Annotated in this window: 228 protein-coding genes, 6 tRNA genes and 1 pseudogene (2 of these 235 running past the window's edge); 169 read left to right on the top strand and 66 right to left on the bottom strand. The window is 43.6% G+C overall.

Features of this window, described 5'->3' with window-relative positions; translation table 11 throughout:
* The 3 genes in view from INE92_RS07325 to INE92_RS07315 are tightly spaced (at most 34 nt apart) and all read left to right on the top strand, a layout consistent with a single transcriptional unit that may run on beyond the window.
* Positions 1-3,251, top strand: the 3' portion of a protein-coding gene (locus INE92_RS07325) for a DUF5113 domain-containing protein (RefSeq protein WP_151929284.1). Its footprint begins 1,066 nt before the window's first position; the window shows 3,251 of its 4,317 coding nt (coding positions 1,067-4,317); its start codon lies off the left edge, out of view; it ends in the stop codon at positions 3,249-3,251.
* A gap of 34 nt (positions 3,252-3,285) precedes the next feature.
* Positions 3,286-4,014: a DUF5932 domain-containing protein gene (locus INE92_RS07320; protein WP_004317459.1), complete on the top strand. Its 729-nt coding sequence runs from the start codon at positions 3,286-3,288 to the stop codon at positions 4,012-4,014.
* A gap of 29 nt (positions 4,015-4,043) precedes the next feature.
* Entirely contained in the window at positions 4,044-5,498 is a 1,455-nt protein-coding gene (locus INE92_RS07315; RefSeq protein ID WP_004317458.1) for an AbgT family transporter, read from the top strand.
* 66 nt (positions 5,499-5,564) lie between these two features.
* On the opposite strand, the gene INE92_RS07310 is transcribed toward INE92_RS07315, so the two are convergent.
* The 3 genes from INE92_RS07310 to INE92_RS07300 all read right to left on the bottom strand — a co-directional run bounded on the left by INE92_RS07310 (position 5,565) and on the right by INE92_RS07300 (position 7,444).
* Complete coding sequence (locus INE92_RS07310; protein ID WP_007483769.1) at positions 5,565-6,500, bottom strand: ISAon1 family transposase; 936 nt, start codon at positions 6,498-6,500, stop codon at positions 5,565-5,567.
* 40 nt (positions 6,501-6,540) lie between these two features.
* Positions 6,541-6,912 carry an ISAon1 family transposase N-terminal region protein gene (locus INE92_RS07305; protein WP_008640050.1) on the bottom strand — a complete coding sequence of 124 codons (372 nt, stop codon included), beginning with the start codon at positions 6,910-6,912 and terminating at the stop codon, positions 6,541-6,543.
* A gap of 229 nt (positions 6,913-7,141) precedes the next feature.
* A complete protein-coding gene (locus tag INE92_RS07300; RefSeq protein ID WP_008998378.1) occupies positions 7,142-7,444 on the bottom strand; it encodes a helix-turn-helix domain-containing protein in 303 nt (100 codons plus the stop codon).
* A gap of 112 nt (positions 7,445-7,556) precedes the next feature.
* Between INE92_RS07300 and INE92_RS07295 the strand changes: the two genes are divergently transcribed.
* The 46 genes from INE92_RS07295 (at position 7,557) to INE92_RS07070 (ending at position 50,941) form a co-directional block, all read left to right on the top strand.
* Positions 7,557-7,784, top strand: a complete 228-nt coding sequence (locus tag INE92_RS07295; protein WP_008998377.1) for a helix-turn-helix domain-containing protein — start codon at positions 7,557-7,559, stop codon at positions 7,782-7,784.
* A 24-nt stretch (positions 7,785-7,808) separates the two neighbouring features.
* Positions 7,809-8,357, top strand: a complete 549-nt coding sequence (locus tag INE92_RS07290; RefSeq protein ID WP_008998376.1) for a phage antirepressor N-terminal domain-containing protein — start codon at positions 7,809-7,811, stop codon at positions 8,355-8,357.
* A 141-nt stretch (positions 8,358-8,498) separates the two neighbouring features.
* Positions 8,499-8,777: a hypothetical protein gene (locus tag INE92_RS07285; RefSeq protein ID WP_007478432.1), complete on the top strand. Its 279-nt coding sequence runs from the start codon at positions 8,499-8,501 to the stop codon at positions 8,775-8,777.
* 18 nt (positions 8,778-8,795) lie between these two features.
* Positions 8,796-9,053, top strand: a complete 258-nt coding sequence (locus INE92_RS07280; protein WP_004303404.1) for a hypothetical protein — start codon at positions 8,796-8,798, stop codon at positions 9,051-9,053.
* Between the two features lie 17 nt (positions 9,054-9,070).
* Positions 9,071-9,337: a hypothetical protein gene (locus INE92_RS07275; protein ID WP_007478431.1), complete on the top strand. Its 267-nt coding sequence runs from the start codon at positions 9,071-9,073 to the stop codon at positions 9,335-9,337.
* Positions 9,338-9,362: 25 nt separating this feature from the next.
* Entirely contained in the window at positions 9,363-9,539 is a 177-nt protein-coding gene (locus tag INE92_RS07270; protein ID WP_004325858.1) for a hypothetical protein, read from the top strand.
* Positions 9,536-9,718: a hypothetical protein gene (locus INE92_RS07265; protein ID WP_004318165.1), complete on the top strand. Its 183-nt coding sequence runs from the start codon at positions 9,536-9,538 to the stop codon at positions 9,716-9,718. Before INE92_RS07270 ends, INE92_RS07265 begins: the two co-directional genes overlap by 4 nt.
* Positions 9,719-9,740: 22 nt before the next feature.
* The gene (locus tag INE92_RS07260) at positions 9,741-12,644 is read left to right on the top strand and encodes a hypothetical protein (RefSeq protein WP_008998375.1); all 2,904 of its coding nucleotides are present in this window, start codon (positions 9,741-9,743) and stop codon (positions 12,642-12,644) included.
* A 26-nt stretch (positions 12,645-12,670) separates the two neighbouring features.
* Positions 12,671-12,955 carry a hypothetical protein gene (locus INE92_RS07255; RefSeq protein WP_233476934.1) on the top strand — a complete coding sequence of 95 codons (285 nt, stop codon included), beginning with the start codon at positions 12,671-12,673 and terminating at the stop codon, positions 12,953-12,955.
* Positions 12,956-13,549: 594 nt separating this feature from the next.
* On the top strand, positions 13,550-14,038 hold the full coding sequence (locus INE92_RS07250; RefSeq protein WP_008998373.1) for a hypothetical protein: 489 nt from the start codon (positions 13,550-13,552) through the stop codon (positions 14,036-14,038).
* 87 nt (positions 14,039-14,125) lie between these two features.
* Positions 14,126-14,560: a hypothetical protein gene (locus INE92_RS07245; RefSeq protein ID WP_195483817.1), complete on the top strand. Its 435-nt coding sequence runs from the start codon at positions 14,126-14,128 to the stop codon at positions 14,558-14,560.
* 61 nt (positions 14,561-14,621) lie between these two features.
* Positions 14,622-15,488 (top strand): S49 family peptidase, encoded by an 867-nt coding sequence (locus INE92_RS07240; protein ID WP_008640069.1) that lies wholly within the window; start codon positions 14,622-14,624, stop codon positions 15,486-15,488.
* Positions 15,489-15,512: 24 nt separating this feature from the next.
* Positions 15,513-17,714, top strand: a complete 2,202-nt coding sequence (locus INE92_RS07235) for a hypothetical protein (protein WP_008998371.1) — start codon at positions 15,513-15,515, stop codon at positions 17,712-17,714.
* A 59-nt stretch (positions 17,715-17,773) separates the two neighbouring features.
* Positions 17,774-18,580 (top strand): hypothetical protein, encoded by an 807-nt coding sequence (locus tag INE92_RS07230; RefSeq protein WP_008998370.1) that lies wholly within the window; start codon positions 17,774-17,776, stop codon positions 18,578-18,580.
* Positions 18,581-18,695: 115 nt separating this feature from the next.
* The gene (locus INE92_RS07225; protein ID WP_008998369.1) at positions 18,696-19,643 is read left to right on the top strand and encodes a hypothetical protein; all 948 of its coding nucleotides are present in this window, start codon (positions 18,696-18,698) and stop codon (positions 19,641-19,643) included.
* 156 nt (positions 19,644-19,799) lie between these two features.
* Positions 19,800-20,474 carry a DNA-methyltransferase gene (locus INE92_RS07220; protein ID WP_008998368.1) on the top strand — a complete coding sequence of 225 codons (675 nt, stop codon included), beginning with the start codon at positions 19,800-19,802 and terminating at the stop codon, positions 20,472-20,474.
* Positions 20,449-20,793 (top strand): hypothetical protein, encoded by a 345-nt coding sequence (locus INE92_RS07215; RefSeq protein WP_008998367.1) that lies wholly within the window; start codon positions 20,449-20,451, stop codon positions 20,791-20,793. Before INE92_RS07220 ends, INE92_RS07215 begins: the two co-directional genes overlap by 26 nt.
* Positions 20,774-21,454 carry a hypothetical protein gene (locus INE92_RS07210; RefSeq protein WP_004318181.1) on the top strand — a complete coding sequence of 227 codons (681 nt, stop codon included), beginning with the start codon at positions 20,774-20,776 and terminating at the stop codon, positions 21,452-21,454. Before INE92_RS07215 ends, INE92_RS07210 begins: the two co-directional genes overlap by 20 nt.
* Entirely contained in the window at positions 21,414-23,135 is a 1,722-nt protein-coding gene (locus INE92_RS07205) for a hypothetical protein (protein WP_008998366.1), read from the top strand. Before INE92_RS07210 ends, INE92_RS07205 begins: the two co-directional genes overlap by 41 nt.
* Positions 23,136-23,580: 445 nt before the next feature.
* A complete protein-coding gene (locus INE92_RS07200; RefSeq protein ID WP_008998365.1) occupies positions 23,581-24,099 on the top strand; it encodes a hypothetical protein in 519 nt (172 codons plus the stop codon).
* A gap of 359 nt (positions 24,100-24,458) precedes the next feature.
* The gene (locus INE92_RS07195; RefSeq protein ID WP_032853358.1) at positions 24,459-24,710 is read left to right on the top strand and encodes a hypothetical protein; all 252 of its coding nucleotides are present in this window, start codon (positions 24,459-24,461) and stop codon (positions 24,708-24,710) included.
* Positions 24,707-25,057 carry a hypothetical protein gene (locus INE92_RS07190; protein ID WP_004318184.1) on the top strand — a complete coding sequence of 117 codons (351 nt, stop codon included), beginning with the start codon at positions 24,707-24,709 and terminating at the stop codon, positions 25,055-25,057. The genes INE92_RS07195 and INE92_RS07190 overlap by 4 nt, the downstream gene beginning before the upstream one ends.
* Positions 25,054-25,410 carry a hypothetical protein gene (locus INE92_RS07185; protein ID WP_008998364.1) on the top strand — a complete coding sequence of 119 codons (357 nt, stop codon included), beginning with the start codon at positions 25,054-25,056 and terminating at the stop codon, positions 25,408-25,410. Before INE92_RS07190 ends, INE92_RS07185 begins: the two co-directional genes overlap by 4 nt.
* On the top strand, positions 25,407-25,781 hold the full coding sequence (locus INE92_RS07180) for a hypothetical protein (RefSeq protein WP_008998363.1): 375 nt from the start codon (positions 25,407-25,409) through the stop codon (positions 25,779-25,781). The genes INE92_RS07185 and INE92_RS07180 overlap by 4 nt, the downstream gene beginning before the upstream one ends.
* Positions 25,782-25,794: 13 nt before the next feature.
* Positions 25,795-26,028, top strand: coding sequence for a hypothetical protein (locus tag INE92_RS07175; protein ID WP_008998362.1), 234 nt, complete (start codon positions 25,795-25,797; stop codon positions 26,026-26,028).
* Positions 26,029-26,184: 156 nt separating this feature from the next.
* Positions 26,185-26,412, top strand: a complete 228-nt coding sequence (locus tag INE92_RS07170) for a hypothetical protein (RefSeq protein WP_008998361.1) — start codon at positions 26,185-26,187, stop codon at positions 26,410-26,412.
* Positions 26,413-26,431: 19 nt separating this feature from the next.
* On the top strand, positions 26,432-26,800 hold the full coding sequence (locus INE92_RS07165; protein ID WP_007478410.1) for a hypothetical protein: 369 nt from the start codon (positions 26,432-26,434) through the stop codon (positions 26,798-26,800).
* Between the two features lie 20 nt (positions 26,801-26,820).
* Entirely contained in the window at positions 26,821-27,246 is a 426-nt protein-coding gene (locus INE92_RS07160) for a hypothetical protein (protein WP_008998360.1), read from the top strand.
* A gap of 76 nt (positions 27,247-27,322) precedes the next feature.
* Entirely contained in the window at positions 27,323-27,601 is a 279-nt protein-coding gene (locus tag INE92_RS07155) for a hypothetical protein (protein WP_004318191.1), read from the top strand.
* A 4-nt stretch (positions 27,602-27,605) separates the two neighbouring features.
* Entirely contained in the window at positions 27,606-28,970 is a 1,365-nt protein-coding gene (locus INE92_RS07150) for a hypothetical protein (RefSeq protein WP_008998359.1), read from the top strand.
* On the top strand, positions 28,963-29,664 hold the full coding sequence (locus tag INE92_RS07145) for a hypothetical protein (RefSeq protein ID WP_004318193.1): 702 nt from the start codon (positions 28,963-28,965) through the stop codon (positions 29,662-29,664). The genes INE92_RS07150 and INE92_RS07145 overlap by 8 nt, the downstream gene beginning before the upstream one ends.
* Positions 29,648-30,598: a DUF6712 family protein gene (locus INE92_RS07140; protein WP_008998358.1), complete on the top strand. Its 951-nt coding sequence runs from the start codon at positions 29,648-29,650 to the stop codon at positions 30,596-30,598. The genes INE92_RS07145 and INE92_RS07140 overlap by 17 nt, the downstream gene beginning before the upstream one ends.
* Positions 30,599-30,607: 9 nt before the next feature.
* A complete protein-coding gene (locus tag INE92_RS07135; RefSeq protein WP_008998357.1) occupies positions 30,608-31,417 on the top strand; it encodes a hypothetical protein in 810 nt (269 codons plus the stop codon).
* Complete coding sequence (locus INE92_RS07130) at positions 31,414-31,848, top strand: lysozyme (protein WP_008998356.1); 435 nt, start codon at positions 31,414-31,416, stop codon at positions 31,846-31,848. The genes INE92_RS07135 and INE92_RS07130 overlap by 4 nt, the downstream gene beginning before the upstream one ends.
* Positions 31,845-32,291, top strand: a complete 447-nt coding sequence (locus INE92_RS07125) for a hypothetical protein (RefSeq protein ID WP_151850236.1) — start codon at positions 31,845-31,847, stop codon at positions 32,289-32,291. Before INE92_RS07130 ends, INE92_RS07125 begins: the two co-directional genes overlap by 4 nt.
* A gap of 180 nt (positions 32,292-32,471) precedes the next feature.
* Positions 32,472-32,882, top strand: a complete 411-nt coding sequence (locus tag INE92_RS07120; protein ID WP_008998353.1) for a hypothetical protein — start codon at positions 32,472-32,474, stop codon at positions 32,880-32,882.
* Between the two features lie 33 nt (positions 32,883-32,915).
* Positions 32,916-33,221: a DUF4160 domain-containing protein gene (locus tag INE92_RS07115; protein WP_004303371.1), complete on the top strand. Its 306-nt coding sequence runs from the start codon at positions 32,916-32,918 to the stop codon at positions 33,219-33,221.
* 6 nt (positions 33,222-33,227) lie between these two features.
* Positions 33,228-33,461: a DUF2442 domain-containing protein gene (locus INE92_RS07110; RefSeq protein ID WP_008998352.1), complete on the top strand. Its 234-nt coding sequence runs from the start codon at positions 33,228-33,230 to the stop codon at positions 33,459-33,461.
* Positions 33,462-33,472: 11 nt separating this feature from the next.
* Positions 33,473-33,700 carry a helix-turn-helix domain-containing protein gene (locus tag INE92_RS07105; protein WP_004303369.1) on the top strand — a complete coding sequence of 76 codons (228 nt, stop codon included), beginning with the start codon at positions 33,473-33,475 and terminating at the stop codon, positions 33,698-33,700.
* 343 nt (positions 33,701-34,043) lie between these two features.
* Positions 34,044-38,345, top strand: a complete 4,302-nt coding sequence (locus tag INE92_RS07100) for a phage tail tape measure protein (protein ID WP_212702001.1) — start codon at positions 34,044-34,046, stop codon at positions 38,343-38,345.
* Positions 38,346-38,354: 9 nt separating this feature from the next.
* A complete protein-coding gene (locus INE92_RS07095) occupies positions 38,355-40,508 on the top strand; it encodes a hypothetical protein (protein ID WP_008998349.1) in 2,154 nt (717 codons plus the stop codon).
* A gap of 43 nt (positions 40,509-40,551) precedes the next feature.
* Positions 40,552-40,764, top strand: a complete 213-nt coding sequence (locus tag INE92_RS07090; RefSeq protein ID WP_008998348.1) for a hypothetical protein — start codon at positions 40,552-40,554, stop codon at positions 40,762-40,764.
* Positions 40,761-41,918, top strand: coding sequence for a hypothetical protein (locus INE92_RS07085; RefSeq protein WP_008998347.1), 1,158 nt, complete (start codon positions 40,761-40,763; stop codon positions 41,916-41,918). Before INE92_RS07090 ends, INE92_RS07085 begins: the two co-directional genes overlap by 4 nt.
* A gap of 9 nt (positions 41,919-41,927) precedes the next feature.
* On the top strand, positions 41,928-48,716 hold the full coding sequence (locus INE92_RS07080) for a CotH kinase family protein (protein WP_212702000.1): 6,789 nt from the start codon (positions 41,928-41,930) through the stop codon (positions 48,714-48,716).
* A 433-nt stretch (positions 48,717-49,149) separates the two neighbouring features.
* The gene (locus INE92_RS07075) at positions 49,150-50,445 is read left to right on the top strand and encodes a reverse transcriptase domain-containing protein (protein WP_008998345.1); all 1,296 of its coding nucleotides are present in this window, start codon (positions 49,150-49,152) and stop codon (positions 50,443-50,445) included.
* Position 50,446: 1 nt separating this feature from the next.
* Positions 50,447-50,941, top strand: a complete 495-nt coding sequence (locus tag INE92_RS07070) for a DUF4376 domain-containing protein (RefSeq protein WP_007760657.1) — start codon at positions 50,447-50,449, stop codon at positions 50,939-50,941.
* Between the two features lie 48 nt (positions 50,942-50,989).
* Here INE92_RS07070 and INE92_RS07065 read toward each other — a convergent pair whose 3' ends face one another.
* Positions 50,990-52,135, bottom strand: a complete 1,146-nt coding sequence (locus tag INE92_RS07065) for a site-specific integrase (RefSeq protein WP_004303351.1) — start codon at positions 52,133-52,135, stop codon at positions 50,990-50,992.
* 158 nt (positions 52,136-52,293) lie between these two features.
* Positions 52,294-52,367, bottom strand: a tRNA-Arg gene (locus INE92_RS07060).
* A 286-nt stretch (positions 52,368-52,653) separates the two neighbouring features.
* Here INE92_RS07060 and INE92_RS07055 point away from each other — a divergent pair.
* The 6 genes from INE92_RS07055 to INE92_RS07030 all read left to right on the top strand — a co-directional run bounded on the left by INE92_RS07055 (position 52,654) and on the right by INE92_RS07030 (position 58,571).
* A complete protein-coding gene (locus tag INE92_RS07055; RefSeq protein WP_008640116.1) occupies positions 52,654-53,388 on the top strand; it encodes a hypothetical protein in 735 nt (244 codons plus the stop codon).
* Positions 53,389-53,516: 128 nt separating this feature from the next.
* Positions 53,517-54,524: an aminodeoxychorismate synthase component I gene (locus INE92_RS07050; RefSeq protein ID WP_008640117.1), complete on the top strand. Its 1,008-nt coding sequence runs from the start codon at positions 53,517-53,519 to the stop codon at positions 54,522-54,524.
* Positions 54,508-55,104: an aminotransferase class IV family protein gene (locus tag INE92_RS07045; protein ID WP_008640119.1), complete on the top strand. Its 597-nt coding sequence runs from the start codon at positions 54,508-54,510 to the stop codon at positions 55,102-55,104. The genes INE92_RS07050 and INE92_RS07045 overlap by 17 nt, the downstream gene beginning before the upstream one ends.
* Before the next feature lie 277 nt (positions 55,105-55,381).
* Positions 55,382-56,056, top strand: a complete 675-nt coding sequence (locus INE92_RS07040; protein ID WP_009039575.1) for a DUF2461 domain-containing protein — start codon at positions 55,382-55,384, stop codon at positions 56,054-56,056.
* A gap of 37 nt (positions 56,057-56,093) precedes the next feature.
* The gene (locus tag INE92_RS07035) at positions 56,094-56,540 is read left to right on the top strand and encodes a YhcH/YjgK/YiaL family protein (RefSeq protein WP_008640122.1); all 447 of its coding nucleotides are present in this window, start codon (positions 56,094-56,096) and stop codon (positions 56,538-56,540) included.
* An 18-nt stretch (positions 56,541-56,558) separates the two neighbouring features.
* Positions 56,559-58,571: an alpha amylase C-terminal domain-containing protein gene (locus INE92_RS07030; protein WP_008640123.1), complete on the top strand. Its 2,013-nt coding sequence runs from the start codon at positions 56,559-56,561 to the stop codon at positions 58,569-58,571.
* An 87-nt stretch (positions 58,572-58,658) separates the two neighbouring features.
* On the opposite strand, the gene INE92_RS07025 is transcribed toward INE92_RS07030, so the two are convergent.
* The 8 genes from INE92_RS07025 to INE92_RS06990 form a co-directional block, all read right to left on the bottom strand.
* Complete coding sequence (locus tag INE92_RS07025) at positions 58,659-59,147, bottom strand: PepSY-like domain-containing protein (RefSeq protein ID WP_008640124.1); 489 nt, start codon at positions 59,145-59,147, stop codon at positions 58,659-58,661.
* Positions 59,148-59,294: 147 nt separating this feature from the next.
* Positions 59,295-60,992: an alpha-amylase family protein gene (locus INE92_RS07020; RefSeq protein WP_212702062.1), complete on the bottom strand. Its 1,698-nt coding sequence runs from the start codon at positions 60,990-60,992 to the stop codon at positions 59,295-59,297.
* A 53-nt stretch (positions 60,993-61,045) separates the two neighbouring features.
* On the bottom strand, positions 61,046-61,852 hold the full coding sequence (locus INE92_RS07015; protein ID WP_008022480.1) for a patatin-like phospholipase family protein: 807 nt from the start codon (positions 61,850-61,852) through the stop codon (positions 61,046-61,048).
* A gap of 240 nt (positions 61,853-62,092) precedes the next feature.
* A complete protein-coding gene (locus tag INE92_RS07010) occupies positions 62,093-63,640 on the bottom strand; it encodes a 4Fe-4S binding protein (RefSeq protein WP_008640132.1) in 1,548 nt (515 codons plus the stop codon).
* A gap of 7 nt (positions 63,641-63,647) precedes the next feature.
* Positions 63,648-64,583, bottom strand: a complete 936-nt coding sequence (locus INE92_RS07005; RefSeq protein ID WP_015531184.1) for a DUF362 domain-containing protein — start codon at positions 64,581-64,583, stop codon at positions 63,648-63,650.
* A gap of 13 nt (positions 64,584-64,596) precedes the next feature.
* The gene (locus INE92_RS07000; RefSeq protein ID WP_008640133.1) at positions 64,597-65,106 is read right to left on the bottom strand and encodes a hypothetical protein; all 510 of its coding nucleotides are present in this window, start codon (positions 65,104-65,106) and stop codon (positions 64,597-64,599) included.
* Positions 65,107-65,156: 50 nt separating this feature from the next.
* Positions 65,157-66,464: an IS5 family transposase gene (locus INE92_RS06995; RefSeq protein ID WP_008771523.1), complete on the bottom strand. Its 1,308-nt coding sequence runs from the start codon at positions 66,462-66,464 to the stop codon at positions 65,157-65,159.
* Between the two features lie 391 nt (positions 66,465-66,855).
* Complete coding sequence (locus INE92_RS06990) at positions 66,856-67,569, bottom strand: DUF169 domain-containing protein (RefSeq protein ID WP_195436671.1); 714 nt, start codon at positions 67,567-67,569, stop codon at positions 66,856-66,858.
* A gap of 124 nt (positions 67,570-67,693) precedes the next feature.
* Between INE92_RS06990 and INE92_RS06985 the strand changes: the two genes are divergently transcribed.
* From INE92_RS06985 to INE92_RS06975, 3 genes are all read left to right on the top strand, one after another.
* A complete protein-coding gene (locus INE92_RS06985; protein ID WP_008640135.1) occupies positions 67,694-68,500 on the top strand; it encodes a DUF4846 domain-containing protein in 807 nt (268 codons plus the stop codon).
* Positions 68,501-68,567: 67 nt separating this feature from the next.
* Positions 68,568-70,070 carry a glutamine synthetase family protein gene (locus INE92_RS06980; protein WP_008022468.1) on the top strand — a complete coding sequence of 501 codons (1,503 nt, stop codon included), beginning with the start codon at positions 68,568-68,570 and terminating at the stop codon, positions 70,068-70,070.
* Between the two features lie 412 nt (positions 70,071-70,482).
* Positions 70,483-70,728, top strand: a complete 246-nt coding sequence (locus INE92_RS06975; RefSeq protein ID WP_008640136.1) for an RNA recognition motif domain-containing protein — start codon at positions 70,483-70,485, stop codon at positions 70,726-70,728.
* A 198-nt stretch (positions 70,729-70,926) separates the two neighbouring features.
* On the opposite strand, the gene sucD is transcribed toward INE92_RS06975, so the two are convergent.
* From sucD to thiD, 4 genes are all read right to left on the bottom strand, one after another.
* A complete protein-coding gene (sucD, locus tag INE92_RS06970; RefSeq protein ID WP_008640137.1) occupies positions 70,927-71,787 on the bottom strand; it encodes a succinate--CoA ligase subunit alpha in 861 nt (286 codons plus the stop codon).
* A gap of 32 nt (positions 71,788-71,819) precedes the next feature.
* A complete protein-coding gene (gene sucC, locus INE92_RS06965; protein ID WP_004316406.1) occupies positions 71,820-72,950 on the bottom strand; it encodes an ADP-forming succinate--CoA ligase subunit beta in 1,131 nt (376 codons plus the stop codon).
* 201 nt (positions 72,951-73,151) lie between these two features.
* Complete coding sequence (fabD, locus tag INE92_RS06960; protein ID WP_004316407.1) at positions 73,152-74,039, bottom strand: ACP S-malonyltransferase; 888 nt, start codon at positions 74,037-74,039, stop codon at positions 73,152-73,154.
* Between the two features lie 50 nt (positions 74,040-74,089).
* Positions 74,090-74,926, bottom strand: a complete 837-nt coding sequence (gene thiD / locus INE92_RS06955) for a bifunctional hydroxymethylpyrimidine kinase/phosphomethylpyrimidine kinase (RefSeq protein ID WP_004316408.1) — start codon at positions 74,924-74,926, stop codon at positions 74,090-74,092.
* Positions 74,927-75,267: 341 nt separating this feature from the next.
* On the opposite strand from thiD, the gene INE92_RS06950 reads away from it, so the two are divergent.
* The 7 genes from INE92_RS06950 (at position 75,268) to INE92_RS06920 (ending at position 83,247) form a co-directional block, all read left to right on the top strand.
* Complete coding sequence (locus INE92_RS06950) at positions 75,268-75,999, top strand: NUDIX hydrolase (protein WP_004295874.1); 732 nt, start codon at positions 75,268-75,270, stop codon at positions 75,997-75,999.
* Positions 76,000-76,117: 118 nt separating this feature from the next.
* Positions 76,118-77,641: a xylulokinase gene (locus INE92_RS06945; RefSeq protein ID WP_008640143.1), complete on the top strand. Its 1,524-nt coding sequence runs from the start codon at positions 76,118-76,120 to the stop codon at positions 77,639-77,641.
* A gap of 41 nt (positions 77,642-77,682) precedes the next feature.
* Positions 77,683-78,999, top strand: a complete 1,317-nt coding sequence (xylA, locus tag INE92_RS06940; protein WP_004295876.1) for a xylose isomerase — start codon at positions 77,683-77,685, stop codon at positions 78,997-78,999.
* A 138-nt stretch (positions 79,000-79,137) separates the two neighbouring features.
* Positions 79,138-80,592, top strand: coding sequence for a D-xylose transporter XylE (gene xylE, locus INE92_RS06935; protein WP_004316410.1), 1,455 nt, complete (start codon positions 79,138-79,140; stop codon positions 80,590-80,592).
* A 309-nt stretch (positions 80,593-80,901) separates the two neighbouring features.
* Positions 80,902-81,768 carry an agmatine deiminase family protein gene (locus INE92_RS06930; protein WP_004316411.1) on the top strand — a complete coding sequence of 289 codons (867 nt, stop codon included), beginning with the start codon at positions 80,902-80,904 and terminating at the stop codon, positions 81,766-81,768.
* 186 nt (positions 81,769-81,954) lie between these two features.
* The gene (locus INE92_RS06925; protein ID WP_195436672.1) at positions 81,955-82,425 is read left to right on the top strand and encodes a 5' nucleotidase, NT5C type; all 471 of its coding nucleotides are present in this window, start codon (positions 81,955-81,957) and stop codon (positions 82,423-82,425) included.
* 84 nt (positions 82,426-82,509) lie between these two features.
* Positions 82,510-83,247 carry a hypothetical protein gene (locus tag INE92_RS06920; RefSeq protein ID WP_004316413.1) on the top strand — a complete coding sequence of 246 codons (738 nt, stop codon included), beginning with the start codon at positions 82,510-82,512 and terminating at the stop codon, positions 83,245-83,247.
* A gap of 46 nt (positions 83,248-83,293) precedes the next feature.
* Here the strand turns inward: INE92_RS06920 and INE92_RS06915 are convergent, their stop codons facing one another.
* Positions 83,294-84,124: an AraC family transcriptional regulator gene (locus INE92_RS06915; RefSeq protein ID WP_229077605.1), complete on the bottom strand. Its 831-nt coding sequence runs from the start codon at positions 84,122-84,124 to the stop codon at positions 83,294-83,296.
* Between the two features lie 209 nt (positions 84,125-84,333).
* Here INE92_RS06915 and INE92_RS06910 point away from each other — a divergent pair, with 209 nt between their 5' ends.
* The 3 genes from INE92_RS06910 to INE92_RS06900 all read left to right on the top strand — a co-directional run bounded on the left by INE92_RS06910 (position 84,334) and on the right by INE92_RS06900 (position 86,868).
* The gene (locus tag INE92_RS06910) at positions 84,334-84,528 is read left to right on the top strand and encodes a hypothetical protein (protein ID WP_008018215.1); all 195 of its coding nucleotides are present in this window, start codon (positions 84,334-84,336) and stop codon (positions 84,526-84,528) included.
* 378 nt (positions 84,529-84,906) lie between these two features.
* Positions 84,907-85,197, top strand: a complete 291-nt coding sequence (locus INE92_RS06905) for a hypothetical protein (protein WP_008640146.1) — start codon at positions 84,907-84,909, stop codon at positions 85,195-85,197.
* 132 nt (positions 85,198-85,329) lie between these two features.
* Entirely contained in the window at positions 85,330-86,868 is a 1,539-nt protein-coding gene (locus INE92_RS06900) for a carbon-nitrogen hydrolase family protein (protein WP_004316417.1), read from the top strand.
* A 76-nt stretch (positions 86,869-86,944) separates the two neighbouring features.
* On the opposite strand, the gene INE92_RS06895 is transcribed toward INE92_RS06900, so the two are convergent.
* Positions 86,945-87,994, bottom strand: a complete 1,050-nt coding sequence (locus INE92_RS06895) for a DUF2776 domain-containing protein (protein WP_212701999.1) — start codon at positions 87,992-87,994, stop codon at positions 86,945-86,947.
* A gap of 210 nt (positions 87,995-88,204) precedes the next feature.
* Here INE92_RS06895 and ileS point away from each other — a divergent pair, with 210 nt between their 5' ends.
* The 5 genes from ileS to INE92_RS06870 all read left to right on the top strand — a co-directional run bounded on the left by ileS (position 88,205) and on the right by INE92_RS06870 (position 94,321).
* Positions 88,205-91,693, top strand: coding sequence for an isoleucine--tRNA ligase (ileS, locus tag INE92_RS06890; protein WP_004311814.1), 3,489 nt, complete (start codon positions 88,205-88,207; stop codon positions 91,691-91,693).
* Between the two features lie 35 nt (positions 91,694-91,728).
* Positions 91,729-92,109: a TraR/DksA family transcriptional regulator gene (locus INE92_RS06885; RefSeq protein ID WP_004295883.1), complete on the top strand. Its 381-nt coding sequence runs from the start codon at positions 91,729-91,731 to the stop codon at positions 92,107-92,109.
* 97 nt (positions 92,110-92,206) lie between these two features.
* The gene (locus tag INE92_RS06880) at positions 92,207-92,863 is read left to right on the top strand and encodes a lipoprotein signal peptidase (RefSeq protein WP_004295884.1); all 657 of its coding nucleotides are present in this window, start codon (positions 92,207-92,209) and stop codon (positions 92,861-92,863) included.
* Positions 92,853-93,929, top strand: coding sequence for a DUF4296 domain-containing protein (locus tag INE92_RS06875; protein ID WP_008640156.1), 1,077 nt, complete (start codon positions 92,853-92,855; stop codon positions 93,927-93,929). Before INE92_RS06880 ends, INE92_RS06875 begins: the two co-directional genes overlap by 11 nt.
* A gap of 5 nt (positions 93,930-93,934) precedes the next feature.
* Positions 93,935-94,321, top strand: coding sequence for a hypothetical protein (locus INE92_RS06870; protein ID WP_004303301.1), 387 nt, complete (start codon positions 93,935-93,937; stop codon positions 94,319-94,321).
* On the opposite strand, the gene INE92_RS06865 is transcribed toward INE92_RS06870, so the two are convergent.
* The gene (locus INE92_RS06865) at positions 94,272-95,036 is read right to left on the bottom strand and encodes a TrmH family RNA methyltransferase (protein ID WP_008776990.1); all 765 of its coding nucleotides are present in this window, start codon (positions 95,034-95,036) and stop codon (positions 94,272-94,274) included. The genes INE92_RS06870 and INE92_RS06865 overlap by 50 nt on opposite strands.
* A 142-nt stretch (positions 95,037-95,178) precedes the next feature.
* On the opposite strand from INE92_RS06865, the gene tamL reads away from it, so the two are divergent.
* The gene (gene tamL, locus INE92_RS06860) at positions 95,179-97,488 is read left to right on the top strand and encodes a translocation and assembly module lipoprotein TamL (protein WP_015531163.1); all 2,310 of its coding nucleotides are present in this window, start codon (positions 95,179-95,181) and stop codon (positions 97,486-97,488) included.
* On the opposite strand, the gene INE92_RS06855 is transcribed toward tamL, so the two are convergent.
* The 3 genes from INE92_RS06855 to INE92_RS06845 form a co-directional block, all read right to left on the bottom strand.
* Entirely contained in the window at positions 97,442-97,894 is a 453-nt protein-coding gene (locus INE92_RS06855) for a hypothetical protein (protein WP_074558551.1), read from the bottom strand. The two genes, tamL and INE92_RS06855, sit on opposite strands and share 47 nt — an antisense overlap.
* Before the next feature lie 93 nt (positions 97,895-97,987).
* Positions 97,988-98,539 carry a DUF3332 domain-containing protein gene (locus INE92_RS06850; RefSeq protein ID WP_015531161.1) on the bottom strand — a complete coding sequence of 184 codons (552 nt, stop codon included), beginning with the start codon at positions 98,537-98,539 and terminating at the stop codon, positions 97,988-97,990.
* Positions 98,540-98,632: 93 nt separating this feature from the next.
* The gene (locus INE92_RS06845; protein ID WP_004316430.1) at positions 98,633-99,082 is read right to left on the bottom strand and encodes a DoxX family protein; all 450 of its coding nucleotides are present in this window, start codon (positions 99,080-99,082) and stop codon (positions 98,633-98,635) included.
* A 161-nt stretch (positions 99,083-99,243) separates the two neighbouring features.
* Here INE92_RS06845 and INE92_RS06840 point away from each other — a divergent pair, with 161 nt between their 5' ends.
* Positions 99,244-99,492, top strand: coding sequence for a DUF6965 family protein (locus INE92_RS06840; protein WP_015531160.1), 249 nt, complete (start codon positions 99,244-99,246; stop codon positions 99,490-99,492).
* 124 nt (positions 99,493-99,616) lie between these two features.
* On the opposite strand, the gene INE92_RS06835 is transcribed toward INE92_RS06840, so the two are convergent.
* Positions 99,617-100,039 carry a BT0820 family HAD-type phosphatase gene (locus tag INE92_RS06835; protein ID WP_004316432.1) on the bottom strand — a complete coding sequence of 141 codons (423 nt, stop codon included), beginning with the start codon at positions 100,037-100,039 and terminating at the stop codon, positions 99,617-99,619.
* A gap of 96 nt (positions 100,040-100,135) precedes the next feature.
* Here INE92_RS06835 and INE92_RS06830 point away from each other — a divergent pair, with 96 nt between their 5' ends.
* From INE92_RS06830 to INE92_RS06805, 6 genes are all read left to right on the top strand, one after another.
* The gene (locus tag INE92_RS06830; RefSeq protein ID WP_134993564.1) at positions 100,136-101,524 is read left to right on the top strand and encodes a peptide MFS transporter; all 1,389 of its coding nucleotides are present in this window, start codon (positions 100,136-100,138) and stop codon (positions 101,522-101,524) included.
* An 82-nt stretch (positions 101,525-101,606) separates the two neighbouring features.
* Positions 101,607-102,410, top strand: coding sequence for an MBL fold metallo-hydrolase (locus INE92_RS06825; RefSeq protein WP_008640170.1), 804 nt, complete (start codon positions 101,607-101,609; stop codon positions 102,408-102,410).
* A gap of 89 nt (positions 102,411-102,499) precedes the next feature.
* A tRNA-Lys gene (locus INE92_RS06820) sits at positions 102,500-102,572 on the top strand.
* A gap of 32 nt (positions 102,573-102,604) precedes the next feature.
* Positions 102,605-102,677 (top strand) — tRNA-Lys (locus INE92_RS06815).
* Between the two features lie 72 nt (positions 102,678-102,749).
* Positions 102,750-103,019, top strand: coding sequence for an HXXEE domain-containing protein (locus INE92_RS06810; RefSeq protein WP_233476933.1), 270 nt, complete (start codon positions 102,750-102,752; stop codon positions 103,017-103,019).
* Between the two features lie 394 nt (positions 103,020-103,413).
* Positions 103,414-103,626, top strand: a complete 213-nt coding sequence (locus INE92_RS06805; RefSeq protein ID WP_004327294.1) for a hypothetical protein — start codon at positions 103,414-103,416, stop codon at positions 103,624-103,626.
* A gap of 399 nt (positions 103,627-104,025) precedes the next feature.
* Here the strand turns inward: INE92_RS06805 and INE92_RS06800 are convergent, their stop codons facing one another.
* Positions 104,026-104,445 (bottom strand): helix-turn-helix domain-containing protein, encoded by a 420-nt coding sequence (locus INE92_RS06800; protein ID WP_004327295.1) that lies wholly within the window; start codon positions 104,443-104,445, stop codon positions 104,026-104,028.
* Positions 104,446-104,580: 135 nt separating this feature from the next.
* Between INE92_RS06800 and INE92_RS06795 the strand changes: the two genes are divergently transcribed.
* From INE92_RS06795 to INE92_RS06715, 17 genes are all read left to right on the top strand, one after another.
* On the top strand, positions 104,581-104,772 hold the full coding sequence (locus tag INE92_RS06795; protein WP_004327296.1) for a hypothetical protein: 192 nt from the start codon (positions 104,581-104,583) through the stop codon (positions 104,770-104,772).
* A 10-nt stretch (positions 104,773-104,782) separates the two neighbouring features.
* A tRNA-OTHER gene (locus INE92_RS06790) sits at positions 104,783-104,865 on the top strand.
* A gap of 26 nt (positions 104,866-104,891) precedes the next feature.
* Positions 104,892-105,092, top strand: a complete 201-nt coding sequence (locus INE92_RS06785; RefSeq protein WP_004327297.1) for a hypothetical protein — start codon at positions 104,892-104,894, stop codon at positions 105,090-105,092.
* Positions 105,082-105,303, top strand: a complete 222-nt coding sequence (locus tag INE92_RS06780; RefSeq protein ID WP_005932418.1) for a hypothetical protein — start codon at positions 105,082-105,084, stop codon at positions 105,301-105,303. The genes INE92_RS06785 and INE92_RS06780 overlap by 11 nt, the downstream gene beginning before the upstream one ends.
* Positions 105,304-105,318: 15 nt before the next feature.
* Positions 105,319-107,358 (top strand): hypothetical protein, encoded by a 2,040-nt coding sequence (locus INE92_RS06775; protein WP_004327299.1) that lies wholly within the window; start codon positions 105,319-105,321, stop codon positions 107,356-107,358.
* Between the two features lie 35 nt (positions 107,359-107,393).
* On the top strand, positions 107,394-108,263 hold the full coding sequence (locus INE92_RS06770) for an ATP-binding protein (RefSeq protein WP_004326989.1): 870 nt from the start codon (positions 107,394-107,396) through the stop codon (positions 108,261-108,263).
* On the top strand, positions 108,260-108,658 hold the full coding sequence (locus INE92_RS06765; RefSeq protein ID WP_005932412.1) for a hypothetical protein: 399 nt from the start codon (positions 108,260-108,262) through the stop codon (positions 108,656-108,658). The genes INE92_RS06770 and INE92_RS06765 overlap by 4 nt, the downstream gene beginning before the upstream one ends.
* Positions 108,659-108,660: 2 nt before the next feature.
* Positions 108,661-109,338, top strand: coding sequence for a hypothetical protein (locus INE92_RS06760; protein WP_004325648.1), 678 nt, complete (start codon positions 108,661-108,663; stop codon positions 109,336-109,338).
* The gene (locus INE92_RS06755; RefSeq protein WP_004326987.1) at positions 109,335-109,571 is read left to right on the top strand and encodes a hypothetical protein; all 237 of its coding nucleotides are present in this window, start codon (positions 109,335-109,337) and stop codon (positions 109,569-109,571) included. The genes INE92_RS06760 and INE92_RS06755 overlap by 4 nt, the downstream gene beginning before the upstream one ends.
* Before the next feature lie 3 nt (positions 109,572-109,574).
* Positions 109,575-110,480 (top strand): hypothetical protein, encoded by a 906-nt coding sequence (locus INE92_RS06750; RefSeq protein WP_004326986.1) that lies wholly within the window; start codon positions 109,575-109,577, stop codon positions 110,478-110,480.
* A 19-nt stretch (positions 110,481-110,499) separates the two neighbouring features.
* Entirely contained in the window at positions 110,500-110,805 is a 306-nt protein-coding gene (locus tag INE92_RS06745) for a hypothetical protein (protein ID WP_004327415.1), read from the top strand.
* A 20-nt stretch (positions 110,806-110,825) separates the two neighbouring features.
* On the top strand, positions 110,826-111,338 hold the full coding sequence (locus INE92_RS06740; RefSeq protein ID WP_004327414.1) for a hypothetical protein: 513 nt from the start codon (positions 110,826-110,828) through the stop codon (positions 111,336-111,338).
* Between the two features lie 32 nt (positions 111,339-111,370).
* Entirely contained in the window at positions 111,371-111,568 is a 198-nt protein-coding gene (locus tag INE92_RS06735) for a hypothetical protein (RefSeq protein WP_004325655.1), read from the top strand.
* A 183-nt stretch (positions 111,569-111,751) separates the two neighbouring features.
* Complete coding sequence (locus INE92_RS06730; protein WP_212701998.1) at positions 111,752-112,195, top strand: hypothetical protein; 444 nt, start codon at positions 111,752-111,754, stop codon at positions 112,193-112,195.
* A gap of 21 nt (positions 112,196-112,216) precedes the next feature.
* Complete coding sequence (locus INE92_RS06725) at positions 112,217-112,867, top strand: DUF3164 family protein (protein WP_212701997.1); 651 nt, start codon at positions 112,217-112,219, stop codon at positions 112,865-112,867.
* A gap of 1 nt (position 112,868) precedes the next feature.
* Positions 112,869-113,084 (top strand): molecular chaperone DnaJ, encoded by a 216-nt coding sequence (locus INE92_RS06720; protein WP_165450714.1) that lies wholly within the window; start codon positions 112,869-112,871, stop codon positions 113,082-113,084.
* Between the two features lie 108 nt (positions 113,085-113,192).
* The gene (locus INE92_RS06715) at positions 113,193-113,462 is read left to right on the top strand and encodes a transposase (RefSeq protein ID WP_211420874.1); all 270 of its coding nucleotides are present in this window, start codon (positions 113,193-113,195) and stop codon (positions 113,460-113,462) included.
* A gap of 9 nt (positions 113,463-113,471) precedes the next feature.
* Here the strand turns inward: INE92_RS06715 and INE92_RS06710 are convergent, their stop codons facing one another.
* Both INE92_RS06710 and INE92_RS06705 read right to left on the bottom strand, forming a co-directional pair.
* Positions 113,472-113,918, bottom strand: a complete 447-nt coding sequence (locus INE92_RS06710) for a hypothetical protein (protein WP_211420873.1) — start codon at positions 113,916-113,918, stop codon at positions 113,472-113,474.
* A 4-nt stretch (positions 113,919-113,922) separates the two neighbouring features.
* The gene (locus INE92_RS06705) at positions 113,923-114,555 is read right to left on the bottom strand and encodes a phage virion morphogenesis protein (protein WP_211420872.1); all 633 of its coding nucleotides are present in this window, start codon (positions 114,553-114,555) and stop codon (positions 113,923-113,925) included.
* A gap of 68 nt (positions 114,556-114,623) precedes the next feature.
* Here INE92_RS06705 and INE92_RS06700 point away from each other — a divergent pair, with 68 nt between their 5' ends.
* Positions 114,624-114,857, top strand: coding sequence for a hypothetical protein (locus INE92_RS06700; protein WP_195436249.1), 234 nt, complete (start codon positions 114,624-114,626; stop codon positions 114,855-114,857).
* Here the strand turns inward: INE92_RS06700 and INE92_RS06695 are convergent.
* The 5 genes from INE92_RS06695 to INE92_RS06675 are packed head-to-tail and all read right to left on the bottom strand — an operon-like array spanning position 114,840 to position 120,123.
* Entirely contained in the window at positions 114,840-116,255 is a 1,416-nt protein-coding gene (locus INE92_RS06695) for a toxin glutamine deamidase domain-containing protein (RefSeq protein ID WP_211420871.1), read from the bottom strand. The two genes, INE92_RS06700 and INE92_RS06695, sit on opposite strands and share 18 nt — an antisense overlap.
* A 17-nt stretch (positions 116,256-116,272) precedes the next feature.
* On the bottom strand, positions 116,273-117,661 hold the full coding sequence (locus tag INE92_RS06690) for a phage portal protein family protein (protein WP_211420870.1): 1,389 nt from the start codon (positions 117,659-117,661) through the stop codon (positions 116,273-116,275).
* A 1-nt stretch (position 117,662) separates the two neighbouring features.
* The gene (locus INE92_RS06685) at positions 117,663-118,088 is read right to left on the bottom strand and encodes a phage protein Gp36 family protein (protein ID WP_004327405.1); all 426 of its coding nucleotides are present in this window, start codon (positions 118,086-118,088) and stop codon (positions 117,663-117,665) included.
* Positions 118,089-118,106: 18 nt separating this feature from the next.
* Positions 118,107-119,675: a hypothetical protein gene (locus INE92_RS06680; RefSeq protein ID WP_212701996.1), complete on the bottom strand. Its 1,569-nt coding sequence runs from the start codon at positions 119,673-119,675 to the stop codon at positions 118,107-118,109.
* 1 nt (position 119,676) lies between these two features.
* Positions 119,677-120,123: a hypothetical protein gene (locus tag INE92_RS06675; protein WP_004327418.1), complete on the bottom strand. Its 447-nt coding sequence runs from the start codon at positions 120,121-120,123 to the stop codon at positions 119,677-119,679.
* Positions 120,124-120,319: 196 nt separating this feature from the next.
* On the opposite strand from INE92_RS06675, the gene INE92_RS06670 reads away from it, so the two are divergent.
* From INE92_RS06670 to INE92_RS06565, 22 genes are all read left to right on the top strand, one after another.
* Positions 120,320-121,357 (top strand): head maturation protease, ClpP-related, encoded by a 1,038-nt coding sequence (locus INE92_RS06670; RefSeq protein WP_212701995.1) that lies wholly within the window; start codon positions 120,320-120,322, stop codon positions 121,355-121,357.
* Between the two features lie 12 nt (positions 121,358-121,369).
* A complete protein-coding gene (locus tag INE92_RS06665; RefSeq protein WP_195436245.1) occupies positions 121,370-122,581 on the top strand; it encodes a BACON domain-containing protein in 1,212 nt (403 codons plus the stop codon).
* Between the two features lie 2 nt (positions 122,582-122,583).
* On the top strand, positions 122,584-123,048 hold the full coding sequence (locus tag INE92_RS06660) for an N-acetylmuramoyl-L-alanine amidase (protein WP_211420869.1): 465 nt from the start codon (positions 122,584-122,586) through the stop codon (positions 123,046-123,048).
* 12 nt (positions 123,049-123,060) lie between these two features.
* Complete coding sequence (locus tag INE92_RS06655; protein WP_211420868.1) at positions 123,061-123,447, top strand: hypothetical protein; 387 nt, start codon at positions 123,061-123,063, stop codon at positions 123,445-123,447.
* Positions 123,448-123,473: 26 nt separating this feature from the next.
* Positions 123,474-123,899 (top strand): hypothetical protein, encoded by a 426-nt coding sequence (locus INE92_RS06650; RefSeq protein ID WP_195350024.1) that lies wholly within the window; start codon positions 123,474-123,476, stop codon positions 123,897-123,899.
* Positions 123,874-124,197: a hypothetical protein gene (locus INE92_RS06645; protein WP_233476932.1), complete on the top strand. Its 324-nt coding sequence runs from the start codon at positions 123,874-123,876 to the stop codon at positions 124,195-124,197. Before INE92_RS06650 ends, INE92_RS06645 begins: the two co-directional genes overlap by 26 nt.
* Entirely contained in the window at positions 124,194-124,772 is a 579-nt protein-coding gene (locus INE92_RS06640; protein WP_195436243.1) for a hypothetical protein, read from the top strand. Before INE92_RS06645 ends, INE92_RS06640 begins: the two co-directional genes overlap by 4 nt.
* A gap of 3 nt (positions 124,773-124,775) precedes the next feature.
* Positions 124,776-125,267 (top strand): hypothetical protein, encoded by a 492-nt coding sequence (locus INE92_RS06635; protein ID WP_195436242.1) that lies wholly within the window; start codon positions 124,776-124,778, stop codon positions 125,265-125,267.
* 38 nt (positions 125,268-125,305) lie between these two features.
* A complete protein-coding gene (locus tag INE92_RS06630) occupies positions 125,306-125,518 on the top strand; it encodes a hypothetical protein (RefSeq protein ID WP_195401590.1) in 213 nt (70 codons plus the stop codon).
* Complete coding sequence (locus INE92_RS06625) at positions 125,515-129,156, top strand: viral A-type inclusion protein (protein ID WP_211420866.1); 3,642 nt, start codon at positions 125,515-125,517, stop codon at positions 129,154-129,156. The genes INE92_RS06630 and INE92_RS06625 overlap by 4 nt, the downstream gene beginning before the upstream one ends.
* Before the next feature lies 1 nt (position 129,157).
* A complete protein-coding gene (locus tag INE92_RS06620; RefSeq protein ID WP_195350030.1) occupies positions 129,158-129,622 on the top strand; it encodes a hypothetical protein in 465 nt (154 codons plus the stop codon).
* Positions 129,623-129,666: 44 nt separating this feature from the next.
* Positions 129,667-133,644: a hypothetical protein gene (locus INE92_RS06615; protein ID WP_211420865.1), complete on the top strand. Its 3,978-nt coding sequence runs from the start codon at positions 129,667-129,669 to the stop codon at positions 133,642-133,644.
* Positions 133,645-133,657: 13 nt separating this feature from the next.
* Entirely contained in the window at positions 133,658-133,945 is a 288-nt protein-coding gene (locus tag INE92_RS06610; RefSeq protein WP_005798244.1) for a hypothetical protein, read from the top strand.
* On the top strand, positions 133,942-134,661 hold the full coding sequence (locus INE92_RS06605; protein ID WP_211420864.1) for a hypothetical protein: 720 nt from the start codon (positions 133,942-133,944) through the stop codon (positions 134,659-134,661). Before INE92_RS06610 ends, INE92_RS06605 begins: the two co-directional genes overlap by 4 nt.
* A gap of 201 nt (positions 134,662-134,862) precedes the next feature.
* Entirely contained in the window at positions 134,863-141,402 is a 6,540-nt protein-coding gene (locus tag INE92_RS06600; protein ID WP_212701994.1) for a hypothetical protein, read from the top strand.
* A 130-nt stretch (positions 141,403-141,532) separates the two neighbouring features.
* On the top strand, positions 141,533-141,766 hold the full coding sequence (locus INE92_RS06595) for a hypothetical protein (protein ID WP_195436237.1): 234 nt from the start codon (positions 141,533-141,535) through the stop codon (positions 141,764-141,766).
* Positions 141,767-142,145: 379 nt separating this feature from the next.
* Positions 142,146-143,447: a reverse transcriptase domain-containing protein gene (locus INE92_RS06590; RefSeq protein ID WP_212701991.1), complete on the top strand. Its 1,302-nt coding sequence runs from the start codon at positions 142,146-142,148 to the stop codon at positions 143,445-143,447.
* Entirely contained in the window at positions 143,444-143,929 is a 486-nt protein-coding gene (locus INE92_RS06585; protein ID WP_178309379.1) for a hypothetical protein, read from the top strand. The genes INE92_RS06590 and INE92_RS06585 overlap by 4 nt, the downstream gene beginning before the upstream one ends.
* A gap of 176 nt (positions 143,930-144,105) precedes the next feature.
* Positions 144,106-144,348, top strand: a complete 243-nt coding sequence (locus tag INE92_RS06580; RefSeq protein WP_007766479.1) for a hypothetical protein — start codon at positions 144,106-144,108, stop codon at positions 144,346-144,348.
* 72 nt (positions 144,349-144,420) lie between these two features.
* Positions 144,421-145,065, top strand: coding sequence for a thymidylate synthase (locus INE92_RS06575; RefSeq protein ID WP_007766477.1), 645 nt, complete (start codon positions 144,421-144,423; stop codon positions 145,063-145,065).
* 96 nt (positions 145,066-145,161) lie between these two features.
* On the top strand, positions 145,162-146,016 hold the full coding sequence (locus INE92_RS06570) for a DNA adenine methylase (RefSeq protein WP_007766474.1): 855 nt from the start codon (positions 145,162-145,164) through the stop codon (positions 146,014-146,016).
* Positions 146,017-146,241: 225 nt separating this feature from the next.
* Positions 146,242-146,475 (top strand): HXXEE domain-containing protein, encoded by a 234-nt coding sequence (locus INE92_RS06565; protein ID WP_233476930.1) that lies wholly within the window; start codon positions 146,242-146,244, stop codon positions 146,473-146,475.
* A gap of 66 nt (positions 146,476-146,541) precedes the next feature.
* Here INE92_RS06565 and uxaC read toward each other — a convergent pair whose 3' ends face one another.
* A complete protein-coding gene (uxaC, locus tag INE92_RS06560; protein WP_008022436.1) occupies positions 146,542-147,948 on the bottom strand; it encodes a glucuronate isomerase in 1,407 nt (468 codons plus the stop codon).
* 198 nt (positions 147,949-148,146) lie between these two features.
* Between uxaC and INE92_RS06555 the strand changes: the two genes are divergently transcribed.
* Both INE92_RS06555 and INE92_RS06550 read left to right on the top strand, forming a co-directional pair.
* The gene (locus tag INE92_RS06555; RefSeq protein WP_004316195.1) at positions 148,147-149,214 is read left to right on the top strand and encodes a LacI family DNA-binding transcriptional regulator; all 1,068 of its coding nucleotides are present in this window, start codon (positions 148,147-148,149) and stop codon (positions 149,212-149,214) included.
* 26 nt (positions 149,215-149,240) lie between these two features.
* A complete protein-coding gene (locus INE92_RS06550) occupies positions 149,241-150,680 on the top strand; it encodes a tagaturonate reductase (protein ID WP_151927637.1) in 1,440 nt (479 codons plus the stop codon).
* Between the two features lie 70 nt (positions 150,681-150,750).
* On the opposite strand, the gene INE92_RS06545 is transcribed toward INE92_RS06550, so the two are convergent.
* Positions 150,751-151,284 carry an FHA domain-containing protein gene (locus tag INE92_RS06545; protein WP_055235551.1) on the bottom strand — a complete coding sequence of 178 codons (534 nt, stop codon included), beginning with the start codon at positions 151,282-151,284 and terminating at the stop codon, positions 150,751-150,753.
* Between the two features lie 18 nt (positions 151,285-151,302).
* Positions 151,303-152,406, bottom strand: a complete 1,104-nt coding sequence (locus tag INE92_RS06540; RefSeq protein WP_151927493.1) for an HU domain-containing protein — start codon at positions 152,404-152,406, stop codon at positions 151,303-151,305.
* A gap of 90 nt (positions 152,407-152,496) precedes the next feature.
* On the opposite strand from INE92_RS06540, the gene rfbC reads away from it, so the two are divergent.
* The 4 genes from rfbC to INE92_RS06520 all read left to right on the top strand — a co-directional run bounded on the left by rfbC (position 152,497) and on the right by INE92_RS06520 (position 156,802).
* The gene (gene rfbC / locus INE92_RS06535; RefSeq protein ID WP_134993465.1) at positions 152,497-153,045 is read left to right on the top strand and encodes a dTDP-4-dehydrorhamnose 3,5-epimerase; all 549 of its coding nucleotides are present in this window, start codon (positions 152,497-152,499) and stop codon (positions 153,043-153,045) included.
* 26 nt (positions 153,046-153,071) lie between these two features.
* On the top strand, positions 153,072-154,385 hold the full coding sequence (locus INE92_RS06530) for a UDP-glucose dehydrogenase family protein (protein ID WP_134993464.1): 1,314 nt from the start codon (positions 153,072-153,074) through the stop codon (positions 154,383-154,385).
* A 35-nt stretch (positions 154,386-154,420) separates the two neighbouring features.
* Complete coding sequence (locus INE92_RS06525; RefSeq protein WP_009041063.1) at positions 154,421-155,218, top strand: DUF4738 domain-containing protein; 798 nt, start codon at positions 154,421-154,423, stop codon at positions 155,216-155,218.
* Positions 155,219-155,443: 225 nt separating this feature from the next.
* Complete coding sequence (locus INE92_RS06520; protein ID WP_172725346.1) at positions 155,444-156,802, top strand: transposase; 1,359 nt, start codon at positions 155,444-155,446, stop codon at positions 156,800-156,802.
* 209 nt (positions 156,803-157,011) lie between these two features.
* Here the strand turns inward: INE92_RS06520 and INE92_RS06515 are convergent, their stop codons facing one another.
* Together INE92_RS06515 and serB are read right to left on the bottom strand one after the other, a co-directional pair.
* A complete protein-coding gene (locus tag INE92_RS06515) occupies positions 157,012-158,283 on the bottom strand; it encodes a DEAD/DEAH box helicase (RefSeq protein ID WP_195436686.1) in 1,272 nt (423 codons plus the stop codon).
* Between the two features lie 46 nt (positions 158,284-158,329).
* Positions 158,330-159,559, bottom strand: a complete 1,230-nt coding sequence (gene serB / locus INE92_RS06510; RefSeq protein WP_015531154.1) for a phosphoserine phosphatase SerB — start codon at positions 159,557-159,559, stop codon at positions 158,330-158,332.
* A 266-nt stretch (positions 159,560-159,825) separates the two neighbouring features.
* Between serB and INE92_RS06505 the strand changes: the two genes are divergently transcribed.
* The gene (locus tag INE92_RS06505; RefSeq protein WP_004315348.1) at positions 159,826-160,329 is read left to right on the top strand and encodes a thioredoxin family protein; all 504 of its coding nucleotides are present in this window, start codon (positions 159,826-159,828) and stop codon (positions 160,327-160,329) included.
* A 250-nt stretch (positions 160,330-160,579) separates the two neighbouring features.
* Here the strand turns inward: INE92_RS06505 and INE92_RS06500 are convergent, their stop codons facing one another.
* Genes INE92_RS06500 through lon form a run of 3 tightly spaced genes read right to left on the bottom strand, consistent with a single transcriptional unit; the run spans position 160,580 to position 165,273 of the window.
* The gene (locus INE92_RS06500; RefSeq protein ID WP_004315349.1) at positions 160,580-161,677 is read right to left on the bottom strand and encodes an LptF/LptG family permease; all 1,098 of its coding nucleotides are present in this window, start codon (positions 161,675-161,677) and stop codon (positions 160,580-160,582) included.
* A gap of 3 nt (positions 161,678-161,680) precedes the next feature.
* Positions 161,681-162,811, bottom strand: a complete 1,131-nt coding sequence (tgt, locus tag INE92_RS06495; protein WP_004315350.1) for a tRNA guanosine(34) transglycosylase Tgt — start codon at positions 162,809-162,811, stop codon at positions 161,681-161,683.
* The gene (gene lon, locus INE92_RS06490) at positions 162,808-165,273 is read right to left on the bottom strand and encodes an endopeptidase La (protein WP_195436685.1); all 2,466 of its coding nucleotides are present in this window, start codon (positions 165,271-165,273) and stop codon (positions 162,808-162,810) included. Before lon ends, tgt begins: the two co-directional genes overlap by 4 nt.
* A gap of 215 nt (positions 165,274-165,488) precedes the next feature.
* Here lon and INE92_RS06485 point away from each other — a divergent pair, with 215 nt between their 5' ends.
* Positions 165,489-166,199 (top strand): tRNA1(Val) (adenine(37)-N6)-methyltransferase, encoded by a 711-nt coding sequence (locus tag INE92_RS06485; protein ID WP_212701990.1) that lies wholly within the window; start codon positions 165,489-165,491, stop codon positions 166,197-166,199.
* Positions 166,200-166,306: 107 nt separating this feature from the next.
* On the opposite strand, the gene INE92_RS06480 is transcribed toward INE92_RS06485, so the two are convergent.
* The 3 genes from INE92_RS06480 to tnpA all read right to left on the bottom strand — a co-directional run bounded on the left by INE92_RS06480 (position 166,307) and on the right by tnpA (position 168,669).
* On the bottom strand, positions 166,307-167,878 hold the full coding sequence (locus tag INE92_RS06480) for an IS66-like element ISBthe6 family transposase (protein WP_005805141.1): 1,572 nt from the start codon (positions 167,876-167,878) through the stop codon (positions 166,307-166,309).
* 73 nt (positions 167,879-167,951) lie between these two features.
* On the bottom strand, positions 167,952-168,323 hold the full coding sequence (gene tnpB / locus INE92_RS06475; protein WP_015531149.1) for an IS66 family insertion sequence element accessory protein TnpB: 372 nt from the start codon (positions 168,321-168,323) through the stop codon (positions 167,952-167,954).
* Complete coding sequence (gene tnpA / locus INE92_RS27240; protein ID WP_008640477.1) at positions 168,307-168,669, bottom strand: IS66 family insertion sequence element accessory protein TnpA; 363 nt, start codon at positions 168,667-168,669, stop codon at positions 168,307-168,309. Before tnpA ends, tnpB begins: the two co-directional genes overlap by 17 nt.
* A 102-nt stretch (positions 168,670-168,771) precedes the next feature.
* Here tnpA and INE92_RS06465 point away from each other — a divergent pair, with 102 nt between their 5' ends.
* The 21 genes from INE92_RS06465 to INE92_RS06365 all read left to right on the top strand — a co-directional run bounded on the left by INE92_RS06465 (position 168,772) and on the right by INE92_RS06365 (position 188,993).
* Complete coding sequence (locus INE92_RS06465) at positions 168,772-169,083, top strand: hypothetical protein (protein WP_212701988.1); 312 nt, start codon at positions 168,772-168,774, stop codon at positions 169,081-169,083.
* A gap of 321 nt (positions 169,084-169,404) precedes the next feature.
* Positions 169,405-169,611, top strand: a complete 207-nt coding sequence (locus INE92_RS06460) for a hypothetical protein (protein WP_143258542.1) — start codon at positions 169,405-169,407, stop codon at positions 169,609-169,611.
* Entirely contained in the window at positions 169,608-169,817 is a 210-nt protein-coding gene (locus INE92_RS06455) for a hypothetical protein (RefSeq protein ID WP_015531146.1), read from the top strand. The genes INE92_RS06460 and INE92_RS06455 overlap by 4 nt, the downstream gene beginning before the upstream one ends.
* Positions 169,814-170,023: a hypothetical protein gene (locus tag INE92_RS06450; protein WP_008647605.1), complete on the top strand. Its 210-nt coding sequence runs from the start codon at positions 169,814-169,816 to the stop codon at positions 170,021-170,023. Before INE92_RS06455 ends, INE92_RS06450 begins: the two co-directional genes overlap by 4 nt.
* Positions 170,010-170,231 (top strand): hypothetical protein, encoded by a 222-nt coding sequence (locus INE92_RS06445; protein ID WP_015531145.1) that lies wholly within the window; start codon positions 170,010-170,012, stop codon positions 170,229-170,231. The genes INE92_RS06450 and INE92_RS06445 overlap by 14 nt, the downstream gene beginning before the upstream one ends.
* Before the next feature lie 124 nt (positions 170,232-170,355).
* Entirely contained in the window at positions 170,356-170,916 is a 561-nt protein-coding gene (locus tag INE92_RS06440) for a hypothetical protein (protein ID WP_015531144.1), read from the top strand.
* Positions 170,909-172,267, top strand: a complete 1,359-nt coding sequence (locus INE92_RS06435) for a hypothetical protein (protein WP_015531143.1) — start codon at positions 170,909-170,911, stop codon at positions 172,265-172,267. The genes INE92_RS06440 and INE92_RS06435 overlap by 8 nt, the downstream gene beginning before the upstream one ends.
* Positions 172,268-172,269: 2 nt before the next feature.
* Positions 172,270-173,115, top strand: a complete 846-nt coding sequence (locus INE92_RS06430; RefSeq protein WP_015531142.1) for a hypothetical protein — start codon at positions 172,270-172,272, stop codon at positions 173,113-173,115.
* 10 nt (positions 173,116-173,125) lie between these two features.
* Positions 173,126-174,046, top strand: a complete 921-nt coding sequence (locus tag INE92_RS06425) for a DUF6712 family protein (protein ID WP_015531141.1) — start codon at positions 173,126-173,128, stop codon at positions 174,044-174,046.
* The gene (locus INE92_RS06420; RefSeq protein WP_015531140.1) at positions 174,043-175,032 is read left to right on the top strand and encodes a hypothetical protein; all 990 of its coding nucleotides are present in this window, start codon (positions 174,043-174,045) and stop codon (positions 175,030-175,032) included. Before INE92_RS06425 ends, INE92_RS06420 begins: the two co-directional genes overlap by 4 nt.
* Positions 175,033-175,034: 2 nt before the next feature.
* On the top strand, positions 175,035-175,484 hold the full coding sequence (locus INE92_RS06415; protein ID WP_015531139.1) for a hypothetical protein: 450 nt from the start codon (positions 175,035-175,037) through the stop codon (positions 175,482-175,484).
* Positions 175,477-177,342: a hypothetical protein gene (locus tag INE92_RS06410; RefSeq protein WP_015531138.1), complete on the top strand. Its 1,866-nt coding sequence runs from the start codon at positions 175,477-175,479 to the stop codon at positions 177,340-177,342. The genes INE92_RS06415 and INE92_RS06410 overlap by 8 nt, the downstream gene beginning before the upstream one ends.
* 93 nt (positions 177,343-177,435) lie before the next feature.
* On the top strand, positions 177,436-181,539 hold the full coding sequence (locus INE92_RS06405; protein WP_195436681.1) for a phage tail tape measure protein: 4,104 nt from the start codon (positions 177,436-177,438) through the stop codon (positions 181,537-181,539).
* A gap of 218 nt (positions 181,540-181,757) precedes the next feature.
* Positions 181,758-182,003, top strand: coding sequence for a hypothetical protein (locus INE92_RS06400; protein ID WP_229097059.1), 246 nt, complete (start codon positions 181,758-181,760; stop codon positions 182,001-182,003).
* Positions 182,004-182,009: 6 nt separating this feature from the next.
* Positions 182,010-184,256, top strand: a complete 2,247-nt coding sequence (locus INE92_RS06395; RefSeq protein WP_015531136.1) for a hypothetical protein — start codon at positions 182,010-182,012, stop codon at positions 184,254-184,256.
* 13 nt (positions 184,257-184,269) lie between these two features.
* On the top strand, positions 184,270-185,358 hold the full coding sequence (locus tag INE92_RS06390) for a hypothetical protein (RefSeq protein ID WP_015531135.1): 1,089 nt from the start codon (positions 184,270-184,272) through the stop codon (positions 185,356-185,358).
* Positions 185,359-185,368: 10 nt separating this feature from the next.
* Positions 185,369-186,421, top strand: coding sequence for a hypothetical protein (locus tag INE92_RS06385; protein ID WP_195436680.1), 1,053 nt, complete (start codon positions 185,369-185,371; stop codon positions 186,419-186,421).
* Between the two features lies 1 nt (position 186,422).
* Positions 186,423-187,619: a metallophosphoesterase family protein gene (locus tag INE92_RS06380; protein WP_015531133.1), complete on the top strand. Its 1,197-nt coding sequence runs from the start codon at positions 186,423-186,425 to the stop codon at positions 187,617-187,619.
* An 8-nt stretch (positions 187,620-187,627) separates the two neighbouring features.
* On the top strand, positions 187,628-187,978 hold the full coding sequence (locus tag INE92_RS06375; RefSeq protein WP_015531132.1) for a hypothetical protein: 351 nt from the start codon (positions 187,628-187,630) through the stop codon (positions 187,976-187,978).
* 20 nt (positions 187,979-187,998) lie between these two features.
* A complete protein-coding gene (locus INE92_RS06370; RefSeq protein WP_149944834.1) occupies positions 187,999-188,493 on the top strand; it encodes an N-acetylmuramoyl-L-alanine amidase in 495 nt (164 codons plus the stop codon).
* Positions 188,490-188,993, top strand: a complete 504-nt coding sequence (locus INE92_RS06365) for a hypothetical protein (RefSeq protein WP_015531130.1) — start codon at positions 188,490-188,492, stop codon at positions 188,991-188,993. The genes INE92_RS06370 and INE92_RS06365 overlap by 4 nt, the downstream gene beginning before the upstream one ends.
* Positions 188,994-189,041: 48 nt before the next feature.
* On the opposite strand, the gene INE92_RS06360 is transcribed toward INE92_RS06365, so the two are convergent.
* From INE92_RS06360 to INE92_RS06345, 4 genes are all read right to left on the bottom strand, one after another.
* Positions 189,042-190,253 carry a tyrosine-type recombinase/integrase gene (locus INE92_RS06360; RefSeq protein WP_015531129.1) on the bottom strand — a complete coding sequence of 404 codons (1,212 nt, stop codon included), beginning with the start codon at positions 190,251-190,253 and terminating at the stop codon, positions 189,042-189,044.
* 122 nt (positions 190,254-190,375) lie between these two features.
* Positions 190,376-190,450 (bottom strand) — tRNA-Pro (locus INE92_RS06355).
* Between the two features lie 37 nt (positions 190,451-190,487).
* A tRNA-Pro gene (locus INE92_RS06350) sits at positions 190,488-190,562 on the bottom strand.
* Positions 190,563-190,676: 114 nt separating this feature from the next.
* Complete coding sequence (locus tag INE92_RS06345) at positions 190,677-191,429, bottom strand: class I SAM-dependent methyltransferase (RefSeq protein ID WP_015531128.1); 753 nt, start codon at positions 191,427-191,429, stop codon at positions 190,677-190,679.
* Positions 191,430-192,473: 1,044 nt separating this feature from the next.
* Here INE92_RS06345 and INE92_RS06340 point away from each other — a divergent pair.
* A complete protein-coding gene (locus INE92_RS06340; protein ID WP_195436679.1) occupies positions 192,474-192,668 on the top strand; it encodes a hypothetical protein in 195 nt (64 codons plus the stop codon).
* A 63-nt stretch (positions 192,669-192,731) separates the two neighbouring features.
* On the opposite strand, the pseudogene INE92_RS06335 reads toward INE92_RS06340, so the two are convergent.
* Positions 192,732-192,893 (bottom strand): annotated as a pseudogene (locus tag INE92_RS06335) (ATP-binding protein); the annotation flags it as partial.
* A 68-nt stretch (positions 192,894-192,961) separates the two neighbouring features.
* On the bottom strand, positions 192,962-194,146 hold the full coding sequence (gene spt, locus INE92_RS06330; protein WP_004312889.1) for a serine palmitoyltransferase: 1,185 nt from the start codon (positions 194,144-194,146) through the stop codon (positions 192,962-192,964).
* 219 nt (positions 194,147-194,365) lie between these two features.
* Between spt and INE92_RS06325 the strand changes: the two genes are divergently transcribed.
* From INE92_RS06325 to INE92_RS06310, 4 genes are all read left to right on the top strand, one after another.
* The gene (locus tag INE92_RS06325) at positions 194,366-195,391 is read left to right on the top strand and encodes a diacylglycerol/lipid kinase family protein (protein ID WP_004312888.1); all 1,026 of its coding nucleotides are present in this window, start codon (positions 194,366-194,368) and stop codon (positions 195,389-195,391) included.
* 108 nt (positions 195,392-195,499) lie between these two features.
* A complete protein-coding gene (gene aspS, locus INE92_RS06320) occupies positions 195,500-197,263 on the top strand; it encodes an aspartate--tRNA ligase (RefSeq protein WP_134993568.1) in 1,764 nt (587 codons plus the stop codon).
* Positions 197,260-197,649 (top strand): GtrA family protein, encoded by a 390-nt coding sequence (locus INE92_RS06315; RefSeq protein ID WP_004312886.1) that lies wholly within the window; start codon positions 197,260-197,262, stop codon positions 197,647-197,649. The genes aspS and INE92_RS06315 overlap by 4 nt, the downstream gene beginning before the upstream one ends.
* A 280-nt stretch (positions 197,650-197,929) precedes the next feature.
* Complete coding sequence (locus INE92_RS06310) at positions 197,930-199,288, top strand: transposase (protein ID WP_212701986.1); 1,359 nt, start codon at positions 197,930-197,932, stop codon at positions 199,286-199,288.
* A 377-nt stretch (positions 199,289-199,665) separates the two neighbouring features.
* Here INE92_RS06310 and INE92_RS06305 read toward each other — a convergent pair whose 3' ends face one another.
* From INE92_RS06305 to INE92_RS06275, 7 genes are all read right to left on the bottom strand, one after another.
* Positions 199,666-200,550: a carbon-nitrogen hydrolase gene (locus tag INE92_RS06305; RefSeq protein WP_015531126.1), complete on the bottom strand. Its 885-nt coding sequence runs from the start codon at positions 200,548-200,550 to the stop codon at positions 199,666-199,668.
* A 29-nt stretch (positions 200,551-200,579) separates the two neighbouring features.
* Positions 200,580-201,695, bottom strand: a complete 1,116-nt coding sequence (locus tag INE92_RS06300; RefSeq protein ID WP_004312884.1) for an agmatine deiminase family protein — start codon at positions 201,693-201,695, stop codon at positions 200,580-200,582.
* Between the two features lie 87 nt (positions 201,696-201,782).
* Positions 201,783-202,325: a ferredoxin domain-containing protein gene (locus INE92_RS06295; RefSeq protein WP_004312883.1), complete on the bottom strand. Its 543-nt coding sequence runs from the start codon at positions 202,323-202,325 to the stop codon at positions 201,783-201,785.
* Positions 202,326-202,557: 232 nt separating this feature from the next.
* A complete protein-coding gene (locus tag INE92_RS06290) occupies positions 202,558-203,310 on the bottom strand; it encodes a restriction endonuclease (protein ID WP_004312882.1) in 753 nt (250 codons plus the stop codon).
* 135 nt (positions 203,311-203,445) lie between these two features.
* Positions 203,446-204,111 carry a hypothetical protein gene (locus INE92_RS06285; RefSeq protein ID WP_004312881.1) on the bottom strand — a complete coding sequence of 222 codons (666 nt, stop codon included), beginning with the start codon at positions 204,109-204,111 and terminating at the stop codon, positions 203,446-203,448.
* Positions 204,112-204,144: 33 nt separating this feature from the next.
* On the bottom strand, positions 204,145-204,996 hold the full coding sequence (locus INE92_RS06280; RefSeq protein ID WP_004312880.1) for a hypothetical protein: 852 nt from the start codon (positions 204,994-204,996) through the stop codon (positions 204,145-204,147).
* Positions 204,997-205,497: 501 nt separating this feature from the next.
* On the bottom strand, positions 205,498-205,671 hold the full coding sequence (locus INE92_RS06275; protein WP_008640217.1) for a hypothetical protein: 174 nt from the start codon (positions 205,669-205,671) through the stop codon (positions 205,498-205,500).
* A 438-nt stretch (positions 205,672-206,109) separates the two neighbouring features.
* Here INE92_RS06275 and INE92_RS06270 point away from each other — a divergent pair, with 438 nt between their 5' ends.
* Complete coding sequence (locus INE92_RS06270) at positions 206,110-207,243, top strand: site-specific integrase (protein ID WP_022063873.1); 1,134 nt, start codon at positions 206,110-206,112, stop codon at positions 207,241-207,243.
* Between the two features lie 749 nt (positions 207,244-207,992).
* Here INE92_RS06270 and INE92_RS06265 read toward each other — a convergent pair.
* From INE92_RS06265 to INE92_RS06235, 7 genes are all read right to left on the bottom strand, one after another.
* Positions 207,993-208,211, bottom strand: a complete 219-nt coding sequence (locus INE92_RS06265) for a hypothetical protein (RefSeq protein ID WP_211421203.1) — start codon at positions 208,209-208,211, stop codon at positions 207,993-207,995.
* Positions 208,208-209,233, bottom strand: a complete 1,026-nt coding sequence (locus INE92_RS06260; protein ID WP_212701985.1) for an SDH family Clp fold serine proteinase — start codon at positions 209,231-209,233, stop codon at positions 208,208-208,210. The genes INE92_RS06265 and INE92_RS06260 overlap by 4 nt, the downstream gene beginning before the upstream one ends.
* A 7-nt stretch (positions 209,234-209,240) precedes the next feature.
* The gene (locus INE92_RS06255; RefSeq protein WP_233476885.1) at positions 209,241-209,921 is read right to left on the bottom strand and encodes an MjaI family restriction endonuclease; all 681 of its coding nucleotides are present in this window, start codon (positions 209,919-209,921) and stop codon (positions 209,241-209,243) included.
* Between the two features lie 4 nt (positions 209,922-209,925).
* Positions 209,926-211,209, bottom strand: a complete 1,284-nt coding sequence (locus INE92_RS06250; RefSeq protein ID WP_211421201.1) for a DNA methyltransferase — start codon at positions 211,207-211,209, stop codon at positions 209,926-209,928.
* Positions 211,200-211,487 carry a helix-turn-helix domain-containing protein gene (locus tag INE92_RS06245; protein ID WP_233476884.1) on the bottom strand — a complete coding sequence of 96 codons (288 nt, stop codon included), beginning with the start codon at positions 211,485-211,487 and terminating at the stop codon, positions 211,200-211,202. Before INE92_RS06245 ends, INE92_RS06250 begins: the two co-directional genes overlap by 10 nt.
* Before the next feature lie 793 nt (positions 211,488-212,280).
* On the bottom strand, positions 212,281-212,472 hold the full coding sequence (locus INE92_RS06240) for a hypothetical protein (protein ID WP_232505050.1): 192 nt from the start codon (positions 212,470-212,472) through the stop codon (positions 212,281-212,283).
* Between the two features lie 70 nt (positions 212,473-212,542).
* Complete coding sequence (locus INE92_RS06235) at positions 212,543-213,454, bottom strand: helix-turn-helix transcriptional regulator (RefSeq protein ID WP_015531125.1); 912 nt, start codon at positions 213,452-213,454, stop codon at positions 212,543-212,545.
* Between the two features lie 155 nt (positions 213,455-213,609).
* Here INE92_RS06235 and INE92_RS06230 point away from each other — a divergent pair, with 155 nt between their 5' ends.
* Genes INE92_RS06230 through INE92_RS06220 form a run of 3 tightly spaced genes read left to right on the top strand, consistent with a single transcriptional unit; the run spans position 213,610 to position 215,351 of the window.
* A complete protein-coding gene (locus tag INE92_RS06230) occupies positions 213,610-214,230 on the top strand; it encodes an ABC transporter ATP-binding protein (protein WP_004312876.1) in 621 nt (206 codons plus the stop codon).
* A gap of 51 nt (positions 214,231-214,281) precedes the next feature.
* Positions 214,282-215,076, top strand: a complete 795-nt coding sequence (locus INE92_RS06225; protein ID WP_004312875.1) for an ABC transporter permease — start codon at positions 214,282-214,284, stop codon at positions 215,074-215,076.
* The gene (locus tag INE92_RS06220) at positions 215,073-215,351 is read left to right on the top strand and encodes a hypothetical protein (protein ID WP_015531124.1); all 279 of its coding nucleotides are present in this window, start codon (positions 215,073-215,075) and stop codon (positions 215,349-215,351) included. Before INE92_RS06225 ends, INE92_RS06220 begins: the two co-directional genes overlap by 4 nt.
* Positions 215,352-215,404: 53 nt before the next feature.
* Here the strand turns inward: INE92_RS06220 and INE92_RS06215 are convergent, their stop codons facing one another.
* Positions 215,405-215,818, bottom strand: a complete 414-nt coding sequence (locus INE92_RS06215; protein WP_015531123.1) for a DUF4891 domain-containing protein — start codon at positions 215,816-215,818, stop codon at positions 215,405-215,407.
* A gap of 340 nt (positions 215,819-216,158) precedes the next feature.
* Between INE92_RS06215 and INE92_RS06210 the strand changes: the two genes are divergently transcribed.
* Positions 216,159-217,466, top strand: a complete 1,308-nt coding sequence (locus tag INE92_RS06210; RefSeq protein WP_008771523.1) for an IS5 family transposase — start codon at positions 216,159-216,161, stop codon at positions 217,464-217,466.
* Positions 217,467-217,484: 18 nt separating this feature from the next.
* On the opposite strand, the gene INE92_RS06205 is transcribed toward INE92_RS06210, so the two are convergent.
* Entirely contained in the window at positions 217,485-217,988 is a 504-nt protein-coding gene (locus tag INE92_RS06205; protein WP_004312907.1) for an RNA polymerase sigma factor, read from the bottom strand.
* A gap of 280 nt (positions 217,989-218,268) precedes the next feature.
* Between INE92_RS06205 and INE92_RS06200 the strand changes: the two genes are divergently transcribed.
* The 5 genes from INE92_RS06200 to INE92_RS06180 all read left to right on the top strand — a co-directional run bounded on the left by INE92_RS06200 (position 218,269) and on the right by INE92_RS06180 (position 226,275).
* The gene (locus INE92_RS06200) at positions 218,269-219,363 is read left to right on the top strand and encodes a Nif3-like dinuclear metal center hexameric protein (protein ID WP_015531122.1); all 1,095 of its coding nucleotides are present in this window, start codon (positions 218,269-218,271) and stop codon (positions 219,361-219,363) included.
* Positions 219,364-219,368: 5 nt separating this feature from the next.
* Positions 219,369-220,199 carry a zinc ribbon domain-containing protein gene (locus INE92_RS06195; protein WP_004312909.1) on the top strand — a complete coding sequence of 277 codons (831 nt, stop codon included), beginning with the start codon at positions 219,369-219,371 and terminating at the stop codon, positions 220,197-220,199.
* Positions 220,200-220,419: 220 nt separating this feature from the next.
* On the top strand, positions 220,420-221,817 hold the full coding sequence (locus tag INE92_RS06190) for an efflux transporter outer membrane subunit (RefSeq protein WP_008770665.1): 1,398 nt from the start codon (positions 220,420-220,422) through the stop codon (positions 221,815-221,817).
* Positions 221,818-221,851: 34 nt separating this feature from the next.
* Positions 221,852-222,985 carry an efflux RND transporter periplasmic adaptor subunit gene (locus INE92_RS06185; RefSeq protein ID WP_074911143.1) on the top strand — a complete coding sequence of 378 codons (1,134 nt, stop codon included), beginning with the start codon at positions 221,852-221,854 and terminating at the stop codon, positions 222,983-222,985.
* A 140-nt stretch (positions 222,986-223,125) separates the two neighbouring features.
* A complete protein-coding gene (locus INE92_RS06180) occupies positions 223,126-226,275 on the top strand; it encodes an efflux RND transporter permease subunit (protein WP_081354125.1) in 3,150 nt (1,049 codons plus the stop codon).
* A 172-nt stretch (positions 226,276-226,447) separates the two neighbouring features.
* Here the strand turns inward: INE92_RS06180 and INE92_RS06175 are convergent, their stop codons facing one another.
* Positions 226,448-226,897, bottom strand: a complete 450-nt coding sequence (locus tag INE92_RS06175) for a type I restriction enzyme HsdR N-terminal domain-containing protein (RefSeq protein WP_008022371.1) — start codon at positions 226,895-226,897, stop codon at positions 226,448-226,450.
* Between the two features lie 63 nt (positions 226,898-226,960).
* Here INE92_RS06175 and INE92_RS06170 point away from each other — a divergent pair, with 63 nt between their 5' ends.
* From INE92_RS06170 to INE92_RS06155, 4 genes are all read left to right on the top strand, one after another.
* Positions 226,961-227,737 carry an AMP nucleosidase gene (locus INE92_RS06170; protein WP_004312914.1) on the top strand — a complete coding sequence of 259 codons (777 nt, stop codon included), beginning with the start codon at positions 226,961-226,963 and terminating at the stop codon, positions 227,735-227,737.
* Between the two features lie 24 nt (positions 227,738-227,761).
* Positions 227,762-228,781 carry a DNA polymerase III subunit delta gene (gene holA, locus INE92_RS06165; RefSeq protein ID WP_004312915.1) on the top strand — a complete coding sequence of 340 codons (1,020 nt, stop codon included), beginning with the start codon at positions 227,762-227,764 and terminating at the stop codon, positions 228,779-228,781.
* A 1,213-nt stretch (positions 228,782-229,994) separates the two neighbouring features.
* Entirely contained in the window at positions 229,995-230,465 is a 471-nt protein-coding gene (locus INE92_RS06160) for a helix-turn-helix domain-containing protein (RefSeq protein WP_008022368.1), read from the top strand.
* A gap of 76 nt (positions 230,466-230,541) precedes the next feature.
* On the top strand, positions 230,542-230,686 hold the 5' portion of the coding sequence (locus tag INE92_RS06155; RefSeq protein ID WP_004312917.1) for a dihydroorotate dehydrogenase electron transfer subunit. The gene runs 632 nt beyond the window's last position; the window shows 145 of its 777 coding nt (coding positions 1-145); the start codon lies at positions 230,542-230,544; its stop codon lies beyond the right edge, outside the window.

The raw sequence follows: 230,686 nt of genomic DNA, 5'->3' as shown, positions 1-230,686 counted from the left end.
ATGCGGAAGGAGATACGACATATACTGGAGTACCGTGGATTATGGAGGAAGACGTAAGGACGGTGCCCGAATGGATTTCGAGGATTCGGGAACAATTGAGTGTATCGTATGCCGGGCTTGGAATGAAGTATGCTTCTGATTACAACCGAAATATATACCTGGATATTCTGAATTATACTCGTCAGGATAAAGAGTTGGAGAGTCGTTATCTTTCGTTGGAATCCGATTCACGACAAATGACGCTTGTACTTTCTTTGGTTATTGCCGGACTTGTACTGGTGGTTATTCTTTGGTGGTTCTTCAATAAGCGATCTAAAATAAGGAATCAAGTAGATGTGGAACGTCTGCAACGGATACTGGCTCTTTGCCGGGACATCACTTCTTCTATACCAATGAATGTTCCGTTAATTCAACAAGGCATTGACCAGCTGTTCGGAAAAGGGCGTCTTCAACTGGAAATTCCGGAGGAAGGAAAAGCGGCACTGGTTCCTTTGCATCGGTTGAACCGTGATGAAAAAGCGTTGGTGCACGTGCTCGAACCGTATATCGTTTGGGCTGCGGACAATGAGCAGATGGTAGAAGCGTTGAGTGACGAACGGATGCAATTGGAAAAGCAACGATATGTTTACGAACAACATATCGCGGGAAATAAACGCCAGAATTTGATTAAGAAGGCTTGTCTGGCCATTGTAAATGGGATAAATCCTTATATCGACCGTATCTTGAATGAGGTGCATAAGTTGACGGAACGAGGATATATCGATCATGAAAAGATAAAGAAAGAGAAGTATCAATACATTGACGAGCTCGTAACTACGATTAATGAATACAATGATATTTTGGCGCTTTGGATTAAGATGAAGCAGGGGACGCTTAGCCTGAATATTGAAACGTTCGATCTTAATGAACTCTTTGAACTGTTAGGCAAAGGGAGACGTGCTTTTGAAATGAAAAATCAGAAGTTGGAAATAGAACCGACCACGGTTATGGTGAAAGCTGACCGGGCATTGACTTTGTTTATGATTAACACGCTGGCGGAAAACGCCCGAAAATATACCCCGGAAGGAGGAACAATCAAAGTGTATGCCCGTACTACGGATGCGTATGTCGAGATTTCCGTAGAAGACAACGGAAGGGGGATTTCCGAAGAAGATATGGCTCGTATTATCGGTGAGAAAGTATATGATTCCCGTGTCATCGGAATGAAGAATGCAGCCGACCCGGAAGTTCTGAAAGAAAATAAGGGCAGTGGTTTCGGACTGATGAATTGTAAGGGAATCATTGAGAAATATAAGAAAACGAATGAATTGTTCCGGGGATGTGTCTTTGATGTAGAGAGTGAATTGGGGAAAGGGAGTCGTTTCTATTTCCGTTTGCCTTCGGGAGTGCGCAAAACGATGGGAGTCTTGTTGCTTTGCCTGTTGCTTCCGTTTGGGGTGAGTTCTTGTCTGCATGATCCGATTCCTCCCATGTTGCAGGAGGGCGATTCGATAGTGGTGGTTACGGATTCTGCCTATGAGGATTTGCTGGATGCAGCGTCGGATTATGCGAATGCCGCCTATTTTGCTAATGTGGATGAAAATTATGAATTTGCTTTGCAATATATAGATTCTGCTATACTCTTGTTGAACGAGCATTATGAGAAATATGCGCGTCCGGATCGTTCGCATCGGTATATGAAGCTGGTGGGGGAAGGAACGCCTGCCGAAATCAGTTGGTGGAACGAATTGTTTGATTCGGATTATCATGTGATTCTGGATATCAGGAATGAGGCGGCAGTTGCTTTTTTGGCTTTGAAACAGTTGGATGCATACAGTTACAATAATTCGGCATTTACGGATTTGTATAAGTTGCAGGGAGAAGATCAGACTCTTGAAGCGTATTGCCGACAGTTGGAACGGTCGAATACGAATAAGACAGTAGGAATTATTTTATGTTTTGTTCTACTGATTGTTTCTTTGGTCGGATACTATTTCCTGTATATGAGAAAACGTTTGCAGAATCGTTTGAATCTCGAACAGGTACTTGAGATTAATCAAAAGGTATTTGCAGCATCTTTGGTCAGACCGCAGGAACAAGAAAATGCAGAGGCACTCCAACGGGAGGAAAGTACGCTTAAAGAAATCCCGCAACGTATTGTGGATGAAGCATTCGGTCCGGTGAATGAACTACTGACAATTGACCGGATGGGAATTGCCGTTTATAACGAAACGACACATCGGCTGGAATACGCTTCTCGCCCCGGGCAGGAAATGCCGGAGATGGTAGAACAGTGTTTTAGTTCCGGAGAATATCTTTCTGAACAGCATCTTCAGGCAATTCCGCTGATGGTGGAAGCAGGAGGTGAACATCAATGTGTCGGTGTGCTTTATCTGGAACGCAGAGAAGGAACGGAACAGGAGACGGATCGACTGCTTTTTGAACTGGTAGCTCGTTATGTGGCTATTGTCGTGTTTAACGCAGTGGTGAAGCTGGCTACAAAATACCGGGATATTGAGTCGGCACATGAAGAAACACGTCGGGCTTCCTGGGAAGATAGCATGTTGCATGTTCAGAATATGGTACTTGACAACTGTCTGTCGACGATTAAACATGAGACGATCTATTATCCGAATAAAATCAAACAGATTGTAGGGCGGTTGAATACGCAGAAGCTTTCGGAAACGGAGGAGCGTGAAGCGGTGGAGACTATGACGGAATTGATTGAATATTATAAGGGAATCTTTACGATTTTGAGCTCGTGTGCTTCCCGTCAATTGGAGGAAGTCACTTTCCGGCGTACTGTGATTCCGGTGCAGGAACTTTTGGACGCTGCCGGAAAATACTTCAAGAAATCAATGAAGAACCGTTCGGAGAGGATAGAACTGGAGATAGAACCAATGGAAGCGAAAGTGATAGGAGACGTGAACCAGTTGCGTTTTCTATTGGAAAATTTGATTGATGAAGCATTGACTGTGCGTGAAGATGGATTGATACGTCTGCAAGCACGTCAGGATAATGAATATATTCGTTTTCTCTTTACGGATACGAGACGTGAAAAGAGTGTGGAAGAATTGAACCAATTATTTTATCCGAATCTGGCACGTATGACTTCCGGTGAGAAAGGGGAGTTGAGAGGAACGGAATATCTGATATGCAAGCAGATTATCCGCGACCATGACGAATTTGCGGGACGCAGAGGGTGTCGTATCAATGCTGAGCCGGCTGAAGGCGGAGGATTTACGGTTTATTTCACCATTCCGCGCCGATAAAAGGAGAACACATAAAAGTTATTAGATAAGAAACATGGAAGAACAGAAGTTTAAAGTTATTATCGTAGAGGATGTAAAACTGGAGTTGAAAGGGACAGAAGAAATATTCCGTCATGAAATACCGAATGCGGAAGTGATCGGTACGGCAATGACGGAAAGTGAGTTCTGGCCGTTGATGGAGGCGCAACTCCCCGATTTGGTATTGTTGGACTTAGGACTGGGAGGTTCTACGACCATTGGTGTTGACATTTGCCGGAATATATTCAAACGCTACAAAGGAGTCCGGGTACTGATCTTCACAGGTGAGATTCTGAATGAAAAGTTGTGGGTGGATGTATTGAATGCCGGTGCCGACGGAATTATCCTCAAAACAGGAGAATTACTGACGAAAACAGATGTACAGGCTGTGATGGACGGAAAGAAGCTGGTATTCAACTATCCGATTTTGGAAAAGATTGTAGATCGTTTCAAGAAATCGGTAGCCAACGATGCCAAGCGTCAGGAAGCAGTCATCAGTTATGATATTGATGAATACGATGAACGTTTTCTCCGCCATTTGGCCTTAGGATATACGAAGGAGATGATTGCCAATTTGAAAGGGATGCCTTTCGGCGTAAAATCATTGGAGAAACGACAGAATGATCTTATCGGACGCCTTTTCCCGAATGGAGAACGGGTGGGAGTGAATGCTACCCGATTGGCAGTACGTGCACTGGAATTGCGTATTATCGATTTGGATAATCTGGAGCCTGACGAAGAATAAGTAATGGCAAGTAATACCTCTGGAAAGTAATGAAGAATAAATGGCGTATGCCCCATCCCGCTACGATGTTCCTTCTGCTGACAATGGCAGTGGTCTTTCTTTCATGGATATGTGATATCTATGGGTTGAAAGTGACATTGCCGCAGACAGGTGAGGACATCCGTGTACAAAGCCTGTTGAGTCCGGAAGGGATCCGTTGGTGGTTGCGGAACGCTATTAAGAATTTCACGGGCTTTGCTCCGTTGGGCATGGTGATTATCGCTATGTTCGGACTGGGAGTAGCACAACATTCCGGTTTTATTGATGCGTGCATCCGCATGGGAGTAGGGAACCGGCAGGAAAAGAGGAAAATCATCTTGTGGGTGATTGTGCTCGGTTTGTTGTCGAATGCCATTGGGGATGGTGGATATATTATTTTATTGCCTATTGCCGCTATGCTGTTCCAGTGGGTGGGACTTCACCCGATTGCAGGGATTGTTACAGCTTATGTCTCTGTTGCGTGCGGGTATAGTGCCAATATTGTATTGAGTACGATGGACCCGTTATTGGCACATACCACCCAAGAGGCGGCACTGGCGCAAACGGGTTATCAGGGGAACACGGAACCTCTTTGTAACTACTTCTTTATGAGTGCTTCAACAGTAGTCATTACAGCTATTGTGTATTGGATTACTCAAAAATGGCTTCTTCCCACATTAGGAAAGTATGAAGGCAGTGTGAAAGTGGTGGCTTATCATCCTTTGTCTCGCAAAGAGCGGCGTGCCATTATGATTTCCATTGTTGTAGCAGCTGTTTATGTCGCTCTTATCTTGTGGCTTACTTTTTCTTCTTATGGAATTTTGCGAGGGGTGAACGGAGGTTTGATGCATTCGCCTTTTATTGCCGGTATTTTGTTCTTACTTTCTTTGGGAGCAGGTATTACAGGGATGGCTTATGGATTCAGTTCCGGACGGTATCGCACTGATAATGATGTGATTGAAGGACTTACGCAGCCAATGAAACTTCTTGGAGTGTATTTCGTTATCGCTTTCTTTGCTGCACAGATGTTTGCCTGTTTTGAATATTCCCATCTGGATAAATGTTTAGCTATCATGGGAGCTGATTTGCTCTCTTCGTTTGAGCCGGCTCCTTTGTCTGCTCTCATCCTGTTTATTCTATTTACGGCATTGATAAACCTGATTATGGTATCTGCTACCTCCAAATGGGCTTTTATGTCTTTTATCTTTATTCCGATGTTTGCACAGATGGGAATTGCTCCGGATGTAGCACAATGTGCTTTCCGTATCGGAGATAGTTCGACGAATGCCATTACTCCTTTCTTATTCTATATGCCTTTGGTACTGACTTATATGCGGCAGTATGATAAACAGATTACGTATGGCTCATTGCTTAAATATACCTGGAGATATTCATTAGGTATCCTGGTTACCTGGACATTGATGTTTATTGTCTGGTATTTGTTGAAAATACCGATGGGATTGTAGCCGGTACGTGAAAAAATATCAAGGCTCAGTTGTAATTCTTGGGGGATTAAGTTTAGTCAATTCCCTTCATGCATATACCTTTGCTAGCCTAAAAAGGAAGAAGCTCATATCCACTACTCCTCTAAATGATGCCCTAAATGCTTTGATTTTAGCATTAAATGCTTCCGCTGCTGCATTTGTACTCCTGTTCACAAAGAAGTTCAAAATCCTTTCATAATGGTTCTCAATAGAGTTTGCTACTGTTGTGAATGTATCGTATCCATATTCTTCAATCTTATTATACCATAGTGCCAGCTTTGCTCTTGCTACATCCTTGTCATAGTTTGTGGAAAAGATCTTTCCCAACTCCAATGAGTAGTAATATACATGCTTAATATCTTCAAACTGCTTGAAAAGTAATTCTGCCCTGATTTTCTGGCTCTTGGTCCATTTATCAGGTGATTTAAATAATAAATATCTGCTTCTGGCTAATAATTGCCTGAGTGTATCTCCGTTTTCGAGTTCTTCTGCTTTATGTACTTCCCCCTTCTCTTTTGCCGCTTTCATGGCTTTATTCTCCTCTTTTATCACTTGCCATCTATATGTAATACGCAATTCTTGTACAGCTTCGTATACAAGTTTTTGTACATGAAACCTATCAATCACCTGCATGGCACGTGGAAAGCACGTTTTCGCAATCTTTTGCATGCTCCCTGCCATATCCAGTGTAATTTCTTTGACTTGATTACGCAGCTCCTGTGGCATCTTTGTAAGTACCGCAATGATATCATCGGCTTTAGTGCCCTGAATTACAGCTATAATAGAACCTTTCCTACCTCGCTTATCTCTATTTATTAAGATGGTATAAAGATCTCCCTTGCTCAAAGCCGTTTCGTCAATACATAGGCGATAACCCATATTCTTTGGATAAAGGATATACTCTTGGGCATGTGCTCTCTGATCCCAATTCTGGAAGTCACTCAGGTGATCTTTATATTGGCTTTGAAGCTGTTTGCCATCCATACAGTAATGCTCTGCTACACTTTGGCAGCTAACGGCGTGATTATCTAAGTAATTCTTTTAAAAAAGCACCGAACTCAGCGGTTATGCGAGTACCGGTGGCTACCAAACTCCAGTCACGACTATATGTCTGCCCAGTGGATGGATCTTCCCAGCGACGACGCTTGATACGTAAATAAACGGCTTTACCACGGATAGGGAAGTCCTGAACTTCAATCTCAGGGAGGAAACCTTTTGAGTGAAGATGGAGATCAGAGTACTCAGCAGGAATAGTGGCTTTCTCCTCTAAATAAAGAATAAAGCAAGTATCCTGAGAAACATGATTGACTAGGGTAAAGTAATCAAGGATTCCTGAAGGCAAGAACAAGCTTAAAGAAGCAACAGGATCAATCGTTTGGGAAGAGGATGTTTTCATGATGCAAAAATAAGAATTTTAACGCAATCCCCCAAGGTTTCAGACTGAGCCAATATCAAGTAGACAACATGTGGACGATTCTATTAAATGAAAAAATCGCAAACGCTATTTTAATAGCTGTTTGCGATTTCTCTAAGTGATTCAAGTAACGTTCTTTAATCGCCTGATTATTAATTATTTACACAATTGCGTAGCCTACAATATGCCTACATTTCTTATCTATTACAGGTTATTTCTTACTTAATAAGACTTGTATTAGACGTTCCTTCTCTTCGAGAATCTTCTTTAAATAAGCGATTTCTGCCTCTTTATTAAGACTATTTTCCGTATTACTTTCCAAAGGATTATCAAAGAAAATACCGGGAGAAACATTAAATACCTCTGCTATGGCTTCAAGAGTTTTAGTATTGGTTGATCCTGTTCTTATCATGGATTGAATACTACTTTCATCCTTACCAATTCGGGAAGCTAATTCCCTAATCTTGATTTTATTCTTTTCGCATAAATCCCTTATAAGCAATAAATTAGCCATAATTCGATATTATATTTACAATATTTAACAGGAATTATTCTACTGAATAAGTAGAATAAAACTATATTTGTGATATAAATATAGAAATAAATAATAGATTTAATGTGATGTTATGGCAAAAAAAACTTTAAAAAGAAATGAAGACGGCGAGAAGTTAAGAATGTATCTAATTGGTTTACCGCTGAAAGATTCTTCTAAAATGGTGACAAAATTAGCGGAAGCATGTAAAGTACCACTACATACCGTTCATAATTGGCGCGCCGGATTATGTCGTATTCCCGAACTTGCCAAGGATAAGATCGAGGAAGTAACAGGCGTGAAAATCTTCCATGTGGACTAAATAACCTTTTAAAACTTAAATGTTATGAATACAAAGATTATTGCGAGAGTGAACAACGTAGATATCTTGTCTACAGGTGACGAGCAATTTGTGGCAATCAGACCCATTTGTGAAGTATTGGGGATTGATCCGGAAGGACAGAGGCAGCGGATAGAACGGGATGAAATACTCGGTCCAGCTGCCTGCCTGATAAAGGCAATTGGAAAAGACGGAAAGAGTTATGAAATGTATGCTATTCCTTACTGTTATGTTTTCGGCTGGCTGTTTTCTATTGACATCTCAAGAATAAATGAAAATGTAAAAGCATCGGTTCTGGAATATAAACTTGCATGTTACAAGGCTTTGTTTACACATTTCACGGAGTCGCAAACCTTCCTGAAACAAAAGCAGACCGTTATCGAGCAGAAAGTACTGAAGTGCCAGGAGTGCCAGTGTCGTTTTAAAGAGGCTCAAAAGTTGATGAACGAAGCTAAGACGGAATTAAATCAGGTAATGAAAATAACGATTGATGACTGGAGGGCTAATAATTGCCGGTTGGATTTACCTTTTGTTTCCGGTGAAATGGATGATTGACTTTAGAAGCAGGTAATAAATACCCGGGGCGGTTTTTGCCGCTCCATATAATAACCGCCGGAGTGTGGAGATAACCCCGAAGGGCGAAAGCGGGTGTTATTGGTAGTTCGATGCTATCCTCCGGCACAGCTATAAACAACAATGAGCAAAATTTACATAGTAACTAAAAGGGAATCCGGAATATACGAAGAAGACGGCGTTTGGTTTTCTATCCTTGCCGCATTTGATACGAGAAATAAAGCAGAAGAATATTTAAAAAAATATGTAAAAACGGCTCCTAAAGAAGCTTACTACACTTTCTATCGAATAGAATCTGTTCCGTTGTTTCTTTCTTCTCATAAAGTGAAAATAAACAGACCGAAACATACGACCTATCCTATTGGTGAATTGGTAAAATTAAAAATAAGTGGTGAAAAATAATTCAAATCAAGAACAGAAATGAGCAAAAAAATCTCCATAAAAGTAACTGAAGCACAACCGCTTCCTTGCCCTTATTGCAATGGTTTTTACGGTTATCAGTATAGTGATCTGTTTAGAATGAGTTACACGAGTGTGCATAATTCTGACGGTACATATTCCGGTGGGGAATATTCCGATGGAGTTTCCTTAAACAAGAGTAAAACAGCTTATTGTGTGAATTGTGGTACCAAACTACCTTTTACCCTAATACGTGAAGGTGAGGAACAAGTCGAATAATTAAAAATAAATAAGAAATGAAATCAACAATTACCACCCCCGATGAATTAACCACGCTACGAATAGAAGGCAGTAGTGGAACCTATAAAATATTCAGTAGCTTCCGCCCCATGGAATCCCCTGCGTTCGTGGATGCAGTAGACAGGAAGTATAATCTGGCGGAGATTAAGAATCTTTCCGGCGGAAAAGGTTATTTCCTGGTACACTTGAACAGAGAGCAGCAGGAAACCATACAGGAGGATTTAAACGCTATCCTTTGCGATAGTGTGCCATGTCTTCTATAAACTAAGACGATCTTAACGAAATGCCATGAAAGAAGACAGACGCCTAAGAAACCTACGTTATCAGATGCGGAAGAAAGGTTACCAGTTCGATACAAAGAACCTGGTGGCCATTATGCCTTCACATGACAAACGTTCCCTTCTCCAGGAAAGGAGATTAAGCAAATTCGGTTTTTCAATTCAGTATAACATGTTTGAACAATGAAAGATAAAAATTTAAAATACATCGCCCACGCTATTATCGTGGTTGCCTTTATGGGACTGATTGCCTTTGTCATTTATTATACGGGTAAAACCGCTTTTCTTTGGCTGTTATTATTCGTTTTCCTGTATCAACCTTGGGGAGACTTGAAAACAAAGCAGGAGGAAAACAACGAAAAATAAGTAACTATGTAACTTTATAACGATGATAAAGGCAGAAGACATCTACAAAGTAACCAACAACGGGCTGGATATAATTCTACATTATTATCCGCAAGCCCGGGATTGTGTCGGAACCAACCGCCATTTTAAACGCCGGCCGTCAGAAGACGACGCGTCGGCCTGTATCAAATTGTTCGGTAAGGAAGGTTCCCAGCAGGTTTATAAGGTAACGGATTTCGGCGATACCGGAACGGCTCAAAGTCCCGTCGATATCTGCATGTATGAGGAAGGCCTCCGGTTTAACGAGGCTATCCTTAAACTTGCATCCATGTACAACGTAACCGATGAACTCAACCGTAACGTAAACAAACCGGATATCCGTAAAGTTCCGGCCTCCCAAGATCAGAAAGACGGTACTAAAATTTTCGAGCTTGCCGATCATCTCGCCCCGGATCAGTTACGCATACTCGGCCCCCGTGTCACCCAGGAGAACGCCGAGGCCCTGCACTGGTATTCGGCCAAATATATAGGGTATGTAAAAAATCGCGAGGTAACCTATAAATACGCGACTGCGACATACCCTATCTTTATGCGCGAATGTCTGGTAAAACCGGCCGAAGGCGACACGCCCGAAGTGAAGTTCTATAAAATATACGAGCCCCTGAATCCGGACAAGCAGTGGCGTTTTTCCTACACCCCGGAAGGTGTCAAGCCGAAGGACTATATAAACGGTCTTTCCGAACTGAAAGCCTTATACCGGGAGTTTAATTCCAGGGAAGAAGCCGCCTTTAAAAAGAATCCGGCCAATGCGGAAAAGCCTTATAAGGAACAGAAGCTGCAGGAGGCGTTTATATGTTCCGGAGAGCGCGACGCCCTGTGCGTTAAATCGCTGGGCTTTTCCCCGATCTGGTTTAATTCGGAAACATATAAACTTTCCGAACAGGACTACAAGGAGATCATGAAATACGTTGAAGTCCTGTATAACATACCCGATATCGACACGACGGGCAGGGTGAAGGGTACGGAACTTGCACTACGTTTTATCGATATCCACACGATCTGGCTACCGGCCTGGCTTACCACTTACCGGGACCAGCGGGGCAAACCCCGTAAGGACTTCCGGGACTTTATGGAATTACGAAGCAAGAACGAGGATTTCCGTAACCTTATGACGCTTGCCATGCCCGCCAAATTCTGGTATTCCAAGTTTAACGAGAAATCCCGGCAATGGGATCACAATATAGACGCGGACTGCCTTCACTACTTTTTACGTCTTAACGGTTTCTATTCGCTTCATGATGAAAATTCCAGTTCAACGAAATACATCCGTATTACCGGCAATATTGTAAAACTGATAAAGGCAAAGGATATCCGGAAGTTTATCCGCGGTTGGGCCCAGGATAGTTTTTTATCCCGCGATATAAGAAACCTTATTCTGAACAGCCCCAAACTGTCAGATACGGCCCTGGACAATTTGCAGGAAATAGAACTGGACTTTACCAATTATACCCATAATACGCAGATGTTCTTCTTTCCCGGTTGCAGCATGGAGGTAAGCGGTATCGGTATAAAGGAACATCCGGCCAACGGCAGCACATTATCCCACTACGTTTGGGAAGAAAATGTACTGAAACACAAAGTCCGTCTTATGGAAGACATGTTTACCATTTCCCGTAAAAAAGACATAGAGGGCAACGATGTATTTGATATCCGGATAAATGCCGTACCGTCTAACTTTTTCGGCTATGTAATCAATTCGAGCCGCGTTTACTGGCGTAAGGAACTGGAATACAATTTCGATAACAAGAGCGTGGGGGAAGCAGAATCCTACCGGGAGAAACATAAATTCGATATCGAGGGGGAAGGCCTCATGGCGGAAGAAGTGGCCGAACAGAAAAAGAACCTTATCAATAAGATATTTACTATCGGTTATATGTTGCACCGGTATAAATCCCCTTCCCGTGCCTGGGCACCGCAGGCCATGGATAACAAGATCGGTGAAGACGGGGAATGTAACGGGCGTTCGGGTAAATCATTCATGTTCAAGGCCCTTTCCTACTTTATGAAGACCGTCAAGCTTTCCGGCCGTAATCCTAAACTAATGGATAACCCGCATGTGTTCGACCAGGTGAACCAGCATACCGACTTTATTCTGGTGGATGATTGCGACCGGTATCTTAATACGGGCCTGTTTTACGACATCATCACGTCAGATATGACCGTGAACCCGAAGAACAACCAGTCGTTTACTATACCTTTCGAGGAATCGGCCAAGCTGGGATTTACAACTAATTACGTTCCTATTGATTTTGATCCGTCTACGGAAGCCCGTTTGCTGTACCTGGTATTCTCCGACTACTACCACCAGCGTACGGAAGATAACGACTACCGGGAAACGCGTTCTATCCGGGACGACTTCGGTAAGGATTTGTTTTCCAAGACTTACAGCGAGAACGAGTGGAACGCCGATATAAATTTCTTCTTGCAGTGCTGCCGTTTTTATCTTTCCCTTTGCGAGGAATCTATAAAATTGCTTCCGCCCATGGAAAACATTATCAGGCGTAAATACAAGGCCGATATGGGAAATAACTTTGAGGATTGGGCGAACTCTTATTTCTCTCCGGACAGCGAGCACCTGGATAGCTTTATTGTTCGTGAAAAGGCTTTTGCTGATTACAAAAGCTTTTCCGGTGTGAATAAAATCACGATGCAGCGTTTTACAAAGGCCCTCAAAGGTTTTGTGGCCCTTTGTCCCTACATTGAGGAACTCAACCCGAAGGACCTTTGTAACTCCCAGGGGCGTATTGTACGTAAGGATAACGACGGAAAGGCCGCTGACATGATCTATCTACGTTCATGCGGCACGGCGGAAACGGCTGCCGGTGGTGGAACGGAACCGGCCGATCCGACACTCATGTTTGTACCTGATGAACGACCGGATGAATGAATAACGCGCATTTGAAATTAAACAGCATGTCCGAGTTTACCGCGCTCTGGAACAGCGGCGAGAGGTTCCGGAAATTCGCCGAACAGGTCTACCGCTATCTGGAGCGTATGAAACCCGGTACCGTCCTGATGCTGGAACGCTATTCGGGCGAGCAGCTCGAATGGATCATCAAAACGGCCTGTGTTTTTATCCTGGAAGGAGACAACTCCCTGGAGTATGAATTTAATGAGGACTATACGGCCGTCGTGCACCGCTATGTACCCCCGGACGTAAAGAAATGGATTTTAAGCAGGTGCAAACATCGCGTATAAGACGGATCGGAGCCGGTATAAGATACGAAAAGAGGGACCAGATACGAATGTGTCGGTCCCTCTTTTCGTATGGAAACAGATGCGTCCCGCCCGGCTTCCCTCCCCATACCCCACCTCTATTTCATACAAAATTTTAGTAACCTTGTAACCTTTGTTTGCTTGAAAGAAAAAAGTCTGAAAATCAAATAAATAAATAGGAAATAAAGGTTACGAAGTTGCAGTTACAAAACGGTTACTAACTTTTCCGGTTTGTAACACTGGCCTTTTTATCTTCTACCGGTAAGCCCGGTTACAAACTGTTTTCCTGCCATTTTTTTGTAACGGGAATTAGTAACGCTACTAAGTTGCTAAAATACAGCATATTATCTTTACCGGTTGCCCGGTTACGAAATTACAAAAATTTAGTACCGGATTATATTAGAACAGCTTGGCAGAGAAAATACCGGCCGTGTGGCAGCAGGAAAAGGCACGTTATAATTATTCTCCCAGAGTATATTTATTAAAATGGCGGCTGAAAGCCTACATTTTCTCGTAAATGGCAGAACAACAGCCCATAAAGAAATATCTTTGCCCTTAAAAAGGAATGTTATTGTTATGATTACCACCCGAATACAGATTGAATCCTACCTGGCCGAGTATGTCCGGGGCAAATATTACGACGAAACGGTCGGTACCGTCCGTTTTCCTTCTTCGTCCGATATCTATGTGACTATTTACGATCTCATGGAGAAACGGCCAGTTAATTGTTCGGCTGACCGCGGCAACCTGGAGTTTATGCTGCCTGACCGCCGGGAGGCCAATTTTGCCGGCGGCAAGTCTCCGGAACAGTTCAATTACATTTCCGTACGTGGTACCGCCATTCTTGAAAAGCGTTTGCGTGCCCTGATGTGGGCCGAGCTGCACGAACTCATGGACGAAAACAAGCACCTGCACGGTATCGAATTTAAGGAAACCGTTTTTACCTTCCTGAAAAAGTATAATATCTCTTCCATTCAAGAAGACGGACTACTGAAAAACTACCAGCGGTGGCGGGATAGTTTCAGGCGTAAGAAGAAAAGGGCCTATAATCGAAAAAAAGTGTAAAAAAGCAAGTTATTTTTTACCTACCAACTGTATCTGTTTGTCCTTTTTTGTCCGGTTTTTGGCTGAAAAACGTCCGAAAAATGCTGAATATTTGATTATCAACACTTTATATCTATAATTATGTCAAGGAAGTTAATATCCTCCGCCCATAGCCTGCAACTGGTTCCCGTTTACAACATTATTCATTTTGGCGTCGTGCGTTCGAAAGTCGTTATTCGCTCAATCGGAAAACCTGATATTCTTACGATCGTACCGGGAACCTTAAAACCAGGTGACAGCAAAAATGAAGACGTCTATACTAAAAAACATACCTTCAAACTTGCCGACGTGTCGCGAAATAAGACGCTTTATCTGGAAAACCTGAAAGCGACGCCCTTTGTCGCTCTCTATATTGATGAAACGGGTAATACCCGTGTTTCCGGTTCTCCCGATTATCCGCTTACCTTTTCTTTTGAGATCGGCGGGGGGCTGTATAATTGTACCCTGTCCGGCACGGGTCCGGGCGTTGATGCGTTTCTGTAGGCTTCTTTCAGTCCTTCTCTACCTATAATATAGGCGTTTTCTTTGTCGTAAAAAAGAGAACGTGGACAAAATACAGGAGATTTTTACAGCACCTTGGGCAATCGCTGATAATGATTATTACCGGTTGCTTTCTTTACTTGTGCCGTGTGTTGCAGCCGGCAACCTGGATGCGATCGAAAAACGGCTTAACAATAATAAAATAACCGCTTACGCTACTACTCCTTACCTTGCCAACCGGTGGGAACTGGATGATGACACCCTGCCGGCTGACAGCGTGGCCGTCATTATCCTGGAAGGTACCTTGTATTCTTGGGAGACTTACCGCCTGGAACAGCAACTCCGGGATATTTCCGGTAATCCGAAGATTTGCGGCGCGGTACTCTGGATAAACGGTCCGGGCGGTATGGTCGCACATGTGGACCTGGCGGCTAAAATGATTGCCGAATCTTCCAAACCTATAGCTACTTACGTGGCCGGTACCATGGGGAGTGCCCATTTCTGGCTGGGAACCGCCGCCGGTAGAACCTTTATCGCTTCCCCTATGTGTGAAGTCGGTTCCGTCGGGATCATGCTTACTTACCAATCTTTTAAGGAATATTTCAGGAAACAGGGCATTGATTACCGGGAAATCTATCCGGATAGTGCCGATCTGAAAAACTATGAAACCCGCGCGATTGAAAAGGATAACAACGAAGAGCCTATAAAGCAGCGTTTGGTCGTCATGCACCGTATTTTCTGCGATGCGATCAGTCGGAACCTGGGTATTGCCTACGATCCGGAACTTCCCCTTTTCCGGGGACAGATATTCACCGGCGACGTGGCCGTGGCAAACGGCTATATCGATCAGTTCGGTACGTTGGAAGACGCGGTAAAGTGGGTACTGGCACAGGCCACCGTCAGAAAAGTAAACGAGATGTATAACATATAGTATTAACTTCAAAATTTTGTATATATGAAATTTAAGAGCTTTTCCGCTCACATTCTGGCCCTGTTGGGCCTGTCGGAATGGAGCAAGATAGAGGATAAAAACTCTATCACGGCCGAGGAAGTGGCAAAACTGAAAAACTACGGTTTTACCGAAAAATTCCTCACGGACTTTAAAGCGTCCCTCGAGAACGACTTCCAGGACGAAGCCGAAGACGGAAACCAGGGAGAGGAAACCGAGGAACCCAGAACTACCGCTTTCCTTCGCGGTTTGTTGGGTGATACTGCTGCCCGTCTGACACAGGCGCAGGAACAGCTTGAAGCCTTGCAGACGCAACAGCGTGACGAAAACCGGAACAACACCGCGCTGATTGCCAAGAAGGATGCCGAAATAACGAAGCTTTCCGGCATTATCGCCCAACTTTCGGCCGCTGCGGAAGATGATCCGGGCAAAGGGAAGCAACACAACGCCCAGGCGGACGGTAAAGGGGCTTTCAATCTCCAGGATGAAAAGCAGCTGGGAGGCTTGCAGGGTGAAATGTTCTCACTGGACCGCCCGTATAACCTTCGCGCCAAAGCTGCGTTAATGGAGGCTGCCGGTTTTGAAATGATTGCTCTTCCGAAAGCAAGTTCCATTGACTACAGCCGTTTGAAGGAGGACCTCGGGGCCTTTTACCGTATTCCCTGGCAACAGCGTTTGCAGTCGTTTTTAATGGAACTTCCTTCCATTGAAAGTATTTTCCCGCTTGAATCCGGTTATCAGGATTTGGCTACGCTGGTAAACATTTGGCTGGGTGAGTTCTCACAGGCCGGTAATGAGGAATCCGACTTCGACAAGGTGACTAAAGGTTCCTACGAGTTCGACGATGAAACCCTGCGCATGTTCAACGTGATGTTTGCACACCGTTTCAAAAATTTAAAAGCCCTGGAGAAAACCTGGATCGGCACTTTGAACAAGGAAGGTTCAAACCCTATCAAGTGGTCTTTTATCGAGTACATCCTGGCCGAAACTGCCAAGAAGTTGCATAACGAGCGCGAACAACGCCGTATTAACGGAATCCGTAAGGACCCGAATCTGAACGAACCGGGCAAAGCACTTGCTGCAGCTGACGGTCTGTATGAGTTCCTGAACAAGAAAGTGAACGGACATACCGATATCAATAACGGAAAGTTCGTTTACCAGATCAAGCCGTTCGAGCTGGGAGAACTTACCGAAGCAAACATCGGTGAAAAGGTGTACAAGGGTACTTCCATGATCCCGGCGGTTCTTCGTGACAGCGGTAACCTGGCACTTTATATGCCTTCGCACTTTATTGTATTGTATCATAAATACAATGAACTGCATTACGGACAGAACCAGGATTACAAGGCTAATATCATGTATGTGAAGGAATATCCGGCGGTAAAGATTATCCCGGTTCCCAATGCTGACAACCACCACCGTATTTTCTGGACGTTTGAAGGCAACATTAAAACCTACGAGGACAAACCGGGTGAAATGACGGCTTTCAACCTGGAGCAGGAAGACTGGAGCCTGAAAGTCTGGAGTAACTGGCGTGAAAGTATCTGGGCTATTGCCGTGGGCTTCAAGTACACCAAGAAAGAAGATATGGACTATACGCGCCAGATGATCTTCTGTAATGAGTATGACCGCCCGGCGTCTTACTTTGTGGACGCTGACAAGGACAAGAACCCGTCGGCCAAGCTTCATACCTCCATTGTTACCGTAGCCAACACAGCCGAATTTACGATTACCGATATTGAAGACGCGCCGGTAGGTACGGTTATTTCCCTGAAATGCGGAAGCGTGGATAAAGGTGTTAAGATTGAAAAGAGCGGAAACTTTGAACTTATTTCCGAGGCCTGGCAGCCCGGCAAGGGGGATGTTATCAAACTGATGAAACGTGCCGACGGTAAATTTATCGAGATCGGCCGCGAAAACGCTTCTTCCGATGCGTTACAGTTTGCGCCGGATGAAACGGAACCTTCCTTGCTTGACGGTGAAGTATTCGTAACCGGTGAGAATACAAAGGCGACGGCAATCACTAACTTTACCGATGCGGAAGCCGGTGTTGTTTACACGATCTACGGAAACGGTTCTGAATATGCTTCCACCATTGCGGCCGGCGGAAACTTTGTTTTAACCGAAGCTATGACACTTTCCGAAGGCAAGTTTATCAAGCTGGCGAAAGCCGCCGACGGTAAATTCTACGAAGTGGCAAGAGGCTAATTTTTTGCGGAAGGGATACTTTATCCCTTCCATTTTATAACATTATAAATCATTAAGTTATGACATACGTAAAAGCAAGCGTAAGAAGGCCGGCCGGCAATCCCGGTAACGGTATTCAGCCCAAGGATCAGCTCGTAATTTACGACGTTGACGATATTCTTTCCTTTCCGCAGAGAAACGATGCCGGCGTGGTTATCGAGGATGATATCGTAATGAAGGCGGGACGTTACGCGATCGGTATTTACCTGACACCCGGTACCGCTGAAATCAGTTCCAACAGTGACGGGGAAACGGACGCCGAAGGTTATACGCCTTCCGTTAAGTTCAATCATCCCGGTAATGAACAGGAAATTCGCGAGTTTAAGACAAACTGGCTGTCCAAGAAATGTATCGTTGTGCTCCGTTATTGTAGCGGAAAGCCTGCCGATCTGATCGGAACACCCTGTAACCCGTGTAAATTATCCGTTTCTTATACCGGTTCCAATGAATCGAATACGAACGAGCTTACTTTCACCCAGATCAGCAAGGGGGATGATATCGCCATTTACCGGGGTACCGACACCCTGGAAGAACCGGTGGCCGTAGTGGAAGCCGGTGCCACGGATATAGATTACCAGACGGACGGGCAGTACCAGCTTTCCGCAGGTGCGGCTAAGATAGCCGGTGTTACCGGTGGAAGTCATGGATCGGTAATTACCCTTATGGGATGTTCGGGCGTTGCGCCCACAGTGGAGACGGGCGGTAATTTCCTTCTGAAAGGTGGTAAGACGTTTACCGCTTCCGAAGGTTCCCAACTGACGTTGCGGGCGTTTAACGACGGTTCGGAGGCTATGAAATGGATTGAACAAAGCCGTTATGAGGCGTAAGTAAACGGCTTTCATATAATTCAAAGGGTGACCGGCAGCACATGCCCGGCCACCCTTTGTCCTTTTTAGGGTAATTGCCCCTTTTTTCCTTTGTATCATCAAATTTTTATATAGTATGAAACAGGAAATTATTACCTATCTGGCCGGTCCGCGTAACTTCATTCAGGGCGTGGAACTGTACGAGAAATACGGTATCAACCGTATGTTAAAGAAGTCATTCCGCCGGCAGGGAGAAACGGAAACGATGAAGGCCATTCTTTTAGAGGAACTACGGAAGTTGGCCGGGCTTTCCGAACGTGAGTTTAAGACGATCCGGCGCAACTCCAAACAGCCGGCCGCGGTAAAAATGGAACCCGTCCGGGAGGAAACACCCAAAACGCCGGTAAAATACAGCGATGATTTGTTGCTGGAACTTGCCGAATCTTTCGGTGTCAGCGTGGAAGAACTCGTTTCGTCCGATTTCCGGGATAAGGTTCTTTCCATGGATGAAAATGCCGACCGTGTGGAAGAGCTGGAAGAGGAACTGGAAGAGGCGGAGAAACGATACAAGGCAGCTCCGGAAACCGTAACCAAAATGATACGTTTCCGCGAGAAATTTACCTTTCTGAACTCTCCGGATTGTCCCGACATTCTGAAAATACTTGTTTCCGACATGTTCACCGCATACGGGAAGTATAAGGAAGCTTTTGCCCGCCTGGAAGCCACGCCGGATGATGTCAGTTCACTTTCTACAGCACAGGAAGCGCAGGCGGTTGTGGAAAACTTCATCGCTAACCGCGATATGTGGGACGAACTGGAATATTACCGGGAGAACGGAAAGATTCTGGGTAAATGTGAGAAGGTAAAAAGTTTGTCCGTCCGTAAGGGCGTCGAGAACCTTTCGGATATCGACATACAAAAGGCACTGAATAACGCCCGCGCCAACCTTTCAAAGAATAAGGCGAAACTGGAACAGGCCGGGGATGATGAGAAGAAGAAAACGAGTGCCCTTGCATTGATCCAGAAGTGGGAAACTACACAGAAGGCCATAGAGGAAGAAATCGAGGCGCGAAAAAAAAAGTAGTCGAACTTATTGCCAGTCTGACAGGGAAACGGCAACGGATCACAAAGAACCTGGGCCGTTTCTCTCATCCTTGCGACCGCTCGGAGCTGGGACACCAGCTCAAAACATTAACCCTCCGGATAGAAAAAGAAGAAAGCCGGCTTAAACAACTTTCCAATGATTACAAACAAAATTTATAACGAGGACTGCCTGGAGGCGTTGAAACGTGTTCCGGACAATTCCGTAGATTGTATAATAACCGATCCGCCTTATTTCCTGGGAATGACACACAACGGGCAGAAAGGCAGCTTTAAAGATTTGTCTATCTGTAAACCCTTTTACCGGGATTTGTTCCTGGAATTTAACCGGGTGAAGAAACCCGGTGCTTGTGTGTACTTTTTTACGGACTGGCGCGGGTATGCTTTCTATTATCCGTTGTTTGACTTGTATATAGGCGCGTCAAACATGATCGTCTGGAACAAACAGTCGGGCCCGGGTAATCATTACGCCTTTATACATGAGCTTATTTTGTTTCATTGCGGGAAGGGTGTTTCTATCGGTGCCACAAACATAATAGATAATATCCGGTCTTTTGCGTCCGGTGCGAAACTGGTAGAAGGTGAAAAGGTTCATCCCACACAGAAACCGGTGGCGTTGATCCGTAAACTGATTGAAGACAGTACAAAGCCCGGCGATCTGATCCTGGACACTTTCGGCGGTTCCGGTACTACAGCCGTGGCAGCCATTGAAAGCGGCCGGAACTTTGTATTAATGGAACAGGACGAAATTTATTATTTCACGGCACAGAAACGAATAAAAGATGCGTATGAACGATTTAACGGTGGTGGATAGTATTTACCTGGATGCGCAGCAAAAAGAGGATGTACGGCGTTTGTCTTCTTTAGGGTATTCGCCGAAAGACATAGCCGTTTCCCTGGGGCTTTCTCTGGAGGATGCCAGGCTTTTTGTCCGGGATGCGGAAACGGTAGGAACTTCCGTTAACTTCCTGATCCGGGAAGGGATTCTGGTAGCACGTGCCGCCCCTGAAATAAAACTCCATGAAGCGGCGGAAGGCGGAAACGTGGAAGCTATAAAACAGCTGGAGGCCGTACGGAAAAGACATACTTTTGAACGTTTAATCGAACAAATGGATGACGACGAATTTAATTAAGCCCTCACGAATAGACTTTGACAAGGTGGATATCAACCAGATTCAAAGGATTCTTTCTACCGGTACGCTGGAAGCCCTCGCGCCCGATGAAAGGGAATATTACAGCCTTATGGAAATGGTACGGGGCCTTCGTGCCCGTATGCGTATAAATGGTAAGCTGGTGACAAAGGCCGGCATCATCCGCCTTTTGAAGTCGGAACCTTACGGCCTTTCGGACTGGATGGCCCGCCAGGTGTACGCTGACAGTCTCAATTTCTTTTATACGCAGGATAACGTACGCCCGCAGGCTTTCGCTAACTTGTATGCGGAAAAGGCCGAAAACTGGGCGAATACCGTCTTTCTTATGGGAAATGTGAAGGAGGCTAAGAACCTGCTGAAACTGGCGGCGGAACTTCGCGGATGTTATAAGGATCAACAGGCCGAAATACCGGAGGAACTGCTTTCACAGAAAAGCACGGTTATTTATACTACCAGCCGTAAGGATCTGGGTGTTCCTGAAATCGACCGTAAGGAACTGGAAGAGTTTATCGACGCGATCCCGGAAATTCCTGTTATTGTACGTGATAATATAAAAGAGGACGCGCGTATTAAAGCTTTTGACCTGAAAAAACGTATGTTGTATGATATCAAAGAGTTCGGGGAAGATAACGAAGGTGAGTAACGCCGATGATGTGGAAATCAAATACGGCCATATAATCCAGGTTCTGACGGACTGGATCGATACTACTATCCTTGTATCTGTTGACGGGCGCGGTATGGCCAAATCGACCGTTATACAAGCCAGGCGTTCCGCCCGTTGCGTGGAAGAAATGCCCGGCGGTGCGTTCGCTTTTGTTGCCAATACCTACAGTAACCTGGAAGATAATATAATGCCGGCCGTTCAGAAGGGCTGGCAGCTTATGGGCCTGATCGAAGGGGTACACTATGTAAAAGATACCCGCCCGCCTGAATCCTGGCGGCGTAAATGTTCGGTTATTGTAGATGATTACAAGCATGTTTACAGCTTCTGGAACGGATGCGTTATTTTTATGGGATCACTGGATAACCCTTCACTGCTTGCCGGAAAGTCTGTAATACATCTGTTTTATGATGAAGCGAAGTACGACAAGGAAATGAAAGTAAACCGCGCTATGCCTATTCTTCGCGGTGATGCGATCACTTACGGACATTCCCATTTGTTCCTGGGGATAACCATTACTACCGATATGCCGGATATCGACGAAAACGAGTACGACTGGTTTTTCCGGTATGTCAAGCAAATGGACCCGGAACGGATCATTAAAATAGTACAGGCGGCAAGTATGCGTAATGATCTGGTAATTTCTCTATTAAAAGAAGAAAGAAAAAATAAGCCTTCCCCCTTGAAGCTGAAACGTTTGAAACGGGATATTGAATATTACGACCGGGCTTTATTGAAGTTGAGAAAAGGACAAACGTTCTTTCTTAACGCTTCTTCATTCGCTAATGTTGAGATACTTACGATAGAGTATTTAAGGCGGTTGTATAATGGTACGCTGGAGCTTCACGAATTTAAAAAGTCGGTGGTGGGTATGCGTCCCGGTCTTCGCAGGGATTTACGTTTCTATGTGTTGTTTGGTGAAGGACATAAGTATTATAACGGTACCGCTTCCGGGGAAGCCGCTTACAGTTCGCGGGAACTCCGGTACCTGCACCATGATAAAACGATTGAAGGCGGTATGGACTTCGGTAATATGCTTTCTTTGGTGATCGGTCAGGCGGACGGTGCTTATTACCGGGTACATAAGAACTTTTTTGAGATACCGCCGGGCTGGTTCCGGGAGATCGCCGACCAGTTCCTCACCTTCTTCCAGAACCACGAATACAAAGAACTGGATTTGTACTATGACCGTGCAGGTAATAACTTTGAGAAACAGAAGGAGGATTACGCGGGTAAGATCAAAGACGCCATAGAAAAAGACGGCAGCGGGAACCGTACCGGCTGGATCGTAAACCTAAAGAGCCGTAAACAGGCAGTTATCCGACAGGATGCAGAATACGACTTTATGCAGGAGATTATGGGCGGTACCAACAAGAACCTGCCTATCTTGCTGGTTGATGCGGTGAACTGTAAAGAAATGGTTAGTTCCGTAGAAAAGGCAAAGGCTGAAATCAAATACCGGGGTAATTCTAAGGTAGTGTTCAAAGTGAAGAAGTCCGAAAAGCTTGCACCGAAAAAACTACCGATGTTATCCACCAATTTCTCCGACGCTTTCAAATACTTATTGATGCGCCCCGGCTGGATAGCTTTAGTACGGGGCAAGCGGACGCTACAGGCCGACTCGTTTGTGGATCAATGGATAGAGAACAGGCATAAAAGGTAATTGCCTTGTAACGCTGGAAAATTGGTTTTCCGGCGTTTTTTGTGTTACCAGGTTACGGGTACCCCTCCGGGAGAGGTCATATTTCACCTTTTAGGGGGAGGGCAACTGCTTTCCGACTTCTGAGCGGCTCGGTCTTCGGAAGGTGTCATTTTTTTAGTTTTTGAATTTTTTTTCGGCTTTTGACTGTTTTTCAGTCGTTTATCTGCATTTAGACCAAAATTTTACGCGAAAAAGTGCGTTTTTTATGTGTTTTTACTCGTTTTTTGCCCGTTTCTGGGTGAATTACCGTGTATTTTTGGGCGGTTGCCTTTCATTTTTGGGGATTATATTCTTTATAAATGTACATATTTAAGTATTTTTGCAGCCGTCAAAATTACACTGCATATAACCGTCAGAACTTACGGGTGGTACAGATGAAAGTATACACTAATTTTAAGTTACTGATATGAAGAAATTATTATTAATTACCGTGTTGGCTATTTTAGTAGTAGCAGCGACAGCACAAGAAACTCGAAAAACGTTTTGTGAAATTGTTGGTACAGGGAAAGTCTTAAGTTCTAAAGTCAAAATACAAATAGACTTCGGGCAAAAAACATCTTATTTCGGAAAATACAAAACGTTTATGGTAGATGAATCCGGGAAGAAAATTGAATTTAATTCTATGGTAGACGCCATGAATTATTTAGCAAAATTTCGGTGGAAATTTGAGCAGGCGTATGTTGTTACAAATGAGAGCACGAATCAAAATGTATATCATTGGTTATTAAGTAAAGATATAGTTTCTGATGATGAAATACGAGAAGGAATTATAACACAAAAAGATTTTGAAGACATGGAGAAAGCGGCCATGGAAGATAAAGAGAATAAAAATGAAGAGGTTGAAAAGAAAGTTCCTTTATTTATGCGAAATATGAAAAAGGAAAGTGATGAAGAGGATGAAGCTCAAAAGAGATATGAACCATAAGAATAGATTAACGCTCGCCAATTTTGGCGGGCGTTTTTGTTACGAAGTAACGAATCGTAGAGTCGATAAATTTTCTTTTATGGTAAACTTTTATTAACGTTTTTTTTTGTTCAGATTTTAATACCGACATTTGCCCCTGTCAAAATTACACCGCTGGTGCGGTCCGGTGAGTCTCGGTTATTGGCTCGAATAAACAACGGGCTTTTTTTATGCTCGGTATTTATCTATTTTGGATATATAAGGCGGTTGCCTTTCCCTAACTTATAACCCGATCTTCGGACGGTTTGCGGTGTAATTTTGACGAATTAGGGGAAATGGTAACCGCCTTTCCCATGTAAAATAGTCAAAATTACACCGTTATGAAAAAAGAACTTCAATCCGGCACAAGCTACGTGCCTTCGTTCCGTACTGGTAGCACGGACGTAAACACGATCCAACATCGTTATTTTCAGGAACCGAAACATGAATGTACTGTTTGTTCAACTTCTGGGGCTTATTACTTATCTGCTATCGCTTGTTTCTGTCTTACTTTTATCTATCCACCGGCTGTCATTGGTGCAGTTATATGTGTGTGTCGTGCCAAGAAAGCGAGGAAAGGAGGCCGAAAATGATATCTTATTTTATAGAGCTTAACGAATATAAACCACAGAATCGAAAATGTGCTGAAATGGCAGAGTTTGCAAACCAGTTTGGTAATACGCTTTGCCCTGATAAAATTTCCTTTGATGCTTTTAAAACTGAACTGGAAGCAAAGGTAAAGGAGCTGAACGAGAAATACCCTAAAACAATGCCGCTGAAAATATCTTCCGGTAGCGGGTTTATTCATATAGATCAGGACACTAAAACACATAATAACGGCTGTGACAAGCCTGTAGCCTATTTTTTCATTTACCGGGTTAAAAGAATATATAGGTTTTCAGAGCGTCCCCAGATAGAAAAGAAAGGAGGTGCCGAATGATATATACTGAATATCAGCAAGTGTTACTTACTCAATTACAAAACAATGATAAAAGGATTGAGGAAATAAAGAAGGAAAAGGAAGAAATACAGGAAATGTTTCTACAAGAAAGTAAATTTAAACCGGGTGATCTGATACAGATTGATTATAAAATAAGCAATGCTACTTTTAAAGTTCGTGGCTGGATTTTCCGGATTACATTCTGGAGGAATCGCCCGTATTATCACCTGAATTTACCCAAGAAAGACGGTTCCCGCGGATTAAGGGTTAAAAGTGTATGCGACGGGGTACTGGAAAGTATAACAAGTATTTCACATATTAAATTAGAAGACTTAAAAGGAGGTGCCAGATGAATACAAATAATCCTGATATCCTATTTTTCGTTAAACGTGAATACGGTACGCCTTCCATTGAATTAAGAGCATATAAAGTGGAGAAGGTTAACAATGAGTTTGCTTTCCTTGAACTTGAACGTTTACGGTTGGTTGTTTTCTCTGGTAATTTTCAGTCTGTATCACTTCATCACGAGTACGGTAAAAACAACTGTATGTATAATAGTGCTAATAATATACCGGATTTGATGAAAGACATGAAGAGGTGGCAGTTATCGCCCATTGACAGACGTAATTACGAACGGTTTAGGAAAGTCGCCCTCGGGATATACCGGCAGGCCGGAATAATTGATTTCACTACCTTAGAGACTACACCGATTAAAAACGTTTAATGAAAGATTTGTTATGAAAGATATAGAAGTAAACGGCGCACATATAACAGATGAAAGTGCCGGAATATTGAAGCAGTGGCAAGTTAAGACGGAGCCGGTTTCCGCTTGTTACATACGAGTAATAGAGGAAACTATCGACGATTTGACCGATGAAGGGGGCGAACCTCTTTCCGCTGAAAAAATAGTAGAAAGAATCAGAACTTTACGTATGATGAAAAAAGACATCGAAAAGCTGTCTAATCCTTAATATTAATAATTTAGCATACCGGCTGAAAAGGCAGCCGTTGGGTTTAAGTCCCAGGTTAGGGTTTGTTTGTGCCGGGGTGGTTCCCGGCACTCTTTTTTATGTCCTTTTTGTCCGTGTCCGTTCTTCCCACCTTTGCAGTAACCAATCATTCAAATTATGAAAATAGGAACGGACAAATGGAAGCATTTCGGGATTAATTACGCTATATGTGCCCTGTTGGGTAATTATGGTGTTCCCTTTGCCCTGGGTGCTTCATTGGGTAAGGAATACGGGGATAAAATGTCACCCGGTAATAAATGGGACTGGAAGGATATTCTGGCAGACCTGGCCGGGATCGTGGCGGGCTATTTGACGCATGTATGTACCGTCTGGACCATAATGTAAAATTTTCAACTCTATCAATATGACGGAAACGATAATTACAGCGATTATTACGGCTCTTTGCACGGGTGGACTGACCTGGTTATTCACTCTCCGATATACCCGTAAACAGGCGGAAGCTGATGCCATGAAGTCAGTACAAGAGGTTTACCAGGAACTAATCGAGGATATGAAGAATGACCGTAAGGAGCTAAAGAACGCGTACCAGGAACAGAAAAAACGGTTTGACGAAGTGGATAACAAGTACAAGGAAGTCCTGCAGAAATGTAACGAAATGGAAAAGGCAATCAAGCAGAACGCCCGTGTAATGGACACTATGAAGCCGTTTCTTTGCGGTGTGAAAAATTGCCCGAACCGTAAATCTATCACTTTTGACACTAATAATAATTAACGACTTAATAAACATGAGACATGGAATCGTACACCTACTTATTTTTATTTGTTTTGCAGCTTGTTTTTACGGTTGTCGTTCTTCTCGCTCTGTTACACGAAAAACGGTTACAGAAGCAACTGGAGAAGAAAAACAAACAACTACTGACGGAGTTATTGAACTTGCGCGGAGAGATTCAAGCAATGAGGAGCACGTACTTGACGTTTACCGGGAAGATAGTACGCATATCCGTATCGACTACGACAGCCTCGGAAGAATTAAAGAAATTGATTTCAGCAACCGAAAAACTGAAAAAAGAACTGGAAAGAATCAAAGCAGTTCCTTCCAGGATCATAAGGAAACTACCAGTCAAGCGGAAACAGTCGTTACCCGTAAATCCGACGTTAAGCAACAAAGCCAGGAAAAAGAAAAGGTTACAAACGGGTGTAGCTTATGGACGTTCCTAAAATTCATGTTTTTCTTTCTATCCTTTTGCCTGGTCCATGATAACTGGGGCGGGATTAAAAGTTTTATCCGCCGACTATGGAAAAAATAAACCTTTATGTAGCGGTAGAACAGATGAAGCGGATTACCATTTCAGGGGGAACCTTTTCTATCAAGTTCCGGAAATGGAACCGGCAGACACGGGACGGCGGTGACATGGTGATACTCACGGCCGCCCGTTTGAGGAAGAAGGCGACGGATGAAAGCATCGAAAATTCAAGCTATAAACTATTCCTGACGGACACCACAACGGGTCGGCCGCTGAATTGCTGGGAATGCCTGGTAATGGAGTTCAACGGGAAAAGAATAACGATTTAAGAGTATGGAAATAAGACGAAGTGGCAACTTTGGAATTATAGATACCGGCACTGACAAGGGTTTGATCTCCTTTTCTATCGGTGGCCGCGGTAAAGGTTGGGAACCTTCCAGCATCCAGTTAAACCGGCGGGGGGCTTTCTTTTCGCGTAAGATCAGCGTAAACGGTACTTTTATTGTTCCCATGGGGGATAATAACGACATGCCGGGCGATGTCATGCGTTTACTGGATAAATTCTACGCCGGTGAAGGTATTATGGGTAAAATAGCCGGTTTGCAGTGGGGAGAAGGTCCACGGCTGTATGAGGATGCAATCGACGAAGACAATAACCGTTTTTACCGGCGTTGGAAACTCGATCCGGAAATAACCGCCGACCTGGAGTCGTGGGATTACACGACGGTTCTTCATCGCTCACTCGTAGACTTAACACACATGCAGGGCTTTTTTATAAAGTTTGTCCGGAACCGTGCGCCACGTGTGGGCAATCCCGGGCGTTTGGTACGGCTGGAACATATTCCCTACCAGAAGGCCCGTCTGGTATATCCTCCCGACGGTGAGGATGAACCGCAGGAAGTGCTTGTGGGCGACTTTCCTTATCCTGATCCGGCTTATACTTACCGTTACCCGATCTTTGATCCGGCCCACCCGTTCAAATATCCGGTTTCCGTGAAGTATTATAATATCTATTCCTTTTGTAAGGACTTTATGAGTACGCCGCGTTTTCTGGGTGCGCTTGACTGGCTGGAGCTTGCCGGCGGTCTGGCCGCTATCCTGATCGCCTATAACGAAAACGCTTCGGCCATTTCCCTGCATATCGAATCGCCGCAGTCTTACTGGGACCGCGCGGAAGCACGTATAAAACAGGTTTGCGAGCGTACAGGCGAGAAATATACGGCCCAGATGCTGGAAGATTTCAAGGACGAAGCTATGGAGAAATTCGCCTCCAACATTACCGGAAGGCAGAACGCCGGAAAATACATGCACACGACCAAATTCTGGAATCCGGAAGCGAATAACTTTGAGGGCTGGACGGTGGAACCACTGGATAAGAAGATAAAGGATTATGTGGACGCCCAGATTAAGATATCCAATAAGGCGGACGCTGCCGCCACTTCCGGCTTCGGTCTTGATCCGGTACTTTCAAATCTGATTATAGAAAACAAACTTTCTTCCGGATCGGAGAAATTATACAGCCTGAAAGTGTATAACGCTTCTGAAACGGCTATTCCGGACATGATCCTTTGTAAGCCGTTACAGCAGTATATTAATGCCAACTTTCCGGGTACCGCAACGAAAGTAGGGCTTTATCGTACCATAGTGGAAGCGGAACAGAACGTTTCACCCTCTAACCGTATGAAAGAAAATGCGTAGTCTGTTTTTTACACCGAAACCGGAAGATGTGCCGGAAGAACCGGTAAGCGACCGGCAACCGGAAGAGAACCGGGCCGATAACACCCCGGACAAGCATATAAAGGCCCGCCGGACGAAAAACGTTCATTTTGATCGGCGGATAAAATCGGAGCTGCACCTGGAAGAGTGTTTGCCCTGGCATTTTGAGAAAGGGGCGTCTTATCACTGTATCAGTCATGGGGACGTTGATAGCCTTACTTATCTTCGTGTGATCGTGAAGCAACAACCGGTGGAATATGTTCTGATTTCTACCTGGTGTATGGCAATTACCGATGTTAAGGAGGTGGAGAAATGGCTGGAGAGAAAAGACATAGGGCACGCGGATTTTTATGTAGGTGAAATCTTTCAAGGTTCCTACGCGGATGTTTATTTATACCTAAAGAAGGTGGCGGAACGTTTCGGATCACGTGTCTGTATTTTCCGTAACCATGCTAAAGTAATGGCCGGTTTTGGTAACGCTTTTGATTTTGTAATAGAAAGCTCGGCCAATGTGAACACCAATCCGCGTACGGAACAGACCTGTATAACGATAGACACCGGGCTGGCCCGCTTTTATAAGGAGTTCTACGATGAAATAAACAATTTCACAAAGGATTTTGATAATTGGAAACCATATACACTAAAAAGAGACCGAGCAAATGACGAAGTTATTTAATAAAGGCGGTGACGGTGCCGGTGAAATAGTCCGTGTTCTGGGATTGATCGATAATGATCTTGATTTTACCAAGTGGGAACCTATCTTACCGCTGGGTATTCGGGATTTACAGGCTATCATCGGAACGGAACCCATAGACGCGGTAGATAAGTATTACCGTGAAGATCATGCGGACGGCACGGAATCGGACGGCATGGCGGAAACTTTGCGGCTGATGCAGCAGGCGGTGGCGATGTTTACCTGGTTAAAGGTCATTCCCACTTTGGACGCACAACACGGAACGGCCGGACGTGGCAAACACCTTGGAGAGAATGAAACGGGTATGACTGCCTTACAGGAGTTCAAGGATGAAGAGAATATCCGGAACCTGGCTTATGAAGCCGTAGACGCGTTGGTGGAGCTAATGGACCGAGAAAAGTTTGATTTCTGGATGAACGGCATTAAGAAAAAGGCTATAAACCGGCTTCTAATCCAGAATAAGGAAACGTTCGATGAATATTACAATATCGGCAGTCACCGGCTTTTCCTGGTACTTATTCCTATGATCCGGGAAGTCCAGGACGGGCAGATAATACCTGTTATCACCCGGAACCGTTATAATAAACTGATTGAAGGCGATACCGTTTTAACGGAGAAATTGCTGGAGTATGTACGCCGCCCGCTTGCACTTCTCACCATAAAAAAGGCCGTTGAACGTTTACCGGTGGAAGTTCTGCCAAGTGGAATCGTACAGGTACAGCAGAGCACAACCGTACGAGATAAATTGCGGGCGGAAAAAGAGGCCCGGCAATCGGTTGCTAACAGTCTGGAGCAGGACGCGGCGGCTTACCTGGATGTATTGCAGGATATCATCAGGGAACTGGATGCGCAGTCGGAAACGGTGGATTACTATATACCGGGTGTTACCGTACAATCCAAAGGAATAACCTTTTAATGTCCGGATATGGAGAAGTTTACATATAATAGTAAGACGGCGGAGGTTCCTTCCTGCCTGGATGAAGTCAGCAGTGAGCAGTACCGGCAGTTTCTTATATTGTCGGTACTGATGAACCGCGGTACGATCAGCCCCGGACAGTTCCGCGTAAAATGGCTTTCTTTCCTTCTGGGCATGAAAGCGGATTACACCATGTACCGGCGTGAGATCATCCGAGAGCTGGACGGTCAACTGGAAAAGCTGGACGGCTTTTTCTCTTATACAACCGGTAAGGAGGGCGAGCGGATCGTTACGCCCATTCTGAAAACTGGGCGTAACCTGATGCAGGATTTCGGGGGCTGGCATGGTGTCGGTGACATGCTGAACGGTCTTACTTTCGGTAACTTTTGTGATTGCCTGGATTTGTTGCAGCAAAGCAAGCAGGCGGCAGAAAAAGACGAACCGGCTATAAATGAAATCTTCCAGGATATCACATTAAAGCTTTACCGGTACAAGGACCCGGAGAAGATGCCGGCCGTTCCTTCCTTGCTTGCCATTCATGCGGTAAACTTCTTTTCCGCTGTTTGGGAAATGGTTCTTTCCGGACCGGTTTATATCGGTGGTGAAGCTATCGACTTTCGGATATTGTTTCAGAAGCTGGCATCCGAGGACCGGAAGGCAGACGATAAAACCGGATGGACCGGGATAGTCTTTGAGGTAGCGGCTTCCGGCGTGTTCGGCAATAAGAAGGAGGTGGACGATACACCCTTTTGGGATGTATTGCTTTATCTGTATAAATGTAAGTTTGAGTATTTACACCAAAAACGTAACAAGAAATGAGAACGACAACAGGAACAAAAAACAAGATCAAGAAATTCGAGGGGTTGCGCCTGAAAGCATATGTATGTGCCGCGGGAGTATGTACGATCGGTTACGGTCACACGGCTGGCGTAAAACCGGGTGATGTTATTACCGAGCCCCAGGCCGACGCTTTCTTTGAATCGGATATCAGAGCAGTAGAAAACCAGGTGAACGCGCTTCCCCTTCATTTGGGACAGTACCAGTTTGACGCGGTAGTAAGTTTTTGCTTTAATGTAGGTATCGGAAAATTCAAGAATTCAACGCTTTATAAGAAGATCAGAGCGGATGCGTATGATTCATCCATACCGGCAGAGTTCAAAAAGTGGATATACGGGGGCGGTAAGATTCTTCCGGGGCTTGTTACCCGCCGTGAATGGGAGGCGAAACGTTATCAGGGATTGACGATATGATAGATATAAAGGTTTACCGTGAATACTGGGAAGGCGTGCAAAAACGTGTTCCTGAAATAAAGAAGGTGCTACCCGTTACCATTGACGAGGAAATGAGTAAGACGATACAAGGACTATCAAAAGAAGAATGTCCGGTGCTCTTTATTCTGATTCCGTCGGGAACGGGTGCCAGCCTTTCGGCTGACAATGTGAGGGAAAATAATTTATGTGTTATTTTCCTTATGAGCAAGTACGATCCCCAACGAAAAGGGGCTTATGAGACTATCGAAGAGGTGCAGCCGGTTATGGAGCGTATCAAACAAATGCTGATAGAAGATTCTGCCACCGGTTGCCCTGTCACTAAGGAACTGGATTTAACCAGCCTTTCCACTCTTCCGGAATCCGGCTTTTACCGGACGTTTGCGGGGTGGAGCCTGGCTTTCTCATTTAAAACAAGATTCTAATGGATGCTTTTGCGTGGTTCTGGTTAACTGTCATAGTAGGTATTATTACAATAGGTGTAAATGATGCGTTGTGTACCTATTGGAAATATAAATATGCCTCAAACAAGAAAAATGAAACTGTTAAGGATGAATCCGGGAAAAGGCACATTATTTCCGGATTCTCAAAAAATGAATAACTGAATGGCCGAGAATTTTAAAACGGATTTTTTTACCGACCGGATCGGGCGTGGAATACAGGACATATTTCAAGCCCAACTGGATATCGCTACCAAGCGGATATACCAGAAAGGCAGTGAACGTAAGAAAGTACAGGGAACCGGAGAGATCATACAAGGGCGATCCGGTGCATTAATGGCCGCACTACAGAACCCGAATTATTCGGTCGTTCCAGACGGCGAAGGAGTAATCGCACGTTCTAACCTTCCATTATATACCCGCTTCCTGGATATGAAGAAACACGGTAATTACCAGATTTATAACCGGCAGATATACGGGATTCTGTATCATGACACACTCGGGAAGATTAAATATGAATATCAGGATTATGTAAGGGAAAGGGTAAAAGAAATGTTTGCCAGTTCGCTAAAATAGGTAATAAAATTAATACCTAAATATTTGTAGGTAATGATTTTATTACCTATCTTTGTTTCAGTAACCAATAAAACAAAGTTTATGCCTGAAATTTGTAGATTCTTCGGTATTATTATATTCCTCTATTGGAAAGATCATAATCCGCCACATATTCATTTTACTTATGGTGATTATGAATGTTCTATTAGCGTATTGGATCGGATTGTAGACGGTCAGGCTCCAGCTAAAGTTATCGCAAAAGTAAATGAGTGGATTAACTTGCACGAAGCAGAAATACTTTCTCTTTGGGAAAAGGCCCAAAAAGGGGAAAAAATAGATAAAATTGAACCATTAAAATAAACGCTTATGTTACGAGTTATAGATGTGGATTATATTAGGAATTACGAGCTTCTTGTTACTTTCAGCGACGGGAGTAAAAAGATCGTAAATTTGGAACCTTATCTTACAGGTGAGGTTTTCGGGGAGTTATTGGATAAGGAAAAATTTGTTCAATATGGTTTAACCCGTGCTACTATTGAATGGGCCAACGGTGCCGACCTTGCACCGGAGTTTTTATATGAAATTGGTATAGCTGCATAATTTTAGACCCTATGAATGATTGTTTAGCTATTCAAGATAAGAAAGAAGAAACTTTCTTATATCGGATTTTTATTTCTCACCCGGAACTAAATGCTTCTGCGGTGGCTCGACGTATGGGAATAAGTCAAAGCCTTATGTCTCAATATATAAGTGGAATAAAAAAGCCCTCACAAGAACGGGAGGCCCTAATAGTAAATACTATTAAAGATATCGGTAAAGAACTAACGATGATTGTATGACATACGAAGATATTTTATTTCTCATCGGCTTTTTCCTGGTAATAGCTTTTTTCGTAGGATGTAAGCATAAACCGGCTACTTTATCCGGGTGGCTTGCTTTTACCTTTCTATCCTTTACCGTGACACCTTTTATATCGGTTCCTCTAACCTGGTACGTTTGCCGGATGATTGATCGGGCAACAATTAAGGATAAAGGATATTTTGATCCTTCGGATTTTACATTTAAGAGATAAAATACGTTCTTCTTAGTATAATAAGCCTGTAGAATGGTTCTACGGGCTTTTTTTATGTCCTTTTCCGCCATTTTGCACCAGGATAATTTTGCCTTATAAAATTTACTCTTATGGCAAAATTAAAACCTGACTATATCGAATGGGTGTTAACCCTGAACGCCTCCGATGCGCAGAAGGAAATACATAATCTTTCAGAAAAGAACAAAGAGCTCCGGGATAGCAATAAGGAAATAAAAAAGGCTATGACCGATTTAATCGCCACAGGGAAAGCTGGTGGTAAACAGTGGAAAAGGCTGAATGAACAACTGAAAGAAAATAATAAGACGCTCGGCGAGAATAACAAGAAGATTGCCGAATGTGAGAAACGGCTGGATAAAACCACCATGAGTGCCAACCAGCTGGCAAGGAAGGCAAACGCCTTGCGGAAAGAGCTTCGCGATACGGTGAAGTCTTTGCAGCCGGAAAAATATGCCGCCCTGGAGAAGGAACTGAAAGAAGTTGAAAAAGCATACGGGCAGGCCACGAAAAAGGCGGAAGGTTTCGGAAGTTCCCTTCTTTCCCTGAATAAGATAAAAACGGTTCTGGCCGGTGTGTTTGTCACTATCGGCGCAATGATAACCGGGCAGATTGTCGGCGGGCTAAGGGATGCGATCAGTACTATTATAGAGTTTGAGAAGAAAAACAGTACTTTGGCCGCTATCCTGGGAACTACGAAAAAGAGTATTAAAGATTTAACGGATGAAGCGCGCCGGCTGGGTGCTACTACTTCTTATACGGCCGCACAGGTAACGGAACTTCAGATAGAGCTTGCCAAGCTGGGATTTTTCAAAGAGGATATTAAAGCGATGACGCCTTCCGTACTGAAATTCGCTAAGGCGGTGGACACGGATCTTGCCTCGGCTGCTACGCTTGCCGGTGCAACATTGCGTATTTTCAATCTTGATGCGGAAGATACGGAACGGGCACTTTCTACCATGGCAATAGGTACAACGTCCTCGGCCTTAAGTTTTGAATACCTGAATAGTGCAATGTCTACCGTCGGTCCGGTAGCTAATTCTTTCGGATTCACGATCGAGGAAACGACCGCCCTTTTGGGAGCTTTGGCAAACAGCGGTTTCGACGCTTCATCGGCAGCGACGGCAACACGTAATATTTTGCTTAATCTGGCTGACAGTAGCGGCAAACTCGCGCTTGCTCTCGGTGGTCCGGTTAATAACCTGGATGATCTGGTAAAGGGACTTAAAAAACTAAACAGCGAAGGAATAGACTTGAACAAGGCCCTTGAACTGACCGATAAACGTTCCGTTGCAGCGTTTAACACTTTCCTTAACGGTACCGATACCGTGCTGGCACTTTGCGACGCGGTAACAGGTGCGGAAGACGCCTTTAATGCTATGTCCGAAGAAATGGGTGATAACGTTCAGGGTGCATTAAACCGGCTAAGTTCAACTATTGAAGGGGTAGTTTTACGTTTCTATGAATCAAAGGGTATTCTCCGGGATTTAATAGACCTTGTTACGCTTATGGTGGAAGGTGTGGGTGGTATGATCGACATGTTTAATAAATGGGGTGTTGTCACTTATACCGTTACCGCTTATTTGGTTTCTTACTATGGAGGACTGAAAATCGCTACCATGTGGCACGCCCGTTTTAAAACGGCGACCCTTGCTTCGGTCGTTGCAGAGAAAGCGCACGCCGTACAGCTTTATATCAGCCGGGCGGCTACTCTGGCTTATGCGGCGGCCCAGGCATTGCTGCACCTGAATATTAAAAGATGTACCGCCGCCCTTCGGTTAATGAGGATCGAACTTTTGAAGAATCCATATACGGCCCTGCTCGCGTTACTCGTGGCAGCCGGTGTTGCTATCTACCAGCTTGCAAAGAAGACGGAACAGGCTTCGGCGGCGATGAAGGCCCACCAGGAAGTCGTAAAGAAAGTGAATGAAGAATATGCCAGCCAGGAAGCAAAAATAAAAACTCTTGTAGCTGCTATTAATGACGAGAACCTTTCCAACTACACCCGTAAACAAAGGCTCGCTGAATTAAAAGAACTGATACCGGATTATAATGCGGAATTGAATGAAGAAGGCAGGCTCATAAACAACAACAAGGAGGCTATAGATCAATATTTAGTTTCCTTGGAAAAACAAATCAAGTTGAAAGCTTACCAGGAGGAACTGGAAGAATTGTACAAGAAAAAAAGGAATCTTGAAAGCCAGGAATCAGAGCAAAGCGACGCTTACTGGGACACCCGCCAGCAAAATACATTGTCAGGATATAACCGGAACAGTCTTACCGCTAAAATAAGCCGTTTATTTGGTACGGAAAAAGAGGCTAACCAGTTGAAAGCCCTACAGACAACACAGAAGGATTTGGCCGGTATAGAATCAGCAATCGCCCAGATCAATAATGATATCTTAAAAACAGAGGCGACGGCCACTTCATTAACCGGAACCAATAAAGAAAATATAAATACTGAAACATCCCTCATAAAGAAACTGGAGGCCGAAAAGAAAAAGGTTCAGGAACAGTGGGCGGAAGATAGCGAAGCGAATATCGCCAAGAAAAACAAGGAAATAGAACGTATCGACACCGAAATAAAACGTTTAAACGAACTGGGGAAGGTCAAAAAGAAGGCGGAAGCCGGGGAGTATAAAAATACGGAAACGGACGCCACGTTAAAACCTCTGGAGATCGAGCACGAAAAACGTATGCTTCTAATCAAACAGAACCGGGAGAAGGAAAATAAGACGGAAGCCCAGTATATTCTCGAAGGGACGGCGGAAAACCTTCGCTATTACCGGGAACGTATCGACGCACTCCAGAAGCTGGAAGCAAAAACGCCGGCTAATAAAAAGAAATTACTCGATGAAATCCACAAGCTCGAAACAGAAGCACAGACGGCCATTTTTACGGAAACCGGCAAGCAGGAGGACGCCCGTATAAAACTGGTACAGGAGAAACGGGACGAACGGTTAAAGATTGAAACCGCCTATTACAATGTCCAGAAGGACACCATGGAAAAAGCGGTATTAAACCAAAGTATCACGCAGGAAGCCGCCGACGCCTATATGCTGGAAGTTGAAGCGGAGCACGCCGCAGAACTTCTGGAGATAAACCGTACTTACCAGAATGATATTGCCGCTTTGGAAATTACCGGTAAACAGAAACGTATAGAAACAGCGACGGAAGCGGCCGACGCCGTGCGTGAGTCTGAAATGAAGTTATTGCGTGATCGGGCGGCCATTGCTCAAAAAGTACGTGAAATAACTTCCGTTCCGGTAGGAATAACCGGTATGCAGGAAGCACACCGGAAACAGGTTCAGGATGTAGAAACGACTTATAATGCCATAATTGAGATAGCGAGACAGGCGGGGATTTCTACCGTTGGTTTGGAGAAGCAGAAACAACAGGAAATTAGCCAGCTTGAATTTGAGTACCAGAATAGTTTATACCAGATTCAATCCCAGATCGGCGTATCATGGGCACAGGAATACCAGAATGAACTGGCCCTGTTAAAGAATCTGCACGATCAGGAATTAATAGATGAAAAGACATACCAGCGTAAAAAGCTGCAAATGCAGATGAATAACGCTAAAAAATACTTTGACTATTATTCCGGTCTTTCCTCTTCCATGGTGGAAGCCATTCAACAAGCCGAAATCGACCAGGTGGAAGCAAAATACGATGTTCTCATACAGGAAGCCGAGAACAACGGTGAAGATACTGCCGCCCTGGAAGAAGAGAAGGAAAATAAGAAACTGGAGATTCAAAAGAAGTATGCGGATGTAAATTTTGCTATCAAGTGTTCCCAGATCATAGCAGATACAGCCGTTTCGATTATGAAGGCGTACGCGGACTTAGGACCGATCGCCGGAACCGTTGCTGCAGCAATGCTTGCGGCTACCGGTGTGGCCCAGCTTGCATCGGCCAAAGCAGAACGGGACAGAATTAAAAACATGTCCCTGAAAAACACTACCGGCAGCAAGACCGCCACGGCTGAACGTGTTGTTTCCGGTTCTTCCGGTGGTGGATATTCGGAAGGTGGTTACACTGGTCCCGGTGGGCGTTATGAAGTGGCCGGCGTTGTTCATAAGGGAGAATATGTGGTACCACAGCCGGAAATGAATAATCCTAAAGTAATCGACGCTGTTAGCACTATCGAAGCGATCAGGCGGCAGCGTACCAATGCGAACCCGTTGCCACAGAATCCGGGTGAATATGCGGAAGGCGGTTACGTTACCTCTTATGCAGGGGATTCTTCCTACCGGGAGTTCCTGGAAGCGGCAAAGGAGCTTCGCGCCTCCTGTGAGGCTATCAAATTGATAAAGGCCTATATCGTTTACCAGGATTTGGAGAAGGCCAAAGAAACTATAGATAACGCCCGCGACACCTTTACACGCGGAAAATAAGTAATCATTATGCTAAAGATAAAGACGAACAAAGGTTATCTGGATTTAGGGGGTGACTTTACCGTACAGATTGATGAAAAATCCCCTGTCATGAACGACCGGGGATCGCAAACCGTACCGGTTACGGTTCCATGTACCGGCAACAATGCTAAAATAACCGGTTTTGCTCACCGTCTCGACATGGGTATAAAGCCGATGAATGAAGATCAGGCATGTACGATATTGGACGGAGCATATAAACGTACTGGAAAGATAAATATTGTTTCCGCCGGTAAAAAAGAAGGTATTACCCTTAACATCGGCTTTGACAATTCGGAAGCCTACAGCGCATGGAAAGCAAAAAAATTAAATGCTATTACATTACCGGTGAAGGAGTATAGCAGCGTTAATTCTCTTTGCGCACATTTGCAACAGGTTTTAGGAGGTTATCAGACTGATTATGCCGTATTTCAGATTATGACCGGTAACGATTCGAAAGATAATCAGTTTTACCCTAAATACTTGAACTATATCACACCTGTATCAGAAGGAAGTAAAGTTTATCGTTTACGTTATCAAGCAAGAACAGAAACTTTTTTAGTAAATGGTACTCCGACTGCCGTAACACTTCCGGAAGGTTACGGCGTAACGGCCTTTTTATATGTATGGCGTGTGCTGGAACTTGTTTTTTCCGAATTTGGATATACTATAACCGAAAATCCTTTTAAGACGAACAAGGAACTTTCTAACCTGGTAATATTGAATAATGCGGCCGACTGTTGTGTTAAAGGAAAGCTTTCTTACGCTGATTTGATGCCGGATTGCACAGTAGAGGACTTTTTAAACGCCTTGCATGTGCGTTTCGGACTGGTTTATAATGTTTCTTCCGATACGAAAACAGCCACGTTAAGACTGATCCGGGATATTGTGGATGATGTTCCGGACATTGATTTGTCCCGTAGCCTGACGGACGAACCTTTAATAACTTACGAAACGGCCCGGCAAATGAAGTTATCGGCCAGAACTTCCTTTACCGGTGCGGCCCCCTCTGTTGAAAGACTTGAAGATTACTTGAAAGATCAGAAAGTCGCAAGGTTAACTAAAGTTGATGTATCTAAAAGGGTGATACATCTAAATTATGAGGAAACAACAGGACGGTGGTTTAAATGGGATGAAGATAATAACCGCCTTACTTATTCTTCATCGAGTTTCTTTTCCTGGGATCGGAAAACCGACAATATCGAAGATAACGAATTAACCAGCGACGACGAATGCGTTCCAATGGATTTTGCCCCGAATGATATTCTTTCCCCTCAATATCTTGCTGATTACGTGCACCGTTACACGTATCTTAAAACTTCCTCTAATAATAACGATGAAGACTCGGAGAAGGTGGAAACACCGTTATCCTTCGTGTTTGCGTTTACGTCTTCCCAAAATAGTAAATATCCTTTCGGTTCTGTGTTACCTTACACCTCTGACGCCGAAGAGGTTATATTAAGAGACGGAAGCAAGCATACAATGTCGCTATTTTTTCAATATGATAATGGCCTGTTTTTTAACTTCTGGAAGAAATACGACGCTATATTAAGACATTCATTCAATAAGATAGAGGCAAACGTTTTGTTACCGGTTCACCGGCTTACGGGTATGGATATCTTAACACCGGTAATACTTCGAGGACAATATTTACTTTTTGACGGGCTTTCTTATTCTCTTCCGGCAAATAAGATTGTACCCGTTGATCTGACATTAAGAACACTCCGGTTGATTGGTCCGTACGATTTGGATAAGGAACAGGAAACACCCGTTTTTGGTTCCAGGCTTTTTACGTGGGAATTTATAAGTTCAAATATAGAAACTGCCAAAGAAAATGAAAGGAACAGGATTTTACAACAGGCGAGGGATGAATGGAACAAAAGGCCGACCGCTGTGAACGAAATGAAATCAATAACTTACTCGCTTGACGGATATACAACTCGTAATGATGATAAATACTTGGTTGAAAACTATCCCCAGGAAGCGGGAATTACATTACAAAGGAACTATAAATGTAAAGCGACAGCAATAATAAGTATCTACTACGAGCCTGGAAGTTTTACTCCCGGTACATATCGGGATGTTACGTATGAATCCGAATTTGAATATACAGATACTTTTGTTTCTATTGTCTATTCCGGTTAATCCCGTCCTTTATTCTTCCTTTGATAAATCCAACTTTTGCACCATGGAAAAGCAGAATAACATCGTACTTGCCCCGTGCACCACCCAGGTAACGGAGCTTTATAATTTCTGGAAGGAGAACCATACGGGCCGGCTTACGGACTTTTATAAGTTTATGGTAAATCCTTCGGCTGCCAGGGACCGCTTTATATCCTCTCTGGAGATGCAGCATGAGTTAACAGGCAGTTTTATCGTAACCAAAATAGCAATACAATGAGTGCCAGCGACGAAGCTTTAAAGGTGAACATATATCCTACGGGAAATGCTTTTACGCGTAATCCTATTTTTCTGTCTGTATCATCCAGTTCTATGGCAACATACAGCATCAGAATGAATAATGAGGAAGTTTTCAAAGGAAACGGAATCGGGGAATTTCGTGTTAATATAGCCGAGATTGTCGAAACCGGAATAACAGACGCACGGATTTTATCGGATAATACGGAGCATCTACTTGCCGTTTCCGGTTTGTCGGCCGAAGTAACTATACATGTGGTAAATGAGGGAGAAGAAGAGGATAACCTGTCTTTTACAGCCTGGAAAGGGGGGATTTCCAAGAAGGAGTTTAGACGTCTTCGAAATATGGGGACTGATATATTTTCTTTGAAGTTCCTGAATGAATCTTGTAATTTCTTCTTTACCACCCGGAGTAACGACTGGCGTATAACGATGCGCGAGACGGAACTTTACCCGCTCTGTTTCATCTATCCGGGACACGAACTGAAAATAACGGAACTTCTTACCGGTCAAAGCCTTGCAGTACCAGGCACGACGGGGAGTTTATATGCCTTGAACCTGGAAGCCGTAAGACTTAAATTCTTTACCGATTACGGGGTACTGGCCAACCTTTTTGACGTGTATAGCGGTGATACGTTCGCTCTCCGGATCGGGATCGAGCAAAGCCCGACGGTTCGCGAGCATTACCGGCTCCGGTTCCTGAACAGTTACGGGACTTACGAAGTGTTTTCTCTGGAAGGCGAGGCGAGCGTAACTCCCGGCATGGATGAAGACGAAGACGCTGTTTTCCGGCGTTACGATGAAATTACCGATGATTATTATTCGGATCGCATACGTACGGAGATACAGGAAGCCGTAACGATTAAGACGGGATTCAAACGCCCGCAAGAAATACGCTTTCTTCTTGATCTGCTTTCCTCTGATAATGTCTACCTGTCTGGTTACGGTCAGGAAGAGATCAAGGTAATTCCTTCGGCGGAAGAGTTTTCTTATCGTGTCCGCCCTGACGCGCCGCAGAACGTGACGTTAAAGCTCACGTTTGCCGAGAAGGAGTCCAACTGGACCGGAGAAATTACGGAAAGCGGCTACCGGAAACCGGGCGTTCATTCCAAAGAGTTCAGCAAACAATTTAATTAATGTATCTATATGGCAACACAGGAGTATATCGATGATCTTATTATAGTCATTGAAACCGCGGAAGACGCGGGAAGCGTTACTAACCAAATGGTGGCGGCGGTTCTTGACTTTTTAAACGTAAACCTGAAAAAGGTTTCCCAGGGTGAGGAAGTCCTGGAAGAGGAAGCCGCACGCATTGCCGCCGATGCTGCATTACAGAAGGCTATAGACGCCGTATCTTTACGTATCGACCGGCTTGTCGGTAATAATGCCTCCCAGGCAATCGACAACTTTAACGAAATTCTTAATTTTCTGAACGGGCTTAAAGATAGTGATTCGCTTGCCGCATTGCTGGCTGATATTAACGCCCGTATTGGCAGCGAAGACGGTTCACAGAGCGAAGACGGTTCTCTTTGGGGAAAGCTGAAAAGTTTATCCCAGGATATTTCCAGTTGTTCCGAGGACATAAGCACGTTGCAGGTAGACCGTGACAAAATAAAACAGGAGTTGCAGCAGACGGCCGGACTCCAGGTTTCAACCTTTACCAACGTGAACAACTTTTTGAACGCCGGTACCGTCTATAGTGACCTGTCGGGAGTGTTTACAGCATTGAAAACGGCGGATAAGATTAACAATGTCCGGAAAAACGGCGTGATCCTTTCGTTCCTTACTGCCGACGGCTGGGTGACGAAGCAATTTAGAGGTAATCCGGACGCGGATTTTGAAAATGTCGAAAAGTGGGAGGATTTCGGCAGCGGCGGTTCGGCCGGCGGGAATACTTATAACGTAACCGGTAACATGCCACTAACGGAAGGTTTCTATACTCTTGCTTCCGCCATTGCCGCGGTACCGGACAAGTGGCGCGACCGGGGGCGTGTTATCACCTTTGAAACATCGCTCGGTAAATGGGAGACGTGGCAATTTACCGGAACCGATCCGGCTGTCTGGGATCAGGAGGCGAGCTGGGAAGAGTTCGGCGGCAAAGGAACGGTAAAGAGTGTAACGGTAAACGGCGAGAAGCAGACGCCGGACGCGGCCGGTAATGTGAATGTAAACGTGGATATCCTGGAAGTGGACGAAACTTTGTCCTTAGATTCCACCAATCCGGTAGAAAACAAGGTTGTAACCGCCCGTTTTAACGAGGTGGACGCTTCCACGTTGTTCAATGTAAATGCGGAGGTAAGCGAGGATGAAACATCCGTCCGTCTGTCTTTCCAGAATAAAAGCGGTGCGGAAATTACCGCTGTAGATATCCCGGCCGGTTCCGGTGGAGGTTCCGGCGAAACGGTGGCTACTAAAATTGTATTAAATGCGGCTGTAGATAACACCATAATCAAGGAAGGCGGAAACGCCCGTCTTACTTATACGTACGATCACCAGTACACCACGGGGGACGAAAAAGGGGAATCCACCGGGCAAAAGGCAGATATAACCGTTACGATCAGGCGTGGAACAACTACCATGTATTCCCAAACAGTCAGCGATGTTTCTAAAGGTAGTTACGAACTGGACCTTTCAAGTTACTTGCTTGTGGGAAACACGGATATTTACGTAGTGGCAACCACTACCGATCCGACTACCGGCAAGAAACAAACCCGACAGGCATTTACATCCGTAAAGGTTGTCAGCCTTTCCCTTACCAGCTCTTATAATCTGGCCGGGGCCATAGCCGCTGGCGGTTATACGCTGGCCGATACGATTAATATTCCTTATGCCGTCAACGGTTCCGGAACAAAGGTCGTCACGCTTTATCTGAACGGCCAGCAACAGAACGCGCACACCATTACAAGATCGGGAACGACAAACGGCAGTTTCAGTTTGTCCCCTTCTTCGCTTGTAACCGGTCGGAATACCGTTCAAATGGTTGCCGAAATGGAGGCTTCCGCCGATCTTGTGTTAAAATCCGAAAGTATCTACATTGATATCCTGAAATCCGGAGGATCGGCACCGTTCATCGGCACGATGATAAGTTTTCCGGACGGTCGTATTTTTACGGAGGATCATCTTGTTCCGCGCCTGGAAGCGGGGCAGTACGAACAGGTAAAATTTGACTTTGTGGCTTATGATCCCGCCGCGACGCCGGCCAAAGTGGACGTTTACCGGGACGGGGTGAAAACGCAGTCTGTCAGTGTGGCGCGTACTACGCAAACATATACCAACCGTTTTACCCAGCAGGGTGAAATCAATATGAAATTTAAGACGGGAGCCACGGAATACCCGTTTTATATCGACGTGACGGAAAGCGGGATCGACTTGCAGGAAACTACCGCCGGGCTTGTACTGAAACTTTCAGCAGCCGGGCGGAGTAACAGTGAATCCGATCCGGGAGCCTGGGATTATGGCGACATACATACAACGTTTGCAGGTTTCGACTGGAACAGCAACGGCTGGACGGGTGACGCCCTGAAACTTACGGGAGGCGCGAAGATTGAAATCGGGTACCAGCCGTTCTCCACAGATGCGACCACTACCGGGGCTACCTATGAAATGGAAATTCTTTGTTCATCGGTAACGGACCGGCAGGGAGTGATACTGGACTGTATGGCCGGCGATATCGGTTTCCAGATGACAACGGAGCAGGCCCTTATGCGTGTTTCCGGCGGTACGGAAGTAAGTACAAAGTTTGCAAGTGATATGAACCTGAAAATAGCCTTTATTGTCGGGTCCAAGGCTGGCAAACGGTTGCTGGAACTTTATGTAAACGGAATCCGTTGCGGGGCTGTGCAGTATGGGTCTACCGAAGGACTACTGCAGGCGGAACCGGTAAACATCCGTTTGTTCAGTGATACGGCGGATGTGGAGATCAGGAATTTCCGTATTTATAACCGTGCGCTTACGGATGATGAAGAATTAAATAATTACATGGTAGACCGTACTACGTCGGACGAAATGGTCCTGTTATTTGAAAAAAACGATGTTACGGGGGACAACGGTACGGATATCGACATAGACAAGTTACGCGCCCAGGGAAAGGCGGTTATGCGAATTGTCGGCGATGTGAACCTTGTCAACGCCACCAATAACAAGAAATTCGAGGTACCGGTCGATATCTATTTTTATAGCCCGTACGGTAAGGAGTATGATTTTGTAGCAAGGAATATCGGTCTAAGAATACAGGGTACATCATCCACCACTTATCCGCGTAAGAATTACCGTCTTTATTTCTTGCGCCTGGAAAAATACGGTACCACGCTGGAAGTTAACGGCGTGGATGTGCCGTCTCTTGAATACAGTTTCAAACCGGGAGCACGGCCGATCAGTATATTCTGTTTGAAAGCGGACTTTTCCGATTCTTCCGGTACACATAATACCGGTGCGGTGCGTATTGTGAACGACGTTTGGAAGAAGTGCAGGTGGCTGACACCGCCGCAGGCTGCATATAAGGGGGAATATGACGTACGTATAGGCGTAGACGGTTTCCCTATGGACCTGTTTTATGACAACGACGGCACCGGTGCGAATACTTATCTGGGAAAATACAATTTCAATAATGAGAAGTCGGAAAGTGCGATTATTTACGGTTTTGAAGGAATTGAAGGATTCAACGACGAAGCGGCCCTGAACGGGCAGCGTAACAAATGTATCTGCCTGGAGTTCTTGAATAACTCCGAGGCCCTTTGCTTGTTCGGGACTACCGATATGTCTTCTTTTGATGATGCGCTGGAATTTCGTTTCAAGGCAGATACTACCTGGGCGGATGCACACGAGGACGACAAGGCGGCAGTTACAAGGCTTTGGAACTGGATCGATTCATGTAAGGATGATCCCGCCAAGTTCCTGGCGGAATATAACCAGTATTTCGGTAATGACAGCCCGTTTGCATGGTATCTGATTACCGATTATTTTATGGCCGTGGATAACCGGGCAAAAAACATGATGCTGGCGACTTGGGATTCTCTGATCTGGTATTTCCTTCCTTACGATATGGACACATTGTTCGGTGTGCGTAATGATTCGGTATTGAAATACGAATATACCATTACCCACGAAAGTTTTGACGATAGTATCGGTAGTTATGCTTTTGCCGGTCATGATTCCGTTTTATGGGAACTGGTACGGTCTTGTCCGGACAAATTGCGGGAAGTGGCGGAAACCTTGCGTAGTAATATGAGCCTTGAATATGTCCTGCAAGTATTTAACGAGGAACAAATGGGTAACTGGTGCGAGCGGATTTATAACAAGGATTCGGAATATAAATATATCCTTCCGCTTACCGAGGGGGTGACAACCAGCAGCGGAACCAGTTATTATAATTATCTGTATGCCTTGCAGGGAAGCCGTTATGCGCACCGTACTTATACCATTCAGAACCGTTTCGCCCTTTTGGATAGTCAGTATGTAGCCGGTACTTACCGTCGTGACAGCTTTGCGGCTTATTTCGGGTACAAGTTCGGCAGCGATAACCGGAAAATTCGGATTACGGCCTCCGAACGGTACTATTACGGGTACGGTTACACGTCCGGAACACCGCACCAAAGTGCGGTACTTGCAGAAACGGCCGGGGCTGTGGTGGAACTGACAATGGACACGGATTTAATAGTAAACGATCCGCAATATTTCTACGGTGCAAGCCGTATTCGCGGGCTTGATCTGACGGATGTAAGCCACGCCATTGTCGGCACGTTGAACCTGAACAACTGTACGGCCTTGCGTGAACTGAATGTTAGCTGTGAGGCCGGACAGATGACACTTAACGCCCTTCTGGTGGGTAATTGCCGTAACCTTCGAAAACTCGACATTTCCGGGCTTAAATCCTCTTCCTTTACCGGTATGGACCTTTCAAGCAATACCAAACTTGAAACCTTTCTGGCCGGTGATACATCCCTTACCGGTGTGACATTCGCCGGCGGTGCGCCTCTGGCCGTTTGCGTCCTTCCCGGAACTTTACAGACGCTCGAACTCCGATACCTGAGCAAACTAACCAATGCAGGGCTGCAGCTGGAAGGTACGGCAAATATCACGCGCCTTGTGATTGATAACTGTAGCCTGATCGACTGGAACACGTTGTTACAGCAATGCAGTGCGACCAGCTATCTACGAATTACCGGTATAGATATGGACGGGAACGGTAATTTGCTTCGCAGGCTTATGACAATGGGCGGCGTTGATGAAGACGGGGGAAACGTGCAGACGTGCCGCCTGGTAGGTACGTACCGGCTCACCCAGTCCATGTCGGATGAAGAGTACGCCGCCACTTGTGCACATTTCCCGGAACTGAATATCATTCAGCCGCAGTTTGTCGGCATAAAAATAGATCAGACGGTAGGAGACGGGGAAAAGATTACGAATCTGGATAACTCTACCGGATATGACTATAATACTGAATTTACCCCGTCTTCCCATATATTGGAAGTGTTGTCGAAAAGACGTTGTATTCTGGCTAAAAAGACGGCGGAGGGTGAAATGACCTGTTATCCGCTTCATGATGAGAACCGGAATAAATACGGGGATAGTGACAGCGTGGAGAACGCCACGGATGCAGTATTAACCGGATCGGAAGGTGAAGTTTACGTATATGAGCCTCATTACTGGTACAAGGGAGTAACGGACGTGCTGAATCAGTGTCTTTACGGTTTTATTTCAAGCAATGAGGATGCGCCGGCAGCGGCAGGGTACACCAGTGTAAGATTTACCCGTGAGAAACTGGACGTAACGGAAGGGATTGGGATTCGTAAGAATACGGATTACACGACCATTGAAGAGGCGAAGAATGAATACGAATCCGGATCGTTCGCCCTGGTGGACGTCCGGAATTACAAGCAGGTTCGTTTTCCCGGTTTTGCTTCTACTCTTTACGGGGCTGTATTTGTAGATGATGCTGGGAAAATAGTAAGTCGGATCAGCGTTTCAAATGCGAACGGTTTTATCAATGGTATGTACCTGTTTTGTGCCGTTCCTGTAGGAGCTACGAAACTGGCCTTTACTTTCCTTAATTCGGCGGCCTTCGATTTCGTTTTACTCACAACGTCGGAAAGTGTGGAAGCGATCGAGCCGGACTGGGTAGAACATACGGAATGCCTGGGAGGTGCTTATGAAGCTTACTTGATTGATGATGTATTGCGTTCTGTCAGTGGTGTTTCAAGTGTAGGAACCATTTCACAGAGCCAGGCAATCAAATACGCCCAGAACAGGGGCAAGGGTTTCCAGCTGTTCGACTGGGAGATGCACAAGGATGTGGGTAATCTGCATTTCTTTAAATACGGTAATACCGATTCGCAGGGAGTTTGCGGATATGGAACAAGTAATTACCAGAAAGTGACGGGCCTTACAAATGCACTGGGGATGCGTGATACGGTTTCTTATTATAAGGAAAAAGGCGGTTCCAATCCACAGGCGGAAGGTGCTTACCGGGACGGTGTAAATTATCAGTCCGTCAATGTACTGGGATATGAAAATTTCCAGGGAAACAAGGCGGAATGGTTGCAGTATGTCACAGTAAACAAGACGGCGGCGGACGGAAGGTGGTTTATTACCATGCCGGACGGAACGGAACGCATTGTACAGGGAATTACTGTTTATAACGCGGATATTTATCCTACCCACATGGTTTGGGGCCGGTATATGGATTTGATTGCAGCTAAAGAAGGCGGTTCCACTTCCTCACATTGGTTCGATAGGTTCTATGTGGGTACCGGTCTTTCTCGTGTGGTGTATCGGTCGTCCATCTACGCGTACGCTATAGGCGGTGTTTCGTATGCGAGCGCGAATTTCGATTCATCGTCCACGAATGCGTTCATCGGTGTTCGGCTTGCCTTCAGGGGCATAATACGCTGGGCGGGCAGCGTCGCGGCCTTTAAAGCCATAAATCAGGCAGATTAAGAGAAAAAACAGCAACGTAAAACGTTGTGCGGGTAGCGCGGGCGTCCGGAAAGTAAGACGGGCGCCGGTACTTCCGAAAAGTACAAAGGCGGATTTCCTCATATACACTCGTGTGGTGTATCGGTCGAACAACAACGCGAACGCGTTAGGCGGTGTTTCGTATGCGAACGCGAATAACGATTCATCGAACACGAATGCGAACATCGGTGTTCGGCTTGCAAACAATTAGAATAAAGAAAAAGCGCATAAGCCTTAAAAATTGGCGTACAACAGTGGGAACGTGTTCCCGGCGTGGAGCCAAGAGGAATGAGCCTCGCCAACAGCAGCCGTTTACGGTTGGAAAGGGGAAAAATAAAGCGCAGGGCAATGGGGTTTGGTAGGAAGTTTTTTCGAAGAAGCCCGGCCCGGGGAATTGAAGGCTGATTTAATTATCATGTGGAGAGAAGATAATATTATAGAAGAGATTGTCGAGGACGCCAATATAGAGGACGCCATAAAAACGGTATTGCGCAAAAGAAGACGAAAGCGCAGCTTTGCCGGGCGTCGAATACTGGCGGATGTCCCGAAGGCGGTAGAGAGGATCAGGCAGCGGATCAGGAGCGGGCGGTTCAAGCTCGGAGGATATCGGGAAATGACCGTAGACGACGGGCCGAAAGTAAGGATCGTACAATCGGTTTCCCTGGAGGACAGGATCGTTCTTAACGCTGTTATGAATGTGGTGGACCGGCATTTGAAAGTACGTTTTATCCGGACTACTTCCGCATCCATTAAAAACAGGGGAACGCATGACCTTTTACAGTATATCGTTAAAGATATAAAGGATGATCCCGAAGGAACCCTGTTCGGGTACCAGTTCGATATAACGAAATTCTATGAGAGCGTAGACCAGGACGTTTTGCTGGATGCAGTGAAAAGGATGTTCAAGGATAAAATATTGATCGGAATCCTGGAAGAGTGCATCCGCATGATGCCTAAAGGCGTAAGTATCGGGCTAAGATCATCACAGGGGCTTTGTAATTTGCTTCTATCCATTTACCTGGATCACCGGTTAAAGGATCAGGAGGCGGTAGCATATTATTACCGGTATTGTGACGATGGTCTGGTGCTTTCCGGTAGTAAGAAATACCTTTGGAAGGTTAGGGATATCATTCATGAACAGACCCGGAAAGCCCGCCTGGAGATTAAAAGCAATGATACCGTTTTCCCGATCACCGAAGGTATCGACTTTCTGGGATATGTAACCCGCCCGGATCATGTACGGTTAAGGAAGCGTAACAAACAGAAGTTCGCCCGCAAGATGCACAAGATTAAAAGCAAGAAACGCAGGCAGGAGTTAACCGCCTCATTTTACGGGCTTACAAAACATGCCGATTGCAAGAACTTATTTTATAAACTAACAGGAAAGAAAATGAAAAAATTAAAAGATCTGGGCTACAAGTACAAGCCTAAAGACGGACGGAAACGATTTACCGGGGCAAGGATCAAGTCGCCCGAACTGATGAACAAGGATGTGATCGTACTTGATTATGAAAAGGACGTTCCGACGAAAAACGGAAACCGGACTGTTATAAAGCTGGAACTCGACGGCAAGGAGAGAAAGTATTTTACCAGCCTGGAGGAAACCCTTTTCATTTGTGAATCAGCGGCAAGAGACGGAGAACTGCCTTTTGAAGCACATTGCGAAGGTGAAGTAAGTGAAAAAGGATTGATAATTATACATTTTACTTGAAATGATACGGATTTATGCAGACAGCAAGGCGGAACCGGTAAGATGCACCAACCGCCGCCGGGGAATCTGGCGTATTACGTGGGATTACCAGGAAACAGAGACACCCGAAGGAGTGCAACGTAGTTACATGGAAGAGACGTTCGATCATCTACCCGCACTGGCAGAAATCAAGGCGGTTATTAATGAATGGTATAACCGGAAGATAACCGACACGATCGAAAGCGGGTACGTATGGAACGGCCTGAAAGTCTGGCTTTCCATGGAGAACCAGATGAATTATAAGACGGCGTACGATCTTGCCTTGCAGACAGGCGGGGAAAACCTTCCTGTTACTTTCAAGCTCGGGGAAGAAGACAACCCGACGTTTTACGAGTTTGCAAGTATGCAGCAACTACAAGAGTTTTACACCGGTGCCGTGAAACATATACAGGAGACACAAAAGGAAGGCTGGGCACTTAAAAAGGCGATAGACTGGAGCGTTTATACGTTGGAGTAGAAAAGCGAAGGGGGAAGCGGGAAACACGTTTCCCCTTCACTCTTTTAGTTATAACATATCATCAAAGGCGTGTATTCCCGCTTCGCGTTCATCTTCCAGAGCATGTGCGTAAACCATTGTCATAGTTATAGAACTATGTCCCAAAAGGTGGGATAGCGTTACGATATCATGTGTTTTCTTATAATACAAGGTAGCGAATGTATGCCGCCCGGTCTTTGAACTGATATCCTTTGTTATTCCTACTTTACCGGCTATTGTTTTCAATACCCGGTTTATATCCTGATCCGTGGGAAGGTTCATAAACAAGTTACCTTTTGTACGTCCGGCCCGGTAATATTCATAAATATAACGTGCCGGGTCCGATAAGGGTACAGTTACCGGTATTTTGGTCTTACCTCGTGTGTAGTGTAGTTCATTCCCTATGAACTGGTTTATCTGCAATGCTTTTGCATCGCCTATATGCAAAGAAGTAAAACAAAGAAACAGAAAAAAACGGAGTACGTTCTGGGTACATTCTTCCAGGCGGCCGGACCGGTACAAGGCGGTCAGACGGAGGAGTTCTTCTTCCGTCAGGTATATAACTTCACTTTTGGGGCGACGTATCTTTATGGCCGCGAACGGGTCCTGGTCCATATAACCGCCGCGTATGGCGGCACCTACATATATTTTGATAGTAGCCATGTTACGCCATGCCGTAGAATCCATGTTACCTATTTTGCGAAGATATGCAAAGAAAGACAGGAGAAATTCATGGGTAATCTCTGAAAATACAAGGCCGGGGGCGAATGTTTCCAGTTTCTTGATGATAGAAACGTGATGTTTCCAGGTACCGAAAGAAATTGTTTTGCTAATTTGTTTGAGGTAAACCCGTGCAAAATCAAAGAAAGTACCAAAATCCGAAGGATTGTTGTACTGGCGGAAGAAACTTTCTTTTGTCAGCGTCTCATTTTTAAGACGGGCACGAACAAATATGTCGCTTACACGTGACCGGATGTTTGAGATGATTAAATTTTTGTCTTTACTCTCTTTGTCCCGGCCTTTTATCACTTCGTTTTGCTCGTCCCATTCTTTGGACGTGACACTTAACCTTACCGCGATCCTTATTTTCTCGCGGTTGATATAAAATTCCACATACAGGGGGAGCCGGTCGGTTTTGCCTTTTTTGCCTTGTCTTACAACTCTTATTGCCGTCATTTTTATATGCCTATTTTATGCCTGTAGAGGGGATATGCCTACAAATATGCCTACACAGGCAAGTTATTAAAAGTTAAACGAGGCGAAAGTAAAACGTTTAATATCAGCTATTTAAAAGAAAAATCCGATAACATTTAACTGTTACCGGATGTTAATAGTGATTCCGAAGCGATTCGAACGCTTGACCCACGCCTTAGAAGGGCGTTGCTCTATCCAGCTGAGCTACGGAACCAGCCTTATTTGCGGATGCAAAGGTAGTGCTTTTTATGAAAATTCAAAAACTTTCCGGCACTTTTTTATTCATATTTTTCTTTGTGGCTATGAATCAGTAATTTATAAAAGAGAAATATTTTGTTTAGTTATATGGTTTGGGATGAATAAATAGGAAAACGTCATTTTTACGAAGAATAACGAAAGTTATATAGGTTTCAAAAAGGTCAAAAAAATAAAATACGGTTGTGTTTTTCTATTATAACTTCTACTTTTGGACGATAAACAACTAAAAAACACATAAAGTTATGAAGAAATTGATTTTTTTATTTGCATTTTGTATTGTAGTGACTAATGTTTTTGCACAAACCGCCCCAGAGCAATTGAAAAAAGAAGGAAATGATGCATTTAATGCTAAAAATTATCCAGTAGCGTATGCGAAGTTCAGCGAATATCTGAAACAGACTAATAATCAAGATTCTGCAACAGCTTACTATTGTGGTATAGCAGCAGACGAAGTGAAAAAGTATGCGGAAGCCGTGACCTTTTTCGATATTGCTATTCAGAAAAATTTTAATATAGGAAATGCGTATGCTCGTAAAGCTTTGGCTTTAGATGCACAAAAGAAGACTGCTGAATATGTAGCTACATTAGAAGAAGGGCTGAAAGTCGATCCTAAGAATAAGACAATGGTGAAGAATTATGGTCTTCATTATTTGAAAGCAGGACTTGCAGCACAGAAAGCTGGAAAAGCAGAAGAAGCAGAAGATTGTTTCAAGAAAGTAATTCCGTTGGATCACAAGCAGTATAAAACAAATGCATTGTACAGTTTAGGAGTTCTGTGTTATAATGACGGAGCTAATATCCTGAAGAAAGCTGCTCCTTTGGCAAATTCAGACGCAGACAAATATGCTGCAGAAAAAGCAAAAGCGGATGGAAGATTTAAAGAAGCATTAGACTATTTGGAAGAGGCTGCTAAGATCTCTCCGGAAAATGAAAATGTGAAAAAGATGCTTCCTCAAGTGAAAGCTGTAATGAAGTAATTTGACTAATCTTATAAATGATAGAGGGTTGCCGGTATGATAACGTCGGGCAACCCTTTTTTATTGCTATCTTTTTCTAATCTATACTTTTTGTGTACATTTGCCGTTCCTAAACGCTGAAATATTTTATGCACTTATATAATAAGGAACAGGCCATCAAACGGATGAATCAGTTTGGACAACACCATCGTCCTTTTGTTTTTATTATCAATTATCTGCAGGATGCATCTTATATAGAAGAGGTTGCTGCTGTTGATTCTACTGAACTTTTGTATAATTTGAATGGATTTACCAATCAAGCTACGTCAACTGAAAAGTATACACCTTCTTTTTCTGCTAAACCAGCGAACTCTATCCATTGGCAGCCTTCTGCAGAATCTTTCTATTCCTATCAACGCTCGTTTAATATTGTCCGACAGAATATCTTGGCTGGAAATAGTTTTCTCACAAATCTGACTTGTCGCACTCCGGTAGATACCAATCTCACTCTGGAAGATATTTATTATCACTCTAAAGCGATTTATAAGCTATGGGTTAAAGACACTTTTACTGTTTTTTCTCCAGAAATATTTGTGAGAATTCATCAGGGGAAAATTAGCTCATACCCGATGAAAGGGACTATTGATGCTTCCATTCCTTCTGCTGCCCAATTATTGATGAACGATCCTAAGGAGGCGGCAGAACACGCTACTATCGTAGACTTGATTCGTAATGATTTAAGCATGGTTGCCAATCAAGTGTTCGTTTCCCGGTATCGGTATATCGATACATTGCAGACTAATCAGGGAGCGATTCTTCAGACAAGCTCTGAAATTCAAGGCGTATTGCCGGAAAACTATCCGGAACATTTAGGAGAACTTATTTTCCGACTTTTGCCAGCCGGTTCCATTACCGGTGCCCCCAAGAAAAAAACGATGCAGATTATTCGGGAAGCTGAAACCTACGACAGAGGATTTTATACAGGAATTATGGGCTATTCGGATGGGATTAATTTGGATAGTGCCGTTATGATACGTTTTGTAGAACAGGAAGGAGAAAAAATGTATTTTAAAAGTGGAGGTGGAATAACCTGTCAGAGCGATGCGGAAAGTGAGTATAACGAAATGAAACAAAAAGTATATGTACCCATTTATTGAGACTATCCGGATAGAGGATGGACAGATTTATAATCTTGATTATCACACAGAGCGTTTCAATAGAACCCGTGCGGTCTTTTGGAAAGATACTGTTCCGCTTGATTTGCGTGAGTATATATCGCCACCAGTTTTAAACGGGATTCATAAATGTCGGATTGTGTATGGAAAAGAAGTAGGAGAAGTCACGTATGCTCCTTATCAGATGCGGAAAGTGTCCTCTTTGCATCTGATAGAATCCGATACCATTAATTACACTTACAAAAGCACACATCGAGAAGAACTGAACGCTTTGTATGCCCAAAGAGGAATGGCAGATGATATTTTAATCGTGAAAGACGGCTATCTGACAGATACTTCTATTGCCAATATCGCCCTCTACGATGGGTACACATGGTTTACTCCGGCTCATCCGTTACTCCGGGGAACGAAACGGGCGGAACTTCTGAATAAGCAATTGATTGTTGAGAAAGACATCGCGCAAGTACATTTAAATGACTATTCACATATCATGTTATTCAACGCCATGATTGACTGGGAGCGTATTGTATTGCCTGTAAATGAGGAACATTTCATTCTATAAACGATAATTAACTGAAATATACAGAGTATTACTGAACAAATGTCACTTTTGTACTGTTATATTTATGTGTTTTTCATAGTATTAGATATAAGATTAATTAAAGAGATTGTACTCCACTTGTGAAAGCTAAAGTACGTCAGAGACAGAAGAGTCTGTTTTTTTGATAAATGTGTTAAAGCATCGGTTTTACCAGGCCGATGCTTTTTTTATGTCCTTTTACCCCCTTTTGTAGTTTATATGAAATAAAATTTGTACGTTTGTAGAGTAATAATAGAAAATGATAAAGATGAACATACCCGTTATCTTTCAGTTTTTAAAAGATCTTTCCGCGAATAATAATCGTGAGTGGTTTAATGAGCACAAGGCAGAATATGAAACAGCCCGTGCCGAGTTCGACAACTTTTTGGCAACAGTGATTGCCCGTATTTCCCTGTTTGATGAAACTATCCGGGGAATTCAACCCAAAGACTGTACTTATCGCATTTACCGGGATACCCGCTTCTCTGCGGATAAAACACCTTATAAAATACATTTCGGCGGCTATATCAATGCCAAAGGAAAGAAATCCGACCATTGTGGATATTATGTCCATTTGCAGCCGGATGGTTCGATGCTTGCCGGAGGAAGCTTGTGTCTGCCTTCCAATATCCTGAAAGCAGTGCGTCAGTCTATTTATGACAATATCGAGGAATTTGTTGCGATCGTAGAAGATCCGGAGTTTAAGAAATACTTTCCGGTGATAGGGGAGGATTTTCTGAAAACAGCTCCGAAAGGCTTCCCGAAAGACTTCAAGTATGTCGATTATTTGAAATGTAAAGAGTATGTTTGCTCTTATAATGTTCCTGATGACTTCTTTACCCGGCCGGATATGTTGGAACAGATAGACAAAGCGTTCCGCCAGTTCAAGCGGTTTGCTGATTTTATAAATTATACGATTGATGATTTTGAATAAATAATGCCTGGAATATAAACTTTAAAATTTAACTTATATGGTAGTAGATACTTTAGAAAATCTGGAGAAATATGCGTCTTTAAATCCTTTGTTTGCACAAGCCATCGACTTCTTGAAGTCTCATGACCTCCAAGCCATGGAAATTGGTAAGACAGAACTGAAAGGGAAAGATCTGTTCGTGAATATCGCACAAACCAAGCCTAAAACAAAAGAGGAAGCCAAACTGGAAACTCATAACGAATTTATTGACATTCAAATCCCGTTGTCGGGAACAGAAATTATGGGGTATACCACTGCTAAAGATTGTGTTCCGGCAGATGCACCTTATAACGCAGAAAAAGACATTACTTTTTTTGAAGGATTGGCAGAAACATACGTTACCGTAAAACCGGGAATGTTTGCTATCTTCTTCCCGCAAGACGGTCATGCTCCCGGCATCACTCCGGATGGTGTGAAAAAAGTAATTGTAAAAGTAAAAGCATAATCCTAATTCAATTCTGATATGGAAAAGACACTTAATCTCATAAAAAATGATCCCTGGCTGGAACCTTTTGCCGGTGCTATCACCGGGCGTCATCAGCATGTATTAGACAAGGAAGCTGAATTGACGAATAAAGGCAAACAAACCCTTTCAGATTTTGCATCGGGGTATCTTTATTTTGGATTGCATCGCACCGATAAGGGATGGACTTTCCGTGAATGGGCGCCCAATGCTACTCATATTTATATGGTGGGTACATTTAATAATTGGGAGGAAAAAGCAGCCTATAAGCTGAAAAAACTAAAGAATGGCAATTGGGAAATTAACCTGCCGGCGGATGCCATTCATCATGGCGATCTCTACAAATTGAATGTATACTGGGAAGGCGGACAAGGCGAGCGTATTCCTGCATGGGCTACTCGTGTGGTGCAGGATGAACAGACCAAGATATTCAGTGCGCAAGTCTGGGCTCCGGAGAAACCCTATAAATTCAAAAAGAAAACATTTAAGCCCGACACGAATCCACTGTTGATTTATGAATGTCATATCGGAATGGCACAACGGGAGGAAAAAGTGGGCACTTATAACGAATTCCGCGAGAAAATACTTCCCCGTATTGCTGAAGAAGGGTATAATTGTATCCAGATTATGGCCATTCAGGAACATCCTTATTATGGAAGTTTCGGCTATCATGTATCCAGCTTTTTTGCTGCCTCTTCCCGTTTTGGTACTCCCGACGAATTGAAAGCATTGATCGATGCCGCTCATGAGATGGGAATTGCTGTGATTATGGACATTGTTCATTCACATGCAGTGAAGAATGAAGTAGAAGGATTAGGAAACTTTGCCGGTGATCCGAATCAGTATTTCTATCCGGGCGTTCGTCGCGAACATCCGGCTTGGGATTCTCTATGCTTCGATTATGGCAAGAACGAAGTGATTCACTTCCTGTTGTCTAACTGCAAGTACTGGCTGGAAGAATATAAATTTGACGGCTTCCGTTTTGACGGAGTCACTTCTATGCTATATTATAGTCATGGTTTGGGTGAAGCCTTCTGTAACTATGGAGATTATTTCAACGGTCATCAGGATGATAATGCGATTTGTTACCTGACATTGGCTAATGAAGTGATTCATCAGGTAAATCCGAAAGCGATAACCATTGCGGAAGAAGTTTCCGGTATGCCGGGGCTGGCTGCAAAAATAGAAGATGGCGGTTACGGCTTCGATTATCGTATGGCCATGAACATTCCGGACTATTGGATCAAGACAATCAAAGAAAAGATTGATGAAGACTGGAAACCTTCCAGCATGTTCTGGGAAGTAACCAACCGTCGTCAGGATGAAAAGACCATTTCGTATGCAGAAAGCCACGACCAGGCATTAGTGGGAGACAAGACAATTATCTTCCGTCTGATTGATGCTGATATGTACTGGCATATGCAAAAGGGAGATGAAAATTATGTTGTCAACCGTGGTATCGCTTTGCACAAGATGATTCGTTTATTGACCTCTTCAACCATCAACGGAGGTTATCTGAACTTCATGGGAAATGAATTCGGTCATCCCGAATGGATTGACTTCCCGCGTGAAGGTAACGGATGGTCATGTAAGTATGCCCGTCGCCAATGGGATTTGGTAGACAACAAGAATCTGACCTATCATTATATGGGTGATTTTGATAAGAATATGCTGAAAGTTCTGAAGAGCGTGAAAAACTTTCAAACGACACCTGTTCAGGAAATATGGCATAATGATGGCGATCAGGTATTGGCATACGGCCGTAAAGACCTTATATTTGTCTTTAACTTTAATCCGAAACAGTCATTTACCGACTATGGATTCCTGGTAACTCCGGGAGCTTATGAAGTAATATTGAATACGGACGACGTTGCATTTGGAGGAAACGGTTTGGCAGATGATTCTGTAGTGCACTTTACTATTGCCGATCCGCTGTACAGTAAAGAAAAGAAAGAGTGGTTGAAACTCTACATTCCTGCCCGTACCGCTGTAGTGCTTAGAAAGAAGAAATAATTTTATCTTTAAATAAGAAGCCCCTGCAACTATCATTGTATATCTGCAGGGGCTTTCTCGTATATTGTGTTATTGAATGATTTAGTTCTAGTTTACCAAAAAGGTACTTGGTCCGAGAATATCATACATATCACTCACGTTGCGTGTTTTCAGTAATACTCCTTGTGGAGTATAGAATAACTGATATTTGATGTCAACGTTATCTTGGCCTACTTTAATTACAATAATAGCTTGCCATTTGGGAAACTCTACCATTGTCACATTATCTACCACCCAACTAGCGTATGGCCCGGATACAAAAGCATTATAGACTGCCGGTGACAGACGATCAAGGCTAACAAGGTCAGTCTGTGTCATCACCCATTGCCCCCGGACGTTAAACCACACATTTTTAGTAAATCCGTTCATTACAAAATTGGCGCAATAATATCCGTCATCTTGTGACCAGGCAATGCCGTTTGCTTTGGGATACATTTTCTTGAAAGTTGCCTGTACATTGCCGGGAGGGGTATCTCCAAAAACAGATGTAGATAATAGCAAAAACAGTGTGATCGCACAAATCATAAATTTCTTCATAAGCTTTGAGTTTAGAGAATTAGTTATAACTAAACAGCCTTTGAGAATATTTGTTTGAGCGATGTACATAAAATAATCCTCCGGGCATTATATAAGTGAAATGCCCGGAGGATAAGGAGTATGCGGTTCTTATCTTACTCTTTTTACTTAAAAAGTAATCTTTAAAATTTTTCCGTTATAACCTCCGACCGAAACATCTGTCGGTTTATAAGGTAATAAGCAGATTTCTTCTTTAGCACCGGTCATCAAATCAATGGCCTGATAAGACTCCATTTGAGGAATCTGCAAAAAGTCGAAGGCATGTGAAGGTACGTTGATGGCAACATCTACCAGTTGACTGTCGAAATTAATAACGAAAAACAGAATCTCGTTTTTGTATTTCCGCATAAAAGTATATTGTTTATGCTCATTGAAACGCCATCCGTTTATATTGGCATACATCAAGTCAAAGAATACCCCCTTTTTGATTGCCTGCTCTTCGTTGCAAAGCGTCAGTACTTTTTGATAGATAGAGTAGAGGTGCTTATGTTCTTCAGTAAGCATTTTTCCGTCAAACTTTCCTCCGTTACGCCAACGACGTATAGTATCTACGCTCCAATAATCGAATATGGTAGTCCGTCCGTCTCTTCCGCTGAATCCTTCGCTATCCATGCCCAGCTCTCCGAACTCCTGACCGAAATAGATCATCATAGGATTGGTGTTCATACATGCAGAAACAATTAGTGCGGGAATCCCTTTACGCGGATTACCGGCAAAGAAATCAGATGCGATACGTTGCTCATCGTGGTTCTCCAGGAAGTTGAGCATTTTTTTCTCTATTCCATTCAGGCTTTGCCAGCAATGAGTGATTGCAGTGGCAGATTCATATCCGCAGGCTACATTTCGTAATGTATCATACAATCCTACCTTATCATATAGATAATCAAACTTACCACGGAACAGATAGTTACGATATTCGCTGGGATTATAGACTTCTGCGATGAAAAGTATTTCAGGATAAACCTCTTTAACTTGAGGAATAGCCCATTCCCAAAATTCAACGGGAACCATTTCTGCCATGTCACAACGGAAACCGTCAATGTGCTTTGACACCCAGAAAAGAAGAATGTCCAGCATCTTTATCCAAGTGTCCGGAGTTGGGGAGAAGTGGCAGGTACCGCCATTCTGATAATCCACTCCATAGTTTAATTTCACCGTTTCATACCAGTCGGTGATATTAGGCGTAGCATCAAAACGATTGTTACCGGTAGCTTTAGCCGGAAATTCCCGGTAAGGCTCTGCTGCACCGTCTTTCATATCGAACTGGGCACGAAGTTCCGCTTGCGGGATATAATAGAAATTATTGTATGGACTGAAAGATTGACTGGGGTCATCGTTAGCCCCCAATTCCGTCGTACCGTCGGGCTGTGCGTCCGAATGGTACTGGCGTGCTACGTGATTAGGTACAAAATCTATAATCACTTTCAAACCTGTGCGATGTGTACGGTGTACCAGGTTCTCAAATTCTTTCATACGTCCCTGTACATCGTTGGCCAGGTCAGGATCTACATCATAATAATCCTTGATGGCATAGGGAGAGCCAGCTTTTCCTTTCACAATGGCAGGATGATCCGGACTGATGTTATAACGGCGATAATCCGCTTGAGTGGCATGTTCGATGATGCCTGTATACCATATATGTGTAGTACCTAATTTTTTGATTTCACCAAGTGCCTTGAGCGTGAAATCAGCCATTTTTCCACACCCGTTGGTGGTAATGTCTCCATTGTAGACACAGTGGTTGTTGTTATTTCCAAACAGACGGGTGAACACTTGATAGATAATTATTTTATTTTCGTCATTCATATAGAGTAGATTATTAATATTCGTATTCATTCTTTTTTCCGATGGATAGGAGGTTACTTCCATATTTTCCCTTTTTCTTCCAACAGTTGATTAAGCACTTCATTGGCTGTATTATATCCCTGTCCGAAGATTTCTTCTGCTTTCTCCAGTTCGGTATTGCTATATCCGTATAAATTGTATGGTTCGATTAATAAATCACACTTTTCCCTTTCTGGAAAAGTATTGGCGCGGAACATAAAATGGAATGAACGCATAGCAATACTTACAATATTCATTTTGTAGTCCTCTGCCATGATGGGGCTTACGTTGACAGCCACCACCTTGTCGCACACTCTACGCAGGGTAGAGACAGGAAGATTCATCATCAATCCTCCGTCTACATAGTTAGTGCCATCTATATTGACTGGTGCGAACATAACAGGCATACAACAAGAAGCTGCGACCCGTTCAGCAATACTGCCGCGGTGAAAATGAACCATGCGTCCATGATCGAGGTCGGTTGCTGTGATAATCAGAGGAAGTTGTAAATCTTCCAAGTTTTTGGCTTTTACGTTGGTTCGGAGAAAGTCTATAAATTCACAAAGGTCAAATAATCCTTTTTTAGGAATTACCAGTTTGGTTAAATCCTGGAATTTATGTCCGGAGAAATAATCAAGAACTTTGTGGGGTTCGTTGCCATCTGCATAAAAGACACCGGCAAGTGCTCCTGCGCTTACTCCGGAGATGATTTCCGGTTTAATATCATGCTCTAAAAGAGCTTGCATAACTCCCAGATGGGCAAATCCTTTAATAAATCCTCCGCTTAGTGCATAGCCAATCTGATATTTCCGGCTATTCCTGTTATTTGTGAATACCTCCATGAGTTGCTTTCTTTAGTTCGCCACGAATTTAGTGAATTTATTGAAAGTAGGAGGAATATAATGAATAGTTTTTTTAAGAGAACGTTATAAGTAGTTTTTTGTTATCCATAGAACACAATAAATGCGGATAACATGGAACTTTAATTGCGTAAGTATAAAGTTTTGTTATCCGCATTTAAATATATCACAATAGAGCACAAATATACGGATGGAATCTTTTGCACCGGCACTGTGTACTGATTAGAATCCGAAATCGTCTATCTCCACTTTATGTTCTTCGTTTTCTTTAAAAGGTTTTGCTTCTTTTTGCACTGGATTTCCTTCGATATAGATAGCGCGGAATGGACGGGCAGGGCAAACATATTCGCATCCTCCACAACCTACACATATTTCTTTGTTTACATGAGGGATCGTTAATCCGTCTTTATATGGTACCATTGCCACAGCCTGTGTAGGACAGTGCTCGGAACACGCTCCGCAACTGGTTCCATCAGTATAAACGATGCAATTTTCTTCGATAAAAACAACATATCCCATTTGTGTAAGATGTTTTTGTTCTACACTTATGGGAAGAATTGCTCCATTGGGACAAACGTCTCCACAAACAGTACAGTCAAAGTTGCAAAATCCTTTCTCAAAACTAACGGTCGGCTGCATTATGCCTGCCAAACCATACTCCATAAAAGCAGGTTTCAGGACATGAGAAGGGCATTTGCTGACACAAAGATGACAGGATGTACATTGCTGTTGAAAGTGTTCCCGACTGATAGATCCCGGAGGAGTGATTGGATTCTCTTTTTTGTAAGCCTTTTTGCCTTCCAGTCTTGCAACGGATTCTTTGGCTTGGGACAGGAGTTTGGGAGCAGCCCCGGCAGTAACAAGACCGGTAACCAAAAAGCGGCGTTTGGATGAATCCGTGTCCGGTGATGATGGCACAGGGACTTCTACGTTTGCTTGTTGTTTCTTTAAAGAAGGGTTATAGACCAATGCCTTTTGCTTGCATGCTCCCAGGCAATCGAAACAATCTACGCAGCGGCTATAATCAATGGCATGTTCTTTACTATTGATGCAGGAGGCTTTGCATTTGGTAGCACAAAGCCCGCATCCATTACATTTCGCAGTATCGATACGGACCTTAAATAATGAAAAGCGGCTCAATAATCCCAATACTGTTCCTACGGGACAAACCGTATTGCACCATGTCCGCCCGTGTTTCCATGTCATTACAAAAATAACTGCCAGAGTGATAATAGCAATGAGAAGAGAAGAAATGCTTAAAACAGAGGTATCTACCTGATAAAATGTATAATTGTCGAACTTGGAAAAGACGGATTCCAACAGATTATTCCCCAACATGTAGATAGGTTTGAATATATGCACTACCACACGTCCATACGCACTGTATGGATCGAGTAGGCCTACAATAAATGTAAATCCGCATAGAAACCCGATTACTGTCAGCCCGAGTATGCCCCAACGCAATTTGTTTTTTGCGGGACTGTAACTATATCTTTTTTTCTTTTTCCCTGTTGATTTTGAAATGCGTGCAATGACATCCTGCAAAATACCCATAGGGCAAATTGTAGAACAATAAACGCGTCCAAACAAGAGCGTTAACACAATGAGAAATAATAAGATACCTATACTTAGTGAAAGGACAGCTGGAATAAATTGCAAATGTGCCAGCCGATGAAAACTGTTCGGTAATATTTCTGCGAAATCGAGAAAAAAGAAAGAAATCAGCACAAATAAAAGTGCTGATATTCCAATACGTAGCTTTCTTAACATTGTTATTTTACATCTTAATTCGCTTGACATTCAGCTTGTCAATGTTCATAGTTCCTATTTTCAGTGCTTCTCCTTTAGCGAGGTGTCCCACAGTATCTAGTGGCATCTCACGTACTTGATTGAAGAATTTGGCAGCAGCCGTGTCCACTGCTACAATATCCGGTGAAATGAACAGTCCTTTTGCTAATACGACATCCGAGGCAGAACGTCCTCGCGGGCCATTGGTTTTCATGATACGATAAGCGTCCACTACGTTAAGCACAGCTTTCTTTTGCAGTGTGCAGATATCGGCAATACATTGCTGCAAGTCATTCTGGTGGAAAAATCCACGGTCCCAGACAATTCCCATGTGATTTTTCATTGAGATAGTCAGATTGGCGCCCCCGTGATTTTTCAGGATGGGAACATTGATCCATACATCGCAATTCAGGATGGCTTCATGTATCTTTGCTTTTTTCATCTTCTGACCGTTGGGTAAGTTTACCGGCTTGTAATAAGACTCCAAATGAGCAGGCATTACTTTTGCTCCGGCAGCTTTTGCCGCAGCTTCGATGCCGCTGTTTTTGTAGCACTTCTGCCAATCGTCACACGTATGGTCGAATGCGGTCACTTCTTTAGCTCCGGCAGCAAAGCATTGTTTCACGATTTCAGCAATCAGTTGCGGGTTGGTGTTTCCTGCCAGTTCCGGCACTTTATCCCAACCGATATTAGGTTTTACGACCACCTTCTGTCCCGGTTTGACGAATTGTTTCATACCGCCCAGTTCGCTGATAGCACGGCGGAACATAGCTTCCGGTTCTCCACCCATGACGGCTACCAAGTCCGGATTGCCTCCGTTCGTATTATTAATAGTCTGGGTTAATATCTCCATTGCCTCCGAATGCTGAATACTCAATGCGGCACCGGTTATGGCTACTGTTTTTAAAAAGTCCCTTCTGTCCATTTTTGATTTTACTTTAGAGTTTTGCAATCGCTTTCAGTAGGGCGTAGCCGCCAAACCATTGAATTAACATACCGGGAATACCAATGCGGAAGTCTTGCACTGCTGCATGGAAATTTCCGATGAATGCCCATTCAAAAGCAGTTCCTATAATCTGATAGGAGAGAACGACACCGAGAATAGCCCATAAAGAAACGGATTTCAGTGTTCGTGCAGCCAAGGCGGAAGTACCGGCAAGTAAAGCGGATTTTATCAATATAATGGGGAGTGCAGCTCCCGATGGCATTGCAAATAACAGGTGATTGATGACAGGAGAAAGAATTGCTGTCAGTAATCCCACACGAAAGCCATATTTATAAGCTGCGATCAACGTGAAAAAATAGATCGGCAATAAAGTAGGGCCACCGTATGGTACAAGATGACAGATTTGTGGAAGTGCAATGTTGCCTACCACAAATAGCAGGGCAAAGAGGTAAGTTCTTACATTGCTGTAATTCAGTGAATAGAGTTTAGCAGATGTTTCCATTTTCGTTGATAACTTTAATGTTTAATAGAACGATAATATTTAGTCGTCCCTTAAAAAGTACTCATCTGCGGGATATTGCAAGAAAACAGTGTCCCGCAGATTTTTTCAACAAGTAGCCAAAGAACCCTCATGGCTCTTTTGAAGTTGTACGCTGCTGCGGCTAAGAGCAGATTGACAACATCCCCGAACACACCTTTATAAAAGTTGCGTCCTAAACGAAAGTCTGATTTCAAATGCCCGATAGTCGGCTCTATTCCTGCACGCTTGCAGAATAGCTTATGTTTCTTCTTGCGTGTGTAATAACTGTCTTTCCTGTTTGGAACATCGGGTATCAGTATCCCGGTGCCGCCCACCTCTTTCTTTCCTCTGTACCCCCTGTCCCCGGCCAACTTCCTGATCTTCTTTCCGGTAATGCGTTCCACCTGCCTGAGGGATTCTTCAATGGTATGCCCGTCATATTCATTCCGGAAAGACTTGGCACCCAGTATGACACCGGTAATTGAGCGGACGATTGAAACCTTGTTGCCGAACTCGTATTTCTTATGTTCTTTCCCCTTGCTGATACACTGCACCTCCGGTTCATGCAGGGAATAGATTTTCCCGGGAGAATTGCGCTTCTGTGAAAGCACCCGCTCAAAGAGGTCGAGCAGGGAGTCGTAGCCGTGGTTTTCTTTCAGGTTGCGCCTCAGTTCCCTGACAAGCCTTCCCGCAATGGTGCGCAGCCGCTTGTCCGCTTTCAGGGCCTTGCCACGGTTCTTGGGGTGGTTACGGAAACGCTGGTCACGGTAGATCTTCTTGAGGACAAAGGTATAGCTCTGGCGCAAAGGAAGCCCTAAGGATTTTACGACAGACAACACTTTGCGGACTATCTTTTTATGCAACTTCGCATCCGTGGGATAAGTCACGTTCTTTTCCTGTACCGTGGAATCGATGAAGGCCGTGCAGTGATGGTCCGGGCCGTCGTCCTCCTGATTGACGCGGATACTTTCTGACAGAATCAGTTCCATGCCATTTTCTCCGACACGCTTACGGAAGTGTACCAGTTCGCTTGCATTGCAGGGATAGGAAGGCGTGAATTCCAACATACCGCAAAAGTACTGGTAATAAGCATTCTCGCTCCATTGTTCAACAACCGATTCATCGGACAGGTTACGCACGTGCTTAAGAATCAGAAGTCCGCACATCAGGCGGATGGGTTTGGCCGGACGACCGTTGACGGCACAGTATAGCGGGGAGAAAGCTTCTTCAAAACGGCGCCAGTCTATCTTATTGGCAAGCAGGTATAAGGGATGCCTGGGATTCAGCTGGTCTGTCAAAGAGCTGAACAAGGAGGGCTGAGGGGTGGTCTTGTTTATCATAATAATCTGCAAGTTTTCAACCATAAAGATACAAAAACTTGCAGATATATCAAAGCAATTTATATATTAATATGTTGATTATTAGGCGTAAAAGCACATTCTAAGGGGCGACTATTTAAAAAATTAGACTTCTTTCCGTAGAAAAGGTTTAATCCTGGCAAAGAACTATTTGCTTAAGTAACTGTCTAAAATTAGTTAATAGAAAAAAGGAGGCTTCGTTGCGTTTTGAATAACAACTTATAATACGAACTAATTTAAGCATTTACTTTATGATATTAAAAATGGGACAGAAAAGTTTCAAGCCTATTTGAAACACTTTGTTTCACTATGGGAAACAAACAGTTTCAAAGCTTGAAACATATTTTGAAACTATTTGGTTTGTATTTTAGCCTTATTCGGCACCCATTCTTTCCCGGATCTTTCCCCATGCATGCGTATCAAACAGGCAACTTTGGCGCATAGTCCCACACATTTCTCTGAATCTGGACATAGGTATCGTATAACTCAACTTATCCGCTTCAAAGTACGGACGCACCGACGGATCGAAGAAACCGATAAAGGTCCGCTTGCCTCCTTTGTGGTTTTCAAGAGTGGCTTGTGTCACTATGGAACTGCAACCGGAACCGAATAAGGAAACGACGCCATCTTCGGCATTATTATCATAGTAAGCCCATGTAGTCAGTCCGGAAAGCATATCAGGATTGGCGATAAACATGACGCCTTCCATTTGTTCCAGATTAGCTATTTTGTCTATACGGGCAAAATGAAGGTATTTCTTTTCTGCCATCGGCACTCCGAGTTGCCGGATAAATTCAATGACCATTTCCGGAGTCTGTTTATATCGTTCTTTTAGTGAGACAAAAGTCGGTACGCGTTCAGGCATTTCTGTAAAACCTGTGTAGAATTTGCCGCCACCGCAACCGATATTTTCTGCATTCAAGCTGATAGTACCACCTTCTCTGACAGTCTTCATACCTTTAAAGAAGCAACCGTTAATTTTCTCTGCTGTTCCTTCCAGTATATCCGAATACCAAAATACAAGAGGTAATTCGGCATTCTCTCCGAATGCCTCCTTGAAGTTCTGAATAAATGTTTGGATGTCCATAGCTTATCAATTTTAGTTATGTATGTAGGTCTTTGTACAAAGTTAAAATAAAAATAGACATTCATCCTCTTTTTAAACAATAATTACTTATATTTGTCCGGAACAGAATATAAAGAGAAGCGTTATGAAGTATTTACTAATATATATAGGGTTACTTTGTACATCCCTGCAATTGTGGGGACAAGAAACGGTTGCTACAAGAATCGTTCCTCCGACGGGATATGTCAGGGAGGCTTGTTCCGATCATTCGTTTACAGGTTACTTACGTAATTTGCCTTTGATGCCGAAAGGTAGTAAAGTGATGCTTTATAATGGAAAAGAAAAGGCAAATCAGTCTGCAGCCTACGCTGTAATTGATATGGAGATAGGCAACCGTGATTTGCAACAGTGTGCCGATGCGGTAATGCGTTTGCGGGCGGAATATCTGTGGAAACATAAACGATATGGAGAAATAAAATTCAACTTCACCAATGGTTTCCCTGCCGGGTACAAGAAATGGGCGGAAGGAAATCGGATAAAAGTCAGCGGCAATCAAGTGCAATGGTATGCTGCGGGTAAAGGAGTGGATTATTCCTATAAAACTTTCCGTAACTATCTCGATATGGTCTTTATGTATGCCGGAACGGCTTCTTTATCCCGCGAGCTTCAGACTGTGTCTTATACTTCCCTGCAACCCGGTGATGTGTTTATTAAAGGCGGCTCACCCGGACATGCGGTCATTGTTGTAGATGTTGCTGTTCATCCGACTACCAAAAAGAAAGTGTTCTTGTTGGCGCAGAGCTATATGCCTGCACAACAGATTCATATTCTTGTAAATCCTGTCAGTCGCAGCCTTTCCCCCTGGTATGAATTAGCGGAAACGGATGCGGGGAAACTATATACTCCGGAATGGATTTTTAGCCGGAAAGATTTAAAACGCTTTAAGGAGTAGAATCTTTTCGTTATCTTTGGCATTTAACAAACCGTTTTAATCATACAACAACGAAAAACAACCGATTATGAATCAAGATTTGTCAATGAATGCTAACCAGTTGGTAGCATTCCTTCAAAAGCCAACTTCAGAGTTTACCAAAGCCGACATTATCTCATTTATCCAGCAAAAAGATATCCGCATGGTCAATTTCATGTATCCGGCGGGAGACGGTCGTCTGAAAACCCTGAACTTTGTTATCAACAATCAAGCCTATCTGGAAGCTATTCTTACTTGTGGAGAACGGGTAGACGGTTCCAGTCTTTTTTCTTTCATAGAAGCGGGCAGTAGTGACCTTTATGTGATTCCCCGTTTCTGCACTGCATTCGTTGATCCGTTTGCCGAGATTCCGACGCTGTCTATGCTTTGCTCTTTCTTCAACAAAGACGGCGAACCTCTCGAAAGTGCACCAGAACACACCCTTTACAAAGCAAGCAAAACTTTTACAGAAGTTACCGGAATGGAATTTCAGGCAATGGGCGAATTGGAATATTATGTAATAGCCCCGGATACAGGTATGTTTCAGGCAACCGACCAACGTGGTTATCACGAATCGGGTCCATACGCTAAATTTAATGAGTTCCGTACTCAATGTATGTCTTATATCGCGCAAACAGGCGGGCAAATAAAGTATGGACACTCCGAAGTGGGTAATTTTACGCTGGATGGCTATATTTATGAGCAGAATGAGATTGAGTTCCTGCCGGTTCCTGTATCGCAGGCGGCAGATCAGTTGATGATTGCCAAATGGGTGATTCGTAATCTGGGATACAGATATGGATATAATGTGACCTTTGCTCCTAAAATTACAGCCGGTAAGGCAGGGTCGGGCTTGCACGTACACATGCGTATCATGAAAGACGGAAAGAACCAAATGTTGAAAGACGGCGTTTTGTCGGAAACAGCGCGTAAAGCAATTGCCGGAATGATGGTGCTTGCTCCTTCAATCACTGCCTTTGGAAATACCAATCCTACTTCTTATTTCCGTCTTGTTCCTCATCAGGAGGCACCTACCAATGTTTGCTGGGGAGATCGTAACCGTTCCGTATTAGTACGTGTGCCATTGGGATGGGCTGCAAAAACAGATATGTGTACATTAGCTAATCCGTTGGAAGCCGAAAGCCATTTTGACACCAGCCAGAAGCAGACTGTAGAAATGCGTTCTCCGGATGGTTCGGCAGATTTGTATCAACTGTTGGCCGGTTTGGCTGTTGCCTGCCGTCATGGCTTTGAAATTGAAAATGCATTGGATATCGCTCAAAAGACGTATGTAAATGTGAATATCCATCAGAAAGAGAATGAGGATAAACTAAATTCACTGGCACAACTGCCAGATAGCTGTGAGGCTTCTGCTGATTGCCTGCAGCAACAACGGGCAATCTTTGAACAATACAATGTCTTTAGTCCGGCAATGATTGATGGTATCATCCGCAGACTTCGCAGTTACGAAGATAAAACGTTGCGTGCGGATTTGGAAGGAAAGCCGATGGAGATGTTAGATCTCGTACATAAGTATTTCCATTGTGGATAATCTGCAAACGTAAATTGGTATATAATAAAGGCTATCTTCTGTTTCAAAGAAGGTAGCCTTTAATTTTCTGATGCAGAATTTAACTATAAGTATTTGTTTTTCAAAGAGCTTATAACAAAGAAACTATAGAAGGCTAATCAGATAATTGGTGGCAGATAGTTTGATATAATAGAGTTTAAACGTTAAGTATTGGCTTATTTTCATAAAAAAGATGTTTTGAGAAAAGAAAAAGGAGGGAGTATAGTGCATTATCTCCAAATAATGCTTTCCTTTGTACCAACAACAATAAAGAGGTTTATTACGATTTGATTTTTTTACGTGTATCTTCTCATTTATTTGAGCATATCCATTTCTAATTAAGATCTTCCTAAAACTTTCTTATTGAATTATTAATTTTTTATATTTGTATTTTATGAATTTGTACATTGGAAATCTTAGCTATAATGTTAAGGAATCGGATTTGAGAAATGTAATGGAAGAGTATGGAACAGTTGCTTCAGTAAAGTTAATCACAGATCGTGAAACTAGAAGATCAAAAGGCTTTGCGTTTATCGAAATGCCGGATGATACAGAAGCTAACAACGCTATCAAACAATTGAACGGTGCAGAATATGTAGGTCGTTCAATGGTAGTGAAAGAAGCATTGCCAAAGAACTAATACTGAATAAATAGACAGTAATAGAGAAGGGCGCACTAGGAAACTAGCGCGCCCTTCTTCTGTTAATCCTCATTATTATCTTCTTCATCATCCACCATATTATTGAGTTCCAATTCCAGGTCTACCAGCTCTTGTTCCTATAATTTCAGGATATTCTTCGGTGTATCTTTTGCGGCTTTCTTTATTCTCTTTTGGAGGTTACTTTTTCAATAGTTTGGGTATATCCGAAGGCTCTTGTGCCACTCGGATACCAGCTGCTTCCAAAGATTCAATTTTCTCTTTTGCCGAACCGGAACTTCCCGAAATAATAGCGCCTGCATGGCCCATTTGTTTTCCCGGAGGAGCTGATTGTCCGGCAATAAATGCTACCACAGGTTTAGTTACATTATTACGAATATATTCGGCCGCTTGTTCTTCCGCATTTCCTCCAATCTCTCCAATCAGGACGATTGCTTCTGTTTCCGGATCATTCTGAAACATTTCCAGCAGTTGGCGGAAGTGAAGCCCTACAACAGGATCGCCCCCGATGCCGATAGCGGTAGATTGTCCCATTCCATTAGCTGTTAAGTGATACACAATCTCGTAAGTAAGTGTTCCGCTACGGCTGATGACACCTACATTTCCTTCTAAAAAGACTTGTCCCGGTAAGATGCCAACCATGCTTTTTCCCGGAGAGATAAGTCCCGGACAGTTAGGCCCGATCAACATGGCACCTTTTTGTTCGGCAAACTGATGTGCCTTAATCACGTCCAGTGTGGGGATTCCTTCTGCAATGCAGACTATGATCCGGATGCCTGCGTCCGCTGCCTCCATGATAGCATCTGCCGCAAAACGTGCCGGAACGAAAATGATGGAGGTATTAGCTTTTGTCTGCTCGACAGCGTCATACATGGTGTTGAATACGGGGATTCCGTCCACATCTATTCCTCCTTTGCCCGGAGAAGTACCTCCGACCACATTGGTTCCATATTCTTTCATCTTCTTGGCATGGAAAAGCCCGTCTCTGCCAGTGATTCCCTGCACAATCAAACGGGTGGATTTATCTATTAGTATGCTCATAATTGCTTTATTTTTTAGTGATTTGGTACGTATTATGCTTTCAGAGCCATAAGAGCAGCCTCTTTCATCGTTGTGGCTATTTGGAAACGGCTGTAATTCCGTAACAGTTCCCGTCCGATATGTTCATTGGTGCCTGTAAGCCGGACGATGACGGGGACATTGCTGTTTATCTGCTCGAATGCCTGAAGAAGTCCCATTGCTACATCATCGCAACGAGTGATCCCACCGAAAATATTAATCAGGACCACTTTTACTTTCTCATCCTGCAATAAGAGTTTCATAGCTTCAATAACCTTGACAGGATTGGAGCTGCCCCCGATGTCGAGAAAATTAGCAGGCTGACCGCCGTAAAGTTTAGTCATGTCCATAGTAGCCATGGCAAGTCCGGCGCCATTTACCATACAACCGATATTGCCGTCCATGTGAACATAACTGAATCCTTTATCTTTGGCATCTGCTTCCACTTTTTCTTCTTCCGTCGGATCAAACAAAGCATGAATCTCCGGATGCCGATAGAGCGCATTGTCATCAAAAACGATCTTTGCGTCAATGGCCATTAACGTACCTTTCTTTGTAAGTGCCAGCGGATTTACTTCCACTAACGACGCGTCATTCTCCACAAAGATTTTATAAAGTTCCTGAAGGATGGCAGCCATTTTACCTGCCTGTTCCATTTGGGGGAAGAGAGTGAAAGCAAAACGCCTTGCCAGATAGTCGGGGAGGCCAATGAATGGATTGATTGAATATCGGATGATTTTCTCCGGTGTCTGACGGGCTACCTCTTCAATATCCATACCACCGGATGCACTCATCATCAGAACGACAGAACGTGTATTCCGGTCGATGGTATAACTGACGTAATATTCTGCAGCAATATCAACCGCTTCGCTGACCAGAACTTGATTGACAGGAAGACCTTTAATGCTCATTCCGAGAATGTTCATGGCTTCCTGATAAGCATCTTCCGTATTGTTTACCAGTTTTACTCCTCCGGCTTTTCCTCGGCCTCCGGTTAATACTTGTGCTTTTATAACCACTCTGTCTGTTCCCATCCTCCGGTATGCAGCCAGGACGCCTGCGGCAGTACGGCATAAAGTGTGCCTCTCGACAGGTATTCCGTACTTGGAGAAAATCTCTTTCGCTTGATATTCATGTATTTTCATGGCTCATAAATTTGAGTAAATGATTCCTATAATAAAAACAAAAGAAAGATTCGGAAAGTTTGCCGGAAAAGAAAAGTATCAGGGTGTTTTACAACATGTTCGTTTGTATTCCATTTATGGTTTTCATATAAAAAAAAGCGTGTTGGAACTATTACCAACACGCTCTATATCATTTAAAGATGAAGTCTGTCTTACGGATATTTATGCAATACCGTGAGCATTGACAGTACCGTCAATCTTTTTAATCAATCCTTGAAGTACGGCACCCGGGCCACATTCTGTAAAATCAGTAGCACCGTCAGCAACCATATTCTTTACTGATTGTGTCCAACGTACGGAAGCAGTCAATTGGGCAACCAGATTCTTTTTGATTTCTGCAGGGTCAGTGTGAGGAAGCGCATCCACATTCTGATATACCGGACATTTAGGAGTATGTATTTCGGTAGCTTTAATAGCAGCTTCCAGTTCTATTTTAGCAGGATCCATTAATGGAGAATGGAAAGCACCACCCACTTTCAGCGGAAGAGCACGTTTGGCTCCGGCAGCTTTCATCAGTTCGCACGCCTTTTCGATACCCGGTACAGAGCCGGAGATAACGATTTGTCCCGGGCAGTTGTAGTTGGCCGGTACGCAAACTTCACCTTCTGCATTTACTGCTGCACAGATTTCTTCTACTTTTTCATCCGGCAATGCGATAATAGCAGCCATGGTGGAAGGAGTAGCTTCGCAAGCTTTCTGCATAGCCATTGCACGTGCATACACAAGTTTCAATCCATCTTCAAAACTCAATGCACCGGCAGCAACCAATGCAGAGAACTCACCAAGTGAGTGGCCGGCAGTCATTTCCGGTTTGAAGTCGTCGCCCATGCAAAGAGCAGAAATAACAGAGTGAAGGAAAACGGCAGGTTGAGTAACCTTTGTCTGACGAAGATCTTCGTCTGTGCCGTCGAACATGATATCTGTAATGCGATATCCGAGGATATCATTTGCTTTTTCAAACAATTCTTTTGCTAAAGCTGAGTTTTCATACAGGTCTTTACCCATTCCTACAAATTGAGCGCCTTGACCGGGAAATACAAATGCTTTCATATTTTTATTATTTAATTGATTTTTAATTGCGGGTGCAAAGTTACGTATTTTTATGATACAACCGCACAAAAAGTACACATTTGTGCAACGGTGTCCGGAAAATGCCATAAAGGGCCGTTACCATGGCCGATATTCAATTCTTTTCCTGCGATAATGGCTTGAGTGATATATGTTTTCGCATGCTGGATGGATTCTCGCATGGGGTAGCCTTTGGCAAGATAGGTGGCAATAGCGGAAGAGAGGGTGCATCCCGTTCCATGCAGATTATGGCTTTCTATTTTTTTCTCCTCATATATATGGTAGATAAATTCGGACGTATGCAAAAGGTCGCACATATTGTCTCCTTCCAGATGTCCGCCTTTTAGTAAGATATTAGTCTGATAATCATCCGTCAGCATTTTGGCAGCGGTCTGCATATCCTGAATGTTGTGAATACTTTTACCTGTAAGTACTTTTGCTTCGTCAATATTAGGGGTGATTAATGTGACAAGCGGTAAAAGTTCTTTTTTGATTTCTTCTATCGCTTCATCTGTCATAAGTTTCTTTCCGCTGGTAGACACCATTACCGGATCGTAAACGACGTATGCAGGCGAATATTTTTGTAGACAGTCGGAAATTACACGAACGATCTGAATGTCATTTATCATTCCTATTTTGATGGCAACCGGTTGCAGGTCGTCCATCACGGCTTCTATTTGCCCACGAACCATATCCGGAGAAATGGACTGTACGGCACGTACCCCCAGTGTGTTTTGTACGGTGATGGCAGTAATAGCCGATGCTGCATAGCCTCCTAAAGCCGAGATTGTTTTTATGTCTGCCTGAATACCTGCGCCTCCCGAACAATCGGAGCCGGCAATGGATAAAATGACTGGATGACGTTCCATTTTAGATTTTTTAATATTTACCCGACAAAGATAGAATAAAAAACGATAAGGTACAAAATGACATATCGTTTAAAATACAATAAGTACCTTTCCGGGCATCTGTTGGAAAAGATATGAAAAGTACTGATAATAAAGCGTCCATCTAGTTTTTGTACTTTATACAATTACTCACCCGTGGAAATACTAAAATACATATTGTAATTCGTAAGATAACACTAACTATTCATATTGTAGAATGTATGATATGTATTTATATGAAAAACAATGTTTTATAGCATAGTTCTTATTTTTGTTTTGATGGTTTTTAGCCTCTATATTTGCATCGTCTTAAAGAAATAGATATGCAAAATTTACAGAAAAATACACCTTTAGCAAACAATCATATATCAGTGGACTGTGTAGTGATTGGTTTTGACGGAGAACAACTGAAAGTGTTGCTTGTAAAACGTGCAGGTGAGGATAATGGAGAAGTATATCATGATATGAAACTTCCCGGAAGTCTTATCTATATGGATGAAGCCCTGGATGAAGCTGCACAACGAGTTTTGTATGAACTGACAGGACTTAAAAATGTGAATCTGATGCAGTTTAAAGCATTTGGTTCTAAAAACAGAACGAGTAATCCGAAAGATGTACGTTGGTTGGAAAGAGCTATGCAGTCAAAAGTGGAGCGTATTGTTACCATTGCATATTTGTCGATGGTGAAGATAGACCGTACATTGGATAAGAATCTGGACGATCACCAGGCTTGCTGGGTCGCTTTGAAAGACGTGAAAACACTGGCTTTCGACCATAATCTGATTATAAAGGAGGCAATGACTTATATTCGTCAGTTCGTAGAATTTAATCCTTCCATGTTGTTCGAACTGCTTCCGCGTAAATTTACAGCCGCACAATTAAGGACTCTTTTTGAATTAGTATACGACAAAGCCGTGGATGTGCGTAACTTCCATAAGAAAATAGCAATGATGGAATATGTAGTTCCTTTGGAAGAAAAACAACAAGGAGTGGCTCACCGTGCTGCCCGTTATTATAAATTTGATAAGAAGATATATAATAAGGTAAGAAGGTAGACCCTGTTCAAGTATTAAGTATCAAGTATTAAGTATTAGGCGTTGGATGTTAAAGCATTAATTGTCGGACATTGAGCGTAAATCGTAAATAGTAAATCGTTTAATCGTAAATAAAATTATGTTTCTATTAGGTTATGACATAGGTAGCTCGTCTGTAAAAGCGAGTTTGGTAAATGCGGAGACTGGTAAATGTGTATCCTCGGCATTTTTTCCGAAAACAGAAGCGAATATTATTGCAGTGAATCCCGGATGGGCGGAACAAGATCCTGAAAGTTGGTGGGAAAACTTAAAGTTGTCCACGCAGGCTATTATGACCGAATCCGGAGTTAGTGCCGCTGAAATTAAAGCCATCGGCATCTCTTATCAGATGCACGGATTGGTTTGTGTTGATAAGAATCAGCATGTATTGCGTCCTGCTATCATCTGGTGTGACTCCCGTGCGGTGCCATACGGTCAGAAAGCGTTTGAGACAATCGGGGAGGAGAGATGTCTTTCTCATTTGTTGAACTCACCGGGAAATTTTACCGCTTCCAAGTTGGCGTGGATTAAAGAAAACGAACCTGCCATCTATGAGCAGATTGATAAGATAATGCTGCCGGGCGATTATATTGCCATGAAGTTGAGTGGAGAAATCTGCACAACTGTTTCCGGACTTTCGGAAGGTATGTTCTGGGATTTCAAGAACAACCGGGTGGCTGATTTCTTAATGGATTATTACGGATTTGATTCTTCTTTGATTGCAGATATTAAACCGACCTTTGCAGAGCAGGGACGTGTAAATGCAATAGCTGCCAAAGAGCTTGGACTGAAAGAAGGGACACCGATTACTTATCGTGCAGGCGACCAGCCTAACAATGCCCTTTCTTTGAATGTGTTTAATCCGGGAGAGATTGCTTCTACGGCAGGAACATCGGGAGTGGTTTATGGCGTGAACGGTGAAGTGAACTATGATCCGCAGTCACGCGTCAATACCTTTGCGCATGTCAATCATACCATAGATCAGACACGTTTGGGAGTATTGCTTTGCATCAACGGAACAGGTATTCTCAACTCATGGGTGAAACGCAACATTGCTCCCGAAGGAATATCTTATAATGAAATGAATGTATTGGCTTCCAAAGCTCCTATCGGCAGTGCGGGAATCAGTATTCTGCCCTTTGGTAACGGTGCCGAACGTATGCTGAACAATAAAGAAATCGGTTGCAGTATCCGTGGACTGGATTTTAATACGCATGGCAAACATCATATTATTCGTGCCGCTCAAGAAGGTATTGTATTCTCTTTTAAATATGGCATTGATATCATGGAGCAAATGGGAATTCCTGTGAAGATGATCCATGCCGGACACGCTAATATGTTCTTGAGTTCTATCTTCCGCGATACTTTGGCGGGAGTCACAGGAGCTACTATCGAGCTTTACGATACGGATGGTTCCGTAGGCGCTGCGAAAGGTGCGGGCATCGGTGCAGGTATCTACAAGGATAACAATGAGGCATTTGCTACGCTTGACAAACTGGATGTGATTGAGCCTAATGTGGCAAAACGACAGGAATATGCTGACGCGTACGCAAAATGGAAATACCGTCTTGAAAAGTCGATGACCGGTAACATACCGGCTCCGGTTCTGTCTTCAGATAAATAATTAACAATTTAAATAATAACCATTTTAAAAATAAAAGAATTATGGCAACAAAAGAATTTTTCCCGGGAATTGAAAAGATTAAGTTCGAAGGTAAAGATAGTAAGAATCCGATGGCATTCCGTTACTACGATGCTGAAAAGGTTATCAACGGTAAGAAGATGAAAGATTGGTTGAGATTCGCTATGGCATGGTGGCATACTTTGTGTGCTGAAGGTGGCGACCAATTCGGTGGCGGAACAAAACAATTCCCTTGGAATAGTAATGCTGACGCTATACAAGCTGCAAAAGATAAAATGGATGCAGGTTTCGAATTCATGCAGAAAATGGGTATCGAATACTACTGTTTCCACGATGTAGACTTGGTTTCTGAAGGTGCAAGCATCGAAGAATACGAAGCTAACTTGAAAGCAATCGTAGCATACGCAAAACAGAAACAAGCTGAAACAGGCATCAAACTGTTGTGGGGTACTGCCAACGTATTTGGCCATGCACGTTATATGAACGGTGCTGCTACTAACCCTGATTTTGACGTAGTAGCTCGTGCTGCTGTTCAGATCAAGAATGCAATCGATGCAACGATCGAACTGGGTGGTCAGAACTATGTATTCTGGGGTGGCCGTGAAGGCTATATGTCTCTTCTGAATACAGATCAGAAACGTGAAAAAGAACACTTGGCAAAAATGCTGACCATCGCTCGTGATTATGCTCGTGCCCGTGGTTTCAAAGGTACTTTCCTGATTGAACCGAAACCGATGGAACCGACAAAACATCAGTATGATGTAGATACAGAAACAGTAATCGGATTCCTGAAAGCTCATGGCTTGGATAAAGATTTCAAAGTGAACATTGAAGTAAACCACGCAACTTTGGCTGGTCACACTTTCGAACACGAATTGGCAGTAGCAGTAGACAACGGCATGTTGGGTTCTATTGACGCTAACCGTGGTGATTATCAGAATGGTTGGGATACAGACCAATTCCCGATTGATAACTACGAACTGACACAAGCTATGATGCAAATTATCCGCAACGGCGGCTTGGGTAACGGTGGAACAAACTTCGACGCTAAAACTCGTCGTAACTCTACTGACCTGGAAGATATCTTCATCGCTCACATCGCAGGTATGGACGCTATGGCTCGTGCATTGGAAAGCGCAGCTGCTCTGCTGAACGAATCTCCATATAAGAAAATGTTGGCTGACCGTTACGCTTCATTTGATGGCGGTAAAGGTAAGGAGTTTGAAGATGGCAAGTTGACTTTGGAAGATGTAGTTGCTTATGCTAAAGCAAACGGTGAACCGAAGCAGACTAGCGGTAAACAAGAGCTTTATGAAGCAATTCTGAATATGTATTGCTAATTAATCCCACCACAGATTACACGGATTGTTACAGATTAATTTTCTTCTCTCTTATTTTGAATTTTATCTGTGTCAATCTGTGAAATCTGTGGTGATATAAATCCAACTACTACAACACTACTTTATCTACTTATAACCATGATTAATACAACGAACGAGGGTAGTAAACTCTACCTATATTCGATAACCTCTGTCGCCATTTTGGGAGGACTGCTTTTCGGATACGATACAGCGGTTATTTCCGGTGCGGAGAAAGGCTTGGAGGCTTTTTTCCTTTCGGCCTCTGATTTTCAATACAATAAAGTAATGCATGGAATCACATCTTCCAGTGCATTAATTGGCTGTGTACTGGGTGGTGCGATCTCCGGTATATTTGCTTCCCGTTTGGGACGTCGTAATTCTCTAAGGCTTGCTGCCGTACTCTTTTTCCTTTCAGCATTAGGTTCCTATTATCCGGAAGTCTTGTTCTTCGAATATGGAAAGCCGAACATGGATTTGCTGATTGCTTTTAATTTGTATCGTGTTTTGGGCGGTATCGGTGTTGGACTGGCTTCTGCAGTCTGTCCGATGTATATTGCTGAAATTGCTCCTTCTAATATTCGTGGAACGCTTGTATCGTGTAACCAGTTTGCTATCATCTTCGGTATGTTGGTAGTATACTTCGTGAATTTCCTGATTATGGGCGACCATCAAAATCCTATTATTTTGAAAGATGCAGCCGGTGTACTGTCTGTTAGTGCTGAATCTGATATGTGGACCGTTTATGAAGGATGGCGTTACATGTTCGGTTCGGAAGCTTTCCCTGCCGCTTTCTTCGGTTTGTTATTGTTCTTTGTTCCCAAGACTCCTCGTTATCTTGTATTGATACAGCAGGATGAAAAGGCTTATTCGATTCTTGAAAAGATCAATGGTAAGACAAAAGCACAGGAAATTCTTAATGATATTAAAGCTACTGCTCATGAAAAGACAGAGAAAATCTTTACTTATGGAGTGGCAGTAATTGTGATCGGTATTTTGCTTTCTGTATTCCAACAGGCTATCGGTATTAATGCGGTACTTTATTATGCTCCTCGTATTTTCGAAAATGCAGGTGCAGAAGGAGGTGGCATGATGCAGACAGTTATTATGGGTATTGTAAACATTGTCTTTACATTGGTTGCAATCTTCACTGTAGACCGCTTCGGACGTAAACCACTATTGATAATCGGTTCTATTGGTATGGCTGTAGGTGCATTTGCGGTAGCAATGTGTGATAGCATGGCAATAAAGGGTGTTCTCCCGGTACTTTCAGTGATTGTGTATGCAGCATTCTTTATGATGTCTTGGGGACCGATTTGCTGGGTGTTGATCTCGGAAATATTCCCGAACACCATCCGTGGTAAAGCGGTGGCAATCGCCGTAGCATTCCAATGGATATTCAATTACATTGTATCTTCTACTTTCCCGGCACTGTACGACTTCAGCCCGATGTTTGCATATAGTTTATATGGCATAATCTGTGTGGCTGCTGCTATCTTCGTTTGGCGTTGGGTGCCTGAAACGAAAGGTAAGACACTGGAAGATATGAGCAAGCTTTGGAAGAAAAATAAATAAATTAGGTTAGTGTAATTTCATCATGTCATTATGACTTCGGTTTCTTGGCATGGTTCTACTAAGATTATGACATCGTACCAAATGGTATGGTGTCATAATTGTTTTATATACTATTGATAGATAATCACATGTAAAATCATTTAAATGAAGGTATACGAATCGTTTTGCATTTTTGAGTAAATAGATTGTTTGGCTATGCACTTATCTTTGCATTGTGATATTTGTGAGATCGTTTTAAGCTATGGATATTGCCAAATGGCATTTTTCTAGTTATAACATATTATTATTGGTTTTTCGTTAGGTAAGATTATGGTTACAGAACAGTATAAAGATGCCATTTATTTCTCAAGTCTTTTTGCTTGGCATTATCCCAATGTTTATAAAGAAATATCAGACATTCTTGTTTACCACCATATAGAGCATGGTACATTACTACACACTAAAGATTATTGGTGTCGAGATTATATGCCAATACAGTGGGGATTTAAGTCTTATATTCAATTTCGCTATGAACCTGATTATTTGAAGGATAAGCCACAGTACAAAACTAATATTATTCCTGTACTTAAAGCTATGAGTAGAGATATGGATATTACACAGTCTCCACTTATTGTTGATGGGGGAAATGTAGTCGTGTGTGAAGCGAATTCAAAGTGGATAGGATCATGTATGAGAGGTCGGAAACCAATTGTCATCATGACAGAAAAGGTATTTCAGGAAAATTCACAGATTGACCAGAGCGAAGTACTGGCAATACTAAAGGAAAACTTTTATGGAGCAGATATTGTATTTCTACCATGGGACAAATATGATATCTGTGGTCATACAGATGGAATTATTCATAATATTGGTGATGGTAAGATATTGGTCAACTTGAAAGTTTATCCTCCAGAGATAGAACGAGAAATGAGACGTAGATTGAGTGACGATTTTGCCGTTATAGATTTAAAACTTAGCAAGTATGATGAAAATAGTTGGGCATATATAAATATGCTTCAGACACGTGATGTAATCATAATTCCCGGACTTGGATTACCTACAGATGGAGAGGCTTTAAGCCAGATAAAAGAATTGCATCCTTCCTATGATGGACGAATTTACCAGATTAATATAGCTCCGATTATAAAGAAATGGGGAGGTGCATTGAATTGTTTGTCTTGGACTGTGACTAAATAATAAGTAGAAAAAATAAAATAAGTAAGAAATATGGAACTAATTATTGGATTTACAATATTATTTTTGATTGGTGTAAAACTGAATCGATGGATAAATGGTAGCCTTGTCAGATTGTTGTCAACAGGATAAGAATAGCATCACTACGGGATAATTCATTAAATTCAAAATTTATAAAATAAAAATTGTATGATATCAGCGTTATTGACTTTCAAACCTATACTTTATATTGATATGGATAATGTATTAGTTGACTTCCAATCAGGTATTAACAAATTGAGTGAATACGAAAAGAAAGAATATGAGGGACGATATGATGAAGTTCCTAACATTTTTGCGAAAATGTATCCATATAAAGGAGCAATTGATGCTTTCCATCGTTTAGTACGTTTTTATGATGTGTACATTCTTTCCACGGCACCTTGGAATAATCCTTCTGCTTGGTCGGATAAACTTGTATGGGTGAAAAAATGGTTAGGTACATATAGCTATAAACGATTAATTCTTAGCCATCATAAAAATTTAAACAAAGGAGACTTCTTGATAGATGATCGCCTCAAAAATGGTGCGGAAAATTTTAGTGGTGAATTGATATTATTTGGTTCGGAGCAGTATCCGAATTGGGACTCTGTTGTTGACTATTTGATATCATCTAAGTGAGAAATAAAAAAAAGTTGATATATTCAGACAACTCTTTACTAAAAAGATTATCTTTACCCAAAGAAATTTAATATTATAATAATCATGGATACTTTGAAAAAAGAAATTGCAATTTTAATACAATGTAGTGACTTTAAGGAAATAGAGAAACAGCTTCAAACAATTAATAAATTGATAGTTACAAATTATATGTTTGAGTTGAGTAATGGGTTGCGGATTTACCCAATTGAAGTAGAAGCTTATTTTAAGCACCCAAAGTTTAATGATGGGTTTGTGCATGGAAATGAACTGCAAAAGAATAATTATGGAAAATTTTATGTTCATCGTACAGGCATGACGAAGAATTCAAAAATTAAAGGTGGCACCAGAGGAGGTATTGATCTTTGCTTATCTGATAGTACTGATATATATTATGGTATCTTGATAAGAAGTGCGCAGTTTGATGATGGCACAATAAAATTCGGACCAAATAATGTTTTAAAATTCATTGTTGAGGATAAGAATTTAGATTATAATACTTTGGAGGAAGAATTTGTTTTAAAAGAAGCTGTTGAAGATTGTCGTGATAGAGAAAATAAATCAATTATTTTACATTCTACACGTGTTGGTTTAGGCAGAAATCAAAGTGATGATTTTAGAGACTCGCAATTGCGAACAATAGCAGGGCCGCTGCTTTCATCTTATGCATATAAAGAAAAGGAAAATGTTTTTAAGCACTATATTATTAATGAAAATATATCAAAAGAGGAAGCCGAAAAGATTTCTATTGATATCCTCGGGTATTGTCCTAAGTCTTTGATAAAGAGTGTATATCAGGCATGATAGTTACTAATTTTGTATAAGAGTGATATTTCACCCTTATACAAAATTATTTAATGATTGGAATCCAAACTTCAGTAAGAAGCTCTTTCACATCTGTGTCAGCGGGAGAGTTCAAGTAATGTTCCAAGATTGGAGTTTCTCCTAAGCAATATGATTGCGGTAATTGTTTCAATATTATCTCATAGAAGGCATCTAACAATGCATAATCTCCTTGATGAATATAAACTGCGTATGTACCTTGAGGTAAATCCATATGTTTTATTGGATTAGTAAGAGGAGGATTGGATCCTACTCTTTTTTGAATGGCTATACAAGCGTAAAAACGGCATTTTTCTAATGAGGTAATGTCTGTATCATCATAAGCTATCCCCCAATAATCTTCCTTATCTGGTAATAAAGAGTTTTCTTTAGCATATTTATATAGGCAATCCCAAGTGTATGTCTCAAAAGCAACTGTGCTACAAGTGTCATAATTGCCAATATAAGATAAAAATAAGACAGGTATTGTTTCTGATTCCACTATGCGGTAAGGAGAAATACATGAAGGATAAGTATGACTTGTTTCCAATAATTTCTTTTGTAGTTCTCGAGGAGTGAGATTGTATTTTTTTTGAAGTGTATTATTTAAAGCTGACTGGTTAGCAAATCCAATATATTCATATATTTCAGCTATACTTTTTTTATTATCTTTGAGTAATTGCTGGGCGTATTCCATACGTGTGCGAATGATATATTGATGTATTGTTTCGCTAGTGTAAGCTTTAAACATCAGCTGAAGATTGCGAGCAGACATGCATGCTATTTTAGCTAATTCTGGTATAGACATCAAACGATTGAACTCATCAGCAGTTTTACCTGTCCAATTCTTTTGTATCATGGAATTTAGATAATGAAGAATAGTCTCGATTTGTCCTTGATAGGAGAATTTGTTGGAATTCATATCTTTTCTTTATCTTTTGGGGTACTCTTTTATCATGATTGATATTCGCAAAGATAGTATTTATATGCTCATCCTATATGAAAATGATTCAAAAGTTGATTCTGTCTTGAGCATATTGACTTCGAAATATCAATGTAATAAAAGACATGATTATTACAATGATTTCTCATATCCGTTTCTGGCTTAAAAAATATTTCTTTGGAAAATCTAATTGTTTTATCTTTGAAATTTTCCAGATTAGAGAGAAGTGGATAGAAGAAGTAGAATCAAATAAAAGCAGCTATTTTCCGCAGCTAAAGCAATGCTTTAGCCTACTTAAAGCGCCGCTTTCCTTCTCTTAAAACGCTGCTTTTTTTCTTTCTGCTTAAGCTGTATTCTCTATATATAAGAAACATTTATTTAATCTACTCCTTCATTTTTCTTCTGAATTACCAGTAAATAAGAATTTTGTGGGTGAAGGAGTGCTTCTTCACCTTTGGAATTTGCAGAAAAAGAATACATAAAATAGATAATACAATAAAATATATATTTGTGTAAAAGATATTATCGTTCGATTATTCCTTTTGACTATTAAATGAATTGATGTTAGAAAATATCTATTTGATTTTTTTTGTTTTTCAATTTATTAGAATAACTTTGATGAATATACTTATAGCTAACATTGTCCGCCATTCTTTATTCTCACAAATTAGTTGATTATTTTTTATATTGTTACTATTATGATTAGAATTATAGCTAGTATAAGGTTATATAAGGATGGTCGTAGAACCCCATTTTATAGTGGGTATCGACCTTTATTTGATTTTATTGAGGAGACGAAAACTTCTGGTCAAATAACTTTGCTTGATAGGGAGGCTTTTTATCCCGGAGATGAGGGGGTAGTTGAAATAGCTTTTCTTATTAGAAGAGCTTTAGGAGATAATTTTTCTGAAGGCACTAAGTTTACCTTTGGAGAAGGACGAAAGCACGTAGGAGAAGGTGAAGTAAAAGAAATATTAGAGTTAGAGTAATGTCAAAGTATATAAGTTTGAATTGAATAACTCAATTTACATAAAATACTATTATTAATTTTTCTTGGTTTCAAAACACAATTAAAGGATTAACTATACCTTTGCACTATCTTTTATAAAACACGTATTGTTATGGAACAACATCCGATAAAAATTAATAAAGTGCAGATACGCAATCTGCAAATAGAAGATTATGTACAACTATCCCAATCGTTTACCCGTGTTTATTCTGACGGTAGCGATGTGTTTTGGACTCGTGAGCAGATTCAGAAGTTGATTAAAATCTTTCCGGAGGGTCAGATCGTCACAGTCGTTGACGATAAAATAGTTGGTTGTGCTCTTTCCATTATTGTTGATTATGATAAAGTAAAGAACGACCATACGTATGCACAGGTTACGGGTAAGGAAACATTCAATACACATAGCTCTAAAGGAAATATCCTGTATGGCATTGAAGTATTCATCCACCCGGGCTATCGTGGTTTGCGTCTCGCACGTCGTATGTATGAATATCGTAAGGAGCTTTGCGAAACATTGAATCTGAAAGCAATCATGTTTGGCGGACGTATCCCGAATTATCATAAATATGCTGACAAAATGCGTCCGAAAGAATATATCGAACGGGTACGTCAACGCGAGATTTATGATCCGGTACTTACTTTCCAGTTGTCGAATGACTTTCACGTTCGTAAGGTAATGACTAATTATCTGCCAAATGATGAAGAATCAAAACATTATGCTTGTTTGTTGCAGTGGGATAATATTTATTATCAGCCACCTACACAAGAATATATCAGTCCCAAAACTACGGTTCGTGTAGGACTGGTGCAATGGCAGATGCGTAGTTATAAAACGTTGGATGACCTGTTCGAACAAGTAGAATTCTTTGTGGATGCAGTCTCTGATTATAAAAGTGATTTTGTTCTTTTCCCGGAATATTTCAATGCTCCTTTGATGTCGAAGTATAACGATAAAGGAGAATCGCAGGCTATTCGCGGATTGGCAAAGTATACGGATGAAATTCGGGAACGGTTTATGAATCTGGCTATTAGCTATAATATCAACATTATAACCGGAAGTATGCCATACGTAAAAGAGGACGGATTGCTTTATAATGTAGGTTTCCTTTGCCGACGGGATGGAACCTACGAAATGTATGAGAAATTACACGTCACTCCCGATGAAATAAAAAGTTGGGGACTTAATGGTGGTAAACTTCTGAATACTTTTGACACGGACTGTGCAAAGATTGGAGTTTTGATCTGTTATGATGTCGAGTTCCCCGAACTTTCCCGCCTGATGGCAGATCAGGGAATGCAGATATTATTTGTTCCTTTCCTGACAGATACCCAGAATGCCTATTCCCGTGTTCGTGTTTGTGCGCAGGCACGTGCCATCGAGAATGAATGTTTTGTAGTCATTGCCGGAAGTGTAGGAAATCTTCCCCGTGTGCACAATATGGATATTCAATATGCCCAATCGGGGGTATTTACCCCATGCGACTTTGCTTTTCCAACGGACGGAAAGAGGGCGGAGGCAACTCCTAACACCGAAATGATTTTGGTATCGGATGTTGATCTGGATTTGCTGAACGAACTGCATACTTATGGTAGTGTACGCAACTTGAAAGACCGCAGGAATGACCTGTATGAGGTGAGATACAAGAAATAAAAAGAGTGACGCTATGCTGTCCGGATAGCGTCACTATCCGGGGCATATAGTGACGCCCTTTTTATAGAATACTTTTTTATTTGGAAGACGTGCCACTCTCCAATATACTAACGATAGAAAACAGCGTAAAGCAAATAGCTCCGAGACCTACCAAAACACGTGCCGGAATGAAATAATCAGCATGTATAGTAGCAAGCTCGAATACAAAAGCCGCCAGGAACAGACAAGCCAATGCCGTAAATACCGGAATCATAGGAATACGGTTGGCTAATTTGAACTCTTGCCTCCATATCTTAGCCAGCAGGATTACTTTGCTGGAAATACTGTAACATACTAACCCCAACCCGAGCATAATATATCCGGTGGTACCGTTTGCACTTCCGGAATCCGCCAAAATCACGAATAATCCCCATACAAAAGAGATAGATCCCATTAATAAAACCAGTTTCGGCCATTTATTCCGTTCTTTTTCTGAATAATCATTACGTATCTGGCGTGCTATGGTAGCTACCAGTGCAATCAAACTGGTACAAATACATGCCAGACCGACCATTACATGCCCCGCCACAAAATAAGCAGGATGAGAATGACTGTTGCCTAATAATACAAATGCCCATATCCATGCGATCAGCGAAACGATGATGGCAACAATGACCAATGCCCGTCTCTGATTAAGGGAAAAAGCTCCTTCCGGAACTTCATTACTTGTCGCTTTTGAATTCCTCGGAATTAAAGAGAATCGGGTAGAAGAGGTGGCGGCGGTAGCTACACAAGTGGTAATAAATCCAACGCCGGTGATAACGTGTCCTGCAACAAATGCAGAGGTGGAAGTGGCATTACTGAAAATGCAGATGCCTCCAATAATAGTAATGATGGCTGCCAGATAGCCTATAACCGGCAAAATGTATTTGGCCGATTTATTATAAGTATGTATGATTTGCCGGATGATAGTGGCAGCCGTGCAAAACAGTGCAATGTATATCATACCGAGTGAAAACACAACAGGACCGGCCACAACACGACTCCCGTCATCTCCATAACCATAAATGAACGCTCCGTATCCGAAGCAAAAAATAGCCATCGCCAAAGGGATTGCTCTGAATAAAATGCTAATACCGTAATTCATAAGTTAAAGTGCTTTTAGGTTTCCCACTAAAACAAGGAGATACCTGTTTTGTTTAGGCTGTAGGCAGTTTATAATCGTTAACTTCACACGAATCCGATTAAAAGTCTTAGCTTTTTGCTCAACTAAACAAATGTTTTTGTAAATTTGCACCCTTAAAAATGGGGATACCCCTCAAATTGTAAATTGTAAATAGTAAAATCGTAGACAGCTATGGGTAAGAGATTTACTGAATATTCGCAGTTTGACCTTTCGCAGGTGAACAAAGATGTGCTGAAGAAATGGGACGAGAACCAGGTTTTCGCCAAGAGTATGACAGAACGTGATGGCTGTCCTTCGTTCGTGTTTTTCGAAGGACCTCCCTCGGCTAATGGTATGCCGGGTATTCACCATGTAATGGCTCGTACCATTAAGGACATTTTCTGTCGCTACAAAACGATGAAGGGTTATCAGGTGAAGCGTAAAGCCGGATGGGATACGCACGGACTGCCTGTGGAACTAAGTGTAGAAAAGGCATTAGGTATCACAAAAGAAGATATTGGTAAGAAAATCTCTGTTGCCGACTACAATGCGGCTTGTCGGAAAGACGTGATGAAATATACCAAGGAGTGGGAAGACCTGACTCATCGGATGGGATATTGGGTGGATATGAAGCACCCTTATATCACGTATGACAATCGCTATATTGAGACATTATGGTGGCTATTGAAGCAACTGCATAAAAAAGGATTGTTGTATAAAGGATATACGATCCAACCGTATTCACCGGCTGCAGGAACAGGATTGAGTTCACATGAGTTGAATCAACCGGGCTGTTATCGGGATGTAAAAGATACAACGGCCGTTGCCCAATTTAAAATGAAGAATCCTAAACCGGAAATGACGGAATGGGGAACTCCTTATTTTATCGCCTGGACAACTACTCCATGGACATTGCCTTCAAATACGGCTCTTTGTGTGGGACCGAAGATTGACTATGTGGCTGTACAGTCTTACAACGCTTATACCGGAGAACCTATCACGGTTGTTCTGGCAAAAGCTTTATTGAATGTACATTTCAATGCAAAAGCTGCTGATCTGAAATTGGAGGACTACAAAGCCGGAGATAAACTTGTACCGTTTAAAGTGATTGCCGAATACAAAGGCACGGATCTTGTCGGTATGGAATATGAGCAGTTGATCCCTTGGGTGAAACCGGTTGAGGTATCCGAAGATGGCAACTGGAAGCCTAGTGATAAGGCTTTCCGTGTGATACCGGGTGATTATGTTACTACAGAAGATGGTACAGGTATCGTTCACATTGCACCTACATTTGGTGCAGACGATGCGAATGTGGCACGTGCTGCAGGAATCCCGTCACTTTTCATGATTAATAAGAAAGGCGAAACTCGTCCGATGGTGGATTTAACTGGTAAATTCTATCTGTTGAATGAGCTGGATGAGAATTTCGTAAAAGAATGTGTTGATGTAGATAAATACAAAGAATATCAGGGTGCATGGGTGAAAAATGCTTATGATCCTCAATTTATGGTGGATGGCAAATACGATGAGAAAGCCGCGCAAGCTGCCGAATCTTTGGATATTGTCATTGCCATGATGATGAAAGCAGACAACAAGGCTTTCAAGATAGAAAAGCATGTCCACAACTATCCGCACTGCTGGCGTACAGACAAACCGGTACTTTATTATCCGTTGGATAGCTGGTTTATCCGTTCTACCGCTTGCAAGGAGCGAATGATGGAATTGAATAAAACCATCAACTGGAAACCGGAATCTACCGGAACCGGCCGTTTTGGCAAGTGGCTGGAAAATCTGAATGACTGGAATCTTAGCCGTTCTCGTTATTGGGGTACTCCATTACCTATCTGGCGTACAGAAGATAATACGGATGAGATATGCATCGAATCTGTAGAAGAACTTTATAATGAAATCGAGAAATCGGTAGCTGCCGGATTTATGAAATCCAATCCATACAAGGATAAAGGTTTTGTGCCGGGTCAATATTCGGAAGAAAATTATGATAAGATTGATCTTCACCGTCCTTATGTAGACGACGTCATATTGGTATCGAAAGACGGCAAACCGATGAAGCGTGAATCAGACTTGATTGATGTATGGTTCGATTCGGGTGCTATGCCATACGCACAGATCCATTATCCGTTCGAAAATAAAGAACTGTTGGATAACCGTCAGGTATATCCGGCTGACTTTATCGCGGAAGGAGTAGACCAGACTCGTGGTTGGTTCTTTACCTTGCATGCTATCGCTACCATGGTATTTGACAGCGTGTCCTACAAAGCTGTTATCTCTAACGGTTTGGTACTCGATAAGAACGGTAACAAGATGTCCAAGCGTTTGAATAACGCTGTCGATCCGTTTACTACGATTGAAAAGTATGGTTCCGACCCGTTGCGTTGGTACATGATTACCAATTCTTCTCCGTGGGATAACCTGAAATTTGACGTTGAAGGAGTGGAAGAGGTTCGCCGTAAATTCTTCGGTACCTTATATAATACGTATTCATTCTTTGCGCTTTATGCGAATGTAGACGGATTTGAGTATAAAGAAGCGGATGTACCGATGGCAGAACGTCCGGAGATCGACCGCTGGATCTTATCTGTATTGAATACATTAATAAAGGAGGTAGATACATGCTATAATGAATATGAACCGACAAAGGCAGGACGTTTGATTTCTGATTTTGTGAATGATAATTTGTCCAACTGGTATGTTCGCCTGAATCGTAAACGTTTCTGGGGTGGTGAATTTACACAGGATAAATTGTCTGCTTATCAGACATTGTACACTTGTCTCGAAACAGTTGCCAAACTGATGGCTCCTGTATCTCCGTTCTATGCAGACCGGTTGTATACTGACTTGATTACAGCAACAGGACGCGACAATGTAGTTTCTGTCCATCTTGCCGAATTCCCGAAATATCAGGAAGAAATGATAGACAAGGAACTGGAAGCCCGCATGCAAATGGCACAGGATGTTACATCTATGGTGTTGGCATTGCGCCGCAAGGTGAATATCAAGGTACGCCAACCGCTACAGTGTATCATGGTTCCGGTGGTAGATGAAGAGCAGAAAGCTCATATCGAAGCTGTGAAGAACCTGATTATGAATGAAGTGAATGTAAAAGAAGTCAGATTCGTTGATGGTGCAGCCGGTGTATTGGTGAAAAAAGTGAAATGTGACTTTAAGAAACTGGGACCGAAATTTGGCAAGCAAATGAAAGCAGTAGCTGCTGCTGTTGCAGAAATGTCACAGGAAGCCATCGGTGAATTGGAGAAAAACGGAAAGTATACATTAAACCTGGATGGTGCGGAAGCTGTTATTGAAGCATCAGATGTCGAGATCTTTAGTGAAGATATTCCGGGATGGTTGGTTGCCAATGAAGGCAAACTGACAGTAGCGCTTGAAGTGACCATTACCGAAGAACTGCGTCGCGAGGGTATTGCCCGTGAACTGGTGAACCGTATTCAGAATATACGTAAGTCAAGCGGCTTCGAGATTACAGACAAAATAAAAATAACAATCTCGAAAAATACGCAAACAGATGATGCGGTAAATGAATATAATACTTATATTTGTAACCAGGTTTTAGGCACATCTCTTGAACTTGTAGATGAAGTGAAAGACGGAACAATGCTGGAGTTTGACGACTTCTCATTGTTTGTGAACGTGATAAAAGACTAATACTATATTGATTAACCTTTTAAAATTGTAAAGTTATGGCAGAAAAGACTAGATATTCGGATGCGGAACTCGAGGAATTCCGTGCCATTATTATGGAGAAACTGGAATTGGCACAACGTGACTATGAACAGTTGAAGAAAAGTTTGATGGGACTGGACGGTAATGATACCGACGATACATCTCCTACGTATAAAGTATTGGAAGAAGGAGCTAATACGCTCTCCAAGGAAGAAACGACCCGACTGGCACAACGTCAGCTGAAGTTTATCCAAGGATTACAAGCTGCTTTGGTACGTATTGAGAATAAAACGTACGGCATTTGCCGTGAAACCGGAAAGTTGATTCCGGCAGAGCGTCTGCGTGCTGTTCCTCATGCTACATTAAGCATTGAAGCAAAGAACAGTGGTAAAAAATAACAGATAGCAAGTAGGCTACAGGTAACGAGCTACAAGTAGCTGCGCAAAGTTTACGCACGGCACTTGTAGCTCGTTATGTTTAACTTATAATAAACACATGAAGAAACTATTCACGAAGGGGAGAATTGCCCTTCTCGTTATCTTTTCCGTATTGATTATTGACCAGATCATCAAGGTCTGGATTAAAACTCACATGTACTGGCATGAAAGTATACGTGTGACCGATTGGTTTTATATCTATTTCACCGAAAACAACGGGATGGCTTTCGGTATGGAAATCTTCGGCAAGTTATTCCTGACAACATTCCGCATTGTTGCGGTAGCATTGATAGGGTGGTATCTCTATAAAATCATAAAGAAAGGTTTTAAAACAGGTTATATCGTCTGTGTGGCTCTTATTCTGACCGGTGCTTTGGGAAACATCATAGATAGTGTGTTCTATGGAGTTATTTTCAATGAAAGCACTCATTCGCAGATTGCCAGTTTCATGCCCGAAGGTGGTGGATATTCTACCTGGTTTTACGGAAAAGTGGTGGATATGTTTTACTTTCCGATTATAGATACAAACTGGCCTACATGGATGCCGTTTGTGGGTGGAGAGCATTTTATATTCTTTAGTCCGATCTTTAATTTTGCGGATGCCGCTATCAGTTGCGGTATCATTGCCTTGTTACTCTTTTATAGTAAATATTTGAATGAGTCTTATCATTCACTGGATAAAGATAAAAAGGAAGCTACGGATCATGAAAAATAAATTTCGGTTTCATCTGTGTCTCATCTGCATGTTCGTGTTTGCGGTAGCCGGGTGTAAAGTGAAAAGACCCAGTGATGTAATCTCGGAATCGAAGATGGAGAATTTGCTGTATGATTATCATGTGGCAAAGTCTATGGGAGATAATTTGCCTTATAGTGAGAACTATAAGAAAGCATTGTATATCGACGCCGTTTTCAAGAAATACGGGACTACACAAGCTGCATTTGACTCATCCATGGTTTGGTATACCCGTAACACAGAGATTTTATCGAAAATTTATGATAAGGTGAAAAAACGCTTGAAAGACGAACAGGAACTTGTTGGCGACCTGATAGCCAAGCGTGATAAGAAACCGAAAATGACCAAGCAGGGTGATAGCATCGATGTCTGGCCGTGGCAGCGTATGGTACGTCTGACCGGTGAAATGATGGATAATCAATATGTATTTACTTTGCCGACCGACTCTAACTACAAAGACCGGGATACACTGGTATGGGAAGTGCGGTATCGTTTTCTGGAACCGATGCTTGCCGACTCTTTAAGAGGTGTCACTATGGCTATGCAGGTGATTTATGAAAAAGATACGATCAATCATTGGAAAACGGTGACTGAACCGGGTGTGCAACAAATTCGTTTGTTTGCAGACACATTAGGTTCGATGAAAGAAATAAAAGGTTTCATTTATTATCCGATGGATAGCCAGGAAAAAGGCGGGGCAGTATTGGCCGACCGCTTCATGATGACTCGTTATCATTGTACGGATACGCTCGCATTTGCCGTACGCGATTCTTTGAATAAGATAGAAGCATTGAAAGCGGATTCTTTGAAGAAGATAGCTACTAAAGAAAATGCCGACTCTTTACATAAGGTCATAGACAAGAATAAAGATGACATTCAGCGTCTGACACCGGAAGAGATGAACCGTCGTCGTACGGGAACTCATCGTGAGAAGAAGCCGGAGCAGATTCAGGTGGAACAGCATATCCAAAAGGAACGGATAGAGCAAAGAAAAGAACGCCAGATGAATCAACGCAGGAAGCAACAACAAAGACGTTCAAACAACTGATTGTAATGAAACGCTTTGCTTCTCATTATTTGCTGATACCTGCCGTCGGATATATGAAGCAGCAGGTAGTGGAGATCACTGACGAAGGAGTTGTCCGAGGTGTGTTCCCATTGACCGAAGAGATTGAGTCGGTTGAATGGATGCCGGGAGTGATTGTGCTGCTTTCTGAAAGTCAGATGGAAGAAATAAAAAACACTGGGATGATTTTAAAAAACATCCCAGTGTTTCAAATCAATCTTCCCAGTGTTTCGAATCAATCTTCCCAATGTTTTAATGAGTATCTGCAGGAAGCAGAAAAGAAGGGGGAAGCTTTATTTCCTTATTTGTTTTATCCTTTTGATTTTACTTCCATGCAGCCTGTCGACGGAACTCGGCACAGATTACTGCGGTAGCAATGGCTACATTCAGAGACTCGGATGTCTCTTGGCCTGCCGGGTAATTGGGGATATATAATTTTCGGTTGATTAATGTGGCTACCTCTTTCCCTATGCCATTCCCTTCATTTCCCATTACGATCAAGCCATTGGCCGACAATGGTTGTTCATACATGTTTTTTCCATCCAGGAACGTACCGAACACAGGAGTATCTCCGAGCGACCGGATAAAATCGGGGAGGGAAGTATAATGTACTTTCACCCGGGCAATTCCACCCATAGTGGCTTGTATGGTCTTAGGGTTATATACATCTACCGTATTCTGCGAGCAGATAATATGTTCGATGCCAAACCAGTCGGCCAAACGGATAATGGTACCCAGATTTCCGGGATCTTGTACATCGTCCAATGCAAGGCAAAGTGATGAACGAACTGCCTCCGGATCCAAAGTATATTGTGGTTGTTCGAAAATGGCAAGTACCTGTTGGGGAGTTTTCAATAAACTGGCCCGTGAAAGATCTTCCTGTGAAACTTCTACCAGTTCACTTGCGTCAATACCCGGATGCTCCTGAAACCAGGAGGGAGTGGCAGCTAAAAAACGACAGGGAAAATGTCCGAGTAAATCGCCTACCAATTTAGGACCTTCAGCCAGAAATACCCGCTCTTCTTTACGTATTTTCTTCAGTTCCAGCGAGTGGATAAACTTTATTTTGTTTTTACTTAATGATGCCATAGATTTGATATTCTTTTGCAAAGCTATAAAGATATTTCCAATCTATCCTTACTTTCCTCTCTTTTTCTTAAATTATTTTCCCCGTCAGAAAATATAATTTATCTTTGTAAGCGCATTTTTCATGCTATCGATGTAAAACCGTATGAGGAGAAATTTTCTTTATTTGCTTGCTTCTGCTGCTGTCTTGTCACTTGCTTCGTGTACTACCACTAAGTTTGTGCCGGATGGATCTTATTTGCTGGATGAAGTCAAAATTCGTACGGACCAAAAAAATATACGGCCTTCTTCCTTGCGCATGTATGTTCGCCAAAATCCTAATGCCAAGTGGTTCAGTCTGATAAAGACCCAACTTTATGTATACAATCTGTCGGGGCGTGATTCGACCAAATGGGGGAATAAGTTCTTGAGAAGAATAGGGGATGCTCCCGTAATATATAGCGAGGACGAAGCGCAACGTTCTGAAGAAGAAATCACTAAGGCTGTGCATAATATGGGATATATGGCGGCAACAGTGAAACGTTCGACCAAAGTAAAAAAGAAAAAGATCAAAGTATATTATGACGTAACGGCAGGCAAGCCATACGTTGTTCAATCTATCAAATATGATATTTATGATCCTAAAATAGCTGCGCTTCTCAAACAGGATTCTGCCAGAAGTTTGCTGAAGGAAGGAATGTATTTTGATGTGAATGTATTGGATGCGGACAGGCAACGTATCACGAATAAGTTACTTCGGAATGGTTACTATAAGTTTAATAAGGATTATATCGGATATACTGCCGATACCGTTCGTAATACTTATAATGTAGATCTGACTCAACATTTGCAGATGTATAAAGCTCATGCGAATGATTCTGCAAGAGCACATCGGCAATATTGGATCAATAAGATTAATTTTATTACGGATTATGATGTTTTGCAGTCCTCGGCAATGAGCAGTGTGGACATCAATGATTCGGTACATTATAAGGGATATCCGATTTACTATAAGGATAAACTCTATTTGCGTCCTAAAGTTCTTACGGATAACCTTCGGTTTGCTTCCGGTGATCTGTATAATGAGCGCGATGTGCAGCAGACCTATTCCAGTTTTGGACGTTTATCGGCATTGAAATATACGAATATCCGTTTTATTGAGACTCAAATAGGAGATTCAACGATGCTCGATTGCTATGTGATGCTGACCAAGAGCAAACATAAATCAGTGGCTTTCGAGGTAGAGGGAACTAATTCTGCCGGTGACTTGGGAGCGGCTGCTTCCGCCTCTTTTCAAAACAGGAACCTTTTTCGCGGATCGGAAACTTTTATGATAAAATTCCGTGGAGCGTATGAAGTCATTTCCGGACTTCAGGCAGGTTATTCGAATAATAACTATACAGAGTACGGGGTGGAAACGAGTATCAACTTCCCTAATTTTCTGTTCCCTTTCATTTCCTCTGATTTTAAACGGAAAATCAGGGCTACAACAGAGTTTGGTTTACAGTATAATTATCAGTTGCGACCGGAGTTCTTGCGTACGATGGCTTCTGCTAACTGGAGTTACAAGTGGACACAACGTCAGAAGATACAACACCGTATTGATTTGATAAATATTGCTTTCCTTTATTTGCCCCGTATCTCTGAAAGGTTTAAAGAAGACTATATAAATAAAGGACAGAACCATATATTCCAGTATAATTATCAGGATCGACTGATTATAAATATGGGATATAGCTATAATTATAATAGCGTGGGAGGATCGATTATCAATAATACGATTGCTTCTAATTCATACTCCATCCGTTTTAATTTCGAATCGGCGGGAAATGTAATGTATGCTCTGTCAAAGGCTGCAAACATTCGGAAGAACAGTAATGGTGAATACGCTATTCTGGGAATTCCTTATGCTCAATATCTGAAAGGGGAGTTTGATTTTGCTAAGAATATCAGAATCGATTATCGTAACTCTTTTGCGTTTCATGCTGGTGTGGGAATAGCTGTACCTTATGGAAATGCGAAGACTATTCCGTTTGAGAAACAATATTTCTCTGGTGGAGCCAATAGTGTCCGCGGATGGAGTGTTCGCGATTTGGGACCGGGCTCTTTTGCAGGAAATGGGAATTTGCTCGATCAATCCGGAGATATTAAACTGGATGCCAGTATTGAATACCGAAGCAAGTTATTCTGGAAGTTTCAGGGGGCGGTATTTATTGATGCTGGTAATATCTGGACCATCCGGAGTTATGCCAATCAACCGGGAGGGGTTTTCAAGTTTGATAGGTTTTATAAGCAAATAGCAGTGGCCTACGGATTAGGTCTCCGCCTGGATTTGGATTTCTTTATTTTGCGTTTTGACGGAGGTATGAAAGCTGTCAATCCTGCCTATGAAACGAGGAAAGAGCATTTCCCCATCATTCATCCTAAATTCAGTCGTGACTTTGCTTTCCATTTTGCTGTGGGATATCCTTTCTAATCAGCCATTTATTATTTACTCTTACTAATTCGAGCGTATCTTGCAGGGAACTTACGTATTCCATTTTTCCTCCGATGGGATGAATGACGAATGCATTTTTGATTTGGCAGACAACCGACGCTTCTTCTAAATTAGCATCTATCTCACTTGAAATAACAGAAACTTTTGCAGCGCCTCGTGTCTTAAGTTGCTCCAGATGGGTTTGCCCGACATTAGATGCTAAGAAACTAAGATAAGATTGAGAAGAAGGCGTGCTCCATTCTTTGGCGACCGTATAATTGAAATTATAAAAGGCTTCACAGAAATCGATGGCTGTCTGTTCTATTTGAGTTTGAGGAGTTTGTTGCTGACAAGATAGACAGGTGAAGATTAGAACAGAATAGATAAGTGTATATAGTTTATTCATAGTACAAAAGATTCTTGATAGAAGAAGATAAGATTGAAAAAGGAGATGAAACTCCTATATGATGTTTCATCTCCTTCGTATTTGTTTTTATTTTTAGCGGGCGGCAAACATAAAATTGCTCATTGTAGCCTGGCGTGCTGCCAGCATGCCTTGAGCATCCAGCGTTACATTCATCTTTTCGCCATTTGGCAAGAACAAATCAGCAGTGCCATCATTGTTCATTTTTACTAATTCAGCGCTTTCACCGTTTGCAACAACATTCCATGTGTTAGCTTCTTTGTTGTAGATCAAATCCATTGAAGCAGTTTCGCCTTCTTTAGTAATAGAATATCCATTCTCAAGAGTTTTCACCATGTAGTTGCCGTTCTCTCCTTTTACTTTCTTTACGTCACCTACATTAGCCATCGGGTTGGAACCACTCCAGAATTCGATAGAATTGATAACTAAAGCGTCAGCTAGGTAAGCTACGCCATAAACCGGAACAATGTTGAAAGCAAGGAATACGAGTTCGTTTACAAACTTGTTTCCAACTGATTGATTCCAAGAAGACAGGCGGTTGAATAAACTGAATGATCCTACACAAGAACTGAATAATAAGCTACCGCTAAGCACTACTGCGACTAAAGTCAGTTTCCCTCTTTTCATGTTAAAACATTTTTGATTAATAAAAAATATTGATAATTTCTCTCATACAAGTATGCAAATATAATATTTTTTAATTAATCAGGGGGATTATTTTTAATTTTTGTATGCTCTTGATTTTCGTCTTGACAATTCGTTTCCTATGATATGGTCTATTGAAAATTTACCCGGACCGGCAATATACATCAATATGAATACCACTAAATAAATGAAAGCTAGTTCTTTAACAGCAAATACGTCATTTGCGTGAACTACAAAGAAAGCTACTATCATCGTGAAAATCATCGGGATCATGGCTAAGCGATACAAGAAGCCTACAATAAATGCCATTGAACACACAAGTTCACCAAAAATAGCTAATCCGAGAGACAGGGGACTTCCTATTCCAAGCGGATCAGGAAATACAGTTGACAACTCTTGGAAACTACTCCATTTTTGGATACCGTGGTTCATTAATAATATGCCGAATATGATCCGGACAGCCAATAGCAACAAAGACACTTTTGTTGTATTCGATTTTGTGGGGAATAAGAAATCATAAATCATAAGTCGTTCTATTTTTAAGTTTATCTTTATTTATATAAACATAAAAAATATTGAAATTGTTCTTTGCTGATAGCACAACTTGTAGAATCTCTGCCAGTTCTTCGGTTATTCCTTGTTTATGAATAAATAAACTTTGTATCTTTGTGGAAAATTCTAAAGATATGGCGCAACATACTTATGACAATGAAGCTGTTCAGGAGTTATTGAACTGGGCAAAAAAGATGATCGAAACAAAGAATTATCCAACTGAAAGATATCAGGTCAATCAATGTACTACAATTATTGATGGTAAATCGTATTTGGAATCGTTGATTGCTATGATTTCCAAAAACTGGGAAAATCCGACTTTTTATCCTACTATTGAGCAATTATGGGAGTTCAGGGAAAAGTGGGAAAACAAAGAATCGTAGTAAATGGCCGTTCCATGTTGGGAGATAAGTTATTTCATCATATAGAAATGCACTCTTAATCATGTCGGATAAGAGTGCATCATCTATTTTTTGTATATCTGTCGGCTTGCTATTTATCTATTTATTAGAAAGGCAGCCATCTTTTTTTCTTTTTTGATGGCGTCTTTTCCTCTTCTCCGTTTTGGCCATAGACATCTGCAAATGTCTTTTTCTCTTTAATCATTGCATAAATGACTCCCCAATCCGGCAAACCGCCTAAGTTCCGGTCGTCAATGAACATGTCAGCTTTCAACTTTCGTGAAAATCCCTGATGGCCTTTTTGCTCTTCAGGATAATCCTTATTAACGGCATAAAATTCTAAACCTCTGGCTTTGCACCATTCGACAGCTTCGTCCAAAAGTGCCCCTTCACGCACACTCCATAGTATTAAACGATGCTTTTCTTGTTGCAATAACTTCAATGTGTCAACAGCGAATGGAATTTCTTCACCAATGCGTGGATAACGATGCTCTACAATCGTTCCGTCAAAATCAACAGCTATAATCATAGTTTTTAATTACCTAATTTTGAACAAAGATACGGACAGTAAGCCAAAAAAACGTATCTTTGTCTCAAATTAACATTTTAATAAATTAATAAATACATGAACAATTCCCCTCAGCGTGCTGCTAAAGGCTTTACGAGAGCATTTTGGGTCAGCAACACAGTCGAACTGTTTGAGCGTATGGCATATTATGCCGTTTTCATCGTTCTCACTATTTATCTATCTTCCATTTTAGGTTTTAATGATTTTGAAGCAAGTATGATTTCCGGGCTTTTTTCCGGCGGGTTATATCTGCTTCCTATTTTTTCCGGTGCTTATGCTGATAAGATCGGTTTCCGGAAGTCAATGATTATAGCATTTTCCTTATTATCCATTGGATATTTAGGATTGGGAGTATTTCCTACTTTGCTGGAAGCTGCCGGCCTGGTTAGTTACGGCGTCACTACTCAATTTAATGGTTTGCCCGATAGCTATACCCGGTGGATCATTGTGCCGGTCTTGTTTGTACTTATGGTGGGAGGATCATTTATTAAGTCCATCATTTCTGCATCTGTGGCCAAAGAAACAACGGAGGCAACGCGTGCGCGTGGTTATTCCATCTTTTATATGATGGTAAATGTAGGTGCTTTTACCGGTAAAACAATTATCGATCCTTTGCGTAATGTCATTGGTGAGCAGGCATATATCTATATTAATTATTTCTCCGGTGCGATGACAATTATTGCTTTGCTTGCTGTTATTCTCCTTTATAAATCAACGCACACGGCTGGTGAAGGAAAAAGTCTCCGTGAGATTGGGCAAGGATTTATGCGAATCATCACCAACTGGCGTTTATTGATTCTTATTCTGATTGTTACAGGGTTCTGGATGGTGCAACAGCAACTTTACGCCACTATGCCTAAATATGTGATCCGATTGGCCGGCGAGACGGCGAAACCGGGCTGGATTGCTAATGTGAATCCTTTTGTGGTGGTTTGTTGCGTTAGCTTTATCACACGTTTGATGGCAAAACGCAGTGCGATTACTTCGATGAATGTGGGAATGTTTTTGATTCCTTTTTCGGCGTTGCTGATGGCATATGGAAACTTGCTGGGAAATGATCTTATTACAGGCATGAGCAATATTACCCTGATGATGATTGCAGGTATAGTGGTACAAGCACTTGCCGAATGTTTTATTTCGCCGCGTTATCTGGAGTATTTCTCTTTGCAGGCTCCTAAAGGCGAAGAAGGAATGTATTTAGGATTCAGTCATTTACATTCCTTTCTTTCTTCCATCTTTGGTTTTGGTCTGGCGGGAATTTTGCTTACCAAATACTGTCCGGATCCTGCTTTGTTCGAGACACGGGCGGCATGGGAGGCAGCTAGCGCAAATGCCCATTATATATGGTATTACTTTGCTGCTATTGGTCTGATTGCCGCTGTAGCGCTACTATTATTTGCGAAAATCACCGAATCCATCGACAAAAAGAAGGAATCTTCTCGGTAATTCTATTCTTTTTTATGTATATTTGCCGTCACTTTGCTGTAAAAGTTGACGGCATTTTGCATTTTAATAAAGAGGATAAAACATGAAAGTAAAATTTATAAGCCTGGCGAGTGGCAGTAGTGGGAACTGTTATTATCTGGGTACTGAAACCTATGGAATACTGATAGATGCCGGAATCGGCATACGTACTATCAAAAAAACACTGAAAGATTATAATATCTTGATGGATAGTATTCGTGCGGTATTTATAACGCACGATCATGCTGACCATATCAAAGCTGTGGGTAATCTGGGAGAAAAATTGAATATTCCTGTTTATACAACCGCACGTATTCATGCTGGAATTAATCGTAGCTATTGTATGACGGAGAAATTGAGTTCGTCAGTTCGTTACCTGGAAAAGCAAGAGCCGATGACTTTGGAGGATTTTCATATCGAATCTTTTGAAGTGCCGCATGATGGAACGGACAATGTGGGGTACTGCATTGAAATCGACGGCAAAGTCTTTTCCTTCTTAACGGACCTTGGAGAAATTACTCCTACAGCTGCCCATTATATCAGTAAGGCCCATTATCTGATACTTGAAGCTAACTATGATGAGGAAATGCTCAAAATGGGGCCTTATCCTCAATATTTGAAGGAGCGGATTGCAAGTAAGACCGGACACATGAGTAACTCTGATACTGCGGAGTTTTTAGCGGAAAATATCTCTGAACATTTGCGCTATATCTGGTTGTGTCATTTGAGTAAAGACAATAATCATCCGGAGCTAGCTTATAAAACGGTGGAATGGAAATTAAAGAACAAAGGTATTCTTGTAGGTAAAGATGTGCAACTACTTGCTTTAAAGCGAAATACGCCTTCCGAGCTTTATGTGTTCGAATAAAGACGAAAAAAAGATAGTAAAAAAGCTGCATGATTGTTTGGTCAAATAAAATAAAAGACCTACTTTTGCAACCGCAAACGAGGAATTAAGCACTCTTAGCTCAGTTGGTAGAGCAACTGACTCTTAATCAGTGGGTCCAGGGTTCGAATCCCTGAGGGTGTACAAATTCAAGGTTGCAATAAAAATAATATGTTGCACTCTTAGCTCAGCTGGTAGAGCAATTGACTCTTAATCAATGGGTCCAGGGTTCGAGTCCCTGAGGGTGTACTAAAAAGAGGTAACTAAGGTTGCCTCTTTTTTTGTATATCAATACTTGAATGATAATAAGGAATAAAAACGATGGAATACCTATATTTATTGCCCATAGTATTCATGATTCATGAATTTGAAGAGATAATAATGCTTCCGACATGGTTGGATAAGAACAAGGCTATGTTGTACATGCGCTTCCCTTTTATGAAAGATAAAGTAGATTCTTTGAGTAATGCGCCGGTTTTTGCCTTGACGGTATTGGAAGAGTTTATAATTATATCAGCCTGTACGGTTATGTCAATCTGCATGAATGATTTGACGGCTTGGTATTGTTGTTTGATTGCTTTTGGTTTGTAAGGGGGGAGAAACGATGCGTGTCAAAGTTCGGTCGGTCTGAAAATATCTGATTGCTTTGGTTTTCAAAGCGTTAGAACGGGGTAGGAGTGAGCTGGGTGGAAAAACGAAGCGTTTACATCGCTTTACATCGAGCTTACATTTGAACCTTGTTTGAACGCCGTTCAAATGAATCTCTTTACATTAGGAGTGGAGTAGGGGAGAATTCAGGCAGTATGGTATTATTTCACTCCGATGCTTTGCCCAGGCCATACTTCCATATACAAAGATAACCAAATGGTGTAATTTATGCAAGTGGAGTAGGGGAGCGCTTCGCTTCTCTCCTATTTTTATTTATTAAAATTATTCCATATAGCTGATATTTGGTATATTTGCAGTGAAATAAATACTATATATCATGAGTAAAGTTATCCATGTACATTTGATTTTTGAGAAAAAGAACATCTACTTTGGTAGTATATCGGCCATTTTTGAAACTCTGACGGAGAAACAGGTCGGAATCACTAAGAGTAGTCTTTTACATGCTGGACTGGTTGATGACATTGCCAAATACACGAAACGTGCAATGATTATTCAGTCTCGCTTGATAACATGTACCAGAAAGGGATAAAATGCCTTAGAACGCAATTAAAAGCCGCAAAAGCGGCTTTTTTTGCCCTTATAAGTGTCAAACTATGATGGAAGGCTGTATTTATCCGTTTGAACGCTTTGAACGTCTTAAAAAGTGGAAAGGTTATTCACTTGCTTATTCATTTGGTTATTCATTTAAGCTATTACAAAAACGAAATGTTTTGATTGCTTATTCATTTGGTTATTCATTTTTGTGCCTATTTTGTTCTAATAAAACGGGGAAATATCTTTTTTTTATTTGGTATTCATCGGTTTTTATAATATTGTAGGGGGTAAATTGTATATAGATAATATTTATTTACTCCCCTGTATTTTTATATATTCTGCTGTAAAATAGTGATTTAACTGTTTTTACCTCCCTTTCCCCATAAAACACGTTTTAGATGGCATTGGCAACCGTAGAATCGCTTGCATCCGAAACACGCCCCGACTTGTCCTGTTTAAGTTGTGTAATTGTCTGTTTGAGCATCCCTATTTCCTCTGCCATTTCTCGAATGGTGGAGTCTTTTTCCCTTAAAACATCCAGAAGCTCCCTAAAATTATTGTTAGCTGTTTCTGGAGGAGCTGTTTCCGTTACTACTGGTGTAATTTTTTCGGCTTCTATATCTTTTAAAAGAAAGTCGTCGATTGATATTCTAAAAAACTTAGATATTTCACATAACAAACTCAATTTAGGTTCTGTATTACCCAGTTCATAGTTTGACATTGTACCTTTTTTGATGCCCAGAAACTCAAATTCATCTAATTTAAGTCCCCTACTCTCCCTTAGATATCTAAGATTCTTAGAAAAAACGCTCATAAATCTAAATTATTTGGATTAATACTTTGTTGTCTAAGAAACTTAGACTATATTTGCCACGTGATTAAAGTTTAAACACGCCCCAAAGCTACAAAAAAGGCTTGAGGTAACAATGAGAATTTAAAAAGAAGCAAAATGGAAGTAAAATTTAAAAAGGGACAAAGTGTGAGAATCACCAAGAGAAATGGTGAGATCATTGATGGTATAGTTCGTGACTGGGATTATAACATTTGTACGTTCGTGCGGGAATATAATATCGATTATATGAAAAATGGTCAGGTTTGGACTGTAATATGTGTTCCGGAGGATGCGATAAAGGAGCTTTAATAATTTTCTCGGGCAGTTAGTTCAGCTGGTAGAACAAACTAAACTCCTATAATGGAGAGGTTATGGTCCGCGGTTCGAATCCGCGACTGCCCACTACGATAATTTAAATATTAGATAGTATGAAAGAACGAATAGTTGTAGAATACGGTGAGGTGAATAAAATTGCCGAACTGATGGGCTGTACAAACGTGATGGTGAGTCATGCGCTTGCCTTCCGTAAGAACAGCAAACTGGCCCGTTCCATTCGTAAGCTCGCCATTGAGCGCGGTGGATCCAAAGTAGGTGGTAATCCTCAAAATACAAGTAGCCATGAAAAATGATTTGATGACATTGTTCAGCGACCAGCTGCACTGGTTTGCTCGTCTGAAACGAAAACAGCGCTTTTGCGTGCTTTACTTCTGTATGAGTTTCGGGATCCTGCTCTCTATTTTTTTTATTAATCCGCTGCTGGAACTTCTCGTAGTGTTGAATTTCGGGATCTCCGTGCGGCTGCTGAAGAAGCATGTCCCTTTGAATGATTTAGAGGATTGATAATCAAGCTGGGAGATGGAATACTTTGATAATATATTGTGTGTAACTTACAAAGAGTTGCTGGATATAATGCCCAAAGGCACTTTGAATAGCCAGCTGTCCCGAGAAAAACTGGATGTCGTTTCCCGTGGCGGTGGTGAAAATAATCCGGCTCTGTATGCCTATTCCTCCCTTCCCGAGAAATACAAGAAACGTTGGGTTGAGCGTCATGGCGAACCCGAGAAACAAATGAGACAGGAAATGATCCGTAACATAGTGAAGAAAGACGAGAAGGCCGAGAACTTTTTCGAGGATTACCGTTACGACAAGAACGGTGAGATGGTCGCTCTTCCCGAGGATGTGAAGAAGGAATACACCTGGAACGCTTCGGTGCTGAACGCGTTGATGGAAGAGTTCAAACGCTTGAGTTCATCCAATAACAAGCTGACCGGTTTCCGCCGTAACCTTTGGGAACTTCTGCTTGTCACGAGTGAGGAATGGCGTCCGGTGTACGGGCACAGTCTTCCGGGCAGTGTGGGGCGTTTGAAAGCCCTGATAAACAAGTTCCGTCCCGACAACTACGGTGTGCTTGTGAGCGGTAAATACGGCAACAGCAACACGCTGAAGATCGAGGAGGACGGCGGGCGTTACCTTGTAGCATTGAAACGCAGCCGCGTTCCGGTTTATACTGACATGGAGATCTTCGAGGAGTACAACCGTGTCGCTCCGGAACGTGGCTGGAAGCCCCTGAAGAGTCCCCGCAGCCTCCGCGAATGGTTCAACAGCCCGCGTGTCGAACCTCTGTGGTACGATGCCGTTTATGGGGAAATGAAGGCACACCAGCGTTATGACCGCAAGCACCGGACCATCCTTCCGGGCCGTCGTGACAGCCTCTGGTATGGCGACGGCACGAAGCTGAACCTCTACTATCGTGACGAGAACGGAAACAAGTGCACTACAAGCGTGTACGAGGTGGTGGATGCCTATAGTGAAGTCCTGCTCGGTTATTACATCAGCGACAACGAGGACTATATCGCCCAGTACCATGCTTTCCGCATGGCTATCCAGACGAGCCGGCACAAACCCTACGAGATCGTGTGCGATAACCAGGGCGGTCATAAGAAGAACGCGGCGCTGGGCCTTTTCTCGAAGATCAGCCGTATCCACCGCCCGACAGCTCCGTATAATGGCGAATCTAAGACGATTGAGAACATTTTCTACCGCTTCCAGAGCCAGGTATTGAAGAAACGTTTCGGTTTCACCGGGCAGAATATTACGGCAAAGAGAGATACAAGCCGTCCGAATTTGGAATTCATCAACGCGAACATCGACTCCCTCCCCACATTGGAGGAACTGAAGGAACAGTATGCCGCCGCCCGTGAGCAGTGGAATTCAATGAAACACCCTGCCACCGGCATCTCCCGGATTGAGATGTACAATACCAGCGTGAACGAGGCTACCGATGCGGTAAGTGTGTCGGATATGGTGGAGATGTTCTGGTACACGACCGAGAAACCGTCGCTGTTCACCGCCAACGGTATCGAGATCACGGTACAGGGAAAGAAATACCCTTACGAGGTTTTCTCCGCCCCCGGTGAGCCTGATCTGGAATGGCGCCGACGTAACACCTACAAGAAGTTCTATGTCCAGTACGATCCTTATGACATGAGCAGCGTACGTCTGCTGTACAAGGATAAGGGCGGAGCGATGCGCTTTGAGTGTGTGGCTTCGTTCCCGCTGATGATCCACCGTGCCCAGCAGGAGCAGACGGAAGCCGAGAAACGTTTCATCCGCGCCCAGCAGGAGGCCGTCATCAACGAGCGTATAAACCGCCAGGTCGTTGCCAAGGACATCGAGTACGAACATGGTGTCGCACCGGAACAGAACGGTCTGCGTACCCCTGACCTGAAAGGTCTCGGAAAGGAGGCGCAACGCCAGATTGACCGTCGCACAAGAAAATACAGCCAGCCGGCCCGTCCTTCCATCGGCCGAGACATGAAAGTCATCAGCAACGTGACATGGGACAGCTTTGAGAAGAAGGAAGTGAGCATCCGCAAGGTGGTCGGGAAATTATAAGGAACAGATTTATAACAAGATAAAAAATATTGATTATGGAAATTACAATGAAAGAAAAGGACGCCATCAGTGAAAGCCTCCGGGCTTACGTGGCGAAATACCCGAGCCAGACGAAGGCTGCTGGCAGCCTGAAGGGGGTTAGTGTAGGTACTGTTAGCAATATCCTGAATGGCCGTTATGAGAATATCAGCGACGAGATGTTCCGTAATGTCGCCTCGCAGGTCGGTGGTGTAAGCGCTACCGGCTGGCAGATCGTGGAGACCGGTGCTTACCAGGAGATCACGGCTGTACTCTCCGATGCGCAGCGCTGGCGCAATGTTACCTGGGTGACCGGCGAGGCCGGTTGTGGCAAGAGTACCACCGCCCGTGTTTACCTCCAGGAGCATAAGGAGGTTTTCTATATCCTCTGCTCTGAGGACATGAAGAAAGGTGACTTTGTCCGCGAGATCGCCCGTACGGTCGGAATCCGGACCGAAGGGTATAATATCCGTGAGGTGTGGGGGCTTATATTGGATGACATCATCCAGATGGACGCGCCCCTGCTGGTGTTCGACGAGGCGGACAAGCTGACCGAACCGGTGTTCCACTATTTCATCAGCCTGTACAACAAGCTGGAGGAGAAATGCGGTGTCGTGTTCTTGAGTACCGATTATATTGCCAAGCGCATCAGCAACGGCTTGCGGTACCAGAAGCCCGGCTACAAGGAGTTCTACAGCCGTATCGGACGGAAATTTTATGAGTTGGAGCCTACGGACGTGAACGACGTGTTTGCGATCTGTTCCGCCAACGGTGTGACTGACAGGAAAGACATCGATAAGGTGATAAAGGAGGCTTCGACATGTGACTTTGATTTGCGGCGTGTGAGGAAGTCCATTCACAAGGTGAAACGCATGACGGGGGAATGACCCCCGTTCAAATACCGTTCAAACGTAATTTTAAGGATATGGAAAACAAATTTGAATACTTAAAGATCGACGGTCGCGAGCAGCTTCCCGCTCCCTGGAGCGATTACCCAGTCTTGAGGGAATACGAGACGGTGACCGTTTACCGGAATGGTCGCGACTACCTGGACGCCCTTGTGGGACAGCAGGACGGCTGGTGGGTTGCCGGCGTTCACATGGAGGTGGGCGGTTCCGGCGGTGGTTTCAACCCGGGACGTAAATGGGGACAGTTTGCCACCCGTGAGAATGCCCTTTTGTGGGCACTCGGCAGGATGCTCTGCCACGAGAAACTGCGGGGTGCCGCACGGCAGGCCGTACTTGACCGAATTGACAATATCCGACAACTAACACTGTTCTGACCATGGAAGAAGAGAAAAAGGATAATAAAAAAGCGGGCATGAGACGTGCCTTGAATGTCAGGGACATCCTGAACAAGAAGTATGACGTATTCCCTTTCGAAGGGAAATGGAAGGATGCCTTCGACACTCCGGAAGTCCGGGGCTGCTGGTTCGTGTGGGGCAACAGCGGTAACGGTAAGACCTCTTTCGTGATGCAGCTCTGCAAGGAACTTTGCAAGTATGACCGTGTGGCGTTCAACTCCCTGGAGGAAGGAACTTCTCTGACAGTCCAGAATAACCTGCGGCGCTTTGGTATGGCCGAGGTAAGCCGCCATTTGGCGTTCATCAAGGAGGACATCCCCACCTTGAAGATCAGGCTCCGGCGTCATAAGAGTTTCAACATCGTGATCATTGACAGCTTCCAATACACACAGATGACGTATCGTGACTATATCCAGCTGAAGGAGGAGTTTCCGGACAAGCTGTTTGTTTTCATCAGCCATGCCCGTGGCAAGAATCCTAAAGGTGATGCGGCCACGAGCGTGATGTATGATGCCGACCTGAAGATATGGGTAGAGGGCTACGTCGCCTTCAGTAAGGGACGTTATCAGGGGGCCACTGGTGAATACACAATCTGGGAGAAGGGCGCCTATGACTATTGGAATGTGGCGGGACCGAAACAGAAAGGAGGCCAGGCATGAGCAGGATAAAGAAACAGCTGGAGATTTGTCCTCCCGCCTATATGTGTAAGGGGCCTAACCGTGAGAACTTCGTCAGTACCGGCCACAAGTGTGGTTACTGCAAGGGCAACGGCTGGTTCTGGGGAACGGAAGAGGGCAGCCGCGAGGACGTGCATGTATCCTGCCCGGTGTGTGGCGGCAGCGGTGAGCTGGATGCGATTATAACAGTGGACTGGAAACCTTCAAGCAAGTGAGCCATGAGAAAGGAGTATTACAACTACGTTGTGAAGCTGCCCGTTCTGCTTCATGAACTGTTCCGCGGGAAGGTTGCCGACTATCATTTTTCCGACATGACGGTAGTGATGAACCACCTGGTGAAGTCCTACATCCGCATGACGGATGGTGGCAGGGTCTCCACGGCCACCCGGCGCATCCTCCTCTGCATGGATCGTATTCCGGACATGTCGTTCTTCTTCCGCCGTCAGGAGAAGTCGGTGCTGTTCTTCGAGATGGATCCGGCCGTTGCCGGCAGCCTGCAGCGTGCCATCATCGCTGGCGGCTGGGGCAACCGCCAGCGTCTTGTCGTCCGCCTGGTGTGCGCCTTCTGCTGCGGTGCCGGTGTGACATTGAACAACCTTTCGATGGAGCTTGCCTCCGAAGAGGTGTTCCGCCGTCCTGAAGGCTACCTCATACATACCTACGTGAGCAATTACCAGTACGTGTTCCTGAAGGAGACGGCCGCTGCCCAGCGCATGAGCGTGGAGGGTATGCTGACGGCTGCTGCTGAACTGCTGGTGGGAACGGATGACGAAGGTTCCGGATACCATATTCCGGAGAGTCTCGGCCGTATCGCTGACCGCGTGTTCGAGGTGAGGGGCAGCACGCTGAAGGACTTCCGCCGGCAGTGTCTGGTGAGCATCCGCACGAACACTATCGGTCCGGACCGTATCGCCTCCTTCATGGAAAAGCACGGCATCGCCTCCGCCCGTGAGTTCCTGCGCCGCGTGGTCCTCTTCTTTCTGGAGGCACGGTATCTGATTTACCGTAAGGAGGTAGAACTTGATGAGGATGACCTTCCGGAGGAGGAAGAGACGGATTGGGAGGAAACTATGTACAGCCAGTATCAAAAAAGAGATTTCGCGATTTCAACATATAATTATTAACCATTAAAATTTAACAGAAATGATTACAGAAAAACAGAAAGAGGCAGTAAAGGAACTCTGCCAATACGTGGATAACTTTTGTAAGGAAAACGATCTTAGTGCCTTTATGAGCGTTGCGGCCAGTGAGGACCATCCAGACGGGCTTGAGCAGATAGCCGGCTCAATCATTACCGGCAAGACTGAACATATTGTCGGCTCTATTTCCGGGGTTGTCAAAGCGAATAAGAATGTCTATATGCTGCTTTCCGTGGGACTTATGCAGGCCTACACGAGAAAGGCTGACATTAATACTATTCCGTTCGGTGAAAATTTGAATATGAACTGATGAATGCAGCATAAACAGCTATGAGTGAAAATAACAACAAGCAGAAACGTAAACGTGTCTGTCCGCATTGCGGCCGAAAGTTGTGGATGCGTGAGTTCTATCCGTTGAAGAATGGGGGACGGAGTTCCTGGTGTCATGAATGTGTGCTGGTGTACAAGCGTGAACAGTACCGCAAGCACCGGAAGGTTGCTGACGGTACTTTCATGCACCGGACACTGGGACGGCTCGTCGAGCATAAGGGATATTCCACCCGTATCTTTTGGAACGGTAATATGCTTTCCATCATGCGTCGCCACTATCACAATACCCTCAACCGGGAGCTGGCTGAAATGCTCGGTGTTTCCGAACGCAGCGTCACCCGGAAGGCCCGAGAGATGGGACTGGAAAAGGACAAAGGTTTTGTAGCCTCCCTTAGCCGGGAACATTTGTTGCTGGCAAACGCGAGAAGCAAGGAACTGGGATATCCGGGCGGCTTCACCAAGGGGATGAAGTTTCGGGGAAACCAGTACACCGGGAGGATAAGAGTTGAATAACATACAGCACGGTCAATATTATGAGTAAAAAAATGGTAATTGTGGTCACCGCAGTTGGTGTCCGTAAAGTAGTGGAAAAATGGCTCTGTGAGAATATGACTTGCGAGCTGGTTGTGTCACGTAACGCACGCCATGAGTGTTGTGTGGAAGTCATCTATGATAGCGGAAACCCTTCGGTTTTGCGTACTCTTCTACGCTCTGCCGTGGGTGAAATCATAGAGTTGTGCTGATGTGGTATGAATAGTTTGAGTTAATGAAAATCTGAATAGAATGGGCATACTTGAATTTTTCGACCAGTATAAGTGTACAAAAAATGAAAAAGAGCATCTTCTTGATTATTTGTGTACTATCAGAGTAAAGAGAGTGATTAAGGAAATCAATGACCTTAAAATAAACAAAAAAACAGTATAGCCATGCAGATAGACATCAACAGCCGCAAGCAGTTAAATAAACCCGAGAATTATGCGGCGTTTTACAGCCTTTTGAACCGCCTTCCGACATCGGATCGTGACGCACTGAAGGAAAGCATCGTTTCCCAGTACACGGACGGCCGCACCACGAGCCTGCGCGAGATGACGCTGAAGGAATACAGCGCTGCCGTGGCCGGGATACGCAAGCTGGTGCCGCCCACTTACCGTGAGGAGCTCCGGAAGATTCTCCGTCAGAAGCGTTCGGCGGTGCTTCACCAGATGCAGCTGCTGGGCATTGATACGGCCGACTGGGACCGGGTGAACGCCTTCTGCCGGGACAGCCGTATCACTGGCATGGAGTTCCGTGAACTTGACTGCGAGGCGCTGGATGCGTTGCAGGTGAAGCTGCGCGCCATTCGCCGCAAACGTGAGAATAAACAACAGTAACAACCATTTAATTTTTTAGTTATGGACTTGAAAGAACAATTAAAAAGCCTGTCCGCCCAGGACAGAAAGGAGCTTTTGAAACAGCTCCAGCAGGAAGAGAAGGAAAACAAGCGCAACCGTCGCGATGCCTACGAAGGGCTTCGTGCGCAGTTCATGCTTGAAGTGAAGAACAAGCTGTTTCCAGTTGTGGATGACGTGAAAGCCTTCCGTGACTGGGTGGAGAAGGAAGCCGCCTCTTTCCGCGACCTGATGCGTGACTATGGCCAGCTCCGCAAGGATGACCAGGCGAGTTTCACCATCGTGGACGGTGACATGAAGCTGGAAGTGAGGAGTAACAAGGTGAAGAGTTTCGACGAGCGTGCCAATCTCGCCGCCGAGCGTCTGGTGGATTACCTGAAGCGTTACGCCATGAGCCGGGAGCTCGGTACCGACGATCCGATGTACCAACTTGGCATGACCATGATCGAGCGTAACCGCCAGGGTGATCTGGACTACAAGTCGGTGAGCAAGCTGTACGAGCTTGAGGACCGTTTCGACAGTGAGTACACGGAGATCATGGACCTCTTTCGTGAGAGCAATGTGGTGTATAAGACTGCGGTGAACTACTATTTCCACAAGCGTGACGAGAACGGTGCCTGGCGCCGTATCGAACCTTCATTCTGCCGTCTGTGATATGGAGAAGACAAAGAACATCGCACCACACGTGATGGCTTGCAAGAACTGCGAGGGTAAGGGGCGTGTTTTCTACACAGACCAGAGCGGAGCCCCTTCCTCCTCCCGTTGTCCTGTCTGCAAGGGCAGTGGCCGGGTAAAGGTACAGAGCAAGGTGATTACCCGTATCGAGCCTTTTATTCCGGGTGAGGACGATACCGAACTGATGACCATGTGATTTTGTTCACACTCTAAACAGAAAAAACGCCGCATCCGTTGTGATTGCGGCGTTTTTCTTTTTCCTGATATGCCAAATGCCTAATTTTGCAGTAAATAACTCTTATTTATGGCCAAAGGACGAGACAAGAACCTGATAGAACTTCGTGATGAAGCCCTGTGCCGCCGTTACTATTATTGGACGGAGGTGCAGCGTCTGCGCTTTGACGACGCCCTGAAAGTGTTGTCCCGGCAGGAATTTTTTATTTCCGAGGAGCGGATCATGTCAATCATCCGTCGCAAGTGCCGTGAGTTGAAGGATCTTGAACTGAAGCCCGTCCCGAAGGTTAAGAAACCCCGCCTGACAGCCGTCCAGCTTTCCCTGTTCACGGGGGAATGAACCTTCCCCTTACTGCATGGCCGACTCGTCATGCAGCGTGAAGGAATAAACCGTCTCGTACACCTTGATGTTTCCCGGCAGGGAATAATCCCGGTTCTTGACCCTGACCAGCGGTGTGCAGTCTTCCGTGCACTGGAACCCCTGCAAGGCCTTGTACAGTTCCTTTGCCTTCATCTGCCGTTCCCTTACTTTGTCATAGGTACCTGAAGTGTAGTGCGTGTCGTCGTAGCAGTCCACGGCCAGCCTTACGGTGACAAGCGACATGCTTTTCTGTACCCCGTATCCGAAGTCTTTCCAGTCCGATTCCGTATTCCCTATGAGTACGCAGGGGAAGGTGACCGGGTAATGTTCCTCTTCCGCTCCGGTTTCGAGCTGTCCGTAATCCTCGTCAATGTATGAGAGCTCCGGCATCTTTTGGGCGATGCGTTCCATGATTGCGATGAATATTTCTTCCATGTGTTTATAAGTTTAAAATGTTTCTGATTTCGTTTTCTGTTTTTTCCGTTATCCTGTCGGACAGTTCCCGGCTTTCTCCGATAAACTGGCGTTGTGGTATTTTTATCCGGAGCTTTTTCTTTTTGGTGAGCGCCAGTCTTTTCCATCTTAATGCCTCCGGGTTCTCCTGTGGTTCATTGTTTGCGGCAGAACCCTTCTTTTTGCCTTTTCTTTTGCCCGTGGCGGCTTTTTTAGCCTTGCCTGAAGCCTGGTAATACTTTGCCCATGCAAAACGCCGCATTTGGGGCGTAACAGTCGGATGAACTTCTCCTCCCCAGTTGTGGACGGGCGCGTATATGAGGTCATTGGCCACTCTTACCCGGTAGTCCGTCGGCATGTACTTGACGGAGCTGAAGAGGTGGGTCCTCCCGGAGAGCAGCGTCCCGTAGTTCCCGGCCGCATCCGTTCTTCCAGATGACAGCCTTTTCGCTTTCGGCCACGGGTGTAATCCTCCGTTTACGAAACCTTCCCGGCGGAAGTTGTCCTGGAAATGGTCTTTTGCCATTCGTCCGGCGATAACCGGCATCTTTCGTTTCATTAGACCATCCAGTTCTTTCCGTTTGGCATTTATCAGCCTTGAATATTCTTTTATGTCCATAAATTATAGAGTTTAAAAAATAATTTTATACTTTTGCAAACAAGGTGTTTTATGTGCCTTTTTGAGTTATGGAAATACCCGAACAAGTGTCAGAATTAGCAAACATCCACGGTTATAACTCCGTTGTTTTATCAGCCAGTTCCCCTGAAGGAAGCATCTATTCCGTTGGCTGTGTTGACGGGGATGGTTTTGAGTTGCCTGTCGGTCTTCCCGCCTTTATTCTGTTCGACGGCCAGTCCTGCCGTCTGGTGGACGGTGAGGAGGGGCTGGCACTTTCTTCCCGTTTATTTGGTGATAAATAGTCCCATGATTTTGGGATTTACCAATTTGTTGTCTATTCTTATCACTCCCACACGGTTGGCTTTCATGCTCTGTATGTAATTGCTTGCATCATCCTTTCCGGTTTGCGGGTCGAAGAACCTTGTCTTTCCTTCAGTCACCTCCGCGCAGAACACGTGTGCGGAGCCGCCTTTCCAGGCACAATATATCTCGTATATTCCGTCCTCTCTGAATTTTTCCCTGAAGTATTCCTTCAGTCGGTTTGCGTTCATTACTTGGTATCCCTTTCTGACCTGCCATTTATAGGTATAGTCATAATCCGGCTTTGTTCCGTCCCGGTTCAGGAAACGTTCTTCCCATGTGATACCTTGTTTTGCCATTTCATTGTATGCGCTTTGTCTGATGTTGGGTTTTGCCTCGGTGTCAAACCCTAACCTTCTGAGCATGTGTGTCACGGTGCAGGTCTGGCAATTCACGCGGTATCCTTCCTCTTTTCCGAATTTCGGATTTTCCTTTCCCTTGTTTGCCTGTTCGTATGTCATAGGCTTGCCTTTGGTAACGCCGAGTGCCTTTTCTATCTTGAGATTGTTGCGGGCGATGTCGGTTTTTTCCTCCAGCGTCAGGTTGTCTGGCATTTCGGCTATCATCTCGTTGATGCGCTTGGTCAATGCGTCCACGGCTTTTCTTGCTCCCGGATGCGCTTCAGTAACGTAGGGGTGTTTGTCTGAAAACAGTTTGCCGTCTTTTCCCGGATTGTTTTCCAGACCGTCATGTGCCTTGTTCTGCCCGTTTTCGTCCGGTACTGCTGTCGGCGCTTCATCCGTTGATGAGAGCGTACACTTGCAGTTCCACCGGTCCCCCGGCCTGTGCTCGTTCCAGAACGGATCATCGACGGGGCGTATGGTTCCCCAGAATATTCTGTGGTCCGCTCCCGGGTGTACGGATGTGGACGGCATCCATTTGAGGTTCGGCAGGATATCCTTCTCCCGCTCGAACTGTCTCCAGTCGGCCGCCTGATGCGCCCGTATGACTGCCGTGTCGTATTCTGTACGCATCCAGTCTGCCATTTGGTGGTCCGCTATGGGCATGACGAGTTTCAGCCACTGTTCAAACGGCCTTAATTTGCCGTTTTCGTCCAGCAGTAGCGCTGCCATGTCGTTTTGTGCCCGGTGTACCTTGAAAGCCGCGAACACGGCGTTGTTCATTCGGATTTCCCGGTAGAAGTCATAATCCGGATCATCGGGCTTCCGTGTCCCGAACCCCTTGTCCGCCGCTTCGTTTATTGTTTTCCATGTGGCATCGAACAGGTTCCCCTCAATTTCCGTCAGGGGGTGGAAGTCTTTGCTGTAGATGTTCTTCAGGGCTTTCTTCAGTACCTCTTCATCGAACGAGAATAAAGTTTCCACCTGTTTGTCCTCCATTCTGTAGAGGTCGTTCATCACCATTCTAAAGCTGCCCCGTCTCTCCCCGGGGCTTTCCCGAAAAAACGTTTCAGCCAGTTGTACGCGTTTTTAAGGGCGTTTTTCTTTTCTTTGGGTGTTCCTTTACCGTGCTTTTCCAGTTCCGGTTCTTCTTTCGGAACCGGTTCATCCTCTTCCGTCTTTTCAGTCTCTCGGGCCTTCGCTGCCTCGATTTCCGCCGCTTTCTCCTCCTGGCGTTTTTTTAGTTCGTTGTAGTTTGCCGGTTTCTCGATCCCGAATTCCTCGTAGAGGTAGTCGTCCCCCACCGGCAGGTTGAAGTTCGTGCGCAGTTGTGTGAGGATGGACATCTTTTTCTCCGGTTCGATAAGCTTCTTTTCCGGATAGCAGAACTCCCCGCCTGTGGTGTCTATTCCGAGCATTGCGAATATGTCGGCCATGTCATAGTTGAGCACGTCGAGGATGTCCTGCCTGTCGGAGAGCGTCACTTTCTCCTCCACGTCCTTGTGTACTGTTCCCAATGCCTGTGTGCCCTTGTCGGATGCTTCGGTGGTGAGCGTGTTTCCGAGGAACAGCTTTGAGATTTCGTTGTTGCAGCGCTCGCAGAGCTTGTCGTAGAGGTCCGCGCTCCCTGTCTTGTTCGCGGCTTCCACGAGCTTGAGCGCCGTATCCTCCGCGTGCACGAAAACCGACAGGCTTCCGGTGCTGTCCGCGTCGTTCAGCGCCTTCTGCCGCGCCTCGTCATCATCCGTGGGATACGTGTACTCCCTGATGGGCGCTCCGAACACTTCCGCGAACTGTGCCCAGTCCGCCACGTCGTTACGTTTGTATATCACCCAGATGGCTGCTTTCACCAGCAGCCCGGGATCGTCGGGTGAACCGATGAACAACAGGTCCGGGTACTCGTCCCAGGACGTCCCGGTGGTGTCCGTCTGGTGTCGCAGTATGAGCCTGCGCACGGGATCGACGTGTTTGCGCGGTATCAGGTCGTAGTTCACCCATTCCCCCTTGCGGTAGAACTGCACGAGTGAGAACCCCCAGAATTTGGCGTCCAGGATGTCCCCTATGAACTTCCGGAACCATGGGGACCTGATCTGCTTGTTCACCTTCTCGTCCGGCTTCCCGTTCCTGCGGAATTCTATGGAAGATGCCAGTGCGGCATTCTTCCGTTTCTCTATGACACTTGTCAGGTGCGTATCCATGAGTATGTCGCTGAACAGGTCGTACAGCCTGAAGCGTCTGGAGTAGTCCACATTCTCGAAAGCCCTTACCGCGAGCATGTAGTCCGCTATGTCTATACCGAACCTTCTGGGCTGTGTCAGTATGATGGTTGCGGGTCCTTTCTGCCCGGGCCTCGGCAGGTTCCCGCTTTGGGTTATCTTTCCGGCCCCTTTCTTTCTTTTGCTCATATTACCAATGGTTTACACGTTTACGGTTGCTTTTGATAAGGAAATTTGATTTTGCCGCCCTCGTCTCTTCGGACAGCAGGGGCAGGCCGTCCACCGATATCTCCTCGGCCGCCACGGCTTTCAGCCATTCGACCGCCCTTTCGTGGCGTTCCTTCCGCAGCGGTGACAGGTTCCTCGGGTTATGTATGCAGAAGATGTGGTACACGGCTATGTCGATGGCCATCATCAGGACAAGCTGGTTGCGTTTGTCACCGGTTGCCGTGAATATTTTGTCACAGTCGTAACGTCTGGAAAGGTAGCAGCGCATCTCGGCGACGGCGCGGTCCTCGCATATCTCCACGACGGCGTCGTCCTCTCTTGTCAGTGCGTCCAGAATCTCGCGGTGTATACTCGCGTCGTAGTCTGAAAGTTCTATAAATTTGCTCATAATGATAGGTATTGAAGTTTACACTCTGTACTTGTTTTGCGACCGCGTGCTTTTCCTTGTGACAATGACGGGCTTTTCCGACTGTCTGGCCTTGCGGTCTATAATTCTGTTCCCTCCCTCCACGCAGTCGGGTCCGTCTGCCGGATAGGTCAGTTGCAGGTTGAACAGCTTGAACTGTTCCGCCATCCGTTTCATGTGCGGGTTGTCCTTTTCAGCCTCGTTGAGTATCAGGTTCCCCTCCCGGTTGAGCGGTTCCAGGTTCGCCTCGATACGTGTGGCCTTGTCGGTTTTCTTCTCCTCGTCTCCGGTGATGTACAGTGATATTTTCCTTTCCCTGCGTATCCGCCGCACGATGGGCTGGAATACCTGCTGGAAAAAAGGATCCTGTAACTTGTTGTTCTCCATGTAACAGTACACGGTTGTTTTCCCGCCCACGAACTCCAGCAGCTTGATGTACCACTCTACAAATTCCGCGTTCAGCCCCCTGTCCAGGAACGTTTTTATCAGATAAAGCTTTCCCGCGAGTTTCCCGAGCAGGCATACCGTTTTGGTGGAACTTTTTTTCGTCTTGTTCTCTCCCGGTGCGGGGTCCCCGTATATCACCAGGAACTTGAACTTGGAAAGTGCCGGCACTTTCCCGTAGGTGATTTCCGCGAACACGCCGCCGTCCACCACCGGGTTGTTGAAGAACTCTTTCTGTGCCGCCGCCGCGCTCACCAGTGAAAGGAAGAGGTCTATATCCTCCTCGGAGTTCTTTTCGGGCCATACGGACAGCCCGTCCTTTCCCCGGATGTTGATGATATCCACGTGCCCGATTCCTTTCGCCTTCAGTTCGGTGGCCTTTTCGATGGCCCTTTTGATGCAGCAGTCCGGCGCGATGATGTTCCCGTTGAACAGGATGCGGTAGTTTCCCGATACGGACATGGTCGGTATCAGTGCCTCCTCGAGCCATTTCCATTTGGTTTTGATTCGTTCCGGATTCCGGCACTCCTCGTCGGTGTCTATATCGTCCACCAGGATGAAGTCCGGGCGGAAGTTCTTGTTACGCGTACCGCGCGGTGACTGCCCGGCTCCGATGGCGCGGAAGGAGCACCCGCACATGCAGGTGAATTCCCCGGTTTCCCACGCTCCCGGTTTTTTCTGCTGTCCGTAGTCCTGTATGATCCGCTGGTTCTCTTCGAAGTTCGCCATGAACGGCAGCAGTAGCCTTTCCGCATTGTCTGCCGAGTTGGAGATCAGCAGCACGTTGCGTATTTTTTTTGTCAGTGCCAGTTTGGAGATCTCCATCATGGAGCGTGCGGATTTCGCCAGCTCGCGTGACCAGGCCCTTACCTCGTACCAGCGGCTGTTCCTCATCATCCGCCCGGTGGCTTTCTTGTGGAAGGCGGCGGACTCGCATGTGCAATACATGGCGAAGTAGTATTTGAACCACTCCTCATCGTTCTTCTCCAGCCTTTCCCGCCTCTGTCTGATTTCCGTTTCCGTGTCCGTGGGGTTGATGTCCGAATGTTCTCGCACGGATGCCACCAGCTCGTTCCAGTTGTCCAGCGCGAGCCTGTCCTGTGTTGTGAGTCTTTTTTTTGCCATGTCAGGATAATTTTGATTTGACAAACGCGTCCAGAAGCGGGGTGATCTCCTTCGCCTGCGTGGAATCGTAGGTCCGCACCCATTTGAGCAGGTCGGAGAATACAGAGATGATGTCCGCCAGCCCCACTTCTGTTTCCAGTTTCTTGATGGCGTTCGACAGCTTGGAAATGGTGTCCGCTTCCGCGGCGTTCGGGAACCGTTCCCCTTCCGGTTTTCCCATGATGGCGTTGTTGAGTTCTGCCAGCTGCCGGTACAGGTTCTTCAGCTGCTCCTCCCGTGTGATGGTTATGGAAGCCTTCAGCTGCTCCCAGTTTCCTTTGCCTATCCAGTTGTTCACCGTCACCCGTGAGACCCCCACACGCTCGGCTATTTCCGCCTGCGTGAGCGTCTCTCGGGTATAGAGCGTTTTCGCCCATGCCTTTTTCTGTTCGTTTGTAAGTTCGGCCATATTACCTCCTTTTTTACGTGCAAAATTGATAAGGAAAAGGAGCGAAAAAAAATACGCTCCGCATGATGACATTTTAAAGCGTCATGGCAATCCTTTAAAATCTCCATGATGAAAACGCGGTTTGAAAAAGGCTTTTAATCCCCCTAATTTCGCACCGTAAACTTTGCAGGGAAGGACCTGCCAAAACGATAGTGACATGAGTAGATTTTTCAATATGATACCCGGAACCGATGCCTGTTGCATCCTTCTTTACGGTGACATCGGTGAGTACGATGATAACGTGCGCAGCGGTGATATTGCCCGTGAACTTCTGGAAGCGGAAGCCCTGACCGGGAAGGTGGACGTGCGTATCAACAGCAACGGCGGCGAGGTTTATTCGGGCATCGCCATTTTCAATGCCTTGAAGAACAGCAAGGCCGACATTACCATCTACGTAGACGGCATCGCCGCCAGCATGGCCTCCGTCATCGCCCTTTGCGGCAAGCCCGTGCAGATGAGCCGTTATGCCCGTCTGATGCTTCACAGTGTCCAGGGCGGCTGTTACGGCAACAAGGATGAGATGAAGGACTGCATCCGTGAGATCGAGGCGCTTGAGGATACCCTTTGCGAGATGTATGCCACCCGTATGGGCAAGGACAAGGAGGAAATCCGCGCGATGTATTTTGACGGCAAGGATCACTGGCTGCGTGCCGACGAGGCGCTGGCGCTTGGGCTTATTGACGGTATTTATGACGCTGACCCGGTGCCTGAGGACAGTACTCCCGAACAGGTATTCCAAATATTCAATAACCGGCTGCAACAGCCACAAAACGAGAATGACATGAATTTAGACGAACTCAAGAAACGTCCTCGCTTCACGAATTGTGCGACGGACGATGATTTCCTCCGTGAAATCGGGCTTCTGGAGACGGAAGCCGGCAAAGTGCCCTCCCTGAATGCGGAAGTCGACCGCCTTAAGGGTGAGCTGAAGGTGTTCCAGGACAAAGCGGAGGCGGATGATGCCGCCGCGCGCAAGCAGCTGCTGGACGCTGCCGAGAAGGACGGGCGTATTGATGCCGCCACCCGCCCGATTTATGAGAACCTGCTGGCGAAGGACCGTGAAAACAGTGAAAAGGCCCTGGAGAAGCTCTCTCCCAAACGCAGGGTCATGACTGATGTGCGCACGGAACCGGACAATGAGGGCCCGTGGAACAAGCGCATGCGTGAAATTCAGGAAAAGTTGAACCGTAAATAATAGAACCGGACTATGGCAATAGTAGTAAGAAACACCAATTACAACGGCGAGGTGCTGGAAAAGATCCTGACCCTTGCCACCACCGGAAATGACCTTGTCGAAAAAGGACTGATCATGGTTATTCCCGGAGTGGAGAAGAAAATCAGTCTGCCGCGTATCAAGACCGGCAGGATGTTGCAGAAACGTAAGGAGAACCCTACACTGGAGGACTCGAAAGGTAATTTCAACTATTCGGAGAAATCCCTTGACCCCGAGGACTTCATGGCGTTCACCACCTTCAACCCGCGCGCGTTCGAACATATCTGGCGCAAGTGGCAACCGAAGGGCAACCTCGTGTTCTCCGAGCTTCCGCCTGAAGCGCAGAACACTCTGCTTGACGAACTCAGCAAAAGTGTGAAGTTCGAGCTCGGATGGCATTATATCAACGGTGAGTTCGGCGATGATGACGACCACCTTTTTGACGGCATCCTGACACAGGCAGCCAGGGATACGGAGGTTGTTGTCGTGTCCGCACCTTCCGACACGTCCAGTATGCTTGCCAAACTGAAGGCGGTACGTGCAGCTGTCCCCAAAGCGTTGCGTGAGAATCCGAACCTGCGTATCCTGATGAGTATCGATGACTTCGACAAGTATGACAACGAACTGACCGAACGCGAATACAAGAATGCGAGCGAGACCGACCTGAACAAGAAGCGTTACAAAGGCATCACCATCGAGACGCTGAACTCCTGGCCCGATGACCTGATTGTGGCCACCATCTGTTCCCCGTCGGCTGACGGCAACCTGTTCGCCGGTGTGAACCTCCAGGATGACGAGGAGGTAATTCAGATCGACAAGTGGATGAACTCCAGCGAACTTTATTTTTTCAAGCTTCTGATGAAGGCGGATACGAATATCGCATTCGGCGAGGAGTTCGTGGTTCTGGATACCCGCAAGTCCCCGGTATTCAAGCCTGCGGAGAAGACATTGTCCGCCGATCCGACGGAGGTGACTATCAAGCCGGAAGGCGGAAGCCAGGATATTGCCGTGACCGCATCCGGCGAGTACAGCGTGAGCGCATCCCCTGCGGGCTTTACTGTGTCCCCGACGGATAACGGTATCCGTATCTCCGCCGCAGCCAATACGACGGGCAAGGACAAGAGCGGGGCTGTCACCCTGACGCTGGACTCCGACAAGGCCAAGACCGTGAAGATAACCGTCAGTCAGGCAAAACAGGAGGCGTAGGCATGGGAAAGTTGAAGTATCTGGTAATTCACTGCACGGCCACTCCGGAGGGGCGTGAGGTGTCTTCGGCGGACATCCGTAAATGGCATACTTCTCCGGTGTGTCAGGGAGGAAGAGGATGGAAGCAGGTGGGCTATACCGACCTGTTTCACCTGAACGGGGGCGTGGAGCGTCTTGTGGACAACAACGAGGATGCGCAGGTAGACCCTTGGGAAGTGACCAACGGAGCCACAGGTTACAACAGTGTGAGCCGTCATATAGTATATGCCGGGGGAGTGGCCGGAGACGGAAAGACTCCGAAAGACACTCGCACGGCTTGTCAGAAGAAGGCGTTGGATAAGTATGTGAAGGACTTCCACCGTAGATTCCCGGATGTTCGCATTGTGGGTCATAACGAACTGGCGGCTAAAGCCTGCCCCAGTTTCGATGTTCAGAAATGGCTTGAATCAATAGGTATAAACCAATAAACCAAAAGACAGATGAAACGACTTTTATTCTTTTTTGCATTGATGCTCGGATTCGTATCCGTGGCTTTCGCTCAGGACAGATTGACTCCGGAAACGGATTATGACGCGATAATCGCGACCTTTGCCGGCTTTGCCGGCGGTATTGTCCTTCTGGTGGAAGGTATCAAGAAACTTTTTCCCAAGATGTCAGGTATCTGGACGCAGCTTGTGAGCTGGCTTACCGGTATTGTTGCCGTGATGCTCCTGTGGTGGCTTGACGCGGGTTTTGTGGCGGATGTGGAATGGTATATCGCACTTCTGTACGGCCTCGGGTCCTCCCTTGTGGCGAACGGCATTGCCGATACGGGTTTCGTACAGTGGATTATCGGCCTGTTTGCCAAAAAGGCAGGAGGTAAATAGGCATTTTTTTCAGGGAGGATTTGTGCATGGACTTGAGTGAGATACTTAACCTTGTTCTGGGCGGCGGTCTTGCTACCGCCCTGACTGCCCTGATAACGATCAGGCCTACTGTCAGGAAAGCGAACGCCGCCGCCGAGACGGTACGTATCGACAACGTGGACAAGGCCACGCATATCCTGATAGAAAATATTGTAGAACCGTTAAAAAAAGAACTGAATGCGACAAGAAGGGAAATGGCACGTCTTCGCAAGGCAATTGACGGTGCCAATGATTGCGAGTACCGTTCTGACTGTCCTGTGCTTTATGAGCTGCGGGACATCCAGAACCCTGGATCGGACGAGCCGGTCGACCCGGTCCGTCCAAAACGCGGACAGTCAAAGAAACGCATCCGCGGGGCTGTTGATGGCGGGCATTCCGGAATCAGTGATGAAGCTGAAAATACCGGTTGTTGACCTTCTTTCACTTCCCCCGAATGCCTCTTTCCATGGCAAGGAAGGGCGTGCCGGAGCCGGTGTGGCGCTACGCGGCGACACCCTTGTCGTGACGGCCACCTGTGACAGCTTGCAACGGCTGGTGTTGTGGTATGAGTCGGAACTGACACGTATCCGCAGCGAGACCAGGAGCGAAATTTCAAATGACGTTCAAACGGAGGAAAAACGCCCTCCGAACCCGGTGCGGGTGTTTATTCTGGGAATGGTTGCCGGCCTGCTTGTCGGTATGTTATTAACAATGAAACTGAAAAAACGATGAACAAGAATTTTATGTACGGCCTCGGTGCCGTGAAATACAAGGACTTTGTGGTAGGCTACATCGAACCCGGTTCGTTTGATATGGGCGGGGTTAAACCTGAATCGACCAAGATAAACGCGGAGCAGGTGCCGGGAACCCCGGTGCTGATTATCCCCCAGTCGAACGGCAGCATCGCCCCCACGTTCAATGTCATCCAGCTGAACTACGAGAATCTTCATAAACTGCTTGGGGGCTCCCTTCATTACAAGAAGGAGGATACGGAAAAGAAAACTCCTGTGGGCTGGACTGCTCCTACATCGGCCGTGCTGATGGACGGTCCGTGGGAACTCTCCCTGGTGTCCGGACAGAGCGTACTGATACCGAACGGCACGCTTCTTTCCAACCTTGCCGGCAAGCTGACACTTACTGAAACTGCGAAAATCGAGTGTACTCTGGAAGTGGCTATGCCCGAGGACGGTTCCCAGCCTTATGGGGTGTTCGATACGGAAGCCGTTCCCGATGAGTGGAAACAATATAAGCTGCCGACGGTTCAGGTTGCGGCACAGGCGGCCCGTGCCAATACTGAAAAGGAGTAGCGTATGGAAGTTGAGGTGGTAAGGCTGATCCAGAAGGAGTGTGCGGATGCCCTGCTCGATGCGGGTATATCCGTTCCCCTGAAAGAGTGGCGGCTGCCGTGGGCAAAGAAACCGGTCCGATTCCGGGTCACAATGAAACGTCCCCGGATGCGCGGGCTGCTTCTGATGACCCGCGAGTACCTGAAGATGGGTGTGGAAGTTTCGGATCCGGAACGGCTGGACCGGGAAGCGGGAGCTGCCTTTGTCGTGGAACACACGGAATCGGTAAGCCGCCTGCTGGCCTATACGGTGTGCCGGGGCTATCTGTCCCGGCATTTCCTTATCGGTCCAACGGCATGGTGTCTCCGTAACTTCGTGGAATGGCGCTACCTGATGGCCGCTTTCCGGACATTCGAGCACCTGCTGGGGACAGAGGATTTTATGCGTATTATCAGATCAGTGGAGCGGGCGAATCCGACGAAGCTGAGACTGAGCCGTGCAAGGAAGGGGAGTTAAAGACCCGTTTTGAGGGTTCCCATAGCCCCTTCGGCTTCGTGTGGCAGATAGCGACCGCGACCGGTTGGAGTGTGGACTACATCCTGGACGGTGTGAATTACCAGACGTTGATTATGATGCTTTCTGACGCACCCCGCTACAAGCGCAAGAAGTCGGGTACCTCGGGCGGTACCGGCACTTCCGGTGCGGGAAGGAGCGTGGAAGAGGAAGCGGGTGATATAGTAGGATTTTTTCAAAGCCGATTGAAATGAGCAAACCTGTAGAGATTGAATTTTTGATGAAGGACAACCTTACCCCCGGCATGGACAAGGCCGGACGTGAGGCGCTGGAACTTCGTAATACCGTGAGTCTGCTGGAGGCGGAGCTGGAAAGGCTGCGCCTTGCCGGTGAGACGGCTTCCCCCAATCTGGACCAGAGTGCCAATATCGCGCAGATCCATGCGTTGGAGAAGCAGCTTGAGGAATTGCGCGGCAAGTTGAAGCAGTTGCAGGAGGAGTCTGAATCCGTACAGGTTACGCCTCCGGATATTCCCAATGCACAGCGGCAGTTCAACGGGCTTCACAACAGTATCCAGCAGATGGCGCGTGAAATGCCATCGTTGGCCATGGGACCGCAGATGTTCTTCCTGGCCATATCCAACAACCTACCGATTTTTACGGACGAACTTGCCCGTGCCCGGAAAGAATACGACGAGTTGCAAAAGTCAGGCAAGAAAGGCACGCCGGTATGGAAACAGGTACTCTCCTCCCTCTTTTCCTGGCAGACGGCTCTCACCACCGGCATCATGCTGCTTGTGATGTACGGTGACGAAATCTGGGAATGGACGAAGGATTTGTTCAGTGCCAAAAAGGGGGTGGACGAATTCAACATCTCGCTGAAGGAAATGACCGAGATAGAAAAGAGCGGCCGTGCCCAGATGGTGCGTACCCGTTTCGAGCTCAAATCAGTTATCGATGAAATAAAGAACTTCACCGGCAGCAAGGAACAGGAAAAGGCTAAGGTGGAGGAACTGAACCGCAAGTATGGGGAATCTTTCGGGTATTATAAAACACTTTCCGAGTGGTATGATACCCTTATCCAAAAGAGCGAGGACTATGTACAGGTATTGCTTCATCAGGCCAATGTACAGAGTCTGGTAAACAAAGCCGCAGAAGCGGATGAGGAGGTGAATAAAACCAAAGCCCAGAATCCGGACGAAGTGGAAGGTGCACATGGCGGATTTTTCCGCTTTATGGCCAAAATGGGAGCCCATCGTGTCGGGCTTACCCCACAAGAAATGGATGAGGAAGTGGACAAGGAGAATGAGGCTAACAAAAATGCGAAAATCAAGGAGGCAGAGGCGAAGCGTGAAGCTTATTTGGCAAAAGCCAGGGAAGAGGCAAAAAAAGCGGCAGAAGCAGCCAAAAAAGGAAATATCGGCGGGCATATCGACCCTAAACAACCGGGAACAGACCAAAAATCAGAAGCCAAGCAACGGCTTGCCACAGAGCGCAGGCTGGCGCAGGATCTTGCCGCCCTACAGGCTGAAAACCGGAAGGAAGAGATAGACCGCATGCAAGCCGGTACCGAAAAGAAACTGGCGCAAATCGAATATGACTATAACGCCCGGAAAGAAGAGATAAACCGGCAGGAAGCCGACTGGAAGCGTGAGAACAAGGAAGCCGGCCTTTCCACCGGAGATAACGGCCTTACCCGGGAGCAACAGGATGAACTTGAAAAAGCCCGTGCCTCCAATACTAAATCCCGGAAAAAAGCGGAGGCGGACGTGTACAGGGAAGAGGCGGAAGCCATGCGTGACTATCTGAAGGAATACGGGACCTTCCAACAGCAGAAACTGGCCATTGCTGAAGAATATGCCGAGAAAATCCGCAAGGCACAGTCCCAGGGCGAAAGGCTGACTTTGGAGAAGCAGCGTGATGCGGCTGTGCACAAAGTGGACATGGAAGCCCTTACCCAGAAGATAGACTGGGGAGCAGCGTTCGGGGATTTGACCGGTCTGCTTGCAGACCAGATGAAGAATCTGCTTGGCGAGCTTAAACAGTATGTCAAGACGGATGAGTTCAAAAAATCAGGGGCCGCAGACCAGCAGGTCGTTTACGATGCCATCGAACGTATTCAAAGCATGCTCCCCGGTGGCAACGGCACATTGGATTTTGCCCGGTTACAAACGCAGATGCACGCTTTGGGGGATGCCGTCACACGCGTGCAAAATGCGGAATTGCAGCAGGAAGCGGCATTCGTCCGGTTGAAAGCAGCGCAGGCCGATTACAACAAGGCTCTTGAAAGCGGTAACCAGGCAGAAATAGAACGTACCAAAATCGCTCTTCAAATGGCCCAATCGTCCAGCGCTTCAGCTGACGAAGAATACCTGAACGCCACTTCTGAAATGAAGGCGCTTGCCGGGGAGGTGAAAAGTTCCTCCCAGGACACGGTTGACGGATTGAACATGGTATCCAACGGATTGCACGGCTTTGCAAGCGGAACCTTGCAGGGATCATTCGAAGGAATACAGAACATGCTTACCGGGCTGTCAAAACTGAATATCGGAGGCAAGGTCGGTGATGCCATCAGCCAGATGTCCGAGACCCTGTCAAGTGCCGGAGTCATCGGGCAGATCATATCGGCCATTCTCTCCATACTGGATTTGTTGAAAGACGGTATTGGCCCGATTATTTCATCATTGATAGACACCATTTTCAATGCGATAACCGGAATACTCGACAATATCCTCAGCGGGGACCTGTTCAAACAGATAGGCGGTTCCCTTGTGAAAGGTATCGGAGGACTGCTGAACACGGTGTCTTTCGGAGGTTTCAACAAACTGTTCGGCATCGGCGGGAACGCCAGGGAAGTGCAGGCGGCTATAGACCGTCTTACGGACCGGAACGAGAAACTGCAAACTTCCATCGAAGACCTGACCGATACCATCAAGGCAAGCAAGGGGACAAAATCGGTGGAAGCTTACCGGGATGCTTACAAATACCAGAAAGAAACGAATGCAAACTATCTGCAGATAGCGAAGGAACAGGCACGCTACAGCGGAAGTCACCACAGCTGGAACTACTACTGGGGCGGTTTCAACCAGGCACAGATTGACAAATTGAGCGGGCAGATAGGGCGCCAGTGGGACGGGAACCTGTGGAGCCTGAGCCCGGAGGAGATGAAGGCGCTGCGCAGCAACGTGGACATGTGGACGCAGATCCAGGACACCGGCAAGGGCGGCTACGGCGGGCGACTGACCGAGAAGCTGGATGACTATATAGACCAGGCCGGCAAGCTGGAGGAACTGACCGACCAGCTGTATGAGGGGCTGACCGGTATTTCATTCGACGGTATGTACAGCAGCTTCATCGACAACCTGATGAACATGAAGTACGGTGCCAGGGATGCGGCTGAGGACATTTCGGAATACTTCATGCGTGCGATGCTGAGCAACAAGATCGGCGAGCTGTACAGCGATAAGCTGAAGGGCTGGTGGGAGAAGTTCGGCAAGGCGATGGAGGACAACGATCTGACCGAAGCGGAACGGAACGCGCTGATGGATGAGTACATGCAGTATGTGGATGAAGCCCTTGCCCTGCGTGACAATCTGGCGGCGGCTACGGGCTATGACAAGACGCAGCAGGGTGGCGCGTCCCAGAGCGCGAAGGCCGGCGGCTTTACGGCTATGACGCAGGACCAGGGCACGAAGCTGGAGGGCATGTTCACCGGCGGTCTGCAACACTGGTCGAGCATCGATGACAAGATGGAGAGCGTCATCGACAGGATGAACACCGCCGAGGGGTATCTTGCCCGTATCGATGAACATACCGGTACGAGTGCGGGGCACCTGGGCGAAATAAAGGCCGAGATAAGGAAAATGATACGTGACGGACTAAAAGTGAAGTGATATGGCGGATATACTTGGCGGACTGGTGCTGGTGAACGGCACGGACATCTGGACGGAATACGGCGTGTTTCTGGTAGAAGACCGGCGCGGCGGCATGGAGAACCTGACGGCCATTCTGACCCCGAGCAAGGCGAAGAAGGACACTGCCGTGGACATACGGGAAGAGCACGGGGAAAAATACAGCGCCGTGCTTACCCCGAGGAACGAGGCACGCGACGTGACGCTGCACTTTGCCCTGTACGCCCGGACACAGTCGGGATGGATGAAGCGGTATTTCGCTTTCGTGAATTTCCTGAAGAAGGGCCGGGACGGATGGCTCGACATTTCTTTTCCCCAGCTTGAGCTGACCCTTCGTGTCAAATATGCGGACTGCACGAAGTTCACCCCGTTGACCTACCTGTGGAAAGAGGGTGTGCATGCCGGAAAATTCAAAGTGAAGTTCCGCGAGCCGGTACCGGTGATTTAACGACATTCAAATGCAGTTCAAACGATATTTAAAGGATTACGGACATGCTGACCATATATGACAGAAACGGCAATAAACGTGCGGACATCGCTCCGGATGACAGCTCCACCCAACAGAAGGAGGTTCAGGGAGAGAATGTCCTGTCCCTTTCCTTCACCCATTACGAACATATCGCCCTTGACGTGAACGACTATACGGATTATCTGGGCGAGCGGTACTGGCTGACGGAACGCTACACCCCCAAGCAGGTGAACGAGTGTGAATGGGACTATGACCTGAAGCTGTATGGTGTGGAGAGCTTGATCAAACGGTTCCTGGTGCTGGAAACGACAGACGGGGACACCAACCCTCTGTTTACACTGACGGCCACGCCCCGCGAGCATGTGGCGATGGTGGTGAAGGCTATCAATGACGGCATGGGCCACACGACCGACTGGAAGGTGGGTACGGTGGAAGGTGCGGAGCTGATCACGATAGACTACGAGGGGATGTACTGCGACGAAGCGCTGAAAGCCATTGCCGAAAAAGCCGGCGGCAAGGTGGAATGGTGGATTGAGGGGCAGACGGTGAACGTGTGCCGCTGTGAACACGGGGAAGAAATCGCCCTTGGCTATGGCAAGGGGCTGACCTCGCTGGAAAGAGACACCAGCAACACGGCCAAGTTCTACACCCGCCTGTTCCCGGTAGGTTCGACCCGCAACATCGATGCGGAGAAATACGGTAGCCCGAGGCTGATGCTCCCCGGCGGGAAGAAGTACATCGAGCAGGGCGTGGAGGAATACGGCATCTATGACCATTACGAGCAGGATGCCTTCAGCGGTATCTACCCCCACCGGGTGGGTACGGTGAGCTCGGTTCGCAGCGAGGAGGTGGCAGACGATGAAGGAAACAAATTCACCGTCTATTATTTCCGGGACGGGGAACTGGACTTTGACCCCAACCAGTACGAGCTGGCGGGTGAGACAAAACGTGTGTCGTTCCAGACTGGCGACCTGGCCGGACTCGGGGAGAGTGACGACCACTATTTTGAGGTGAACTACGACAGCGCGGCACGTGAATTCGAACTGATCACCATCTGGCCCTACGATGACGACACCCAGCTGCCGGGCGGCAAGCTGGTGCCGCGGGCAGGCGACACCTATATCCTGTGGAACATCCGGATGCCGGATGAGTATTACCGGCTGGCCGAAGAGGAGTTTGCGGTTGCGGTGGACGAGTACAACAAGGAGTACTGGCTGGACATTGCCGCCTACAAGGCCCCGACGGACCCGGTATACATCGAGGAGCACGGCATAGACCTGTTTGTGGGCAGACGGGTGAAGCTGGAGAGCCAGAAGTATTTCCCGGAAAAAGGCTACCGTCAGAGCCGTATCACCAAGATCAGCCGCAAGGTGAACGAACCCGGGCAGATGGACATCGAGATAAGCGATGCGCTGCAGGTGGGCAAGTTCGACAAGGTGACGGACGGCATCGGTGCGCTGAAGAGTTATACGAAATCAAAGACGGAAGGCGCAGCCCTTCCGGACATCATACGGAGTTGGGACAAGACGTTGCCCACGGACAACAACCTGTTTTCAGCCAGGCGCAGCCAGAAAGAGTTCCTGAGCAAGAACCAGCCGGACACAGCCAAAGAGTCCATCCGCTTCCTGAAGGGTGTGAGCTTTGGCGAGGCTGCTGGCGGCAAGCCCTGCGGCATCGTGGATGGTGAGGGCAATGCCGAATACTTGACTGCCGTGATCCGCGAACTGCTGCGCAGCACGGAGTTTGTGGACGGGCTGACCGGTGAGGGCTGGCAGCTGTGGATTGACCAGCTGACCGGACTGACAAACCTGACGGTGGACAAAGTGACTGCCCGGCAAAGCCTGGTGGCGCTGGAACTGCTGATCGAGAAGGTGCGCAGCGTGTGCGGCCAGCTGGTGGTGTCCGCTGCCAACGGCAAGATCAAGGACGTGGTGAAGCAGGGCGACAACTACCGCATCGTGTTTGAGCAGGAATCGGGCTTTGTGGCCCATGACCTGATGCGCTGTGCGGTTACGGGTGGTAAGAAACTAAAAGCATACTGGGTGGAGGTGGCTTCGGTGATAGCCGGCGGTGTGCTGGTCCCGGTAAGCGAGTTTGGCGGGGTGAAGCCGGAGGCAGGCGATGAGTGCGTACTGATGGGCAACACCGAAAACCCGCTCCGGCAGAACCTTATATCCATTGCGGCCACGGAGGACGGGCAGCCCCGTATCGACATTCTGGACGGTGTGAAGGCCAAGAACTTCAACGGCTGCCTTCGTTGCCGGCTGGGTAAGCTGGACGGCATCAGGAGCAGCGCTTTCCCGGCAGACAAACAGCCGAAAGGAAACGGCCTGTATGCCGACAACGTGTGGCTGAAGGGTACGTTCGTGTTGATGACGGGCGAGGACATCCTGACGCGGTTTGAGATAACCGAGGGGAAAATCCATTCAGCCGTGGAAAGCTTGCGCAAGGAAATACGCGAAGAACAGAGTTATCTGGACAACAGCAGTTTTGCCGACGGCATGGACAAATGGAAGACGGGCAGCAAGGCTACGCTGTTCACCCTGGGCGGACGCTGGATCTGGGCGAACGGCGGTCCTTACGGTACGAAGCCGGACGGCCATGCCGAGATACGGACCGACGGCAAGGTGCCTTATGCCTATATCCGGAACAGCTATATCATGCAGAAACTGGAGGACTTCCGGCTGGTACCGGAGTACCGGCAGACGAACAGCCAGGGCGAACGGGTGCCCGGCGTGGTGTATCTGTCGTTCAGCTACCGGGTTATCAAGGCCGGAAGGTTGAAAATAGAATTTGTGAACGCTGATAAGACCGGGTTTGAGAACTTCAACATGTTCGGCCATGAAGAGGACCTGCCCGTTGGCGGTGAGAAGATGTTCACGTTGGACGGACTTTGGAACGGCACTGGCGACTTCAAGCTGTCGTTTACGGGCGTGATTTACATTTCGCTGCTGGTGTTCAGCACCAACAAGGCGGACGCACTGGCCTATAAGTACCGTACACTGTTCGAACAGAGCGACCGGCTGGTAAAGATTTCAGCGGCGGTCTTCGACAAGGACGGTAATGCGCTGAAAGAGACCGGGCTTGTCATAAAGCCTGAAGGTTCCGGTCTGTATGCGCAGGACAATACAGGAAAGATTGCCCTTATCGGGGTGAGCGTGGAGGAAGAGGACGAGTACGGAAATACCGTGAGCAAAATCAAGCTGACAGCCGACCATATACAGCTGGAGGGACTGGTAACGGCCAACGGCAACTTCAAGATACTGGAAGACGGCAGCATTGAAACGACCAACGGTAAGTTTACCGGAGAGATAGACAGCAGCAAAGGGAAAATCGGCGGCTTTGAGATAGGGAACGGCCGTATCGGTTCTGTGGCCGACTCTCACGGGAGCGGTGGCGGTCTTGCCATTTATGATGATTTTTTCCGTGTCGGCGGCAGCAAAGGATATGTGATGTTCGGTGATGATGTGATACCGTCTTCTGCAGGAGGAGCTTTTACCGCTGTCGGTCGTATCGTGAACTCAGCCCCCAATATATACGGGAATTACGGCTTCGACCAAGCGAACTATGGATTGTTTATAGATGTTACCGGCGGTACGAAGAACTACGGTATCAGCAGCAATGCGGCATTACTTGCCCCGGCGTTTATCAATACGAAAGCCAAGCTGCTTACCTTCGGAAGTGGAAACTACACGGTGGATTTCTCACAACACAATATCATTTTGATGTATTACAATGAACCCAACTACAGTAAGGTAGAGGTTACGCTGCCGTCGGAAAGTTCTGTGGCATACAAGTTCGGCATGAGTTACTTGCCTACCGATTTTGCAGCCATTGTCACGTTCAGGGTCAGACCCGGTTCAAAGAATATCATACTAAAAGGTATCTATAACCACAATGAAGATTTGCAAAACTACGAGATGGCATCCGGGGACTCCGTAACGGTACTTATTACAAAAGCGGACGGATTCCGTTACCAGATATTGAATCATTCATCCTAAAAAACAGATATATATGAAAAAGTTAGATTTCAGGAATTTCAGCGTTCCCACCGGAATAACCCGTCAGACGAGGGAGGTTTTCGATGCACGTGAGCAGATAGCCGATTTGCTGTATACGCGTGTCAGTGGCATCAAGGCCCATCGGCTTGCGTTCAAGATTTTCGAGAGTACCGGCGAGACCGAGTTCAGCGATGAGGAAACCGGGATGATACACATGGCGGTGGAACGCTATTGTCTTCCCAATGTGATAGATGCCCTGAACGAAATCCTGGGCGGGTCAGAAACCGATAAAAACGAATGAGTATGGCAGAAATGACGCAAGAAGAAATGGTTCAGGAAGTGCTGGACCGTGTACTCCAGAGTTCTACCGGCGTGGAGGACTTGGAGACCGTCACCTCGCTGAGCGGTGTGAAATCACTGCCCGGGGAGAAGGACGGCAAGATGGTGAACGTCCCCCTGGAACTGATAGGGAAGCCTGCGAGCGATGCCGCCGCCCGTGCCGAGGCTGCCGCCAAGAAGGCGGAAGGGGCTGTAGCCGGACTGGAGGAAAAGACGCAGGCCGCCACGGAAGCCGCTGCCAAGGCCAACGAAGCGGCAACCAAGGCAGAAAATGCCGCAGTCAAGGTGGAACAGACTACGACAGCAGCTGTCGGCGGGGCTACTGCACGCTTTTCCTCATGGATGGAAACAGGAAACGTTTTACCTGACAAGGGTACCAAGCCGGGCGGCAGCGTGGTGTATGTGGCGGATGCCGGGAAGTTCGCCTATAATATGGACTCCACCCTTTACGGGGACTGGGATGTAGCGGGTGTACCCCCTGCCGGTATGTTCATGGATGCGGACCGGACAGCCATACTGCCGGACAAGCTTTACCTGCTTGGCGATGCCGTATATACCGGAACGGGAGGCGTTCTGAAACTTCTGGCCTATCGCCATGCGGTGATGAGCGAGGAAACTTACGAAGCACTACAGGACAAGGATGCGAATACGCTGTATCTGATTTATGAGGAGGAGTGACGATGATAGCAATAGGCGGTAAGGAAATAACGGCTGTGTATGTGGGGAAACGTTCCCTATCGGCCGTCTATGCCGGAGCGAGGCTGGTGTGGTCTGCCATAAGCAGCTGTTTCGGCAGCGGGTTCTGGAGAGGCGACAAGCCGTGGAGCCGGACCGACGGGTGGCGAAGAAACAAATGAATAATGACTAAAGCGATATATTATGGCAAAGAAGGTATATGACCAGGACGGGCTGGACATGCAGCATACGAACTGGAGCGGTGACGCCGCAACCGGCGGGCTGCCCGTAAGCGGCCGCCTGGTGGAAAATTACGTGAAGAGCATTGACGAGAAAGCCACGCCTACCGAGGAACTGGTGAGCGGGGAAACGAAAGCCCCTACATCCGGAGCGGTGTTCGATGCGCTGGTTGGCACGGTAACGGACGTGGATGTGCAGGACAGCGAGGACGGCACCCAGTACGTGATGACCGTGAAACAGAAAGATAACAAGGGCGGTGAAATTTCGAAGGAAGTCCGCTTTTCAAAGTACACCGACGACGACAAGGTGGTGGTGAACATTGACCTGACTGACAGCAGCGGTGCGGGGCTTCCCTCCTCCCAGTACCTGGCACTCGGTACCGGGTTCGTGGTAAAATATGCGGTAAGCGTCGGTACTGCCGGCGGTGCGGAGGTTGACGGTTACAGCGACCTGAAGGCAAAAGTGGTTGTTAAACGCGGCTCCACGGTGATTACCGAATTCCAGGATGCGGAGTTTGCGGGTGTTACCGCCGGGCAGGGTTATACCTTTGACGCATCGCCCTACCTGAAGGATGCCACGACCTATACGGTGCAGGTTGAAGCGCAGTGTACCTACCAGGGCGGCACGCTGATGAAAACCGCCACAGCCCGGGTAACAATGGTGGCTATGGAATTAAGTACCACTTATTCGGTGGGTAACGGACTGGCCGACGGGGGATATAAAAATGATGTGAACATTCCATTCACAGCCAAGGGTACGAGCGGAGAGAAGAACATCTACTACCGCATCAACGGCGGACAGGCCTTTACCCTCGGTCTTTCGGCCGGCAGCGGTGTGCAGCAGAAGAACGTGACCATCCCACTGGCTCAGATGCAGGAGGGTGCGAACGTGGTGGAAGCCTACGCGCAGCATGAGAACTCCGGTGTGGTAAGCCAAGTGCATTACATTACGCTTCTGAAGGCCGGCGGTGGGGTTACAGCGTATGCCGGCATGATGTTCAGCCACCGGGCAGCAGGTTTCCAGCGTGACTGGAAACACCCGGTGCTGGAGGCAGAGCAGTTCACTGCCTGGAACTTCACGTATGCCGGTTACGAGCGTGATGCGTACACGGCACGTGTGAAGGTGATGAATGGGGACAGCATTGTGAAGGAAGACCTGCTCCAACGCGGTGAGACCGGCAGCTACGGACGGACGAACGTGAACGTGGAACCGCTGGACTATCGTGTGTCGTGCGGTGATGCCGTGCTTGAGGTGAAGGTGAACACCACATCGCACCCAGACATTGAAGCCACGCTGGCACCGGATGCCGTGTGCACGTTCGATGCCTTCGGGCGAAGCAATACGGAAAACAACCCGGCAAGCTGGGTGAGCGGTGACAAGCGCATGGAGTTCCGGGACGTGCTGTGGAGCGTGAACGAATATGGTGCCGGTAGCGGCTGGCACAAGGACCGCCTGCTGCTGGCCGGAGGTGCAGGCATGACCCTGACCGCTGACGGTGGGTACCGCCCCTTCAACGAAGCGGACAAGCCGGAGGGGTTTGCCATCCGTGACGTGGGCATGACGCTGGAGATAGAATACAGCACGGCCAACGTGACGGACACGAATGCCGAGCTGATCACCTGCCTGGGGCAGCTGGACAACGGCAACCGGTACGGGCTGATTGTGACCCCGGAGGAGGCCAAGTTCCTGACCGGCGTGGTGACCGAGGCGATGGATGCCGGGCAGGTGCTACGCTATGAGGACTCGGTGGGTACGAAATTCCAGCCTGGTACGAACATCCGCATTACCTACGTGTTCTACCCGAACGTGCAGACGAACGAACAGCGTACGCTGATCGGCTTCTATGTGAACGGTGAGGAAAGTGCCGCCTCGAAGTGGCTGGACAAGGTGAACTTCAACATCCAGAGCCAGCTGGAGTTCAAGTCAACGGGTGCGGACCTGAACGTGAAGAGCGTGCGCATCTACAACAAGGCGCTGACCTCGGACGAGGTGCTGAACAACTATATCGTGGACCGCAACCACCTGGAAGATGCCGACGGGGAACCGGGCGTGCGCTCGCTGGATGAGGACAACCGCGTGCTGAACGAGGGGGACACGGTGAGCATGGAGAAGCTGATGGGACTGATGAAGAAACGCCGGAACTCGATCCTGGTACTGATAGGCACGGGCAGCGTGGGCAGTGAGGTGCCGAGCGAGAGCGACACGCTGAACGTGATGGATGCGCTGGCCCAGCTGAACAACAAGAAGGCCAACAAGCTGTGCCGGGAAGTGAGATTCTACAACGGCGAGAACCGGGCGCTGGACTGGATAGCCCGTGACATCTATCTGCGCATCCAGGGTACCAGTTCGGTGAACTATGCCCGCAAGAACCTGCGCTTCTACTTCCAGAAGACAGCCAGCGGATATACGGCACGGATGACCTACGGCGAGATAGACGGCAACGGGCAGCAGAGCAACCCGACAGCTACGGAGGGCAAGAAGAACCTGTTCCGGTTGCGGGGCAACTCGGTGGGCGCGAAACTTGCCTGTGCGAAATGTGACTTTTCCGACTCCTCCATGACGACCAACACGGGCGGTGCGAAGTTCATTCATGACGGCATGAAGGAAATGGGAATCCTGACCCCTGCCCAACAGTATGCCGCCGACCATGCAGATACGTGCAAGGAAGATATACGCTCGGCCATTGACGGCTTGCCCTGTGACCTGTTTGTGGCCAAGAGCGTGGATGAGGACCTGACCTATTACGGCCAGTACAACATGAACAACGAGAAGAGCGACAGCTACCCGATATTCGGTCAGGACAAGACTATCGGCGGCGAGCAATGGGGAACCGGCGACACCCTGAACTACCTGCAGGCGAACGGCGACCAGCCGAAGGAATACCTGCCCATCTGCATCGAGACGCTGAACAACTCGAATGACCTGTGCCTGTTCCGCTGGCTGCCGTCCACGGAGCCCGACCATACGGACTTCATGGATTTCAACTTTGACGGCGGTTTCGAATTCAACCACCCGAAAGACGTGTTCTGGAACGACGGCGGTGGGGATGCCGAGGAAGAACCGAACATCAAGGAACATCTGGGCACCGGTGACAAGTATGACAAGATGTACAAGGCCCTGGACCGCATGATGAGCTTCCTTTACAGATGTGTGAAGGAAACGCCTGCAGGCAAGGGCATGACCTATAACAAGGAGTCGCACACATTTGACGGGGTGGACTATGAGGATGACGGAAACAAGTTCCCGACCGCCAAGTGGGCAAGCCCGACCTTCAGGAAGGAAGCCGGGAAGTATTTCAACCTGCCCAACCTGGCTGCCTACTACCTGTATGTACAGTTCAACCTGGGCGTGGACCAGCTGGCAAAAAACATGCTGGTGCGGACGTGGGACGGCGTGATGTGGTGGATAACCTATTACGATGGTGACTGCCAGCTGGGTTCGGACAACAAGTCGTTCCTGACCGGGAAGTATGACGACAACCGGCAGACGAAGCGCGACGGGGCCTATGTGATGCAGGGGCACAACAGCTGGCTGTGGAACCTGATACTGGGCAACATGGGCAATCTGCTGGAGGAGGTGATGACCAAGGGCGTGAACGGCGGAACCAGCTTCATGAGTGCCTTCAGTATCCAGAAAGCCATTGACCACTTCGATACCGAGCAGATGAAGAAGTGGTGCTCGCGCCTGTATAACAAGTCCGGCATATTCAAGTATGTGTATCCGTTCCTGAACGAAATGCCGGTGGGTGCGGACGGTGCGAAACAGACCTATCCGCAGATCTACGGTCTGAAGGGTTCGCTGAAAGCGCACCGGAACTACTTCATCCAGCGCCGGTACGACCTGAAGCAGGTGGAGTACGGCTATGTATCTACGCTGGGTGCCCAGTTCTACCAGAGTACGGCATCGCTGGACAAGGCTTATAAGCTGAAACCGATGCAGTACCGGCTGACCATCCCGTACCGTGTGCAGTTATCTACCAGCAATGGCGTACAGGCCGACAGCGGTGTGGTGGATGCGGACGTGCTCCACTCCCTGCAGCTGACCCGTGCCTTCGGTGAGAACGACCCGCTGAAGATAGTGGGTGCGGCCAAAATCAAGGAACTGGTGTGGCATGAGGATGCGTTCGCCATCGGCTTCAACTTCGGTCTGCTGACCTCGTTGGTCAAACTGGACATGAGCGTGGAGAAAGCCAGCGGTTACCGGAACGGCTCGTTCATGGCTTCGACCAACGGGATGCTGCTGCTGGAAGAAGTGAATATGCGGAATAACCTGCTGGCCCGGAACGGGGACAACGGAAACGTGGCCACCTTGGACCTGAGCTGGCAGGGGCGACTGAAGAAACTGGACGTGAGAGGTACGGGGCTGACCCGCGTGAAGCTGGCCACCGGTGCGCCCGTTGTGCAGTTATGCCTGCCGGACACGATTGAGGAACTGTTCCTGGAGTATCTGACCAAGCTGCAGGACAGCGGCCTGGTGCTGGAAGGCATCAACAACGTGCGGGGCTACCGCTATACCAACTGCCCCGGCATCGACGGATTTGCCATGCTGGAACGCCTGCATCAGGCCAAACTGAACGGCAGCGGCAAGCTGGAGCGCTTTGTGCTGGAGATAGACCGGGAAGACGACGGAAGCCTGCTGAAGAAGTATTTTGACTACGGAACGTACACGCAGACGGGTGCGGTGGATGACCGCCACTCGGGCCTTCGCGGTAAGCTGACCCTGACGAAGTATCTGGCCGATGAGGAACTGGAGAAGTATGCCGCCCGTTATCCGGAACTGACCATCAAGCAGCCGCCCTATACGATGATTGAGTTTGACGACAGTGTGGCCGACGATGCCAATGTTTCGAACCTGGACAACAAGACGGGGTACAAATTCGGCAATACGTACAAAATGAGCGGGCATGTGAATGCCATCCTGTCCAAGCGCCACCGCGTATTGGCCAAGGTGACCAAGATGCCTACGAGCCGGAAGGTGGAGATGGCCGGGCAGCAGGTGGAAGTGAACAACCCGGACGGGGAGATGACCTATTTCCCCCTGCATGACGAAAGCTCGAACTTCTATGCCGATGCGGAGGATATGAACGACTGCACGGTGGCGAAGCTGGACGGCAGCGAGGGAGACTGGATGATGTATGAGCCGTTCTACTGGAGCAAGGGTATCAACGATTATCTGAACAACAAGAAGTACGCCTGCTATAGCAGTTATCCGGAGGACGAAATGCCCCCTGTTCCGGAGGCGACAGTGCTGACACTGGATACCATTAAGGAAACGCAGGGCGGCTGGCTGGGTGAACGCAAAATTATGACCGGGAAGCCTACGTTGATGGAATCCTATACGACTGACAAGACCTATTCGGTATGTAAGGTGGACGTAGCCGGCTACAAGCGCGTGCGCTTCCCGAGCGTTCCAGGAACGGGGCTTATCGGCAGTGTGTTTGTGGATGATGCAGGAAACATCCTGAAGAGCATCGTGGTGCCGACCATCGGCTTGAAATTTGAAGCTGGCATGTATCTGATAGCAGACGTTCCGGAGCGTGCGACGGCTCTGCATTTCTCCATTCTGAACACGGCAGAGTTTGACTGCGTGGTGCTGAGCAACAGCGACAAGATAGAGGACATGGAACCGGATTGGGTGGCCAATGAGGAACATCTGTGTGCCGTTGTGGGCAGTTCGGTGGTGGGCAGCAAGCTGCGTGCCTGCATAACCGGAGCTTCGACCACGGCAAGCATGACCTGGACGGACTTCCACTATTACAGTCAGCAGCGGGGTATGCAGCAGATAGATGCGCTGATGCACAGCCGCATTGCGAATCTGAGCTATGCCCGTTACGGGAGAAGGGATATGCAGGAACAGTGCGGTGCCGGACAGCATACCTACAACCGCACAACAGGTGGAACGGCCGACCATGGAATGACAGATACCATCGGCTACGATGAAGCGTATGCCATCAACAACAAAATCACGAATTCGCTGGTTGACGGCCTGGTGCACCAATACGCCTGGTATAAGAGCCTGGACGAATACGGACAGGCAACCGTTGTGCAGGTGAATAATATCTGCTGCCTGGGCTACGAGGACATCTACGGCAACAAGTATGATATGATGGACGGCGTGGATCTGCCGAACGACAGCGGCAACGTGGGCAAATGGCGCATCTGGATGCCGGACGGCAGTATCCGTATGGTACAGGGCAAGAAGGACAGCGGTCAGTGGATTACAGGCGTGGCGCACGGCAAGTATATGGACCTGGTTCCGGTAGGTAATCTGAACGGATCATCTTCTACTTACTATACCGACATGTACTGGATAAGCACCGCCACAGTCCGTGTGGTCTATCGCGGGCACTACAATGCGAGTGCATATGGCGGTGTATCGTATGCGAATGCGGGCAACGATGCTTCGAATGCGTATGCGAATGTCGGCTCGCGTCTGGCCTTCCGCGGCAAAATCGTCCGGGCGCAAAGCGTGGCAGCGTACAAGGCGATACGCGAGTTGGCGTAAGCGCAAAGCGCCAAAGCGTGGAGCGAAGCGACCAAAACGGAAGAACGGGATTCGGATGGTTTTCGAACACCGTTTAAAAAGTATTCAAATACCGGCGGAGCCGGTCGAAAAAAGTAAAAAATCAAGGTATATGAAAAAGATTATCACATTTCTTAAAACGAGTAACCGCTACAAACATCTTGTGGGCGGTTTGATGGTAGGCCTGCTTGGCTTTACCCCCTGGACGGCGATCTATGCTACCGTGGTGGCCGCCTGCTGTCTTGAATTGAAGGATGCCCTTCGGGGTGGTTTATGGGACTGGATTGATTGGGGACTCACTGTGGTGGGCGGTATTATGTCCGCCCTATTTTGGATATTAATTTAGTTCGTCAGTTCATTTTGCCCGTTAAATCAATAACTTTGCAGCCGGTGGAGTTTCCCAATAGTCCGTGTGGTCTATCGCGGGCACAACAATGCGAATGCAAATGGCGGTGTATCGAATGCGAATGCGAACAACGATGCTTCGAATGCGAATGCGAATGTCGGCTCGCGTCTGGAAATCTAACAAACCGGCGTACAACAATGGGGACGTGTCCCCAAGGTGGTGCCGGGGGAAGCAAGCCACAGCAACAGCACTTTAATGGTGGAAAGCTGAAAAATCACGCGTCGGGTGGAGTTTGGTAGGTCACTTGTGATTCGAAGAAGTCGGACCCGGGGAAAGGAAGGCCTTATCTTCCATATTTATTAACCGACAGCAGAACTTTATGCGCAGGGAAGGATATATCATCGAGGAAATCATCGAATACTCCAACATGTCGGAGGCATTCGATGCGGTACTTCGCGGAACCGGACGTAAGAGGTCGAGGCAGGGACGACACCTGCTTGCCCGCAGGGAGGAGATTATCGCCGAACTGACGGCTGCCATTGCGGACGGCTCATTCCGGCTGGGCGGCTACCATGAGAGGGAAATCGAAGAATACGGTAAAAAACGTATTTTGCAGATCCTGTCCATGAAAGACCGCATCGCTGTGTTTGCCATCATGAATGTGGTGGACCGCCACCTGCAAAAACGTTACATCCGGACAACCGGAGCAAGTATCAAAAGGCGTGGCACACATGACCTGATGAATCGCATACGTACCGATCTGCAAAAAGACCCGGAAGGCACGTTATATGCTTACAAGTTTGATATCTGTAGGTTCTACGACAATGTGCGGCAGGACTTCGTGATGTGGTGTTTCCGCAGGGTGTTCAAGGACGAAAGGCTGCTGGTTTTGCTGGAGCGTTTTGTAACGCTGTTGCCTGAAGGTATCAGCTTCGGGCTGCGCAGCTCACAAGGAGCAGGAAATCTGCTTCTGTCTGTATTTTTAGACCACTATCTGAAGGATAAGTACGGGATTCGTTATTACTATCGCTATTGTGATGACGGACTGGTACTCGGTAAATCGAAAGCGGAATTGTGGAAGATTCGTGATGTTATTCACGGGCAAATGGAAAAAATAGACTTGGAAATCAAGCCTAATGAACGGGTGTTTCCTGTAGAGGAAGGCATTGATTTTCTCGGCTATGTTATCCGTCCCAATTATGTAAGATTGCGGAAACGCATCAAACAGAAGTTTGCTCGGAAGATGCACGAGGTAAAATCGAGAAAGAGACGGCGGGAACTGATTGCCAGTTTCTACGGCATGACGAAGCACGCCGACTGTAATAAGTTGTTTAAAAAATTAACAGGCAAAGAAATGAGATCATTTAAAGACTTGAACGTTTCCTATAAGCCGGAGGACGGCAAGAAGCGTTTTCCCGGAGTGGTGGTAAGCATCCGGGAACTGGTAAACTTACCGATTGTAGTGAAGAACTTTGAGACCGGGATCAAGACCGAACAGGGAGAGGACCGCTGTATCGTGGCCATCGAAGTGAACGGCGAGGCGAAGAAGTTCTTCACCAACAGCGAGGAGATGAAGAATATTCTCGCACAAGTGAAGGAAATGCCGGACGGTTTTCCGTTTGAAACGACCATCAAGACGGAAACCTTCGGCAAAGGTAGAACCAAATACGTGTTTACATGAAAAGAGTTGAAGGAAGTGCCGGGGTAAAACTGATTGAATGTGTGAGCCCGGCTCGTAATGGATGGCGCATTCGTTGGGATGTGCAGGAACGTGGGGACGGTTCCGCCTCCTATATGGAGGAGGAGTTTCTGGGCAAGCCCTCGGACCGGGTAATAAGATCCGTTGTGCTTGGTTGGTATAACGAAAGGATAAACGAAGCTATTCTTTGCGGTTTTGTTTACGATGGCATGCCGGTGTGGCTGTCAAGCGAGAACCAGTTCAACTATAAGACGGCCCATGACTTGGCTGTACAGACCGGTGGTGTCACACTTCCGGTAACGTTCAAATTCGGGACGGATGACGAACCCCGGTACCGGACGTTTGAAAAACTGGAGGAGCTGACGGACTTCTATACGAAAGCCATGAGGCACATCCAGAATACGCTGGCTGACGGCTGGAAAAAGAAAGATGCTTTTGATCCGGAGAAGTACCGGGTGGAATAAATCCTTCGGGGGAGGATAAGAAAAAGCCCCCGGCCTGTTAAAAAGTAACGCCAATCACTTTTAAAACATGAAACGCCAAACCGCGCGACCGGGGGCAAATGCCCTCTGTCACGGTTTGACGTTTTTTTGTTGTTTAAAAAATGATTGGCGATGCAAAGATATAATTTTTTTGTTGTATGAAAGTGATTGAGATATTAAACTTTAACCGAGAGCTGCTGAAAAGGCTCCAGGCGGTCGGCATCCGTCTGGAAGATGCCCGGTATATCGATCTGTATGCGGATTATACCCGCCTGCTGGATCATGGTGAGAAAGTCTCGTATGCCGTGGCCGTACTGTCCGAGAAGTATTCGGTGAGCGAGCGTAAGGTTTACGCCCTGGTGAAACGGTTTCAAAGTGACTGCAAGACGCTTGCAGTGTGAATGAGTTGTCTTCTACCGTTTGGAGCGCCGTTTTCCCCTATCTTTAGGGTGTTTTAATATTAGAAGGAGGAAATGGCTATGAATAAGTATTACCGTATCCTGGACAAGATTCTTGTCGCGGGAAAGACACAGACCAACAAGAAGGGAAATATACAATACCTTCTGAATGAACAGTTGTCGCTGACACCGGCGGACCTGCTTGACATATTCGAGGGGCATAATATCGCCCGCAAGAAACTTCGTAGCGAGTTACAGCTGTTCATGCAGGGGGAACGTAACGTGGAGAAGTACCGGGAGGCCGGCATCAATTGGTGGGATTATTGCGGTTCCATCCTGGTGAACAGTTATCCTACCTATTTCGAGAAGCTGCCGCCATTGATAGCGAAAATCAACCGGGAGAAGCGCAACAGCAAGAACTATGTGCTTTTTCTGGGTGAGACTGGTGCCGAAAGTAATCAGGCACCCTGCTTGAGTTTGGTACAGTTCCAGCTGGATGACGGGGAACTGGTTCTGTCTGCCTACCAGCGCAGCAGCGACGCGAACCTCGGGCTGCCTTCCGATATTTACCACCTGTACCTGATGGCACGGCAGATAGAACTTCCCCTGAAGTCGATCACCCTCTTTCTGGGAAATGTACATATCTACGAGAACAATATCCCGGGTACCCGCGCACTGCTTGCCGGTGACGAGACGGTCCGTTTCGGGCTGAACGTGTAGTTTGCTGTATATGTCTTGCAGCGGGAACCGTTTATGTTTCCCGCTGTTTTTCGTTTATTTTGGGGACCTTTGCGGCCGTTTTTAAGGCAGAATGAAATGAGAAAGATGTATTCGTCCGCTCCGCTTCCTTTTGTGGGGCAGAAACGCATGTTTGCGAAGGAATTTATCAAGGTGCTGGGACAGTTTCCGGACAGCACCGTGTTTGTGGACCTGTTTGGCGGCTCGGGCCTGCTGTCACATATTACCAAATGTGTCAGGCCTGATGCCACCGTTGTGTATAACGACTTCGACAACTACCGCTGCCGGCTTGCGAATATTCCGGCCACCAATGTGCTGTTATCCGATTTGCGCCGGATAGCTGAAGGAGAACCCAAAAATAAACGTATAACCGGGGAGGTTCGCGATAAAATGTTTGCCCGTATTGAGAGGGAGGAAAAAGAGCACGGCTACGTGGATTATATCACGATTTCAGCCTCCTTGTTGTTCGCCATGAAGTATGTGGCCAGTTTGGAAGAAATGAAGAAAGAAGCCATCTACAATAGAATTCGGCGGGCTGATTATTCCAAAGCGGAAGATTACCTGGAAGGGATTATGGTTACCTGCAAAGATTACAAGGAAGTGTTCAAATGTTACAAGGATGTTCCGGGTGTGGTATTTCTGGTTGATCCGCCATACCTTTCCACTGAAGTGGGAACTTACAAGATGTACTGGCGTCTGGCCGACTATCTGGATGTACTAACCGTGCTGAAAGGGCATTCGTTCGTGTACTTCACCTCGAACAAGTCTTCTATTTTAGAACTGTGCGACTGGATGGACCGAAATCCATTTGTTGGCAGCCCGTTCAAGGAATGCAGGAAAGTGGAGTTTAGTGCAAGCGTAAACTATCAAGCTAAATATACAGACATGATGCTGTACACGAAGCCGGATGAAGTGTCAGGTATAGCAGCTTAACACTGCATAAAGATAGTGAATTATTTTGAATCTGCAATGGCTTTTAAATGATATTTTAAGGTCGTTTTAAGAGGGTTCAAGTGAAAGAAAAACGGTGGGCTTTGGTCGTGTAGAATAGGACCGCGCTCACCGTTTTTCTTGTACGCGTCGTTTTTGTACTTTTTGAAACGCATCGTTTTTGTTAAGCGGCACGTCTGGTTTTTCCGGATTTATTTGCACCTGATAGTGCATATCATTCAGTTTTTGGTAATAAGAAAGTATATACCTGTTATTGTTACATCGGTGTTATGTTTACCGTATTGTATTTGGGTGTTTATTCAGGTTAAAGACTATTATACGCTGAATGAAACATTGCTTTGGGGATTTGTCGGCGTTGTGGTTTGTGTTGTGAATCTACTGTTAATGCATAAGATAAGCCCTGGGTTGTGGAATTGGATGAATGGTAATAATAGAACATAAAAATACCGCTACTCAAAGCATATTCGACTTTGGTAGCGGCTTTTTTATAGTGTAACTACTAATCCGTTAGAACTTGAAGAAGTTCTTAGCATTGTTGTAGCTGATATCTTCAATCATTTGGTTTACGCGTTCCATTTCAGATGCAGGGATTTCTCCGTTCTCTACGTCGCGTCCTACCAAGTTACATAATGTACGGCGGAAATATTCATGACGCGGGTAGGACAGGAAAGAACGAGAGTCTGTCAACATACCTACAAAGCGGCTTAGGAGACCAAGCACAGACAAGGCGTTCATTTGTTTTTCCATACCATCCTTTTGATCGAGGAACCACCATCCCGAACCAAACTGAATTTTTCCCGGGATAGAACCATCTTGGAAGTTGCCCAACATAGTTGCAATCACTTCATTTGCGCATGGGTTCAGGTTATAAAGGATTGTTTTAGTCAATTTGCCATTGGTATTCAGACGGTCAAGGAATTTAGCCATTGCTTTGGCTGTGGTGAATTCACCGATAGAGTCGAAACCGGTGTCAGCGCCCAGTAATTTGAACATCTTGGTGTTGTTATTGCGGATAGCGCCGTAGTGGAACTGTTGAGTCCATCCTTTTTCCCAGTCCATTTCACCGAAGATAACAAGCATGGCCGATTTGAATTTCAGAATTTCTTCTTTGGTCAATTCTGTACCGCCATATACCTTATTAAATATAGCCTTGATTTCAGCATCGGTATAATCTTCTGCGTAGAATTCTTCAATACCATGGTCAGACAAACGGCAACCTTGTTCTGCGAAGAAGTCGTGACGTTTGCGTAAAGCAGCGATCATATCATCAAAATTGGAGATAGTAACACCGCTAACTTCTGCCAGCTTTTCTACATAACTACGGAAATCAGCAGGGACTTCTACAGCCATAGCTTTATCAGGACGCCAAGTTGGCAACATCTTGATTTCAAATCCGCTTTCACGTGTTTTGATGTGATATTCCAGTGAATCGATAGGATCATCCGTAGTACAAACTACCTCTACGTGATAGCGACGCATCATTCCACGAGCTGAATATTCAGGTTGAGACAGCTTTTCGTTACATTCATCGTAAATTTCGCGTGCTGTTTGCGGATTCAATATTTTATTGATACCAAATGCAGTTTTCAATTCGAGGTGAGTCCAGTGGTACAGTGGATTGCGGAAAGTATAAGGAACTGTTTCCGCCCATTTTTCGAATTTTTCCCAGTCTGTGGTATCTTTTCCTGTGCAGAAACGTTCATCTACGCCGTTTGTACGCATTGCACGCCATTTGTAGTGGTCACCGCCCAACCAGATTTCAGTCAGTGATTTAAACTTGTAGTCGTCAGCTACCATTTGAGGAATGAGATGACAGTGATAGTCGATGATCGGCATTTTAGCCGCATGCTCGTGATACAACTTTTGCGCGGTTTCTGTTTGCAGCAAGAAGTTTTCGTCCATGAAGTTCTTCATTATTACTGTGTTTTAAGTATATAAAATTATTACTTTCTGTATTTATACCTATATCGTATTGATTTTAAAGCTAATAGGCGTAAATCTCGTTTTAGTTTTATTAACCGTTATCGAACACAAAAATAGAAAATTTACTTGGAGTAACAAAATAATTCGTATATTTGCAGCGATTATTTATAATATTTAAGTTTTAGCACTATGGAGGACCAGAACTATACCATTAAAGACATAGCCCGTATGGCCGGTGTTTCCGCCGGAACGGTGGATAGGGTGTTGCACAATCGTGGCGACGTGTCTCCCAAAAGCAAAGCTAAAGTACAAAAGGTACTGGATGAGATTCATTATCAACCCAATGTGTTTGCTATCGGTTTGGCTGCTAAAAAGAAATATTCTTTCCTCTGCCTGATACCTTATTATATAGAACATGACTATTGGCATTCGGTAGTCGGGGGGATTGAGCGTGCCCGGCAAGAGCTGCGTCCTTTTAATGTGGGTATAGATTATCTGTGTTACCATCATGGAGATGAGAAAAGTTATCAGGAAGCCTGCCTTGCTATAAAAGAAAAGAATGTAGACGCAGTGTTGATTTCTCCGAATTTCCGGGAAGAGACGCTGGCGCTGACAGCTTATCTACAGGAAAATAAGATAGCTTATGCTTTTGTTGATTTCAATATGGAAGAAGCGAGAGCCTTGACGTATATTGGGCAGGATTCCTATAAGAGCGGATATATTGCAGCAAAAATATTGATGCGCAACTATTCGGCAGGAGAAGGTCAGGAGTTAGTCTTGTTCTTAAGTAATAATAAAGATAATCCGGCTGAAATACAGATGCAACGTCGTTTGGACGGTTTTATGAGTTACATAGCCGAGGAATATAACAACCTGGTAATCCATGAGGTTATACTCAATAAATCCGATCAGGAAAGTAATCAACAGACATTAGATGAGTTTTTCCGGGCACATCCGAAGGCTGCGCTGGGAGTTGTATTTAATTCCAGAGTGTATCAGTTGGGAGAGTATCTCCGTCATGCGGGACGTAGCATGAAAGGGCTGATAGGATATGACCTTCTGAAAGCAAATGTAGAGTTGCTAAAATCAGGTGATGTGCATTATTTAATCGGGCAACGTCCGGGATTGCAAGGGTATTGCGGGGTGAAGGCTCTGTGCGACCATGTTGTGTTTAAGAAGTCTGTTGAACCTGTAAAGTATATGCCTATCGACATCCTGATTAAGGAGAATATTGATTTTTATTTTGAATTTGTATAATATCAACTTTATAAATTACAACTAACATGAAAGCATTAAACAAAGAAACTGCTCCTAAAACACAACGTCCGGAGCGTATTATCCAATTTGGCGAAGGTAACTTCTTGCGTGCATTTGTTGATTGGATTATTTACAACATGAACCAGAAAACCGACTTCAACAGCAGCGTAGTAGTGGTTCAACCCATTGATAAAGGTATGGTCGATATGCTGAATGCACAAGACGATCTTTATCATGTTAATCTTCAAGGATTGGATAAAGGCGAAGTTGTTAACAGCTTGACAATGATCGATGTAATCAGTCGTGCACTGAATCCATATTCTCAAAATGACGAGTTCATGAAATTGGCAGAGCAACCTGAAATGCGTTTTGTTATTTCAAATACTACAGAGGCTGGTATCGCTTTTGATCCGTCTTGCAAACTTGAAGATGCTCCTGCTTCATCTTATCCAGGTAAACTGACTCAATTGCTGTATCATCGTTTCAAAACATTCAATGGTGATAAAACAAAGGGTTTGATTATTTTCCCTTGCGAACTTATTTTCCTGAATGGACATAAGTTGAAAGAAACTATTTATCAATATATTGAATTGTGGAACCTGGGTAATGAGTTCAAGACTTGGTTTGAAGAAGCTTGTGGCGTATATGCAACATTGGTAGACCGTATTGTTCCGGGATTCCCGCGCAAAGATATTGCTGCTATCAAAGAAAAACTGCAATACGATGATAACTTGGTTGTTCAGGCTGAAATCTTCCATCTGTGGGTGATTGAAGCTCCGCAGGAAGTTGCCAAAGAGTTCCCGGCTGATAAGGCAGGATTGAATGTGTTGTTTGTTCCTTCGGAAGCTCCTTACCACGAACGTAAGGTAACTCTGTTGAATGGCCCGCACACTGTTCTTTCTCCGGTTGCTTATCTTTCTGGTGTGAATATTGTGCGTGAAGCTTGTGAACATGAGGTTATTGGTAAATATATCCACAAAGTAATGTTCGATGAATTGATGGAAACATTGAATTTGCCGAAGGATGAGTTGGAGAAATTCGCCAACGACGTATTGGAACGTTTCAACAATCCATTCGTAGATCACGCAGTGACAAGCATTATGCTGAATTCTTTCCCAAAATATGAAACTCGTGATTTACCGGGATTGAAGACTTATCTCGAACGTAAAGGCGAACTTCCTAAAGGCCTGGTACTTGGTTTGGCTGCTATCATTACTTATTATAAAGGTGGTGTACGTGCTGACGGTGCTGAAATTGTACCGAATGATGCTCCTGAAATCATGAACCTGCTGAAAGAACTTTGGGCAACCGGTTGTACAAAGAAAGTAACCGAAGGTGTTCTGGCTGCTGACTTTATCTGGGGAGAAGATTTGAATAAGATCCCGGGATTGGCAGAAGCTGTAAAAGTAAACTTGGATTCTATCCAGGAAAAAGGAATGCTTGAAACTGTGAAAGGTATTCTGTAATTAGAAGACCGGATATAAAAAAACGCCACTTGTTCAGAGAACAGTGGCATTTTTTTATATTGTCAGGTGATTATTCTTGTTCAGCCGCATGCAAGATAAATGTAGTAGCTCCGATAGTCACAATAGCGCCATCCTCAATGCGTACACGATCTTTATCCCCTAGGATTTCATTCATGAGGAAAGTACCTGTCAGGCTGGGAGCATCCCGTAATGTATAAACAAGTTTTCCTTGCTTATTGCGTTTGATATTGATGATGCAATGGCGTCGATCCATGCTCATATCACCGCTTTCAATGGGCGTATTGATAGAAGTTCCCACACAACGGCGGCCTATGACATTGTCACCTTCTTGTAAGGGCAATATCTGTTTATAACCGAATACATTTTCGATAACAGTGATATATCCGAATTCTTCTTTATGGGATTCAGCTTCTTCTTCCAGATTTTCTTCCTTTCTAAGAGCCTTTACTTTGCTCTTTCCAAGCCGGATGCTGAATTGCTTGCCGCAATGCTCACATTCAAATACCAGTGATTGGCCTTCGCTATACTTGGTTTCATCAAAAAAAAGGTAATTCTCACATTTAGGACAAAGAATTCGTTTCATGCTTTTAAAAAGGGATTTTTATTTAGCCAGTAACCAGGCATTCTTATAAGTTTCGTTTTTTCTTAGCTCAAGTAATTGCTTGGTCGCTTCATTGCGGTTGTCGAATGAATTGATGCTGACACGTACTTTTCCATCCATGTTCAGCGCTTTTGCATTAGCAAACCCTTTTGATTTTAATTGGGTTACTATGGCTTCTGCATCTTTCAAGCTGATTCCTCCTGCCACTATGATATGGAAAGGATGATTGGCACTTTCTGGAGATTTAACCGCAGCAGGGGCAGTAGCGGAAGTAGTAGCTGCCGTTTCCTGTTTGGCCACTTTCACTTCTCTAACTGCGATTGGCTTGGAAGTCTTATCCGCTGTATTCTTTTTAGTGGATGAAGTCTTCGTTGAAGAAGAAGTTGAAGCAGTAGCGGAAAGCTTCTTAGCTTGTTGCATTGCATCACTCTTAACATACACAGGAGTTACTACAACCGATTGCTTTTCTATTTGCTCAAAAAGCTCACTGGGTAATAATTGTGCATAATTGTTTTTTTGAACGTCTGTATTCTCTACCGGAGTTGAAAAGGCAAAGAACAATACGATGGCAGCAATCATTGCTGCAGCATTGCGAAGATATGCACGATTGATACTAATTTCAAAAGTCTTCTTTTCCTTCTCCGGATGAGCCGGTATCCATACTTTTTCTTTCTGTTGCAGAACGGAAAGTTCATGCATTTCAAAAGAGTCGAGACCGTATAATGAAGGAGTCGTTATCTTATAGTCATAAGGAACAAACTCATAGTTACCATAAATGTTATAGTGAATCTCGCCTATATTATCCAAATGGGCTTTTCCTTCTTCATGAAGGAGACCGATGAATTCGTTTACTTCCTTTTCTACTATGCGGCTGGCGTCAGCAAAACTCGTGTCATACGCTGACATATAAGATTGCACCAATACGCCGTCATTCAGTTTTAATTGAGGATTAAAGCCGATTGTGCGGGTAGGAGGTAAGAATATATTTTCTTCCTTAACACGGGTTGCAGGCGAGTAATGCGCTACAAAACCGCCAAACCCCGGAACAATGACGCAATCGTTTTCCAGTAGTAAAGTCTCTATATGTTGTGCCAATTCAATCATGTCTGCAAAATTACGAGATAAATTGAATATATCCCAGAAAACTTCGAAAAATTCACTACTTTTGCATCGTTTTATTTATCACTATCAATAATGAACTATATACAGACGGAAATAGACGGAGTATGGCTGATAGAGCCTAAAGTTTTCTCCGATGAACGGGGCTATTTTATGGAAGCCTATAAGAAAGAAGAGTTTGATGCCAATATTGGTTCCGTAGATTTTATACAGGACAACGAGTCGAAATCATCTTTTGGCGTGTTACGCGGATTGCACTATCAGAAAGGAGAATACAGTCAGGCGAAACTGGTTCGTGTTCTTAAAGGAAAAGTGCTGGACGTTGCCGTTGATTTGCGTAAATCATCGCCTACGTTTGGAAAGCACGTCTGCGTGTTGCTTAGTGAGGAAAACAAGAGACAATTTTTCATTCCCCGTGGTTTTGCTCATGGCTTTGCAGTCTTGAGCGAAGAAGCCGTTTTTACGTATAAGGTAGATAACAAGTATGCTCCGCAGGCGGAAGCTTCTATTTTGTATAATGATGAAACGTTGGGGATAGACTGGCCGTTGGCAGATTCGCAAATGGTATTATCGGCGAAAGACAGAGAGGGAACTGCCTTTAAAGATGCCGCTTATTTTGAATGAATTTCTAAACAAACAATAGATTAAGTATGAAAATTGCAATCGTGGGAACAGGGTATGTGGGTCTGGTATCAGGTACATGCTTTGCCGAAATTGGCGTGAATGTAACGTGCGTAGACACGAATAAAGAGAAAATCGAATCTTTGCAAAAGGGGAATATTCCGATTTATGAGAATGGATTGGAAGAGATGGTGCTCCGTAATATGAAAGCAAAGCGATTGAAGTTTACAACCTCATTAGAAAGCTGTCTGGACGACGTGGAAGTTATATTCAGTGCGGTTGGCACCCCTCCGGATGAAGACGGCAGCGCTGATTTGAAATACGTGTTGGAGGTGGCCCGTACCATTGGTCGCAATATGAAACAATATAAACTGATAGTTACCAAAAGTACCGTTCCGGTGGGTACTGCCAGTAAAGTTCGCGCGGTTATTCAGGAAGAATTGGATAAGAGAGGCGTGAAAGTTGATTTTGACGTGGCTTCTAATCCGGAATTCCTGAAAGAAGGAAATGCGATCAGTGACTTTATGAGCCCGGACCGTGTGGTGGTGGGAGTGGAGTCGGCACGTGCGGAGAAATTGATGTCCAAACTATACAAGCCATTCTTATTGAATAATTTCCGTGTGATTTTCATGGATATTCCATCTGCAGAAATGACTAAATATGCGGCAAACTCGATGTTGGCAACCCGTATCAGCTTTATGAATGATATCGCAAACTTATGCGAAATCGTTGGCGCGGATGTGAATATGGTACGTAGCGGAATAGGTTCGGACACCCGTATCGGACGTAAGTTCCTGTATCCGGGCATCGGATATGGTGGTTCCTGTTTTCCTAAAGACGTGAAAGCATTGATTAAGACTGCGGAACAGAACGGTTATAGTATGCGGGTGCTTAGTGCTGTGGAAGAAGTGAACGAACAACAGAAAAGCGTCCTGTTCGAAAAGCTAAAGAAACAGTTTAATGGTGATTTGCAAGGTAAGACTGTTGCTTTGTGGGGGCTGGCATTTAAACCGGAAACGGATGACATGCGTGAGGCTCCGGCATTAGTCCTGATCGATAAATTGCTGGAAGCTGGTTGTCGGGTGCGTGCATACGATCCGGCTGCCGTGCAAGAGTGCAAGCGTAGAATTGGAGAAAAAATCTATTATGCTTGTGATATGTACGATGCAGTGTTGGATGCTGATGTATTGATGCTGGTTACCGAATGGAAAGAATTCCGTCTGCCCTCATGGGCCGTTATCAAGAAGACGATGGCCCAGCAGATTGTGTTGGACGGACGTAATATATATGATAAAAAAGAGATGGAAGAGCTCGGATTTGTTTACCATTGTATTGGTAAATAAAAAAATAGGAGTATCTTTATACAAAACTAAGATAGATGATGAAAAATGTGGCTGTATCGTTAATGGCAATCCTTTTCGCGGCATGTAGTGGCAATAAGAGTCCCCATTCTCTTCAACAGGAGAAAGAGGATCTTAGCGCAAAAGAGTTACTGCAGGGAATTTGGCTGGACGATGAAACGGAGAGCCCGTTGATGCGTGTGGAAGGAGATACCATCTACTATGCAGACGCACAAAGTACTCCCATTGCATTTAAAATAATGCGGGACATTCTTTACACTTATGGAAATGATACCACTTATTACAAGATTGATAAGCAGGGAGAACATATATTTTGGTTTCATTCCATTACGGATAATGTAATAAAACTGCATAAATCCGAAGACCTCAATGATTCTATCTATTTTGTCCGTCAGGAACTTGTGGTTCCGACTTATACGGAAGTAACCAAACGCGATAGTGTAGTGACTTACAACGGCACTCGCTATCGTGCATACGTATATATCAATCCATCTAAAATGAGAGTCATCAAGACGACTTATTCCGAAGACGGGATTAGTATGGATAATGTGTACTATGATAATGTGATGCACATCTGTGTGTACGAAGGTAAAAAGAGCCTGTTTGCCAGCGATATAACCAAACAGATGTTCGACAAAGTGGTTCCTGCGGATTTCCTGGCGCAATCAATTTTGTCAGATACAAAGTTTGTGAAAGTAAACCGGAATGGTTTTCATTATCAAGCTGTATTAGCCATTCCGGAAACTTCCATATATAGCATTGTAAATATGGAAGTGAGCTTTAAAGGCGATTTGGAGATTACCTCATCCAAATAAGGTCTCTACATTCTATCCAAATAGGAATCAGGTTTCTCAAAATAAGAAATACAGATTCTATCCAAACAAGGAAATACAGATTTTATTTCTGTCGGGATATTCCTAAAATAATAAAATTTAAGGCAACTAATTCATTGCGAGTTAGTTGCCTTTTTTGTATCTTTAAGCATTCCCCCCAAAAAACGGTTTGACGGCCAAAACGGGGGTAATTAAAAATAAAAACACATGGTAAAGATACAAAAAATCTCAGAAATCGAACCTTGTTTAGGTTTTACCGAGTTCGATATGCTTAAAAAATATCGTCAAAGTTTTGCAACGAGTGAATTAGGTCGCCTCCATTCTCTGTTCCCTTTCTCGGAACTGGCCCGACAAATGCATTTGAAGTCCTCTCCTTTTGGGCGTAAAAGTTATTTTTCTCCCGAAGGTAAAATAGCCTTGATGGTCTTGAAGTCCTATACCAACTTTTCCGATGCACAACTGATTGAGCATTTAAACGGTAATATTCATTACCAGTTATTTTGTGGTGTTCAGATTGATCCGCTTCATCCACTAACCAATCCTAAAATCGTTAGTGCAATTCGTCAGGAACTAGCGGATCGCCTTGACGTTGAGTCCCTCCAGCTCATTCTTGCCGAGCATTGGACACCTTATCTTGAGAACCTTCATGTCTGTATGACCGATGCCACCTGTTATGAAAGTCATCTGCGTTTCCCTACTGATACCAAACTCTTATGGGAAGGTATTGTATGGCTTCATCGTCATCTGTGCAAACATTGCCAGACCTTGCACATACAACGTCCCCGTAACAAGTATCTTGATGTACGCCGTGCCTATCTTGCTTATAGCAAACTGCGTAAACGCAGGAAATCACAGACTCGTATGCTTACACGAAGGTTACTTCAGTTATTGGAAAAGTTACTTGACCAGCTGGAGCTGCTTCATTCATCCTACAGGAACAGGCTTACACTATCCTCTGATTACCAAAGACGTTTCTCGGTCATACAGACAGTCCTTGAGCAAGGGAAGAATTTATTTGCAGGCAAAAAAGTGTCCAACCGTATCGTGAGTATCGACCGGCATTACCTTCGCCCCATTATCAGAGGCAAGGAAACCAAATCCGTTGAATTCGGAGCCAAAGTCAACAATATACAGATAGACGGAATCTCCTTTATAGAACATATCTCCTTTAAGGCTTTTAACGAAGGAGTACGTTTGAAAGACTGTATTCATCTGCAACAACAACTGACCGGGGTTAGGGTTAAGGCGCTTGCGGCGGATTCAATCTATGCCAATAATGCCAACCGGAAATTTTGTACAAAATATCATATAAGTACTTCCTTTAAGCGTAAGGGCAGAGCTGCCAAAGATGAGCCGCTTCGGAAAATCTTACGGTCGGAACTCAGCCGTGAAAGAGCTACCCGCCTGGAAGGAAGTTTTGGAACGCAGAAACAACATTACTCACTGGCCAGGATAAAAGCTAGAAACAGGAAAACGGAAGTACTTTGGATTTTCTTTGGGATACATACAGCCAATGCGGTATGTATGATAGAAAAGGTCGAAAAGAAAAAAAGAAAGGCAGCATAATCTAACTAAAATAACAGGAAAAACAGGAGAGGTTTTAACTTCCCCTAAAAAAGACATGTACATAATGCATGGGTGGGAAGGAAAAAACAAGAATATGTAAACAATATTCTACAAAAAAGATAGAAGACTGGGAGAGTTGAACGAAAAAATCAAGAGAAAAGCTCACGTAAAGCAAAGCTTTTCTCTTGATTTTTTAGAAAGAGGAACATTTACTGAATATCCCTCTGTCTGGGCGCAGGGTAGTTGCTTTTCTTCCCTCCGTTGTTTCTTTTTCCCCGGAAATCTTTTCTTTTAGAGAAATTCCCGTTCCTGTTTTTGTTGAACGAACGCGGTTTGTATTCCGGAGCCTCTCCCAATCCTTCAGGGATAGGAATCTTATAAATCTCTTTCTCCAGAAAATTCTCAATGCTTTTGAAGTTACTCTGTTCCTTTTCGTTGATAAACGTAAGTGCCACCCCGTCATTGTTGGCACGTGCTGTACGGCCGATGCGGTGCACGTAGTCCTCGCTGTCGTGAGGCACGTCGAAGTTGATAACCAGGCGGATATCATCGATGTCGATACCACGTGCAACGATGTCCGTAGCTACCAATATATTGATTCGTCCGGCTTTAAACTCGTGCATGACCGTTTCCCGTTGAGCCTGTTCCAGGTCCGAATGCATTTCACCTACGTTCAGCTTCATTGATTTCAACGCCTTGGCAACTTCTTTAACCTTGATTTTGGAAGAAGCAAAGACAATCACACGTTCCGGAACCTCATCCATAAAAAGACTGCGTATGATGCCCAACTTTTGATTTTCATAGCAGACGTATGCCGCCTGAATAATCTTTTCCGCAGGTTTGGAAACAGCGAGCTTTATTTCCGACGGATCGTTTAAGATCGTATTTGCCAATTGCTGTATCTTTGCCGGCATTGTGGCTGAAAACATGATAGTCTGTCGTTCCTTCGGCAGATATTTGGCTATTTGCATGATATCTTCGTAGAATCCCATGTCGAGCATCCGGTCTGCTTCATCCAAAATAAAATAAGAAACCTTGGAAAGATCTACATATCCAAGGCTTAAATGGGCGATCAGACGTCCGGGAGTAGCAATGACAACATCAGCTCCCAATGTGAGTCCCTTTTTCTGTTGTTCGAACAATATCCCGTCATTTCCGCCATATACAGCAACGCTCGATACCGGCATGAAATAGGAAAATCCTTCCATTTGCTGGTCAATCTGTTGAGCCAATTCCCGGGTAGGAGACATGATGACACAATTAATCGCATCCTCCGGATGTTTACCTTCAGATAATTTGTTCAATACAGGAAGCAGAAACGCTGCTGTTTTACCTGTCCCTGTCTGTGCTACTGCGATCAAATCTTTACCCTCAAGTATGATTGGAATTGCTTGTTCTTGTATAGGCGTACATTCGTCAAATCGCATGGCATCAAGCGCCTCAAGCACATTTGCATTTAATTGTAGTTCGGAAAACTTCATTCTTTTATTTTATTTGTCAGCAAAGATAATCTATTTTTTGGTCTAATTACATATTCAAGTAAGAATCTTTGAACCCGAGGAAATAGAGCACTCCATCCAGTCCGATAGTGTTGATTGATTGCTTGGCATTGGCCACTACTTTGGGCTTGGCGTGGAAGGCGATTCCTAGTCCGGCAACCCCCAGCATAGGGAGATCGTTGGCTCCGTCTCCTACGGCGATGGTCTGTGCAATATCCACCTTTTCCACTTGTGCAATGAGGCGGAGCAGTTCGGCTTTCCGTTTTCCGTCTACTACATCCCCCAGATAACGTCCGGTTAGTTTGCCGTCGATGATTTCCAGTTCGTTGGCATAGACATAATCTATACCGTATTTCTTTTGCAGGTACTGGCCGAAATAAGTGAATCCTCCCGAAAGGATGGCGATCTTGTAACCGTACTTCTTCAATACATACATCAGTCGCTCTACACCCTCTGTGATAGGCAAGTTCTCGGCTATTTCCTGCATTACCGATTCGTCTAACCCCTTCAATAAGGCTACGCGACGGGTAAAGCTCTCTGTAAAGTCTATTTCTCCACGCATGGCGCTTTCCGTGATGGCTTTCACTTCGTCGCCTACACCGGCACGGATAGCCAGTTCGTCAATCACTTCTGTCTCGATTAAGGTAGAGTCCATATCAAAACAAATCAGGCGGCGCATACGGCGGTACATATTATCCTGTTGGAAAGAAAAGTCCATTTCCAGTTCGCTGGCCAGCTTCATCAGCTTCTCCTGCATGGCAATGCGGTCTTTCGGAGTACCTCTTACTGAAAATTCGATGCAAGCCCGGGTGCGTGTATCAGCCTGACATTCGTCCAGCGGGATACGACCTGTCAGACGCTTGATAGCGTCTATATTCATGCCCTGTTCGGCTAATATGCTTGTAGCGGCAGAAATCTGGCGGGCGGAAAGTTTACGTCCCAATACCGTCAGGATATAGCGGTTTTTCCCTTGCATGCCTACCCAGTTGTCATATTGTTCGGTGGTGATAGGTTCAAATCGGATGGTCACTCCCAATGAAGAAGCTTTGAACAGGAGTTCCTTCATAATGAATCCGGAGTGTCTTTCTTCGCTCTTGAACAGAATTCCCAACGATAATGTATTATGAATATCTGCCTGGCCGATATCAAGGATCGTAGCATCATATTTGGCAAGGATTTCAGTCACGGAAGCAGTCAGTCCCGGACGATCTTCGCCGGTAACTCGAATCAGAATCAATTCAGTATTTGATGGTTGCATAAAAAATAGACTTTAACTCTGCAAAAGTAGAGAAAAAAGTTCGTTTTTATGCTAAATAACATAAAAAGTTATACCCAAAAAGTGAGATTTTTGCTTATTTGCTTGGAAGTTAATTTAATATTTACTTACCTTTGCACCCGGTTTCAAAAATAAAGGCTCTGATAATCAGCGGATTCCTCTTCGCCTGATGCCTGAAAAGACAACGTTTCGGGAAGAAACCACTGTTTAAGGACAGTCCCGGATAGTATTAACTAAAACCGAATTACATGAAGCATGTAAAATGGATTTTTGTTGTATTACTAATTTGTTCCTTGACCGCTTTCGTTGAGAAAGACAAACCTACCGGAGGTTTGAGTGAGGGCGACGTAGCCCCTGATTTTAAGATCGAATCTACGTCAAATGAGCAACCCGCCTTTAAGTTGGGAAATTTGAAAGGCAAATATGTGTTGCTAAGTTTCTGGGCAAGTTATGACGCGCAGTCCCGGATGCAAAACGTAAGTTTAAGCAATGCGCTTCGTTCTTCTCATAATGTGGAAATGGTTTCTGTTTCATTTGACGAATATCAGTCAATATTTAAGGAAACCGTTCGTAAGGATCAAATAGTTACGCCCACTTGTTTCGTGGAAACAGAAGGCGAGGATTCCGGATTATTTAAGAAATACCGTTTAAATCGGGGATTCACTAACTATTTATTGGATGGAAATGGTGTAATTATAGCCAAAAACATCTCTGCTGCAGATCTTTCTGCTTATGTAAAAGAAATCGGTTAACGATTTTAGGAATGTAAGGAGAAAGAGGGATTTTCCGGATCACCGTCAGGTGAAAACAATGGAGAATAGACAAAAGAGGAAATGGATACAACAAAAAAGTTCCGCCTACACTTGCATTAGCAGGAATAGGCGGAACTTCTTATTTTTATATCTTTCTTTCTGCGGTATATCCGAAACCTTGGGACAGTCTGCGGATCGAGTTCCTGAAGACTGCGGAAGGTTTGCAATCCTTTTATTTGTTGCTTTCTGGTTATTTGGGTGCTTTCTGATACAGGAAGAATGCGATACCTGCATAAAGGATATTGGGAATCCAGACTGCAATGGCAGGAGGCACATTTCCGTTCACAGCAAAGGTGGAGGTAATCGTTTGGAACAGGATATAAGAAAAACTTAACCCTAATCCGATACCCAAGTGGAGCCCCATACCACCTTTTGTTTTCCGGGATGAAAGCGATACACCGATGATGGTAAGGATGAAAGAAGCGAACGACATGGCAATGCGTTTGTGATATTCAATCTCAAACTCCTTGATGTTGGCAAATCCTCTTCGCTTTTGTTTTTCTATATAGTCACTTAGTTCGGGGCTGGTCAACATCTCCTGCTGATTTTTCATGATGAGAAAGTCAGAAGGTTCCATATTGATAATAGAGTCGATTCGATCTCCCTTAGTGATTTTTTCTTTTAAACCATCTAATTCGCGTACCATATAGTCGTGAATTGTCCATTTATGAACAGTTGCAGTGTCATAAGTGATACGGCGTGCAGTTAAATGCGAAACCAGCTTCTTGTCAACGAATTTATCCAATGAAAAACGGTTACCAGTTTTCATGGCGTTGTTATAGTTGTCAATGTAGGCTATAACCCCGCTGTCTACCTCTAACTGTACATTGCTTACCGAATTTTGTTTCTTGGGTTTGATATACCGGTCTTCAAAGTTCAGACGCGTCACGCTTCCTTTAGGAATCACGTACGAACTTAGCGTGAAGGTGGTCAGCGCAATGATAGCGGCCGAAATCATATAAGGACGCATCATCCTCTTAAAGCTCATGCCGGTGGAGAACATAGCGATGATTTCAGAGTTCTCTGCCAGCTTGGAGGTAAAGAAAATAACAGCAATGAATACGAACAGCGGACTGAACAGATTGGAGAAATAGGGGATAAAGTTCATGTAGTATTCAAAGATGATCTTATCCCAGGGAGCTTCATGCTCCATCAATTTGTCCATCTTTTCGTTGAAATCGAATACCACTGCAATAGAAATGATCAATGCAATAGCAAATACGTATGTCCCCAAGAACTTCTTGATGATATACCAGTCCAGCCGTTTTATAAATCGATTGCTTTTCATTTCTTATAATCTAGTTGATACTCTTTTGACCATCATCGGCTTCCAGGTCGAGAAATCTCCGGCAATAATATGCTTTCTTGCTTCTCCTGCCAGCCACAGATAGAATGCCAGGTTGTGTATCGAGGCAATTTGCATGGCCAGTAGCTCTTGCGCATGGAAAAGATGGCGCAAATAAGCCTTGCTGTACAATGTATCTACGCTGGAAGCCCCGTCGGCTTCGATGGGAGAGAAGTCGGTTTCCCATTTCTTGTTTCGCATATTGATGATGCCATCCTTGGTGAACAACATGCCATTTCGTCCGTTTCGTGTAGGCATAACGCAGTCGAACATATCCACGCCACGCTCTATTCCTTCAAGAATGTTGACAGGAGTTCCGACGCCCATCAGGTAACGGGGTTTGTCTTTGGGAAGTATTTCATTAACAATCTCGATCATTTCATACATCTTGTCTACTGGTTCGCCTACTGCCAAACCGCCAATAGCGTTCCCGTCGGCCCCTTTGGACGCGATAAACTCTGCTGATTGTTTGCGCAGGTCGGGATAGACACAACCTTGCACGATAGGAAAGAGAGCCTGATTGTAACCATATTTAGGTTCTGTCTCGTTAAAACGTTGTATACAACGGTCGAGCCATCTGTGCGTCAAACCTAATGACTTTTTGGCATACTCATAATCCGAGTCACCGGGAGGACATTCGTCAAAAGCCATCATAATGTCTGCGCCGATGGTGCGTTCTATGTCCATCACCTTTTCCGGAGTGAAGACGTGCTTGCTTCCGTCGATATGCGAACGAAATTCAGCTCCTTCTTCACGCAGCTTTCTGATTCCGGCCAAAGAGAATACCTGGAAACCACCGCTGTCAGTCAGCATCGGGCGGTCGAAACCGTTAAAACGGTGCAGTCCGCCTGCTTTTTCGATCACGTCCAGTCCCGGACGCAAATAGAGGTGATAGGTATTACCCAGAATAATCTGCGCCTGAATATCCTCTTTCAATTCGGTCAGATGTACTCCCTTAACCGTGCCCAGTGTGCCCACCGGCATAAAGATCGGTGTTTGTATCTGCCCGTGGTCTGTGGTAATCAGACCCGCACGGGCATTACTTTTAGTGTCTGTATATTGTAACTCAAATGTCATTCCTGGCTGGGTTTCTTAACGGATAAATCAATAGCATCCGACACTTTCTCATTGGTCAGCGCAATGGCAAATACCTCTTTTATATCGTTTACATAGTGGAAAGTCAGTCCTTTCAGATAAATCTCCTGAATCTCATCTATGTTCTTTTTGTTCTCGGCACTCATGATGATTTCCTTGATTCCGGCACGCTTGGCTGCCAATATCTTCTCTTTGATGCCACCCACGGGAAGCACTTTGCCGCGAAGGGTAATTTCGCCCGTCATGGCAATGTTGGCTTTCACTTTTCTTTGAGTCAGGGCAGAAGCCAGAGAAGTAGCCATCGTGATACCTGCCGACGGACCGTCTTTCGGAATTGCGCCTTCGGGAACGTGGATATGGATATTCCAGTTGTCGAAGATTTCTTCGTCCAGATTCAGGATAGAAGCGTGTGCCTTGATATATTCAAGTGCCAGCATGGCAGATTCTTTCATCACATCTCCCAGGTTACCGGTCAGTGTGAGACGTCCGCCCTTGCCACGGCTCAAGCTCGTTTCTACAAATAAGATTTCGCCTCCGACGGCTGTCCATGCCAATCCGGTGACTACGCCTGCGTAATCATTTCCTTGATACTTGTCACGTGTATATTCCGGTGCTCCCAGGAAGTCATACAAATCCGACGGTTTGATTTCTGTCTTGGCGAAATAACCGTCCGTAGCATATTGACGGGCTGATTTACGAAGGATTTTACCAATCTTCTTTTCCAGCTCACGAACGCCGCTCTCACGGGTATATGACTCGATGATAGCTTCCAACGTATCTTTGGGAAGCTTGATATCTGTCTTTTTAAGTCCGTTGGCTTCCAGCTCTTTGGGAACCAGATGCTTGCGGGCTATCTCTACTTTCTCTTCCGTGATATATCCGCTAACCTCAATCAATTCCATACGGTCGAGCAATGGGCCGGGGATTGTGTTCAGGTTGTTGGCTGTTGCGATAAACAATACCTTTGAGAGGTCGTAGTCTACATCCAGGAAGTTATCGTGGAAAGCAGTATTTTGTTCCGGATCAAGCACTTCCAGTAATGCGGAAGAGGGGTCTCCTTGACGGTCGGCGCTGACCTTGTCTATTTCATCCAGGATGAAGACAGGATTGGATGCGCCGGCTTTAATCAAACTCTTGATGATTCGTCCGGGCATGGCGCCGATATAAGTTTTCCGATGTCCGCGGATTTCAGCTTCGTCATGCACGCCGCCTAAAGACATACGTACATACTTCCGTTTGAGCGCAGATGCAATGGATTTTCCAAGAGATGTTTTACCTACTCCCGGAGGGCCATATAAGCAGATAATCGGTGATTTCATATCACCTTTCAGCTTTAATACAGCCAAATGCTCCAAAATGCGTTCTTTCACTTTTTCCAGTCCGTAATGGTCTTTGTTCAACGTCTTTTCTGCGTTTTTAAGGTTCAGATTGTCAGTTGTATACGTACCCCATGGAAGATTGAGCATGGTTTGCAGATAGTTAAGCTGTACGCTGTAATCCGGAGATTGTGGATGGGTGCGTTCCAGTTTAGCCAGTTCTTTCATAAATGTTTCCCTGACTTCTGCGTTCCAACGCATTCTTTCTGCCTTTTGGCGCATTTCTTCTATTTCCTGCTCCTGGCCGCCGCCACCTAGTTCATCCTGGATAGTCTTGATTTGCTGTTGCAGGAAGTATTCGCGTTGCTGCTGGTCGATATCTTCGCGGGCACGCATTTGGATGGATGCCTTGATTTCTGCCAGTTGCACTTCGCGGTTCAGGATTTCCAGTAAGTGATATGTGCGTTCACGTAATGAGTGGATGCTTAACAAGTCCATCTTCTCGTCTTTCTTGAACGGCAGGTTCGAGCAGATGAAATTGACTAGGAACATCGGACTGTTGATATTCTTAATAGCAAATGACGAATCCTGATGCATCACATCTGACGATTTGATATATCTCATTGTCAAGTCCTTGCAGGTTTCCACCAAGGCTTGAAACTCTTTATCGTCTTTGCTTGGAATGTCTTCTTCCAAAAGTTCTATTTCACCTTTCAGGTACGGATGAGTTTCGATAATGCTTGTCAGGTTCAGACGTTTCATTCCCTGAAGAATGACAGTCGTTGTCTGATCGGGCATTTCCAATATCCGCACAATTCGTCCTACGGTGCCGATGTTGTGCAAGTCTTCCAGCTTCGGATCTTCTGTATGTGCCGATCTCTGGCATACTACAGCAATATCCTTATGTTTCTTGTCGGCGTCGCGTATGAGTTTCAGAGAAGACTTACGACCCACTGTGATCGGCAGGAATACTCCAGGAAACAACACCATGTTACGTAGGGGGAGTACCGGAAGAATTTCACCAGATTTCACATTTACATCAAATGCCTGTTCGTCGTTCCCATCATAGTCAGTGATTAGCGAGAAGCTGTTATCGCTTCCATCTTCCAATAAATATCTTTCTTTCATCTTTTCGTTTTAATTTAGTTTATGTCATACTGATATGCATAAATCGTTTGCAAAGTTAATTGATTCTCTCTAATAATAAAGCACTGCGCAGAATAAAAACACAAAAACAATGCCAAAATATCGGCTTGTAGAGGGAGTATTCCATAATTATTATTTATTTTTGGCGATTTGCAATAAAATAGTAGAATAAAACAGCTTTAAGACAAACGGATAAAATGTCGAATCCTTATTTTCAATTTAAGCAATTTACAGTGTGGCACGATCAATGTGCCATGAAAGTTGGTACGGATGGGGTGCTTTTAGGAGCTTGGGCTTCGGTTGAGCGCGCGCGCCGGATATTGGATATTGGTACGGGGACGGGCTTGGTGGCTTTAATGTTGGCTCAACGCAGCTTGCCGGATGCAAAGATTGTGGCATTGGAGATAGACGAGGCGGCGGCCGGACAGGCCAGGGAAAATGTGGCTCGCTCTCCTTGGCAGGAGCGGATAGAAGTGGTGCAGGCTGACTTTAAGAAACACCGGTCTTCGGATAAATTTGACGTGATTGTTTCAAATCCTCCTTATTTTGTCGATTCGCTGGAGTGTCCGGATCGACAGCGAACTGCAGCGCGTCACAATAATTCTCTAACCTACGAAGAATTGCTGGAAGGGGTAAATAGGTTATTGGCAGCAGACGGACTTTTTACGGCCGTGATTCCGACAGATGTGGTTGATCGGGTAAAGGTGATAGCTTCTATGAATAAGTTGTATGCGATTCGTCAGCTCAATGTAATTACTAAGCCCGGCGGTATTCCAAAACGTACGCTGATTGCTTTTTCTTTTTCCAATCGGGAGTGTGTGGTAGAAGAGTTGTTGACGGAATTGGCGCGTCATCAGTATAGTGAGGAATATATAGCGTTGACGCGGGAGTATTATTTGAATATGTGATATGTAAGCCCCCGATAAAGTACCCGTATAAAAAAGAATCGCTATAGCAAATCGAACAAAGCTATAGTGATTCTGTATTTATATTCTTGTTTTTCGTTAGAGTATTATTAGAGTTCTTTGGAGTTTCCCGATTCCCAGCAATGGGGTAGCAGCTCTTTTAGGTCTTTCTCCTTGTTGGCTGCATAATACGGCAATAGTGCAATCACCTCCGTGAGCCATTCCCGGGGGTTAATGTTGGAGGCTTTGCATGATGCCAAGAGCGAACAGATTATGGCAGTGTTCTGCGCGGCTTCATGGTTTCCACAAAATAAGAAGTTTTTTCTTGATAAGGCTATCGGACGAATCGCATTTTCGGCCAGATTATTATCTATTTTAAGCCTGCCGTCTTTCAGATAATTCCTCATACGTGGCCAAAGTTGATACGCGTAAGCGATAGCTTGCCCCATCCGGCTTTTAGGAAGCACTTTCGGATAGGCTGTTTCCATCCATTTTTCCAGTTGCTCAAGTATGGGAAGTGCCTGTTCCTGTCTTCTAAGCATGCGTTGCTCATAAGTGAGTTCCTCCTGGTCGGCAATCTGTTCGATCCGATAGAGTTGCTGTATTTGAGCCAGAACATATCCGGCCAGGGATTCATTCTCTTCTTTGGCAACCTCGTAATGTCGCCTTATGTGGGCAAGGCATCCGACAAGGCACACCTCTTTCTTACCCTCAAAGATGTTGTAGGCCGCATAGCCGTCACTTTGAAGATATCCTTTGAAGGTTTGTAATAATTTCCAGGCTGTTTCCTGTGAGCGGGAACCGTCATCATAATGAAAGAAGACCAATCCATCCATAACCGCCCTGACTATCCACAAGTATTCCTTAACCGCTTTATGATTCTGTTTGTTGATAACCGGTAATGTCGTTTCGTCCACCTGGATATAGTCGGCCTTCAATACCTGTTTCTTCAACTCTTCATAGAGAGGTTTAAGTAATTCACAGGCAGGTTTGAACCACCCCTGAAGCGTGTTTTCCGAGATCTTCAGGCCTAAATGGTGAAACTCACGCACCTGACGATAGAATGGTACATGATATTCATATTTTTGCAAGAGGATTTCAGTGAGCAGGCTGGCACCGGGAAGTCCCTTGTAGATAGGCAATAGCGGAAGAGGGGCTATAATAACACTGCCCTGATGCCCCTGAGGCAAACTTATATTGTCTTTCAGGCCATACTTGGGACGTATGATCTCTTTTACGTATAATTTGCCCGGTTCAAATTCAAGTGTACGTGTGCGTTCCTCGCCTATGCGCTTGTATTTATCCGGATCGACTCCTTCGGGTTCTATGACAATCTCCACTACAGGAAGGCCATCCAACATGTTGCGGTTCTGACGCACTTTCTTTTTGGGAGTCGTCGAGCAGACAGGTTCTTGGGCTGCGGCTTCTTCCGGTATTTCGTGTTCCAACGGCTGAACAGGTGGATCGAACAGTGATAGCTGGTTCGGATCCAGATGGGCTAATTTCTCGCTCTTACGGCCGAATAACTGACGATTTAACCAGGCTACCTGAGCCAGCAGTTCCTGAAGCTTATTTTGCAGCTGTTCGTTCTGCCGGGTCAGACGCTCGATTGACTCAGACTGGGAGCTATTAGCCTGCTGGAGTGTGGCCACCAAAAGTTCTAATGTTTCTGTCTGAGTCATTCGTCATACCTGTTTTGAACAATACAAAAATACAGAAAAGCAACCGTATAATCAAGGTTTCACCTGCTGTTTTTCAGTACTGCATGTCACTTTTTCGTAACGCTTTCAGACGTTTGAGCCTTTTGGAAGGTTCGTCGTTGATTCCCTCTACCATCAGAACCAGGTCACGCCACTGCATAGGGTACGACTTGCTTTCTTTGTCATAAGAGGGAAGGCGGAAAGTGCCTTCTTCAAGTCGTTTTATGTACAAAACCAGTCCGCCATCTTCCGCGTGTAGCAGTTTCATTGTAGTGCGCTGGCGGTTGATAAAGATAAACACATCACCTAAACGGACATCATATCCCATTTTATCATGAACAACCCCGCATAATGAGTTCATACCTTTACGCATATCTGTCTTACCCGGACAGAGAAAGTAGCGCATCGTGTCATTCAGGCAAAACATGGCGATTGCAGAGTTGAGTGAGCAATTGCATGGCCGCCTGGGATTCAGCCATACCACTGAAGTGGGCGATAATACCACCGGGGAACTCTATCCGGATCTCACCCGTTTGTATAGCGCCACTATCACAGGCAGAGTGGGAAGCAGGTGAAGAGGTGAGGCTAACCGGTGCAAACTCCTCTAAAGAGGAAGAATGCCTATCCATATGATAACGCCTCGATAGGCCAAACTTTCCTTTCCAATAGTAAAAGCTTGATTCGGTATAGGCTTCATTTATACAGAAGTCTTTTATCGTCAAACCGCTACGCTGTTGACGAGACAGGATTTCAATGAATTCTTCTTTACTCATTTTTTGCATAGTCTTTTTTCTGGCAAAGATCGAGACTTAAAGATACAAAGACAACGGGTACTTTATCGGGGGCTTACTTTTAAATATGCTGCACCTGGAGGGATGTCTTATCGATGTATTGATGGATGGGTAAATTATACTTTGAAGATTCAAGTAAGAGATGGACGATATAAAGTAACAATGGGGGATTTTAATCATGAGACGAGTGATTTGGAGTGGAAAAAGACATGGAGTTTTGGACTTATAACTGATAGAGAAAAGTATAAAGAAAAGGGTATGCAGGATAAACGATGGACTAAGACGTGGCCGGACTTAAAACTGAAATGTGAAAGGGAGTATATGGCAATGATAGTCTCATTATCGGATGCAACTTCTGGTAAAAGTCAGATACTTGACACAAATAATGACTGGTGAATACATCGACATTTAAAAGAAAAGTGACACTAAAAATGCTACTTTTCTTTTGCACTCTCAAATTTTATCCGCATATTTGCAGAGTCAAACAGTTTATCACTTAATGATACCGGATTGAGCAACGGATAATGCTCACGAAATTCGAGGGCTTTTTTTATGCCCTTACTTATCATTTTTCTGATACTCGGAAAATGATACATATGAAATGGCGGTTGCCTTTCCCATTCTTCTTTTGCTCTCTGGAGTTAATTGATGAACTGTTTGACGACACGGGAAATGGCAGCCGTTTTTTTCTGCCTAATAGTCAAACAGTTCATCAACATGAAAAAAGAAAAGAAAGTCCTCACCAAATGTGTAGAGGCAAAGAAAGTCAAAGAATTTTTCAACGAAATTAGTGATTTAATTACTTCCGGACACGATAAAGTCTGGACGAGTAAAGATGAAAACGGTGAAATGAATTTCATCGTAGGTAATAGCCGTGTGAATATACGTATCAATGCTTCAATGATGAAAGGAGGTACATTATGAAACGGGATAAATCTATAACTAATAAAAACATCTTTGTGACAAGTGAACGTAAACATACTGATACTGAATCAGGAGAATATAACTATAATATCAGTTATCTAGGTAACTATGAATTGTGTGAATTGACAGCTGAAGAAGTTGTTGAATTAATAGCTTGTTTGCAAAATGCACTCCAATCTAATGGAGAGAAAGGAGTTAAACTATGAGTAATCCGATATTTAAAATTATAAAAAGCTGTAGTTATTCAGGTGGTATAAAGTGCATGGAAGAATATACTATTGCTTTATATTCTAAATATATATGCACTTGTGCTAGGGAAGAACTAATAGAACTTCGTAATCAATTGGATTTAGCTTTGAATGACCAAAGAATAGTTGTAAACGAGAAAAGAGATTCAGATGAAAGACAGTGAGATACATTATTTCCTTTCAGGTTTAAAAGACCTACGCGAATTATTTTTAGTCATTGATGAAATTGAATCAGAGACAGGCATGACACCTGATGTGATTAGATACGGAGATAAAAAACTGAAATATAGTAGCAAAGATGGTAAATCTCTGAAAAATGGAGATTTAAACGAGGAAATATATATAGAAAGAAATTTGATTCCTGCTAAATGACTATTTCAAATTTTGAGTTTGAAATAGTCACAAAAAGTCCCGATTGTATTTACAGTCGGGACTTTTTTGTGTCCTTTTTTAAGGTCGAACTCAGACGTAATTTTGCATATAAAGTTTAAGATATATGGGATTGAATAAAAGATTGTATGAAGAAAAGCAAAATAGAAAGGTTAAATATAATCGAATGCCCGATAATAGGTGGCCTCTTGATGTGACTATCGAAGGAGATACAGGAATGACTCAACAGTGGGAACGGCAGCAAGATACAAAAGCTGTAGCGTTATTCAATAAGAAAATTCGAGCGTGGGGAGCAAAAGTAGATAGTGCGCTTCGAACATCAATTGGAATTCACATAGAGGAGGATAAAGAACTGTCAAAAAGTCTAAAACAGAATTATAGACATTTTGGAAAGTCTCCTAAGAGAGGTGAAGAAATCACAAGTATTGGATTTAGATTTAGAGAAGAAGGGATATTTGTGCATTTAGGTGTCGGAAAGGGATATAACATGGAAGGAGGGACGCGGGTCATAACTAAAAAAACAGATAGAGAATGGCGGAGACGTCCTAAACCATGGTTTAATTCTATCATAGAAAAACATATTCCAGAATTAGTTGAGATAGTGAAAGAATATTGTGGCTCATTAATAATAAATACAACTAGAATTTATATAAATAGAAATGGCTGAAATAAAGGAGAAAATTGGAGGCTTCCGGTTTGTTGATGCTGGAGTAGGTACCTATGCCATCAATATGAGTTTAGGTAACAATGAACTAAGTAGTTTTTTTAATGGTTCTTCCTCCAACTGGGATGGTGATCCGGTGACAATAGCCGGAGTTCGCGTTGTTCCCTGGGGAATTGATAATAATCTTCCGAAGACAGTACGTGACATTCTTGAAAAGAATAATCTGGGACCGGGCATTTTGGATCGCAAAACAGGTTTGATGTATGGTCAAGGTCCGATGCTTTATCGGGTGAATGTAGTCAACAACGAACGTGTGCAAGAGTGGTTGATAGATAATGAGATACAGGAATGGCTTGATACATGGGATTATCGGAGTTATATTCGTAATGCTTTTGTAGAGTACAATCACATGAAAGGAGTATTTGTGAAATACTATGCAGCCAAATCAATCCGGATCGGTAAACCGTGGATAACCCGTTTGGAAGCCCTTCACAGTACAGATTGCCGGATGGTATGGCCGGAGAATGACAGCCGGAGATTGGAAGATGTGAAACAATTTCTTATTGGGGATTTTGACAGTTATACCAGTAAGAGGATGATGTTGTATAGCATCTTCGATAAATGGAATCCTTCAGCTACGGAAACCGCTGTGAAATATCATAGTATGCGTAGTTTTGGGCGCAATATGTATGCGATTTCCAGTTTTCATGGTTCGATTCCCTGGCTATTGGATGCTAATACCCTTCCGGAAATAATCCAATATCTAAATGAGAATATGATTGCATCTGCATACATTGTTCATGAGCCGGAAGAGTATTGGAGGCAGAAAGAAGAAATGATACGTGCCATGCACGAAGAATGGAGAGAAGCACAGATATACGAAGAAATAGACCGTTTGCGGGATGAACTTACCAAGAGGATTGCAGATGTCATGGCCGGTAAAAAGAATGCAGGTAAATTCTTCACTTGTGTGGACTTTGTGGATCAGGACGGAAACCTGCAATCATGGAAAATCGAGCCAATCGAAATGAACGTAGATAAATACATCGCAGCACAGGCGGAAATATCAAGGATAGCTGATAGCTCTACTACAAGCGGCTTTGGATTGAATCCTGCGTTATCCAACATCATCATCGACGGCAAAGGTGACAGTGGCAGCCAAATGCTATATGCATTAAAGATTTTCTATGGGGCTGATACACAAATCCCGGAGGAAATAGCGTTGGAGGCCCTGAATGATGCGGTCCGAATAAACTTTCCACATAAGAAAGGTCTTTTTATTGGTATGTATCGCAAGGTTATCAATAAAGAGGATAATGTAACGTCAGATAAACGGGCAGCAAATCAGGTGTAATTATGAAAAACAGACAGATAGATTTTCCGGATTGTTGGGAGGAAGTTCTTCCTGCAGAGTGGTTATACTTGCTTCGCTTGCGTCAGAAATTGATTGAACGCCCTAAAATAACTTTAATGGACGTGAAACGAGAGTGGTGCCGTTTTGTTCTTTCCAATCGTGGCATCCGGAGAAAGAGCAGCATTGATTATTATGTTTTGATTGATGAATTAGCGTTGACGCTGGGATGGATGTGGAGTGAAGGTAAAGGGGGGAAAGAGGTTGAACTTATCTTTTCAAGTACAAAGAATCTGTTACCTGAATGGAAACAATATAAAGGTCCGCTTTCTCATGGCAGTGATTTGACATTTGGGGAATTCCGTAATGCGGTTATGATGATGAATGGCTACAATGATACACAGGACCCTTCTTTATTGCAAGCCTTATGCGGTATTCTTTATCGTTGTCCAGGAGGAAAAATAGGAAAGTCTGATTTTGATGGTAAATACAGGGAAGAATTTAAGCAGGAACGAATAAATTTCTATTCAAACAGGATTAGGATGATGCCGAAGCAGGTTCAGTGGGGAGTATATGCATGGTTTGCTTTCTTCTGTCACTATTTGCTTACAGGCACATTTATTATTGATGGAATAGAGATTTCGTTCGAATCCATCTTTACCAAAGAAACACAGGACGCGAACACGCCCAAGGAGCAAAGTCTGGGAATGAGTGGAATTCTGTTTTCCGTAGCAGAATCCGGAATTTTTGGAAATATAGAAAAAGCGGATGATACATTATTACTCCGCGTAATGATGAAGTTGCTGGATGATAAATACAAAGCAGATGCTTTATTAAAGCGTAACAAATAAATGATATAGTATGATATTCAATAAGGATGATAATGGTAGTAGGGAACTACGGGAACTGACTGGGAATTATTATGCAAATAATGATTTCAATAAAATCATAACTGATATTGAGTTGGCAACAGAGGAAATTTCCGCATTGATTGGTGTTGAACTATACAAAAAAGTGGAAGGCTGGTATAAAGAGACAAAAGAGGATGCAGATCAAGACCTTATAAAGAAAGTACAACGGCCTATCGCTTTGTTGGCTACATTACGTATGTACCAAAAAAATGATCTAAGTCATGAAGATGATGGGCGTAAATTCAAAATCGCTACAGATAACAGTGAAAAGCTCCCTTGGGAATGGCAATTAGATAGGGATGATGCCCGGCATATGGAAGATTATTATAAAGCAGTAGACGCTTTGATACGTTATCTCAATACTTCTGAAATTAAGGAATGGAAGGAGGGCCGGACTTATAAAATGTCTCAGCTATTACTGATACGCAGTGGAGCGGATTTTGACACCTATTTTCCTATTGACAAGAGCGAGCGTACTTTTATGTTATTGCTGCCATTCATCAAGGAGGCACAATTGCTTTATGTGAAAAAGGCATATGGAAACGGGTGGAATGCACTCTTGACTATGAATGAAAATAATGAAGCGCATTTTGCAGCTTGCAAAGCTGTTACATTATTGGGAATGAGTATTGCCCTAAAACGTATGCAACTGAAAATTATTCCAGCAGGAGTAATCAGGGGATATGTGTCTGCAAGTGGTGCAATGGAGAGCGATCCTGCATCTATTGAGGATATCAAGTTATTATCCGAATGGATGAATGATGATGCTATGGTTTGGATTGATGAGATGAAGAAGGCAAGAGACGGTGGAGCGGTCACCTATAATCTGTTACCAGAGAATGATAAACATAACAAATACATGAGATTATGAATGTGATTCAAAGACCTAGAGCAGAAGAGTTCTGTGCTACGATGCAGGATTATATTATAGATACGGATTCTACCATAACTTTCTCTGTGCAGTATGGAGGTAAAACGGTTTTGGAAGAGGAATATGTTCCGGATGCCAACTATCAGGTAAGAGTGCGAAAACTGGGCAAATTCTGTGAGTTGGCTTTATGGGGAGTATGGTGTGCTGGAGAAGCAAGTTGGCAGACAAATGCTGCTGGTACCTTTACTTTCTTTATCAATGGACTACAAGATTCACAAAGTTATGTGATGTTTAGCCGGCTGCAGACAAAAAAAGAGGCATCGGCTCCAGGATGGTTGAGTGAGGTTCGGGAGAAAGTGACACGTAATGGTGCAATGGAGTATGCAAGTAGCGTATTTACAGATGGTGATAAAGTGTTATTGAATGTCCGTACTTTATCCGGAGCGGTTTATCCGGAACAACTATATGTACATAAAGGGGAAAAAATGCCTGTAACTTTGGATGTAAGTATGGAAAGGGTTGGGAATATTCTTCCAGATATAAATGAAATGATCCGTAGTTATGAATTGGTGAAAGGAAGTGATGTTTTTAAGTTTTTGGTAGATCAGACGAGATATGAAGAGGTTCAACGTTTCCGGTATAAAAACGTATATGATATGCCGGAAACAATGACTACCGTAGGCGGTATGACTATGAAAGGCAATGATGAGAGTGATACGGCGAAGATGTTTGGTGTAGATCGTAAATTCGGAGTAAAACCAAAGGATGAATATACAGTTAGTAGTGGGGTTATTTTCCTGCAGAGTGATTATAAGTTATGGCATAATCTGTTGAATGCCCAAGAAGTAGATATCTGGTATGAAGATAGTTGGTTCCCTATTATTGTGACAAAACAGAATTATGAACGTAGCTTTAACCGTAGCATACTGAAAGCTATAGAATTTACATTTAAAATGGCAGATGTTGAACAGAATAACTTAATTTAATTATGATAGATATCATCCGGTTCAGAGAACTAATGGTGGAGCTTCAGGTTAAAGTTAATCAGAAGAGCGAAGATAAGATTGATTGTTGTTTCCTGGCAGTTAAAGAGGAACACATGGTCAAGAAACTCAAGGATAAAACAGGGGTACTTCTGTGTGCCAATTATCCCGATGCGGAAGGAGATTCTAAAAACAAAGATAACTGGCAGGAGGATAATCAGGTAATCTTCTTTATTTGTGAAAAAATTGCTTCCGGTAGTAAGACTGACGAGGAAGAATTGCTCCATTATGCCAAGTTACAGCGAATTATGTGTGTATTGAAAGAAATAATTCGGCAGGATGAATACTGCAATTATCTTTCTGTAGGAAGTAAAATGCGGACAGAATGGGAATATTCTATGTTTGGAGGATTCAATGGATTGAGTTTGGGATTAACGATAGCAGACTATGACTGAATTATATATTGATGGGACTTCGGTGGTACTTCCTGCCGACTTTAGCACTTCTGTAAAACGTGAGAATCCTTTCTTTACAAAGAATGGGGAGTATACGTATGATATTACTCTTCAGCTTAGTAACTCAATTAATGCAGACTTATATGAACATCTGAACAGATTGAACTCTATTGCCGAACTAAAGACCAAGAGACAGGCTGTATTGGTCGCTGATAACCGGGTGTATTGCAATGGTACGGAAATCATAACGGGATGGACAGATTCAACAGTATCCATACAAATAGCTTCGGGAAACTCCGAATTGAATTCTTTCATTGGAAACGATTTGCTTGTATCATCATTGGATATGGGAGAAGATGAAATTCCAACAGGCATTATCAATAACTTGGTAAAACGCATATATCCGGACGTGGATTATTGCATACCTCCTGTAATGACAGACAAGGGTGTGATTAATGGATGGAGGGTAGCTGTAACTGTTGTTACTACTTCAAAGCCAACTATATCTCCCAACTATTTGAGAGAAACAGGAGTGGATATTTATCTGCAACCGTATCTTTGCGCTTATATTAGAAAGTTAATGAAAGCACTTGGATATACAGTTTTGACTAATCAGCTGGAAGATTCGGAGTGGAATTTGCTCTATTTGCCACAAAATGGGCACCCCAACCAATATGCAAAAATGTTTCCCGGATGGACTATAAATGAACTCATCACGGAATTTGAGAGTTTTTTTAATCTGTGTTTTCTTGTCAATAATAGAAAGAAGGAAGTTTCTATACTGTTCAGGGCAGAATATTTTAAAAATGCACAGGTTTGCCATGTTCAGCAAGTTGTAGATGAATACGAAACAGAAGAGGGGGAGAACGACAAAGACCCTTCTCAAAGTAATGTGTTGATAGAACCGACTGACAGTGAATATTACAAGCCACAGCATATAGATAAAAATATTCTTTCTTCTGCGACCCGAAAGGATTTTGATACAGTACTGGAATTCACTCAATTTGTAGAAAGTATTAGCTCATCCGGATATCAGGCTGTTAAAAACTATCTGTTTTATACACATGATAGTTGCCGGTACTACATTACGGTGCCTGATGATTCGAATAGGGGATGGCACACAGATGAAGTAAATATGTTTGGTGATGTTCTTCGGGAGCAGAGTGAAAATGAAATTAAATTAAACATTATGCCTTCCGATATGACGAACTATGGTATAGAACGGATCACTTATGAGAGTGGTATGGAGCCGGTATTTATGCCCGACTCTGAACGATCACTTGTAACAGTTCCAAAAATAACCGGAAGCAAGATTGGTACCAGTGATGAAAGTAATGGTATTTATGAGTTAATACAAAGCGGAGAAAACATCCCTACGGAAAAAGATAAGAATCAACAAAAGATTTCTGTATCATACTACAAAGGAATGTCACCGATGACTCTTTACGTAAAGCGCAAAGATGATAAGGATTTTAATCCTAAAGTTTTCACGATTGATTACCCTCATTCTTTTAACTGTGAGGACACCCCATATACAGGTAATTTGCGCTTAGCATATTTAGATAAAATGCTCTATTCACGTATGTACGATATTGATTATAAGCACGGCATCAAGATAAAGAGTTATGATGTTAACGTTTATGATACGCGGAATATATTTGAAATCCGGAACAAACGTTATGTCTGTAAAGAGATAGAGGATGTTATCAATGCTGATGGAAGGTCTGGAGCATGGCAAGGCACATTCTATCCGATTCGGATTAGTGATGTAGAAGCGGAAAAACGGTGGATTCTGACAGATGGGAAATGGAGGGACGGCGGTATATGGCTGGACAGTGGACGATGGTTGGATGGCTAGATCATAAGGCTCGCAAATACAAGTGTGGGCCTTTTTCGTGTCCTTTTTTAAGGCTTCTTTGGAGGGTACTTTTGTGTATTAATTAATTAGTTTATGGGAATTGGTATTAATGACTTTAGAATAGCTATTCGCATTGATAATGCCGAAGCAAAGCAAAAATTAGTTGAAACGAAAGACGTTATTTCTGTTTTAAGAAACGAACTTTCTAAAATGGAGACTGATGGCAAAAAAGACACAGCAGTTTATATAGAGAAAAAAGCAGCTCTTGATAAGCTTAATAATGAATATAAAGAACATAAAAAGGTTGTAGGACTGACCGGTCTAACTTATGATGAATTGAGAAAAGGAGCACGGACATTGAAAGTGCAAATGGATCGTTCAATTCCTAATAGTGAAAAATGGTTGTCATATCAACGCGATTTGAATTTAGTAGAAGAACGATTGAAAATATTGAGAGGACAAATTGATTCTACTGAAATGTCTCTGTCGAAATTTCCCAGTGGGTTTAACAAATATGCTGCCATCGGTGCGAGTGTAATTGCTTCATTGACAGGAATAACCTTGACCGCTCGTAAATGTGTGGATGAGTTTGCACAGATGCAGGAAGCGGAAAGCCAGGTGCGTAAGTATACAGGTATGACGAGTGAACAGGTTGCTGATTTAAACGAGGAGTTTAAGAAGATGGATACCCGTACTGCACGTGAACGTTTAAATGAGCTCGCAGGAGATGCCGGACGACTTGGAATAACAGCGAAAAATGATGTTTTGGAGTTTGTAGAAGCTGCTAATATGATTGATGTTGCACTTGGGGAGGACCTAGGACAGGATGCTATCAAGAATATTGGCAAGTTGGCAGATATGTTTGGTGATAGCGAACGTTCAATGAAAGAAAATATGTTAGCTATCGGTAGTGCAGTGAACGAAGTTGCACAAAATTCTAGTGCTGCTGAACCTTATTTGGTGGAATTCAGTGCGCGCATGGGAGGAGTTGCAAAACAAGCAAAACTATCAATTACTGATGTCATGGGATTTGCTTCGGCGCTCGATCAAAATATGCTTCGTAGTGAGATGGCCAGCACTGCTTTACAAGGATTGATCTTAAAATTATATCAAGAGCCTGCAAAGTACGCGAAAATAGCTCGAATGGATGTTAAGCAATTCACAACGCTGATGGAGACGGATGCTAATGAAGCTGTTCTTCAGTTCCTTGCTAGTTTGGGAAAATTAGGTGGTATGGATAAAATGGCACCTGTTTTAAAGGAAATGAAGTTGAGTGGTGCTGAAGCGGCCGGAGTTATCAGTGCATTAGCTAGCAATATTGAGAAAGTCCGTAAAGAGCAGGAAACAGCTAATCAGGCGTTCATTGATGGTACCAGCATCACAAATGAGTATAACGTACAAAACACAACGGTTCAGGCAGAGCTGGATAAAGCTAAGAAACATTTTAAGGAAATCCGGATCGAACTTGGAGAACGGTTACTTCCAGTTATGAAATACATGGTGAGTACCGGTAGTCTTACAGTCAAAGGATTAGTTAAAATAGTATCCATATTTAGTAAATATAAAAATGCAATTATACTTGCAACATCTACCATTGCAGGATATACAATTGCTGTCAATGCTTCGGTTATTGCAGATAAAGCTAAAGTACTTTGGACTGGTAAAATTGTCACGGGGCTAAAAACTTTATATAGTGTTGCAAAAGCACACCCATGGGGATTACTTCTAACAATAGGTGCATCCCTCATTGGTTTACTTATTGATACTAATAAACAGTTAAGTGAGAGTGAACGTCTGGAAAGAAAACTTCAAGATATTCGTAGACGATCTGTTTCTATTGTAAATCAAGAAGCTGCATCAGTTAAGGATTTCTTAAATATAGCTAGGGATGAGAAAAGAAGTAAAGAGGAGAGGGAGGCTGCAATAAAAAGATTAAATGAACTATCTCCTGAATATTTGGGTAATCTTACTTTAGAGAAAATAAATACAGAGCAAGCCACTAATGCTGTAAATGCCTATATTGATAGTTTACTTATATTAGAGGAGATAAAACAAACTCAGCAGAAAGTATCTGAATTGAATGACCAAAAAAATGATATATTAAAGAATGGTCCAGATAATGGTTTTTTAGAGGATATTGAGGCTGGCGCTGCTAATATGTTGAATGGATTTAAGCAGTCTCTAGGTTTAATGACAGATTCATGGGCTGACAATGTTTTGGATAGATATATAAATAAAGGTGTTAATCAAGTGAGAGCTATTGATAACGAGGTGGCTCTACTAAATGCGCACATGGAAGAATCTCGTAAGAAATTGATAAAAATAGAGGTAGAAAAGAATACAGAAGGAGTTCCACCTCCACCGGATGGCGAAGACAAAAAGCCTTGGACTACTCGTTTGCAAAATGCAGAAAACGCATATAAAGAAGAATTATTATTGCTACAAAAGAGTTCTGATGCGTTAGCCAGAACGGAGAATGAATATCAGTTGGATGCTCTTCAAAAAGAACTGGAATTTCAGGTTGAAAGGTTGGCAATCATCAAAAAGTATCAGTCAAGTGAAAAAGATAAGAAACATCTGGCTGAATTGGGTAAATTGGAAAGTGAGGCACAAAGCGCAATTTATAATACACTAAAAAAGTCAGAAGAAACTCGTCTCAACTTAATTAAAGAATATCGGGACAGGAGGCTGAATACTGTTAATGCTGGAGAGAAAAATATTCTGCTTGAACAGTCTAAACTCAATGATAGTGGTGAGCTGACAGAAAAAGATTATAAAAATCGCCTTTTAGCTATTGAGATTGCCTCTCTATATTCCAGACTCGAAATAGCAAAAGATTATAAAAACGATGTTGCTGAACTTGAATTCCAAAATGGAGAGGTCAAAGCCAAAGCCTTAAAGGAGGCAGGGGATAACATTCTCAATCTTGAACAACAAATTAGTGATAAACGTAATAAGATCATTCGGGATAGTGCTAATCAAATTCAGAATTTCAGTAGCCAGTTTAACAAGATGAACGGTTTGGCTTCCGCAGATCAACAATTGGCAGCGTTGGAAACCTTTTATCAATCTCAATTAGAACTAGCTCGAAAGAATGGGTTGGATATTACTCTTCTTACGGTTGTATATGAAGAATCGAAGAGAAAAATTGAGGAAAAAGGAGCGAAGGATAGGGCTACTGTTATACAAAAATATGAGTTGGACGCTGCCGAGGATATTAGAGATTTAAAACTGAAAGCTCTTGAGGAGGAACATAAAAAAGGGCTGCTTTCAGAGGAAGAATACGAAATAGCAAAAAATAAAATCAATAATGAATATATTCAGAAAAAGATAGAAGGAAGTGAACAGTATTTTAATGCTGTGAGTAGTATAATGAGTAGTGCTTCTTCTGCTGTTCAGGGATTCCAAGATGCAGAAATGAACAAAGTAACTCATAAATATGACAAGGAAATAAAAGCCGCCAAGAAAGCCGGGAAGGATACAACTAAGTTAGAAGAAGAGAAAGAAGAGGCCCTAAATCAGGTAAAGAGGAAATATGCAGACAAACAATTTGCCGTATCGGTTTTACAAATTACTGCAAGTACTGCTGTTGCTGCAATGGAAGCATATAAGGCAATGGCCGGTATTCCTATTGTTGGTCCGGCTCTTGGTGCCATTGCAGCTGCGGCAGCTGTAGCTAGTGGTGCGGCACAGATAGCTGTAGCCAAACAGCAACGGGATGAAGCGAAGGGCTTGAAGTCCGGTGGTTATTCTGATGAATATGTTGAAGGATATACTAAAACAGGAAATCCGGATGATGTTTCTGGAGTTATTCCCGTTCATAAAAATGAATTCGTGACCAATCATGAGGGAGTAGAGAATCCTCATGTGCGCCAATTTCTTGATGTTTTCAATGTTGCGCAAAAGAATGGAACAATCCGAATGTTGAACACTACACAAATTTTAGAGCAGGTACGTACTAAAAGTGGTAAATATAGTGGTGGTTATTCTGATGATTCAGTATCTTCTTCCTCCCGATATACTGTTAGCGGTCATATCATGGACGAAGAGACATTGCGTAAACTATTCGTTCTTTTGAATACGAATAATGATTTGCTTCAATCTATTCTTGAGAAAGATTTAATTGTTGATTCGCGAGCTGTTCGTGATGGGATTAAAAAATTAGAGAGAATGGAAAGGAATGTGAGTCGTGGTTAGTGTCCTTTTTTAAGGCAAGAAAGGAGAGTATATTTGCAATGTGTTTGTTATAGAGGAGTATTTGCGTCGGGAGACGCTTTCCTGTCACAAGTTTAAAGTTAAAACTAAATGAAACTAGCCCCAAAATCCGTGAGGACTTGGGGTTTTTTATTGTCCTTTTTTAAGGCTTATCTGGAAGGTACTTTTGTAGTATGGAAATATATGAAGCAATTCGTCGAATGAAAGAGAAAAGCGAACGGGGAGAAGTCTTCTCATTTGCTTTTATGAGTTATAGTTATGAACGTAATAAAAGTCAGGGCATAGTCAAGGTTGAGCATGCCCGACTTCGTAAGCAAAGCACTTTAGAAACAAATCGCTTTGCTGACTATATGCTGAATTTTATAGATACAGATACTCTTGAATATGGAATGTGCTGGCAAATTCTATTGTTAGAATTTGATGGAAATGAATTAGAACTTACATAGTGCGTGATGGATAATAATTATGAAAATATAGTCCCGTGGAACGGAGCGAATGATACCGGACGTGACGTACGGCTCAAGCTGCAGAGAAACTTTGCCAAAATTGTAGTAAACTTCCAGGAATTAGATGGGAAGTTTACTACTGTTGATGATTTATTTGATTTGATAGCACAGGAACTGGATAAAAAACTTTCTAAGGTAGATAGTGACACAGCCGCCGGATTAATTACTTTTTTGAAAGGTCTTGTTTCTGAAGGACTTATAAAAGCCCAAGAAGGCATTGAATTAGGCGACTTTCTTTCTGGTATTTTAGGCAGTGGCGGATGCTTCAAGGTAAATCCTCAAAACGGCAAAACATATATTGAGGCGGATGAAATTTATATCCGCTTAAAAGCTGTTTTTGATACTCTCGAAATTCGTCATTCCACTCATGTTGGCGGGCAACAGATATTGTCTCCTGCCGGAATGACGTGTATTCGTGTCGAAGAGTACGATACTTATTACCGTTGCTTTATGAAAGCTGATGACGGAAGTAAAGCTGTACAAAATCTTTTTGCAGAAAATGATCAGGCCCAATGCCGTGATATAAATGTTAAGGAAGGCATCTATGATAATGTCAGTAATCAATATTATTGGCGTTTAGTCGTTGGCGTCGGAGATGATTATATAGACTTGAGTAAGGATGATTGCGATACAGGGAGTACTGTTCCGGCTGCTGGTGACAATATCTGCCAACTTGGGAACCGTCTATATAAAGAGAGGCAAAATGCTATTGTTATCTCTTCCTATGGTTCTGATTCTCCCTCATTTAAACAATATGCCGGAATCGATTCCTATTCTCTTGAAGGTAGGGAAGTAACAGTGTTGTCCCCATCCGGAAATGAGCTTTCCGGTAAATTACATATTCAGCCCGGTTCTACCGGTTGGCAGAGTCTTGACGGGTTACCGGAAGGAATTAAAGAGGCGGCAGATAGTGCGATTGGCGGCATTGAATTTGGAAAGAATAATCTGTTACGTAATTCCGGTTTTACAGGTGACTACCAAACGGCTAACTTGAATTCGGACACTTCTCTTGACGTAACATCGGAGTTGTATTCTCCATCTCTGAAATATTGGGATGTTGTTAATGCTGTTGCGCAGGAATCCGAAATCTCCATGTCGGGGAAAGAGGTTGTCATAAAGTCCGGCAGTATGACGCAAGCCTTATTCTATAGAATTATTCCAGGGGAATCATATATCTTTTCTTTTTATGGTAAAGGAACAAGTGTAACATTTTCGTGTGGCGGTTATGCGGAAACAATCCCTCTGACAGATGAGTACAAACGTTATATCTGCCGTTTTAAGACACTTTCTGCGGGAAGTATTCTATCTATCCACTCTGTAACAGGTAGTTTCTGCGAGCTACAGCTGGAAAGGGGGACTGTTCCATCATCATGGGGGGCATCCATGATGGATAACACTTCTGAACTGGCCCATTATCAAGAATTGGAATATCTTACGTCAGCAATAAAAGACGGTTCAGTAGATATTCTTGGCGGTCTGGTACTTGCTAATATACTGCAGTTGGGTAATTATAAGGATGGCCGGATGCAAAGAGTGACGGCAGGTATCAGTGGTATATATAATAATGACGATGACGTGTTTGCGTTTGGGGGTGGTACGCTTGAACAAGCGATTTCAACAGTTGCAAAGTATAAAGACAATCCATCTTATCAACCTACCGATGAGGAGCTGAACAGTATTGCAAAGATTGTTTTTACCCATGGTGGGCGCACAATTCTGAACGATGTTGTTTTACGCGGATACATTTATGCTTTGGGTGGTGTCTTTTCTGGAAAGGTCTCTATTGCAAATGAGAAGATTCTTTTGAATGAGGACGGTAGTGGTTGGCTGGCGAACAAGGCCATTATGTGGGATAAAGATGGTAAAGCATATGGAGATTTGTTTGATAAACAATATGCAATGAATACCAATTATGTAGAGTTGCCTACTGTACCTAAAGGTTCTATTAAGCAAATTATATTACCTTATTATGTTCTTAGGGCAATATTAACATACGAAATTAAGTTTGCAAATCAAAGTGATTTTATTGTTTATAAAGAAGGTACAAACACGAGAGTTGTAACGGGGGATACACAAATTAGCTTTGGTAAATTAGGACATGGCATTATTAGACTTACAGGTATTTGCTTTGATGCAGATTCTTCCAATACAAGATGGGTGGCAGAAGATATAAATTTTGGTTTAAATGGATAAGTGAAATTGTCGTATGGAACTAAACGAAATAAAAAAAACGGCTAGTTGGGGAGATGTTGCTACCTCGATTAATGAAAATTTTCAGAAGACTTCAATGGAAATTGAATCCTTAAAATCTTCTTTGAAGTATTTCAAAGGATATTTCACTTCTGAAAGTAGCCTGAAAGCAAAAATTCCCCTTCCACGTGTCGGGGATTATGCCTATGTTGGCAATTCCTATCCGGGAATAGTGTATGCTTGTGATGTATCCGGAATATGGTACAGTACAGGGAAATCCCCGGCTGATACCCCCGGTGTCGACTTGAATGATTATGCGAAAAAGGAAGAAACGGATACTATTAAGGCTCAAACCCTGAATAACGCTTCTGATATAGGGCGCTTGACTAACAGTGTCAACACGGTGCAGGAATCCGGTTTCCACTTTCCTGATTCATCGGGTAAAGATGTAATGAACTATACCGATAAAGGTTTTGATGTTGCTAAGGTTTCAGCACACCTTTTGTCACTCATTCTTTCAACGGGAGTAATATCGGAAGAGATGCTGTCTGACGAAGTAAAAGAGTTAATAAATACACTGAATCTGGGCGAAGCGCCCGGTACAGCCTATGAGGGTGACAAAGGAAAGGCTAACGCTGATGCGATAAAAATACTTGATGCTTCGATAAAGGCTATGAATAATTCTCTTGAATCAGTTTCGTTTATCATGAAAGTCAATGAACCCGGCTTTCATTTTCCTGACTCTACGGGGAAAGATGTGATGAATTACACAGAGAAAGGTTTTGATGTTGCAAAAATATCAGCTCATTTCCTTTCTCTGATTCTTGCAACTGGCGTGGTAACATCAGATATGCTTTCAGATGAGGTGAAAAAATTAATAGCATCGTCTTCGGGAAGTGCCGATTATCTGTCCTCTATAATCCTGAAAGTGTTGGAATCCGGTTATCACTTCCCTGACTCTACCGGAAAGGATGTGATGAATTATACAGAGAATGGATTTGATGTTGCAAAGGTATCTTCGCATTTCATCGAAGTTCTTAATAGTTCGGGAATTTCAGGAAGTCTAACCTACGAAATAATAAATGATAAAATATATAACTTTTAAAAATACTATTATGGCAGGACTTGCATTTTTTATAGATAGTACTTTCGATACACACTTGGATGTGTCTCCCACACCTTCGGGTGATATTAAAGTAACAGGTATAAGCATAATTGGTGAGGCTTCCATTGATGGTGTCTCCGGCACATATTCGGTATCATATTCCCCCGCGTCTACAACACAGAAAGGCGTTAACTGGTCTATCGTTTCAGGAGCCAATTATGCTTCAATCAATTCTTCCGGTGTCTTGACAGTGAAAGAGGGTGCCTCCGGTAGCTTAGTGAAGATAAAAGCGGCATCATCTTACAACCCACTTATTTATGCTGAAAAAGATGTAACAGTAACTTATAACGATTCCGGTGCAAGCACGGTTATTTCAGAATTCTGTAGACGTGTACTTGCTGATGGTGGAATATTACTGAAAGGTTCTGCTGGAGCTACACAAGAAGAGTACGATCGTCATACTGCACTTTTGGGTATAGAGCCTAAGCTTGATTTTCTTGGGTATAAAGAAACGGGAGGTGTTATTTCTAAACTTTATTCAATTGATTCAAAATATGATTGTGATAGTCTGACTGGAATCGTGCTAAATGATGGTATTATAACTACTACGGAAGCGGCAGGTAAGATTCTTTATAATAAGAATTTCAACAATGGTGATATTAGGACAGAGATGACGCATTTGTATTATGAAGGTCCGTTGGATACATATTCGACAACCGAATCTGTATTTGTTGCAAACATATTAAAGAGCTCATATTCCGGACGTTATGATGTACAAAGCGCTAATATATTCTACATGGGCGGTCTTATCAATGTACAGTATGCAGGTAGCATTAAGGCAGGGGACGGTTTTCCTGCAACTTCTCCAACGAAGATAAAAGTGGAAGTTGATGGTAATGCATCCGGTGAGGAATATGCGCCTGGTTATGTCAAGTCGATCTCTATCAATGATGTAGATAAACTTTCCACGCGTGTACAAATGGCGGATTTCTGGTCAAATGATACAAAAGACGTTTCTTATATCAAGACATATCAGGGTTTTCAACTATGTATAGCAGGGTGATATGGAAAAGAAGATAGTACAATTATCCGATAAATCTAACAATCTGCAACCTTTGCCTGTAACGGTATCTGATGCAGTTTATTTAACAGGAATCAATCCAATCCGGGGAACAGTAGGACGCTTTTCGGACGGAGAGGATGTAAATGGCCTCACTTTAACGGAGTTTATAAATAAAGCGTTCTGCTTTCAGGAATCATTCTCTTTCTTTCATATATCAGACACTCATAAATCAATCTACGGCTTAAATAAGTGTAAGGAATTGATGGACACAGACGAGAGTATATATACGCTTGTTACAGGTGATTTGCAGCTTACTTCCGAAATGAAACAAGTTGTTGCATCAAGTGACAGGTTTCTTGTGATGTTAGGGAATCATGATGTAGCGGATGATTTCGCTCATAATCAAGCGGATGCGAAGGCTAATTATATCACTCCGTATATGACAACCAGAGCCGTAATGGGTGATCCTGAAGGCGCAGGGAGTTACTGGCATAAAGACTTTGTTGTAGACAAGAATACTATCCGTATAATTTCCTTTGATGAATATGAATACACAGAGGTTGGAACTCCATCAGGTTCACAGCATGGTGTTGTATATTCACAGAAGCAAATGAACTGGTTTATTAACTTGCTGAAGAATACTCCTTCTAGTTATTATCTGATTCTTGCGCATCACCAACCTGTATCAGCATATCGAAATGAGAATATGGGCGAGTTTATTTCAGAAAAAGCACCGGATAACTATGAATATGAATCAATTAATAACGCTTCGGACAAGAGCAAGTCCTGCGACCCTTTGATCCTTCCTAAAATCATGGATGCTTACTTGAAGAAAACGGTGATAGAAGGCACTTTCTTCTGTGGTGATGTAAATGGTACTCAATTAACTATAAATGAAGATTTTTCCGCAAGTACTCCTTGTAAATTCTTATTTCATATTGGTGGTCATACGCATTGGGATGTATGCGAATATCTTCCACTTTTTCCAGAACAATTGCAATTAGTGATAGATCAGGATAGGCCACAGCAATATAAATATTCAGATTTGAAAAGAAGTACAGGTGATGAATCTGCATATTGCATAAATCGTGTAACAATCGATTTTGATGAAAAGAAAGTGAAGTTACAACGCATTGGTGCCCATATAACGGATTCTAATAAGAATAGACAGAATCTAGAGTCTAAACTGAAAATATAAAGGTATAAATGGAACTAAACGATTGGCTAACAATACTCGGAGCTTTAGGAGGCTTGGAGGCAATTAAATGGATTGTAAATTTCTACGTCAATCGGAAGACTGATGCAAGGAAAGAGGATGCAGCAGCAGATGCAGCAGAGAATGAAAACGAGCGGAAACAAGTTGCCTGGCTTGAAGAGCGTATTGCTCAACGTGATACGAAAATTGATGCTATCTATGTAGAGCTTCGTCAGGAACAGGCGGAGAAGTTACAGCTTATTCATGATAAACATGAATTGGAATTACGGCTGAAAGAATCAGAGATAAAAAAATGTGATGTTCGCGGATGCTCTAACCGGCAGCCGCCAAGTGATTATTAATTAAAATGGGAGGAAAAGAAATGAAAACTATTGATTCGATTATTATCCACTGCTCGGCCACACGTGCCGGGCAGGATTTACGTGCAAAAGACATTGACCGGATACACAAACAAAGAGGCTTTAGTCAGATCGGTTATAATTATGTGATCGACCTTGACGGAATGGTTGAGAATGGGCGACCGTTAAGCATTGATGGAGCGCATTGTAATACCAAAGGATTTTCAGAGTCTTCGTATAATAAGCATAGTGTTGGCATCTGTTATATCGGAGGACTGGACGCCTCTGGAAAGCCTGCTGATACACGAACGATTGCTCAAAAAACTAGTTTACGTGAGCTGGTAGCAAAGTTATGTAAGGAGTATGATATTGTCGAGGTTCTCGGACATCGTGATACTTCATCCGATTTGGACGGGTCCGGTGAAGTTGAACCGGCAGAATACATCAAGGCTTGTCCCTGCTTTGACGTTCGTTCCGAGTTTTCTAATTTTCTTCGTAATACAGTGATCTTGCCATGAAAGCGCTAATTTATATAACCATATTCCTGATGTCAGGAATATGGTTGTCATCTTGCAAAACTTCTCGTAACATCGATACACAAAAGCAGATTGACTATTCAGGGGACTTTTTGTATCTGCGAAACTTAATAGAATCCCTACGGCTGGATGTGAATAAGCAAACGAAAATTACTACTGACAAACTTCGTGATCTGAAGATTGAAAATACAACTGTTTACTTATCTGCTCCGGATTCAACAGGGAAACAATATCCGGTGAAAGAAAGTATCACTACTGCAACTAAGCAGGATCAGGAACGAACAGAAGTTGATGAAACATTATCTCTTACCTTACAACAGTTTTCTAACCGATTAGATACTATTAGTAGTAAGGTGAATGCTATATTGAGCCAAAAAGAAAAGGTCGTAGAGTTATCATGGTGGGATTTACATAAAAATAAAGCATATATCATTATAGCTCTGATAATTGCAGTGGGGGGAGTGTATAGCCGAAATAAATAATCTAAAAGAGGCAGCGTTCGTTGCCTCTTTTAGGTTGTAGGTTGTACGTTAGATATCGGGAAAATCATTTCTTATTTTATCGCTTTTTACAGCGAAGTTTCTTCTAATGTATCGTTCTGTAGTATCAATAGATTTATGACGAAAGTGACGTTGTAGTTCCCAAGTATCAATACCTTCATTTACAAGTTTTACCCCTCCTGTATGTTTGAAACTGTATAATTTGTATTGATTTGAAACATTGAGTCGATCACGTATTTTATCAAACCTAAATCTAAAATTATTCTTTCCCAACATTGTTTTGCCAGGGACACCATTATGAGAGAATATATAAAAATCTTTGGGATGTGTATCGAGGTTCAAGATATTATATATATAGTCATATAATTGGCGTGGAATGTTTACCGATTCGGTCTGTCGATTCTTACTGATATCTTTGGGGACTGTTATTATGTGATTGTCAAAGTCTATGTCTCCAATTTGTAGTTGTCTGCACTCATTTGGACGGATGGCACAATAATATTCCATTTGACACACTAACCATAATTGAGGATCATGTTCCTTTATGTGCTTTGATAGTAACTGACGCTCCCGGTCAGGAATTGGTTTGGCTGCTTCATCTTTAATGCTACCCATATTAGGTATATCATGTACCGGATTAGTATCTATAATCCTTTTTACCTTTAGTAAATAATCAAAGAAACCATGTAATATTTGAGTGTACTTTTTCACTGTTCGCTGGCTTACATCATGCTTTTCTACAATATAGCATAGAAATTCGCATATTGAATTCTGTTCGAAAAAACAAATGTTTTTTTTGTCCAAACCAGTTTGCTCCACCCATTCACAAAATATGCGGAGTTTGGATTTATAAGTCTGAAAAGAGTGAGGAATTACTTCTACTTTTTTAATTGCTAAGAAATCAGAGAGATATGTACGTATTCCGATAGAACCTTTTCTTTCATTACCCCATCGTTTCGCAATGTTATGATATAGCAACTCATCATTGTAGCTAACTTTTGTGTCTAAGAATGGAATTTCCCCCTTAGCAAATTTCTCCTTAATGTCATTTATGATTTTTTCTGCGAAAGCGTAACGTTCTTCTTTGGTCTTTAATTTTGCAAAACCGTTATAGACCCGGAATCGTTTCATTTCATCTGTTTGAGGATTGCGACATGAATACTCTACGAACCATGTTTTACTCAAATCACCACCACAATCTTTTAGGTGTGGTAAGATAACAATAGACTTTTGTTTTGCCATAATAATCACTTTTAATTGTATATTGACGATTTACCAACTAAAAGACAATTATAGACACTTTGAAGATCGAGTTAAAAAGAATACATTTATGTATGTAACTAATTGATATTCTTTTAATTTTGTCGGGATACCAGGATTCGAACCTGGGACCCCCTGCTCCCAAAGCAGGTGCGCTAACCGGACTGCGCTACATCCCGAAGTGCTTTTATAATAACCCTTTCTGTCTTTTTGTAGTCGGGGTAGCGGGATTCGAACCCACGACCCCCTGCTCCCAAAGCAGGTGCGCTAACCGGACTGCGCTACACCCCGCTACTTTTTTGAAGGGTTGTTCTTTTCAAAAGCGGTGCAAAGATAGGGAGTATTTTTTAATTAACAATAGCTAAACGAATGTTTTTTATCTATTATTTTTCAATGCCTTGAATCTCATAGCTTTGCGTCTTTACTTTTTTTCTTGGCAGAGATCAAAAGCATCATCGGACGCCGTAATTCATCTTTCATTCCTGGGATGGTATCCAGCAATCTTTCGTCCGGTTGTGGCTCTATAAGTTCGCATATCTCAAATCCGGTTTGAAGGAGTCCGTTTATATACGTAGTCAGCGTTTTGTGGTATTTGACAACCTCTTCGCCCAGAAAGATTGCTGTGCGCTTGCCTTCCGTAAAATAGCGATCTACCGGCCAATGGATAGGCTTTCCGTCCTGGTCGTAATGCCATTCCTGATTGCCATAGGCTGTAAATACCGGATGTTCTACGGAGAAGACGAAGGCGCCTCCTGGAGTCAGGCAGTTATTGATTTTCCGGCATATATCCGTAAAAGATTCAAGATAATGGAAGGTTAGCGAACTGATGACAATGTCATAAGTATCCGGCTGGAAATCAAAGTCTTCGATAGCCATGCATTGGTGTTCAATGAATGGAGAAGGATTCCTTTTCCGGGCTTCTTCGAGCATCTTCTCCGAAATATCAATTCCGGTAACGTGTGTTGCTCCGTGTTCTATCGCATAGACACAATGCCAACCGAATCCGCAGCCTAAGTCTAAAACTCTTTTCCCTGCAAAATCGGGGAGCATTTTCTGCAATACATGCCATTCTCCGGCTCCTTTCAAGCCTTCCACCGAGCGGGACATTTGAGAATATTGACTGAAGAAATCGCTATTGTCGTATTTGTTTTCTTTCATAATTTAATAAGAGGATGAGTTGAATGAAAGCACAAATATATGATTTAATTTATATATTTATAGAAAAGGTATACATAAATCAGGGCAACCGTCTCAAAAGTTTGTTTCATTAGAACACAGATTTGAATTAAATGCTACATAGTGAAAAACATCTATCATAAGTATCATTCATTTTAATAGTATTCTCATTGTCAAAAGAATAAGTATGATAGATAGCTTTAAAAAAAGGTATCTATCATACTTTTACCAGCAAAAACAGGTTGTCTATCATCAATGGAATAGTCGAATAAAGGCCCTATATGCATAAGATAGCTTGTTTTTGTTGCAATGAATCCGTATAAATCCGATGATCACGGCTTAATAATCCAACTTTAATGGCGATAAGTTTATAGCCCACACCTGTAAACCGTGCAGCCCGCATCTGTAGGCTGTACAGTTTGCAGGTGTGGGCTGTACAGCCTGCATACGTGGGCTATATAAATACCACCATTCCCAATAGATTATTAAGCTGTCAAATACAGGTTATCATCCTATAAAACGTGTATCCCTATGCCTTTAAATGGGTAATCTCACCTAATACTACACTAAAAATAGACAAAGTATAGGCATGATAGATAGCCGTTTTTTGCAATAAAAGTATGATAGATACCTTTAAAAAAGGTATCTATCATACTTATTCTTTTGATAATGAGAATACTATTAAAATGAATGATAGCATGATGGATATTTTTTCACTATGTAACGGTTCTTCGTCAAATTTGGTGGTAAATTCTTTATCTCTTTATTTCCAAGTTAATAATTATCCCTTTTTATTTGCTTTCATAAATTAGGCACTGACTGAATTAGCTAAATGAGCGGAGAAAAACTTACCACCAAATTTGACGAAGAACCTATGTAACTATTCAATTTAAATCTTGTATCGGAATGAACAAGTCCATAGTGGTATATTGGGGGTGGTTTCTTTGTACACGAATAATTTGTGAGTATGAACTATCTTTCAATGTTTTCTGTTCTATAAATAAGAATTTTAAAATGAAAAGCCTTATGAAAACAAGAAAACAAAAAGAAACAGGTGAAAAAGAAGTCCACTTGTTAGAGCAAAAAGGATATGAAAAAATGGTGAATGAGATTGTTCCCGTTCAACAGGCGGAAGTATATCGCAAGCCGACTCGTAAAGCAGTCAAAGAAGCTGTTAAGGAGTTAAATCCGGATACAAATAGTCTGGGCAGTAGAGGATGATTTATCCTCTGCTGCCCAGATTAATCCATCGTATTAAAGAATCCGGAAGACTTTTGGTGGCTCTCATTTAGGGAAAGTAAGAATAAAACAGCTTCCTTTCCCTAATTCAGATTTTACGTTGATACTTCCGTCATGCAAAGCCATGATCTGTTTGCACAGGCTCAATCCAATATCCGAACCGGATGTTTTGGTTATGAAGAAAGGAACGAAAATCTTATCTAAAAGTCCGGCACATTGATTTGTGTCAGACTTTTATTTTATTCACTTGATATGAGTGATTTATTTCTCGTAGATTATAAAAGATCCAATGCTTTAAATGCCTTAACTAGCTTTTCTACAGCACGGTCTATTTGATCTTTTGTATGAGTAGCCATTAATGCCACACGTACCAAAGTATCTTGCGGTGCACATGCCGGAGGAATAACCGGATTGATGAATACACCTTCATCAAAAGCTAATTTGGTAACCATAAACGTTTTTTCCGTGTCACGTACGTAAAGAGGGATGATAGGTGATTCTGTTGCACCGATTTCAAAGCCAGCTTCACGGAAACGTTTCAATGCATAGTTGGTAGCTTCCCACAATGCTTCAAGTCTTTCCGGTTCATTTTGGATGATGTGGAGAGCTTCGAGAGCAGATGCAGTAGCAGCCGGAGTGTTGGATGCACTGAAAATATAAGTACGTGCGTTGTGACGTAACCAGTTGATGATAGAAGAATCAGCGGCGATAAATCCGCCGATAGAAGCCAGTGACTTGCTGAAAGTACCCATAATCAAATCAACCTCGTGAGTCAGACCGAAATGGTCGCAGACGCCACGTCCTTGTTTTCCGAATACGCCCAAGCCGTGAGCTTCGTCTACCATGATAGTAGCGTTGTATTTATGTTTCAAGCGTACGATTTCGGGCAAGTTTGCCAAGTCACCTTCCATAGAGAACACACCGTCCACTATGATTAGTTTCACTGAATCTGGATTGCACTTTTGAAGTTGCTTTTCCAGATCCGCCATATCGTTATGCTTATATTTTAATTGTTGAGAGAAGGAGAGACGACGGCCATCTACGATAGATGCGTGGTCGCGGTCATCGCAAATGATATAATCATTGCGGTCTGTCAAAGCAGGAATAACTCCGGAATTCACCGTAAAACCGGTTGAGAAGCAGAGCGCTTCATCTTTGCCTACAAAGGCAGCCAGTTCTTTTTCCAACTGAACGTGCAGGTCAAGCGTACCATTCAAGAAGCGCGAGCCTGCGCAACCGGAACCATATTTATGCATGGCGTTGATACCAGCTTCAATCACTCTTTCATCTCCCGTAAGGCCAGTGTATGCATTGGAACCGAACATCAACACTTCGTGTCCGCCCATTTCTACCTCTGTACCCTGCTTTCCTTCTATCTCACGGAAATATGGGTAAACGCCCTGTGCCATAAACTTTTGTGGCAGGTCGTACTTAGCTAACTTCTCTTGTAATAATCCCATGAATTATAATTTTTATACTCATACTCAGATCGTTCGCTGACGATCTTACATCCTTTTATCTTAACAAGTGTTTAAAAACAGGGGGCAAAGATAACAAAATTTGCTTTTATCTGTTCTTTTTAAGAGAAAAAAGTTGTTCTCGTATGATTAGAAACCTCTAATAGATTAAAATTTAAGATATTTATATTACTTTTGTCGTCTACAATCGACAAGAATAGCATGAACGAAAGAATGAAAAAAATAAAATTCGTCGTCAATCCTATTTCGGGAACACAAAGTAAAGAATTGATTCTTAACTTGCTGGACGAAAAAATAGACAAGGCGAGATACTCTTGGGAAGTAGTGTATACGGAAAGAGCCGGTCATGCAGTAGAAATAGCTGCCAAAGCTGCCGAAGAGAAAACAGATATAGTAGTGGCTATTGGTGGGGATGGAACAATCAATGAAATAGCTCGTTCGTTGGTGCATACTGATACCGCGCTGGGAATTATTCCCTGTGGATCGGGCAATGGACTGGCGAGGCATCTGCATATACCGATGGAACCGAAGAGAGCATTGGAAGTGCTGAACGAAGGTTGCATGGATGTGATAGATTATGGTAAGATTAACGGTACGGATTTTTTCTGCACTTGCGGAGTGGGATTCGACGCGTTTGTCAGTCTGAAGTTTGCGCATGCCGGTAAACGGGGGCTATTGACTTATCTGGAGAAAACCCTGCAGGAAAGTCTTAAATATGAGCCGGAAACGTACGAACTGGAAACGGAAAACGGAGTTTCCAAGTATAAAGCCTTCCTGATTGCCTGCGGAAATGCGTCGCAATATGGAAACAATGCTTATATCGCACCGCAAGCCACTCTGACAGATGGTTTGCTGGATGTGACCATTCTCGAACCGTTCACCGTATTGGACGTTCCTTCATTGGCCTTTCAATTATTCAATAAAACAATCGATCAGAATAGCCGTATCAAGACTTTCCGCTGCAAGCAGTTGTGCATCCGCCGGACTACTCCGGGCGTCGTGCATTTTGATGGTGACCCCATGGAAACGGATGCCAATGTAAATATTCAACTGATTCAAAGAGGATTGCGCGTGGTAGTGCCACGAGCATCGGAAAAGGACGCAGCCAATGTGCTCCAAAGAGCGCAGGAATATATGAATGGCATCAAATTGATGAATGAAGCCATCGTCGACAATATAACAGATAGAAACAAGAAAATATTGAAAAAGCTGACAAAGAAAGTCTGATAAAATAACGGATTACTGACACCGAATTACAAATTATTGCGTACTTTTGCGCAGTTTTGGTTCGATCAAAATAAAAACGCGAGTGATAATCGTTTAAATAAAAAATATATGTTTAGAACGCACACATGTGGAGAACTTAGAATCTCTGATGTAAACAAGCAAGTCACGCTGTCCGGATGGGTACAGCGCAGCCGTAAGATGGGAGGGATGACTTTCATTGACCTTCGCGACCGTTACGGAATTACCCAATTGGTTTTTAATGAAGAAATTAATGCTGAACTCTGTGAACGTGCTAATAAATTGGGACGTGAGTTCGTCATTCAAGTGACAGGAACGGTTAATGAACGTTTCAGCAAGAATGCAAACATTCCTACCGGAGACATTGAAATCATTGTTTCCGAACTGAACGTACTAAATACTGCCATGACTCCTCCGTTCACTATCGAAGATAACACGGATGGGGGTGATGATATCCGCATGAAATACCGTTATCTGGATTTACGCCGTAACGCTGTACGTTCCAATTTGGAACTGCGTCATAAAATGACAATTGAAGTTCGCAAATATCTGGATAGTCTGGGTTTCATCGAAGTGGAAACGCCCGTTTTGATCGGTTCTACTCCTGAAGGCGCACGCGACTTCGTGGTGCCGTCACGTATGAATCCGGGACAGTTCTACGCACTTCCGCAGTCTCCGCAGACCTTGAAACAGTTGTTGATGGTTTCCGGTTTCGACCGTTATTTCCAGATTGCGAAATGTTTCCGCGACGAGGACTTGCGTGCCGATCGTCAGCCGGAATTTACACAGATCGACTGTGAAATGAGCTTCGTTGAGCAAGAAGATATTATCTCTACTTTCGAAGGAATGGCTAAACATTTGTTTAAGACTCTTCGTGGGGTGGAACTGAATGAACCATTCCAACGTATGTCTTGGGCGGACGCCATGAAATATTATGGTAGCGATAAACCGGATTTGCGTTTCGGCATGAAATTCGTGGAACTGATGGATATCATGAAAGGTCACGGATTCTCTGTATTCGATAATGCGGCTTATGTGGGCGGTATCTGTGCAGAAGGTGCTGCGACTTATACCCGTAAGCAGCTGGATGCATTGACCGAATTTGTAAAGAAACCGCAGATTGGTGCGAAAGGAATGGTTTATGCTCGTGTGGAAGCCGACGGAACGGTGAAATCGAGTGTAGATAAATTCTATACGCAGGAGGTGCTCCAGCAAATGAAAGATGCATTTGGAGCTAAACCGGGTGATTTGATTCTGATTCTGTCTGGCGACGATGTAATGAAAACACGTAAACAACTTTGCGAGCTTCGTCTGGAAATGGGTGCTCAACTGGGATTGCGTGATAAGAATAAGTTTGTTTGCCTTTGGGTGATTGACTTCCCGATGTTCGAATGGAGCGAGGAGGAAGGACGCCTGATGGCTATGCATCATCCGTTTACTCATCCGAAAGAGGAAGATATTCCGATGTTGGACACTGATCCGGCAGCTGTACGTGCAGATGCATACGATATGGTAATCAACGGTGTGGAAGTTGGCGGCGGATCTATCCGTATCCACGATGCGAAATTGCAGGCGAAGATGTTCGAGATTCTTGGATTCACTCCGGAGAAGGCAGAGGCACAGTTTGGTTTCCTGATGAATGCCTTTAAGTATGGTGCGCCTCCTCACGGTGGTTTGGCATACGGACTCGACCGTTGGGTGTCTTTGTTTGCAGGATTGGATTCTATACGCGACTGTATTGCGTTCCCGAAAAATAATTCCGGACGTGATGTGATGTTGGACGCACCCTCTGCAATCGACCAGAGCCAGCTTGATGAACTGAATTTGATCGTAGATTTGAAAGAGGGCGAGTGAAAGAATCTGTACGCATATTCCGTTTTATAGTCATCGGTACAATGAACGCTTTGATTATGGCGTTGGTTGTATGGTTAATGATGAAAGAAATGTCATTTGACGGCGACTATATGGTGGCTAATATAACAGCGTATCTGATAGCTCAAATCCATAACTTTCTCTGGTGCAAATACTGGATATTCCCCGTAGAAAATAAAAAGAATAGTATCTGGAAACAGATACTGCTCTTTTGTTCTGCTTTTGCCGTGGCTTACACCGCACAGTTTTTATTTCTTATCTTATTGGTAGAAGGACTGGACATGAATGAATATCTGGCTCAATTTCTGGGATTGTTTATTTATGGAGGAGCTAATTTCCTAGCCAACAAGAAAATAACTTTTCAATGAAATAGTTATTAAATATAATATATAGAAAGGGCACAGAGTTTTAAATTTAGATTTTGACTCTGTGCCCTTCTTATTTCCTTACTGTAGCAGGGACATTTCCCACATAATAAATATAATAGGGACTGTCTGACAAGTCCCTCATTAATAAGGGATATTCCTAAAATAATAAAATTTAAGGCAACTAATTCATTGCGAGTTAGTTGCCTTTTTTGTATCTTTAAGCATTCCCCCCAAAAAACGGTTTGACGGCCAAAACGGGGGTAATTAAAAATAAAAACACATGGTAAAGATACAAAAAATCTCAGAAATCGAACCTTGTTTAGGTTTTACCGAGTTCGATATACTTAAAAAATATCGTCAAAGTTTTGCAACGAGTGAATTAGGTCGACTCCATTCTCTGTTCCCTTTCTCGGAACTGGCCCGACAAATGCATTTGAAGTCCTCTGCTTTGGGTCGTAAAAGTTATTTTTCTCCCGAAGGTAAAATAGCCTTGATGGTCTTGAAGTCCTATACCAACTTTTCCGATGCACAACTGATTGAGCATTTAAACGGTAATATTCATTACCAGTTATTTTGTGGTGTTCAGATTGATCCGCTTCATCCACTAACCAATCCTAAAATCGTTAGTGCAATTCGTCAGGAACTAGCGGATCGCCTTGACGTTGAGTCCCTCCAGCTCATTCTTGCCGAGCATTGGAAACCTTATCTTGAGAACCTTCATGTCTGTATGACCGATGCCACCTGTTATGAAAGTCATCTGCGTTTTCCTACTGATACCAAACTCTTATGGGAAGGTATTGTATGGCTTCATCGTCATCTGTGCAAACATTGCCAGACCTTGCACATACAACGTCCCCGTAACAAGTATCTTGATGTACGCCGTGCCTATCTTGCTTATAGTAAACTGCGTAAACGCAAGAAATCACAGACTCGTATGATTACACGAAGGTTACTTCAGTTATTGGAAAAGTTACTTGACCAGCTGGAGCTGCTTCATTCATCCTACAGGAACAGGCTTACACTATCCTCTGATTACCAAAGACGTTTCTCGGTCATACAGACAGTCCTTGAGCAAGGGAAGAATTTATTTGCAGGCAAAAAAGTGTCCAACCGTATCGTGAGTATCGACCGGCATTACCTTCGCCCCATTATTAGAGGCAAGGAAACCAAATCCGTTGAATTCGGAGCCAAAGTCAACAATATACAGATAGACGGAATCTCCTTTATAGAACATATCTCCTTTAAGGCTTTTAACGAAGGAGTACGTTTGAAAGACTGTATTCATCTGCAACAACAACTGACCGGGGTTAGGGTTAAGGCGCTTGCGGCGGATTCAATCTATGCCAATAATGCCAACCGGAAATTTTGTACAAAATATCATATAAGTACTTCCTTTAAGCGTAAGGGCAGAGCTGCCAAAGATGAGCCGCTTCGGAAAATCTTACGGTCGGAACTCAGCCGTGAAAGAGCTACCCGCCTGGAAGGAAGTTTTGGAACGCAGAAACAACATTACTCACTGGCCAGGATAAAAGCTAGAAACAGGAAAACGGAAGTACTTTGGATTTTCTTTGGGATACATACAGCCAATGCGGTATGTATGATAGAAAAGGTCGAAAAGAAAAAAAGAAAGGCAGCATAATCTGACTAAAATAACAGGAAAAACAGGAGAGGTTTTAACTTCCCCTAAAAAAGACATGTACATAATGCATGGGGGGAAGGAAAAAACAAGAATATGTAAACAATATTATACAAAAAAGATAGAAGACTGGGAGAGTTGAACGAAAAAATCAAGAGAAAAGCTCACGTAAAGCAAAGCTTTTCTCTTGATTTTTTAGAAAGAGGAACATTTACTGAATATCCCTAATAATTTCACCCACGCTATAACTATCTGTAGCGTGGGTGATTTTCAATATTTAGAATTCGTTAGACGGCTCCTTTTTTTTGTTGTGATATTTATAAATATCCTCTCTTATGTCTTTGGGAGTGAACTTTATTGGGGAACTTCTGCATTGAACTTTAATCGAGGAAGCGTTTGGTAAGCCCTTCGTATTCGTCAATCCGGCGATCACGGAGGAAAGGCCACCAGCGGCGGACGTTTTCCGAGCGTTCCATATCTATTTCCACTACCATGTTTTCCGGATGATCGTTTCCGGCTTGTGCCAGGAATTCTCCTTGCGGTCCTGCTACGAAACTGTTTCCCCAAAATAGGATGCCGTTTGTCTGTCCGGAAGGATCGGGCTCGTGTCCTACACGGTTGACGGAGATAACAGGAAGACCATTGGCAACGGCATGGGCACGCTGCGAAATAATCCAGGCGTTAAGTTGGCGGGCTTTTTCGTCGTCCGTGTCACTGCTTTCCCAGCCGATGGCAGTAGGATAAATTAAAAGTTCCGCACCTTTCAGTGCCATCAGGCGGGCAGCTTCCGGATACCATTGATCCCAGCATACCAGTACGCCCAGCTTTCCTAAAGAGGTTTGAATGGGTTCAAAACCGATGTCTCCGGGAGTGAAATAGAATTTTTCGTAGTAAGCCGGATCATCGGGAATATGCATTTTCCGGTATTTACCCGCAATGCTTCCGTCGCGGTCGAACACAACAGCGGTGTTATGATATAGTCCGGGGGCACGTTTCTCAAAAAGAGAGGTGACAAGGACTACTTTATTGGCGGCTGCCAACTCGGAATAAAAGCCTGTGGATGGTCCGGGAATGGGTTCAGCCAGATCAAACAGGTTGGTGTTTTCTGTTTGGCAGAAATAAAGTGAATTGTGTAACTCTTGAAGCACAATCAGTTGCGCACCGTGAGCAGCGCAAGCCTCGATACTCTTTGCGAGGTTCATCAGGTTGACCCGAATATCTGCGGTATTGGATTGTTGGATGATTCCGACTTTTATCTTTTTCATGATGAATAATTACTTGGTTGATTCATTCGTTATTTTATAACTCCCAATGGGTATTGCATGGTGACACAATGCAGGGAACCGTGTTGCTTAATCAGGGCACGGCAGTCTATTCCGATTATCTGATGGCCTGGAAATGCTTGTTGTAACACTTCTCTTGCTTTTTGGTCATTTGCCGGCTGATGGTATGTCGGGTAGAGAATCACTTCGTTCATAATCAGGAAGTTGGCGTAAGTTGCGGGTAGGCGTTCGCCGTCTTCTTCGATCTTGTCCGCCATCGGTAAGGCTAACAGGCGATAGGGTTCTCCTGCTAAGGTGCGGAATGTTTTCAGTTGTTCCTCCATTGCGAGTAATGCTTGGTAGTGTTCGTCTTCTTTGTCATCGCATTTTACGTAAGCAATGGTGTCGGTAGAACAGAAACGTGCCAAAGTGTCGATGTGGCTGTCAGTGTCGTCGCCGGCAAGATAGCCGTGGTCTAACCAAAGAACCTTTTGCAGGTGGAAGGTTGATTTCAGGTATTCTTCTATCTCTACTTGGTTCAGTCGCCCGTTCCGCTGGGGAGAAAGCAGACATTCGGAGGTAGTGAGCAGTGTGCCCATTCCGTCGCTTTCGATGGAGCCTCCTTCGAGAACGAAGTCGAGACGGTCTATATACTGGCCTTTCAAGGCTCCGGCTTCTACCGCTTGTTTGGTGATTTGATTATCCAGTTCGGAAGCAAATTTCAGTCCCCAGCCGTTGAATGTAAAGTCGAGCAGGGAAGGGGTGCCGGTGTCTATCATGGTGATGGCTCCGTGGTCGCGTGCCCATGTGTCATTGGTGGCACATTCCAGAAAGCGGACGTTGTTCATGTTGACGGTAGCGGCTATCTGTTTTTTCACTTCTTCCGGTTCGGGGGTGACAATCAATAGTAACTCTCGCTTCGCTATTTCCCTGGCTATGTTTATAAAACACTCTTGCACTTCTGCCAGCATGTATGCCCAGTCTGTACCGGTGTGTGGCCATGTCAACTGTATACCACTCTGCGTATGCCATTCGGCGGGCAAATGAGGTGCTCTCATTTCTACCTGCACGGTCATGTTTTTGCCGAAATTCAACTGCAAATCTTTCTCCGAGCCACTTGGGCTGGGAAGTCCAACCATGATTCCCATTAGACTATTATCTATTTAGTTATTTATAAAATCAGTTTATTGTCTGCGTCAGTCGTCAGTGTGCCTGTTACGCATCATTACGTATTATTATGAATTCGTTTCTTGCTTTGGCTTCCGGTCAAAGAACGGATTCTTAGAAGATGCACTTACAGGAATGGCCATTACCATCTTGCAGTCTTTCAGCCAGTTCAGGCGTTGTGCTGCCAGCCCGGCGGAGAACATCACACGTGTGTCTACACGCAAATCGGCGGCAGTAGCGCAGGCGGAACCTATGGCGATACCTACGTCTATGCTGTTCAATGCGCAAGGAACTCCTTCTGTACGTCCGTCGCAGGTGGTGAAGCCGCAATGACCGCAGTTTAAGCCTTGTGTCTGCTCGCGTGTTCCTATCAATACAACACATTCGGCACTTAAGATGTTGTCGGCATCACGAAGGAAAAATTTCATTCCGTGTTCTTCTACCATAGCTATCATAGTGTCCGATAGTTGTTTAATCTCTTCATCTGTGATTAGGGCCACTTCGATAATATCGATTCCTTTTCCTTTCGGAGCAGTACGCGCAGCCGTCATCATCTGGCGGGCTACTTGTAATACATGCTCATGACGGGCATCTCTTTCGTTCAGTATCATAACTTTTCTTGAATTAATTAGTGAGGCAAAGATAGATCAAAATTGGAAAACTTTACATTAAACGATGAAAGAAAAAAGGGAAAATCGCTTCTTTACACTTTCGTAGTTTACACTTTCACTGTCCGTAACCTTCGCATCGAATATCTCATTTTATCAAAGAGGAAACAGGCTGAGTGCTTACGCTTAAAGTTCATTTTTCAAGGTATGATACTGTCATTTTTGAAAGTAAAACTTATTCTTTCAACTTAAAAGTAAGTCTTAAGGGGTTTTCATCCAACTTAAAGAATGGTACTTGTGACAAGATTAATACAATACCGGAAGAAGCTCGTTTTACGCAATTCTGGTTGATATAATCCCGAGTGATTTCTCCTTTTTTTAATAGTATTTTAATGGCATTTTTGAAATGTTCTATTTCAATTTTACCTGGGTTTCCTTGTGAGGTTATTCTTGTTATTCCTGCCCAATCTACGTTTGTGATTATATTTTCTTTTCCTCGGTTATTATACAAAGTTTTCCCTTTGAGTGGCATAATGTATGTTTCCCAAATGGAATCGAACGTGTATTCCTCATTGGTAAAAAAAATGTTTGAGCTCTTAGATTCTATATCTTGTACTTTTTTGGGGGAGGCTGATGAATAAAGGGTACCTTCTGCTGTTTTGGTTGTTTTGTCAGGATAATCAATTATTTGCAAATCTATTTGTAGACGGTTGGCTACTTCTATAGCATCAGGCATGATTTCTCCATTGGTAACTAAAATAGCTTTATTGCATCCAAAATAATCTTTTGCACCATGTAACTCCATTATCATGCTTCTATTTACTTTTCTAGAGTTTCCGTACATTTTTACTTGAATCGCTATCTTTTCCCTTCCTTTTGTGGCAAAAATATCAATTCCATAATCTCCGCTTTGTGGAGTTAATTCAGTGGTATATCCTTGTTTATTGAATAATTCTCGGATATACTCTTCATATTCTCTTGGTTTCATATAAATAAAATTAGTTTAATGATGAAAGTTATGTTTTCGTTCTTCTATGTGATGTGTCATGTAGTTCTCCAATTCTTTACGTAGCATAAGTGTTAAGGAAATGTTTAACGAACTATTGATTGAATAGAAATAAATCTAATTTCTTTTTCTCATAAATTTTTGAGCAAAATAGATAATTTCAAGAGGTGTCAATCGGTAAATAATTTTATTATCATTTTCTAATACCCAGTTTTGAGTATCAGATTGAAATTTCCATTCCAACTTTAATATATCCTTACCTAAGTTTTCAGCTAATAGTTGCTTTGTCTTATCAAGCACTAGCATTGTCGTCATTTGGCGTATTGCCATAGGTCTAACATAGTCCTTGATTTCCAATACCTTTCCTTTATTATCAAGAACGAATGTAATTTCACCTGATTCTACTTTTAAACCTGTACGTTTGGATTTTATATTATGAACCAATGATACAGCTATAAATGCATCAGGGGCTTCTGATATTTCAAAATATTGGTCAAACACTCCTCTGCTATCAAGAAGTTTTATACAACCGCGAAGTGTGTCTGTTTTTTGCTCCTCCATTTTCAATTTTATGGGATAACGTGCGTCTTGCACAATTAAGATCCATTCAATAGGTTCATGAATGAGAGTATCCGATAATGATACTGCATTGAAAAACTCCTTGATACAGTTTTTTGACCATTCAACTAATTGATGTTGTTCCGTTTGAGAACTTTCCGTATTTTGTCCTAAAACATTTGTTGTAAAACATAAAAGCAGGAATAAAAAAATATACTTTCTCATAAACAATAATATTAAAGCATGACAAATTCTATATCAATAAAAATTGGTAAATAATAGCTTGTACTGTTCCTCTGCACTTTTACTAATAGAGAAATATCCGTAGGAAACTTCTTTAACTTTTCCTTTGGGAGATATTATGAATACGCTGTGCTTTGTTTGCTTATATCCATCTCTTCCTTCTATTATATATTTATGCTCAATACATAATGCTGCGTGTATCCAGTTAGGATGAAAATCAGCAACTTGTTTAATAGAAGAAAATGTAAAATCCAACGCATCAAAGACTTTTCGTTCTAAAGTTAATTTTGTATATAGTGTCCATTCTATAGGAATATATTTTTGTGAGTTATTCAGATTTTCTGAAATATGTTTTCTTACTATATCCTCTCCCCATATTATAAGCTCCTCGTTATTACTATTTCTTAATGGACCTTGTATCATACCTGTAATTTGTTCTATCCCTGTATAATCTTCTCCATCAATACGATTGACAAAATTTGTAATATTCCCTTTTTTGTCAAATTCAATATGTTTACAATAATGAGATTCACAACCTTTTTTATTGATTATTTTGAATGTATGTGAAAGGCGCAATGTATTCCATTCAACGGAAGGTATATGAAAAGTGCTATACGTAGTTGTATGACCTAAATCATCAGTATAACCACTTCCTTCCCATTTTAATGCTATATATTCTTCATTATTGTACAAATTGTTTTTAATATATTCTTTTGTTTTTGCCTTAATCCAGTTTGTCTTTTGTTCTTCACTTGCATTGGGATTGAATTCAGGGAGATAATCTTTCTGAAAAGAAACACCCCAGATGATTAGTAATCCTATTATAACTATGATACTAAATAAAATGAACTTATCAGAATTATTCATGAGAATGAATATGTTTAGATAATAGAATAAAGTATTGCTGTAAATATGATTCCGACTAATGTACCTATCAAAGCAGATTTTGTTTTTCCTTCATGGCGATTCCATGAAGTAAAGCACAAAATCAGACCAATCAGTGGTATTAAGAAGCTGACGAACAGATAACTTAGACTAATTTCGTTATTATTAGATGGGATGTTATTTTGTGAACAACCACAGAATGGACAGTTTGAAGCACTATCTGATATTTGCTTCCCGCAATCTTTACAATAAATTAAGGACATATTTTTACAATTGAGAGTTGTGGAATTTTGTGAATAATTTAGTGTAGGCTCATTACTTTTATCATAAGTAATAAGCTCCTTATAACATTTGGGACATTTGAATATAACGTCCGGTTTAGAAGGAGCTTCTATCACATTCTTACAAAAGGGACATTCAACCATTGAAGAATCAATCTTTTTTATTTCATTATTGTTTTCCATATAATCAAAGTTTATATTATTAAACATCTATTCCTATAAAATTTAAAAACGCAAATATCCAACATAACATGAATAAACAGAATAGTACTGTTAGAATTAAAAAATCTTCATTGTGTTTTTTTACACCAACTTCTTGGGAAAGAAGAATTCTAACTCCAATTTCAGGTTTGGGAATTGCCGAAATTTTTTCCATAAACATCCTATTTATAATATCATTTCGACTCCCTAAAATGAGGTTATACATAAAAAAGAAAGTGTGGAGTCGTCTGTTTATCTATCGGGAGGTTCTGGTAAACCTAAGGAACAAATAAACAATACCCCACACTTGTATAGATATGCGCATAGGTAACACATACGAAAATACAAGTGATGAGTGTTATTGTTATCCCTGTTCCTTTTGAAATTTACCAGATTTATAAAGTATAAATTATGGAGGAAAACAAAAGTCAATCAAATGAAAATAAATATGCTGTATAATAAGCAATTAAGCTATATCTGCATCTTCTCTTGTTTTACTTGATTATTGTTGCTTGGCTCTTTTTCGGTACATTTTTGTTTCTTATTTGTTCCTTAATTCGGATTATTCTTTCTACCTTTGTGGCAGAAATAACGAGTAAAGCAAGGAGGAATTATGCCACGAGTAAAGAAGCCCGCAAAAGTCAAAGAACCTATCCGTCTTCGGATGAAAGAGTTGGCCAATGGAAACAAAAGCCTGTATCTGGATATATACCGCGACGGCAAACGGACGTATGAATATCTGAAGATGTATCTTATTCCAGAAACGGATCACAATGCCCGTAGACAGAACGAAACGACAATGGCTGCCGCCAATGCTATCAAGTCGAAGCGCATTATCCAACTGACCAACGGAGAAGCGGGTATCGAAACCCGTGAAAAGGTTTTTCTTCTGGACTGGATGGAAACCTACAAAGAGAATCAGGCAAAGCGAGGAAAAAAAGATGGAAACCAAATCCAAGTTACTATCCGCATACTGAAAGATTATGCCGGAGAACGTATGACAATGGATCAAATTGACAAGGCGTTCTGCCAAGAGTATATCGACTACTTGCTGACGGAGTATCGCCCCAAAGGGAAACGGGTATCTAACTTTACGCTTCACACCTACTACCGTATCTTGAACGGAGCTTTGAATGCAGCCGTACGAGCGGAAATTATAAAAGTCAATCCTTTTACCAAAATCAACAATTCGGATAAAATCCGTCTGCCGGAAAGTAAGCGGTCTTATATGACCATAGAAGAGGTTCGGGCATTGATTGGTACTCCGATGAAAAACGAAGCCGTAAAACAGGCTTATTTGTTCTCCTGCTTCTGCGGACTGCGGATAAGCGATATTATCAGTTTGAAGTGGAAAGACGTGTTTGTCGATAGAGGACAATACCGTTTGGCCGTATCCATGCAAAAGACCAAAGAGCCGATTTATCTACCTCTTTCCCCTGAAGCGTTGAAGTGGATGCCGGAACGTGGAGAGAAGACATCGGAAGATCATGTATTCGATTTGCCGAGCCCAACGATGATAAACACGCTTCTCAAACCTTGGGCGAAAGCGGCTGGAATAGATAAGCGGTTTTCGTTCCACACCAGTCGGCACACGTTTGCGACGATGATGCTGACGCTCGGTGCAGACCTCTACACGACCTCGAAATTACTCGGCCATGCAGATGTCAAGATGACGCAGGTGTATGCCAAAATCATCAACCAGAAAAAGGATGATGCGGTCAATTTAGTAAACGGATTGTTCGACTAAAGCAGCTGCCGAATTTTAGGGTTGCCCGATGTTTTTTGCTGGTGCAGTTTATTCCCGCGCGGGCATATATAATTCTGTTTAGTTTAGTATTTCTCTATATATAGGGCAAGAAAACTAAAGTAAACCGTTTCGTAAAAACAACTGAAAAGAAAGCGCATAGGTGTATAACGATAGCGAAGTTTATAAAACTTCCAAATCAAATATATACTTTCATATTGACAAAAAACACCGCTGAAGCACAATGCCAGCGGTATTCTTTTTAATCCCCCTTTTTATGAATATGGGGCTTAAGAGACGGCGTATTCCCTGGTGTCTGCTTGTTGTCTCTTTGACGTCTGTCTGGTTTCCCTGTGGATTTTGCAATCCTTTTTGGTCCTGGCTTAATTCCCATGTCTATTAATTTTAAGTTTAAAAAATAAGGACAATAAAAATGCCAATCATGTATTTGGCACAAAATAGCCATATTTATGGCATAATAGTGTCATTTTGGCAGATTATTTGTGATCTTTTTTAGAATTACATTGGACAATCTTACAATTTCTGCTTGCAGATTGTATGGCAATCCTCCCGACGCAGTAAGGCGGTTGGGGTATTAGGCTCCCCCGAAATAAATTTCGTGGCACATGGATAAGTTCATGTAGTATTATATAATGGCAAAATAAAATCAGCCCCAAGACACTTGGGACTGACCTCTTTCGCATACAGAAGTCTGATAATGAGCATCAATAATTAAGTATAATATAAGATGCTTACTCTGAGGCTATGTCTATGGCGAAATAATTAGCAGACATATTATTTGATTCCTTAATTTCTAATGTTGTTGAACTTTGGAACATATTTTCATGTGATTGAAAGCTTGTGTTTTCAATTTCTTTGTATTGGTTTGCCGGGAAGTCTGCATTATTAATTGCATCTATAAACTTCTCGGAGAACCCCGCCTCTTTTAATGTACTATTTAACGATTTCATCTTCTTTGAGGAGTTAATGGAATATTAATGGGAGCTGCATTTCTTATGACACAATAGTTGTTGGAAATAAATATTTTAACAATTCCTGTATTTTCAAATATCCAATAAAACATTGCCCACATTCGTCGCATAGCTTTATCCAGCCCATCAATTGACTCTGAATGGGTAATTTTAAGTTTACAGACATTCCAAGCAACATCCCTATTAATAGCATGACCATGGCTTTTCCAGTTGCTATGACTACATAAAAGATTAGCTATTTCATTAGCTCTTTTTATTTTTTCATCGTTTGTAACAGGTGTATTTGTTGAAGAATGAGTATTCCATGCTTTGAACTTGAATTTAACAAGAAAGTCTTTAACCATATCGATTGAATACTTGCTTGCACTTTGCGCTAATCCAATATCTCGCGCATCCATATTTCTCAGTAACTGAATATCCGTCCAATCCGGTTGCTGATTTTGTTTGAGTTTTTCTTCTCCTCTAATACGAATTCCTTCTAATGCTACCAATATTGACTGTGCAGGAATAAATCGACCTTCCTTATTCGGAATTTGAGGATCTATAGGACCAAATTTTGATTGAGCAGACATGATAATTTCATCTCCTGACATAATTAAGATTGTACCTGCACTCATCGCCATATTTAGAACGATAAAATTCACTTTTTCAAAGCGAGGTCGTAGTACGTTAACAAAACTATTGACCTGATTTGCAGACCCTCCAGGAGTAACCAATACTATATCTATTTCTTTTGCATCAGCAGGAACCGACGATATCATCTCATTAAAAGGAAGATCATCTGTTCCATCGATTGAATTGTTTATATTGCCTTGAACTACATTTGTAACATAACATACAACAGGATTATTTCTAACAGCATATATTTCAGATATACTACGTCTGATTTCTCTGAGAACATCCAAATTATTGTATTGATAACCAAGCAGACTCTCAAATTCTCTGCCGTCTTGCATTACATCTAATAACGAATTAGATATTTTTATACCTATTGGATTCATGAGTTTATTATGATAATCGATTTATTTCTAATTTGATTTGTTCTATTACTTCTTTATTGGCTATTTCTCCATCCAAACTAAATACTATAAATACATTTCCGCCATATTGCTCTTTGAATGATTCGAAACTCGCTTTCATCCGTTCCGTTAGAGAATAACTTCCGAAATTGGCACTTGCAGTTATCGGCTTGATTTGTATGCCTATCGCTTTATCTCCGACTTTTGCAATATAGTCGATATCTCCGGCATGATCCAATTCAGGATCGCTTTCTTCAAAAGTTATGTCGGAAAATATTTTGGCTAAACCATCATTGATAACGGACTTTTCTCGTAAATAACCGTCGTAAGTACGATTTATGGTAAGATTATAAATATAATCGATACAATCTTGTTCAGTCAACTCTCGAAAAGCGGATTCCCATTCGGGTATAACGACTTCTGTAATTTTAGCATATAGCCGTTCTCCTAATTCTTTCAAACTTTCTACCGTTATTTTTGTCGGGTTCTTACCTGCTGTATGGGCGTTATCGAAATACCATGATTGCCACTCTTCGAAAGAGGATGGTTGGCAATCACGTATAAGAGCCATAACTGCACCGACTTTATTAGGACGGGATAATTGATAAGTTTGGCAAGCATAGTTCAGAACTCGTTCCTTTTTCCCGAAATTCATTGAATATCTATCCATAACATTATAGGGTTATCAGTTTCTCGAATTTGTTTTTATATTTGAAATCAAAAGAATAGTCCACGTCTGCCAAACCATTTTTCAGCATATGTGCATTTATAAAAGTCTTGTTATCCAAGTATAAGTAACACAACAACAAGTCTTTATCATCATACTTTATGGCATCGTAACGCAAAAAGACCTTCCTGCCTTTTGTCTTTTCCACAAGAAATTTTGTCGCATTACCATTGACAGACGGCTTTTCTTTGATTCCGAGCAGTCGTATGGTAAGTCCATTGTTCAATACAATAGTATTTGGTGACAAGATCGTTTTTACAGAAAAATACTCTTCCCGTTCTTTCTTGTCTTTATCTATCCGTGAACCGAATTGCAATTTCTTAATCTCGATTTTGCTTTCCATTTTGTGCGGGTCACTGAATATATAAGGCAAAGTTTTCATCTTTTCGTCAATGTCGAAAACAGATATATCGTTGCTGTATCTATATTCTACATTGCCGAACGAAAAGGATGAAGCGACCTTTTCCTCATAGTATTTTTTATAATCGGGATTTATTTCATACCCGATAGAATTACGTTGCAGATTACGCGCTGCCAAAGCCGTAGTTCCGCTACCCATGAATGGATCGAATACCGTTTCTCCAGCAAAAGAGAACATTTTGATTAAACGGTGCGGCAATTCTTCAGGAAAGACAGCAATATGCCCATCTTGTTTTGCTCCGCCAAAATTCCAATGGGAGGCGAAAAAGGTATTCCACTCCTCTTTCGTCATTGCCGAACATTTTTTTTGTTCGGCAGTGGGAACTGGTGCTTTGCCTTGCTTTTTGAATATCAGAATGAATTCATAATCGATTTTCAGAATACCGTTCCGAGGATATGGGAAACTTCCCATAACCGCTCCTCCACCGGTCGTGTTCATTGTGGTCTGCTTTTGCCATATAATCGCTCCCATATAATCCATTCCGAGCGACTCGCAAAAACGAATGATTTCTGTTCTTATAGGTATTACTTTATAGCGTCCGTAATAAACGGAGCGAGCGAATTGATCCCCGATATTTACACACAAACGGCAACCGTCATGCAATATACGATTGCATTCCGACCATACGGTGTTCAAATTATTGATATAACTCTCGTAACTATCATGGAATCCGATTTGACTATCGGTTCCATAATCTTTTAATTGCCAATACGGTGGCGATGTAATTATCAAATGAACGGATTTATCCGGTATCAAAGATAGATTCCGACTATCACCATTAATAAGCGTATGCGTTGTTTTTATTTCCATATTCTATCATCCACTATTATTTTCAAAGCTTTATCAGCAATGTTTTTATCTTCTCCTATAACTGCGTTTACTCTATCTGCAATCCAAAGGCTTAGTAATTCATCTCGCTCAATATTCAATATAGAGGAAAGATGAATTACTTGTTCTCTTTTAGCGAATCGATCTCCACGTTCGATTCGGCTATACATAGGTATATCTATGTTTAGAGCTATTGCTAATTCTTTTTGTAGCAATCCATTTTTAATTCGAGCCTCTTTTATTCTTTGAGCAAATAGCATTTTATGTTTCGTTATTTGTCATTCTTTGACAAATGTACTGCTTTTATTTGATTCGTGCATAATAAAAAACCTCTGTTTTTAACGATCTCACGATTTTTTATTGAATGACACAATCTTATGTCGAAATTGATATTGCAGCCAAAAGAGAAAAATACGATGTTGTTTCGTATTCTTTTTAACTGCGCTGTTATGTGAAGAAAGTGCAAGAAGAGGTGAAAATTCGGTTTAGTTTAGTACATTAGCCTATATATATGCTAAACAAAGTAAACTAAATTTAGGTAGGCATATTTGCCTTTCCATATGCCTATGACTTGATGGAAATGCTTACCTTTGCGGATAATAAAAATTCCGGCGAATGTAATCTGAAGATATACTTTTGCTCATTTTCTCTTTTGGCTGCAACAATTCATCGATGCGCTTCAACAATATATTCTCAGAAGAGCGACTGGTTGTCGGGGAAAATGGCTTAAAAAACATTTTAGTACAACCAAGTGCAAAGGATGAAACTAAGTGAAATGTGAAAAGCGAAGAATCGCTTAAATTATTGATTTTGTTCCTGTCTTGTTTCTTTGATAAGACACATGAAATTATATTGTATTGATATACAACGTATAACATATATGTCTTACAACATTTACCAGATTTCCCGAATAAGGATAAAAGCAAAACACTTTCATCTAATAAAATGTAATGTCATATAATTGCTTATGATGACAGTGCAAATATAGATATATTTTGCAATATAACACTCTAGGGTATTGTTTTTTTTAGGTTTAAGTATAGTCTTCGTTTCTTACTCTATCAAATCTATCTCATCATCCATTTCTCTATTCTCATTGTCATATAAATAAGATTCAGGTATATAGTCAGACAAAACCAGTTTTTCATTCTGTGTTTCGTTTTCAATTTCTTCTGCAAGATCAATATTTACGTCAATATCATCGCAGCAGGCATAGTTGTCGCGATATTGTTGATTACGTTTCATTTCTTGCTGAAAAAAACTGCTACCAAATAATGCTTTAAATAGATTCATAGTTTTAATGTTAAACGTTATATTATAAATGTCTTTTTATTGCTTCCTCATAAATTCTCCGTATTCGTTCCCGAAGATGTAACGGTTCAATTACTGTAAGTGAACTACTACGTGAGAGCAATGCCATTACAAAATCATTAGTAATACGAAGGCGTAATCTGATTCGAAATTCCATCTCATTGTCCGTAATGATTTCTTGTGAATGATGCAAAGGAATCGATTTCAAGAAACTACCATCTAATGCACTATAGCTTAGTTCAATATTTTCTACTGGAATATCTGTCTGATTCCAGATGCCGTAGCTGTCTTTAAATAAGTTGTTTGCATCAATATTCATATTCCTTTTGAAGGTTTCCTCATAAAGGATTTGGAGATTGCGGATACAGTCTATATTGAAAGTTTTTAATATGTTGTTGTCATAGGCGAGGAGATACCATCTTTGCTGGTCTTCTTTCAGATAATAAGGTAAGACTTTCTTTTTGCGTACTTTGTCTCCTTCACGTACATAAATATAACTGAATTCTACCGGGTGAAAGAATTTAATGGCTTTTATCAATGCCGGAAGACATTCACTGTCGTTTGGTCGATGATGTTCGGCAAGAACATAGGTGTGTAGGTTGGAAGTTTTGTCCAAAGCATTCAATAGGTCGAAGTTTAGCAGAAGCCGTTCGTACTGCTCCTTTTTCAAATCGTCTTCCTCATTGATATAATAACCGTTTTGTTTCTTATCAAAACAGATGCGGATACCAAATAGATCTTCTATATCTTTGAAGTCTCGCTGCAAAGTTCTTATGTCTACAGGTGTTCCATCTCGTTCTTCCATGCGATGTGTCACGTAGTTCTCCAATTCTTTACGTGGCACATACTGTTGAGGTCCTTTTAATTTATTGATAATGACCAGCATTCGTTGCATTCCTTCCCGTTTCTTGCCCATATTTGGTATTAATTTTAATTATCAAGAGCAAAGATAATGTCACGTGACGACAAAACATGTCGTTCTAAGAAAATTTCTAAGAAAACAAAGGGATTTTGATACGTATGCCCTTGTTTTTTTATACTTTTGGTGAAATTTTCAAAAGGTACGATTAAATGCTACATATTGAGAACATTTGTATTGCTTTTGGGACAGAGGTTCTTGTTTCCGGTTTTAATATGAAATTGGAAAGGGGAGAAACTGCCTGTATTGTAGGACAATCTGGCTGTGGAAAGACTTCGTTACTGAATGCGATAATGGGTTTTGTTCCGTTGAAAGAAGGGATAATCAGGATAGGAGGAATGGTACTGGATAAATCGACTATTGATACAGTCAGGCGGCAGATTGCATGGATTCCCCAGGAATTGGCATTGCCTTTCGAATGGGTGAAAGAGATGGTAGCTCTCCCGTTCGGACTGAAAGTGAACCGTTCTGTCCCTTTTTCGGAAGAAAGGCTTTTTGCCTGTTTTGATGAATTGGGACTGGAACATGAATTATATACCAAGAGAGTGAATGAAGTGTCGGGCGGTCAGCGTCAACGCATCATGCTTGCTGTAGCCGCTATGCTCAATAAACCTCTGATTATTATAGACGAACCTACTTCTGCTTTGGATGCCGATTCGACCGGTAGGGTCTTGTCTTTCTTCCGGCGACAGGCGGAAAGGGGAACAGCAGTGCTGGCCGTATCGCATGATAAGGACTTTGCTTCGGGTTGTCATTATTTAATAGAATTGTAACGATTGGAGAGAACTCTAATACGAATCGGATAGAATTGTTAAGAATACACTGTGGGAACGATTGATATATCATATTATAATCTTTTTATAGGCTTGCTTCTGCTTGCCATCCCGTTCTTTTATCTTTGGAAGTTTAAAACGGGACTACTGAAACCTGCCCTGATTGGTACAGTACGGATGATTATCCAACTGTTCTTTATCGGCATGTATCTGAAATATCTCTTTTTATGGAACAATCCCTGGATTAACTTCCTTTGGGTGATAATTATGATATTCGTAGCCGGACAGACAGCACTGGTGCGTACCCAGTTGAAACATCGTATCTTATTAATCCCTATTACGGTAGGATTTCTTTGTAGTGTTGTACTGGTAGGCTTGTACTTTATCGGTATTGTTCTTCAATTGGACAATATATTTAGCGCCCAATACTTTATTCCGATATTCGGTATCCTGATGGGTAATATGCTTTCGAGCAATGTGATAGCTTTGAATACGTATTATAGCGGATTGAAACGTGAGCAACAGTTGTACCGTTATTTACTGGGGAACGGAGCAACAAGGCAGGAAGCGCAGGCTCCATTTATCCGACAGGCCATTATTAAATCCTTCAGTCCGCTGATTGCGAACATTTCCGTGATGGGATTGGTTGCTCTTCCCGGCACAATGATCGGACAAATTCTGGGAGGAAGCAGTCCGAATGTTGCCATCAAGTATCAGATGATGATTATGGTGATTACTTTTACGGCATCTATGCTGTCGCTGATGATTACTATTTCATTGGCTTCACGCCGATCTTTTGACGCATATGGGAAATTATTAGAGGTAACCAAAGAACCCCGAAAATGACAATTACCGATCAGATATTCCGTAAAGTGGCTGAAACTTCTATTCCGCATTTTTTTATAACAGTGGAGTTTTCGGCATCCGGCACTGAAATGCCGGAACATATCGAATCGTTCCTGCGGGAAAAGTACAAAGTAATTCTTCGTGGAGCCAGCGGGCGTAAATTTATCTATAAAGAAGGAGAGTGGCGGCTTATTTTTACTTTCTTTCCTACCGACAGGGTGGTAGACGAACGGTATGCGCTGAAAAACAAAGTACAGATGAAAAGCGAAAGATAGACGCTAAGACAACGGGGTATCTTTGCTTTTAGCTCCGGTTGTGAGCACATTGATTACTTGCCTTTCAACATTCCCCATAAGCAGCGAAGCTGCACGAATTGTTCTCCGGGTTGCACATACCCGCCTTCAAACATCTTTTCCGACACTTTAAATTTGGAAAGATGATGGCGTATGTACGTCTCTACAGCCGGGGATTGTTTTTTGACGAATGACATCAAATCGACCTTTCCATCTTCACGAATGAGCACATGGGCTTTGATGGTACGAAAGCCGTACTCTTTGCAGTGTTTGGTTTCTGCTTTATCAATCCAGAAGATAGCAGTAGCTTTGACCGTATCTGCCGTGCAATCTTCGGCATTGTCAATTTCTGTAGACTCGGCTACAGCCGTTTCCGTATTATCACTCTTTTTGAGTTGGCAGGAGGTCGTCACAACTATCAGCAACAGTAGAGTCAGAATTGTTTTCATCGTATTTATTATTTAGTGGAAGTAAAAATACAGATTTTCAATAAATAACGGAAGTTTTACGCAGAATTTTATAATTAGTTTTTATTCCGGCACTGATTTTTATCCATATTTGTCCGATGAAAACAGGCAAAAGGCAAAAAGAATATACACTCTCTTTGCCTTTTGCCTATTGATAAAACTGAAAAATGAAATCAATTGTTTAATCTGAAACTGATGTAGATATAGTTAGTCGCCCCTTAGAATGTGCTTTTACGCCTAATAATCAACATATTAATATATAAATTGCTTTGATATATCTGCAAGTTTTTGTATCTTTATGGTTGAAAACTTGCAGATTATTATGATAAACAAGACCACCCCTCAGCCCTCCTTGTTCAGCTCTTTGACAGACCAGCTGAATCCCAGGCATCCCTTATACCTGCTTGCCAATAAGATAGACTGGCGCCGTTTTGAAGAAGCTTTCTCCCCGCTATACTGTGCCGTCAACGGTCGTCCGGCCAAACCCATCCGCCTGATGTGCGGACTTCTGATTCTTAAGCACGTGCGTAACCTGTCCGATGAATCGGTTGTTGAACAATGGAGCGAGAATGCTTATTACCAGTACTTTTGCGGTATGTTGGAATTCACGCCTTCCTATCCCTGCAATGCAAGCGAACTGGTACACTTCCGTAAGCGTGTCGGAGAAAATGGCATGGAACTGATTCTGTCAGAAAGTATCCGCGTCAATCAGGAGGACGACGGCCCGGACCATCACTGCACGGCCTTCATCGATTCCACGGTACAGGAAAAGAACGTGACTTATCCCACGGATGCGAAGTTGCATAAAAAGATAGTCCGCAAAGTGTTGTCTGTCGTAAAATCCTTAGGGCTTCCTTTGCGCCAGAGCTATACCTTTGTCCTCAAGAAGATCTACCGTGACCAGCGTTTCCGTAACCACCCCAAGAACCGTGGCAAGGCCCTGAAAGCGGACAAGCGGCTGCGCACCATTGCGGGAAGGCTTGTCAGGGAACTGAGGCGCAACCTGAAAGAAAACCACGGCTACGACTCCCTGCTCGACCTCTTTGAGCGGGTGCTTTCACAGAAGCGCAATTCTCCCGGGAAAATCTATTCCCTGCATGAACCGGAGGTGCAGTGTATCAGCAAGGGGAAAGAACATAAGAAATACGAGTTCGGCAACAAGGTTTCAATCGTCCGCTCAATTACCGGTGTCATACTGGGTGCCAAGTCTTTCCGGAATGAATATGACGGGCATACCATTGAAGAATCCCTCAGGCAGGTGGAACGCATTACCGGAAAGAAGATCAGGAAGTTGGCCGGGGACAGGGGGTACAGAGGAAAGAAAGAGGTGGGCGGCACCGGGATACTGATACCCGATGTTCCAAACAGGAAAGACAGTTATTACACACGCAAGAAGAAACATAAGCTATTCTGCAAGCGTGCAGGAATAGAGCCGACTATCGGGCATTTGAAATCAGACTTTCGTTTAGGACGCAACTTTTATAAAGGTGTGTTCGGGGATGTTGTCAATCTGCTCTTAGCCGCAGCAGCGTACAACTTCAAAAGAGCCATGAGGGTTCTTTGGCTACTTGTTGAAAAAATCTGCGGGACACTGTTTTCTTGCAATATCCCGCAGATGAGTACTTTTTAAGGGACGACTAGTTAGGGTTTAGCGGAAATCTTTCAGTTCTTCCTGTAATTTCTGGCGTGTGAAGAAGATACGGCTCTTTACAGTGCCCAACGGAAGATTCAGTTTTTCTGCAATTTCGCGGTATTTGAATCCGGAAACGTGCATGGCGAACGGAACTCTGTATTCTTTCGGAAGAGCATTGACTACGCGGTGCATCTCTTTCAGGTCGTATGTCTTTTCCGTACTTTCAAACCCTGCATCTTGCGGTAAATTAAGATGGTAGAGATTGTCCGTATGGTCAATAAATGTCTGGTCACGAACTACCTTGCGATAGTTATTGATAAAGATGTTGCGCATGATGGTATACATCCATCCTTTGAAATTTGTATCAGGTGTATATTTCTCTTCGTTATCTAATGCTTTTAGTGAGGTTTCCTGCAGCAAATCGTTCGCTTCTTCGCGGTCTGTTGTCAGTTTGTATGCGAAACGTAGTAGTTCTTCCTGAACGCCTACCAAGTCTTTTCTGAAGCTTAAACTTTTCATATGTGTTGTTTTTAAAATGTGAGTATTCGTTGTTAAAATTTTGATGTTGCAAGTTTAAGGTATTTTTTCGATCCCGCTAGGGGAGAATCCGACGGAATTTAGGGGAATTTCTATCATCGGATAGTTTTTAGGTCTTATTTGATAGTTTTCGGGTGGTGTTTGATATCTTTTACGGTGGTCTCAAGAAAACGGATAACGATAAATTCTCTAAAAAACGACCGTTTAGTATGATTATTCCTTTTTAATTTATTATATTTGCAACCAAATTTTCTACCAAATAATGAAAATTAAGCAAATAGTAAGCGCCCTTGAACGATTCGCGCCTCTGCCATTGCAAGACGGCTTTGATAATGCCGGCCTGCAAATCGGATTGACAGAAGCGGAAGCAACAGGGGCTTTGTTGTGTCTTGACGTTACTGAAGCTGTGTTGGATGAAGCGATCGCGTTGGGTTACAATCTCGTCATATCTCATCATCCGCTGATTTTTAAAGGGTATAAATCCATTACGGGCAAGGATTATGTGGAACGCTGTATATTGAAAGCAATAAAGAATGATATTGTGATCTATTCGGCGCATACCAATCTGGATAATGCGCAAGGTGGAGTCAATTATAAGATAGCCGAAAAAATCGGATTGAAGAATTTGAAAGTGCTTGAGCCGAAAGAGAATAACTTGGTTAAGTTGGTGACGTTTGTCCCTTACGCACAAGCTGACGCGGTACGCGAAGCACTGTTTGCTGCCGGATGCGGAAATATAGGCGACTATGATTCATGCAGTTACAATCTGAAAGGAGAGGGAACTTTCCGTGCAAAAGAGGGAACGCATCCTTTCTGTGGAACAATCGGAGAACTGCACCACGAAGAGGAGGTGAGGATTGAAACGATTCTTCCTTCCTTTAAAAAGGCGGAAACCATCAAGGCTTTATTGGCTGCCCATCCTTATGAGGAACCGGCATTCGACATTTATCCTTTATTGAACGACTGGTCGCAGGCGGGATCGGGAATTGTCGGTGAATTGGATGAATCGGAGACAGAGCTCGAATTTTTGAAACGCATCAAGAAGACATTCGAAGTGGGATGTTTGCGTCACAACAAGCTGAAGGGAAGAGAGATACAGAGAGTGGCATTGTGCGGCGGTGCAGGTGCATTTTTGCTTCCACAGGCAATCTGGTCGGGAGCGGATGTTTTTATTACCGGTGAAATTAAATATCATGATTATTTCGGTCATGAAGAAGATATTCTGATGGCAGAGATTGGTCATTACGAAAGCGAACAATATACAAAAGAAATTTTTTATTCCATAATCCGGGATTTATTTCCTAATTTTGCACTCCAATTGAGTAAAATAAATACGAATCCCATAAAATATTTATAAGTAAAATGGCTAGAGAAGCAAAAAAAGATCCGAATGAGTTGACGGTAGAACAGAAACTGAAGACACTGTTCCAACTGCAAACGATGTTGTCTAAGATTGATGAAATCAAGACATTGAGAGGTGAACTTCCGTTGGAAGTGCAAGACCTTGAAGATGAAATTGCCGGTTTGAGTACCCGTATCGACAAGATCAAAGCTGAAGTGGATGAACTGAAATCTGCTATTGCCGGCAAGAGAGTAGAAATTGAAACAGCAAAGGCTTCAGTAGAAAAATATAAGTCACAACAAGACAATGTTCGCAACAACCGTGAATATGACTTCTTGACAAAGGAAATCGAATTCCAGACATTGGAGATCGAACTTTGCGAAAAGAGAATCAAAGAATATTCTGCTGATAAAGAAGAAAAAGAGGCTGAAGTGACCAAGAACGATCAGATTCTTAACGAAAGAATGAAAGACCTGGAGCAGAAAAAGAGCGAACTGGATGAAATTATCTCTGAAACCAAACAGGAAGAAGAGAAATTGAGAGACAAAGCTAAAGACTTGGAAACTAAGATTGAACCACGTCTGTTGCAGTCTTTCAAACGTATCCGCAAGAACTCTCGTAACGGATTGGGTATTGTGTATGTGCAACGTGACGCATGTGGTGGTTGCTTTAACAAGATTCCGCCCCAGAGACAGCTGGATATCCGTTCTCGTAAGAAAGTAATCGTTTGCGAATACTGCGGACGTATTATGATTGACCCGGAATTGGCTGGTGTACAAATCGAACACAAGGTGGAAGAAGCTCCGGCAACTACTACCAAAAGAGCTATCAGAAGAAAAACTGCTGAATAAAGAAAGCAGTGAAGTAGTAAGTAAAGTTACTATTTTGAGATATAAAGTAAGCCCTGCAGCAATGCGGGGCTTTTTTTGTTTTAGTAAGTGCCCGTATAAAGGGGAATCGAATACTTCAAAATAATATTGCGTCGCGTGGGAGTTTTACTCCAATTTTACTCCGGTAAACAAACTTACCCTTTAGTTGTTATCTTTTCATTTCATAAAAACCTGAACTGATATGAGTATACGAGTGTGGGGCACATCGCTCCTTATGTTTCTTTCAACTGTAACTGCGGTTGGACAGACTGCAAACCGTTATTTGAAAGCTCCGCTCCCTAACGATTGGGAAGAGAGCGGGGAAGTGTTTCAACAGATACTTCCGGTGGATGACCATTGGTGGAAGTCATTTCAAGACGCCAAACTGGACTCTTTGATAGCTCTGGCAGTAGATCGTAATTATTCTGTTGCGATGGCAATCAACCGTATAGCCGCTGCTCGTGCCAATCTTTGGATAGAACGTAGTAATTTCTTACCTTCCATCGGACTGAATGCAGGGTGGACTCGTCAGGAAACAAGTGGAAATACCAGTTCGCTACCTCAAACAACGGATCATTATTATGATGCTTCGTTGAGTATGAGTTGGGAGTTGGATATCTTTGGCAGTATCCGCAAGCGGGTAAAAGCACAGAAAGAGAATTTTGCCGCCAGTAAGGAAGAGTACACAGGTGTTATGGTTTCGTTGGCTGCGGAGGTAGCCTCGGCCTATATCAATCTAAGGGAATTGCAACAAGAACTTGAAGTGGTGAAGAAAAACAGTGCTTCGCAGGAGGAAGTTTTGAAAATCACGGAAGTACGCTATAATACCGGACTTGTTGCCAAGCTCGATGTGGCACAGGCTAAGTCTGTGTTGTATAATACGAAAGCCTCCATTCCTCAACTGGAAGCGGGTATCAATCAGTATATAACGACATTGGCCGTTTTATTGGGAATGTATCCGCAGGACATTCGTCCGGTTCTCGAATCCGGCGGAACACTGCCCGATTACATGGAACCGATCGGAGTGGGGCTACCTGTCGATTTGTTATTGAGACGGCCTGATGTACGAGGTGCGGAATTGAGCGTGAATGCACAAGCGGCATTGCTCGGAGCCTCGAAAGCGGATTGGTTGCCGAAAGTTTTCTTGAAAGGATCATTTGGGTATGCCGCCCGTGATTTGAAGGATCTCACCAAAAGTAAAAGTATGACTTATGAAATCGCTCCGTCATTGAGCTGGACTATTTTCAACGGAGGACAGTTGGTGAACGCAACCCGACTGGCGAAAGCGCAACTGGATGAAGCGATTAATCAGTTTAACCAGACGGTTTTGACTGCCGTACAGGAGACTGACAACGCTATGAATGGCTACCGGAATTCAATCAAACAGATTGTCGCCCTGCGGGAAGTGCGTAATCAAGGGATTGAGACATTGAAACTTTCACTGGAACTGTACAAGCAGGGGCTCTCGCCTTTCCAAAACGTACTCGATGCGCAACGTTCTCTGTTATCTTACGAGAATCAGCTGGTACAGGCACAAGGGAGTTCACTTTTGCAACTGATAGCCCTCTACAAGGCTTTGGGAGGCGGTTGGAGAGAATAAAAAAATCAATCAAAAAATATATAACCTAACAGATATGAAAAAACTGATGTATATCTTTCTTGCACTGCCTATATTGACAGGTTGTAAGGAGAAGAAAAGTACAGGAGCGATGGGAGGTATGCCAACTCCGGAAATTAGCGTGACCAAACCCATAGTGGAGGATATTACTTTGACGAAAGATTACCCGGGCTATCTGACAACTGAAAAAACGGTGAATCTTGTGGCCCGAGTGAACGGAACCTTGCAGTCTACCTCGTATGTCCCCGGCGGACGGGTGAAACAAGGACAATTGTTGTTTATCATTGAACCTACCTTATATAAAGACAAGGTGGAGCAGGCAGAAGCAGAGCTGAAAACCGCCCAAGCTCAACTGGAATATGCCCGTAATAATTATAGTCGTATGAAAGAGGCTGTAAAGAGTGATGCTGTCAGTCAGATACAGGTACTTCAGGCTGAATCGTCTGTGGCAGAAGGGGTTGCAGCTGTCAGCAATGCGAAAGCTGCTTTGAGCACCGCCCGTACAAACTTGGGATATTGTTATGTTCGTGCGCCGTTTGATGGCACTATCAGTAAGGCGACGGTGGATGTAGGAAGTTATGTCGGCGGCTCGTTGCAGCCGGTTACATTGGCTACTATTTATAAGGATAATCAGATGTATGCTTACTTCAATGTAGCTGATAATCAATGGTTGACGATGGCTATGGATAACCAACAATTACCTGCCAATCTTCCGCAGAAAATAATGGTTCAACTGGGAAAGGAGGGAACTGAAACTTATCCGGCTGCCCTCGACTATCTTTCACCCAATGTAGATTTGAATACAGGAACGCTGACGGTTCGTGCCAATTTTGATAATCCGAAAGGGATATTGAAGAGTGGGTTGTATGTAAGCATTACTTTACCTTATGGAGAAGCTAAAAATGCGGTGCTGGTGAAAGAAGGTTCTATCGGGACCGATCAGTTGGGCAAATATTTATATGTTGTAAATGATTCGAATATAGTTCATTACCGGCATATTGAAATAGGGCAGTTGGTCGACGGCACTTTACGGCAGGTAGTGGGAGGACTTTCTCCGCAAGAACAGTATGTCACAGAGGCTTTGATGAAAGTCAGAGACGGAATGAAGATAAAGCCTCTTCCTGATTCTCTTCCCAAGAGAGAAAAGTAAAGTCTCTTTGCTAACTGATTGACTAACAAATGAAATCAATAAAGGCGATGTACTTAAAACCGATTAATTAACAAAGGTAACTTCTTGCTCCCTCTCTTTGGGAGAAGGCTGTGGAGAGGCTGCTTTTAAACCTATATATTATGTTTTCTAAGTTTTTTATCAACCGACCGATATTTGCTACTGTCCTTGCCCTGCTTATTGTAGTAGCCGGTCTGGTCACACTCAATATATTGCCTGTGGCGCAATTTCCGGAGATCACGCCGCCAACGGTGCAGGTCTCTGCCGTTTATCCCGGGGCAAATGCTGAAACTGTTGCCCAAACAGTGGGTATTCCTATCGAACAGCAGGTGAATGGTGTAGATGGTATGCTTTATATGTCTTCCAATTCTTCCTCTTCGGGAGCGTATTCTCTGACCATTACATTCGCTGTCGGTACGGACATCGATATGGCAACTGTGCAGGTACAAAACAGGGTAAGTATCGCGCAATCATCACTGCCGGAACCGGTAGTGGTGCAAGGAGTCACTGTGCAGAAACAGTCTTCAAACATTGTGATGTTCCTGACAATGACTTCGCAGGATTCTGTATACAATAGCCTGTATCTGACTAATTATGCCAAACTGAATTTAGTAGACCAGCTGACACGTGTGCCCGGAGTGGGTGCTGTGAATGTTATGGGAGCGGGGGACTATTCGATGCGCATCTGGCTCGATCCGGAGGCTATGCGTATACGGAATATTTCACCGCAACAGGTTTATCAGTCTATCCAGTCGCAGAATGTGGAAGTATCTGCCGGATATATCGGTCAACCTATCGGGCAGGATAATAATAATGCTTTTCAGTATACATTGAATGTCCAAGGACGATTGAAATCTCCAGAACAGTTCGGCGATATTATTATCCGCCGCGAACAGAACGGAGCGATGCTTCGCCTGAAGGATATTGCACGCATCGACTTGGGTTCTGCGTCATATAGCGTAGTGTCACGATTGAATGGAAAACCTACGGCTGCCATTGCTATTTACCAGCAACCGGGTTCCAATTCGCTGGATGTATCCAAAGGAGTGAAGGCTAAAATGGAGGAATTGGCGGCAAGTTTCCCGAAAGGAGTTTCGTATAATGTCACTTTGGATACGACCGATGTGATCCATGCTTCTATTGATGAAGTGATGGTCACATTCTTTGAAACGACTTTGCTGGTGATTCTCGTTATTTTCCTGTTCTTGCAGAATTGGAGGGCTGTGATTATTCCTTGTATTACCATCCCGGTATCGTTGATTGGTACATTTGCCGTGATGGCGGCATTTGGTTTTTCTATCAATACATTGACGTTGTTCGGGCTGATTCTGGCAGTTGCCATTGTGGTGGATGACGCGATAGTGGTGGTGGAGAATGCTTCGAGGTTACTGGAAACCGGGCAGTACTCCCCCCGCGAAGCGGTGACGAAAGCGATGGGAGAGATTACAGGCCCGATTGTCGGGGTAGTGCTTGTATTGCTGGCTGTGTTTATTCCAACGATGATGATTAGCGGAATTTCAGGGCAGTTGTATAAGCAGTTTGCATTGACTATTGCCGCTTCTACCGTGTTGAGCGGTTTCAATTCGTTGACATTGACCCCTGCGCTCTGTGCGTTGTTTCTTGAAAAGAGCAAACCTTCTAACTTCTTTATATACAAAGGTTTCAATAAGGCATATGACAAGACACAAGGAGTGTATGACAAGATTGTCAAATGGTTGCTTCAACGTCCCGGAATGGCTCTTGTTTCCTACGGTGCCTTGACTGTTATTGCTGTATTGCTCTTTATGCATTGGCCGTCTACTTTCATTCCGGACGAGGATGACGGATATTTTATTGCTGTTGTTCAACTTCCGCCTGCAGCCAGCCTTGAACGTACGCAGGCAGTGGGAGATAAGGTTAATGCAATTCTGGATTCTTATCCGGAAGTGAAGAATTATATTGGCATTTCCGGCTTCTCGATAATGGGTGGCGGCGAGCAGAGCAACTCGGCAACTTATTTTGTGGTACTGAAAAACTGGGATGAAAGGAAAGGGAAGGAGCATACGGCTGCTGCCGTAGTCAACCGTTTTAATGGTGAAGCGTATATGACTATTCAGGCTGCAGAAGTATTTGCGATGGTTCCTCCGGCTATTCCGGGACTGGGTGCTTCCGGCGGTTTGCAACTTCAGTTGGAAGACCGGCGTAACCTGGGACCGACGGAAATGCAGCAAGCTATCAATGCGTTGCTTGCTTCTTATCATTCTAAACCGGCTTTAGGATCTGTGTCCAGTCAGTATCAGGCAAATGTTCCGCAGTATTTCTTGAATATTGATCGTGATAAAGTGCAGTTTATGGGGATTGCCTTGAATGATGTTTTCTCTACATTGGGCTATTATATGGGAGCGGCTTATGTGAATGATTTTGTTGAATTCGGCCGTATCTATCAGGTGAAGATTGAGGCACGGGATCAGGCACAGCGCGTGATTGATGATGTCTTGAAACTAAGTGTGCCGAATGCGGCAGGAGAGATGGTACCTTTTTCTTCTTTCACCGAAGTGGAGGAACAGTTAGGACAGGATCAAATAAACCGTTATAATATGTACTCGACTGCTTCTCTGACTTGTAATGTTGCTCCGGGAAGTAGCACCGGGCAGGCCATACAGGAAGTGGAAGCATTATTTAAGGAACAGCTGGGAGATGAGTTTGGATATGAATGGACTTCTGTGGCTTATCAGGAAACACAGGCAGGAAATACAACTACCATTGTACTCGTGATGGCTCTAATTGTTGCTTTCCTGGTACTTGCTGCACAGTATGAGAGTTGGACCAGCCCGGTGGCAGCCGTTATCGGATTGCCGGTCGCATTATTGGGTGCTATGATTGGCTGTCTGATTATGGGAACTCCGGTCAGTATTTATACGCAAATCGGTATCATTCTGCTCGTTGCGCTTTCGGCAAAGAATGGTATTTTGATTGTGGAATTTGCCCGTGATTTCCGTGCCGAAGGTAATTCGATTCGGGAAGCTGCTTTTGAAGCGGGACATGTCCGCTTGCGTCCGATCCTGATGACATCTTTTGCTTTTGTACTAGGAGTGATGCCGTTGTTGTTCGCTACCGGCGCAGGTGCGCAAAGTCGTATAGCATTGGGGGCCGCTGTTGTGTTTGGTATGGCTATGAATACTTTATTGGCTACTATTTATATTCCTAATTTTTACGAATTGATGCAGAAATTGCAAGAGCGGTTCAGTAAAAAGAAAGCAGATGATGGTGGCGGGAAAGATGCTGCAACGTAGAAGTAAAAAGCTGTTTGAAGACTGTCTGGAAGGGTAGTTGGTATAGTGACGCTATCTGTTCGGGATAGCGTCACCATAGTAGGCAAATAGCGTCACTATCTTGAGGGGATAGTGACGCTATTTTATTCTTGTCGGCAAGGCTGTTTTTTTAAGGCGAATACAGCGGATTATTTTATAAAGAATGGTAATCAGGAATATCCTGGAGGAACGTATAGCTCTGATGTTCATAATCCATACGGCAGCAATAATGTTGCATTCCGTTGCTGACAATCAGGTAATCTACTTTCAGTACCATATTATATCGGGTAATCTGATCGAAAACAGCTTGCGTTATTTCAATGTGTGGTGCTTTATATTCTACAATCATCCGGGCTGATAAATCCCTCCGGTAAAGTACTGTATCGCATCGTTTGGTAGTACCGTTCAACTTCACCATTACTTCATTGGCAAGAAGGGTAGTCGGATATCCTTTGTGTGCAATAAGAAAGTGAACAAAGTGTTGCCGTACCCATTCTTCAGGGGTAAGGGCGACATATCGTTTACGAATAACGTCGAAAATTACATTTTTTCCGTTTCGTACGTTTATTTTAGTGTCGAATACTGGTAGGTTTAACGATAACATTTATTATTTTTGTAAGTTAAATAATGGTTCCCATTATTGGGAGCACAAATTTAATAGATAATTATGAAAACAAAAGAAGAAATCGTAGCTAATTGGCTGCCGCGTTACACAAAACGTAACCTGGAGGATTTTGGAGAGTATATTCTGTTGACTAACTTCAACAAGTACGTCGAGATTTTCGCAAATCAGTTTAATGTTCCTATTTTAGGAAGGGACGCAAATATGATTTCTGCTTCTGCCGAAGGTATCACAATGATTAACTTCGGTATGGGAAGTCCCAACGCTGCTATCATCATGGACTTGCTGGGTGCTATTCGCCCCAAAGCATGTTTATTCCTCGGAAAATGTGGTGGTATCGACAAGAAAAACCAGCTTGGTGACTTGATTCTTCCTATTGCGGCTATCCGTGGGGAGGGAACTTCCAATGATTATTTTCCTCCCGAGGTTCCTGCGTTGCCTGCATTTATGTTGCAGCGTGCCGTTTCTTCATCCATTCGTGACAAAGGCCGCGACTATTGGACCGGTACTGTATATACCACTAACCGTCGTATTTGGGAACATGATGATGCGTTCAAAGAATATCTGACAAAGACACGGGCTATGGCAGTCGATATGGAAACTGCAACTCTGTTTAGTTGTGGCTTTGCCAATCATATTCCTACCGGTGCATTATTATTGGTATCCGATCAGCCAATGACTCCCGATGGAGTGAAAACGGATAAAAGCGATAATTTGGTGACCAGAAATTATGTAGAAGAGCATGTTGAAATTGGCATTGCTTCTCTGCGTATGATTATTGATGAAAAGAAAACTGTTAAACACTTGAAATTCGACTGGTAATCCGGTCTTTCTGAAAAAATATATATGGCAAAACAAGAATTGACCTGTGATGACATCCTCAAGGAATTGAGAGCAAAGCAGTATCGCCCTGTCTATTACCTGATGGGAGAAGAGTCGTATTATATCGACTTGATTGCAGATTACATAACGGATAATGTGTTGAGTGAAACGGAAAAAGAATTCAACCTGACTGTTGTGTATGGTGCTGACGTGGATGTGGCAACGATTATAAATGCCGCAAAGCGTTATCCCATGATGTCAGAACATCAAGTAGTAGTCGTTAAGGAAGCACAGGCCGTGCGTAATATGGAGGAGTTGTCATATTATCTTCAAAAGCCTTTACTTTCCACTATCTTAGTGATATGCCATAAGCATGGAACTTTGGATCGTAGAAAGAAGTTAGCTGCCGAGGTGGAAAAAACGGGTGTATTGTTTGAGTCTAAAAAAATCAAAGATGCGCAACTTCCCGGTTTTATCGCTTCATATATGAAACGAAAAGGGGTTGATATGGAACCGAAGGCAACTTCTATGCTTGCTGATTTTGTAGGCTCGGATTTAAGTCGTCTGACCGGAGAACTTGAAAAGCTGATTATCACTTTACCTGCCGGACAAAAACGTGTTACTCCTGAACAGATAGAAAAGAATATCGGCATAAGCAAAGACTATAATAACTTTGAATTGCGCAGTGCTTTAGTGGAAAAGGATATATTGAAAGCGAACAAAATAATAAAATATTTTGAGGAAAATCCGAAAACAAATCCAATCCAAATGACGCTGTCTCTATTATTTAGCTTTTACTCCAACTTGATGTTGACTTATTATGCGCCGGATAAATCAGAGCAAGGAATTGCAAACATGCTAGGATTAAGAACTCCATGGCAGGCTCGGGATTATATGGCGGCAATGCGAAAATATAGTGGAGTAAAGACGATGCAAATTGTTGGAGAAATACGATATGCTGATGCAAAATCTAAAGGAGTCCAAAACAGTTCTATGACAGATGGGGATATTCTTCGCGAGCTGGTGTTTAAAATTTTGCATTAAGTCGAATTAAGAATTACATATATCATCAGACATATACTTTTACCATAGATAGAAATGGGGAGTATATGTCTTTTTTATATTCCCGCAATTATACTTATCTCAAAAAGACTCCTCACTATTTTCTGTGATTATTTTTACAAATAAAATTAGTTATTTCATCGTTTTATAGAGTTACTGTTTGGCTAATCACACAAACAGTTTTTTTAATTTTATATTGCCCTATCTTTTCAGAAAATACATTTTCATTAAATCTAAAGCTTGAATTTTTTAACGAGAAAAGTTTACTGATCCTTGAGTTTTATCAAAAAAAGCATTTTAGATTTTGATGCTACCATTTTATAGTGAGAATGGAGATTTTCTCTTTTTCTAAAGCTGCCCATTAATGTCATTTTGATAGTTCAGACTATATTGGATTGTTACAGCATGATTTTTTTCTAGTTTAATAGAAATATAGATTCACTTTATTGGGCTTAAATTCTTGTATATCATTTATTTATGCGAAAAATAAGCCTTCTAGAATCGAAAAAAAATAAATATCTGGAGATTGGTACAGAAATATCGCAAGGATTTGCTTTTTAGAGAAAATTGTAAAGGATGATTAGACAAAAATAGTAATATACATTGGTAAAGTATGGGTTGATTCCTTCCTTTTATTGCTTTTGCAACTATCAATATTTACTTTTGTATATTTGATCTGTTACCAATGTATAAAGTATTAATGTGAATAAGATACAAATGTGATAAAGAGCAAGCATTCACAATAGTGTATTTGTGAAATCACAATACTAATATTACATGTACAAATGTGGTTATATTGCTATTAACAAATAATAGTTTACTATTTATTCACCTGTGAACCAGTGTATTATATATTATTTTATCAATTTGTACTATAAAAGCCTCGCTTGGGTAGTATGTATATTTGTGAATAGTCGCGTTTGGTTTGCAATTGACTTTGTTATATATCTATATATCTGTATTTTATATGCAATTATTCAATTAATGATATATGTTTATATTTACTCTTTTTATTTGAATTACAAACGTAATATTCGAATTGTAGAATGTCGTATACTTTTGTAATATTGATATTTTTATATTTGTGATTTGTTTTTGTGAATCTAAATATTTACCTTTGTATTATCAATGATGTAATACGTATTTTTGTGAATCAGGTGCATAACACATACAATTGTACTAAAAAGAAGGTAGTATGGAAATAAAAGACAGAATCAGAATGATAATGGAGAGAGAAAAAGTTCCTCCTAAAGTTTTTGCTAAAACAATCGGAGTACAACAATCTACTCTCTCTCATATTTTAAATGGCCGGAATAAACCCAGTTTAGATGTCATAATGAAGGTTCATCAAAAGTATGACTATGTAAATCTTGAATGGTTGCTTTATGGAGAGGGCGAAATGATGGTATCTGAAGAAGAGACATCTTTTTCTTCTTCTAATAGCGATTATCTGCCTTCTTTATTCGACGAGAATCTCATAAATTCGTCCAAAGAGCCGGCTATTCCGGAAAATCGCAAGGAAATGCCATTAAGAAACGCTGAAAATGCCCCTAAAGAGATTGTAAAACAAGAGATTAGGTATATAGAAAAGCCTGCCAGGAAAATCACGGAAATAAGAATATTTTTTGATGATAATACCTATGAGACGTTTAGGCCTGAAAAATAAAGAGTAAAATCGGTGGTTTGAGCAATTTCCTGTATCTTTGCACCCAGAATACGAATTTATACTTTTATATCCATACATGAAGAAATTTATTTTAGATCTGACAGTGACCGAGAATATCAGATTGAATGCAAACTATGTATTGCTAAAATTGACGTCTCAGTCATTACTGCCCGAAATGTTACCTGGGCAGTTTGCAGAAATCCGGGTGGACGGTTCGCCTA

Source organism: Bacteroides xylanisolvens, assembly GCF_018289135.1.
GTDB classification, from domain to species: Bacteria; Bacteroidota; Bacteroidia; order Bacteroidales; family Bacteroidaceae; genus Bacteroides; species Bacteroides xylanisolvens.
The sequence above is the reverse complement of the archived record's forward strand: the minus strand, read 5'-3'. Positions and strand labels throughout refer to the sequence as shown.

Bases quoted from the DNA above. Each gene is read 5' to 3' on its own strand.
- INE92_RS07285 (WP_007478432.1), top strand. From the start codon at position 8,499: ATGAGCAAAATTTACATAGTAACTAAAAGGGAATCCGGAATATACGAA.
- INE92_RS06480 (WP_005805141.1), bottom strand. From the start codon at position 167,878: ATGACTCAGACAGAAACATTAGAACTTTTGGTGGCCACACTCCAGCAG.
- INE92_RS06625 (WP_211420866.1), top strand. From the start codon at position 125,515: ATGAGCAAACCTGTAGAGATTGAATTTTTGATGAAGGACAACCTTACC.
- INE92_RS07250 (WP_008998373.1), top strand. From the start codon at position 13,550: ATGATTACCACCCGAATACAGATTGAATCCTACCTGGCCGAGTATGTC.
- INE92_RS06665 (WP_195436245.1), top strand. From the start codon at position 121,370: ATGGCAATAGTAGTAAGAAACACCAATTACAACGGCGAGGTGCTGGAA.
- INE92_RS06995 (WP_008771523.1), bottom strand. From the start codon at position 66,464: ATGATAAACAAGACCACCCCTCAGCCCTCCTTGTTCAGCTCTTTGACA.
- INE92_RS06310 (WP_212701986.1), top strand. From the start codon at position 197,930: ATGGTAAAGATACAAAAAATCTCAGAAATCGAACCTTGTTTAGGTTTT.
- INE92_RS06220 (WP_015531124.1), top strand. From the start codon at position 215,073: ATGACAATTACCGATCAGATATTCCGTAAAGTGGCTGAAACTTCTATT.
- INE92_RS06370 (WP_149944834.1), top strand. From the start codon at position 187,999: ATGAAAACTATTGATTCGATTATTATCCACTGCTCGGCCACACGTGCC.
- INE92_RS06515 (WP_195436686.1), bottom strand. From the start codon at position 158,283: ATGAAGTTTTCCGAACTACAATTAAATGCAAATGTGCTTGAGGCGCTT.
- INE92_RS07305 (WP_008640050.1), bottom strand. From the start codon at position 6,912: ATGAAAACATCCTCTTCCCAAACGATTGATCCTGTTGCTTCTTTAAGC.
- INE92_RS06400 (WP_229097059.1), top strand. From the start codon at position 181,758: ATGAAAGAGAAAAGCGAACGGGGAGAAGTCTTCTCATTTGCTTTTATG.
- INE92_RS06445 (WP_015531145.1), top strand. From the start codon at position 170,010: ATGAAAGACAGTGAGATACATTATTTCCTTTCAGGTTTAAAAGACCTA.
- INE92_RS06195 (WP_004312909.1), top strand. From the start codon at position 219,369: ATGGCTAGAGAAGCAAAAAAAGATCCGAATGAGTTGACGGTAGAACAG.
- INE92_RS06655 (WP_211420868.1), top strand. From the start codon at position 123,061: ATGAAACGACTTTTATTCTTTTTTGCATTGATGCTCGGATTCGTATCC.
- INE92_RS07035 (WP_008640122.1), top strand. From the start codon at position 56,094: ATGGTAGTAGATACTTTAGAAAATCTGGAGAAATATGCGTCTTTAAAT.
- INE92_RS06950 (WP_004295874.1), top strand. From the start codon at position 75,268: ATGCAAAATTTACAGAAAAATACACCTTTAGCAAACAATCATATATCA.
- INE92_RS06530 (WP_134993464.1), top strand. From the start codon at position 153,072: ATGAAAATTGCAATCGTGGGAACAGGGTATGTGGGTCTGGTATCAGGT.
- INE92_RS06920 (WP_004316413.1), top strand. From the start codon at position 82,510: ATGGATACTTTGAAAAAAGAAATTGCAATTTTAATACAATGTAGTGAC.
- uxaC (WP_008022436.1), bottom strand. From the start codon at position 147,948: ATGAAGAACTTCATGGACGAAAACTTCTTGCTGCAAACAGAAACCGCG.
- INE92_RS07150 (WP_008998359.1), top strand. From the start codon at position 27,606: ATGGAAATAAGACGAAGTGGCAACTTTGGAATTATAGATACCGGCACT.
- INE92_RS06380 (WP_015531133.1), top strand. From the start codon at position 186,423: ATGGAAAAGAAGATAGTACAATTATCCGATAAATCTAACAATCTGCAA.
- INE92_RS06520 (WP_172725346.1), top strand. From the start codon at position 155,444: ATGGTAAAGATACAAAAAATCTCAGAAATCGAACCTTGTTTAGGTTTT.
- INE92_RS06845 (WP_004316430.1), bottom strand. From the start codon at position 99,082: ATGATTTATGATTTCTTATTCCCCACAAAATCGAATACAACAAAAGTG.
- INE92_RS06745 (WP_004327415.1), top strand. From the start codon at position 110,500: ATGATTACAGAAAAACAGAAAGAGGCAGTAAAGGAACTCTGCCAATAC.
- INE92_RS06265 (WP_211421203.1), bottom strand. From the start codon at position 208,211: ATGAAATCGTTAAATAGTACATTAAAAGAGGCGGGGTTCTCCGAGAAG.
- INE92_RS07215 (WP_008998367.1), top strand. From the start codon at position 20,449: ATGAACGATTTAACGGTGGTGGATAGTATTTACCTGGATGCGCAGCAA.
- INE92_RS06725 (WP_212701997.1), top strand. From the start codon at position 112,217: ATGGACTTGAAAGAACAATTAAAAAGCCTGTCCGCCCAGGACAGAAAG.
- INE92_RS06850 (WP_015531161.1), bottom strand. From the start codon at position 98,539: ATGAAAAGAGGGAAACTGACTTTAGTCGCAGTAGTGCTTAGCGGTAGC.
- INE92_RS06505 (WP_004315348.1), top strand. From the start codon at position 159,826: ATGAAGCATGTAAAATGGATTTTTGTTGTATTACTAATTTGTTCCTTG.
- INE92_RS06175 (WP_008022371.1), bottom strand. From the start codon at position 226,897: ATGTTATCGTTAAACCTACCAGTATTCGACACTAAAATAAACGTACGA.
- INE92_RS06555 (WP_004316195.1), top strand. From the start codon at position 148,147: ATGGAGGACCAGAACTATACCATTAAAGACATAGCCCGTATGGCCGGT.
- INE92_RS07100 (WP_212702001.1), top strand. From the start codon at position 34,044: ATGGCAAAATTAAAACCTGACTATATCGAATGGGTGTTAACCCTGAAC.
- INE92_RS06620 (WP_195350030.1), top strand. From the start codon at position 129,158: ATGGCGGATATACTTGGCGGACTGGTGCTGGTGAACGGCACGGACATC.
- INE92_RS06635 (WP_195436242.1), top strand. From the start codon at position 124,776: ATGGAAGTTGAGGTGGTAAGGCTGATCCAGAAGGAGTGTGCGGATGCC.
- INE92_RS07135 (WP_008998357.1), top strand. From the start codon at position 30,608: ATGGAGAAGTTTACATATAATAGTAAGACGGCGGAGGTTCCTTCCTGC.
- INE92_RS06855 (WP_074558551.1), bottom strand. From the start codon at position 97,894: ATGAATAAACTATATACACTTATCTATTCTGTTCTAATCTTCACCTGT.
- INE92_RS07155 (WP_004318191.1), top strand. From the start codon at position 27,323: ATGGAAAAAATAAACCTTTATGTAGCGGTAGAACAGATGAAGCGGATT.
- INE92_RS07120 (WP_008998353.1), top strand. From the start codon at position 32,472: ATGGCCGAGAATTTTAAAACGGATTTTTTTACCGACCGGATCGGGCGT.
- INE92_RS06930 (WP_004316411.1), top strand. From the start codon at position 80,902: ATGGTTACAGAACAGTATAAAGATGCCATTTATTTCTCAAGTCTTTTT.
- INE92_RS07055 (WP_008640116.1), top strand. From the start codon at position 52,654: ATGAAGAAATTGATTTTTTTATTTGCATTTTGTATTGTAGTGACTAAT.
- ileS (WP_004311814.1), top strand. From the start codon at position 88,205: ATGGGTAAGAGATTTACTGAATATTCGCAGTTTGACCTTTCGCAGGTG.
- INE92_RS06580 (WP_007766479.1), top strand. From the start codon at position 144,106: ATGAAAGTGATTGAGATATTAAACTTTAACCGAGAGCTGCTGAAAAGG.
- xylE (WP_004316410.1), top strand. From the start codon at position 79,138: ATGATTAATACAACGAACGAGGGTAGTAAACTCTACCTATATTCGATA.
- INE92_RS06235 (WP_015531125.1), bottom strand. From the start codon at position 213,454: ATGGGCAAGAAACGGGAAGGAATGCAACGAATGCTGGTCATTATCAAT.
- INE92_RS07015 (WP_008022480.1), bottom strand. From the start codon at position 61,852: ATGGAGGTATTCACAAATAACAGGAATAGCCGGAAATATCAGATTGGC.
- INE92_RS06800 (WP_004327295.1), bottom strand. From the start codon at position 104,445: ATGAGCGTTTTTTCTAAGAATCTTAGATATCTAAGGGAGAGTAGGGGA.
- INE92_RS06570 (WP_007766474.1), top strand. From the start codon at position 145,162: ATGAGAAAGATGTATTCGTCCGCTCCGCTTCCTTTTGTGGGGCAGAAA.
- INE92_RS07190 (WP_004318184.1), top strand. From the start codon at position 24,707: ATGATATCTTATTTTATAGAGCTTAACGAATATAAACCACAGAATCGA.
- INE92_RS07280 (WP_004303404.1), top strand. From the start codon at position 8,796: ATGAGCAAAAAAATCTCCATAAAAGTAACTGAAGCACAACCGCTTCCT.
- INE92_RS06710 (WP_211420873.1), bottom strand. From the start codon at position 113,918: ATGGAAGAAATATTCATCGCAATCATGGAACGCATCGCCCAAAAGATG.
- INE92_RS06290 (WP_004312882.1), bottom strand. From the start codon at position 203,310: ATGAAACCAAGAGAATATGAAGAGTATATCCGAGAATTATTCAATAAA.
- INE92_RS07025 (WP_008640124.1), bottom strand. From the start codon at position 59,147: ATGAAGAAATTTATGATTTGTGCGATCACACTGTTTTTGCTATTATCT.
- INE92_RS06300 (WP_004312884.1), bottom strand. From the start codon at position 201,695: ATGGGAATCATGGTTGGACTTCCCAGCCCAAGTGGCTCGGAGAAAGAT.
- INE92_RS06825 (WP_008640170.1), top strand. From the start codon at position 101,607: ATGAAAGTAAAATTTATAAGCCTGGCGAGTGGCAGTAGTGGGAACTGT.
- serB (WP_015531154.1), bottom strand. From the start codon at position 159,559: ATGCAACCATCAAATACTGAATTGATTCTGATTCGAGTTACCGGCGAA.
- INE92_RS06500 (WP_004315349.1), bottom strand. From the start codon at position 161,677: ATGAAAAGCAATCGATTTATAAAACGGCTGGACTGGTATATCATCAAG.
- INE92_RS06670 (WP_212701995.1), top strand. From the start codon at position 120,320: ATGAGTAGATTTTTCAATATGATACCCGGAACCGATGCCTGTTGCATC.
- INE92_RS07265 (WP_004318165.1), top strand. From the start codon at position 9,536: ATGAAAGATAAAAATTTAAAATACATCGCCCACGCTATTATCGTGGTT.
- sucC (WP_004316406.1), bottom strand. From the start codon at position 72,950: ATGAAAATACATGAATATCAAGCGAAAGAGATTTTCTCCAAGTACGGA.
- INE92_RS06640 (WP_195436243.1), top strand. From the start codon at position 124,194: ATGAACAAGAATTTTATGTACGGCCTCGGTGCCGTGAAATACAAGGAC.
- INE92_RS07290 (WP_008998376.1), top strand. From the start codon at position 7,809: ATGAATACAAAGATTATTGCGAGAGTGAACAACGTAGATATCTTGTCT.
- INE92_RS06740 (WP_004327414.1), top strand. From the start codon at position 110,826: ATGAGTGAAAATAACAACAAGCAGAAACGTAAACGTGTCTGTCCGCAT.
- aspS (WP_134993568.1), top strand. From the start codon at position 195,500: ATGTTTAGAACGCACACATGTGGAGAACTTAGAATCTCTGATGTAAAC.
- INE92_RS07255 (WP_233476934.1), top strand. From the start codon at position 12,671: ATGTCCGAGTTTACCGCGCTCTGGAACAGCGGCGAGAGGTTCCGGAAA.
- tgt (WP_004315350.1), bottom strand. From the start codon at position 162,811: ATGACATTTGAGTTACAATATACAGACACTAAAAGTAATGCCCGTGCG.
- INE92_RS07005 (WP_015531184.1), bottom strand. From the start codon at position 64,583: ATGGACAGAAGGGACTTTTTAAAAACAGTAGCCATAACCGGTGCCGCA.
- INE92_RS06325 (WP_004312888.1), top strand. From the start codon at position 194,366: ATGAACGAAAGAATGAAAAAAATAAAATTCGTCGTCAATCCTATTTCG.
- INE92_RS06805 (WP_004327294.1), top strand. From the start codon at position 103,414: ATGAGTAAAGTTATCCATGTACATTTGATTTTTGAGAAAAAGAACATC.
- tamL (WP_015531163.1), top strand. From the start codon at position 95,179: ATGAGGAGAAATTTTCTTTATTTGCTTGCTTCTGCTGCTGTCTTGTCA.
- INE92_RS06700 (WP_195436249.1), top strand. From the start codon at position 114,624: ATGGAAATACCCGAACAAGTGTCAGAATTAGCAAACATCCACGGTTAT.
- INE92_RS07315 (WP_004317458.1), top strand. From the start codon at position 4,044: ATGAAGAATAAATGGCGTATGCCCCATCCCGCTACGATGTTCCTTCTG.
- tnpB (WP_015531149.1), bottom strand. From the start codon at position 168,323: ATGTTTTGCCTGAATGACACGATGCGCTACTTTCTCTGTCCGGGTAAG.
- INE92_RS07205 (WP_008998366.1), top strand. From the start codon at position 21,414: ATGATATCAAAGAGTTCGGGGAAGATAACGAAGGTGAGTAACGCCGAT.
- INE92_RS06375 (WP_015531132.1), top strand. From the start codon at position 187,628: ATGGAACTAAACGATTGGCTAACAATACTCGGAGCTTTAGGAGGCTTG.
- INE92_RS06205 (WP_004312907.1), bottom strand. From the start codon at position 217,988: ATGAAAAGTTTAAGCTTCAGAAAAGACTTGGTAGGCGTTCAGGAAGAA.
- INE92_RS07210 (WP_004318181.1), top strand. From the start codon at position 20,774: ATGACGACGAATTTAATTAAGCCCTCACGAATAGACTTTGACAAGGTG.
- INE92_RS06720 (WP_165450714.1), top strand. From the start codon at position 112,869: ATGGAGAAGACAAAGAACATCGCACCACACGTGATGGCTTGCAAGAAC.
- INE92_RS06910 (WP_008018215.1), top strand. From the start codon at position 84,334: ATGATTATTACAATGATTTCTCATATCCGTTTCTGGCTTAAAAAATAT.
- INE92_RS06755 (WP_004326987.1), top strand. From the start codon at position 109,335: ATGAGCAGGATAAAGAAACAGCTGGAGATTTGTCCTCCCGCCTATATG.
- INE92_RS06715 (WP_211420874.1), top strand. From the start codon at position 113,193: ATGGCCAAAGGACGAGACAAGAACCTGATAGAACTTCGTGATGAAGCC.
- INE92_RS07200 (WP_008998365.1), top strand. From the start codon at position 23,581: ATGAAGAAATTATTATTAATTACCGTGTTGGCTATTTTAGTAGTAGCA.
- INE92_RS06525 (WP_009041063.1), top strand. From the start codon at position 154,421: ATGATGAAAAATGTGGCTGTATCGTTAATGGCAATCCTTTTCGCGGCA.
- INE92_RS06200 (WP_015531122.1), top strand. From the start codon at position 218,269: ATGAAAATTAAGCAAATAGTAAGCGCCCTTGAACGATTCGCGCCTCTG.
- INE92_RS06295 (WP_004312883.1), bottom strand. From the start codon at position 202,325: ATGATACTGAACGAAAGAGATGCCCGTCATGAGCATGTATTACAAGTA.
- INE92_RS06750 (WP_004326986.1), top strand. From the start codon at position 109,575: ATGAGAAAGGAGTATTACAACTACGTTGTGAAGCTGCCCGTTCTGCTT.
- INE92_RS06440 (WP_015531144.1), top strand. From the start codon at position 170,356: ATGGGATTGAATAAAAGATTGTATGAAGAAAAGCAAAATAGAAAGGTT.
- INE92_RS07065 (WP_004303351.1), bottom strand. From the start codon at position 52,135: ATGACGGCAATAAGAGTTGTAAGACAAGGCAAAAAAGGCAAAACCGAC.
- fabD (WP_004316407.1), bottom strand. From the start codon at position 74,039: ATGAAAGCATTTGTATTTCCCGGTCAAGGCGCTCAATTTGTAGGAATG.
- INE92_RS06365 (WP_015531130.1), top strand. From the start codon at position 188,490: ATGAAAGCGCTAATTTATATAACCATATTCCTGATGTCAGGAATATGG.
- INE92_RS06415 (WP_015531139.1), top strand. From the start codon at position 175,035: ATGATAGATATCATCCGGTTCAGAGAACTAATGGTGGAGCTTCAGGTT.
- INE92_RS06680 (WP_212701996.1), bottom strand. From the start codon at position 119,675: ATGGCAAAAAAAAGACTCACAACACAGGACAGGCTCGCGCTGGACAAC.
- INE92_RS06695 (WP_211420871.1), bottom strand. From the start codon at position 116,255: ATGGAGGACAAACAGGTGGAAACTTTATTCTCGTTCGATGAAGAGGTA.
- INE92_RS06605 (WP_211420864.1), top strand. From the start codon at position 133,942: ATGAGTATGGCAGAAATGACGCAAGAAGAAATGGTTCAGGAAGTGCTG.
- INE92_RS06550 (WP_151927637.1), top strand. From the start codon at position 149,241: ATGAAAGCATTAAACAAAGAAACTGCTCCTAAAACACAACGTCCGGAG.
- INE92_RS06250 (WP_211421201.1), bottom strand. From the start codon at position 211,209: ATGGAAATAAAAACAACGCATACGCTTATTAATGGTGATAGTCGGAAT.
- INE92_RS06780 (WP_005932418.1), top strand. From the start codon at position 105,082: ATGAAAAATGATTTGATGACATTGTTCAGCGACCAGCTGCACTGGTTT.
- INE92_RS06925 (WP_195436672.1), top strand. From the start codon at position 81,955: ATGATATCAGCGTTATTGACTTTCAAACCTATACTTTATATTGATATG.
- INE92_RS06410 (WP_015531138.1), top strand. From the start codon at position 175,477: ATGACTGAATTATATATTGATGGGACTTCGGTGGTACTTCCTGCCGAC.
- INE92_RS06645 (WP_233476932.1), top strand. From the start codon at position 123,874: ATGAAGCTGAAAATACCGGTTGTTGACCTTCTTTCACTTCCCCCGAAT.
- holA (WP_004312915.1), top strand. From the start codon at position 227,762: ATGGCAAAACAAGAATTGACCTGTGATGACATCCTCAAGGAATTGAGA.
- INE92_RS06245 (WP_233476884.1), bottom strand. From the start codon at position 211,487: ATGCTATTTGCTCAAAGAATAAAAGAGGCTCGAATTAAAAATGGATTG.
- INE92_RS06685 (WP_004327405.1), bottom strand. From the start codon at position 118,088: ATGAGCAAATTTATAGAACTTTCAGACTACGACGCGAGTATACACCGC.
- INE92_RS06255 (WP_233476885.1), bottom strand. From the start codon at position 209,921: ATGGATAGATATTCAATGAATTTCGGGAAAAAGGAACGAGTTCTGAAC.
- INE92_RS06880 (WP_004295884.1), top strand. From the start codon at position 92,207: ATGAAGAAACTATTCACGAAGGGGAGAATTGCCCTTCTCGTTATCTTT.
- INE92_RS06775 (WP_004327299.1), top strand. From the start codon at position 105,319: ATGGAATACTTTGATAATATATTGTGTGTAACTTACAAAGAGTTGCTG.
- INE92_RS06945 (WP_008640143.1), top strand. From the start codon at position 76,118: ATGTTTCTATTAGGTTATGACATAGGTAGCTCGTCTGTAAAAGCGAGT.
- INE92_RS06600 (WP_212701994.1), top strand. From the start codon at position 134,863: ATGGCAAAGAAGGTATATGACCAGGACGGGCTGGACATGCAGCATACG.
- INE92_RS06595 (WP_195436237.1), top strand. From the start codon at position 141,533: ATGAAAAAGATTATCACATTTCTTAAAACGAGTAACCGCTACAAACAT.
- rfbC (WP_134993465.1), top strand. From the start codon at position 152,497: ATGAACTATATACAGACGGAAATAGACGGAGTATGGCTGATAGAGCCT.
- INE92_RS06230 (WP_004312876.1), top strand. From the start codon at position 213,610: ATGCTACATATTGAGAACATTTGTATTGCTTTTGGGACAGAGGTTCTT.
- INE92_RS06270 (WP_022063873.1), top strand. From the start codon at position 206,110: ATGCCACGAGTAAAGAAGCCCGCAAAAGTCAAAGAACCTATCCGTCTT.
- INE92_RS06345 (WP_015531128.1), bottom strand. From the start codon at position 191,429: ATGAAAGAAAACAAATACGACAATAGCGATTTCTTCAGTCAATATTCT.
- INE92_RS06465 (WP_212701988.1), top strand. From the start codon at position 168,772: ATGTCTTATCGATGTATTGATGGATGGGTAAATTATACTTTGAAGATT.
- INE92_RS07070 (WP_007760657.1), top strand. From the start codon at position 50,447: ATGATACGGATTTATGCAGACAGCAAGGCGGAACCGGTAAGATGCACC.
- INE92_RS06895 (WP_212701999.1), bottom strand. From the start codon at position 87,994: ATGAATTACGGTATTAGCATTTTATTCAGAGCAATCCCTTTGGCGATG.
- INE92_RS06770 (WP_004326989.1), top strand. From the start codon at position 107,394: ATGGAAATTACAATGAAAGAAAAGGACGCCATCAGTGAAAGCCTCCGG.
- INE92_RS06650 (WP_195350024.1), top strand. From the start codon at position 123,474: ATGGACTTGAGTGAGATACTTAACCTTGTTCTGGGCGGCGGTCTTGCT.
- INE92_RS06840 (WP_015531160.1), top strand. From the start codon at position 99,244: ATGGCGCAACATACTTATGACAATGAAGCTGTTCAGGAGTTATTGAAC.
- INE92_RS06435 (WP_015531143.1), top strand. From the start codon at position 170,909: ATGGCTGAAATAAAGGAGAAAATTGGAGGCTTCCGGTTTGTTGATGCT.
- INE92_RS06690 (WP_211420870.1), bottom strand. From the start codon at position 117,661: ATGAGCAAAAGAAAGAAAGGGGCCGGAAAGATAACCCAAAGCGGGAAC.
- INE92_RS06460 (WP_143258542.1), top strand. From the start codon at position 169,405: ATGAAAAAAGAAAAGAAAGTCCTCACCAAATGTGTAGAGGCAAAGAAA.
- INE92_RS06990 (WP_195436671.1), bottom strand. From the start codon at position 67,569: ATGGACATCCAAACATTTATTCAGAACTTCAAGGAGGCATTCGGAGAG.
- xylA (WP_004295876.1), top strand. From the start codon at position 77,683: ATGGCAACAAAAGAATTTTTCCCGGGAATTGAAAAGATTAAGTTCGAA.
- INE92_RS06385 (WP_195436680.1), top strand. From the start codon at position 185,369: ATGGCAGGACTTGCATTTTTTATAGATAGTACTTTCGATACACACTTG.
- lon (WP_195436685.1), bottom strand. From the start codon at position 165,273: ATGAAAGAAAGATATTTATTGGAAGATGGAAGCGATAACAGCTTCTCG.
- INE92_RS06985 (WP_008640135.1), top strand. From the start codon at position 67,694: ATGAAGTATTTACTAATATATATAGGGTTACTTTGTACATCCCTGCAA.
- INE92_RS06280 (WP_004312880.1), bottom strand. From the start codon at position 204,996: ATGAATAATTCTGATAAGTTCATTTTATTTAGTATCATAGTTATAATA.
- INE92_RS06275 (WP_008640217.1), bottom strand. From the start codon at position 205,671: ATGGAAAAAATTTCGGCAATTCCCAAACCTGAAATTGGAGTTAGAATT.
- INE92_RS07165 (WP_007478410.1), top strand. From the start codon at position 26,432: ATGACGGAAACGATAATTACAGCGATTATTACGGCTCTTTGCACGGGT.
- INE92_RS06285 (WP_004312881.1), bottom strand. From the start codon at position 204,111: ATGAGAAAGTATATTTTTTTATTCCTGCTTTTATGTTTTACAACAAAT.
- INE92_RS07170 (WP_008998361.1), top strand. From the start codon at position 26,185: ATGAAAATAGGAACGGACAAATGGAAGCATTTCGGGATTAATTACGCT.
- INE92_RS06590 (WP_212701991.1), top strand. From the start codon at position 142,146: ATGCGCAGGGAAGGATATATCATCGAGGAAATCATCGAATACTCCAAC.
- INE92_RS06905 (WP_008640146.1), top strand. From the start codon at position 84,907: ATGATTAGAATTATAGCTAGTATAAGGTTATATAAGGATGGTCGTAGA.
- INE92_RS06765 (WP_005932412.1), top strand. From the start codon at position 108,260: ATGACCCCCGTTCAAATACCGTTCAAACGTAATTTTAAGGATATGGAA.
- INE92_RS07175 (WP_008998362.1), top strand. From the start codon at position 25,795: ATGAAAGATATAGAAGTAAACGGCGCACATATAACAGATGAAAGTGCC.
- INE92_RS06835 (WP_004316432.1), bottom strand. From the start codon at position 100,039: ATGATTATAGCTGTTGATTTTGACGGAACGATTGTAGAGCATCGTTAT.
- INE92_RS06420 (WP_015531140.1), top strand. From the start codon at position 174,043: ATGAATGTGATTCAAAGACCTAGAGCAGAAGAGTTCTGTGCTACGATG.
- INE92_RS07145 (WP_004318193.1), top strand. From the start codon at position 28,963: ATGCGTAGTCTGTTTTTTACACCGAAACCGGAAGATGTGCCGGAAGAA.
- INE92_RS06540 (WP_151927493.1), bottom strand. From the start codon at position 152,406: ATGATTGAATTGGCACAACATATAGAGACTTTACTACTGGAAAACGAT.
- INE92_RS07000 (WP_008640133.1), bottom strand. From the start codon at position 65,106: ATGGAAACATCTGCTAAACTCTATTCACTGAATTACAGCAATGTAAGA.
- INE92_RS07050 (WP_008640117.1), top strand. From the start codon at position 53,517: ATGCACTTATATAATAAGGAACAGGCCATCAAACGGATGAATCAGTTT.
- INE92_RS06915 (WP_229077605.1), bottom strand. From the start codon at position 84,124: ATGATACAAAAGAATTGGACAGGTAAAACTGCTGATGAGTTCAATCGT.
- INE92_RS06875 (WP_008640156.1), top strand. From the start codon at position 92,853: ATGAAAAATAAATTTCGGTTTCATCTGTGTCTCATCTGCATGTTCGTG.
- INE92_RS07275 (WP_007478431.1), top strand. From the start codon at position 9,071: ATGAAATCAACAATTACCACCCCCGATGAATTAACCACGCTACGAATA.
- INE92_RS06785 (WP_004327297.1), top strand. From the start codon at position 104,892: ATGAAAGAACGAATAGTTGTAGAATACGGTGAGGTGAATAAAATTGCC.
- INE92_RS06705 (WP_211420872.1), bottom strand. From the start codon at position 114,555: ATGGACATAAAAGAATATTCAAGGCTGATAAATGCCAAACGGAAAGAA.
- INE92_RS06405 (WP_195436681.1), top strand. From the start codon at position 177,436: ATGGGAATTGGTATTAATGACTTTAGAATAGCTATTCGCATTGATAAT.
- INE92_RS06390 (WP_015531135.1), top strand. From the start codon at position 184,270: ATGGAACTAAACGAAATAAAAAAAACGGCTAGTTGGGGAGATGTTGCT.
- INE92_RS06760 (WP_004325648.1), top strand. From the start codon at position 108,661: ATGGAAGAAGAGAAAAAGGATAATAAAAAAGCGGGCATGAGACGTGCC.
- INE92_RS06210 (WP_008771523.1), top strand. From the start codon at position 216,159: ATGATAAACAAGACCACCCCTCAGCCCTCCTTGTTCAGCTCTTTGACA.
- INE92_RS06305 (WP_015531126.1), bottom strand. From the start codon at position 200,550: ATGAAAAAGATAAAAGTCGGAATCATCCAACAATCCAATACCGCAGAT.
- INE92_RS07085 (WP_008998347.1), top strand. From the start codon at position 40,761: ATGAGTGCCAGCGACGAAGCTTTAAAGGTGAACATATATCCTACGGGA.
- INE92_RS06660 (WP_211420869.1), top strand. From the start codon at position 122,584: ATGGGAAAGTTGAAGTATCTGGTAATTCACTGCACGGCCACTCCGGAG.
- INE92_RS07310 (WP_007483769.1), bottom strand. From the start codon at position 6,500: ATGGATGGCAAACAGCTTCAAAGCCAATATAAAGATCACCTGAGTGAC.
- INE92_RS07295 (WP_008998377.1), top strand. From the start codon at position 7,557: ATGGCAAAAAAAACTTTAAAAAGAAATGAAGACGGCGAGAAGTTAAGA.
- INE92_RS06485 (WP_212701990.1), top strand. From the start codon at position 165,489: ATGTCGAATCCTTATTTTCAATTTAAGCAATTTACAGTGTGGCACGAT.
- INE92_RS06180 (WP_081354125.1), top strand. From the start codon at position 223,126: ATGTTTTCTAAGTTTTTTATCAACCGACCGATATTTGCTACTGTCCTT.
- INE92_RS06160 (WP_008022368.1), top strand. From the start codon at position 229,995: ATGGAAATAAAAGACAGAATCAGAATGATAATGGAGAGAGAAAAAGTT.
- INE92_RS06795 (WP_004327296.1), top strand. From the start codon at position 104,581: ATGGAAGTAAAATTTAAAAAGGGACAAAGTGTGAGAATCACCAAGAGA.
- INE92_RS07140 (WP_008998358.1), top strand. From the start codon at position 29,648: ATGACGAAGTTATTTAATAAAGGCGGTGACGGTGCCGGTGAAATAGTC.
- INE92_RS07030 (WP_008640123.1), top strand. From the start codon at position 56,559: ATGGAAAAGACACTTAATCTCATAAAAAATGATCCCTGGCTGGAACCT.
- INE92_RS06615 (WP_211420865.1), top strand. From the start codon at position 129,667: ATGCTGACCATATATGACAGAAACGGCAATAAACGTGCGGACATCGCT.
- INE92_RS07010 (WP_008640132.1), bottom strand. From the start codon at position 63,640: ATGTTAAGAAAGCTACGTATTGGAATATCAGCACTTTTATTTGTGCTG.
- INE92_RS06425 (WP_015531141.1), top strand. From the start codon at position 173,126: ATGATATTCAATAAGGATGATAATGGTAGTAGGGAACTACGGGAACTG.
- INE92_RS07225 (WP_008998369.1), top strand. From the start codon at position 18,696: ATGAAACAGGAAATTATTACCTATCTGGCCGGTCCGCGTAACTTCATT.
- INE92_RS07095 (WP_008998349.1), top strand. From the start codon at position 38,355: ATGCTAAAGATAAAGACGAACAAAGGTTATCTGGATTTAGGGGGTGAC.
- INE92_RS06240 (WP_232505050.1), bottom strand. From the start codon at position 212,472: ATGAAACGTAATCAACAATATCGCGACAACTATGCCTGCTGCGATGAT.
- INE92_RS06900 (WP_004316417.1), top strand. From the start codon at position 85,330: ATGGAACAACATCCGATAAAAATTAATAAAGTGCAGATACGCAATCTG.
- INE92_RS06865 (WP_008776990.1), bottom strand. From the start codon at position 95,036: ATGGCATCATTAAGTAAAAACAAAATAAAGTTTATCCACTCGCTGGAA.
- INE92_RS06810 (WP_233476933.1), top strand. From the start codon at position 102,750: ATGGAATACCTATATTTATTGCCCATAGTATTCATGATTCATGAATTT.
- INE92_RS06980 (WP_008022468.1), top strand. From the start codon at position 68,568: ATGAATCAAGATTTGTCAATGAATGCTAACCAGTTGGTAGCATTCCTT.
- INE92_RS07230 (WP_008998370.1), top strand. From the start codon at position 17,774: ATGACATACGTAAAAGCAAGCGTAAGAAGGCCGGCCGGCAATCCCGGT.
- INE92_RS06170 (WP_004312914.1), top strand. From the start codon at position 226,961: ATGAAAACAAAAGAAGAAATCGTAGCTAATTGGCTGCCGCGTTACACA.
- INE92_RS06585 (WP_178309379.1), top strand. From the start codon at position 143,444: ATGAAAAGAGTTGAAGGAAGTGCCGGGGTAAAACTGATTGAATGTGTG.
- INE92_RS06215 (WP_015531123.1), bottom strand. From the start codon at position 215,818: ATGAAAACAATTCTGACTCTACTGTTGCTGATAGTTGTGACGACCTCC.
- spt (WP_004312889.1), bottom strand. From the start codon at position 194,146: ATGGGATTATTACAAGAGAAGTTAGCTAAGTACGACCTGCCACAAAAG.
- INE92_RS07270 (WP_004325858.1), top strand. From the start codon at position 9,363: ATGAAAGAAGACAGACGCCTAAGAAACCTACGTTATCAGATGCGGAAG.
- INE92_RS07195 (WP_032853358.1), top strand. From the start codon at position 24,459: ATGAAAAAAGAACTTCAATCCGGCACAAGCTACGTGCCTTCGTTCCGT.
- INE92_RS07320 (WP_004317459.1), top strand. From the start codon at position 3,286: ATGGAAGAACAGAAGTTTAAAGTTATTATCGTAGAGGATGTAAAACTG.
- INE92_RS06610 (WP_005798244.1), top strand. From the start codon at position 133,658: ATGAAAAAGTTAGATTTCAGGAATTTCAGCGTTCCCACCGGAATAACC.
- sucD (WP_008640137.1), bottom strand. From the start codon at position 71,787: ATGAGCATACTAATAGATAAATCCACCCGTTTGATTGTGCAGGGAATC.
- INE92_RS07080 (WP_212702000.1), top strand. From the start codon at position 41,928: ATGGCAACACAGGAGTATATCGATGATCTTATTATAGTCATTGAAACC.
- INE92_RS07125 (WP_151850236.1), top strand. From the start codon at position 31,845: ATGATAGATATAAAGGTTTACCGTGAATACTGGGAAGGCGTGCAAAAA.
- INE92_RS07160 (WP_008998360.1), top strand. From the start codon at position 26,821: ATGGAATCGTACACCTACTTATTTTTATTTGTTTTGCAGCTTGTTTTT.
- INE92_RS06545 (WP_055235551.1), bottom strand. From the start codon at position 151,284: ATGAAACGAATTCTTTGTCCTAAATGTGAGAATTACCTTTTTTTTGAT.
- INE92_RS06450 (WP_008647605.1), top strand. From the start codon at position 169,814: ATGAGTAATCCGATATTTAAAATTATAAAAAGCTGTAGTTATTCAGGT.
- INE92_RS07110 (WP_008998352.1), top strand. From the start codon at position 33,228: ATGTTACGAGTTATAGATGTGGATTATATTAGGAATTACGAGCTTCTT.
- INE92_RS07105 (WP_004303369.1), top strand. From the start codon at position 33,473: ATGAATGATTGTTTAGCTATTCAAGATAAGAAAGAAGAAACTTTCTTA.
- INE92_RS06340 (WP_195436679.1), top strand. From the start codon at position 192,474: ATGAAAACAAGAAAACAAAAAGAAACAGGTGAAAAAGAAGTCCACTTG.
- INE92_RS06360 (WP_015531129.1), bottom strand. From the start codon at position 190,253: ATGGCAAAACAAAAGTCTATTGTTATCTTACCACACCTAAAAGATTGT.
- INE92_RS07235 (WP_008998371.1), top strand. From the start codon at position 15,513: ATGAAATTTAAGAGCTTTTCCGCTCACATTCTGGCCCTGTTGGGCCTG.
- INE92_RS07020 (WP_212702062.1), bottom strand. From the start codon at position 60,992: ATGAATGACGAAAATAAAATAATTATCTATCAAGTGTTCACCCGTCTG.
- INE92_RS06430 (WP_015531142.1), top strand. From the start codon at position 172,270: ATGAAAAACAGACAGATAGATTTTCCGGATTGTTGGGAGGAAGTTCTT.
- INE92_RS06735 (WP_004325655.1), top strand. From the start codon at position 111,371: ATGGTAATTGTGGTCACCGCAGTTGGTGTCCGTAAAGTAGTGGAAAAA.
- INE92_RS07300 (WP_008998378.1), bottom strand. From the start codon at position 7,444: ATGGCTAATTTATTGCTTATAAGGGATTTATGCGAAAAGAATAAAATC.
- INE92_RS07090 (WP_008998348.1), top strand. From the start codon at position 40,552: ATGGAAAAGCAGAATAACATCGTACTTGCCCCGTGCACCACCCAGGTA.
- INE92_RS06830 (WP_134993564.1), top strand. From the start codon at position 100,136: ATGAACAATTCCCCTCAGCGTGCTGCTAAAGGCTTTACGAGAGCATTT.
- tnpA (WP_008640477.1), bottom strand. From the start codon at position 168,669: ATGAGTAAAGAAGAATTCATTGAAATCCTGTCTCGTCAACAGCGTAGC.
- INE92_RS07045 (WP_008640119.1), top strand. From the start codon at position 54,508: ATGTACCCATTTATTGAGACTATCCGGATAGAGGATGGACAGATTTAT.
- INE92_RS06575 (WP_007766477.1), top strand. From the start codon at position 144,421: ATGGCTATGAATAAGTATTACCGTATCCTGGACAAGATTCTTGTCGCG.
- INE92_RS07130 (WP_008998356.1), top strand. From the start codon at position 31,414: ATGAGAACGACAACAGGAACAAAAAACAAGATCAAGAAATTCGAGGGG.
- INE92_RS06885 (WP_004295883.1), top strand. From the start codon at position 91,729: ATGGCAGAAAAGACTAGATATTCGGATGCGGAACTCGAGGAATTCCGT.
- INE92_RS07260 (WP_008998375.1), top strand. From the start codon at position 9,741: ATGATAAAGGCAGAAGACATCTACAAAGTAACCAACAACGGGCTGGAT.
- INE92_RS07180 (WP_008998363.1), top strand. From the start codon at position 25,407: ATGAATACAAATAATCCTGATATCCTATTTTTCGTTAAACGTGAATAC.
- INE92_RS06185 (WP_074911143.1), top strand. From the start codon at position 221,852: ATGAAAAAACTGATGTATATCTTTCTTGCACTGCCTATATTGACAGGT.
- INE92_RS07040 (WP_009039575.1), top strand. From the start codon at position 55,382: ATGATAAAGATGAACATACCCGTTATCTTTCAGTTTTTAAAAGATCTT.
- INE92_RS07185 (WP_008998364.1), top strand. From the start codon at position 25,054: ATGATATATACTGAATATCAGCAAGTGTTACTTACTCAATTACAAAAC.
- INE92_RS06730 (WP_212701998.1), top strand. From the start codon at position 111,752: ATGCAGATAGACATCAACAGCCGCAAGCAGTTAAATAAACCCGAGAAT.
- INE92_RS06260 (WP_212701985.1), bottom strand. From the start codon at position 209,233: ATGAATCCAATAGGTATAAAAATATCTAATTCGTTATTAGATGTAATG.
- INE92_RS06455 (WP_015531146.1), top strand. From the start codon at position 169,608: ATGAAACGGGATAAATCTATAACTAATAAAAACATCTTTGTGACAAGT.
- thiD (WP_004316408.1), bottom strand. From the start codon at position 74,926: ATGGAACGTCATCCAGTCATTTTATCCATTGCCGGCTCCGATTGTTCG.
- INE92_RS07115 (WP_004303371.1), top strand. From the start codon at position 32,916: ATGATTTTATTACCTATCTTTGTTTCAGTAACCAATAAAACAAAGTTT.
- INE92_RS06870 (WP_004303301.1), top strand. From the start codon at position 93,935: ATGAAACGCTTTGCTTCTCATTATTTGCTGATACCTGCCGTCGGATAT.
- INE92_RS07220 (WP_008998368.1), top strand. From the start codon at position 19,800: ATGATTACAAACAAAATTTATAACGAGGACTGCCTGGAGGCGTTGAAA.
- INE92_RS06975 (WP_008640136.1), top strand. From the start codon at position 70,483: ATGAATTTGTACATTGGAAATCTTAGCTATAATGTTAAGGAATCGGAT.
- INE92_RS06675 (WP_004327418.1), bottom strand. From the start codon at position 120,123: ATGGCCGAACTTACAAACGAACAGAAAAAGGCATGGGCGAAAACGCTC.
- INE92_RS06395 (WP_015531136.1), top strand. From the start codon at position 182,010: ATGGATAATAATTATGAAAATATAGTCCCGTGGAACGGAGCGAATGAT.
- INE92_RS07075 (WP_008998345.1), top strand. From the start codon at position 49,150: ATGTGGAGAGAAGATAATATTATAGAAGAGATTGTCGAGGACGCCAAT.
- INE92_RS06190 (WP_008770665.1), top strand. From the start codon at position 220,420: ATGAGTATACGAGTGTGGGGCACATCGCTCCTTATGTTTCTTTCAACT.